This is a genomic window from Allobosea sp. Leaf344 (assembly GCF_001426225.1).
GTDB lineage: Bacteria > Pseudomonadota > Alphaproteobacteria > Rhizobiales > Beijerinckiaceae > Allobosea.
In genome coordinates this window covers 164901-327272 of record NZ_LMRT01000016.1, presented here as the reverse complement: position 1 = coordinate 327272, position 162372 = coordinate 164901, and the positions used below count along the sequence as shown (strand labels likewise).

Annotated in this window: 161 protein-coding genes, 1 tRNA gene, 1 other RNA gene and 1 pseudogene; 91 read left to right on the top strand and 73 right to left on the bottom strand. The window is 68.3% G+C overall.

Annotated features, from left to right (window positions below):
- Positions 1 to 104: 104 nt before the first annotated feature.
- The 6 genes from ASG72_RS19770 (at position 105) to ASG72_RS19745 (ending at position 5453) form a co-directional block, all read left to right on the top strand.
- Positions 105 to 656, top strand: a complete 552-nt coding sequence (locus ASG72_RS19770; protein WP_056716363.1) for an NUDIX domain-containing protein — start codon at positions 105 to 107, stop codon at positions 654 to 656.
- A gap of 129 nt (positions 657 to 785) precedes the next feature.
- Entirely contained in the window at positions 786 to 1700 is a 915-nt protein-coding gene (locus ASG72_RS19765; RefSeq protein WP_156396064.1) for a hypothetical protein, read from the top strand.
- An 816-nt stretch (positions 1701 to 2516) separates the two neighbouring features.
- Positions 2517 to 2798, top strand: a complete 282-nt coding sequence (locus ASG72_RS19760) for a metal-sensing transcriptional repressor (protein ID WP_056716357.1) — start codon at positions 2517 to 2519, stop codon at positions 2796 to 2798.
- Positions 2799 to 2820: 22 nt separating this feature from the next.
- Positions 2821 to 3933: an S-(hydroxymethyl)glutathione dehydrogenase/class III alcohol dehydrogenase gene (locus ASG72_RS19755; protein ID WP_056716355.1), complete on the top strand. Its 1113-nt coding sequence runs from the start codon at positions 2821 to 2823 to the stop codon at positions 3931 to 3933.
- A 186-nt stretch (positions 3934 to 4119) separates the two neighbouring features.
- Positions 4120 to 4956, top strand: a complete 837-nt coding sequence (fghA, locus tag ASG72_RS19750; protein WP_056716350.1) for an S-formylglutathione hydrolase — start codon at positions 4120 to 4122, stop codon at positions 4954 to 4956.
- Between the two features lie 86 nt (positions 4957 to 5042).
- Positions 5043 to 5453, top strand: a complete 411-nt coding sequence (locus ASG72_RS19745; RefSeq protein WP_056716348.1) for a low affinity iron permease family protein — start codon at positions 5043 to 5045, stop codon at positions 5451 to 5453.
- Between the two features lie 11 nt (positions 5454 to 5464).
- Here the strand turns inward: ASG72_RS19745 and ASG72_RS19740 are convergent, their stop codons facing one another.
- A complete protein-coding gene (locus ASG72_RS19740) occupies positions 5465 to 6232 on the bottom strand; it encodes an SDR family oxidoreductase (protein ID WP_200939981.1) in 768 nt (255 codons plus the stop codon).
- A 167-nt stretch (positions 6233 to 6399) separates the two neighbouring features.
- On the opposite strand from ASG72_RS19740, the gene ASG72_RS19735 reads away from it, so the two are divergent.
- On the top strand, positions 6400 to 7437 hold the full coding sequence (locus tag ASG72_RS19735) for an L-idonate 5-dehydrogenase (RefSeq protein WP_056716345.1): 1038 nt from the start codon (positions 6400 to 6402) through the stop codon (positions 7435 to 7437).
- An 8-nt stretch (positions 7438 to 7445) separates the two neighbouring features.
- Here the strand turns inward: ASG72_RS19735 and ASG72_RS19730 are convergent, their stop codons facing one another.
- Positions 7446 to 9119: a formate--tetrahydrofolate ligase gene (locus ASG72_RS19730; RefSeq protein ID WP_056716608.1), complete on the bottom strand. Its 1674-nt coding sequence runs from the start codon at positions 9117 to 9119 to the stop codon at positions 7446 to 7448.
- Between the two features lie 265 nt (positions 9120 to 9384).
- Here ASG72_RS19730 and ASG72_RS19725 point away from each other — a divergent pair, with 265 nt between their 5' ends.
- Positions 9385 to 9987 (top strand): hypothetical protein, encoded by a 603-nt coding sequence (locus ASG72_RS19725; protein ID WP_056716343.1) that lies wholly within the window; start codon positions 9385 to 9387, stop codon positions 9985 to 9987.
- Between the two features lie 115 nt (positions 9988 to 10102).
- Positions 10103 to 11617, top strand: coding sequence for a 2,3-bisphosphoglycerate-independent phosphoglycerate mutase (gene gpmI / locus ASG72_RS19720; RefSeq protein WP_056716340.1), 1515 nt, complete (start codon positions 10103 to 10105; stop codon positions 11615 to 11617).
- A gap of 72 nt (positions 11618 to 11689) precedes the next feature.
- Here gpmI and ASG72_RS19715 read toward each other — a convergent pair whose 3' ends face one another.
- The 13 genes from ASG72_RS19715 to ybgC all read right to left on the bottom strand — a co-directional run bounded on the left by ASG72_RS19715 (position 11690) and on the right by ybgC (position 24890).
- Complete coding sequence (locus tag ASG72_RS19715) at positions 11690 to 12565, bottom strand: outer membrane beta-barrel protein (RefSeq protein ID WP_056716337.1); 876 nt, start codon at positions 12563 to 12565, stop codon at positions 11690 to 11692.
- A gap of 309 nt (positions 12566 to 12874) precedes the next feature.
- Positions 12875 to 14218 (bottom strand): phosphoglucosamine mutase, encoded by a 1344-nt coding sequence (gene glmM, locus ASG72_RS19710; protein ID WP_056716334.1) that lies wholly within the window; start codon positions 14216 to 14218, stop codon positions 12875 to 12877.
- A gap of 153 nt (positions 14219 to 14371) precedes the next feature.
- A complete protein-coding gene (ftsH, locus tag ASG72_RS19705) occupies positions 14372 to 16297 on the bottom strand; it encodes an ATP-dependent zinc metalloprotease FtsH (protein WP_056716604.1) in 1926 nt (641 codons plus the stop codon).
- A gap of 111 nt (positions 16298 to 16408) precedes the next feature.
- Positions 16409 to 17449, bottom strand: coding sequence for a tRNA lysidine(34) synthetase TilS (gene tilS, locus ASG72_RS19700; protein WP_056716330.1), 1041 nt, complete (start codon positions 17447 to 17449; stop codon positions 16409 to 16411).
- Entirely contained in the window at positions 17446 to 18369 is a 924-nt protein-coding gene (gene ybgF, locus ASG72_RS19695) for a tol-pal system protein YbgF (RefSeq protein ID WP_056716327.1), read from the bottom strand. The genes tilS and ybgF overlap by 4 nt, the downstream gene beginning before the upstream one ends.
- A gap of 117 nt (positions 18370 to 18486) precedes the next feature.
- Positions 18487 to 18990: a peptidoglycan-associated lipoprotein Pal gene (pal, locus tag ASG72_RS19690; RefSeq protein WP_056716324.1), complete on the bottom strand. Its 504-nt coding sequence runs from the start codon at positions 18988 to 18990 to the stop codon at positions 18487 to 18489.
- 199 nt (positions 18991 to 19189) lie between these two features.
- Positions 19190 to 20470: a Tol-Pal system beta propeller repeat protein TolB gene (gene tolB / locus ASG72_RS19685; protein WP_056716601.1), complete on the bottom strand. Its 1281-nt coding sequence runs from the start codon at positions 20468 to 20470 to the stop codon at positions 19190 to 19192.
- Positions 20471 to 20544: 74 nt separating this feature from the next.
- Positions 20545 to 21747 carry a cell envelope integrity protein TolA gene (gene tolA / locus ASG72_RS19680; RefSeq protein ID WP_244488882.1) on the bottom strand — a complete coding sequence of 401 codons (1203 nt, stop codon included), beginning with the start codon at positions 21745 to 21747 and terminating at the stop codon, positions 20545 to 20547.
- A 27-nt stretch (positions 21748 to 21774) separates the two neighbouring features.
- Positions 21775 to 22224, bottom strand: coding sequence for a protein TolR (gene tolR / locus ASG72_RS19675; protein ID WP_056716317.1), 450 nt, complete (start codon positions 22222 to 22224; stop codon positions 21775 to 21777).
- 12 nt (positions 22225 to 22236) lie between these two features.
- Positions 22237 to 22947, bottom strand: a complete 711-nt coding sequence (gene tolQ, locus ASG72_RS19670) for a protein TolQ (protein ID WP_056716314.1) — start codon at positions 22945 to 22947, stop codon at positions 22237 to 22239.
- A 302-nt stretch (positions 22948 to 23249) separates the two neighbouring features.
- Complete coding sequence (locus ASG72_RS19665) at positions 23250 to 23684, bottom strand: DUF2852 domain-containing protein (RefSeq protein WP_056716311.1); 435 nt, start codon at positions 23682 to 23684, stop codon at positions 23250 to 23252.
- 96 nt (positions 23685 to 23780) lie between these two features.
- Positions 23781 to 24434 carry a TetR/AcrR family transcriptional regulator gene (locus tag ASG72_RS19660; protein ID WP_056716308.1) on the bottom strand — a complete coding sequence of 218 codons (654 nt, stop codon included), beginning with the start codon at positions 24432 to 24434 and terminating at the stop codon, positions 23781 to 23783.
- Between the two features lie 51 nt (positions 24435 to 24485).
- The gene (gene ybgC / locus ASG72_RS19655; protein ID WP_056716304.1) at positions 24486 to 24890 is read right to left on the bottom strand and encodes a tol-pal system-associated acyl-CoA thioesterase; all 405 of its coding nucleotides are present in this window, start codon (positions 24888 to 24890) and stop codon (positions 24486 to 24488) included.
- 155 nt (positions 24891 to 25045) lie between these two features.
- Between ybgC and ASG72_RS19650 the strand changes: the two genes are divergently transcribed.
- The gene (locus ASG72_RS19650) at positions 25046 to 25768 is read left to right on the top strand and encodes an extensin family protein (RefSeq protein WP_200939980.1); all 723 of its coding nucleotides are present in this window, start codon (positions 25046 to 25048) and stop codon (positions 25766 to 25768) included.
- A 37-nt stretch (positions 25769 to 25805) separates the two neighbouring features.
- Here ASG72_RS19650 and ruvB read toward each other — a convergent pair whose 3' ends face one another.
- From ruvB to ruvC, 4 genes are all read right to left on the bottom strand, one after another.
- The gene (gene ruvB, locus ASG72_RS19645; RefSeq protein ID WP_056716301.1) at positions 25806 to 26855 is read right to left on the bottom strand and encodes a Holliday junction branch migration DNA helicase RuvB; all 1050 of its coding nucleotides are present in this window, start codon (positions 26853 to 26855) and stop codon (positions 25806 to 25808) included.
- Positions 26852 to 27334 carry a GNAT family N-acetyltransferase gene (locus tag ASG72_RS19640; protein ID WP_056716298.1) on the bottom strand — a complete coding sequence of 161 codons (483 nt, stop codon included), beginning with the start codon at positions 27332 to 27334 and terminating at the stop codon, positions 26852 to 26854. The genes ruvB and ASG72_RS19640 overlap by 4 nt, the downstream gene beginning before the upstream one ends.
- Positions 27331 to 27948, bottom strand: coding sequence for a Holliday junction branch migration protein RuvA (gene ruvA, locus ASG72_RS19635; RefSeq protein ID WP_056716295.1), 618 nt, complete (start codon positions 27946 to 27948; stop codon positions 27331 to 27333). Before ruvA ends, ASG72_RS19640 begins: the two co-directional genes overlap by 4 nt.
- 103 nt (positions 27949 to 28051) lie before the next feature.
- On the bottom strand, positions 28052 to 28567 hold the full coding sequence (ruvC, locus tag ASG72_RS19630) for a crossover junction endodeoxyribonuclease RuvC (RefSeq protein WP_056716291.1): 516 nt from the start codon (positions 28565 to 28567) through the stop codon (positions 28052 to 28054).
- A 163-nt stretch (positions 28568 to 28730) separates the two neighbouring features.
- Here ruvC and ASG72_RS19625 point away from each other — a divergent pair, with 163 nt between their 5' ends.
- Positions 28731 to 29501 (top strand): sulfite exporter TauE/SafE family protein, encoded by a 771-nt coding sequence (locus ASG72_RS19625; RefSeq protein WP_162246269.1) that lies wholly within the window; start codon positions 28731 to 28733, stop codon positions 29499 to 29501.
- Positions 29502 to 29516: 15 nt separating this feature from the next.
- Here ASG72_RS19625 and ASG72_RS19620 read toward each other — a convergent pair whose 3' ends face one another.
- From ASG72_RS19620 to ASG72_RS19600, 6 genes are all read right to left on the bottom strand, one after another.
- Positions 29517 to 30263 (bottom strand): YebC/PmpR family DNA-binding transcriptional regulator, encoded by a 747-nt coding sequence (locus ASG72_RS19620; protein WP_056716285.1) that lies wholly within the window; start codon positions 30261 to 30263, stop codon positions 29517 to 29519.
- Between the two features lie 147 nt (positions 30264 to 30410).
- Positions 30411 to 31229 (bottom strand): TIGR00282 family metallophosphoesterase, encoded by an 819-nt coding sequence (locus tag ASG72_RS19615; protein WP_056716282.1) that lies wholly within the window; start codon positions 31227 to 31229, stop codon positions 30411 to 30413.
- Positions 31230 to 31283: 54 nt separating this feature from the next.
- Complete coding sequence (locus ASG72_RS19610) at positions 31284 to 31898, bottom strand: 5-formyltetrahydrofolate cyclo-ligase (RefSeq protein WP_056716279.1); 615 nt, start codon at positions 31896 to 31898, stop codon at positions 31284 to 31286.
- 5 nt (positions 31899 to 31903) lie between these two features.
- Positions 31904 to 32060, bottom strand: a non-coding RNA gene (ssrS, locus tag ASG72_RS20475) — 6S RNA.
- 43 nt (positions 32061 to 32103) lie between these two features.
- A complete protein-coding gene (locus ASG72_RS19605) occupies positions 32104 to 32472 on the bottom strand; it encodes a cell division protein ZapA (protein ID WP_056716275.1) in 369 nt (122 codons plus the stop codon).
- A 36-nt stretch (positions 32473 to 32508) separates the two neighbouring features.
- Positions 32509 to 32805, bottom strand: coding sequence for a DUF4164 family protein (locus ASG72_RS19600; protein WP_348271612.1), 297 nt, complete (start codon positions 32803 to 32805; stop codon positions 32509 to 32511).
- A gap of 310 nt (positions 32806 to 33115) precedes the next feature.
- Between ASG72_RS19600 and tkt the strand changes: the two genes are divergently transcribed.
- The 5 genes from tkt to ASG72_RS19575 all read left to right on the top strand — a co-directional run bounded on the left by tkt (position 33116) and on the right by ASG72_RS19575 (position 38521).
- Positions 33116 to 35113 (top strand): transketolase, encoded by a 1998-nt coding sequence (gene tkt, locus ASG72_RS19595; protein ID WP_056716267.1) that lies wholly within the window; start codon positions 33116 to 33118, stop codon positions 35111 to 35113.
- Between the two features lie 97 nt (positions 35114 to 35210).
- The gene (gene gap / locus ASG72_RS19590) at positions 35211 to 36221 is read left to right on the top strand and encodes a type I glyceraldehyde-3-phosphate dehydrogenase (RefSeq protein WP_056716263.1); all 1011 of its coding nucleotides are present in this window, start codon (positions 35211 to 35213) and stop codon (positions 36219 to 36221) included.
- Positions 36222 to 36292: 71 nt separating this feature from the next.
- Entirely contained in the window at positions 36293 to 36751 is a 459-nt protein-coding gene (locus ASG72_RS19585) for a hypothetical protein (RefSeq protein WP_056716260.1), read from the top strand.
- A complete protein-coding gene (locus ASG72_RS19580; RefSeq protein ID WP_056716257.1) occupies positions 36748 to 37317 on the top strand; it encodes a putative glycolipid-binding domain-containing protein in 570 nt (189 codons plus the stop codon). Before ASG72_RS19585 ends, ASG72_RS19580 begins: the two co-directional genes overlap by 4 nt.
- 10 nt (positions 37318 to 37327) lie before the next feature.
- On the top strand, positions 37328 to 38521 hold the full coding sequence (locus tag ASG72_RS19575) for a phosphoglycerate kinase (RefSeq protein WP_056716253.1): 1194 nt from the start codon (positions 37328 to 37330) through the stop codon (positions 38519 to 38521).
- A 36-nt stretch (positions 38522 to 38557) separates the two neighbouring features.
- Here ASG72_RS19575 and ASG72_RS19570 read toward each other — a convergent pair whose 3' ends face one another.
- Entirely contained in the window at positions 38558 to 39490 is a 933-nt protein-coding gene (locus ASG72_RS19570) for a LysR substrate-binding domain-containing protein (RefSeq protein WP_056716250.1), read from the bottom strand.
- A 93-nt stretch (positions 39491 to 39583) separates the two neighbouring features.
- On the opposite strand from ASG72_RS19570, the gene argH reads away from it, so the two are divergent.
- From argH to fba, 5 genes are all read left to right on the top strand, one after another.
- Positions 39584 to 40999 carry an argininosuccinate lyase gene (argH, locus tag ASG72_RS19565; protein WP_056716247.1) on the top strand — a complete coding sequence of 472 codons (1416 nt, stop codon included), beginning with the start codon at positions 39584 to 39586 and terminating at the stop codon, positions 40997 to 40999.
- Positions 40996 to 41877 (top strand): amino acid ABC transporter permease, encoded by an 882-nt coding sequence (locus ASG72_RS19560; RefSeq protein WP_056716245.1) that lies wholly within the window; start codon positions 40996 to 40998, stop codon positions 41875 to 41877. The genes argH and ASG72_RS19560 overlap by 4 nt, the downstream gene beginning before the upstream one ends.
- A gap of 2 nt (positions 41878 to 41879) precedes the next feature.
- On the top strand, positions 41880 to 42647 hold the full coding sequence (locus ASG72_RS19555; protein ID WP_056716241.1) for an amino acid ABC transporter ATP-binding protein: 768 nt from the start codon (positions 41880 to 41882) through the stop codon (positions 42645 to 42647).
- A 21-nt stretch (positions 42648 to 42668) separates the two neighbouring features.
- Complete coding sequence (locus tag ASG72_RS19550) at positions 42669 to 43499, top strand: ABC transporter substrate-binding protein (protein ID WP_056716238.1); 831 nt, start codon at positions 42669 to 42671, stop codon at positions 43497 to 43499.
- A 160-nt stretch (positions 43500 to 43659) separates the two neighbouring features.
- Positions 43660 to 44736 carry a class II fructose-bisphosphate aldolase gene (gene fba, locus ASG72_RS19545; RefSeq protein ID WP_056716235.1) on the top strand — a complete coding sequence of 359 codons (1077 nt, stop codon included), beginning with the start codon at positions 43660 to 43662 and terminating at the stop codon, positions 44734 to 44736.
- A 131-nt stretch (positions 44737 to 44867) separates the two neighbouring features.
- Here fba and ASG72_RS19540 read toward each other — a convergent pair whose 3' ends face one another.
- A complete protein-coding gene (locus tag ASG72_RS19540) occupies positions 44868 to 46871 on the bottom strand; it encodes a PhoX family phosphatase (protein WP_056716593.1) in 2004 nt (667 codons plus the stop codon).
- Between the two features lie 226 nt (positions 46872 to 47097).
- On the opposite strand from ASG72_RS19540, the gene ASG72_RS19535 reads away from it, so the two are divergent.
- From ASG72_RS19535 to ASG72_RS20470, 8 genes are all read left to right on the top strand, one after another.
- Entirely contained in the window at positions 47098 to 48255 is a 1158-nt protein-coding gene (locus ASG72_RS19535; protein WP_056716232.1) for a benzoate/H(+) symporter BenE family transporter, read from the top strand.
- Positions 48252 to 48905: a thiamine phosphate synthase gene (locus ASG72_RS19530; RefSeq protein ID WP_082540501.1), complete on the top strand. Its 654-nt coding sequence runs from the start codon at positions 48252 to 48254 to the stop codon at positions 48903 to 48905. Before ASG72_RS19535 ends, ASG72_RS19530 begins: the two co-directional genes overlap by 4 nt.
- Complete coding sequence (locus ASG72_RS19525; RefSeq protein ID WP_056716226.1) at positions 48902 to 49834, top strand: tetratricopeptide repeat protein; 933 nt, start codon at positions 48902 to 48904, stop codon at positions 49832 to 49834. The genes ASG72_RS19530 and ASG72_RS19525 overlap by 4 nt, the downstream gene beginning before the upstream one ends.
- A 111-nt stretch (positions 49835 to 49945) precedes the next feature.
- Positions 49946 to 50734: an inositol monophosphatase family protein gene (locus ASG72_RS19520; RefSeq protein WP_056716589.1), complete on the top strand. Its 789-nt coding sequence runs from the start codon at positions 49946 to 49948 to the stop codon at positions 50732 to 50734.
- Between the two features lie 196 nt (positions 50735 to 50930).
- Positions 50931 to 51902, top strand: a complete 972-nt coding sequence (locus ASG72_RS19515) for a hypothetical protein (RefSeq protein ID WP_056716586.1) — start codon at positions 50931 to 50933, stop codon at positions 51900 to 51902.
- Positions 51903 to 51957: 55 nt separating this feature from the next.
- Positions 51958 to 52974, top strand: coding sequence for a peptidoglycan -binding protein (locus ASG72_RS19510; protein WP_056716224.1), 1017 nt, complete (start codon positions 51958 to 51960; stop codon positions 52972 to 52974).
- Position 52975: 1 nt separating this feature from the next.
- Positions 52976 to 53275 (top strand): c-type cytochrome, encoded by a 300-nt coding sequence (locus tag ASG72_RS19505; protein WP_056716221.1) that lies wholly within the window; start codon positions 52976 to 52978, stop codon positions 53273 to 53275.
- 169 nt (positions 53276 to 53444) lie between these two features.
- Positions 53445 to 55547 (top strand): bifunctional diguanylate cyclase/phosphodiesterase, encoded by a 2103-nt coding sequence (locus tag ASG72_RS20470; RefSeq protein ID WP_082540500.1) that lies wholly within the window; start codon positions 53445 to 53447, stop codon positions 55545 to 55547.
- A gap of 6 nt (positions 55548 to 55553) precedes the next feature.
- Here the strand turns inward: ASG72_RS20470 and ASG72_RS19495 are convergent, their stop codons facing one another.
- The gene (locus ASG72_RS19495; protein ID WP_244488889.1) at positions 55554 to 57281 is read right to left on the bottom strand and encodes an ABC transporter transmembrane domain-containing protein; all 1728 of its coding nucleotides are present in this window, start codon (positions 57279 to 57281) and stop codon (positions 55554 to 55556) included.
- Positions 57282 to 57477: 196 nt separating this feature from the next.
- On the opposite strand from ASG72_RS19495, the gene rpmE reads away from it, so the two are divergent.
- On the top strand, positions 57478 to 57711 hold the full coding sequence (rpmE, locus tag ASG72_RS19490; protein WP_056716216.1) for a 50S ribosomal protein L31: 234 nt from the start codon (positions 57478 to 57480) through the stop codon (positions 57709 to 57711).
- Between the two features lie 107 nt (positions 57712 to 57818).
- On the opposite strand, the gene ASG72_RS19485 is transcribed toward rpmE, so the two are convergent.
- Both ASG72_RS19485 and ASG72_RS19480 read right to left on the bottom strand, forming a co-directional pair.
- Positions 57819 to 58349 (bottom strand): DUF1465 family protein, encoded by a 531-nt coding sequence (locus ASG72_RS19485; protein ID WP_244488881.1) that lies wholly within the window; start codon positions 58347 to 58349, stop codon positions 57819 to 57821.
- Positions 58350 to 58712: 363 nt separating this feature from the next.
- Positions 58713 to 58913 carry a DUF1192 domain-containing protein gene (locus ASG72_RS19480; protein ID WP_056716213.1) on the bottom strand — a complete coding sequence of 67 codons (201 nt, stop codon included), beginning with the start codon at positions 58911 to 58913 and terminating at the stop codon, positions 58713 to 58715.
- 75 nt (positions 58914 to 58988) lie between these two features.
- On the opposite strand from ASG72_RS19480, the gene ASG72_RS19475 reads away from it, so the two are divergent.
- The 3 genes from ASG72_RS19475 to ASG72_RS19465 all read left to right on the top strand — a co-directional run bounded on the left by ASG72_RS19475 (position 58989) and on the right by ASG72_RS19465 (position 61685).
- Complete coding sequence (locus tag ASG72_RS19475; protein ID WP_056716209.1) at positions 58989 to 60008, top strand: NAD(P)H-quinone oxidoreductase; 1020 nt, start codon at positions 58989 to 58991, stop codon at positions 60006 to 60008.
- 206 nt (positions 60009 to 60214) lie between these two features.
- Entirely contained in the window at positions 60215 to 60757 is a 543-nt protein-coding gene (locus ASG72_RS19470) for a DUF2087 domain-containing protein (protein ID WP_056716206.1), read from the top strand.
- Between the two features lie 199 nt (positions 60758 to 60956).
- Positions 60957 to 61685 (top strand): cell cycle transcriptional regulator TrcR, encoded by a 729-nt coding sequence (locus ASG72_RS19465; RefSeq protein ID WP_056716203.1) that lies wholly within the window; start codon positions 60957 to 60959, stop codon positions 61683 to 61685.
- 107 nt (positions 61686 to 61792) lie between these two features.
- Here ASG72_RS19465 and ASG72_RS19460 read toward each other — a convergent pair whose 3' ends face one another.
- On the bottom strand, positions 61793 to 63703 hold the full coding sequence (locus ASG72_RS19460; protein WP_056716197.1) for a propionyl-CoA synthetase: 1911 nt from the start codon (positions 63701 to 63703) through the stop codon (positions 61793 to 61795).
- 176 nt (positions 63704 to 63879) lie between these two features.
- Here ASG72_RS19460 and ASG72_RS19455 point away from each other — a divergent pair, with 176 nt between their 5' ends.
- The 3 genes from ASG72_RS19455 (at position 63880) to ASG72_RS19445 (ending at position 67065) form a co-directional block, all read left to right on the top strand.
- Positions 63880 to 64644, top strand: a complete 765-nt coding sequence (locus ASG72_RS19455; protein ID WP_056716193.1) for a sulfite exporter TauE/SafE family protein — start codon at positions 63880 to 63882, stop codon at positions 64642 to 64644.
- A gap of 86 nt (positions 64645 to 64730) precedes the next feature.
- Positions 64731 to 66356 (top strand): acyl-CoA synthetase, encoded by a 1626-nt coding sequence (locus ASG72_RS19450; RefSeq protein WP_056716190.1) that lies wholly within the window; start codon positions 64731 to 64733, stop codon positions 66354 to 66356.
- Between the two features lie 289 nt (positions 66357 to 66645).
- On the top strand, positions 66646 to 67065 hold the full coding sequence (locus tag ASG72_RS19445) for a DUF882 domain-containing protein (protein ID WP_082540498.1): 420 nt from the start codon (positions 66646 to 66648) through the stop codon (positions 67063 to 67065).
- Between the two features lie 105 nt (positions 67066 to 67170).
- Here ASG72_RS19445 and ASG72_RS19440 read toward each other — a convergent pair whose 3' ends face one another.
- A complete protein-coding gene (locus tag ASG72_RS19440; RefSeq protein WP_056716182.1) occupies positions 67171 to 67359 on the bottom strand; it encodes a DUF465 domain-containing protein in 189 nt (62 codons plus the stop codon).
- A gap of 226 nt (positions 67360 to 67585) precedes the next feature.
- Here ASG72_RS19440 and ASG72_RS19435 point away from each other — a divergent pair, with 226 nt between their 5' ends.
- The 3 genes from ASG72_RS19435 (at position 67586) to ASG72_RS19425 (ending at position 69486) form a co-directional block, all read left to right on the top strand.
- Entirely contained in the window at positions 67586 to 67804 is a 219-nt protein-coding gene (locus ASG72_RS19435) for a DUF465 domain-containing protein (protein ID WP_056716179.1), read from the top strand.
- Positions 67805 to 67894: 90 nt separating this feature from the next.
- Entirely contained in the window at positions 67895 to 68395 is a 501-nt protein-coding gene (gene purE / locus ASG72_RS19430) for a 5-(carboxyamino)imidazole ribonucleotide mutase (protein ID WP_056716174.1), read from the top strand.
- Complete coding sequence (locus ASG72_RS19425) at positions 68395 to 69486, top strand: 5-(carboxyamino)imidazole ribonucleotide synthase (protein ID WP_056716171.1); 1092 nt, start codon at positions 68395 to 68397, stop codon at positions 69484 to 69486. Before purE ends, ASG72_RS19425 begins: the two co-directional genes overlap by 1 nt.
- Before the next feature lie 24 nt (positions 69487 to 69510).
- Here the strand turns inward: ASG72_RS19425 and ASG72_RS19420 are convergent, their stop codons facing one another.
- Complete coding sequence (locus ASG72_RS19420; RefSeq protein ID WP_056716169.1) at positions 69511 to 69930, bottom strand: hypothetical protein; 420 nt, start codon at positions 69928 to 69930, stop codon at positions 69511 to 69513.
- A gap of 147 nt (positions 69931 to 70077) precedes the next feature.
- On the opposite strand from ASG72_RS19420, the gene rpsU reads away from it, so the two are divergent.
- Both rpsU and ASG72_RS19410 read left to right on the top strand, forming a co-directional pair.
- Positions 70078 to 70311: a 30S ribosomal protein S21 gene (gene rpsU / locus ASG72_RS19415; RefSeq protein WP_056716165.1), complete on the top strand. Its 234-nt coding sequence runs from the start codon at positions 70078 to 70080 to the stop codon at positions 70309 to 70311.
- A 351-nt stretch (positions 70312 to 70662) separates the two neighbouring features.
- The gene (locus tag ASG72_RS19410; protein WP_056716162.1) at positions 70663 to 71550 is read left to right on the top strand and encodes a tetratricopeptide repeat protein; all 888 of its coding nucleotides are present in this window, start codon (positions 70663 to 70665) and stop codon (positions 71548 to 71550) included.
- Between the two features lie 14 nt (positions 71551 to 71564).
- On the opposite strand, the gene ASG72_RS19405 is transcribed toward ASG72_RS19410, so the two are convergent.
- The 7 genes from ASG72_RS19405 to ASG72_RS19375 form a co-directional block, all read right to left on the bottom strand.
- On the bottom strand, positions 71565 to 72047 hold the full coding sequence (locus ASG72_RS19405) for a GNAT family N-acetyltransferase (protein ID WP_162246268.1): 483 nt from the start codon (positions 72045 to 72047) through the stop codon (positions 71565 to 71567).
- 67 nt (positions 72048 to 72114) lie between these two features.
- On the bottom strand, positions 72115 to 73521 hold the full coding sequence (locus ASG72_RS19400; protein WP_056716156.1) for an NAD(P)(+) transhydrogenase (Re/Si-specific) subunit beta: 1407 nt from the start codon (positions 73519 to 73521) through the stop codon (positions 72115 to 72117).
- Positions 73522 to 73527: 6 nt separating this feature from the next.
- A complete protein-coding gene (locus tag ASG72_RS19395; protein WP_056716153.1) occupies positions 73528 to 73962 on the bottom strand; it encodes an NAD(P) transhydrogenase subunit alpha in 435 nt (144 codons plus the stop codon).
- Positions 73955 to 75139: a Re/Si-specific NAD(P)(+) transhydrogenase subunit alpha gene (locus ASG72_RS19390; RefSeq protein ID WP_056716149.1), complete on the bottom strand. Its 1185-nt coding sequence runs from the start codon at positions 75137 to 75139 to the stop codon at positions 73955 to 73957. Before ASG72_RS19390 ends, ASG72_RS19395 begins: the two co-directional genes overlap by 8 nt.
- Before the next feature lie 56 nt (positions 75140 to 75195).
- Positions 75196 to 75483, bottom strand: coding sequence for an aa3-type cytochrome c oxidase subunit IV (locus ASG72_RS19385; protein WP_056716146.1), 288 nt, complete (start codon positions 75481 to 75483; stop codon positions 75196 to 75198).
- 137 nt (positions 75484 to 75620) lie between these two features.
- Positions 75621 to 76988 (bottom strand): AarF/UbiB family protein, encoded by a 1368-nt coding sequence (locus tag ASG72_RS19380; protein WP_056716144.1) that lies wholly within the window; start codon positions 76986 to 76988, stop codon positions 75621 to 75623.
- A gap of 95 nt (positions 76989 to 77083) precedes the next feature.
- Positions 77084 to 77968 (bottom strand): 3-keto-5-aminohexanoate cleavage protein, encoded by an 885-nt coding sequence (locus tag ASG72_RS19375; RefSeq protein WP_056716140.1) that lies wholly within the window; start codon positions 77966 to 77968, stop codon positions 77084 to 77086.
- 196 nt (positions 77969 to 78164) lie between these two features.
- Between ASG72_RS19375 and ASG72_RS19370 the strand changes: the two genes are divergently transcribed.
- Both ASG72_RS19370 and ASG72_RS19365 read left to right on the top strand, forming a co-directional pair.
- Positions 78165 to 78623, top strand: a complete 459-nt coding sequence (locus ASG72_RS19370; protein WP_056716139.1) for a MaoC/PaaZ C-terminal domain-containing protein — start codon at positions 78165 to 78167, stop codon at positions 78621 to 78623.
- Positions 78616 to 80253, top strand: a complete 1638-nt coding sequence (locus tag ASG72_RS19365; protein ID WP_056716132.1) for an acyl-CoA synthetase — start codon at positions 78616 to 78618, stop codon at positions 80251 to 80253. The genes ASG72_RS19370 and ASG72_RS19365 overlap by 8 nt, the downstream gene beginning before the upstream one ends.
- A gap of 60 nt (positions 80254 to 80313) precedes the next feature.
- Here ASG72_RS19365 and ASG72_RS19360 read toward each other — a convergent pair whose 3' ends face one another.
- Positions 80314 to 80811, bottom strand: a complete 498-nt coding sequence (locus ASG72_RS19360) for a DinB family protein (RefSeq protein WP_056716128.1) — start codon at positions 80809 to 80811, stop codon at positions 80314 to 80316.
- 56 nt (positions 80812 to 80867) lie between these two features.
- Between ASG72_RS19360 and ASG72_RS19355 the strand changes: the two genes are divergently transcribed.
- Positions 80868 to 81539 (top strand): TetR/AcrR family transcriptional regulator, encoded by a 672-nt coding sequence (locus ASG72_RS19355; protein WP_082540497.1) that lies wholly within the window; start codon positions 80868 to 80870, stop codon positions 81537 to 81539.
- Positions 81540 to 81778: 239 nt separating this feature from the next.
- Here ASG72_RS19355 and ASG72_RS19350 read toward each other — a convergent pair whose 3' ends face one another.
- Genes ASG72_RS19350 through ASG72_RS19340 form a run of 3 tightly spaced genes read right to left on the bottom strand, consistent with a single transcriptional unit; the run spans position 81779 to position 85147 of the window.
- Complete coding sequence (locus ASG72_RS19350) at positions 81779 to 82627, bottom strand: DUF296 domain-containing protein (RefSeq protein ID WP_056716126.1); 849 nt, start codon at positions 82625 to 82627, stop codon at positions 81779 to 81781.
- Positions 82624 to 84270, bottom strand: coding sequence for an acyl-CoA synthetase (locus tag ASG72_RS19345; protein WP_280137765.1), 1647 nt, complete (start codon positions 84268 to 84270; stop codon positions 82624 to 82626). Before ASG72_RS19345 ends, ASG72_RS19350 begins: the two co-directional genes overlap by 4 nt.
- A 1-nt stretch (position 84271) precedes the next feature.
- Positions 84272 to 85147: an IclR family transcriptional regulator gene (locus ASG72_RS19340; RefSeq protein ID WP_156396063.1), complete on the bottom strand. Its 876-nt coding sequence runs from the start codon at positions 85145 to 85147 to the stop codon at positions 84272 to 84274.
- Between the two features lie 278 nt (positions 85148 to 85425).
- Here ASG72_RS19340 and ASG72_RS19335 point away from each other — a divergent pair, with 278 nt between their 5' ends.
- From ASG72_RS19335 to ASG72_RS19275, 13 genes are all read left to right on the top strand, one after another.
- Complete coding sequence (locus ASG72_RS19335; protein WP_056716117.1) at positions 85426 to 87291, top strand: TRAP transporter large permease subunit; 1866 nt, start codon at positions 85426 to 85428, stop codon at positions 87289 to 87291.
- Positions 87292 to 87371: 80 nt separating this feature from the next.
- The gene (locus ASG72_RS19330; RefSeq protein WP_056716114.1) at positions 87372 to 88391 is read left to right on the top strand and encodes a TRAP transporter substrate-binding protein; all 1020 of its coding nucleotides are present in this window, start codon (positions 87372 to 87374) and stop codon (positions 88389 to 88391) included.
- Positions 88392 to 88537: 146 nt separating this feature from the next.
- On the top strand, positions 88538 to 89341 hold the full coding sequence (locus ASG72_RS19325) for an SDR family oxidoreductase (RefSeq protein ID WP_056716112.1): 804 nt from the start codon (positions 88538 to 88540) through the stop codon (positions 89339 to 89341).
- A 171-nt stretch (positions 89342 to 89512) separates the two neighbouring features.
- Entirely contained in the window at positions 89513 to 90163 is a 651-nt protein-coding gene (locus ASG72_RS19320) for a TetR/AcrR family transcriptional regulator (RefSeq protein ID WP_056716110.1), read from the top strand.
- Positions 90160 to 90924 carry an ABC transporter ATP-binding protein gene (locus tag ASG72_RS19315; RefSeq protein ID WP_056716105.1) on the top strand — a complete coding sequence of 255 codons (765 nt, stop codon included), beginning with the start codon at positions 90160 to 90162 and terminating at the stop codon, positions 90922 to 90924. Before ASG72_RS19320 ends, ASG72_RS19315 begins: the two co-directional genes overlap by 4 nt.
- On the top strand, positions 90921 to 91643 hold the full coding sequence (locus tag ASG72_RS19310; protein WP_056716102.1) for an ABC transporter ATP-binding protein: 723 nt from the start codon (positions 90921 to 90923) through the stop codon (positions 91641 to 91643). Before ASG72_RS19315 ends, ASG72_RS19310 begins: the two co-directional genes overlap by 4 nt.
- A gap of 70 nt (positions 91644 to 91713) precedes the next feature.
- The gene (locus tag ASG72_RS19305) at positions 91714 to 92919 is read left to right on the top strand and encodes an ABC transporter substrate-binding protein (protein WP_056716099.1); all 1206 of its coding nucleotides are present in this window, start codon (positions 91714 to 91716) and stop codon (positions 92917 to 92919) included.
- Positions 92920 to 93048: 129 nt separating this feature from the next.
- On the top strand, positions 93049 to 93912 hold the full coding sequence (locus ASG72_RS19300) for a branched-chain amino acid ABC transporter permease (protein ID WP_056716095.1): 864 nt from the start codon (positions 93049 to 93051) through the stop codon (positions 93910 to 93912).
- Positions 93912 to 94820 (top strand): branched-chain amino acid ABC transporter permease, encoded by a 909-nt coding sequence (locus tag ASG72_RS19295; RefSeq protein ID WP_056716093.1) that lies wholly within the window; start codon positions 93912 to 93914, stop codon positions 94818 to 94820. The genes ASG72_RS19300 and ASG72_RS19295 overlap by 1 nt, the downstream gene beginning before the upstream one ends.
- Positions 94821 to 94864: 44 nt before the next feature.
- Entirely contained in the window at positions 94865 to 95353 is a 489-nt protein-coding gene (locus tag ASG72_RS19290; protein WP_056716090.1) for a GAF domain-containing protein, read from the top strand.
- A gap of 26 nt (positions 95354 to 95379) precedes the next feature.
- Positions 95380 to 96615 (top strand): amidohydrolase family protein, encoded by a 1236-nt coding sequence (locus tag ASG72_RS19285; RefSeq protein ID WP_056716087.1) that lies wholly within the window; start codon positions 95380 to 95382, stop codon positions 96613 to 96615.
- 252 nt (positions 96616 to 96867) lie between these two features.
- Entirely contained in the window at positions 96868 to 97908 is a 1041-nt protein-coding gene (locus ASG72_RS19280; RefSeq protein WP_056716083.1) for a LysR family transcriptional regulator, read from the top strand.
- A 151-nt stretch (positions 97909 to 98059) separates the two neighbouring features.
- Positions 98060 to 98479: a DUF3775 domain-containing protein gene (locus ASG72_RS19275; RefSeq protein ID WP_200939979.1), complete on the top strand. Its 420-nt coding sequence runs from the start codon at positions 98060 to 98062 to the stop codon at positions 98477 to 98479.
- 3 nt (positions 98480 to 98482) lie between these two features.
- Here ASG72_RS19275 and ASG72_RS19270 read toward each other — a convergent pair whose 3' ends face one another.
- The 4 genes from ASG72_RS19270 to minC all read right to left on the bottom strand — a co-directional run bounded on the left by ASG72_RS19270 (position 98483) and on the right by minC (position 101161).
- Positions 98483 to 99208 carry a CBS domain-containing protein gene (locus tag ASG72_RS19270; protein WP_056716579.1) on the bottom strand — a complete coding sequence of 242 codons (726 nt, stop codon included), beginning with the start codon at positions 99206 to 99208 and terminating at the stop codon, positions 98483 to 98485.
- A gap of 109 nt (positions 99209 to 99317) precedes the next feature.
- Entirely contained in the window at positions 99318 to 99581 is a 264-nt protein-coding gene (minE, locus tag ASG72_RS19265) for a cell division topological specificity factor MinE (protein WP_056716080.1), read from the bottom strand.
- Positions 99578 to 100393 (bottom strand): septum site-determining protein MinD, encoded by an 816-nt coding sequence (gene minD, locus ASG72_RS19260; protein WP_056716078.1) that lies wholly within the window; start codon positions 100391 to 100393, stop codon positions 99578 to 99580. Before minD ends, minE begins: the two co-directional genes overlap by 4 nt.
- 33 nt (positions 100394 to 100426) lie before the next feature.
- Positions 100427 to 101161: a septum site-determining protein MinC gene (gene minC, locus ASG72_RS19255; protein ID WP_056716075.1), complete on the bottom strand. Its 735-nt coding sequence runs from the start codon at positions 101159 to 101161 to the stop codon at positions 100427 to 100429.
- 227 nt (positions 101162 to 101388) lie between these two features.
- Here minC and ASG72_RS19250 point away from each other — a divergent pair, with 227 nt between their 5' ends.
- Positions 101389 to 101700, top strand: coding sequence for a hypothetical protein (locus ASG72_RS19250; RefSeq protein ID WP_056716072.1), 312 nt, complete (start codon positions 101389 to 101391; stop codon positions 101698 to 101700).
- A 30-nt stretch (positions 101701 to 101730) separates the two neighbouring features.
- On the top strand, positions 101731 to 102015 hold the full coding sequence (locus ASG72_RS19245; protein ID WP_056716070.1) for a hypothetical protein: 285 nt from the start codon (positions 101731 to 101733) through the stop codon (positions 102013 to 102015).
- Positions 102016 to 102046: 31 nt separating this feature from the next.
- On the opposite strand, the gene ASG72_RS19240 is transcribed toward ASG72_RS19245, so the two are convergent.
- A complete protein-coding gene (locus ASG72_RS19240; protein WP_056716067.1) occupies positions 102047 to 102268 on the bottom strand; it encodes a hypothetical protein in 222 nt (73 codons plus the stop codon).
- Between the two features lie 62 nt (positions 102269 to 102330).
- Here ASG72_RS19240 and ASG72_RS19235 point away from each other — a divergent pair, with 62 nt between their 5' ends.
- Positions 102331 to 102585, top strand: a complete 255-nt coding sequence (locus tag ASG72_RS19235) for a hypothetical protein (RefSeq protein ID WP_056716065.1) — start codon at positions 102331 to 102333, stop codon at positions 102583 to 102585.
- Positions 102586 to 102654: 69 nt separating this feature from the next.
- Here ASG72_RS19235 and ASG72_RS19230 read toward each other — a convergent pair whose 3' ends face one another.
- The gene (locus ASG72_RS19230; RefSeq protein WP_056716062.1) at positions 102655 to 103173 is read right to left on the bottom strand and encodes a ferritin-like domain-containing protein; all 519 of its coding nucleotides are present in this window, start codon (positions 103171 to 103173) and stop codon (positions 102655 to 102657) included.
- A 274-nt stretch (positions 103174 to 103447) separates the two neighbouring features.
- Here ASG72_RS19230 and ASG72_RS20920 point away from each other — a divergent pair, with 274 nt between their 5' ends.
- Complete coding sequence (locus ASG72_RS20920; protein ID WP_156396062.1) at positions 103448 to 103621, top strand: hypothetical protein; 174 nt, start codon at positions 103448 to 103450, stop codon at positions 103619 to 103621.
- A gap of 87 nt (positions 103622 to 103708) precedes the next feature.
- On the opposite strand, the gene ASG72_RS19225 is transcribed toward ASG72_RS20920, so the two are convergent.
- Positions 103709 to 103783, bottom strand: a tRNA-Glu gene (locus ASG72_RS19225).
- A gap of 294 nt (positions 103784 to 104077) precedes the next feature.
- Positions 104078 to 105187 carry an alkene reductase gene (locus ASG72_RS19220; protein WP_056716060.1) on the bottom strand — a complete coding sequence of 370 codons (1110 nt, stop codon included), beginning with the start codon at positions 105185 to 105187 and terminating at the stop codon, positions 104078 to 104080.
- A gap of 191 nt (positions 105188 to 105378) precedes the next feature.
- Here ASG72_RS19220 and ASG72_RS19215 point away from each other — a divergent pair, with 191 nt between their 5' ends.
- From ASG72_RS19215 to ASG72_RS19200, 4 genes are all read left to right on the top strand, one after another.
- Positions 105379 to 106179 carry a ComF family protein gene (locus tag ASG72_RS19215; RefSeq protein WP_082540496.1) on the top strand — a complete coding sequence of 267 codons (801 nt, stop codon included), beginning with the start codon at positions 105379 to 105381 and terminating at the stop codon, positions 106177 to 106179.
- A 46-nt stretch (positions 106180 to 106225) separates the two neighbouring features.
- Positions 106226 to 106480: a glutaredoxin 3 gene (gene grxC / locus ASG72_RS19210; protein ID WP_056716057.1), complete on the top strand. Its 255-nt coding sequence runs from the start codon at positions 106226 to 106228 to the stop codon at positions 106478 to 106480.
- 52 nt (positions 106481 to 106532) lie between these two features.
- Positions 106533 to 107066, top strand: coding sequence for a DUF1178 family protein (locus tag ASG72_RS19205; RefSeq protein WP_056716055.1), 534 nt, complete (start codon positions 106533 to 106535; stop codon positions 107064 to 107066).
- A gap of 115 nt (positions 107067 to 107181) precedes the next feature.
- Entirely contained in the window at positions 107182 to 109191 is a 2010-nt protein-coding gene (locus ASG72_RS19200) for a protein meaA (protein ID WP_056716052.1), read from the top strand.
- Positions 109192 to 109211: 20 nt separating this feature from the next.
- On the opposite strand, the gene ASG72_RS19195 is transcribed toward ASG72_RS19200, so the two are convergent.
- A complete protein-coding gene (locus tag ASG72_RS19195; protein WP_056716049.1) occupies positions 109212 to 109829 on the bottom strand; it encodes a J domain-containing protein in 618 nt (205 codons plus the stop codon).
- Between the two features lie 117 nt (positions 109830 to 109946).
- Here ASG72_RS19195 and ASG72_RS19190 point away from each other — a divergent pair, with 117 nt between their 5' ends.
- On the top strand, positions 109947 to 110210 hold the full coding sequence (locus ASG72_RS19190; protein WP_082540495.1) for a BolA family protein: 264 nt from the start codon (positions 109947 to 109949) through the stop codon (positions 110208 to 110210).
- Between the two features lie 21 nt (positions 110211 to 110231).
- On the opposite strand, the gene ASG72_RS19185 is transcribed toward ASG72_RS19190, so the two are convergent.
- From ASG72_RS19185 to ASG72_RS19170, 4 genes are all read right to left on the bottom strand, one after another.
- Positions 110232 to 110630 carry a type II toxin-antitoxin system VapC family toxin gene (locus ASG72_RS19185; RefSeq protein WP_056716044.1) on the bottom strand — a complete coding sequence of 133 codons (399 nt, stop codon included), beginning with the start codon at positions 110628 to 110630 and terminating at the stop codon, positions 110232 to 110234.
- 6 nt (positions 110631 to 110636) lie between these two features.
- Complete coding sequence (locus tag ASG72_RS19180) at positions 110637 to 110870, bottom strand: type II toxin-antitoxin system PrlF family antitoxin (RefSeq protein WP_056716040.1); 234 nt, start codon at positions 110868 to 110870, stop codon at positions 110637 to 110639.
- Positions 110871 to 110932: 62 nt separating this feature from the next.
- The gene (locus tag ASG72_RS19175; RefSeq protein ID WP_056716037.1) at positions 110933 to 112126 is read right to left on the bottom strand and encodes an MFS transporter; all 1194 of its coding nucleotides are present in this window, start codon (positions 112124 to 112126) and stop codon (positions 110933 to 110935) included.
- 34 nt (positions 112127 to 112160) lie between these two features.
- Entirely contained in the window at positions 112161 to 113330 is a 1170-nt protein-coding gene (locus ASG72_RS19170; protein ID WP_056716034.1) for an acetyl-CoA acetyltransferase, read from the bottom strand.
- Positions 113331 to 113540: 210 nt separating this feature from the next.
- On the opposite strand from ASG72_RS19170, the gene ASG72_RS19165 reads away from it, so the two are divergent.
- From ASG72_RS19165 to ASG72_RS19155, 3 genes are all read left to right on the top strand, one after another.
- Positions 113541 to 114572, top strand: a complete 1032-nt coding sequence (locus ASG72_RS19165) for an amino acid ABC transporter substrate-binding protein (protein ID WP_056716031.1) — start codon at positions 113541 to 113543, stop codon at positions 114570 to 114572.
- Positions 114573 to 114661: 89 nt separating this feature from the next.
- Positions 114662 to 115834: an ABC transporter permease subunit gene (locus ASG72_RS19160; protein ID WP_056716028.1), complete on the top strand. Its 1173-nt coding sequence runs from the start codon at positions 114662 to 114664 to the stop codon at positions 115832 to 115834.
- A gap of 1 nt (position 115835) precedes the next feature.
- On the top strand, positions 115836 to 116957 hold the full coding sequence (locus ASG72_RS19155) for an amino acid ABC transporter permease (protein ID WP_082540493.1): 1122 nt from the start codon (positions 115836 to 115838) through the stop codon (positions 116955 to 116957).
- Between the two features lie 15 nt (positions 116958 to 116972).
- On the opposite strand, the gene ASG72_RS19150 is transcribed toward ASG72_RS19155, so the two are convergent.
- Positions 116973 to 117242: a hypothetical protein gene (locus ASG72_RS19150; RefSeq protein ID WP_056716568.1), complete on the bottom strand. Its 270-nt coding sequence runs from the start codon at positions 117240 to 117242 to the stop codon at positions 116973 to 116975.
- Positions 117243 to 117499: 257 nt separating this feature from the next.
- Between ASG72_RS19150 and groES the strand changes: the two genes are divergently transcribed.
- The 3 genes and pseudogenes from groES to ASG72_RS21370 form a co-directional block, all read left to right on the top strand.
- On the top strand, positions 117500 to 117814 hold the full coding sequence (groES, locus tag ASG72_RS19145; protein WP_056716025.1) for a co-chaperone GroES: 315 nt from the start codon (positions 117500 to 117502) through the stop codon (positions 117812 to 117814).
- Positions 117815 to 117859: 45 nt separating this feature from the next.
- Positions 117860 to 119005 (top strand): annotated as a pseudogene (gene groL / locus ASG72_RS19140) (chaperonin GroEL); the annotation flags it as partial.
- A 1-nt stretch (position 119006) separates the two neighbouring features.
- Positions 119007 to 119442 (top strand): TCP-1/cpn60 chaperonin family protein (locus tag ASG72_RS21370; protein WP_280137764.1); only part of this gene is annotated, 436 nt, incomplete at its 5' end.
- A gap of 58 nt (positions 119443 to 119500) precedes the next feature.
- Here ASG72_RS21370 and ASG72_RS19135 read toward each other — a convergent pair.
- Positions 119501 to 120358, bottom strand: a complete 858-nt coding sequence (locus ASG72_RS19135; protein ID WP_244488888.1) for a DMT family transporter — start codon at positions 120356 to 120358, stop codon at positions 119501 to 119503.
- Positions 120359 to 120587: 229 nt separating this feature from the next.
- Between ASG72_RS19135 and ASG72_RS21435 the strand changes: the two genes are divergently transcribed.
- The 4 genes from ASG72_RS21435 to ASG72_RS19115 all read left to right on the top strand — a co-directional run bounded on the left by ASG72_RS21435 (position 120588) and on the right by ASG72_RS19115 (position 125542).
- Positions 120588 to 122219 carry a D-alanyl-D-alanine carboxypeptidase family protein gene (locus tag ASG72_RS21435; RefSeq protein ID WP_056716020.1) on the top strand — a complete coding sequence of 544 codons (1632 nt, stop codon included), beginning with the start codon at positions 120588 to 120590 and terminating at the stop codon, positions 122217 to 122219.
- 4 nt (positions 122220 to 122223) lie between these two features.
- Positions 122224 to 123135, top strand: coding sequence for a DMT family transporter (locus ASG72_RS19125; RefSeq protein WP_156396061.1), 912 nt, complete (start codon positions 122224 to 122226; stop codon positions 123133 to 123135).
- Between the two features lie 16 nt (positions 123136 to 123151).
- Positions 123152 to 124291, top strand: a complete 1140-nt coding sequence (locus tag ASG72_RS19120) for a GTP-binding protein (RefSeq protein WP_056716018.1) — start codon at positions 123152 to 123154, stop codon at positions 124289 to 124291.
- A 120-nt stretch (positions 124292 to 124411) separates the two neighbouring features.
- Complete coding sequence (locus tag ASG72_RS19115) at positions 124412 to 125542, top strand: GNAT family N-acetyltransferase (protein WP_056716017.1); 1131 nt, start codon at positions 124412 to 124414, stop codon at positions 125540 to 125542.
- Here ASG72_RS19115 and ASG72_RS19110 read toward each other — a convergent pair.
- The 5 genes from ASG72_RS19110 to ASG72_RS19090 form a co-directional block, all read right to left on the bottom strand.
- Complete coding sequence (locus tag ASG72_RS19110; protein WP_056716016.1) at positions 125511 to 127130, bottom strand: AMP-binding protein; 1620 nt, start codon at positions 127128 to 127130, stop codon at positions 125511 to 125513. The two genes, ASG72_RS19115 and ASG72_RS19110, sit on opposite strands and share 32 nt — an antisense overlap.
- Before the next feature lie 99 nt (positions 127131 to 127229).
- A complete protein-coding gene (locus ASG72_RS19105; RefSeq protein WP_056716015.1) occupies positions 127230 to 128000 on the bottom strand; it encodes an ABC transporter permease in 771 nt (256 codons plus the stop codon).
- On the bottom strand, positions 127997 to 128785 hold the full coding sequence (locus tag ASG72_RS19100; RefSeq protein WP_056716013.1) for an ABC transporter ATP-binding protein: 789 nt from the start codon (positions 128783 to 128785) through the stop codon (positions 127997 to 127999). Before ASG72_RS19100 ends, ASG72_RS19105 begins: the two co-directional genes overlap by 4 nt.
- Before the next feature lie 97 nt (positions 128786 to 128882).
- Positions 128883 to 129956 carry an ABC transporter substrate-binding protein gene (locus tag ASG72_RS19095; protein ID WP_056716010.1) on the bottom strand — a complete coding sequence of 358 codons (1074 nt, stop codon included), beginning with the start codon at positions 129954 to 129956 and terminating at the stop codon, positions 128883 to 128885.
- A 181-nt stretch (positions 129957 to 130137) separates the two neighbouring features.
- Entirely contained in the window at positions 130138 to 130629 is a 492-nt protein-coding gene (locus tag ASG72_RS19090) for an Lrp/AsnC ligand binding domain-containing protein (protein ID WP_056716566.1), read from the bottom strand.
- Positions 130630 to 130723: 94 nt separating this feature from the next.
- Here ASG72_RS19090 and putA point away from each other — a divergent pair, with 94 nt between their 5' ends.
- Entirely contained in the window at positions 130724 to 133837 is a 3114-nt protein-coding gene (gene putA, locus ASG72_RS19085) for a bifunctional proline dehydrogenase/L-glutamate gamma-semialdehyde dehydrogenase PutA (RefSeq protein WP_056716007.1), read from the top strand.
- A 34-nt stretch (positions 133838 to 133871) separates the two neighbouring features.
- Positions 133872 to 134252: a VOC family protein gene (locus tag ASG72_RS19080; protein WP_244488880.1), complete on the top strand. Its 381-nt coding sequence runs from the start codon at positions 133872 to 133874 to the stop codon at positions 134250 to 134252.
- A gap of 63 nt (positions 134253 to 134315) precedes the next feature.
- Here ASG72_RS19080 and ASG72_RS19075 read toward each other — a convergent pair whose 3' ends face one another.
- The 6 genes from ASG72_RS19075 to ASG72_RS19050 all read right to left on the bottom strand — a co-directional run bounded on the left by ASG72_RS19075 (position 134316) and on the right by ASG72_RS19050 (position 141874).
- A complete protein-coding gene (locus ASG72_RS19075; protein WP_056716002.1) occupies positions 134316 to 134732 on the bottom strand; it encodes a F0F1 ATP synthase subunit epsilon in 417 nt (138 codons plus the stop codon).
- Positions 134733 to 134848: 116 nt separating this feature from the next.
- Positions 134849 to 136309, bottom strand: a complete 1461-nt coding sequence (atpD, locus tag ASG72_RS19070; protein WP_056715999.1) for a F0F1 ATP synthase subunit beta — start codon at positions 136307 to 136309, stop codon at positions 134849 to 134851.
- A gap of 78 nt (positions 136310 to 136387) precedes the next feature.
- Positions 136388 to 137260 (bottom strand): F0F1 ATP synthase subunit gamma, encoded by an 873-nt coding sequence (locus ASG72_RS19065; protein ID WP_056715996.1) that lies wholly within the window; start codon positions 137258 to 137260, stop codon positions 136388 to 136390.
- Positions 137261 to 137364: 104 nt separating this feature from the next.
- Positions 137365 to 138894: a F0F1 ATP synthase subunit alpha gene (gene atpA, locus ASG72_RS19060; protein ID WP_056715993.1), complete on the bottom strand. Its 1530-nt coding sequence runs from the start codon at positions 138892 to 138894 to the stop codon at positions 137365 to 137367.
- A complete protein-coding gene (locus tag ASG72_RS19055; protein WP_056715990.1) occupies positions 138894 to 139466 on the bottom strand; it encodes a F0F1 ATP synthase subunit delta in 573 nt (190 codons plus the stop codon). Before ASG72_RS19055 ends, atpA begins: the two co-directional genes overlap by 1 nt.
- A 221-nt stretch (positions 139467 to 139687) precedes the next feature.
- On the bottom strand, positions 139688 to 141874 hold the full coding sequence (locus ASG72_RS19050; RefSeq protein WP_056715987.1) for a primosomal protein N': 2187 nt from the start codon (positions 141872 to 141874) through the stop codon (positions 139688 to 139690).
- A 91-nt stretch (positions 141875 to 141965) separates the two neighbouring features.
- On the opposite strand from ASG72_RS19050, the gene ASG72_RS19045 reads away from it, so the two are divergent.
- Positions 141966 to 142892: a tyrosine recombinase XerC gene (locus ASG72_RS19045; RefSeq protein ID WP_348271609.1), complete on the top strand. Its 927-nt coding sequence runs from the start codon at positions 141966 to 141968 to the stop codon at positions 142890 to 142892.
- Between the two features lie 387 nt (positions 142893 to 143279).
- Entirely contained in the window at positions 143280 to 146201 is a 2922-nt protein-coding gene (locus ASG72_RS19040) for an autotransporter outer membrane beta-barrel domain-containing protein (protein ID WP_056715983.1), read from the top strand.
- Positions 146202 to 146401: 200 nt separating this feature from the next.
- Here ASG72_RS19040 and ASG72_RS19035 read toward each other — a convergent pair whose 3' ends face one another.
- Positions 146402 to 147790, bottom strand: a complete 1389-nt coding sequence (locus tag ASG72_RS19035; protein WP_056715982.1) for an amidase — start codon at positions 147788 to 147790, stop codon at positions 146402 to 146404.
- Positions 147791 to 147877: 87 nt separating this feature from the next.
- Positions 147878 to 148624, bottom strand: a complete 747-nt coding sequence (locus tag ASG72_RS19030; protein WP_244488879.1) for a GntR family transcriptional regulator — start codon at positions 148622 to 148624, stop codon at positions 147878 to 147880.
- Positions 148625 to 148756: 132 nt separating this feature from the next.
- On the opposite strand from ASG72_RS19030, the gene uxaC reads away from it, so the two are divergent.
- The 9 genes from uxaC (at position 148757) to ASG72_RS18985 (ending at position 157590) form a co-directional block, all read left to right on the top strand.
- Positions 148757 to 150160 carry a glucuronate isomerase gene (uxaC, locus tag ASG72_RS19025; protein WP_056715981.1) on the top strand — a complete coding sequence of 468 codons (1404 nt, stop codon included), beginning with the start codon at positions 148757 to 148759 and terminating at the stop codon, positions 150158 to 150160.
- A gap of 105 nt (positions 150161 to 150265) precedes the next feature.
- The gene (gene kduI, locus ASG72_RS19020) at positions 150266 to 151105 is read left to right on the top strand and encodes a 5-dehydro-4-deoxy-D-glucuronate isomerase (RefSeq protein WP_056715980.1); all 840 of its coding nucleotides are present in this window, start codon (positions 150266 to 150268) and stop codon (positions 151103 to 151105) included.
- Positions 151105 to 151869: a 2-dehydro-3-deoxy-D-gluconate 5-dehydrogenase KduD gene (gene kduD / locus ASG72_RS19015; RefSeq protein WP_056715979.1), complete on the top strand. Its 765-nt coding sequence runs from the start codon at positions 151105 to 151107 to the stop codon at positions 151867 to 151869. Before kduI ends, kduD begins: the two co-directional genes overlap by 1 nt.
- Positions 151866 to 152207 carry a cupin domain-containing protein gene (locus tag ASG72_RS19010; protein ID WP_056715978.1) on the top strand — a complete coding sequence of 114 codons (342 nt, stop codon included), beginning with the start codon at positions 151866 to 151868 and terminating at the stop codon, positions 152205 to 152207. The genes kduD and ASG72_RS19010 overlap by 4 nt, the downstream gene beginning before the upstream one ends.
- Before the next feature lie 118 nt (positions 152208 to 152325).
- Positions 152326 to 153306 (top strand): TRAP transporter substrate-binding protein, encoded by a 981-nt coding sequence (locus ASG72_RS19005; protein WP_056715977.1) that lies wholly within the window; start codon positions 152326 to 152328, stop codon positions 153304 to 153306.
- Between the two features lie 71 nt (positions 153307 to 153377).
- A complete protein-coding gene (locus ASG72_RS19000) occupies positions 153378 to 153911 on the top strand; it encodes a TRAP transporter small permease (protein ID WP_056715974.1) in 534 nt (177 codons plus the stop codon).
- A 4-nt stretch (positions 153912 to 153915) separates the two neighbouring features.
- Positions 153916 to 155196, top strand: coding sequence for a TRAP transporter large permease (locus ASG72_RS18995; RefSeq protein WP_056715972.1), 1281 nt, complete (start codon positions 153916 to 153918; stop codon positions 155194 to 155196).
- Positions 155193 to 156665 carry a mannitol dehydrogenase family protein gene (locus ASG72_RS18990; RefSeq protein ID WP_056715969.1) on the top strand — a complete coding sequence of 491 codons (1473 nt, stop codon included), beginning with the start codon at positions 155193 to 155195 and terminating at the stop codon, positions 156663 to 156665. Before ASG72_RS18995 ends, ASG72_RS18990 begins: the two co-directional genes overlap by 4 nt.
- Positions 156666 to 156750: 85 nt before the next feature.
- Positions 156751 to 157590, top strand: coding sequence for a transporter substrate-binding domain-containing protein (locus ASG72_RS18985; protein ID WP_082540490.1), 840 nt, complete (start codon positions 156751 to 156753; stop codon positions 157588 to 157590).
- A gap of 15 nt (positions 157591 to 157605) precedes the next feature.
- Here the strand turns inward: ASG72_RS18985 and ASG72_RS18980 are convergent, their stop codons facing one another.
- The gene (locus tag ASG72_RS18980) at positions 157606 to 158766 is read right to left on the bottom strand and encodes an amidohydrolase (protein WP_056715968.1); all 1161 of its coding nucleotides are present in this window, start codon (positions 158764 to 158766) and stop codon (positions 157606 to 157608) included.
- Between the two features lie 169 nt (positions 158767 to 158935).
- Here ASG72_RS18980 and ASG72_RS18975 point away from each other — a divergent pair, with 169 nt between their 5' ends.
- Positions 158936 to 160645: a lysine--tRNA ligase gene (locus ASG72_RS18975; protein ID WP_056715967.1), complete on the top strand. Its 1710-nt coding sequence runs from the start codon at positions 158936 to 158938 to the stop codon at positions 160643 to 160645.
- A gap of 49 nt (positions 160646 to 160694) precedes the next feature.
- Positions 160695 to 161375 carry a nitroreductase gene (locus ASG72_RS18970; RefSeq protein WP_056715966.1) on the top strand — a complete coding sequence of 227 codons (681 nt, stop codon included), beginning with the start codon at positions 160695 to 160697 and terminating at the stop codon, positions 161373 to 161375.
- Positions 161376 to 162372 lie beyond the last annotated feature (997 nt).

Below are 162372 nucleotides of genomic sequence, written 5' to 3'. Positions count from 1 at the left end.
CCCCTCTCCTTACAGGAGAGGGGTACCCCGCGCCCTTCATGCAAGGTTGGCTCGAGCTCATTCGGCGCCCACGCCCCCCCTGACGAATCGGCTAGGCTTCGGCGATGAGCTTCCTCGCCCGCCTCGCCGACACCGTGACCCGCTACCTCGCCGAGGTGGCGGAGCCGCGCGAGCATCTGGCGCTGCTGCGCTGGCAGATCGGCCAGGGCCATGCGCTCGACCAGCGCACCACCTTTCCCGGCCACGTCACCACTAGCGCCATCATCCTCACGAGCGATCACAGCCAGGTGCTGCTGATCGACCATGTCGTCATCGGCCGCTGGCTGCAGCCGGGCGGCCATTACGAGCCGGCGGAGCTGTTTCACCTGTCGGCGGCGCGCGAGGCGCGCGAAGAAACCGCCGTCGCCGGCCTGCGCCTGCATCCCTGGCATGGCGGCGGCGACATCCCCTTCATCATCGACAGCCATGACGTGCCGGGCAAGCCGGCGCGGGGCGAACCGCCGCATATCCATCACGATTTGCAATATCTCTTCCTCGCGGATGGCGACCGAAACCTCAGCCCGCAAATCGAGGAGGTGCATGCGGCGGCCTGGAAACCGATCTTTGAACTGGAGGAAATCGCACCTCGCGCTCTGCGAAGACTGCCGAAACCATAGGCAAACCTGGCGAAACCGTGTTCTCGCTACAACAGTGACGGACTTAAATCTTCCCTTGCGTCATCTGATCTGGCGATGACCCTGCGGCTGGCTCAGGATGTGGAACCGTTTTCCAACCGGATTCCCGACATGCCCACGCTTCCGCTTCGCGCCGCCGCCCTCGCCTCGCTCCTCCCCCTCGCCTTCACCCTGGGTGCCGCGGCCGCCGATCTGCCCACCCGCAAGGGTGCGCCGGCGGCTCCGGCTCCCGCCGCCTCGGTCTGCACCGAGAGCGAAGGCATCCCGACCGATGCGTTCGGCTTCACTACCGGTTCCGACGTCGCGGAGCAGGGCTCCTTCGGGCCGAGCCTGACCTATGGCGGCGCCTTCGGCACGCGCACCGGCCGGTCCAACGGGCATGGCGCCACGCTGCAGGGCTCCTTCGGGCTCGTCCCCTGCCTCGAACTCGGCCCCTACCTCCAGGGCGCCTTCACCGATGCGCGCGCGGACGGGGTCAGCGCCGATTCGCGGGCCTATGGTGCCGGTATCGAGATGAAGTACCGGCTGCTCGGCCGCGATGTGCACGGGTTCGGCGTGACGGCGGTGATCGACCCGAGCTGGAGCCGCACCGATCCCAAGACGGGCGGCCAGTTCAACAGCTACAATACCGGCCTGCGCCTGTTCATCGACAAGACGCTGGTCCCGGGCAAGCTCTATGCGGCGCTGAACCTCTCGCATGACCTGACCTGGACCGGGCCTTCCCCCTATGGCCGCTCGTCGACGCTGACCATCGCCGGCGCCCTCGCCTGGCAGCTGGTCGAGAACGTCTATCTCAGCGGCGAGCTTCGCCATCAGCGCCGCTATGACACGCTCGGCTTCAGCAAGGAGGCGGGCTACGCAACCTATGCCGGCCCCGGCCTCTACTGGCAGGCGACGAAGCAGCTCGCGCTCAGCGCCGCCTATAATGTCCAGGTCGCCGGCAAGGCGAAGGGCCAGCCGGGCGACCTCGACCTCACCAATTTCAGCCAGCATCTGGTGAAGGTGAAAGCCGCCTACAGCTTCTGAAGCGACGGGATCGCACAGGCCGGCGGCGTCGCCGGCGCATTCAGCGACGAGGGCCCGCGCCCTCGTCGAACCCGGCTGTGAGGATCGAGCTGACAGGCCGCTGTTGGAGGCGCGGGTGGAGCCCGCGCCTAGAAGAAGGAGGCTCCGGCAGACCTCTCGTCCGGGGAGCGGGTGTTCAGCGCCCTTGGCGCGTGCTCCGGCAGGCTCGCGGGGCGCTCCGGCAGCCGTGGAGACGGCCGCTGCGGCCTCCTCGGCACGCTACGTCCCCTGGATTGCTTCGCTCCGCTCGCAAGGACGGTGGGGACAGCCGGTCGAATGAGCGCGGCGGTCCGTCCCCCTCGCCCTGGTGGTGAAGCAGCCTCGGGGCAGATCCGGATCTGGAAACGCTGCTTCGCCGCCCCGCCGCTTCGCCGCCGCCCCGCCTCGCCGTCGCCCGCCGCTTTGCAGTTGCACCGCCCCGCCGCCTCGCCGTCGCCTCGCCGCCCGCCCCGCCCTGTGCCGCCCCGCCGCCTGGCCGCCCCGCCGCCCCGCCGTCCCGCAGCCTCGCCGACCCGCCGCCCCGCCGTCCCGCCGCTTTGCCGCTTCGCCGCCGCCCCGCCGCCGCACCGCCTCGCCGTCGCCCCGCCGCTTTGCAGTTGCTCCGCCCCGCCGCCTTGCCGCTGCACCGCACCGCCTCGCCGCTTCGCCACGTCCCCCAGGCACCTCCCCTCCGCTCTCGCTCCAGGCCAACGCCCTGCGCGCCTCCTGCGGGCCGATTGACAGGCCGGGGGCGCCCGGCCTAGCGTCGGCGCGAGCATACTCCACCCCAGTATCCTGATGCCGCATACGCCCGAAGAGAAAAAGCGCGCCATCGCGCGGCTGCGCCGGATCCGCGGCCAGGCCGATGCGCTCGTGCTGGCGGTCGAGCGCGGCGACCCCTGCGGCTCGCTGCTGCAGCAGCTCTCGGCGCTGCGCGGCGCGGCGACCGGGCTGATGGCCGAGGTGCTGGAGAGCCATCTCCGCGATACTCTGCGGCAGCAGGCGGGCTCGCCCGCGGCGCAGACCACCGGAACCGACGCCGACGCGATCATGCGCGTCATCCGCCCCTATCTGAAATGACCAAAGCACGAGGGAACGCCCGATGAAGACACGCGCCGCAGTGGCCTGGGAAGCCGGCAAGCCGCTCACCATCGAGACCATCGAGATCGGCGGGCCCAAGCCCGGCGAAGTGCTGGTCGAGGTGATGGCGACCGGCATCTGCCACACCGATGCCTATACGCTCTCGGGCCTGGATTCGGAGGGCAAATTCCCGGCCATCCTCGGCCATGAGGGGGCGGGTATCGTCCGCGAGGTCGGCGCCGGCGTCACCACGCTGAAGCCGGGCGATCACGTCATCCCGCTCTACACGCCGGAATGCCGCAGCTGCAAAAGCTGCCTCTCGCGCCGCACCAACCTCTGCACTTCGATCCGGGCGACGCAGGGCCAGGGCGTGATGCCGGACGGGACCTCGCGCTTCTCCTGCGACCAGGGCGAGATCTTCCACTATATGGGCTGCTCGACCTTCGCGAACTTCACCATCCTGCCCGAGATCGCGCTCGCCAAGGTGCGCGAGGACGCCCCCTTCGACAAGATCTGCTATATCGGCTGCGGCGTCACCACCGGCATCGGCGCGGTGATCTACACCGCCAAGGTCTGGCCGGGCGCCAATGTCGTGGTCTTCGGCCTCGGCGGCATCGGTCTCAACGTGATCCAGGGCGCGCGCATGGTCGGCGCCGACAAGATCATCGGCGTCGACATCAACCCGGCCAAGCAGGAGATGGCGCGCAAATTCGGCATGACCGACTTCATCAACCCGAAGGAGGTCGGCAACGACAAGGTCGTCCAGGCCATCGTCGATCTGACCGGCGGAGGCGCGGATTTCTCCTTCGACGCCACCGGCAATACGGCGGTCATGCGCCAGGCGCTGGAATGCTGCCATCGCGGCTGGGGTGAATCGATCATCATCGGCGTCGCCGAAGCGGGCAAGGAGATCGCCACCCGCCCCTTCCAGCTGGTGACCGGCCGGGTCTGGAAGGGCACCGCCTTCGGTGGCGCGCGCGGCCGCACCGATGTCCCGCGCATCGTCGACTGGTACATGGAGGGCAAGATCAACATCGACGATCTGATCACGCACAAGCTCAGCCTCGACGAGATCAACCACGGCTTCGACCTGATGCATGAGGGCAAGTCGATCCGGTCCGTGGTCGTCTATTGAGCCGTCGCTTTTTGGCCGCATCGCTGCGCCACTAAGCGATCCCCCCGGCAGCGCATGGCACCGCCACGGTGCCTTGCCTGCGGACGCGCCATCGATCGGGAGGACGAGCGCGGAGATCATGCCCGCATGATGTCCGGATCGCCCTCCAGACGCGCCTCCTCAGAGGAGCGCGCCAAAGGAACCCGCATGGAACTCCTCTCCTCCTCGAAAGCCTTCGGCGGCTCCCAGCGCGTCTATCGTCACCAGAGCAGCGTATGCGCCTGCCCGATGAGCTTCGCGATCTTCCTGCCGCCGCAGGCCGAGGAAGCCCCCGTCCCGGTGCTCTGGTATCTCTCGGGCCTGACCTGCTCGCACCAGAACGTCATGGACAAGGGCGAATACCGCGCCGCGGCGAGCGCCAACGGCATCGCCATCATCTGCCCGGACACCAGCCCTCGCGGTCCCGAGGTCCCCGACGAGCCGGAAAATTGGCAGTTCGGCGGCGGAGCCGGCTTCTATCTCGATGCGACGCAGGCTCCCTATGACCGGCACTACCGGATGGAGAGCTATGTCAGGGACGAGCTGCCCGCCCTCGTCGCGGAACATTTCCCGCTCGACATGGAGCGCCAGGGCATTTTCGGGCATTCCATGGGCGGCCACGGCGCCATCACGCTCGCCCTGAAGAACCCAGGGCGCTACGGCTCCGTCTCGGCCTTCGCACCGATCAGCCAGCCCATGACGGCCGGCTGGTCGCGGCCGGCTTTCGAGAAATATCTCGGTGCCGACGAGGCGAGCTGGCGCGCCTATGATTCGACCGCGCTGATTGCCGACGGCCATCGCGTCAGGGATCTGCTGGTCGACCAGGGCACCGCCGACGGCTTCCTGCAGGAAGGGCTGCGCCCCTGGCTGCTGGAGATCGCCTGCGCCCAGGCCGGGATCCCGCTGGAGCTGACGATGCGCGAGGGCTACGACCATTCCTACAACTTCGTCTCGACCTTCATGGCCCAGCACATCGCCTGGCACGCGCAGCGGCTGAAGGCCTGAGCCGGCGACGTTCCGGCAACCGAAACGTCTCGCCTGCGTTGTTTCGACGCGCCGCCGCCCGAGCGGCGCGGACAGGACCAGGCGCCATGGCTTACACCACCGAAGGCATCACCGATCGCTCGCTCTTCACGCGGCTGTCGCAGGCGACGGCGCGCTGGGCCGGAAAGCCGCAGGTCTTCTTCATCGCCTTGTCGGTGATCGTGATCTGGGGCGCTTCGGGCCCGTTCTTCGGCTTCAACGATACCTGGCAGCTGGTGATCAACACCTCAACCACCATCATCACCTTCCTGATGGTGTTCATCATCCAGAACAGCCAGAACCGCGACACCGCGGCCATGCAGATCAAGCTCGACGAGCTGATCGTCAATCTGAAGGGCGCACGCCAGGAGCTGCTCGACCTCGAGGAGCTCGACGAGGACAAGATCGAAGCGATCCGCCAGGATTTCGAGCGCCGCGCCGCCAAGGCCCGTAACGGCCGCCCGATCGGCGATTGCTGAGGGCCGCCGGCTCAGACCACCGCGGTGAGCCCGCCATCCACCATCAGCAGATGGCCGTTGACATAGTCGGACGCGGCCGAGGACAGGAAGATCGCGGCTCCGACCAGCTCTCGGGTCTCGCCCCAGCGCCCGGCGGGCGTGCGCGTCTTCACCCAGTTCGAGAACGCCTCGTCGGCGATCAGCGCCTTGTTGATCTCGGTGGTGAAATAGCCGGGGCCGATCGCATTGGCCTGGATGTTGTGCTTGCCGAGTTCGGCCGCGAGCCCGCGCGTCATCATCTTCACCGCGCCCTTCGAGGCGGTATAGGGGATGATGGTGGCGCGGCCGAGCTCGCTCATCACCGAGCCGATGCTGATCACCTTGCCGCGCCGGCGCGGCAGCATGCGCTTCGTCACCGCCTGGGTGACGTAGAACACCGAGTGCAGATTCGTCGCCATCACCTCGTGCCAGCCCTCGACCGGAAACTCGGTGAAGGGCGCGCGCTTCTGCATGCCGGCATTGTTGATGAGGATGTCGATCGGCCCGATCTCCTCCTCGATCCGCGCCACCGCCGCCTCGACCGCCGCCTGGTCGGTGACGTCGAAGGGGGCGACCGAGACCGGGCGCCCGGCGCCGGCGATCGCCTCCGCGGCGCGCTCCAGCTTGGCGCGGTCGCGCCCGTTCAGCACCACATGCGCGCCCGCCTCCGAAAGCCCCTCCGCCAGGGCCAGCCCGATGCCCTGGCCCGAGCCGGTGACGAGAGCGACCTTGCCGGCCAGGCTGAACAGCGACAACGACATGGGCATCCTCCGCTTGTGAACGGTCGCTGCAGTTTGCGTTTGCACCAGCGGCCTTCCGTTCGGTATGCATCTTTCAAACGATTAGACAACAGCAGCGGCAGCACCGGCAACCTCGCCCGACGGGCCTGGCCGGAGCGCCGGCATCACTGGAAGAGCTGAGAGAGCCCATGCGCGCCGTTGTCATCCATGCCGAGAAGGATCTGCGGGTCGAGCCGACGACGGCTCCGGAGCTGGGCCCGCTCGACGTCCGCGTCCGGATCGAGGCCGGCGGCATCTGCGGCTCCGACCTGCATTATTACCTGCATGGCGGCTTCGGAACGATCCGCGTGCGCGAGCCGATGATCCTGGGTCATGAGATCGCCGGCACGGTCGAGGCCGTCGGCGGCGAGGTCGGCCGGGTGAGGCCCGGCGACCGTGTCGCCGTCAATCCGAGCCGCTCCTGCGGCCGCTGCCGCTATTGCCAGATGGGCCAGCAGCAGCATTGCACCGACATGCTGTTCTATGGCTCGGCGATGCGCTTTCCCCATGTCCAGGGCGGTTTCCGCGATGTGCTGGTCGTCGAGGAGCGCCAGGCCGTCAAGGTCGCCGCAGGCGTCAGCGCGGCGATGGCGGCCTTCGCGGAGCCGCTCTCGGTCTGCCTGCACGCCGTCAAGCGCGCCGGCCCGCTGCTCGGCAAGCGGGTGCTGGTGACCGGGTCCGGCCCCATCGGCATCCTCACCGTCATCGCGGCCAGGGTGGCCGGCGCCGCCGAGATCGTCGCGACCGACGTGGTCGGCGGGCCGCTCGCCACCGCCCGTAAGATGGGCGCCGCCGCAGCCATCGACGTCATGGCCGAGCCGGAACGGCTGAAAGCGGAGTTCGGCGCCGAGAAGGGCGCCTTCGACGTGATGTTCGAGGCGTCGGGCAATCAGCACGCGCTGGCCGGCGCCTTCGAGGTGGTGCGGCCGGGCGGGGTGATCGTGCAGATCGGCGTCGGCGGAGCCTTCACTTTGCCGATGAACGTGCTGGTCGCGAAGGAATTCGACCTGCGCGGCTCGTTCCGCTTCCATGAGGAGTTCGACTGGGCGGTGCAGATGATCGGCTCCGGCGCCGTCGACCTGTCCCCGCTGCTGACCGCCTCCATCCCGGTCGAGCGCGCCGTCGAGGCTTTCGAGCTGGCAGCCGACAAGTCGAAGGCGATGAAGGTGCAGCTCGCCTTCGCCTGAGCGGAGCCTCAGAACAGGCCCTCTATCCGCCCCGCCGCATCGATATGGATACGCTCCGCCGCGGGCTGCCGCGGCAGGCCGGGCATCGTCATGATGTCCCCGCAGATCGCCACCACGAAGCCGGCGCCGGCGGAGAGCCGCAGCTCGCGGACGGGCACGATATGGCCGCTCGGCGCGCCGCGCAAAGCCGGATCGGCCGAGAAGGAATATTGCGTCTTGGCGACGCAGACCGGAAGATCGCCATGGCCGGCGGCTTCCAGCTCGGCGAAGCGGGCCCGGACCTTCGCATCGGCCGAGAGGCCGGCTGCGCCGTAGATCTCGCGGGCGATCGTCTCGAGCTTGTCCCAGAGCGGCATCGCATCGGGATAGAGCGGCGCGAAATCCGCCTGCCCGCTCTCGGCCAGCGCCACCACCTTGTGCGCCAGCTCCTCGGTACCGGCGCCGCCTTCCGCCCAGTGCCGGCAGATCACCGCCTCGACACCCAGCGTCTCGCGGCAATAGCGCCCGATCAGCTCATGCTCGGCCGGCGTATCCGTGGTGAAATTATTGATCGCGACGATGGCCGGGACCCCGAATTTGCCGATGTTCTCGACATGCCGGGCGAGGTTGGCGAGGCCGCCCTGCAGCGCCGCCAGATCCTCCTGGCCCAGTGCGTCCTTGGCCGCCCCGCCATGCATCTTCAGCGCGCGCACGGTGGCGACGACGACCGCCGCCTGCGGCTTCAGCCCGGCCTTGCGGCATTTGATGTCGAAGAATTTCTCCGCCCCGAGATCGGCCCCGAAGCCGGCTTCGGTGACCACGTAATCGGCCAGCTTCAGCGCCGCGCGGGTGGCGATCACGGAATTGCAGCCATGGGCGATGTTGGCGAAGGGCCCGCCATGGACGAAGGCCGGCGTCCCCTCCAGCGACTGCACCAGATTGGGCATGACGGCGTCCTTGAGCAGCACGCTCATCGCCCCCGTCGCCTTGAGGTCCTGTGCCGTGACCGGGCTCTTGTCGCGCCTGCGCCCGACGACGATGCGCCCGAGCCGCGCTTCCAGATCGTCGAGATCGGTGGCCAGGCAGAAGATCGCCATCACCTCCGAGGCGACGGTGATGTCGAACCCGTCCTCGCGGGGAAAGCCATTGCCCGCGCCGCCGAGCGAGGAGACGATGGCGCGCAAGGCGCGGTCGTTCATGTCCATCACCCGGCGCCAGGCTATGGCGCGGCTGTCGAGGCCGAGCCCGTTGCCCCAATAGATGTGGTTGTCGATCAGCGCGGCGAGCAGGTTATGCGCGCTGGTGATCGCGTGGAAATCGCCGGTGAAATGCAGGTTGATCTGCTCCATCGGCACGATCTGCGCGTAGCCGCCGCCGGCCGCTCCGCCCTTCACCCCGAAACAGGGGCCGAGCGAGGGCTCGCGCAGCGCGATCATGCTGCGCTTGCCGATCCGCGTCAGCCCGTCGCCGAGCCCGACCGTCGTCGTGGTCTTGCCTTCGCCAGCGGGTGTCGGGCTGATCGCGGTGACCAGGATCAGCCGGCCGTCGGGCCGCTCCGCGAAGCCGGGGATCTCGCCGGTATCGACCTTGGCGATATGCTTGCCATAGGGGTGGAGCGCCTGCGCCGGTATCCCGGCCCGTTCGGCGATCGCAGCGATGGGCTGCAATTCCGCCGCACGGGCGATCTCGATATCGCTGGCCATCCACATCCTCCGGATTCGTCAGCCGGACAGTGCGGGGCAATGGCAGCTCTGCCAAGGGCTTCCGCCCGGAGCAGGGAGGTTTTCAAGAGGAGGATGAGGCCGGACCACGCCGCCCGAGCCGCGCGGTTGCGGCCTACGCCGGCTTGCGCGTTCTGCGCGCGGCGGATCACGTCCCTGTGAGGGGGGACCGGCACAAGAGGATAGCGCCTGCCAATCGACTGCGAGAGCACCCACATGTCTCCAGCCAGATCAGGAGCGATGATCGATGACGGCCCCTTCGCATGCGCCGACGCGCCGCCAGCTGACCGCCCGGCTCTCGGCATTCGGACTGGCCAGCCTCGCTTTGCCTAGCCTCGGCGGAGCGCGGGAGCTGCCAGCGACACCATCTTGCGAGGGTTCGGCAGCGCGCACACGGCAGCAGACAGAAGGGCCCTTTTATGCTCCCTCCTCGCCCTTGAAACGCGATCTACGCGGCGACGGGCCGGGCGAGGCGCTGGTGCTCTCGGGCTTCGTGCTGACACAGCAGTGCCAGCCGCTCGCCGGAGCGCTGGTCGATCTCTGGCATGCCGATGGCGCCGGCGCCTATGACAATGAGGGCGACCGGTTCCGCGGCCACCAATTCACCGACGCCGAGGGGCGCTACCAGTTCATCACCCGCATTCCGGGCCTCTACCCGGGCCGCACCCGTCATTTCCACGTCAAGGTCAGGGCCGACGACCGCAGGCTGCTGACCACCCAGCTCTATTTCCCGGATGATCGCGAGGCGAACCACCGCGACGGCATCTTCCATCACAGCCTGCTGATGCAGGTGACGCGGGCCGGACAACGCGACCGGATCGGGCGATTCGATTTCGTCCTGGCGGCCTGAGCTTCGGCCACCGCTCCCTCGGCATGGCGGACCTCGCCCCCCTCCCCACCCTTTCCTCCGCGGCGGGGGACGGAGTATGAGGGACGCCCTATCGCCGACCCGGAAGGACCACGCCATGCCGCCACGCCCTGTCATGCTGATGATCCTGGACGGATGGGGCTGCCGGGGCGATTCAGCCAGCAATGCGGTGAAGCTGGCGAGGACCCCGCATTTCGACCGGCTCTGGGCCGCCTCCCCGCATGCGCAGCTCAAGACCAGCGGTCTCGATGTCGGCCTGCCCGAAGGCCAGATGGGCAATTCCGAGGTCGGCCATCTCAATCTCGGCGCCGGCCGCGTCGTCATGCAGGATCTGCCGCGCATCAACCAGGCGATCAGCGACGGCACGCTGGCCGGCGCCGTCGCCGGTTCGGGGCTCGTCGCGGCGCTCCAGGCGAGCGGTGGCGCCTGCCATCTGCTCGGGCTCGTCTCGCCGGGCGGCGTTCACGCGCATCAGGATCATGCGGTCGCTCTCGCCCACATCCTCGTCGCGGCCGGCATTCCCGTGCGCGTCCATGTCTTCACCGATGGCCGCGACACGCCGCCCCAATCGGCCGCCGGCTACATCGCCGCCTTCGCGGCCGCCCTGCCGCCGCAGGCCGAGATCGCCACGGTTTCGGGCCGCTATTTCGCGATGGATCGCGACCATCGCTGGGAGCGCGTGTCGCAGGCCTGGGAGGTCATGGTGCTGGGCGAAGGCCGCCGCTTCGCCGATGCGCAGGCGGCGATCGCCAGTGCCTATGCCGAGGGGGTGACCGATGAATTCATCGTCCCGGCCGCGATCGGCTCCTATGCCGGCATGCGGGACGGCGACGGGCTGCTGAGCTTCAATTTCCGCTCCGACCGGATCCGCGAAATCCTCGACGCCGTCCTGCAGCCGGATTTCCAGGGGTTTCCACGCCCCCGCCTTCCCGCCCTGGTCGGCGCCGTCAGCATGACCTCCTACAGCGCCGAGCTGGATCAGCGGATGAGCGCGCTGTTCGCGCCGCAGACGCTGGCGCAGGGCCTCGGCGAGACCGCCTCACGCGCCGGGCTGCGCCAGCTGCGCATGGCGGAGACGGAGAAATATCCGCATGTCACCTATTTCTTCAATGGCGGCGAGGAGACGCCCTATCCCGGCGAGGACCGGATCATGGTGCCGTCCCCCAAGGTCGCGACCTATGATCTCCAGCCGGAAATGTCAGCGCCGGAGCTGACCGACAGGGCCGTCGCCGCGATCCGCTCGGGCCAGTATGACCTGATCATCCTCAACTTCGCCAACCCGGACATGGTCGGGCATACCGGAGTGCTCGCGGCGGCGATCGCGGCGGTCGAGGCGGTGGATACGGGGCTGGGGCGGATCGCCGATGCCGTCATGGAATGCGGCGGGGCGCTGCTGGTGACGGCCGATCACGGCAATTGCGAGCAGATGGTCGATCTCGTCACCGGCAAGCCGCATACCGCCCACACCACGAACCCGGTGCCGATGATGCTGATCGGCGGCGGTGGCGCCACGCTGGCCGATGGCCGGCTCGCCGATATCGCGCCGACCCTGCTGGCCCTGCTCGGCCAGCCGCAGCCGGATCTGATGACCGGGCACTCGCTGCTGCGCTGAACGGCCGCCCATGGCAGAACGGCGCGGACCGGGAGGTCCACGCCGTCTGGTCGAGACGATTACGTCGGTGCGTCAGAACTTGCGCACGGTCGGCGGGTAATAGGGCGCGACGCGCTCGGTCGGGCCGCAGCAATCGGGCTCGCCGAAATTCCAGCGCATGCCGATCTTGAAGTCGTGGCTCTCCAGCTCCTTCACCTTGAGCGGCGCGTAGCTCTGGTTGAGGAAGGCGTTCTGGATGCGGCCGGACTGGGCCTCGCCGAGGTTCAGGTAGCGATAGCCGGCTTCCAGCGTCAGGTTCTTGTTCACCTCATAGCCGACACCGGCCATCAGCGCCCAGGCGACGCCGGACTTGTCGCCATTGCCGGCGGTGCCGAGCGTGGCGGAAGACGGCCCGCCCGCGAAGACGATGCCCTGGTCGGTCATGCCGCTGATGGTGTTGGTGGCATAGCCGATGCCCGCGCCGATATAGGGGGTCAGGCAATACCAGGTGCCGAGATCGACATAGGCGTTGAACAGGGCGACCATCGAGCTGATGTTGCCCTTGTAGCTGTTGCTCTGCTGGACGATGCCGAAGCCGTTATTGTAGGTCAGCTTGTCGTTGACGCTGAAATGCGCGCCGCCGCGATATTCGAGCGTGCCGTCGACGCGGAACCAGTTGTTGAAGCGATAGCCCAGGCCGGCGCCGGCGAAGACCGTCGTGGTGTCCCCGGCCCCGAAGAAGGTGCCGTTCACGCTGGCGACGTCCTGCTGGTAGTATTTGCTGGTCTGCAGCTGTCCCACGCCGATATCGCCGCGCAGATAGACGCCGGACGAGATCGTGCCCTTCAGCCCGAGCGTCTCCGGCGGAGGCGGCGGCGGAGACGAGATCGGGAAATCAGCGGCACTGGCGAAAGCAGGCACGCCGAGCGCCACGGCGCTTGCCAGCGCGAGAGTTTTCAGGCTGCCCATTGGCAGTGTCCTTCGTGTTTTGCACGGCGCAAACGACGCAGCCCGCGCGAGTTACCGACACGAAGACAATGGCGTGAATTTCTTAAACGAGCCTTAACCCTAAGGATTAACCTGAAAAATTGCTGAAATCGCCTGCTCTAGAAATGAATACTTAACCATAAAAGCCAGCTAGTCAGAATTCATTAAGGAAGATTACCCGGACCATAACCGGATCGGCGGCGGGCCGGGCTCCCGGCCGGGCGGATAGCCGCGCCGGCGCTACGGGGCCTTGCTCCGCCCCGGCACGGGCCGGGGCCGCCGCGTCGCGGCTCAGGCGGCGGCCTTGGTCACCGCATCGACGACGTCGTCGACCGCCCGCAGGACCAGGTCGCGATCATCGCCCTCGGCCATCACCCGGATCACCGGCTCGGTGCCCGAGGGACGAATGACGAGGCGCCCGCTATCGCCCAGCAGGACCCGCGCCGCCTCGATGGCGGTGACGACGGGCTTGGCCGTCAGCGGCTGGCCCTGTTTGTAACGGACGTTCTTGAGGATCTGCGGCAGCGGCTCGAAGCAATGGCAGACCTCCGAGACCGGCTTGTCCAGCCGCTTGACCACGGCCAGCAATTGCAGCGCCGCGACCAGCCCGTCGCCCGTCGTGGCGTAGTCGGACAGGATGATGTGGCCGGACTGCTCGCCGCCGAGATTGAAGCCGTTGGCGCGCATATGCTCCAGCACATAGCGATCGCCCACCGCCGTGCGGGCCATCGAGAGGCCGAGCCCCGCGAGATAGCGCTCGAGGCCGAGATTGGACATGATCGTCGCGACGATGCCGGGCTGCGCCAGCCGGCCATCCTCCAGCCAGCTGCGCGCGATCACCGCCATCAGCTGGTCGCCATCGACGACCTGGCCCTGCTCGTCGACGATCAGCACCCGGTCGGCGTCGCCATCGAGCGCGATGCCGATATCGGCGCGCAATTCGCGCACCTTCTGGATCAGCGCTTCCGGATGGGTGGAGCCGACATCCTTGTTGATGTTGAAGCCGTCGGGGTCGACGCCGATCGCGATCACCTCCGCGCCGAGTTCCCACAGCGCCTCGGGCGCGACCTTATAGGCGGCGCCATTGGCGCAATCGACGACGATGCGCAGCCCTTCCAGGCTCATATTGCGCGGCAGGGTGCGCTTGGCGAATTCGATATAGCGGGCATGGACGCTGTCGATGCGCTTGGCCCGGCCGAGATTGGCCGAGGAGGAGAGATGCGCGGAGAGGTCTGAATCGAGCAGGCTGGTGATCTTCGCCTCGACCTCGTCGCTGAGCTTGTAGCCATCGGGCCCGAACAGCTTGATGCCATTGTCTTCATAGGGGTTGTGCGAGGCGGAGATCATCACGCCGAGATCGGCCCGCATAGAGCGCGTCAGCATCGCGACCGCCGGCGTCGGCATCGGGCCGAGCAGCATCACATCCATGCCGACCGAGGTGAACCCGGCCACCATCGCATATTCGATCATGTAGCCGGAGAGGCGGGTATCCTTGCCGATGACGACGCGGTGGCGATGGTCGCCACGCTGGAAGGCGATGCCGGTCGCCTGCCCGACCTTCATGGCGAGGTCCGGCGTGATCACGCCGTTGGCGCGGCCGCGAATGCCATCCGTGCCGAAATATTTGCGAGTCATGGTCCGTTGTCCTGTCGCGCCCGAGACGCGCTATGGCGGTTCTATACCCCGAAAAACCTTTCGGCCTCGTCACATTTTGTATCAGTTCCTATCAGACCAAACAAAGAGGGCGGCCCTCGCGGACCGCCCTGTCGTCTCTCGCTGCGAGGCGTCTCACGCCTGGGGCTGCGGCTCCAGCCCGGCATCGGGCTCGCCGCGCTTGCGGCCCCGTCCGGCGCTCGGCACGGCCGAACCGCGCGGCGTCGACGGCGTGTCGTCGAGATCCCGCGTCGGGCGCTTGCCGGCGATCAGGTCGCGGATCTCGTCACCGGTCAGCGTCTCGAACTCCAGCAGCGCCTCCGCCACCTCGACGAACTGGTCGTGGTATTTGGTGATGATCTCCTTGGCGTCGAGATAGCCCTGGTGCACCAGCTTGCGCACCTCGCTGTCGATCTTCTGCGCCGTCGCCTCGGAGAGGTTCTGGGTGCGCCCCATCGACATGCCGAGGAAGACCTCTTCCTGATTGTCGCCATAGGCGACCAGGCCGAGCTCCTCGGAATAGCCCATCTGGGTGACCATGGCCTTGGCCATCTTGGTCGCCTGCTGGATGTCGCCGGTCGCGCCCGAGGTGATGTTCTCCTTGCCGAAAGTCAGCTCCTCCGCGACGCGCCCGCCCATGGCGACCGCGAGCTGCGAGGTGAACTCCTTGAACTTCATCGAGTAGCGGTCGCCCTCGGGCAGGAACTTGACCATGCCGAGCGCCCGCCCGCGCGGGATGATCGTCGCCTTGTGGACCGGAATGCCGGCCGGCACATAGAGCCCGACGATCGCATGCCCGGCCTCGTGATAGGCTGTGAGCTTCTTCTCCTCCTCGGACATCGCCATGGATTTGCGCTCGGCGCCCATCATGACCTTGTCCTTGGCGTCCTCGAACTCGGCATGGGTGACCATGCGCTTGCCGCGCCGCGCCGCCAAAAGCGCAGCCTCGTTGACGAGATTCATCAGATCCGCGCCGGAGAAGCCGGGCGTCCCACGGGCCAGAATCTTCAGATCGACATCGGGGGCCATCGGCACCTTGCGGACATGGACGCGGAGGATCTTCTCGCGGCCGGCCACATCCGGGTTCGGCACCACGATCTGACGGTCGAAACGGCCCGGGCGCAGCAGCGCGGGATCGAGCACGTCGGGGCGGTTGGTGGCCGCGATGATGATCACGCCCTCATTCGCCTCGAACCCGTCCATCTCGACCAGCAGCTGGTTCAAGGTCTGCTCGCGCTCGTCATTGCCGCCGCCGAGGCCGGCGCCGCGATGGCGGCCGACCGCGTCGATCTCGTCGATGAAGATGATGCAGGGCGCGTTCTTCTTGGCCTGCTCGAACATGTCGCGGACGCGGCTGGCGCCGACGCCGACGAACATCTCGACGAAGTCCGAACCCGAGATCGTGAAGAAGGGCACATTGGCCTCGCCGGCGACGGCGCGCGCCGTCAGCGTCTTGCCGGTACCGGGCGGGCCGACGAGCAGCACGCCGCGCGGGATGCGCCCGCCGAGACGCTGGAACTTCTGCGGATCGCGCAGGAATTCGACGATCTCCTGCAGATCCTCCTTGGCCTCGTCGATGCCCGCGACATCCTCGAAGGTGACGCGGCCATGCGCTTCGGTCAGCAGCTTCGCCTTCGATTTGCCGAAGCCCATGGCCCGGCCCGCCCCGTTCTGCATCTGCCGGGACATGAAGATCCACAAACCGATGAAGATGATGAAGGGCAGCGAATTCACCAGCAGCGCCATGAACCAGGGCGTGCCCTCGGCCGGCGCGCGGGCCGAAACCTGTACGCCCTTCTGCGCCAGCGTCTTGAGCAGAGCGGGGTCGCCATAGGGCGCATAGGTCACGAAACTGCGACCATCGGAGAAGGTGCCGGAAATCTCCTGGCCCGCCACCACGACATTGGCGATGCGGCCGGCTTCCGACTCGTTGATCAGCTGGCTGTAGGGGATCTCGTTGGTGCTCGCGCGCTGGTTCGGGCTTTGGAACAGCGTGACGAGCGCCAGCACCAGCAGGAAGATTACCACCCAGAGGGCGAAATTTCGGAAGTTCGGATTCATCATCTGTCCGATCAGGCCATCCGGAAATGCCGGGCTGGGCCAAGGTTTGCAGAGGCTAATCTAGGTGCGGCGCAGCCCGTTGCCAAGGGAAAGCGCCCGGCCGCCGGCTCCTTAAGATGTCGCAGGGTGAATGCCGCGCCGCCGCGCCCCCTCGCGGCGCATGGAAAGCCTGCCCGCACGGTCGAGCGAGAGCACGCAGCCACCCAGCGTCCGCCGCAGCGCCGCGCCCTCGCTGGCGGCCGCGCGCAGCGCCGCGTGACACTGCTCCATCCGCTCCAGCCGGAGCGGCGCGGCCTCCCCCGCAACCTCCGTCACCAGCTGTCCCAGCACGCGCAGCGAGACCTCCTCGGGCGCCGCGAATAGCGTGCCGGCATCGACACCCTCCGCCGCGCCGGTGCCGAGCGCGGCCCGCAGCGTCTCGGCCTGCTGTGCGATCGCCGCCTCGAGCCGCGCCATCCGGCGGGCCAAAAGCGCGAGCCGCTCGGCGGTCAGGCCCGCCTCCGCGAGGGCCGGCATCACGCGGCGCCAGCGCGCCCGCTCGAACCGCGGATCCGAATTGCCGGGGTCGGTGACGAAGGGCAGCTCGAGCGCCTGCGCGGTCGCGATCAGGCGGTGCTTGGGCAGATCGAGCAACGGCCGCGCGATCTGCAGGGCGCCGCGCCGGCTGCGCCGCCTCATGCATGCCAGCCCGCCGGGACCCGAGCCATGCGCCATGCGCATCAGCAGCGTCTCCGCCTGATCATCCTGCGTATGGGCGGTGACGATGACGCGGCAGCCGCGCCGCGCCGCCTCTTCCGCCAGCAGGCGGTAGCGCGCCTCGCGCGCCGCCTCCTGCAGCCCGCTGACGGGCCTGGGCCCGTCCCAGCGCAGGATCGCATGGGGAATGCCGAGCTGCGCGCAAGCCTGCGCGACCATCGCCGCCTCTGCGGCGGAGCCCTGCCGCAGCCCATGATCGACGGTCGCGGCGAAGAGCTGGCAAGCGCCGGCATCCGGCGCCCATCGCGCCAGCAGGCCGAGCAGGGCCATGGAATCGGGACCGCCGGACACGGCGATCAGCAGGGCCTCATCGTCGCGAAGCGCACGGAACAGCGCCTGCGCCTCATCCGGCGAAACCGGCGTGCCGCTCTGTGCGGGTGGGAGGACCCGCCTCAAGCGCAGCCGGAGCGCCGGCGCTCGCGCTCCGCGCCCTGGCGCACGGCATTGCTGGCCGAGGGATATTCCACGCCGAGCTTGGCATAGGTCGCGCAAGCCTGGTCGCGGGCGCCGAGCCCGTTCAGCGCCATGCCGAGCTTCAGCAGGCTGTCGGGCGCCTTGCCTGCGCGGGGGAATTCCCGGCTGATCTTGAGAAACTGCTCCGCGGCCTCGCGATAGCGCTGCCGCTGGAAATAGCTCTCGCCGAGCCAGAAGGTCGCATCGGCGGCCAGCCGGTCGCGGGGGAAGCTCTGCAGGAACTGGCGGAAGCCCATCTCGGCCTGCTCGTATTCCTTGCGCAGCACATGGGCATAGGCGAGGTCATAGGCGTCCTTCGGCGAGGCGGCACGCGTCGCCGCCGCGACGCTGGGGCCGCGGCTGTCCGGCCCGGGCAGCGCGCCCTGCGGCCCGCGCCCAACCCCTTGGAGATCGAGCGGCCCCTGCTCCGAGAGGCTGGAATCCTCACCTTCGATGATCGAGCCGATGCTGGCGCCGCGCCCGAGCGTCTGCGGCGCACCCACGGCCCCGGTCTGCGTCGTCGGGTCGAAAGCATCGCCGCGGCGCTGCCGCTGCGGGGCCGCCGGAGCCGGCGGCGTCGCGCCCGGAGACGCGGCGCCCGAGCGCCCGCCGCCCTTCTCGTTCAGGCGGAAATCGACGTCTTCCTGGAATTTGCGGAGTTGCTCGCTGAGGCGCCGGTTCTCGAATTGCAACTGCTCGATCTGCCCGGACATCTGGCGCAGCTGGTTCTCGAGCCGCGTCGTCCGCACCAGGAGCTCCGCGGCGTCCTGCGCCCGCACGGGCTGGAACGGCGACAGGGCGAGCAAAGCGAGCAGCGCGAGAAGCGGCGAGCGGTGCAGGCGAAAGGCTGAGTGACCGAACATGAATCCAACCGGTTGGCGCGAGGCGTGATCTATAACACGGGCACACCGCGGCCAAAATATGAAAGGCCGGGCATTCCCTGCGGAATACCCGGCCTTCAGCCGAATCGAGAGGCTGGATCAGACGCCGCCGGCGCCGTCGAGCAGGGTCACCGCACGGCGGTTCTGCGACCAGCAGGAGATGTCGTTGCAGACCGCGACGGGACGCTCCTTGCCATAGGAGACGATGCGCATGCGGTTGGCCGGGATGCCCCGCGCCGCGAGATAGTCGCGCACGGTCTGGGCGCGGCGGGCCGAGAGCGAGAAGTTATATTCGCGGGTGCCGCGCTCGTCGGCATGGCCCTCGATGGTGAAGGTGTAGCGCGGATAGCGCTGGAGCCAGCCGACCTGCTTGTCGAGCGTGGCGGTGGCGGTCGAGGTCAGATCGGTCGAATCGGTCTCGAAGAAGACGCGGTCGCCGACATTGACGACGAAGTCCTGCGCGCTGCCCGGGGTCGCGGCGCCGCCGGCTCCGAAGCCGCTATTGGCGGTGTCGGTCTTGGCGCAGGCGCTGACGGCGAGCGAGGCGGCGATGGCGAGGGCGAAGCGGATGGCGCGACCGCTGAAGGCGAAGCTGGCGAGCATGGTGTGACTCCGGGACGATCCAGCGAGACGAAGCTCACGGATGAAAATTGACTTGGCCGATCAATGAAGCGTCAACCTAAACGAGACCTTGCCAAATCAAGGCGAAGTGGCGGCATTGCGGCGCATGGTTAACCAAACGCTGCGAAAGACGAGCCTGTCCGAAGCTGTGGCGGAATTACACCAGGAGCCTCGGCCCGCTTCAGCGGGTCGCGGTCAGCAGCGGCGACCAGGTCGGGTCGGAGGCGAAGGCCGGCGTCGGCACCGGCACCTCGACGCGGCCGGTGATGTCGACCATGTAGAGCTTGCCGCCGGACTGGCCGCCCGGATCGCGGAAGAACATGATGTACTGGCCGTTGGGCGCCCAATTCGGCGCCTCATTGTGGAAACCTTCGGTCAGCAGCCGCTCGCCGGTGCCGTCCGGCCGCATCACCCCGATGCCGAAGCCGCCGGATGAGCGCTTGGTGAAGGCGATCAGATCGCCGCGCGGCGACCAGGAGGGCTGCGAATAGGAGCCCTGCGCGAAGGAGATGCGCTTGCCCTCCCCGCCGGAGGACGGCATCACGTAAAGCTGCTGCGAGCCGCCGCGGTCGCTCTCGAAGACGATCTGCGATCCGTCGGGCGAATAGGCGGGCGAGGTGTCGATCGCGCCGGTCGAGGTCAGCCGCGTCGTGGTGCGCGAGCCGATATCCATGGAATAGAGATTGGCGTTGCCGCCCTGCTGCAGGCTGAGCGCGATCTTGCTGCCATTGGGCGAGAAGCGCGGGCTCGAGGTCATGTCGGGGAAATTGCCGACGATCTGGCGCTGGCCGGTCTCGATGTTCAGCACATGCACACGCGGCTGCTCGCCGAGGCGCTGCGCCATATAGGTCACCTCCTGCGACACCGGCGAATAGCGCGGCGTCACCACGGAGACCGCGCCATCGGTGAGGTAGCGCACATTGGCGCCGTCCTGGTCCATGATCGCGAGGCGCTTGCGGCGGTTTTCCTTGGGGCCGGATTCGTCGACGAAGACGACGCGCGTATCGAAGAAGCCGCCGACGCCGGTGATCTTGGTGAAGATCGCGTCCGAGATGATGTGGCCGACCCGGCGGGCATTGTTCGGGTCGGTGAAATATTGCTGGCCGTCGGTCTGCGTCCCCGTCGTCACGTCCCAGAGCCTGAACTCGGCCTTGATCCGGCCCGAGCCGTCGCGCGAGACCCGGCCCGTCACCAGCGCCTGGACGCCGGCCGCCTTCCACGCCTCGAATTGCGGCGCGGCATCGAAGGGCGGGTTCTTATCGGGGTGCCGGCTCTTGTCGAGCGGCGCGAAATAGCCGCAGCGCTTGAGATTATTGCTGATCACGCCGGAGACGAGCACGCCCCCGTCGCCGCCGAAATCCGAGATCGCGATCGGCAGCGGCTGGAAGGAGCCGCCGCGCAGATCGATCACCAGCTCGGCCCGCGCCGCGGCCGGAACGAGGACAGCGGAGGTGGCGAGCATCAGCGCCTTGCGGCGCGTCAGCCCGTCCCGAACGGCAGCCGTCGCGAGAGTCGGCCTATCGGCGTGGATGTTGTTCACAGCACGTCCCTTGCATCGAAATTGACGATGACGTCGCGCCAATCGTCGTAATAGGCGGCGAATTGCGCCGGGATACGCAGCGGCGCGCAGCGGCGCGTCGCCGTGAGAGCGGAATCGGCGGCCACCCTGAACAGCGGATCTGACGAGGAGTTCACGACGCCGGGCTGCCCCATCAGCGACCCGTCGGTGCCGAGCTTCATCCGCACCTGCGGCACCACCGCGCCTCGCGCATTGGCGAGCGCGATCGGCACGTTCCAGCACTTCAGCAATTGCTCCTGGATGATGCCGACGAGCTGGGCGCGCAGCGAGGGGCTGAGCTTCTGCGACGAGCCGCGCTCGGTGCCGAGCGACGCCGTCCGGTTGATCTGCGGCGCCGCCGAACCGGTGGATTGCGCCTGCTCCTTCGACTGCAGCAGCTTGGCGATGTCGGTGGCGTTGAAGCGCTTGGCGATCTCCGCCTCGCGCTTGGCCTTGGCCTCGGCCTCCTGCCTGGCCTTGGCGGCGGCGGCGAGCTTGGCCTTCGCCTCGGCCTCGGCCTTCGCCTTGGCGGCGGCCTCCGCCTTCTCGCGTGCTTCCTCGGCGGCTTCGGCCTTGGCCTGGGCCTCCGCCTTGGCCTTGGCGGCGGCCTCGGCGCGGGCCTGGGCGTCAGCCTCGGCCTTCGCCTTGGCGGCGGCCTTGGCCTCCTCCTCGGCCTGTTTGGCCTTGGAGGCGATCTCCGCCTCCTCGGCGAGCTTGGCCAGCTCCTCCCGCTTCAGATCGGGCTTGGGCTCGGCCTTGGCTTCGGCCTTCTGCGGCGGCTGCTTGGCCGGCTCGGGCGGCGTCGGCCGCGGCTCCGTCTTCGGCAGCAGCGCGGCGCGCGAAGGGGGCAGCGGCGCCACCGCATTCTCGTCGGCGGTCTTCAATTCGGGCGGACGGCTCGGCGGCGCCGGCGCGTCCTGCTTGGCTTCCCCGGCCTCCTTGCGCTCGACGATCTCGGCCTGGCGCTCCGCCCGTTGCAGCGGCTGCTCCTGCACCTTCTCGGCATTGCGCTCGCCGCGGGTGATCTGGTTGAGCTCGCTCGGGCTGATGACCTCGACCGCGATCGCCTCCTGCTGCTCCGGCAGGGGCGACGGCGAAAACGCCAGCAGCCCCGCGACGAGAAACGTCGCATGGCCCAGCGCCGACATCAGCATTCCCGGTTCGGAGGTCGAAAGCTTCACGCTTTGAGGGTCCTCGCTCGTCCTGTCTCAGCGGCCGGACGGATCGGTGACCAGCGCCACCTTCTTGAATCCGGCCGAGGTGATGGTCGACATCACGGAGGCGACGCGGCCGTAATCGACCATGCGGTCGCCCCGGACATAGATCCGCTGCTCATAGCCCTGGCCGGTCAGCGTCTGCAGCTTGCCGACCAGATCCGGCTCCAGCGTCGCCTGGTCCTGCAGGAAGATCTGGCCCTTGGCGTCGATCGCCACGGTGATCGGCTTCTGGTCGACATTGATCGGCTTGGCGCCTGTCTGCGGCAGGTCGATCGGCACGCCGGTCGCGATCAGCGGGGCCGCGACCATGAAGATGATGAGGAGCACCAGCATGACGTCGATGAAGGGCGTCATGTTGATCTCGGCGATGGCGCCGTGCCGGCGGCCGCGTCTCCCGCGCCGTCCCCCGGATTTGGCTCCCGATGCTGCGGACATGCCCATGTCGGATGGTCCTTACGCCGCCAGCCGCTCGTCGATCTGCCGCGACAGGATCGCGGAGAATTCGTCGGCGAAAGCTTCGAGCCGGTTCTGCGCCTTGGCCACCTCGGCCTGGAGCTTGTTGTAGGCCATCAGCGCAGGGATGGCGGCGAACAGGCCGATCGCGGTGGCGAACAGCGCCTCAGCAATGCCAGGCGCCACGACGGCGAGGGAGGAGTTCTTGGAGACCGCGATCGCGGTGAAGGAATGCATGATGCCCCAGACCGTGCCGAACAGGCCGATGAAGGGCGCGGCCGACGCGATCGTCGACAGCACCAGGAGCTTCGATTCCAGCCGCTCGACCTCGCGCTGGATCGTCACGTCCAGGACCTTGTCGATCCGCTGCGACAGGCTGGCGACCGAGCGCCCGCCATTCTCGAAAGAGCGCTTCCACTCCCGCATCGCCGCGACGAAGACCGCCGCCATGTCGTTGGCGGGCTTGCTCGACAGGTCGCGATAGAGCTCCTCCAGCGAGCGGCCGGACCAGAACCCCTCCTCGAAGGCGTCCATGTCGCGGCGCGTGCGCCGATAGAGCAGCGTCTTGTCGATGATGATCGACCAGCACCAGATCGAGGCGCCGATCAGCCCGAGCATCACCAGCTTGACGACGATATGGGCATGCCAGAACAGGGTCCAGAACGACATGTCGATCTGCGGCGCAGCCTGCGCGATATCGGCCGGGTTCATCCTGTCGTCCTTTCATCTGGCGCGGCCAGCCAACGGCCTGCCGCACGCGTCGCGGGGAACCCGCGACGCCGCCCGATCCGCGATCCGGGGGAAACTGCCGGGCACGTCAATCGCTTGGGAATCCGGCGAAAGATGGGCGCAAACGGGGTTTCCTTCGAAACGCATGCTCAATATCGAGTTAAGCCTTCGGCAAGGTTAATGCCCGGTTACGACGATGCGGTCACATCGCCGCGGCGACGCAAAAAAACCGCCCCGGTTTCCCGGGGCGGTTCGCTCGGTTTCGCGAGGGGGCCGGCGCGCCGTCAGGCGGCGTCCTGCGACGGCGGGTTGCCGCGCCGGTCGGCCATGAACTGGTCGAACTCCGCCTTGTCCCGCGCCATGCGCAGCCTGGCCAGGAAATCCTGGAACTCGCGCTGCTCGTCCTCGAGGCGCTTCAGCGTCTCCGCGCGATACTCGTCGAAGGCGGCGTTGCCGCTCGACGGCCCACGATTCCAGCCGCCGCCGAAGCCGCCACCCTGCCCGCCCATCCGCTGGCGGAGCCGGTCCATCTTCTCCTGGAGGCGGCTCATCTTGTACTCGTAGCGATCTGCACCCGCATATCCGCAACCCATGCGTCCACTCCAGAACATGAAGGCCAGGGTCGCCAGACCTAGCGGCCAGAACACGATGAAGCCGAGGATCATGAAGGCGATCCAGGCCCCTCTCCCATATTCGTCAATCTTGGCGACGATCGGCATCGATCCCTCTCTTGGCTCCAGCGTGAATGTAAATCACATTTACATAGATGGATGCAGAGCGCCCGCTTGTCAAGAAGCGCCGCGCGAAATTGCCGATCAGCCCGCCGGCTTGCCGCGCGGCCCGAGCCCCAGCCCCTGGAGATAGATGAGCACGCCCGCCTCGAGCAGCTCGCCCGCCGACATCGGCAGCGGCCGCCTGCCGCCATCGGCGCGGCCGAACAGCGCCGCCACCCCATGCGACAGCGACCAGATATGCAGGGCCATCATCAGCGAGGGCGGGCGCTTCTCCGGCGGCAGCAGGGCGATCAACGCCTCCGAGGCGTGGCGCAGCACCTGGAACGCCCGGTCCGCGGCCAGCCGTAGCTCCGGGCTGGCATCCAGCGAGAGCCCCGCCTCGAACATGGCGGAGTAATAGGCCGGCTCGTCATGGGCGAAGGCAAGATAGGCCGCGCCCAGGCGGTTGAACGCGACCCCGGCATCCGGCCGCCCCTGGTCCCAGGCCTTGGTCAGCGCCAGGGCGAAGGCCTCGAAACCCCGCGCCGCGACATCCGCGAGCAGCGCGTCCCGGTCGCGAAAATGCCGATATGGCGCGGCGGGGCTGACCCCGGCCATGCGCGCGGCTTCGGCGAAGGTGAAGCCGTTCGCGCCCTTCTCCCGGATCAGCCCGAGCGCCGCGCGCACCAGCTCCTCCTTGAGATTGCCATGGTGATAGCCGCGGGGCGGATCGGGGTTGTTGCGCTTCCAGCTCATGTGACGAGCGCTAACATGGCGGCGGCCCAGCGTCGACAGCGCCGGGGCGCCTCAATCCGCGATCATCAGCCGCTGGCGCAGGGCGTCGGGGATCCGCCTGGCGCGCCCGCCGCCGACGCAGGCGACCAGGACCTTGGCGGTGACCAGCACCTCCTCGCCGCGCAGCACGCGCTGCTCGACGTCCATCGTCGCGCCGCGCGCCGCCACCGACCGCGTCTCGACCGTCAGCAGATCGTCCATCACCGCCGGAAGCAGGAAGTCGATCGTCATCCTGCGCACCGCGAAACCCAGAGCGGTATCGCCGTCGAACAGCTCGCGCTGCTCCACACCCAGCGCACGGATCAGCTCGGTGCGCCCCCGCTCCATGAAGCGGAGATAGGAGGCGTGATAGACGACGCCGGAAAAATCGGTGTCCTCGTAATAGACGCGGACCGGCAGGCTGTGGGCGGTGCTCATGGCGCGGATTTCAGGCTCGGCGGGCTGGGAGGGTCGCGCCCTCTTAGTCCATCCGCACCGGCGGATGAACCCGCCCCCGCGCCAAAGCGCCGCCATGCCGGAACATCCGCCCCTGCCGGCGATTGGCTGGCCATGCCGAAACCACCCCTCCCGCCATGCCGCGCCGCCGCTCGCTGATCGCGCTGGCGCTGCGCCAGATCGCCTTCCTCTGCCTGCTGGCGGCCCTGGGCCTGGCGGGCCTCGTCGCCAGCGGCCATCTCGTGCTGCCCTATCGCTACGACCCTTTCGCGCCGCTCGATCTGCGGGCCGAGCCGGACTGGCTGAGCGCCTACCGGCTGTCCCGCCTGAAGCGCGATCCGGAGCTGTGCCGCCGCGTCCTGACCCAGGCCGAAATCGCGCATCGCCTGCTGCCCGAGCGGTCGACGCCGGAGGATTGCCGGCTGGACGGGGCGGTCGAGCTGTCCTCCGGCGCGAGCAGCCTGAACGACAGGATCACCGCGCAATGCGGCATCGCGGCCGGCTGGGCGCTGTTCGAGAACCGGGTGCTGCAGCCTGCGGCCCGGCAGCATCTCGGCCAGGAGGTGCGCCGCACGCTGCATCTCGGCACCTATGTCTGCCGGCGCATCGGCGGGCTTGAATCGCGCTTCAGCCAGCATGCGACCGCCAATGCGATCGACATTACCGGCTTCGTCCTGGCCGATGGCCGCCGCATCACTTTGCTGCGCGACTGGGCCGGCGACGGGCCGGAGGCACGCTTCCTGCGCGCGCTGCGCGACGGCGCCTGCGGCATCTTCGAGGGGGTGCTCGGGCCGGAGTTCAACGCCGCCCATGCCGATCATTTCCACTTCGACAACGGCCCCTACCGGGTCTGCCGCTGACTGGCCCGCTTTCGCCGGCCGCGCCCGCTGCCGGCCCCTATTCCTCCTCCGCATCCCCGAACAGGCCGAATTGCGCCCCCTCCCGCGCCGGCTCCGGCATGCCGAGATGGCGGAAGGCGTGCGGCGTCAGCAGACGCCCGCGCGGCGTGCGCTGGATGAAGCCCTGCTGCAGCAGGAACGGCTCGATGATCTCCTCGATCGCGTCGCGCGGTTCCGAGAGCGAGGCGGCGATGGTCTCGATCCCGACCGGCCCGCCTCCGAAATTGATCGCCACCGTGGTGAGATAGCGGCGGTCCATCTGGTCGAGGCCGATCGCGTCGACATCGAGCAGATGCAGCGCCTTGTCGGCGACCGCGCGCGTCACCTGCGGGTCACCGTCGACGATCGCGAAATCGCGCACCCGCCGCAGCAGCCGCCCGGCGATGCGCGGCGTGCCTCGCGAGCGGCGGGCGATCTCGTTGGCGCCGTCGTCGCTCATGCCGATGCCGAGCACCCGGGCGCCGCGCGACACGATGCTCTGCAGCTCCTCGACCGTGTAGAATTGCAGCCGCAGCGGAATGCCGAACCGGTCGCGCAGCGGCGTCGTCAGCAGGCCGGCGCGGGTGGTGGCGCCGACCAGGGTGAATTTCGGGAGGTCGATCTTCACCGAACGCGCGGCCGGACCCTCGCCGATGATCAGATCGAGCTGGTAATCCTCCATCGCGGGATAGAGGATTTCCTCGACCGCCGGGTTGAGCCGGTGGATCTCGTCGATGAAGAGCACGTCGCGCTCCTCGAGATTGGTCAGCTGGGCCGCGAGATCCCCGGCCTTGGCGATGACCGGGCCGGAGGTGGAGCGGAAATTGACGCCGAGCTCCCGCGCGACGATCTGCGCCAGCGTCGTCTTGCCGAGCCCCGGCGGCCCGACCAGCAGCACATGGTCGAGCGCATCGCCGCGCGCCTTGGCGGCGTTGATGAAGACCTGGAGATTGGCCCGCGCCGCCGCCTGGCCGGTGAAATCCGACAGGGAGAGCGGCCGCAGCGAGGTCTCGCTGTCGTCATCGCGCCTGTCGGGGGACATCAGGCCGGGTCGGCGCGGCTCGCTCACAGCTCGATCTCCAGTTCCAGCGCATCATGCACGGGGATGCCCTGATAACCGGTCTCGATGATCGTCGGTATCACCGAGCGATAATGGTCGATCGCCTCGACATAGAGGCCGGAGAAGCGGAAACCCTGCAGCTGGTAGAAGATCATCCCCGGGATATTGTCGTTGGTCAGCATCGCCTTGAGCTTCGAGGCTCCGCGCGCCCGGGCCGCCGCCTTGACCGCGTCGAGCAGCGTCTTGGCGGCGCCCTGCCGCTGCTCCAGCGCATGCAGCGCGCAGAGCACGGCATAGGGGCCGTCCATGGTCCAGCTGGCCATCGCCAGCGTCAGCCCATCGGCGGAATACAGCGCCAGCGCGTCGATCTCGGCGCAATCATAGGTGCGGATGCCGATCATCATCCGGTGCGAGCCCCAGCTCCGCATCATCAGCGCGAGCAGCTCGCGGCGATCGTCGAGCGGGCGGACGGACAGCCCCTCGCTCATCGCGAGAGTTCCTTCAGCCCGAGCTTGATCAGCTGCGCCGTACCCGCGCCCTCGCCCGCCGCCTGGGCCGCCGCCGCCACCGCCGCCACGGCCTGCGCCTGCGGATAGCCGAGATTGGCCAGCGCCGACACCGCATCCGCCACCGGCTGCGGCAGACGCCGCTCCGCCAGCGCGCCGGCCAGCTGCACGACGCCGGGATCGACATGGTCGAAGGCCGGCGCCTTGTCCTTCAGCTCGGCACAGAGCCTCTGCGCCAGCTTCGGGCCGACGCCGGGCGCACGCGCCACCGCCGCCTTGTCGTTGGTGGCGATGGCGGTGGCGAGCGCCCCCGGCTCCAGCGTCGACAGGATCGCCAGCGCCACCTTGGCGCCGACGCCCTGCACCATCTGCATCAGCCGGAACCAGTCGCGCTCGCCATCGGAGAGGAAGCCGTAGAGCCGGATCGCATCCTCGCGCACATGCGTCTCGATCGACAGCGCCGCCGCCTCGCCCGGCTTCGGCAGGCGCTGCAGCGTCCGCGCCGAACATTGCACGACATAGCCGACCCCCTGCACGTCGAGGATGACATGATCCTCGCCATAGGAATCGATGATGCCCTTGAGCTTGCCGATCATCGTGGCTGGAGCCCTTTCGCGACGCGATGCTCGGGCCGGGAGGCGCTCCGGGCGCGCAGGGGAGCGTCCGGCGCGGCACCGGCCCCGGGATGGGCGCGCGGGCTCATGGCGCCACCCGCATCAGCGCGGTCAGGCTGCGCAGGCCGCGATGCTGGGCATGGCAGATCGCGACGGCCAGCGCATCCGCGGCATCGGCGCTCTTCGTATCCGATTTGGGCAGCAGCACCCGGATCATCATCTGCACCTGCTTCTTGTCGGCGTGGCCGACGCCGACCACCGTCTTCTTCACCAGATTGGCGGCGTATTCCGCGACTGCGAGCCCCGCCATCGCCGGCACCACCAGCGCGATGCCGCGCGCCTGGCCGAGCTTCAGCGCCGATTGCGGATCGCGGTTGACGAAGGTCTCTTCCACCGCGACCTCGTCGGGAGCCCAGCTGCGGATGACGCCGGCCAGCCCCTCATGCAGCTGGCGCAGCCGCTCCGCCAGGGCCAGCGAGCCGTCGCTCTCGACACAGCCGGCGGCGAGATAGCCGAGCTTGCTGCCTTCCGAGACGATGACGCCCCAGCCGGTCTTCCTGAGACCGGGATCAATCCCCAGAATGCGAATCGCCGGCGCCATGTCGGGCGACCCTATCCCATGGACCCGCTTTGTTCCATGGCGGCCGCCGCCGATGCCACCGATCACCCACACGCATTCCCGCTATCACAAGGAAACGTTTGATCTGCCGGCCGATGTCGCGATGGTGGGGCGTCGCCCCCGCCTCCCGCACCCGGACCCAGCCTTGCTCGCCACCGTCTTTCCGGGCCTGTCGCCGATCGATCTCTCCGTTCTCGGTTTCGCGACGCTGCTCGGCGGGCTGGTCCGCGGCTTCACCGGCTTCGGCTTCGCCATGGTGTTCATGCCGCTGGCCAGCCTGGTGATCGGCCCGGTGGCGGCGCTCGGCCTGATCTTCTGCATCGACCTGCCCTTCGCTCTGCCCCTCGCGGCGCGCAGCGCACGCAATGCGGAATGGCGGGAGGTGCTGCCGCTGCTGATCGCCGCGACCTTGGCGCTGCCCGTCGGCATTTCCCTGCTGATCTGGCTCGATCGCGAGACCATGCGCTGGATCCTGTCCGGCGTGGTCCTCGGCGCAGTCGCGCTGATGAGCTCGGGCTGGCGCTATCACGGGCAGCCGGGGATCCCGCTCTCGCTCGGCGTCGGCGTGCTCTCGGGGCTGTTCAACGGCATGGCCAGCATGGGCGGCATGCCGCTCGCCGTGTTCTGGCTCGGCGCGCAGCGCAACGACCGGCACCGCACCCGCGCCAATCTCCAGACCTTCTTCGGCCTGTCGACCGTGATCAGCGGCGGCATCCTGTGGTGGAACGGCATCCTGACGACGCGAGCCGTGCTGATGGCCCTGCCGCTCTTCGCGATCTACGGCGCCGGGCTCTGGGTCGGCACGCGCGGGTTCCGCGTCGCGTCGGAGGTCACCTTCCGCAGGATGGCCTATCTGCTGATCTTCGCCAGCGCGCTGGTCAGCCTGCCGCTCTGGGACGGGATCATCGGGCGCTAGCCTCCCCGCCCCGCCTCAATCGCCGAGCTTGGCCATGATCTCGTCGGAGATCTCGAAATTGGCGAAGACGTTCTGGACGTCATCGTCATTGTCGAGCGCTTCCATCAGCCGCATCATCGAGGCCGCCTTCTCCTCGTCGAGCGGCGCCGAGGTGGTCGGGCGCCAGACCGGCTTGGCCGAGGCCGGCGCGCCCAGCGCCGCTTCCAGCGCCTTGGACACGTCGTTCAGCGCGTCGAAGGCGCAGAGGATGGTGTGGCCGTTCTCGTCGCTGATCACATCGTCGGCGCCGGCCTCGATCGCGGCCTCCATCACCGTATCGGCATCGCCGGCCGCGGCGGGATAGGTGATCTCGCCGACGCGGTTGAACATGAAGGAGACGGAGTTGCTTTCGCCCAGCGCCCCGCCCGCCTTGGTGAAATAGGAGCGGACCGCCGAGGCGGTGCGGTTGCGGTTGTCGGTCAGCGCCTCGACGATCACGGCCGCGCCACCCGGCCCGTAGCCCTCGTAGCGAACCTCGTCGTAATTATCGCCCTCGCCGCCCGAGGCCTTGTTGATGGCGCGCTGGATGTTGTCCTTGGGCATGTTCTCGGCGCGCGCCGCCAGCACCGCCATGCGCAGGCGCGGGTTCATCGCGGGATCGGGCATGCCCATCTTGGCGGCGACGGTGATTTCGCGGGCCAGTTTCGAGAACAGCTTGGAGCGCACCGCGTCCTGCTTGCCCTTGCGGTGCATGATGTTCTTGAACTGGGAATGCCCGGCCATGGAGCTCAGCCTTCTGCTCGTCTGCGATCGTTCCCGCGGCCCTGACTGCGCGGCCGGCGGCGAGCGCGCCTTATAAGCGCCGGCCGAAGCGGCAGGCAAGCTGCGGGTGGCGTCGCCTTGGGACGCACCCGCCTCACCGCCCGCCGGTCACGCCCAGCCCGGCAACGCCTCGCCGAGATGCGGGCCGAGCCGCACCGGCCAGACCGCGCGGGCCAGCCCCGTCGCATCGTCGATCTCGACGGCGACGCCCGACAGCGAGCCCGGCCCGGTCGCGGGTTCGAGCCGCGCGCCCGGCGTCTTCTGCAGGAAGCGGCGCACCGGCTCGTCCTTCTGCATGCCGAGCACGGAATCGTAATCCCCGCTCATCCCGGCATCGGATTGATAGGCCGTGCCGGCCGGCAGGATGCGCGTATCGGCGGTCGGCACATGGGTGTGGGTGCCGACGACGAGGCTGGCCCGCCCGTCGAGGAAATAGGCCATCGCCTGTTTCTCGCTGGTCGCCTCGGCGTGGAAATCGACGATCACCGCATCGGCGACCTCGCCGAGCGGGCATGCCGCCAGCTCGCGCTCGACCGCTGCGAAGGGATCGTCCAGCGCATCCATGAAGATCCGGCCCATGATGTTGACCACCAGAACGCGCGCGCCGTTGCGCGCCTCGACGATGGTGGCCCCGCGCCCGGGCGTGCCCGGAGGATAATTGGCGGGGCGGATCAGCCGGTCCTGCCGCGCGATGAAGACCAGCGCCTCGCGCTGGTCCCAGGAATGATTGCCGAGTGTCACCGCATCGGCGCCGGCCGCCAGCAGCTCGTCGCAGATCGCTTCCGTGATGCCGAAGCCCCCCGCGGCATTCTCGCCATTGATCACCACGCAGTCGAGTTGCCAGCGCAGGCGCAGCGCCGGCAAACGCTCCTGCACCGCGATCCGCCCAGGGCGGCCGACGACATCGCCGAGAAAGAGAAAACGCATGGAGAGGATTCCGGAAAGCGTGAAATCATTCCGTGGCGCGATTGGCGCAGGGAATCAACTGAAGCCTATCGTTTCACGCTCCGTCACCACGAAGCCGAGCCTGCGGTCATGCGCCTCGTCGGGCACCGCCGCGACCTCCTGCGCCGCATAGGCGATGCCGATGGCGGTGACATCGCCCAGCGCCGTCAGCGCCGCATCGTAATAGCCCTTGCCATAGCCGATGCGGCAGCCCCGCCGGTCGAAGGCGGCGAGCGGCACGAGCAGTACGGTCGGGCGGCATTCCGGCTGATGCGGCTCCGGGACGAGCGTGCCGAAGCCGCCCGGCACGATCGGCTCCCATGGCGCCCAGCGGCGGAACAGCATCGCCTTGTCGACGATCGCCGGCAGGCAGAGAGCGACGCCCTGCGCATGCAGCGCTTCGAGGATCGGCCGGGGATCGGCCTCCGAGCGCATCGGCCAATAGGCGGAGACGAGGGTTTCGGCGGCTTCGCCACCTGCAGCGCGCTCAGGGTGCGATCCCAGGAGCTCGCCGAGCAGGGTGAGCGTGCGCCGGCAGATCGCCTGGTCCCATTCCAGCCGATCGTCGATCTCCAGCGCGTCGCGCCGCGCGAGCGCTGCGATGCGCAAGGCCGATTTCCGGACTGCGGCGCTGTCGGTCTCTAAGGTCATGAAAGTGCTGAGCCACCTCGGCCGTGGAGATTTCGATCCCGGGACACCTACTAAAGTAGGTGGGCGCCGTGTGTCCGGGTCCAGGGACCCGGTCAGGGACAGCTCCCTAGGGAGTCGTATGGGCCCGGGAATACACTCCTCGCACGCACCAGGCAGCCCAGCCACACCAATGTAGGCAAGCGCCGGCCAAAGCGCCAGTGCCAGATTAGCCGGCGTGGCCGGGAACGAGCTGCCGGGCGATGCCTTCGATCCGCTCGGCGGCGGCGACGAGCGCCTCCGCGGCCCGTTCCTCGACCTCTCCGAGCCGCTGGTCCGCGGCTCCGGCGTCGCCCTGCAACGCCGCCAGCTCGGTTTCCAGCCGCGCCACGCGGTTGCGCATCTCCGACATCTCGTCGGCGACCATCAGCGCCGCCATGACATGCAGCCGCATATCGCCGATCTCGCCGAACGCCTTGCGCATCTCGTCGATCTTCTCGTCGTAATAGGCGGCGAGCTGCTCGAGATGCGGCTCTTCGCCCTCGCCGCAGGCCATCCGATAGGCCTTGCCGGCAATGGTGACGTTGACTTGCGGCATGCTCGCCTCCGCGCCTTTCGCCCGTTTCGGGATCGTTCAGTGATCGGCCGGGATTTCGGGCTGATGACGGTTGATCACCGCCCCGACCACGGTGATCGCCCGCTCCAGCCGCTGGTCGACATCCATGGCGGCCGTCTCGATCTGGCCGAGACGCGCCACGGCCCCGTCCAGCTCGGCCGCGAGTCGCGCCCGGTCGTCCTGCATCAGGGTCAGTTCGGTTTCGAGATTGGCCCGCCCGCGCTCGGCCTCGATGCGGCGGCGCGCGGCGGCTTCCAGTTGCGCCAGCGCGCCGTCGAGGCGCGCCAGGGCGTTCTCCAGCATCAGGCTCGCCACCCGTTCCTCCCCCCGCAGAGATCGCGACACGATTCGATGAAGATTAGCCGAGATCGCACCCGAGCGTGAATCGCCGCTCGATCCGGGGCGACGCCGCCGGGCCCCGGATCGGCGCGCGAACGGCGCTTTCGACTGAAGGTCCGCGGGGAATGCGTGGCGGCAGCGAATTGACTTCGCATGACCGGACATCCTAATCGAGCCGCCATATCGACAGGCCGATCCAGAACCGTTTCGCCAGGCGCCCGCTTTCGCGCCGCCTCCGCGACCGGACATGGCCCGTCTCCATTGCCGGCGGGAGCCCAGGACCATCATGACCGCGATCGACAAGAGCCTTCACGACAAGCTGGCCAACGCCATTCGCGCGCTCGCCATGGACGGCGTCGAACAGGCAAAATCCGGCCATCCCGGCCTGCCGATGGGCGCGGCCGATGTCGCGACCGTGCTGTTCACCCGCATCATGACCTACCACGCCGCCGATCCGCGCTGGCCCGACCGCGATCGCTTCGTGCTGTCGGCCGGCCATGGCTCGATGCTGATCTACGCGCTGCTCTATCTCACCGGCGTCCCCGGGCTGGAGCTCGAGGATCTCAAGAAGTTCCGCCAGCTAGAATCGCGGACGCCCGGCCATCCCGAGAACTTCATGACCGCCGGCGTCGAGACAACCACGGGCCCGCTCGGCCAGGGTCTCGCCACCGCCGTCGGCATGGCCATGGCCGAGCGCATGCTCGCGGCCGAATACGGCCGGAAGATCGTCGATCACCACACCTATGTCCTGGCCTCCGATGGCGACCTGATGGAAGGCATCAGCCAGGAGGCGATCGCGCTCGCCGGCCACCAGAAGCTCGGCAAGCTGATCGTGCTCTGGGACGATAACGGCATCTCGATCGACGGGCCGCTCTCGATCTCCGATTCCGTCGACCAGCTGGCCCGTTTCAAGGCCTGCGGCTGGCGCGCCGAGCGGGTCGACGGCCATGATCCCGATGCGATCGAGGCCGCGGTGCGCCGCGCCCAGACATCCAGCAAGCCGACGCTGATCGCCTGCAAGACCGTGATCGGCTTCGGCGCGCCGAAGAAGGCCGGCACCTCCAAGGCGCATGGCGAGCCGCTCGGCGCCGAGGAGCTCGCCGCCGCCAAGGCGAAGCTCGGCATCACCGGCGGCGCCTTCGAGATCGCCCCCGATGTCCTGAAGGCCTGGCGCGGCTTCGGTGCGGCCGGCGCCAACCGCCATGCCGATTGGAAGAGCCGGTTCGGCGTGCTGCCCGAGCGCAAGCGCACCGAATTTGAACGCCGCCTGTCGCTGACCGCGCCCGCCAAGCTGGGCAAGGCGATCCTGGCGCATAAGAAGGCGCTGGTCGCCAGCCCCGCCACTGTCGCCACCCGCAAGGCGTCGGAGATGGCGCTGGAGGCGATCAGCCCGATCATGCCGGAGCTGGTGATGGGGTCCGCCGACCTCACCCCCTCCAACAACACCCGCACCAAGACGGCGGAGGATTTCACGCCGAAGACGCCGAAGGGCCGCTATGTCCGCTACGGCATCCGCGAGCACGGCATGGCCGCGGCGATGAACGGCATCACCCTGCATGGCGGCTTCCGCACCGGCGGCGGCACCTTCCTGGTCTTCGCCGATTATGCCCGCCCGGCGATGCGGCTCGCCGCGCTGATGAGCCTGCCGGTGGTCTATGTCATGACGCATGACTCGATCGGCCTCGGCGAGGACGGGCCGACCCACCAGCCCGTCGAGCATCTCGCCTCCCTGCGCTCCATGCCGCGCATGCGCGTCTTCCGCCCCGCCGACGCGATCGAGACCGCCGAGGCCTGGCAGCTGGCGATCGAGCGCAATGACGGGCCGACCGTCCTGGCGCTCTCCCGGCAGAACCTGCCGCAGCTGCGCAGCGACGCCAGCGCCGCCAATCGCTGCTCCACGGGCGGCTATGAGCTGCTGCCCGCCGAGGGCGGCAAGGCCCAGGTCACGCTCTTCGCCTCGGGCTCCGAGGTCGAGCTCGCCGTGGCGGCGCGCCGATCCCTGGCGGAAAAGGGGGTGCGCGCCCGCGTGGTCTCGGTGCCCTCGCTCGATCTCCTGCTGGAACAGGACGAGGCGACGCGCGCCGCGATCATCGGCGCCGCGCCGGTCAACATCGCGGTCGAGGCCGGGGTGCGCTTCGGCTGGGATTCGGTGATCGGGCGGGACGGGATCTTCATCGGCATGACGTCGTTTGGTGCGAGCGGCCCCTACAAGGAGGTCTACAAGCATTTCGGCATTACCGCGGAAGCGGTGGTCGATGCCGCCATGAAGCGGCATAACGGCTGATATTCGCGCAGAGGACTTGCGTTCGGCCACGCTTTGGCCGAATTGCCCGCGTGAAAGACGGTGAAGCGAGCCGGTTTCGGCGAAGGAGTGGATTGAGATGACGGTCAAGGTGGCGATCAACGGCTTCGGCCGTATCGGGCGCAATGTGCTGCGCGCAATCATCGAGTCGAAGCGCAAGGACATCGAGGTCGTCGCGATCAACGATCTCGGCCCGGTCGAGACCAACGCCCATCTCTTCCGCTTCGACTCCGTCCATGGCCGCTTCCCCGGCACCGTCACCGTGTCCGGCGATACGATCGATGTCGGGCGCGGGCCGATCAAGGTCACCGCGATCCGCGACCCCAAGGACCTGCCGCACAAGGCGCTCGGCGTCGACATCGCCTTCGAATGCACCGGCATCTTCACCACGCGCGACAAGGCGGCCGCCCATCTCGCCGCCGGTGCCAAGCGCGTGCTGGTCTCGGCCCCCTGCGACGGCGCCGACCTCACCGTCGTCTATGGCGTCAATCACGATGCGCTGACGGCGGAGCACCTCGTCGTCTCCAACGCCTCCTGCACCACCAACTGCCTGGCCCCGGTGGTCAAGGTGCTGCATGACGCGGTCGGCATCGACAAGGGCTTCATGACCACGATCCATGCCTATACCGGCGACCAGCCGACGCTGGACACCATGCACAAGGATCTCTACCGCGGCCGCGCCGCCGCGCTGTCGATGATCCCGACCTCGACCGGTGCCGCCAAGGCGATCGGCCTCGTCATCCCCGAGCTGAAGGGCCGGCTCGACGGCACCTCCGTGCGCGTGCCGACGCCGAACGTCTCGGTCGTCGACTTCAAGTTCATCTCCAAGCGCAGGACAACCGTCGAGAAGATCAACGAGGCGATCCTGAAGGCCAGCAGGCGCGGCCCGCTGAAGGGCATCCTGGCCGTCACCGACCAGCCCAACGTCTCGATGGACTTCAACCACGACCCCGCCTCCTCCACATTCGCGCTGGATCAGACCAAGGTCATGGACGACAAGTTCGTGCGCATTCTGTCCTGGTACGACAATGAATGGGGCTTCTCGAACCGCATGAGCGACACCGCCGTCGCCATGGCGAAGCTCCTCTGAAGCAGTCCTGACCGGCGGGCGGCGCGGCTGCGCCATCCGCCGGCGACCTCCTCCCACTGAACGGAACCAGCATGGCCAAGATCGAGCCGAGCATCGCCAGCCCCGTCGATGTCGCCGAGACCAGCGTCCCCGGCGCTTCCTCCAATGGCACCTCGCAGCTCGTGGTGCCCGAGACCGGACCCGCTGCCGGCGCGCCCGCCATCGAGCCCCGCGAGGTCGACCAGCTCGCCCGGATCGAGGACAAGGCGGCCCGGATCGAGGAAAAATTCGCCCGTTACGAATCGGTGCTGGCCCGCGCCGAATCCTCGCTGGAGCGCAGCGCCCAGAAGGTCGACGCCGCCGCCGGCACCATGGATTTCTCGGGCATTCGCGAAGAGGTGGCCGCGCTGCGCCGCCGCGTCGAGGCCACGCCGCGCTTCGGCGCGCTGGTGACCACCGCCGTGATCACCGCCCTGCTGACCGTGGTGTTGATGGTGCTCGTGCTCAAATTCGGCGTGCCCGGCCTGTTCGGTGGCCTCCTGCCGCGATGAGCTTTCGCGACGTCGCCCATCTCGCCGAGCCGCGCAGCCTGCGCTGGCGCTCGGTCGAGGACGGCGCCGTCGAGCATCTCACGCTCCGGCGCGTGCCTGCGGGCCTCCGCGCCGAATCCGTACTCGTCGATGCCCCGGGGGCGGAGCCGCGCGGCATCGCCTATGCCGTCGATTGCGATGAAGACTTCGCCGTGACCGGCTTCACGCTGACGACGACCGAGGGCCGGCGCCTGGCGCTGGAGCGGCGCGAGGGAGAGTGGTTCGGGAGCGACGGGCAGAGGCTGCCCGGTTACGAATCCTGCCACGACATCGATGTCGCGGGCTCCCCCTTCACCAATACGCTGCCGATCCGGCGCCTGAGCTGGTCGCCCGGCCAGAGCCGGAGCATCGCCACGCTCTACGTGCCGTTCACGGATTTCCTGCCGCGCATCGACCGGCAGATCTACACCTGCCTGGAGCCGCGCCTGTTCCGCTACCAGGCGGCCGATGGTAGTTTCGAAGCAGAGATCGCCGTCGACGACGATGGCCTCGTTACCGATTACCCCAGCCTGTTCGCCCGCATCTGAAGAGACCGAGATGACCGCTTTCCGCACCCTCGAAGACGCTCCCCTCGCCGGCAAGCGGGTCCTCGTTCGCGTCGACCTCAACGTCCCCATGGAAGCCGGCAAGGTCACCGACGCGACCCGCATCGAGCGCGTGCTGCCGACGATCAGGGCGATCGCGGAGAAGGGTGGCAAGGTCATCCTGCTCGCCCATTTCGGCCGTCCCAAGGGCCGCGACGCGGCCAACAGCCTGAAGCCCGTGGCGGTGGCCCTGGCCCATGCGCTCGGCCAGCCGGTCACCTTCGTCGGGGATTGCATCGGCGAGGACGTCGCCAAGGCCGTGGCCGCGGCGCGGGACGGCGATGTGCTGCTGCTCGAGAACACCCGCTTCCATGCCGGCGACGAGAAGAACGACGAGGCTTTCGTCCGCGACCTCGCGGCCAATGGCGACGTCTTCGTCAACGACGCCTTCTCCGCCGCCCACCGCGCCCATGCCTCTACGGAAGGTCTCGCCCATGCGCTGCCGGCCTATGCCGGGCTGAGCATGCAGGCGGAGCTCGATGCGCTCTCCGCCGGGCTCGACAATCCGGCCCGGCCGGTGATGGCGATCGTCGGCGGCGCCAAGGTCTCGACCAAGCTCGATCTGCTCGGCAATCTCGTGCGCAAGGTCGAGGTGCTGGTGATCGGCGGCGGCATGGCCAACACCTTCCTGGCGGCGCGCGGCGTCGATGTCGGCAAGTCGCTCTGCGAGCACGACCTCGTCGCCACCGCCCGCGAGATCGAGGAGAAGGCCAAGGCCGCCGGCTGCGAGATCGTGCTGCCGGTCGATGCTCTGGTGGCGCGCGAGTTCAAGGCGCATGCCGCGCATCGTGCGGTCGCGGTCGGCGAGGTCGCTTCCGACGAGATGATCCTGGATGCCGGGCCGCGCAGCACGGCGGAGGTCGTGCGCCGGCTGGACGCGGTCAAGACCCTGGTCTGGAACGGCCCCTTCGGCGCCTTCGAGCTCGCGCCCTTCGACACCGCGACCGTCACCGTCGCCAAGGCGGTGGCGGAGCGAGTCAAGGCCGGGCAGCTCGTCGCCATCGCGGGCGGCGGCGACACCGTCTCGGCGATGAACCATGCCGGTGTCGGCGACGATCTCACCTATGTCTCGACCGCAGGCGGCGCCTTCCTCGAATGGATGGAAGGCAAGCCGCTGCCGGGCGTCGAGGCGCTGCGCAAGGCCTGAACGGCGCCCGCTGGCGTCGAAGCCGGCGCGCTCCTCCTAGCCGGCGCGCTGGCGGAGCGCGGTGGTGCCGGCCGCCGTCTCGAACAGCCGCGCCTCGTCCAGCAGCCAGGAGACCAGCGCTTCCATGCCCGGCTCGCGCTCCCCCGGCTGCAGGATCAGCCAGCAGCCGGAAGCGCTGTCGAAGCTCAGCCCCAGTGGGTTGACCAGCGCGCCGCTCGCCAATTCCTCGGTGACGAAGCAGCGCGGCGTCAGCGCGACGCCGAGCCCGGCCATGGCGGCGCGGATGATCACGGAATAATAGCCGTAGCGCACCGTATGCGCCGGAACCGCTCCGCGCAGCCCCTGCGCCTCGGTGAATTCGGCCCAGAAGGCCGGCATCTGGAAATGCTGCAGCAACGTCATCTTCTGGATGTCAGCCGGCCGCGTGAAGCCCCCCATCCGCTCGAGCAGCGCCGGAGCCGCCACCAGCGCGACCTCGCGGCCGAACAGGTAATGCGCCTCCTTGCCCGGCCAGGGGCCGGCGCCATGGCAGATGTCGAGATCGGGCTCCTCGGTCTCCTCAGCGCTGACAAAATTCGTGAACTGGACGTCGATCTCGGGATGCGACTGCGCGAAGCTCGGAAAGCGCTGCATCAGCCAGCGCTCGCCGACGATCGCGAGCATGTGCAGGCGGATCGGCCGCGCGGCGGCTGCCCGTTCCGCGAGGCGCCGCGCGCCCCGTTCCATCTGCTCGACCGCGGCCTCGGCATAGGGGCGATACAGCACCCCGGCTTCGGTCGGCTTCAGCCCGGCCGGGCCGCGCTCGAACAGCGCCACGCCGAGATGGTCCTCCAGCGCCTGCACCTGTTTCGAGACCGCGCTCTGGGTCAGGTTGACGGCCGCCGCAGCCCTGGCCGTCGAGCCGAGCCGCGCCACGGCGAGGAAAACCCGCAAGGCGGTGGTCGATGGCAGCGGCGTTCGCCCGGTCAAAACCTATTCCTTCAGCGACTACCCCTCAGGAGATCGTTTCGTTTGCCGGCGCTGCCGTCAAGGGTCAGAATTCGCGGTCAGGGGAGAGAGAGCATGAACCAGAGCGTGCGCCTGTGGGGCGGCCGTTTCCGCAAGCCGCCGGATCCGCGGATGATGCGGCTGTCCAGCGCCGCGACGGCCCATGCCCGGCTGGTGCCGCAGGATCTCGCCGGCGGCAGGGCCCATGCGGCGGAGCTGCAACGGGCGGGGCTTCTGTCCGCCGAGGAATACCGCATCATCCTGGCCGGGCTCGACGGCATCGGAAGGGACGTCGCGGAGGCCGGACTCGCGCCGGGCCCGGAGGATGAGGACGTCCATAGTTTCGTCGAGCGCGTGCTGGTCGCGCGCATCGGCGCGACCGGCGCCAAGCTGCGGGCCGGCCGCTCCCGCAACGACCAGGCGGCCAATAATCTGAAGCTCTATCTGCGCCAGCAGGCGCGGCTGACGGGAATGATGCTGGCCGATCTGCTCGAGGCCTTGGCGGCGCAGGCGCAGACCCATGCCGGCTCGGTCTGCCCGGGCTTCACCCATCTGCAGAGCGCCCAGCCCGTCACATTCGGCCATTGGCTGATGGCGCATGCGCAGGCGCTCTCGCGGGATGCCTCGCGGCTTCAGGATTGGGACCGTCGCGCGTCGCTGTCGCCGCTCGGGGCCGCCGCTCTGGCGGGCTCGGCCATCGCGCTGCAGCCCGCCCTCAGCGCCGAGGCGCTGGGCTATGCCGGTCCTTGCGAGAACTCGGTCGATGCCGTCGGCTCGCGCGACCATGTCGCCGAATTCCTGTTCGTCGGCGCGATGCTGGCCACCAACCTGTCGCGGCTGGCGGAGGAGGTGACGCTCTGGACATCGCGCCAATTCGGCTGGGTGGTCCTCGATGACGGCTTCGCCACCGGCTCGTCGATCATGCCGCAGAAGAAGAACCCGGACATCGCCGAGATCACGCGCGGACGCGCGGCCCGGCTGACCGGCCATCTCATGGCGATGATGGGCGCGCTGAAGGGCCTGCCGCTCGCCTATAACCGCGACCTCGCCGAGGACAAGCCGGCCGCCTTCGACATGGTCGACGTGCTGGGCGAGGTTCTGCCCGCCTTCGCCGGGCTGGTCGAGACGATGCAGCCGCAGCCGGAGGTGATGCGCGCCCAGGCCGCCTCGGGCTTCGCGCTGGCGACGGAGGTCGCCGACCATCTCGCACGCAACGGGGTGCCTTTTGCCGAAGCCCATGAAATAACCGGCGCGCTCATCCGCTATTGCGAGGAGATGGGCCGCGAGCTGGAGGCGCTGGACATCGTGGAATTGCGGGCGATCGATCCGAGGCTGGACGAGGGCGTGCTGGAGGTGCTGACGCTGGACGCGGCGGTGGCGGCGCGCAGCGGCCATGGCGGCACCGCGCCGGAGCGCGTCCGCGAGCAGATCGCGCGCTATCGCGACTGGCTCGCCGGCTTCAGGGGCTGGGCGTCCGAGGTGACGGGATGAGCGAGCTTGCTGCGCCGGCCGAACGCGGGCTCGCCGAGATCGCCGGGCTGAGGATCGTCCCCCGACGCTTCTACGGACGCTGGATCGCGGCCGCGCTGATCCTCCTCGTCCTGGCCTGGATCGTGAAGGCCTTCGCCCAGGGCCAGATCGCCTGGCCGGTGGTGGCGCAATTCTTCACCGCCCCGGCAATCCTCGCCGGTCTCGTCAACACCATCATCATGACCGCCTGCGCCATGACGCTGGGCATCGTGCTCGGCGTGGTCTTCGCGATCATGTACATGTCGCCCAACCCGGTGCTGCGCGGCGTCGCGCTGTTCTACATCTGGTTCTTCCGCGGCACGCCGCTGCTGCTGCAATTGCTGCTCTGGTTCAATCTCGCGCTCGTCTTCCCGACCATCGGCATCCCCGGCCTGGTCGAATGGCGCACCATCGACGTGATCGGCCCGTTCATGGCGACGTTGCTCGGCCTCGGCATGAACCAGGGCGCCTATACCGCGGAGGTGGTGCGCTCCGGCATCCTCTCCGTCGATGTCGGGCAGACCGAGGCGGCCAAGGCGATCGGCATGACGCGGCTGACGACGCTGCGGCGGATCGTGCTGCCGCAGGCGATGCGCGTCATCATCCCGCCGGTCGGCAACGAGTTCATCAGCATGGTCAAGCTGACCTCGATCGCCAGCGTCATCCAGTTCTCCGAGATCCTGCGCAATGCGCAGACGATCTATTACGCCAATGCGCGGGTCATCGAATTGCTGATCGTCGCCGCCGGCTGGTATCTGCTGGTGGTCACATTGCTGCAGATCGGCCAGTTCTTCCTGGAGCGCGTCTTCTCGAAGGGCCGCGGCGAGCGCCGCCAGCCCGCACAGGAGGCCGGCGCGTGATCATGGACAAGCCCATCGTCGTCGCCGCCAATGTGGTCAAGCGCTTCGGCCCGCTGAAGGCCCTGAACGGGGTCTCGCTCAGCATCGCGCCCGGCGCGGTGCAATGCATCATCGGCCCCTCCGGCTCGGGCAAGAGCACGCTGCTGCGCTGCATCAACCAGCTGGAGACGATCGATGCCGGCGCGATCGAGGTCGATGGCGAGCTGATCGGCTATCGGCGCCGCGGCGACGAGCTACATGAGCTCAGCGACGCCGAGATCGCCCGCCAGCGCCTGGCGACCGGCATGGTCTTCCAGCGCTTCAACCTGTTCAACCACATGACGGCGCTGCAAAACATCGTCGAGGGTCCGGTGACGGTGCTGCGCCGGCCGCGGCGCGAGGCGGTCGCGGAAGCCGAGACGCTGCTGGAGCGGGTCGGGCTCTCCGACAAGCGCAACGCCTATCCGATCGAGCTCTCGGGCGGGCAGCAGCAGCGCATCGCGATCGCCCGCGCCCTGGCGATGAAGCCGAAGCTGATGCTGTTCGACGAGCCGACCTCGGCGCTCGACCCGGAGCTGGTTGGCGAGGTGCTCGCGGTGATGCGCGATCTCGCCTCCAGCGGCATGACGATGATCGTCGTCACCCATGAACTCGGCTTCGCCCGCGAAGTCGCCAGCGACGTGATCTTCATGGACAAGGGAGAGATCGTCGAGCGCGGTTCGCCGGCGACGATCCTGACCGCGCCCCGGCACGAGCGCACGCGCAATTTCATCGCCGCCGTCCTCACCTGACCATCCGCCAAGGAGAATTCCATGCTTCGTCTCTCGCTCGCCACGGCCCTGCTGGCCGCGACCGCCTTGTCCGCCCAGGCCCAGGCCCTGCCCGATCGCATCAAGACCGCCGGCAAGATCGTGATCGCGACCCAGCCGAACTACCCGCCGATCGCCTTCAAGGACCCCGCCACCAATGCGCTGAGCGGCTTCGACATCGAGCTCGGCGAAGCCATCGCCAAGGAGCTGGGGGTCAAGGCCGAGTGGCAGGAGACCGCTTTCGCGCAGATGCTGCCCTCGCTCCAGACCGGGCGCGTCGACATGGTCATGGCCGGGATGAGCGATCTGCCGGCCCGGCGTGAAACCGCCGATTTCGTCGATTACATGGTCTCGGGCGCGCAATTCTACACCGTCAGCGCCTTCGCCGCCTCGATCAAGACCCCGGAGGATCTCTGCGGCAAATCGGTCGGCGCCAGCCGCTCCACCAACTGGCCGCGCCAGATCGGCGAATGGAGCGAAGCCAATTGCGTCGCGAAGGGCAAGCCGGCGATCACCGTCGTCGGCACCGAGGGCTCGGTCGATGCGCGCACCCAGCTCAAGACGCAGCGCCTGCAGGGCGGCGTCCAGGGCAGCGAGACGATGAGCCATTTCCAGAAGCTCGAGCCCAACACCTATGTGCCGCTCGGCCTGCCCTTTACCCGTTCGCTGACCGGCATCCCCTTCGCCAAGACGCCCGAGGGCACGCAGCTGCGCGACGCGGTCAAGGGCGCGCTCGACCGGCTGCAGGCCAATGGCGGCTATGATTCGCTGATCGCCAAATACGGGCTGACCAATAATGGGCTGAAGCCGATCGTCCTCAATCAGGGCGAGTGAGCCTGCGCCAAGCGGAGGGCCCGCGCCGGCGGGCCCTCGGCAGCCGGCGTCACGACAGGCGCCGGCGGGCGGCGCGCCGCGCGCGTCGCTTTCACTTTGCGAACTGCGACGGGACGCACTAAATCCCTGCCAGACCTTGCTTGCCTCCGGGAGGACCATCGTGGCCCGCATCACGCTTCGCCAACTGCTCGACCATGCCGCCGAGAATGATTACGGCGTGCCAGCCTTCAACATCAACAATATGGAGCAGGCGCTGGCCATCATGGCCGCGGCGGATGCGACCGATGCCCCCGTCATCATCCAGGCGTCGCGCGGCGCGCGCAGCTACGCCAACGACATCATGCTCAAGCACATGATGGACGCGGTCACCGAGATCTATCCGCACATCCCTGTCTGCGTGCATCTCGACCATGGCAACGAGCCCGCCACCTGCATGACCGCGATCCAGGCCGGCTTCACCTCGGTGATGATGGACGGGTCGCTCAAGGCCGACGGCAAGACCCCGGGCGACTGGGACTATAATGTCGAGGTCACCCGTACGGTGACGGAGATGGCCCATCTCGGCGGCATCTCCGTCGAGGGCGAGCTCGGCGTGCTCGGCTCGCTGGAATCCGGCGAGGGCGAGAAGGAGGACGGGCACGGCTTCGAGGGCAAGCTCAGCCATGACCAGCTGCTGACCAACCCGGACGAGGCCGTGAAATTCGTGGCCGAGACCAAGGTCGACGCGCTGGCCATCGCCATGGGCACCTCGCACGGCGCCTATAAATTCACCCGCAAGCCCGATGGCGCGATCCTGGCGATGCATGTCATCGAGGAGATCCACAAGAAGCTGCCGAACATGCATCTCGTGATGCATGGCTCCTCCAGCGTCCCGCAGGACCTCCAGGACATCATCAACCAATATGGCGGCAAGATGCCCCAGACCTGGGGCGTGCCGGTCGAGGAAATCCAGCGCGGCATCAAGCACGGGGTCCGCAAGATCAACATCGACACCGACAACCGCATGGCGATGACCGGGCAGATCCGGAAAATCCTGTCCGAGAACCCCGGCGAATTCGACCCGCGCAAGTATCTGAAGCCGGCTATGGAAGCCATGACGCAGCTCTGCAAGCAGCGCCTGCAGGAGTTCAACACCGCCGGCCAGGCCAGCAAGATCAAGCGGGTGCTGACCACCGCCGAAATGGCCAAGCGCTACGCCAAGGGCGAACTCGACCCGACCTTCGACAAGGCGGCCTGAGCCGCGCCTGCCGACCATGACGGCGCGCTATCCCCTCGCGATGCGGGGGTAGCGCGCTCGAGACGCGAAGCGGGTCCGGCCAAACCGGATCCGCCTGCCCGCGCGCTGTCCCCGCCTCCCGCCGACCGGCGCTAGACGCCGATCTTGCCGCCGCCCTTGCGGGTGATCGCCACCACGGAGGGGCGCACCGGCATGTCCGGCTTGAAGTCCGGCCAGCGGGTGGAGAGATCTTCGTAATAGGAGCGGCGACCGAATTCCGGCCAGTCCGGCCCGTCATCGCCCGGATGCTGCACCGCCACGAAGGCGGTCGTATCGTCGGGGGTGAAGCACGGGCCGCACAATTCCGCGCCATGCGGCACGCGGTAGAACAGTTTCGATGTGCGCCGCGCCGCGCCTTCGGTATCGACGGCCCAGAGCCCGTCGGTGCGCCCGGTTTCCTTCACATTATTGCCGTCGGTGGCGACCCACAGGCGCCCCGCCGTGTCGACCACCGCATTGTCGGGCATGCCGAACCAGCCATTGCGGGAGGTATCGGTCGAGAAGCTCGCCCCCACCGTCGCCACCGAGGGATCGCCACAGGTCAGCAGGATTTCCCAGCGGCCGCTCGTGCTCGCATGATCACCGCCATCCTCGCTGATCTCGATGATATGGCCGAAGGCGTTCTTGGCGCGTGGATTGACGGCGTCGACCTGCTCGGGCTTGCGGCTCGTATTGTTGGTGAGCATCACATAGACCCGGCCGGTCACCGGATTGGGGGTGATGTCCTCCGGCCGGTCCATCTTGGTCGCGCCCAGCAGATCTCCGGCCCGGCGCGTCTCGATCAGCACATCCGCCTGGCTCGTGAACCCATTGGCCGGCGTCAGCGGTCCCTGGCCGAAGACCAGCGGCAGCCAGGCCAGCGTGCCGTCGGCCGAGAATTTCGCGACATGCAGCGTGCCGGAATCCAGGAGATCGAGATTGGCGGCGCGGTCCTTCGGATCGAACCGCCGCTCGGTGACAAATTTATAGACATAGTCGAAGCGCTCATCATCGCCGAGATAGACCGCGACACGCCCGTCCCGGGTGACGATGTTGTCCGCGCCCTCATGCTTGAAGCGCCCGAGCGCGGTGCGCTTCTTCGGCACGGAATGCGGGTCGAACGGGTCGACCTCGATCACCCAGCCGAAGCGGTTGGCCTCGTTGGGCTCCTTCGCCAGATCGAAGCGCTCCTCGAAGCGGCCCCAGCCATAGGGCGCCGAGGGGATGGCGAGGCGCTTGTAATTGGCCTCCTCGCGGTGCCCCTCCGGCAGTTTCCCGGAGAAATACCCGTGGAAATTCTCCTCCCCGGAGAGGAACGTGCCCCAGGGCGTCATCGCGCCGGAGCAGTTGTTGAGCGTGCCGAAGACCTTGCGGCCGCTGGCATCGGCCTGGGTCTTGACCCGCTCGCTGCCGGCGACGGGGCCCGACAGCGCCATTTCGGTCGCCACCGTGATGCGGCGGTTGAACCGGGAATCGCGAACCAGCGCCCAGCGCCCCTCGCTGCGCCGGATCTCGGCGATGGTGGCGCCATGCGCCATGGCCTCGATCCTGAAGCGCTCCTCCGTCGCGTTCTTCATCACCGGCTTGCCGTCCTTGACCTCGACGACGCCCGGAAACATCAGATGCGGGTTGGTGTATTCGTGATTGACGAAGAGCAACCCATGCGCCGAAGGGTCGGCCGCGCCGGGCATCGGGAGATAGCCGACGAAGTCGTTGTTGTAGCCGAACTGCTTGGCCTGCGCCTCGGGCGACTGCCTGGCCGGGTCGAAGGCCGGCGCATCCGGGGTCAGCGGGTCGCCCCAGCGCAACAGAACCTGCGCGTCATAGCCCTCGGCGACGTGGTGGTCGGCATCGACGCCCACCTCCACCTCCTTGAAGGCGAAGGCGGAGGGCGCGCCCTCGGCCCGCGCCTGCCCCGCCGTCTCGAGCGCGACGGTGCCGACCGTGGCCGAGATGGCGGAGACGGCCAAAGCGCCCTTCAGCAGGCCGCGGCGGGAGAAACGCTGGCCGATGAGCTCGCCCATCGTCGGATTATCCGTCGGGTTCTGCGGCGCGGCGTCCTCATGCTCCAGCAGGCTGGCGCCGAAGGTGGATTCATGGTCGGTCTCGTCGGCCATGGTCGGTTCGCTGGCATCCTGGGTCATGTCGTCTCTCCGCCTCGGCAGATGATTGGGGCTTGTCTAGTTCCAAACTAATCAAGCTTCCGTGACGGCAGGGTGACGCATTGTTGCGATCGGGCGCAGCCGGCGCCCGCCACCGCCTGCGTGCCGGCCCGGCATGCCGGCGCTTCCAGCCCGCCGCGATATCTGACAGAAGGCAGCGTCTTCCGCTTCCGGCCGGGCCATGATGTCGCTCCTCTTCTCAGCCTTCGTCGCAGCCTTCGTCGGCTTCGCCGCCTCGATCGCCGTCGTGCTCGCCGCCGCCCAGGCGCTCGGCGCGACGCCGGTCCAGACCGTGTCCTGGGTGGTGGGACTGGCGCTCGCCAAGGGCAGCGCCAGCCTGTTCCTGTCCTGGCGCTACCGGATGCCGATCATCTGCGCCTGGTCGACCTCGGGCGCCGCGCTGATCGCGGCCACGACCGGGCTCGATCTGCCGGCCGCGATCGGGGCCTTCCTCACCGCGGCGGGGCTGACCATGCTGACCGCTGCGTTCCGCCCGCTCGGCGCGCTGACCGAGCGCATCCCGATGAGCATCGCCGCGGCGATGCTGGGCGGCATCATCTTCCGCTTCGTGGTCGCCGTCTTCGACGAGATGAGCCTGTCGCCGGCGCTGGTGCTGCCCCTGCTCGCGATCTTCCTGATCGCACGGCTGTTCAGCCCGTTCCTCGGGGTGATCGCGGCGCTGCTCGCCGGAATCGCCATCAGCTTCGGCACCGGCCTCGCAAGCTGGCCGGGCGGCGACATCCCGCTCACGGCCATCGCCTGGGTGATGCCGCGCTTCGACATCGCCGCCATTCTGGGCCTCGGCATCCCGCTCTACCTCGTCACCATGGCGTCGCAGAATCTCCCGGGTTTCGCCGTGCTGCGCGCCGATGGCTATGCGCCCCCGACCTCGGCCGCGCTGTTCGTGACCGGGCTGACCTCCTTCCTGACGGCGCCGATGGGCGCGCATATGGTGAACATGGCCGCGATCAGCGCCTCGATCTGCACCGGCCCGGACACCCATCCCGATCCCGCCCGGCGCTGGAAGGCCGGCATCGCCTACGGCCTCGTCTGGCTCGGCATCGCAGCCTGCGCCGGGCTGCTGCTGGCGCTGATCGTCGCCATGCCCAAGGCGCTGATCGTCGCCGTCGCTGGGCTCGGCCTCGTCGGCTCGCTCACCGGCGCGCTCGGCCAGGCCATGGCCCGCGAGAGCCATCGTTTCGCCGCGGTCATCGCCTTTGCGGTGGCGGCCTCCAACCTCTCGCTCTTCGGCATCGGCTCCGCCTTCTGGAGCCTGGTCGCAGGGCTCACGGTCTTGACATTGGATGCCGGCATGGGCCGTTTGCGTAAGACATCATGACCAGTCCTTCCGCACCCACCCGCCTGATGCTCGTCACCCCGCCCGTCACGGAGGCCGAGCCGATGGCCTTCCGCCTGATGCAGGCCTTCGCCGGCGGCGATGTCGCGGCCGTCCTGCTGCGCCTCGGCGAGGGCGACGATCGCAGCCGGATCGAGCGGGTCAAACGCCTGTCGGGCCCCGTCCAGGCCGCCAATGTCGCGCTGGTGGTCGAGGATTCGCCGCTGGTCGCAACGCGCGGCGGCGCCGATGGCGTGCATCTGACGCAGGGGCTCGAGGCGATCGCGGAGGCGCGCTCCAGCCTGCGCAACGAGCGGATCATCGGCGCCGGCCATTTGCGCGCCCGCCACGACGCCATGGATGCCGGCGAGGCGGGCGTCGACTACGTGATGTTCGGGGAGCCCCGCCCCGACGGGTCGGTCCCGCCGCTGGCGGCCGTGGTCGAGCGGGCCGGCTGGTGGGCCGAGATCTTCGAGACGCCCTGCGTCGCCTATGCGCCCGATGCCGCCTCCATCCCCGCTCTGGCCGAGACCGGCTGCGAGTTCATCGCTCTCGGCGATTGGGCTTTCGCGGACGAGGTGGATCTGCGCGCCCTGGTCGCGGAAGCCAATGCCGCGATCGCCGCCTGCCTGACGCGGAAGGTCGTGCGATGAATTCGGCCCGGCGCGCGCTCGCGCTCGCCCTGCTGCTGGCGACGGCGCAGCCGCTCGGCGCGGCCGAGGCCGATCAGGCCTATGCCGCCTTCCAGACCGGGCATTATCGCCGCGCGCTGAGCGAGGCGCTGAAGCGCGTCGAGGCCGACAGCAACGACGCCGCGGCGATGACCCTGATCGGCGAGATCTATCGCCAGGGGCTGAACGTGCCCGAGGACCAGAAGGTCGCCGCCGAATGGTTCGAGCGCGCCGCCGAGCGCGGCGACGTCAACGCGATCTTCGCGCTTTCCAACGCCCTGCTCGACGAGCGCAGCGGCAAGCGCGATGCCGAGCGCGCCGCCGCTTTGCTGGCGCGAGCGGCCGCGCAGGGCCACCCCGCCGCCAATTACAATCTGGCGCTGACCCTGCTGGCGAGCGGCCGCGAGGAGGATCTCGCCCGCGCCGTGGCGAGCCTGCGGATCGCGGCACAGGCCCATGTTCCCGATGCCCAGCACGCGCTCGGCATTCTCGCCAAGGAGGGGCGCGGCCTGCCGCAGGACGATGCGGAAGCCGCGCGCTGGATGGCGAGCGCCAGCAGCAACGGCCATCTGCCGGCGCAGATCGAATATGCGATCATGCTGTTCAACGGCACCGGCGTGGCGAAGGACGAGGAGGCGGCGGCAAAACTCTTCCTGACCGCGGCGCTGCGCGGCAACCCGATCGCGCAGAACCGGATCGCGCGGCTGCACCAGAGCGGCCGCGGCATCTCGCTGGACTCCATCGAGGCGGCCGCCTGGCATCTCGCGGCCCGTGCCCAGGGCCTCGACGACCCGCAGCTCGATCAGCTGCTGGAGCGGCTGACGCCGGAGCAGCGCGACCGTGCCGCCAACCTCGCCGCCACCCGAATCGAGGGTGCGGCCTTGACGACGCCCAATCAGACGAGCAAGTGACGCGCTGAATTGAGCCGGCGCAGGCCAGCCTGCGCCCGCCGCTGTTTTGACAAGCTGATCCCGGGCTCGGACCCCGATCGACGAGCGCCACCGGGCGCGCAAGAGGTAATGATGATTCGTTCGCCCCTGATGACCGTGATGACCGACGCCGTGATGAAGGCGTCGCGCTCCCTCAAGCGCGATTTCGGCGAGATCGAGAACCTGCAGGTTCTCGCCAAGGGGCCGGGAGATTTCGTCTCCAAGGCCGACCACAAGGCCGAGAGCATCCTGCGCGAGGCACTGGAGAAGGCGCGTCCGGGCTATGGCTTCGTCATGGAGGAGAGCGGCGTCGTCCACGGCACCGACGAAAGCAATCGCTGGCACATCGATCCGCTCGACGGCACCCACAACTTCCTGCGCGGCATCCCGCACTGGAACATCTCGGTGGCGCTGGAGCGCGACAACCAGTTCGTCGCCGGCGTGATCTACGACGCCGCCAAGGACGAGATCTTCGTCGCCGAGAAGGGCAAGGGCGCCTATGTCAACAACCGCCGCATGCGCGTCTCGGGGCGGCGCGAGCCGGCCGACATGCTGATCGGCATGGGCGTGCCCCATATCGGCAAGGGCGGCCACCCCGTCTTCCTGCGCGAACTCGCGGCGGTGATGCCGCGCTTCGCCAATGTCCGCCGCATGGGCGCCGCCGCGCTCGACATCGCCTATGTCGCCGCCGGCCGCATGGACGCCTATTGGGAGCGCGGGCTCAACACCTGGGATTTCGCCGCCGGCGCTGTGATGATCCGGGAGGCGGGCGGCACCTTCGGCACGCTCGACGGCAAGCAGCCGACCAGCGCCAGGGACATCATCTGCGGCAACGAGATCGGCGAGCAGGCCCTGCGCGCGGCGCTGAAGACCGCGGTCTGAGGCGCATGAGCCCGTCATTGGCGCTTGATCCCGGCGACGGGGGAGGCGACAGTCGGCGCGCTGCAGCGGGTCATAGTCTGGAGCGGGAGCGGGTTCGGGGCGGCGGGGGTCCCGGCCGGCATGTCGGTCCGGAGACGAACGGAAGATGAGCATGGCGACTGAGGATTTGGCGGCCGAGCGGGACACGGCCGCGGCGATGCGGGGGGAGACCCGCTTTTCCAGGCCGCTCCGCTACGTCATCCGTGCCCTGCTGTTCCTGGCCCTGATCGGCTTCCTCGGCTTCATCCTGCAGGGCGGCCTCGTCACCGCCTTCATGACCAATCCCGGGCTCAACGGCCTGATCCTCGGCTCGCTCCTCGTCGGCATGCTGATCGCGCTGCGCGAACTCTGGCGCATCCATAGCGAGGCGCGCGCCGCGACCAGGCTCGCCGCCGACCCCGGCCGTGCCGAGATCGAACGCCAGCAGGTCATCGCGCCGCTCGGCGGGGTGCTGCAGGCGCTGGACGATCACAGCCTCGCGCCCGCCCAGGCCGCGACCGTGCTGGAATCGATCGCGGTACGCCTCGACGACGGCCGCGAGGTGCTGCGCTATCTCGGCGGGCTGCTCGTCTTCCTCGGCCTGCTCGGCACCTTCTGGGGCCTGCTCGACACCGTCTCCTCCGTCGGCAACGTCATCAAATCGCTGCGCACGGGCGCCGAGGCCGGCGTGCTCTTCGACGAGCTGAAGGCCGGCCTCGCCGCGCCGCTGGCCGGCATGGGCCTGTCCTTCTCCTCCTCGCTGTTCGGCATCGCGGGCTCGCTCATCCTCGGCTTCCTCGACCTGCAGGTCGGCCAGGCCCAGCGCCGCTTCCGCAACGAGGTCGAGACCTGGCTGAGCAGCCGCACCAATGCCGCCGGCCCGGCGATGCCGGCCATGGCCGGAGGCACCGGCCCCGCTCTGGCCGATCGCTTCGACCGGCTCAGCGCGGCCATGGCCGAGGGCGGCGCCAACAACCGCGCGGCCACCCAGGCGCTCGCCAACCTCGCCGAGGGCATCCAGGGCCTAGTCCAGCACATGCGCTCCGAGCAGCAGCTGATCCGCGACTGGGTCGAGGCGCAGGCCGCCCGGGAGAAGGATCTCAAGCGGCTGATCGAGCGTCTCACCGCCGACCATGTCACCGAGCCGTGATCATGCGCCATCATCCGGGCGCGATCGCCGGCCGTCCTGCAGGAGCTGACTGAGCATGGCCCTCTCCCGCGCCCATCGCCGCGACGAGGTCAATTTCTGGCCGGGATTCGTCGACGCGCTCTCGACGATGCTGATCGGCATCGTCTTCCTGCTCTCGGTCTTCGTGCTCGGGCAATTCTTCCTCTCGCAGGAGCTGACCGGCAAGGACACCGCGCTGGAGCGGCTGAACCGGCAGATCTCCGAGCTGACCGACCTGCTGGCGCTGGAGCGCTCGGCCAATCGCGAGGCGCAGGAGAACCTGGCGCTGCTGCAATCGACCCTGACGCGCGAGCAGAGCCAGCGCAGCCGGGCGGAGGGGCTGTTGCAGGCGCAGGCGAGCAACGGCCCGGCCCAGCTGGCGGAAACCCAGAAGGCTCTCGAGGCGGAGAAGCAGCTCTCCGCACGCGCCCAGGCCACGGTCGACATGGTCAACCAGCAGATCGTCGCGATGCGCCGCCAGCTGGCCGCGCTCGAAGAGGCGCTGAGCGCCTCGGAGGCGAAGGACCGCGACCAGCAGGCGCGCATCGCCGAGCTCGGCTCCCGCCTCAACGTGGCGCTAGCGCAGCGCGTGCAGGAGCTGGCCCGCTACCGCTCCGACTTTTTCGGCCGGCTGCGCCAGGTGCTCGGGACACGGCCGGACATCCGCGTCGTCGGCGACCGCTTCGTCTTCCAGTCGGAGGTGTTCTTCGATGTCGGCCAGGCCGTGCTCAAGCCCGATGGCCGCAGCGAGCTGGACAAGCTCGCGACCATCCTGATCGATCTCGCCGGCGAGATGCCCCCGGACATCCCCTGGATCCTGCGCGTCGACGGCCATACCGACAACCGCCCGATCCGCTCGGCCCAGTTCCCGTCGAACTGGCACCTGTCGGCGGCGCGCGCCATCGCCGTGGTGGAGTATCTCGTCACGCGCGGCCTGCCGAGCGACAGGATCGGCGCCACCGGCTTCGGCGAATACCAGCCGCTCGACGTCGCCAACACCGATGAAGCCTATCGCCGCAACCGCCGCATCGAGTTCAAGATCACGGAGCGCTGAGATGATCCGCTCCGTTGCCGGCGCTCTGGCTCTGCTCGCCCTCTGCTGCATGGCGGTGCCGGCGGGCGCACGGCCGGTCTCGGTCGGCGAATGCGCCGCCTGCCATGGCGAGGACGGGATCGCCAGGGATGTAGAGGTGCCGCATCTGGCGGGGCAGAACGAGCGCTATCTCTACAACCAGATGCTGGCCTTCCGCAGTGGCAAGCGACCGCACAAGGAGATGCGGGTGATGTCGCGGCAGATGACCAATGAGGAGATGGCGGCGCTGGCCGCCTATTACGCCGCGCTGCCGCCGCGCTGAATGAGCCCGGCGGACCTGCCGCAGGATAAGCTTTGCTTAACGGTGCGCGCTTAGCGTCACTTTGTGTAGCTAAATGTCCAGTTGGCATAGCCAAACTGGTCGAGCCACGCACGCCTTTGACCCGCTCCGCCCGTCCCTCCTGCCCCGCTGACGAGCTCAAGCCGCGACGATGACGCAAGCGCGCGACGCCGACCTGACCTCCCTGCTGGACCTCGTCCGCAGCAGCCTCGGCGTCTCGGCTGCGCTCCTCCTGCTCGCGGACGGGACTTCCTTCGCCTCGCGCCGATCGGCCTCGGACGAAGCCGGTCTGCGCGCCCATGCCGCCGATCCCGCGTCCGCCCCGGTGCCAGGCGGCCTGCAGACCGCCATGGCGCCCCTGGAGAGCGGCAGCGGCATCGTCTGGATCGGGCGGCGCGGCCCGCAACCCTTCGCCGCTGCGGCTCTGGAGGCGCTGCGCTCCTTCGCCGGCCTGATGGATTCGGCGCTGCTGCGCCATGAGGAGGCCACCCGGCTCGCCGCGAATCTCCTGCGGACGAAGGATGAGCTGGTCCGCAAACAGGCCGAGATCGAGCAGAACCGGCGGATCTTCGAGCGTGCCTCGACAGCCGCCCGCATCGGCGTCTGGGAATGCGATCTGACCCGCGGCAACCGGCTGCGCTGGACCGACGCCGTCTACGATCTCTTCGACTTGCCCCGCCAGTCGCCGGTGGAGCGGGACGACATCCTCAAGCTCTACGATCCCGCCTCCCGCCTCGCCATCGCCACCCATCGCGAGCGCGCCATCCGCGACGGCACCGGCTTCAGCATCGATGTGCATTTCGTCACCGCCCTCGGCAATGATCGCTGGATCCGCCTGACCGGCGAAGTCGAGACCGAGAACGGCGTGCCGGTGCGCTTCTTCGGCATGAAACAGGACATCACCGAGGAAAAGGCGCTGTGGGACCAGACCCGCTACCTCGCCGAGAGCGATGTGATGACCGGCCTGGCCAATCGCAGCCTGTTCCAGGCGACCCTCTCGGTCATCGGCGCGAAGAATGGCGGCCGCGGCGCGGTCGGCGCGCTGCTGCTCGTCGATCTCGACGGGTTCAAGCAGGTCAACGACACCTTCGGCCACGCGCTGGGCGATGAATGCCTGCGCCAGATCGCGCTGCGGCTGCGCGATGTCTGCCGGACGGCGATCCTGGTCGCGCGCGTCGGCGGCGATGAATTCGCCGTGCTGATGGACGACGCCACGGGGCCGGACCAGGCGAGGCTCCTGGCGCTGGCGATCCTCCAGGCGCTGAGCCCGCCGGTGCTCTGGGGCGAATACTCCTTCCGGATCGGCGCCTCGATCGGCATCGCCATCCCCGATGCGAGCCGACAGGACAATCCGAGCGAGCTCTTCACCCAGGCCGATATCGCCCTCTATGCGGCCAAGGCCGGCGGCAAGAACACGTTCCGCATCTTCGATCCGCAGATGAAGCGCGATTGCGACCAGCGCTTCGAGACGGTGCGCAACATCGCCCGCGCCCTCGGCGCCGACGAGCTCGCTCTGTTCTATCAGCCGAAGCTGCGGCTCGACGATGGCAGCCATGCCGGCTTCGAGGCGCTGCTGCGCTGGTGCAAGCCCTGCGGCGAGGTGGTCACGGCCGGCGCCTTCCAATCCGCCTTCGACGATCCCGAACTCTCGGCCCGCATCGGCCGCTTCGTAGTGGAGCAGGCCGTCCAGCGGGCGGCGCATTGGCACCGGCTGGGGCTCGATTTCGGCCATATCGCGATCAATCTCAGCACCGCCCAGCTGCTCGACCCGAGCTTCGGCGACGTGCTGATCGCCCGCATGGCGGAGCTCGGACTGGCGCCCCACATGATCGAGGTCGAGGTCACGGAGAACGTCTTTCTCGACAAGGAACAGGGCCCGGTCCAGCGCATTCTCGAGCGGCTGAAAGACTCAGGGGTTCGCGTCGCGCTCGATGATTTCGGCACCGGCCACGCCTCGCTGGTGCATCTGCGCAGCTACCCCATCGACATCATCAAGATCGACCGCTCCTTCGTGCGGCACTTCCTGCATTCGGTCCAGGATCGCGCGATTCTGGAGACGATCCTGCGGCTCGGCGCCAGCCTCGGCATGGACATCGTCGCCGAAGGCATCGAGACCGTGCCGCAATTCGAGACGCTGCGCGCCCTCGGCTGCAAGCTCGGCCAGGGCTTCCTGTTCTCGCAGGCGGTGCCGCCGGACGCGGCCGCCGCGTTGCTCAAGCCGATCGGCTTCGCGCCGCTGAGACAGGCCGTCTAGCCGCGATCAGGCCGCCTCCAGCGCGAATTGCAGCGCCGCCAGCCTTGCATAGAGGCCGCCCTTGGCCTTGAGCTCGGCATGCGTACCTTCCTCCACCACCCGTCCATCCTCCATCACCAGGATGCGGTCCGCCGAGAGGATGGTCGCCAGCCTGTGCGCCACCACCAGCGTGGTGCGCCCTCGCATCAGCCGGTCGAGCGCATCCTGCACCGCCCGCTCGCTCTCGGAATCGAGCGCGCTCGTCGCCTCGTCCAGCAGCAGGATCGGCGCATCCTTCAGCACCGCGCGGGCGATCGCCAGGCGCTGCCGCTGCCCGCCGGACAGCGTCACGCCCCTCTCCCCGACGATCGTGTCGTAGCCCTGCGGCAGCGCCTTGATGAAGCCCTCCGCCGCCGCCAGCCTCGCCGCCTCCTCGACCTCGGCCAACGAGGCGCCGGGGCGGCCATAGGCGATGTTGTCCCGCACCGAGACGCCGAAGACCGTCGGCTCCTGCGGCACCAGTGCGAAGCGGGCGCGCCAGGCCTCGGGATCGACCTCCGGCCCGGCGACGCCGTCGACCAGCACCCGCCCCGCCTGCGGATCGTAGAAGCGCAGCGCGAGCTGCAGCACCGTGCTCTTGCCCGCACCGGAGGGGCCGACGATCGCGACCCGCTCGCCGGGACGGACGGCGAAGCTGAGCGAGGACAGCGCCGAGCCCGTGCGGCCGGGATAGGCGAAGCTCACCGCCTCGAAGGCCAGCTCGCCGCGCGGCGGCTCCGGCATCGGCCGCGGATGCGGCGGCGCGGCGATGGCGGGCGGCGTCGCCAGGATCTCGCCGAGACGCCCGGCCGCACCGGCCGCGGCGGAAATCTCGCTATAGACCTCCGACAGCTGGCCGAGCGAGCTGGAGGCGAGGACGGCGTAGAGGATGAACTGCGACAGCCGCCCGCCGCTCATCCGCCCCTCGAACACCTCGGTCGCGCCGGTCCACAGCACCCAGACCACGCTGGCGCTGACCAGGAAGATCGCCACGCCCGAGAGCAGCGCCCGCGACGCCGTGGCGGCGCGCGAGGCGCCATAGGCCTCGTCCGAGACCGATGCGAAGCGCTCGGCCGTCTCGCGGGAGGCGCCGAAGGATTGCATGGTCCGGATCGCGCCGACGGCTTCCGCCGCGAAGGCGGAGGCATCGGCCAGCCTGTCCTGCGCCGCCCGCGCGCGCCGGCGCACGGAGCGCCCGGACAGGACCAGCGGCACCACGATCAGCGGGATGGCGCCGATGACGATGGCCGAGAGCTGCGGGCTGGTGGCGATCATCAGCCCCAGCGCGCCGATGGTCATGATGGCGTTGCGCAGCGCGATCGAGGCCGTCGAGCCGAAGGTCGACTTGATCTGCGTGGTGTCGGCGGTCAGGCGGGAAACGAGATCGCCGGCCCGGCTGGAATCGAAGAAGGCCGGCTCGAGCCGCGTCAGATGGCGGAAGACGTCGCTGCGCAGATCGGAGACGATGCGCTCGCCCACCGTCATCACCAGATAGAAGCGCGCCGAACTGGCCAGCGCCAGCACGGCGACGACGCCGATCAGCAGCATGAAATAGCTGTTGGCGAGCTGCTGCTCGCCGCCGGAGAAGCCGACATCGATCACCCGGCGCACCGCCAGCGGCAGGGTCAGGGTCGCGCCCGAGGCGATCAGCAGCGCCAGCAGCGCCAGTGCGATCCGCCCCTTCTGCCGCGCGGCATAGGGCCAGAAGGAGCGCAAGGTGCTGAAATCCGGCCTGGTCCTGGCGGGGTTCTTGTCGGCTTCGGCCACTCTGCCTGTCCTGTCATGCTTGCGCTGTCGGCTCGGCTGCGCTATGGGCAGCGACTTCACAGACAGGCTCATACGAATTCTTCGACGGGCCGGCCAGAAACGCCTGGCGAACGACCGCGCCCACTAGAGACTTAAGGATTTCGCCATGAAGACCGGCATCCATCCCGACTACCACACCATCAAGGTCGTCATGACCAATGGCACGGAATACTTCACCCGTTCGACGCTCGGCAAGGAGGGGGACACCCTCAACCTCGACATCGACCCGTCGACGCATCCTGCCTGGACCGGTGGTTCGCAGCAGCTGCTGGACCGTGGCGGCCGTGTTTCGCGCTTCAACTCGCGCTTCGGTGCGCTCAGCGCCCTCGGCAAGAAGTGATCTGACGGCGATCGCCGCGATCGCCCATGATCCAGATCAACGCAAACGCCCGGCCTCGCGGCCGGGCGTTTCCGTTTAGCGGCGATCGGTCGCGGCCGAACCCGGCGTCAGCGCGCCAGCCCGAGCCTGGCCTGCAGGCTCGCAAGCTGATCCTGCACCGGATTGGCGGGCTCGACCGGCGCATCGGCGCCCGACATCAGCTTCTCCAGATGCCGGATCCGGTCCTGCAGGCGCAGCGAATGCGCCATCAGCTCGCGCAGCCCCTGCGGCAGCGCCTCGGCCTCCTCCGGCGCCAGACCGACCATGGCCTCGCCGACCCGCATCTTGCCGTTCTCGGCCTGGGCCTGCTCCACCGTCATTTCGCCTTCGGCGACCGCGCGTTGCACCAGCAGCCAGGAGGCGATCTGCATCAGCCGCGTCGTCAGCCGCATGCTCTCTGTGGCGTAATTCAGCGCAGCCGGCCGGGGCAGAGCCGCCGAATCCGCGCGGCCTTCGCTGTCGAGATAATTGGCGGTCTGCTCCACCAGCGCCATGCCCTCGCGGAACAGCAGCATGAAGGCGTCGGATTTGACGAAGCTGCGGGCGAAGGAGATCGCTCCCTCGCCGTCCCGCGCGTCCAGCATCAGCGCATCGTTCATTTGCACGAATCCCTCTTCGATACAGTCCCGCGCGGCCCTGGCACGCTGCGGCTTTCCGTATCGCCCTGTCGCAAGGATAGCGCCGATGCCTCGCGCCCGCGCTGGTAAGATCGCGTTAACCTTAACGGGGATACATCGATGTGGCGAAAGCACGGCGGCGGCCGGCCTGCGCGGCGATGATGCCCGGCTGTCGACCGGTCCCCGGACCAAAAAAAGAGCCGCCCGGAGGCGGCTCGAAGGTCAACAGGGAGGCGTCAAACAGAGTGGGCAGGAGCCACTCGACATCCAGACAAACTGGATGATGCGATTCATACTTTGGAATCGTTAAGGGCCGGTTAATGCCGCAGGGTCACTCGCGAACGATCAGCCGGGTTTCCTGAAAAAAGAATCGGCGGCCGAGCGCGAGGCCGCCTTGGTGGTCCGGGCCTGCTCCAATCGCCTGATCTCCTGCTGCAGCGCCTCGATCCGCAGATCGATCTCCGCCAGCGAGAGCATCGACAGGTCCTGCCCGATCTCGTGCACGCGCTGCGGTTTCGGGCGGTCTTCCTCTGGAAAGATCGACATGTCTGCCTCACATTCACCATTCGGTTGGCCGGCAGCCTAATCCCCTGAGCCGTGCGATCAAGGATGACGAGCCCCATGACGACTGCGTTCGAGACGGATCGACCCCGGAGCATCTCCGCCATCGGCTTCGACGCGCCGGGCGGCCCCGAGGTGCTGCGGCTGCAGACGCGGCCGATGCCGCAGCCGGGACCGGGCGAGCTTCTGGTCAAGGTCGCCGCCGCCGGGGTCAACCGCCCCGACGTGCTGCAGCGCATGGGCGGCTACGCCCCGCCGCCGGGCGCCTCCGACATTCCCGGCCTCGAAATCGCCGGCACGGTCGTCGCGCTGGGCGAAGGCGCGACCCGCTTCGCCCGCGGCGACACGCTGTGCGGGCTCGTCGCGGGCGGCGGCTATGCGGACTATGCGGTCGTCCATGAAAGCAACGCCCTGCCCGTCCCCGCCGGGCTGACCCTCATCGAGGCGGCGGCCATTCCCGAGACCTATTTCACCGTGTGGACCAATGTCTTCCAGCGCGGGCGCCTGCAGGCCGGCGAGAGCTTCATGGTCCATGGCGGGACGTCCGGCATCGGCACCACCGCCATCCAGCTCGCCAAGGCGTTCGGCGCGACCGTGATCGCGACCGCCGGCTCGGCCGAGAAATGCCTCGCCTGCCGCAATCTCGGCGCCGACCACGCGATCAATTACCGCGAGGAGGATTTCGTCGCGGCGGCAAAGGCGGCCACGGGCGGGCGCGGCGTCGACCTGATCCTCGACATGGTCGGCGGCGACTATATCAGCCGCAATTACGACGCCGCCGCCGAGAGCGGCCGCATCGTCCAGATCGCCTTCCTGAACGGGCCCAAGGCGGAGGTCGATTTCCGCCGCCTGATGATGAAGCGGCTGACCCATACCGGCTCGACCTTGCGCCCGCGCAGCATCGCCGAGAAGGCGGCGATCGCCGCCGAGCTGCAAACCCGGGTCTGGCCGCTGATAGCCGCGGGCCGCTGCAAGCCGGTGATGTTCAAGACCTTTCCCCTCGCCGAAGCCGCCGCCGCCCATGCGCTGATGGAGAGCAACGCGCATATCGGCAAGATCGTGCTGACGACCGGGGGCTGAGGGCGGTGCCGCGGGAGGCTTGATCGCGGGGCTGTCCACGGTCTAGAAGCGCAGCATCCAGGGTCCGCAGTTCACCCAGGCGTCACCGATCCCGCGAGGGAAGCTAAACCTGCTCATCCCCGCCTCGCCGACGACTTGTCCGGCCGAGTCGCAAGACGGTGACCCCGACACTCCCCTGCGGGAGCGGCCATCATCGAGGATGAGAGATGTCGCGAACCCCCATACCCTTCGCCGCCGACGATCTGTCGGCACTGGCCCGCTCGCTGCGCGAGGCGCTGTCCGGCCGGCTCGCACCGCCCGGCCATGTCGAGATGCTGAACCTGCTGGCCCGCGCCGCCGGCCACCGCAACTACCAGCATCTGCGCGCCCAGAGCGAGGCGCGCGAGCGGCTCGCGGCGCCGGCCGCCCCACCCGCCGCGATCGACCATCTGCGCATCCTGCGCACGGCGCGACATTTCGATGCCGAGGGCCGGCTGGAGCGCTGGCCGTCGCGGCCCTGGCAGAGAACTCTGTGCCTCTGGGTGCTGTGGTCGGCCATCCCCGCCGCCGAAACCTTCGGCGAGCGGGAGATCAGCCGCCTGCTCGACGCCAGGCTGCGCTTCGGCGATCCCGCGCTGATGCGGCGCGAGCTCGTCGACAACGGCATGGTGTTCCGCACCGATGATTGCCGGGTCTATCGCCGGATCGAACGCCGCCCGCCACCGGAGGCGCTGGCGCTGATCCGCCATCTGCAGCAGCGCGTCGGCTAGGGCCGCGGCGGAGCGCATCGCAGCCGGTGTGAGCCCGTGCTTGTCATGGACAGACGCCACGGCTTTGCCTATAAGGCCGGTCATCCTGTTCATCGTCGATGATTTGGATGGCCGGCCGGGGAGGCCGGTCTGCGCATGAGAGCCTTTGTCCGCGCCGCATCGCTGCCGGCGGCTTCGTCGAGATCCTGGAGACTGTCCCGTGTCACAACCCCCGCTGATGCCGAAGGCCACCGCGGTCTGGCTGGTCGAGAACACCTCCCTGACCTTCGAGCAGATCGCCGAATTCTGCAAACTCCATCCGCTGGAGGTGCGCGGCATCGCCGATGGCGAAGTCGCCGCCGGCATCAAGGGGCTCGATCCGATCACCTCCGGCCAGCTGACCCGCGAGGAGCTGGAGCGCGCCGCCAAGAACCCGGCCCATCACCTCAAGCTCGCCGAGCGCAAGGTCAAGGTCCCCGAGATCAAGAAGGCCAAGGGCCCGCGCTACACCCCGGTCTCCAAGCGCCAGGACCGGCCGAACGCGATCCTCTGGCTGCTGCGCAACCATCCCGAGCTGAAGGACGCGCAGATCATCCGCCTGATCGGGACGACGAAGTCGACCATCGCGCAGATCCGCGACCGCACGCATTGGAACGCCCAGACGCTGACGCCGATCGACCCCGTCAGCCTCGGCCTCTGCTCGCAGATCGACCTCGACCTCGAGGTCGGCCGCGCCGCCAAGGATCGCCCCGCCGCTCTGGCCGAGGTCGGCTCGACCCTGCTGCCGGCGGAAGAGACGACGGCCCCGGTCGCAGCCCCGGCGCTGAGCCAGACCTTCGCCGATATGAGCAAGCCCAAGCGCGAGGAAGAGGCTGCGATCGACGTCGATTCCGTCTTCGCCAAGCTGAAGCAGCTCAAGCGCCCGGTGGACGAAGACGACGAGGATTGAGCGGCGGCTCTATCCATACGCGCAGCCATCGCCGTCGGGCGATGGCCTTGCGCCTGTCATGAAACGGCGTCTTGGCGCCCGGGACCCGCAGGAGCCGCGGGTCCGGCCTAGCCGATGCCCCTGCCCCGCAGCGCCTCGCCGATCTCGCCCAGCACGCTGGCATCCTCGATCGTCGCCGGCATCGCATAATCCTCGCCATCGGCGATCTTCTTCATCGTCGCGCGCAGGATCTTGCCGGAGCGGGTCTTCGGCAGGCGGTTGACCGTCAGGGCCAGCTTGAAGGCGGCGACGGGGCCGATCTTGTCGCGCACCAGCGCCACCAGCTCCTTCTCGATCTGCGCCGGCGTCTCGCTGACGCCGTGCTTCAGCACCACGAAACCGCAGGGCTGCTCGCCCTTCAGCGCGTCCCTGATGCCGACCACGGCGCATTCCGCCACGGCCGGGTGCGACGCCAGCACCTCCTCCATCCCGCCCGTCGACAGGCGGTGGCCGGCGACATTGATGATGTCGTCGGTGCGCCCCATGATGAAGACATAGCCGTCCTCGTCGATATAGCCGGCGTCCGAGGTGTTGTAATAGCCGGGATAGGTGGCGAGGTAGCTTTCGCGAAACCGCTCATCGGCCTCCCACAAGGTCGGCAGCGCGCAGGGCGGCAGCGGCAGCTTGACCACGATCGCACCCATCGTGCCCGCCGGCACCGGCCGCCCGCCCTCGTCCAGACATTCCACCCGGTAGCCCGGCAGCGGCACGGTCGGCGAACCCGGCTTGACCGGCAGCAGCTCGAGCCCCAGCGGATTGCCGACGATGCAGCTGCCGGTCTCGGTCTGCCACCAATGGTCGATGACCGGCACCTTCAGCACCTGCTCGGCCCAGAGCAACGTGTCGGGATCGGCGCGTTCTCCGGCCAGGAACAGCGCGCGGAAGCGGGAGAGGTCGTAATCGGCGAGGTGCCGCGCCTGCGGATCCTCCTTGCGGATGGCGCGGAACGCGGTCGGGGCCGTGAACAGCGCCACCGCCTTATGCTCGGCGATCACCCGCCAGAAGGCGCCGGGATCGGGCGTGCCGACCGGCTTGCCCTCATAGAGGATGGTGGTCGCCCCCTGCAGCAGCGGCCCGTAGACGATGTAGCTGTGGCCGACCACCCAGCCGACATCGGAGGCCGTGAACATCACCTCCCCCGGCTTGACGTCGTAGAGATTCGTCATGGTCCAGAGCAGGTTGACCATATGGCCGCCATTGTCGCGCACCACGCCCTTCGGCCGGCCGGTGGTGCCGGAGGTGTAGAGCACATAGAGCGGGTCGGTGGCGGCGACCTCGACGCAATCCTCCCTGCGCCCCGCGGCCTTGGCCGCCGCGACCATGGCGCGCCAGCTCTTGTCGCGGGTGACGTGCATGGAAGCGTCGGCCTGGGGGCGCTGCAGAACCAGGCAGGCCTCCGGCTCGTGGTGCGACAGGGCGATCGCCTCGTCGAGCAGCGGCTTATAGGCGACGACGCGCGACGGCTCGATCCCGCAGGACGCGGTCAGGATCGCCCGCGGCGCGGCGTCGTCGATCCGCGTCGCCAGCTCCTTGGCCGCGAAACCGCCGAAGACGACCGAATGGATCGCGCCGATCCGGGCGCAGGCCAGCATCGCGAAGGCCGCTTCGGGGATCATCGGCATGTAGATGATGACGCGGTCCCCCTTGGCGACGCCGAGCTCGACCAGCACCGAAGCCAGCGTCGCCACCTCCTCCAGCATCTCGGCATAGCTGTAGACGGTCTTGGTGCCGGTCACGGGGCTGTCATGGATCAGCGCCGGCTGCGCGCCCCGCCCGTCCCGGACATGGCGGTCCAGCGCGTTGAAGCAGGTGTTGCAGCTGGCATCGGGGAACCAGCGGCCATAGGCGCCCTGGCTCTCGTCGAAGATCCGCTGCGGCGGCTTGATCCAGTCGACCGCCCGGGCCGCCTCGGCCCAGAAACCGAGCGGATCGGCCTGCCAGCGCGCATAGGCCTGCTCATAGGCTCCCTGTCCGGTCATCGCGCATGCCCCCTTTGCGTCTTGTGTCGCGTTTCCCATCACAGAGGCCGGCCCCTGCGTCGAGACAGACTTTCGCACATGGCCCTGTTGCGCCAGAGAGCTTTCTAGCCCGGCCCGGCAGATGCGACGGTGATCTGGCGCAATCCTCGGCGATTCACCGGACCCCTCCCCTCCCCATGCTGCTCGACCCCGCCTTCTTCGCCGCCATGGTGCCGGCCGTCATCCTGATGGGCCTGTCGAAGGGCGGTTTCTCCGGGCTCGGCCTGCTCTCCCTGCCGCTGATGGCCCAGGTGGTCTCGCCGATCACCGCGGCGGCGATCATGCTGCCGGTGCTGATGGCGCAGGATGTCGTCACCGTCTGGTCCTATCGGCGCGATTTCGACCGGCGCACCTTGGCGACGCTCCTGCCCGGCGCGGCGCTCGGCATCTTCGCCGGCTACCTCCTGGCCGCGAGGCTGGCGGATGGGGCGGTGGTGCTGGCCGTCGGCCTGATCTCGATCGCCTTCGCCATCCGCAATCTCGCCGCGCGCGGCGGGCAGGACCTCCCGCCGACCCGGTCGAATTTTCCGCTCGGCACTTTCTGGGGGGCGCTGTCGGGCTTCACCAGCATGATCGCCCATGCCGGCGGCCCGCCCTATCAGATCTACACCATGCCGCTGCGCCTGCCGCCGGCGGTCTTCGTCGGCACGGGGGCGCTGTTCTTCGCGCTGATCAACATCATCAAGGTCGTGCCCTATCTGGCGCTCGGCCAGTTCACCACCCAGAACCTCACCGCCTCCCTGGCGCTGCTGCCGGTCGCGATCCTCTCGACCATCGCCGGCGTCTGGCTGGTGCGCCGCGTGCCGGTCAAGCGCTTCTACGGCATCATCTACACGCTTCTGCTGCTGGTCGGGCTGAAGCTGACCTATGACGGGCTGACCGGGCTGCGCTGGCTGCCCTGAACCAAGGGCCGGATTGCGCCTCGCGCCAAAGCGCGCTTGGATCAGGCAGGCCCATGACCCTAGGGCCCTGTGCAGGGACTGCGCCCATGGCATCCGCCTATGACACCGATCTCGACCGCAACCCGGCCAATTTCCAGCCGCTGACGCCGCTGACCTTCCTGGAACGGGCCGCCTCGGTCTTTCCCGAGCGGACCGCGATCATCCATGGGACGCTGCGGCGCAGCTATGCCGAATTCTATGCCCGCTCCCGCCGCCTCGCCTCGGCCCTGGCCCGCCATGGCGTAAGCAAGAACGACACGGTCGCGGCGATGCTGCCGAACACCCCGGCCATGCTGGAATGCCATTACGGCGTGCCGATGTGCGGCGCCGTGCTGAACACGCTCAACACCCGGCTGGACGCCGCGATCATCGCCTTCTCCCTCGATCATGGCGAGGCGAAGGTGCTGATCGCCGACCGGGAATTCTCGCGCATCGTCAAGGAGGCGCTGAGCCTGTGCAAATCGAAGCCGCTGGTGATCGACTATGACGACCCGGTCTATGACGGACCGGGCGAAAGCCTGGGCAGCTTCGAGTACGAGGCGTTCCTGGCCGGGGGCGACCCCGGCTACGCCTGGACGATGCCGGCGGATGAATGGGACGCCATCGCGCTGAACTACACCTCCGGCACCACGGGCGACCCCAAGGGCGTGGTCTATCACCATCGCGGCGCCAGCCTGCTCGCCACATCCAACGTCGTGACCTGCGGCATGGGCCGGCATCCGGTCTATCTCTGGACGCTGCCGATGTTCCACTGCAACGGCTGGTGCTTCCCCTGGTCGATCTCGATCCTCGCCGGCACCCATGTCTGCCTGCGGCAGGTCCGCGCCAAGGCGATGTACGAGGCCTTGGCCGAGCATGGCGTCACCCATCTCTGCGGCGCGCCCATCGTGATGTCGACGCTGCTCAACGCGGCGCCGGAGGAGAAGCGCGCCTTCGGCCAGAAAGTCTCCTTCTTCACTGCCGCGGCACCGCCGCCCGAGGCCGTGCTCGCGGCCATGCAGGAGGCCGGCTTCGAGGTCACCCATCTCTACGGCCTCACCGAGATCTACGGGCCCGCCGTCGTCAATGAGTGGAACCGGGATTGGGACGCCCTGCCGGCCGCCGAGCAGGCCGCGCTGAAGGCCCGCCAGGGCGTGCGCTACCCCGCGCTCGAAGGGCTCGACGTGCTCGACCCGGAGACGCTGGAGCCCGTCCCGGCCGACGGCGTCACTCTGGGCGAGGTGATGATGCGCGGCAATGTCGTGATGAAGGGCTATCTCAAGAACCCGAAGGCGACGCAGGCGGCCTTCGCCGGCGGCTGGTTCCATTCCGGCGATCTCGGCGTGCGCTACCCCGACGGCTATATCCAGCTCAAGGACCGGTCGAAGGACATCATCATCTCGGGCGGCGAGAACATCTCCTCGATCGAGGTCGAGGACGCGCTCTACAAGCATCCGCAGGTGCAGGCCGCGGCGGTGGTCGCCCGGCCGGACGCGAAATGGGGCGAGACGCCCTGCGCCTTCGTCGAATTGAAGCCCGGCGCGCGCGTCAGCGAGGACGAGATCATCGCCTGGTGCAGGACGCTGCTCGCCTCGTTCAAATGCCCGCGCACGGTGGTCTTCGCCGAAGTCCCGAAGACGTCCACGGGCAAGATCCAGAAGTTCAGGCTGAGGGAGATGGCGCGCGCTCTGTGACGCGCCCCCCGCAACGGGACGTCGGGGCCGGCGCGGTGACGGCACGCGCCCCCTCGCAGTGGGAGGCCGCGGCGCCGGCGGCGGACGTAGCACTCTCCGCTACAACCCCTGGATACGCCTGAAATCCAGGGCGCATCTCCAGGATCAAAACGTAAACATTTCGGCGCTTCAGGTCATTCGTTCCGCTCTGCCATGTTTTGGCCCTCAGCCGAGGCTAGAGGCGCGGCACGTTGTTCAGCCAGACCGCTTTCGGTGGCGTGAACGTCCTTCCCCTCCAGTTGAGTCTATTATGCGTAACATCCTCATGGTGGCCGTGTTGGCTGCCGGCTTGCCGCAGGTCGCGCAGGCCAATCTTCCGACCGAACACGTCTCCTTCCAGCCGCAGGTGCGGGGGCTGACCTGCCTGAAGCCGGAGACGCTGGCGATGGTCAAGGAGCTGATCGCCGCGATCGGCCCGATCCAGATCACATCCACCTGCGGTGGTCGCCATGCCCGCAGGTCGCAGCATTATCTCGGCAAGGCCATCGATTTCCGGCCGCTCACCACCTCCGCCCGCCGGGCAGCGCAGGCCGCGAGGGCGATCGAGGCGGTCGGCGGCGTCGGCACCTATTCCAACGGCCTCGTCCATGTCGATGTCGGGGACCGCGAGCTCGCCTGGCACGGCAAGCGCAAATCGCGCCGCCAGGTCGCCTACGCCTCCCGTCGCTAGCATCACAGTTTCCGAGACGAACCGCGTCTCCAAACAAAAACCGGCTCCTTTCGGAGCCGGTCCTGCCTTTCCGGAACGCTGGACGGGTCGCCGCGACCCGCCGCCTCAATGCAGCGTTCGATCCGGCAGGGTCTGCCGTACACGCTCGATCTCTTCCTTCAGCAGCAGCTTCTTCCGCTTCATCTCGACCATGTTCAGCCCGTCCGTGGACGGGCGAGCCGCCGCCTGGGAGATCGCCTCCTCGAGCTGGCGATGCTTGCGTTCGAGTTCTGCGAGATGGGTCTGCAACGACATCTGGATCCTCCTGATGAGCGGTTGACCTGGTCAGTGTGACATAGAGCCGGCTTCGCGTCTGCCGGCCGCTTTCACGGCCCGGCATGACATTCTGTGATCGTTACCGGCCCCTTTCCAGCCGGCACGAATGAACCCGTGCCGACCTCTCACCGCGGCGCACGACACTTGCGGCGCGCTTTGGCTGTCCCCATAGTCGCCGCCAATCGCGGCGATGATGAGATGGCCTATGGGATTGGAATTCAGCCCGGAAGAGGTCGAGACCTTCCTGTCGGAACTCGCCCGCCTGCGCGAGGAGCATCGCGATCTCGACAGCGCCATCGACGCTCTCGAACGGGTCGGCGCGGTCAACCAGATCCAGGTGCAGCGGCTGAAGAAGCGCAAGCTCTATCTCAAGGACCGCATCGCCCAGATCGAGGATGCGCTGACCCCGGATATCATCGCCTGAGCGGCGCCCTCGCGATTCGCCGCTTGCTTCCTCAGCGTTCGCCGGTCTAGACCGCCCGCTTCCGCTCGAACCCTCCGGAAGCGATCCGCAATGGCCAAGCTCCGCCCCGAAGTCGCCATCATCATGGGCAGCCAGTCCGATTGGGCGACGATGCGCCATGCGGCCGAGACGCTCGAGGCGCTCGGCATCGCCCATGATGCCCGGATCGTCTCCGCCCATCGCACGCCGGAGCGGATGGTCAGCTTCGCGAAAAGCGCGAAGGCCGAGGGGTTCAAGGTGATCATCGCCGGCGCCGGCGGGGCTGCCCATCTCCCGGGCATGACCGCTTCGCTGACGCCGCTGCCGGTCTTTGGCGTCCCCGTGGAATCCAAGGCCCTGTCCGGCCAGGACAGCCTGCTGTCGATCGTGCAGATGCCGGCCGGCATCCCGGTCGGCACGCTGGCGATCGGCAAAGCCGGTGCGGTCAACGCGGCCCTCCTCGCGGCAGCCGTGCTGGCGCTGGGCGATGCCGCTCTGGCGGAGAGGCTCGATGCCTATCGCGCCCGCCAGACCGCCGCCATCGCCGAGCGCCCGGCGCGGGACGACGCCTGATGGACACCATGCGTTTCGCGCCCGGCGCCGTGCTCGGCATTCTGGGCGGCGGCCAGCTCGCCCGGATGATCGCGCTCGCCGCGGCCGATCTCGGCATTCGCTGCCATGTCTTCACGCCGGAAGCCGACAGCCCCGCCTTCGACGTCGCGGCGCGCCATACCCTGGCCGCCTATGAGGATGAGGCGGCGCTGGCCGGATTCGCCGATGCGGTCGATCTCGTGACCTATGAATTCGAGAACGTGCCGGCGCCGACAGCCGCCTTCCTCGCCGCGCGCGTGCCCCTGCATCCCGGAGCGCGGGCGCTGGCGGTGACGCAGGACCGGCTCAGCGAGAAGCAGTTCGTCTCCGGGCTCGGCCTCGCCGTCGCCCCGTTTCGCAGCATCGATACGCTGGCGGATCTCGAGGCCGCCGTCGCGGCGCTCGGCCGGCCCAGCGTCCTCAAGACGCGTCGCTTCGGCTATGACGGCAAGGGTCAGGTCAAGATCGCCGAAGGCACCGATCTCGCGGCCGCCTATGACATGATCGGCCGCTTCCCCGCGGTACTCGAGGCTTTCGTGCCCTTCCTGCGCGAGGTGTCGGTCGTCGCCGCCCGTGGCGGCGACGGCGCTTTCGCCGCCTTCGACGTCTGCGAGAACGAGCATCGCGACCATATCCTGGCCTTCACCCGCGTTCCCGCGCAGCTGCGCCCGCGGACGGCCGAGATCGCCATCGCCGCGGCGCGCAGCATCGCCGATGCGCTCGGCTATGTCGGGGTCTTCGCGGTGGAGATGTTCATCACCGGCGAAGGCGAGGATGAGCGCGTGATCGTCAACGAGATCGCGCCGCGCGTCCATAATTCAGGCCATTGGACCAGCGAAGGCGCGCAGACCTCGCAATTCCACCAGCATGTCCGGGCGATCTGCGGCTTTCCCCTCGGCTCCAGCCGCCGCCTGGGGCGCGTCGTCATGGAAAACCTGATCGGCGAGGCGAGCGGCGACTGGCGCGAGATCCTGGCCGAGCCCGGCGCGCATCTCCACCTCTACGGCAAGCGCGAATCCCGGCCCGGCCGGAAAATGGGGCATGTCACGCGCGTCTCGCCCGAGCCGCGCTGAAGCCCGGCTGCGCCGCGAGCCGCCTCAGCCGACGCGGCCGAGCCGCTCCCCGCGCGCCTGCCAGAAGGCCCGCACCGGCCCGGGCACGATGCCGAATCGGTCATAGAGCCAAAGCGCGAAGCCTCCGGGCTCGGCCCCGCCGGCATCGCGATAGGGCTGCATCAGGCGCTTCAGCACCGCCTTGCGATGGCGCTCCCGCGCGATGGGACGCAGGCCCGAGGCCGGCGTGTGCATCACCAGCTGGACCAGCCGCTCGATCACCACGGCCTCGGTCACCGGCGCCAGCCGCTCGACCTCCTCGTCCAGCACGCTCTGCTTCGCCGAAGCGAGCGTCAGCCCCCTGGCATAGGCGAGTTCCACCTTCTCCCAGGCCGGCAGCGCCAGCTCGCTGGCGATGAGCATGACGCGGCGCAGCGCTTCGGAATCGAGATCATGGTCGGACAAGGCGTTTTGACCCGCTTTTTGCGTGCTTTCCGGCGTGGACAGTGAAGTCGAATTCTGTTAGTGGCACAAATCTTCCGGAGACCCGTCGATTTGGCGGATGCTCCGGCCCGAACTCATTAGACCAACCCGCTGGAAACGGACAATCACGTGCAGGTTCTCGTTCGCGACAATAACGTCGATCAGGCTCTCCGCGCCCTCAAGAAGAAGATGCAGCGCGAGGGCATTTTCCGCGAGATGAAGCTCCGTGGTCATTTCGAGAAGCCCTCCGAGAAGAAGGCGCGCGAGAAGGCCGAGGCCGTTCGCCGCGCCCGTAAGCTCCAGCGCAAGAAGCTCCAGCGCGAAGGCCTGCTGCCCGCGCCGGTCAAGCCGAAGCGTCCCTGATTGTCTGCAGCGCGCGCATGGGCGGGCCCCCTGGCCTGCCTGGTCCTGCGCCCGCACAGTTGAACCTACGCGCCTGGGGTCAGCCCCGGGCGTTGTCGCATTTTCGGCAATGATCGTGCACAAGGCGGAGAGGCTGAAGCCAGCGCTCCGTGGCTTTCCGCCGCACGAACTTCGAGGCGGGCGCCGCAGCGGCGTCCGATAGCGCGTTCGGTCCGTCGTGTCGGTCTTGGTATGGACATCAAGTCTTGGCAGGACGGCCGCAGTTCCAGGGCGCTGCTGGTTGGGGAGCGCACCCACACCCGACGGGCTGCCAGGCGCAGCCGCGGCAAGCAAGGCACGGAAGCGAAACCGATGAAGCTGATGATGGACAATGGCAGGGCGCTGCTGGCCACGGCGGGCCTCGCCCTCATGCTGGCGGGCTGCGATACCGTTTCGAATATCGGCTCCCAGGCGCCCGTGGCGGAGCTCGACACCACCTCCGCAGCCGAGGCCAGCGTCAATATCGGCTCGCTCAGCGAGGTCGTGTCGCGCAATCCCAACGACCCCAACGCCTATAATACGCGCGGCGCCGCCTATGCCCGCGTCGGCCGCTTCCAGGAGGCGGTCAGCGACTTCACCAAGGCGGTGCAGCTCGATCCCAACCTCGCCTCCGCCTACACCAACCGGGCGCTCGCTCTGCGCCAGACCGGCAAGAGCGAGGCCGCGCTGGCGGATTTCACCAAGGCGATCGCCGCCAATCCGAATTATGCGCCGGCCTATATCGGCCGCGCGAATCTGCTGCGGGCCCAGAACAACAGCCAGCAGGCCCTGGCCGATCTGAACATGGCGATCCGGCTCAACCCCGAATCCGCCGAGGCCTTCCACGCCCGCGGGCTGGTCTACCAGAAGGAGGGCCAGCACCAATATGCGATCACCGATTTCGATTCCGTGATCGACCGCAACCCCTATACCGCGCCGCCCTATACCGCCCGCGGCCAGAGCCTGATCGCCGTCGGCAAGTTCGACGCGGCGCTCGAGGATTTCACCGCCTCGCTCAATGTCGACAACCGCAATGCCGAGGCCTGGGCCGGGCGCGGCCTCGCCAATGAGCGGCTCGGCAAGCGCGCCCAGGCCACCGAGGATTATCAGCGTGCGCTCAGCCTCGACGGCAACAACGCCACCGCACGGGCCGGCGCCTCGCGCATGGGCAGCGGCGGCGGCAGCGGCGGCGGCAGCCTGGGCGGCCTGTTCCGGAGCTGAGCGGGCGCGGCCCCTCAGTCCAGCAGCCTGGCCATGGCGATCGAGAAGACGCTGAAGCCGGCGCGCTCATAGGCCAGCAGGGCGGCGCCATTGCCCGGCAGCACACCGAGATGCAGGGCTCGGCAGCCGGCCTGCCGGGCGAAGCTCTCGGCCGCGGCGAGCAGCGCCTGGCCGATCCCCGTGCCGCGATGGGACGCGGCCACCACGATGTTCTCGATCAGCACATGCTGGCGCAGCGGCTCCAGCACATAGGGCCCGGTCTCGCCCAGGCGCAAAGCGAGATAACCGACGCAGCACCCGCCGGCCTCGGCGACGAGCTGCGCCCCGCCATGATCGGCCGTCTCCTGGCTGTCGGCCGCGAGCAGCGCCGCGGCCGTGTCCAGGCCCGTGGCGCGCGTCGCGCTGAGCCCGGCCTCATGCGCGGCGAGCTCCATCAACAGCCCCAGCACGGCCTCGCGGTCGCCTTCCTGCATGGGGCGGATGGTGGCGGCGCTCATGCGCATGTCCTCGAAACGCAGAAGGCCGGCGCGAGGCCGGCCTCCGCAGGCATTGCAAGGGCGCCGGTCAGTGCGCCATGGCCTTGACGATCTCGTCCGTGACCTTCTTGGCGTCGCCGAACAGCATCATCGTATTCGGGCGGAAGAACAGCTCGTTCTCGACGCCCGCATAGCCCGCCGCCATGCCGCGCTTGATGAACAACACGGTCTTGGCCTTTTCGACGTCGAGGATCGGCATGCCGAAGATCGGCGATTGCGGATCGGTCTTCGCCGCCGGATTGGTGACGTCGTTGGCGCCGATGACGAAGGCCACATCGGCCTGGCCGAATTCCGAGTTGATGTCCTCGAGCTCGAAGACCTCGTCATAGGGCACATTGGCTTCCGCCAGCAGCACGTTCATATGGCCGGGCATGCGCCCCGCCACGGGATGGATGGCATATTTGACCTCCACCCCCTCCTTCTTCAGCAGATCCGCCATCTCGCGCAGCGTGTGCTGCGCCTGCGCCACCGCCATGCCGTAGCCCGGCACGATGATGACCTTGCCGGCGTTCTTCATGATGTAGGCGGCGTCGTCCGAGGAGCCCTGCTTCACCGGCCGCGCCTCGACCGCACCGCCCGCGCCGGCGGCCGCGTCGTCGCCGCCGAACCCGCCGAGGATGACGGAGATGAAGCTGCGGTTCATCGCCTTGCACATGATGTAGGAGAGGATCGCGCCGGACGAGCCGACCAGCGCGCCGGTGATGATCAGCGCCATATTGCCGAGGGTGAAGCCGATGCCGGCCGCGGCCCAGCCGGAATAGGAGTTCAGCATCGACACCACGACCGGCATGTCCGCCCCGCCGATCGGGATGATCAGCAGCACGCCGAGCGCGAAGGAGACCAGCACGATCAGCCAGAAGACGACATGGCTCTCGGTCTTCAGGAAGATCAGCAGCAGCACCACCAGCGCGATGCCGAGCCCGATATTGATGCCGTGGCGCTGGGGCAGCATGATCGGCTTGCCGCTCATGCGCCCGTCGAGCTTGAGGAAGGCGATGATCGAGCCGGTGAAGGTGATCGCGCCGATGGCGACGCCGAGCCCCATCTCGAACAGGCTCGCGCCCTTGATCGTGCCGGTGCGGCCGATGCCGAAGGCCTCCGGCGCATAGAGCGCCGCCGCCGCCACCAGCACCGCCGCCAGGCCGACCAGCGAATGGAAGAAGGCGACGAGCTGCGGCATCTGCGTCATCTGCACGCGCCGGGCCATATAGGCGCCGATGCCGCCGCCGATGGCGATGCCCGCGATCACCAGGAACCAGCCGGAGAAGCCGGCCGGCGGGAAGAACAGCACCGTCGTCAGGATGGCGATCGCCATGCCGACCATGCCGTAGAGATTGCCCTTTCGCGAGGTGGTCGGATGCGACAGGCCGCGCAGGGCCATGATGAACAGGACGCCGGCGACGACGTACAGAAGGGCGGAGAGGTTCGCGGCCATGTGGCGTCAGACCTTCTTCTTGTACATCGAGAGCATGCGCTCGGTGACGAGGAAGCCGCCGAAGATATTCACCGATGCCAGCACCAGCGCGATGAAGCCGAAGATCTTCGCCCAGACCGGGCCGTCGCCCATGGCCGGCAGGGCATCGACGCCGACGGCGAGCAGCGCCCCCACGACGATCACCGAGGAGATCGCGTTGGTCACCGACATCAGCGGGGTGTGCAGCGCGGGGGTCACCGACCAGACCACGTAATAGCCGACGAAGACGGCGAGCACGAAGATCGCGAGCCGGTAGACCGTGGGGTCGACGCCGCCGGTGGCGAGGCTGGCCGCGACCGCCGCCTGCTCGGCGTATTTCTCGGCCAGCTCTGCCGCCTGCCGCGCCAGCGCCGCGGCGGAGCGGGCCTGTTCGAGCGCCAGTTCGGGTGTCGGATTAGCCATTGGTGACGCTCCCCTCGACGACGGGCTCGGGCTCGAGCTCCTGCTTCGCTGCGAAGTTCGGATGGATGACGGCGCCGTCGCGGGTCAGGGCTGTCGCCTTGACCAGCTCATCCTCCCAATTCACCGCGAGCACCTTCTCCTTCTTGTCGATCAGCGTCTCGACGAAGGCGAAGAGGTTCTTGGCGTACAGCTGCGAGGAGGTCGCGGCCAGCCGGCCCGGCAGGTTGAGATGGCCGACGATCCTGACGCCGTTCTCCGTCACCACCGTCTCGCCCGGCCTGGCGAGCTCGCAATTGCCGCCCCGCTCCACTGCGAGATCGACGATCACCGAGCCGGCCTTCATGCTCTGCACCATCGCCGCCGAGATCAGCTTCGGCGCGGGGCGGCCCGGAATTAGCGCGGTGGTGATGACGATGTCCTGCTTGGCGATGTGGCTCGCCGTCAGCTCGGCCTGCTTCGCCTGATATTCCTTGGACATCTCCTTGGCGTAGCCGCCGGCCGTCTGCGCCTGCTTGAACTCGTCATCCTCGACAGCCAGGAATTTCGCGCCGAGCGATTCGACCTGTTCCTTGGTGGCGGGGCGGACATCGGTGGCGGTCACGATGGCGCCGAGGCGTCGCGCCGTGGCGATGGCCTGCAGCCCGGCGACGCCGACGCCCATGATGAAGACCCGTGCGGCCGGGACGGTGCCGGCCGCGGTCATCATCATCGGCATCGCCCTGCCATATTCGGCCGCGCCGTCGATCACCGCGCGGTAGCCGGCGATGTTGGCCTGGGAGGAGAGCACGTCCATCACCTGCGCGCGCGTGATGCGCGGCATGAATTCCATGGCGAAGGCGGAGACCCCGGCGCGGCCCAGCGCCGCGACGGCCTCCTCATTGCCATGCGGATCCATGATGCCGAAGACCAGCGCGCCGGCCGGGAGCGCCGCGATCTCGGCCTCGCCCGGGCGGCGGACCTTGAGCACGATCGCCGCCCCTGCAAGCGCTTCCGCCGCCGAGGGAGCGATGGTCGCGCCCGCGGCCTGGTAATCCGCATCCGAGATGCCGGAGGCCAGCCCCGCCCCCGTCTCCACCGCGACCTCGGCCCCGAGGCCAATGAACTTGCGGACGGTTTCCGGCGTCGCGGCGACGCGGGTCTCCGCCCCCTGGGTTTCGGCTGGCACGGCTATGCGCATGGCAGGGCGAGGCCTCTCGGGCTGGAGGATGAGCGAGGCGGCTGGCGGCGTCCGTCCTAGAGGACGGCGAGCGCCAGCAGCAGCAGGACGAAGGGAATGGCGGGGGCGCGCCAGCCGATGGACCGCGAGGCGATCCCGACGGCGGAGGCGACCAGCGTCAGCAGCGTGCCGAGGATCGCCGTGCCCCAGGCATGGGCCGAGCCGCCGACGGCCAGCGCCGTGACGATGGCGAGGCAGGCGACGGTGCCGACTTCGGCGAAATGGATGAAGCCTTCATAGGTGCGCTCATGCTCCGCATAATCCATCTGCGGGACGTCGCCAGCGCTATGTTCGTGGTGAGCCATGAATGAGGTTCCAGCATGCGAATGTGATCCCCTGCCTTAGCGCAACTGCGAAGGGTCTGGCAACGGAGCACGGGCGCGCAGCCGGGGGACGAAGCGCTCCGGCGCGGGATGGACGGGAACCGGATCCTGCGCGGGTTTCAGGCCGTCGCAGCGAGCCCGGCGGCGCGCAACGCCGCCGCCTGCGCCTCCGCGACGCGCTGCACCGAGAAATCGGCGATCTCCGCCTCGAACAGGCGGTGGAAATTCAGCTCCGCATCGAGATGCAGGAAGACGCCGCCGAGCCCGATGGCGGCGCGGTCCATGAAGACGAATTCGCGCGGCACCTTCACCGGCCCCTTCGCCTTCAGCGCCTGATGCACCTCGAAGGCCTGGCGCCTGCCATATTCCGCCGGGCTGACATCCTCGGCGATGCGGCGGGTCCGGTCCTCCAGCAGCGGGCCGTAGATGAAGCGCGCCCAGATGTTCAGCGTGTCGACGAGATGGCGGGTCAGCCCCTGGAAGCCCCAGACCTCATAGGCCTGGACGACGCGCGCCTCGTCCCCTTCCAGCAGCCCGCGATAGAGATCCACCACCCCGCCGACGAAGGAGGGCGGGAAGATGCGGATGCAGCCGTAATCCAAGAGGTTGATGCCGGCCGGCGCCCCCTCCTCCGAAAACACCGTGTAATTGCCGAGATGCGGGTCGCCATGGATGACGCCGTGATGGCTGAAGGGACGCCACCACGCCTTGAACATCGCCGTCGAGATGCGGTTGCGCGCGTCCTGGCCGTCCTGCTTGTGGTCGAGGATGCGGTCGCCCTCGAGCCAGTGCATGGTCAAGAGCCGCTTGGTCGAGAGCGTCGGCTCCAGCGCCGGCACCCGCACCTCGGGCGTGTCGGACAGGATCGCGTCGTAGAGCGCGACATGCTTCGCCTCGCGCAGATAATCCAGCTCCTCGCGCACCCTGGCGCCGATCTCCTTGGCGATTTCGCTGGTGTCGATCACCGGATCCATGCGCCGATGCAGCGCGAACAGGATGTCGAGCTGGGAGATGTCGGCCTCCACGGCCGATTCCATGTCGGGATATTGCAGTTTGCAGGCGACGTCGGCGCCACCCAGCGTGCGCGCGCGGTGGACCTGGCCGAGCGACGCGGCGGCGGCGGGCTTCAGCTCGAACTCGGCGAAGCGCTCCCGCCAGCCGGCGCCGAGCTCGGCCATCATCCGGCGCTTGACGAAGGCCGCGCCCATCGGCGGCGCCTGCGACTGCAGCTTCTGCAGCTCCTCGGCATATTCCGGCGGCACCACGTCGGGGATCGTGGCGACGAGCTGCGCCACCTTCATGATCGGGCCCTTCAGCCCGCCGAGCGCCTTGGCCAGCGCCTCGGCATTGGAGAGATTGCGCCCTTCGAGCCCGAACAGCCTGGTGCCCGCGATGCGCGCCGCGACCCCGCCGACATTGGCTCCGACGCGGGCATAGCGCGCGGCGCGGGCGGAAAAGCGGTTGGCTTCGCTATCGCGGTCGGACATGGGGCAAGGCGCCTTCGGTGAGAACTCACCGACTGCATGTAGGGCCTGCCGGCGCCAATGCCAGCATCTGCGGCACCGCGGCCGGCGGGCTCTCGCTAGCGCCCGGCCGCCTTCAGCGCCGCCCTGACCTCGGAGACGGAGGCGGCGCGCCCTCCCGCGGCCTCGACGAGGCGCAGGCTGCGGGCGACGAGGTCGCGATTGCCGAGCGCGCAGCCGAACGGCGCATCCTCCAGCCCCGCCCGCACATGCACCCCGCGCGCCACCGCCGGCCCGATCAGCTCCGTCAGATCGACCCCGAGCCCGGCGATCATCACCGGCGCGCCCGGCGCATCCTCCGCCAGCAGCTTCAGATGCGCGTCGAGCGCCCATTCGCGCGGCGGGAAGCCCCAGGCGAAGGCGTCGGAGAACATCAGCCGGTAGATCGGCACCGGCATGCCGGGATAGGCCTTCGCCAGCGCGGCGCCCAGGCGGGTGAAGCCCGGCTCATAGATCGCATAGCTCGGATGGACCTTGTGGCGCTGCGCCACCTCCATCCCCTCGCGGATATGCTCGCCGGGGTTCTGGTAGATGAAGCCGGGCTCGCCCTCCGGTATGCCGGCGAAGGTCGTCCAGTTGCAGGAGCCGGGGTCGAGCACGCCCCATTCCACCAGCCCGCGCCGGGCGAGCTCCTCCAGATGGGTATAGCGGCCCGAGCCGATGATATCGCCGGCATAGCCGGAGCCGACGATCGGGATGGTGGGGTAGACGATGGCGTCGACCTTGGCCCGGATGCCTTCGATCGCCTGGGCGTAGAGCTCCCAATCGTCGCGCTGCCGCCCGGTCTCGACGTCATAGACATGCAGATGGACGATGGCCGCGCCCGCTTCCACGGCCGCGATGCCATCCGCGACGATCTCCGGGATGGTGATCGGGATGCCGGGTTGCCGCTCCTTGCCCCAGGGGCCGTTGATCGCGGCCTCGATCCAGATCGGTGTGGTCATGCGGCTCATCCTCGTGCGGAGTGTCGGGGGTCCGGCGCGTCGCCCTATCCGGGTTCTCGACCGAGCCTACAGCATGGCGCGGCGCCTTTCTCTCCGCACTCCTGCAACCCCTCGCGGGACGAAACGCACCGGCCGGGTGCTTGTCAGCCGGGCCAAGCCGCGTGCCTAATCGCGAAAAGGAACGGGGCGGAGCGCCATGGGTCTGTATTTCGAGGAGTTCACCACCGCGCTGCGTGTCGTCACGCGCGGCCGCACGGTGGGCGAAGGCGACATCACCTTGTTCTCCGGCCTCTCGGGCGATTTCAACCCGCTGCATGTCGACGCCGAATATTGCGCCACGACACCGTTCCAGGAGCGCATCGCCCATGGCCCGCTGACGCTCGCCATGGCGATCGGGCTGATGTCGCAGCAGAACCTGATCGACGCCACGACGATGGGCCTGCTCGACCTGAATTGGAGCTTCGCCGGCCCGGTCCGGATCGGCGACACCGTCCATGCCGTCGTGACCTGTACCGAGACCCGGCCGACCCGCAAGCCGGATCGCGGTATCGTCACGCTGCGGCTCGACGTCGTCAACCAGCGCGGCGAACAGGTCCAGACCGGCCATCTCAAACTGCTGATGAAGCGCCGTCACCAGGACGTCTCCGATGCTTGAGCGGCACGCGACCTTTCAGGAGACCCTGGACCGGTTCCAATGGCGCATCCCGGCCCGGTTCAATATCGGCACGGCCTGCTGCGATGCCCATGCCGACGGCTCGGGCCGCCCCGCTCTGCTCTATGAGGAGCTGGACGGCACGCTCTCCGTCACCAGCTTCGACGCGCTGAAGGCGCAGAGCAACCGCCTCAGTAACATGCTGCGCGCCCATGGCGTCGCCCCCGGCGACAGGGTCGGCATCCTGCTGCCGCAGCGGCCGGAGACGGCGCAGGCGCATATGGCGATCTACCGCATGGGCGCCGTCGCCTTGCCGCTCTTCACCCAGTTCGGCCCGGATGCGCTGGAGCACCGGCTGCAGCACAGCGGCGCCCGCGCGCTGATCACCGATGCGGAGAATATCGGGAAGATCGAGGCGATCCGCGCCGCCCTGCCCGAGCTCGCCAGCATCTTCGTCATCGGCGGCGCCGGCCATCCCGACCTCGCCCTGGAAATGGCGCGCGCCTCCGACAGTTTCGCGCCGCTCGACACCCGCGCCGACGATCCGGCCCTGATCATCTACACCTCGGGCACCACCGGGAAGCCGAAGGGCGCGCTGCACGCCCATCGCGTGCTGCTCGGCCATCTCCCCGGTGTGCAGCTGCCGCAGGAGTTCTTTCCGCAGCCGGGCGATCTGTTCTGGACCCCAGCCGATTGGGCCTGGGCGGGCGGGCTGCTCGACGTCCTGCTGCCGAGCCTCTATTTCGGCACGCCGGTGCTGGCCGCCCGCGCCCGCAAATTCGATCCGGAGGCCGCCTTCGACCTGATGGCGCGCCGGCATGTGCGCAACGCCTTCCTGCCGCCGACGGCGCTCAAGCTGATGCGCCAGGTCGAGAATCCCCGGCGCTTCGGCCATGCCATGCGCTCGATCGGCACCGGCGGCGAGACGCTCGGCGCCGATATGCTGGCCTGGAGCCGCGACACGTTCGGCTTCGAGGTCAACGAGTTCTACGGCCAGACCGAGGCCAATCTGATCGTCTCCAACTGCGCCGGCCTGTTCCCCGTGCGCCCCGGCTCGATGGGCCGCGCCGTGCCCGGCCACCGGGTCGCGGTGATCTCGCCCGCGGGAGAGATCCTGCCCGCCGGGCAGCCCGGGCTGATCGCGGTGGCGAGGCCAGACCCGGTGATGATGCTGGAATATTGGCGCCAGCCCGACGCCACCGCCGCGAAATTCATCGGCGACTGGCTCGTCACCGGCGACACCGGCTCCTGCGACGAGGACGGCTATTACTGGTTCCAGGGCCGCGACGACGACATCATCTCCAGCGGCTCCTACCGCATCGGCCCCGGCGATATCGAGGATTGCCTGATCCGCCACCCCGCCGTGCTGATGGCGGCGGTGGTCGGCAGCCCCGACCCGGTGCGCACCGAAGTGGTCAAGGCCTTCATCCTGCCCCGGCCGGGGATCACGCCCGATCCGGCGCTCGCGGCGGAGATCCAGGGCTTCGTGCGCGAGCGCCTCGCCGCCTACCAATATCCGCGCGAGATCGAATTCGTCACGGAACTGCCGATGACCGCGACCGGAAAAATCCGCCGCAAGGATCTCCGAGACCGGGAGGTGGCGCGCAAGCGTGGGGCTGGGGCTCAATCCTGACAGGTTCCGGTTCCAGCACGAAGCGCAGTCAGCATCAGGCAGGTATCAGCCCGTCCCCCCTCACCGTCGTCTTGCTGGTTCTGAACTGTGCAAGAAGACCGCAAGAGTATCCCACGGCAGATCCGCACCGATTTGGGAAAGAATCCGACCGATCTCACCACGATGGACCGCACCATGAAGGACCACATGCATCAGCATTTCTCCCCGTGACATGCTGCCCTTGTCGCCATCCGTGAATGCAAACGAAATCCGCTCCCTCAGCTCGTCCTGGGATAAGGATTGGACATAGTCGAGATACCACCTGTCGGTCTGCTCAATGGACGCACGAAGCTCCGCAAGTGCCGGAGTGGGGATTGTCTTATCAGACAGGAAGCCGTGATTCTCGCGGGAAAGGTGTGCCGAAAATATCCGGGCAACGACATTGATGTGATCCATCAACCGTAGACCCGCCTCGTATTCTACACTATTTTTCTTTTTGTCGAGCAGCTCAAGTTTGTCCAAAAATTCACTGTCAGCCCATAGCTGATATGACATGAGTGTTAAGAGCGCGTCGTTCATTTATGTTATCCTTACGGCATGGCGAACGTCCCCATTGTCGATCTGAAGGAGTCTACGTGTCTACTCGCATTGTTGGAGCCTTGCAGGGACTTCGAAAACCCCCTCGCCAGGCCCGGTCCAAGGCCACTGTCGAAGCGATTATTGAAGCAGGAGCTCGCATTCTCGCGGAAGTTGGATGGGCTGCATTTACCACCAACAAAGTTGCCGAGACCGCTGGTGCAAGCGTGGGCTCGCTCTACCAGTACTTCCCGAACAAGCTGTCCTTGATCCAGGCGATCCGGCGTCGCCACCTTGATGACTGTCTAGCCGCTCTCCGCCGTGTTGACGCGAGTGGGACGCACGGGCAGTCACTTATTGCTATGTGGATCGACGCCTTGATTCGAACGCACAGCGCCCATCCACGCCTGCACCGTATTCTTCTGGATGAGGCACCAAATTTCGAAGCGTTCCGCGACCCCAACAGCGTTTTCGAGACCGAATACATCCAGTGTTACGTGCGCGCTGTCATGACATTGAGAAGCGACTTGCAAGAGGCCGAGGCGCAGCTTATTGCTATCGTGCTTTCCGACGCGTTGGATGGCGTTGTCCACAATGCCGCGCGTCGTGGAACACTGGGCTCACCAGAACTTCGGCAGGAGCTCATCAAGCTGATGACAGTTTATCTCATGCCTTCTGCTGGGCGCGCGTCTAACTCCAACGTTCGAAATACGGCGGCGCATTGCCGCTGACCGCGACCGGAAAAATCCGCCGCAAGGATCTGCGTGATCAGGAGGTGGCGCGCAAGCGTCGGACGGATATTCCTCTCAGAGACCGTTTGAAATATCCTCAGCTCTCATCCTGAGGAGCCATTCCGTCGGGAATGGCGTCTCGAAGGATGCGCCAGAAGGCTCCGGCGTCCGCTGAACCATCCTTCGAGACGCGACTTCGTCGCTCCTCAGGATGAGGGCTCGCATTCTCAGACGGTCTCTCAGACCGCCTCCAGCACCAGCTCGAAGGTCATCAGCACGGGGTTGTCGCCGCGCTGCAGCCGGCCCTGCGCCATGGCGCCGGTATAATCCACCAGCGCCACGTCGATCGCCGTCTCGGCCCCGTCCGGTGTCACCACACCGCTGCGGATCGCGACCTCGGTCGCGAAATTCTCGACGCTGCGGCCATCCTCGAAGCGCGCGCCGATCGTGCTGCCGACGCCGCCGTGGATCACCGCCCGCCTGATGCCGCGCGCGCTGCAGAACGTCTCCAGCGCCGTGGCGACATCGATGTTCGGGCGCAGGCGCAGGGCGAAGAAGCGCCCGTCGCGGGCCGTGCCCATCGCCGCCGTGGCCGCCGGGCCGAACAGCTTGAAATTGGTCTCGCCGTCGAGATAGGCGGCGAAGCCCGCACCGTCGAGGCCGACAGCCGGCAGCGTCGCCGGCTCGGCCACCATTGTCTCGTCCGGCATGATATGCCCGCCATTGCGCCGGCCCGACGCCTCCTGCCACAGCGCATGGCAGTGGAAGAACGGCGCGCCGTCCCGCAGGCCGAAGCTCATCGCGCCGGTCTCGATCCGGGCGATCCCGGCAGGCCGGAAGATCTCGCTGTAGAAGGCGGCATGCTCGGGGGTCTTCGACAGCGCCGGCATCACATAGGCGAAGGGCGAGAGCGCGACGCCGTCGACCCGCACCACCCCGCTGGTGAAGCCCGCCGCCGCGAAGCCGCGGCGGATGCTCTCGACCAGCGGCAGACCCGGCTGCAGCGCCAGATCGAAGCGCCGGCCATGGCTCTCCACCCATTCCACCCGCTCGCCGGTGGCGGGCCCCGGCTGGGCGATATGCCTCATGACGCGGCTCCCCGCAGCCAGTCGAGCTCGCCACGGGCCTCCAGCTCGTCGCGGACCAGCCGCTTGGGGACCTTCCCATAGCCGGATTTCGGCAGCGCCTCCCAGAAGAAAAAGCGCTTCGGCATCTTGTAGCGGGCGATCTTCTCCGAGAGGAAGGCGGCGATCTCGGCCTCGCTGGCCCGCGCCCCGGGCCGCGTCACGCAGACGGCGACGCCGATTTCGCCCCAGACCGGATCCGGCACGCCGACCACCGCCACCTCGGCGATGGCGGGATGGGTCAGCACCTTCTCCTCGATCTCGCGCGGATAGATGTTGGAGCCGCCCGAGATATACATGTCCGAGGCGCGGCCGGTGATGTAGACGAAGCCCTGCTCGTCCATATGGCCGAGATCGCCGGTCCGGAACCAGCCATTGCGGAAGGCCTTGGCATTGGCCTCGGGATTGTCGAAATAGCCGGCGAAGACGGCCGGCCCGATCACGCAGATCTCGCCCTGCCGGTGCGGCGGCAGCTCCGCTCCCTGATCGTCCTGGATCTGCACCTGCATGCCGGTTCGCTCGAAGCCGCAGGTGCCGATGCGCGCCTCCGGCCCGTCCTCCTGCCGGTGCAGCGCCGGCGGCAGCACGGTGATGTTGCCGGTCACCTCGCCCAGGCCGAAATATTGCACCAGCACCTTGCCGAGCTTGCCCAGCGCCGCCTTCTGGTCCTCGCGATACATCGGCGCGCCGGCATAGATGATGTAGCGCAGGCTGGAATGGTCGTGCTGGTCCACGGCCGGATGCTCGACCAGCATCTTCAGGATCGTCGGCACCGTGAAGATGTTGGTGATCCGGTAGCGCGCGATCAGGCGGAACGCCTCGTCGATGTCGAAACGCTCCGAGGGCAGCAGGATCGTCGTGGCGCCCCGCGCCGAGAGCACGAGCTGGTGGACGCCCGCCCCATGCGACAGCGGCGCCACCACCAGCGAGGCATCGGCCTCGGTCGCGCCGGGCACGAGATCGGCGAGGTGGTTGGTGATGACGAAGGCCATCTGGCCATGGGTCAGCACCGCGGCCTTGGAGCGTCCCGTCGTTCCCGAGGTGAAGAAGAACCAGCAGGGATCGTCATGCTCCACGATCGTGTCGGGGACGTTCGTCCCGGCATGGCGGGCGATCACCGCGCCGATTTCGTCGTCGCCGAAATCCCCGGGCCCGATGCGCCAGGTGAAGTCGGGCGCCGGCGAAAGCGCCGCCACCGCCGCGGCATGCGCCGGGAAATCCCCATGGCAGAGGAAGCAGCGCGCCCCCGACGAGGTCGCGAGATAACCGACCTCGTCCGGCAGGAGCCGGAAATTCGTCGGCACCCACACGGCGCCGAGCCGGAACGCCGCGAACATCGACACGAACATCGCGTCGCAATTCTTGGAATGGACGAGGATGCGGTCGCCCTTGCCGATGCCACGCGCCGCCAGACCGGCGGCCAGCGCCGAGACCTGGGCTTCGATCTCGGCCCAGCTCCAGCTGCGCTCGCCCCAGATGAAGGCGGGGTGATCGGCCAGGCGGCGGGCGTTCTGCCGCACGATATGCGCCAGGTTCATCACCCGGCGCGACATCGGCGCCAATCCGCCCTTGGGCCCCTCGCTTCCAGCAAAACCGGTGTCGTTCAAATCAGGCACTCCCGAAGGCAGGTTTGCGGGCTGTCGGCCTCGTCTGGCGGACGATCGCGTCGATCGGCTGGAGACCGGGCCGGCCGCCGGGCTTCGACAGGAACATGCGGGCGAGCAGGCGCTCCATCTCGGCCACCTCGGCCAGGAGCTGGCGGGCGAGCTCGGGCTGGCGCGGCGGCTGCATCCGGCTGTCGATCGCGGCCAGGCTCAGCGCCCCCGCGACACGCCCGTCGGGATAGCGGAAGGCCGCCCCCATGCCCCAAGAGCTGGCGACGAGCCGCCCCGGATTGAGCGAGACACCGCGTTCCCGCGTCAGTTTCAGATCCGCCATCAGCTCATCGGGCGGAAAACCCGGATATTGCGCCAGCAGCACCCGCTCATTGGCGGCCATCACCTGCGCCACCTCCTCGTCCGGCAGGGCGGCGAGCATGGCGAGCGAGCCCGCCCCCACCCCGAGCGGATGCTGGGAGCCGACCTGCAGCGCATGCGTCCGGACGGGATAGGTGCCCTCCTCCCGGTGCAGGCAGACGGCCGAGGTCTCGCGCCGCACGGTCAGAAAACTCGTATCCATCGTCGTCTCGGACAGGCGCCGGAGCCCGGGCTGCGCCAGCTCGAGCAGGCTGTGGCGGCGCGCCGCCAGGATGCCGAGCACGAACGCCTCCTCGCCCAGGCAGTAATGCCGCGTCAGCGGCTCCTGCTCGACCAGCCCGCCACGGATCAGCGCCATCAGCAGGCGCCTGGCGGTCGGTTTGTTCAGCCCACTCTCGCTGACGATCTCGCTCAGCGGCAGGCCGCCCGCCGGCTCGCGGCCGATCAGCGCCAGCAGGCGGAGCGCGCGATCCACGCTCTGCGATCCGGAGATGTCGCTCCGTGACACGCTGACCTGCTCCACCCTGACGGTCCCTCATTGGTCCACATCATGGACCTTGTTCTTATCCGACAAATGGTAGATTGGCGCTTTGCTGATTGCAATCCCCGGTCCGATGTGTAGTCTCCAAGGTAAGCGATCGCCATGTTGCTGCACAATGTGGAACGGTCGAAGCCGATCGGCCTGAACAAGATCGGCACGAGGGAGGTTGGTTCGATGATGCTGGATGGCGCCTCCAGGGCGATCCGTGACGTTGCGGCGGCCGTTCCGGCGGGGCGGCGCTGACGATGGTCGACGTCGCCGACAAGATCGCGCTGCCCGAGATCGCGCTGGAGACCGGGCTGCGGCCGGGCTCGCCGATCATGCGGCCGATCGAGATCATCGCCTCTGGCCTGCTGATCCTGATCATCGGCGTGCTGCTGCTCGGCGTCGTCTCGCGCTATCTGTTTTCGCTGCCGGTGATCTGGGTCGACGAGGTCACCTCGATCTCCTTCCTCTGGCTGGCCATGCTCGGCTCCGCCATCGCGATCGACCGCAACGAGCATCTGCGTCTGACGCTCTTCGTGGGGATGATGCCGCCGCGCCTGCGCGACTTCGTCAACAGCTTCGCCCTGCTGGTGGTCGCGACCTTCCTGCTGGCCATGATCTACCCGGCGATCGACTATGCCAGGGAGGAATCCTTCGTGACCTCGCCGGCGCTCGGGCTGTCGCTGAGCTGGCGCGTCTCGGCCATCGCCTTCGGCATCGCGGCGATGTTCCTGCTGGCGATCCGCCACGCCATCCGCACCTCGCGCCCGGCCGACCTCCTGCTGTCGCTCGCCATCATCGCGGCGATCGGGCTCTTCTGCTGGTTCATGGCGCCGCTCTTCAAGGGGCTCGGCTACGGCAACATCCTGATCTTCCTCGTCATCGTCGTCGCCGCCTGCCTGGTGGCGGGGGTGCCGATCGCCTTCTGCTTCGGCATGGGCACGCTCTGTTTCCTCGCCTTTTCCACCAATGTGCCGATGCTGGTGATGATCGGCCGGATGGATGAGGGCATGTCCAGCCTGATCCTGCTGTCGGTGCCGATCTTCGTGCTGCTCGGCTGCGTGCTCGACGCCACCGGCATGGGCAAGGCGATCGTCGATTTCCTGGCCTCGATGCTCGGCCATGTCCGCGCCGGCATGTCCTATGTGCTGCTCGGCTCGCTCTTCCTGGTCTCCGGCATTTCCGGCTCCAAGGTCTCCGACATGGCGACTGTCGCGCCGGCGCTGTTCCCGGAAATGAAGCGCCGCGGCTACAAGCCCAAGGAGCTGATCGCGCTGCTCGCCACCGGCGCGGCCATGGCCGAGACCGTGCCGCCCTCGATCGTCCTGATCGTGCTCGGCTCGGTGGCGGGCGTGTCGATCGCCGGGCTGTTCACCAGCGGCTTCCTGGTGGCGATGGTGCTGCTGCTGGTCCTCGCCGTGCTCGCCCGCTGGAAGGCCGGGATCGAGAGCCTGGGCGGCGTCAGGCGCGCGCCGCTCGCGGTGATCTGGAAGGCGGCGCTGATCGCGGCTCCCGCGCTCGTCCTGCCCTTCCTGATCCGCAGTGCCGTCGGCGGCGGCGTCGCCACCGCGACGGAAGTCTCCACCATCGCCGTGGTCTATGCGATGATCGTCGGCATCGTCCTGTATGGCGGCATCAGCCTGCGCAAATTCTACGCGATGCTGGTGGAGACGGCGGCTCTCTCCGGCGCCATCCTGATGATCCTCGGCGCCGCCTCCGCCATGGCCTGGGCGCTGACCCAGACCGGTTTCGCCAATCAGCTGGCGATCTGGATGGCCAATCTGCCCGGCGGCTGGATGGCCTTCATGGGCATCACCATCCTGGTCTTCATCATTCTCGGCTGCGTTCTGGAAGGCCTGCCCGCTCTGGTGCTGATGGCCCCGCTGATGTTCCCGATCGCCAAGAAGCTCGGCATCAACGACGTGCATTACTCGATGGTGGTGGTGACCTCGATGAATATCGGGCTGATGACCCCCCCGATCGGCATCGGCTTCTACATCGCCTGCAAGATCGGCAATGTCTCGCCGGACGAGGCGATGAGCGCGATCTGGCCCTATCTCGTGGCCCTGCTCGCCGGGCTGATCCTGATCGCCGCCTTCCCGATCATCTCGACCATCGCGCTCTGAGGAAAGGACCGCGCCTTCGCCTAAGGTCCGGGGCCGACCATCATCACCCACAAGAAATCATCACAGGGAGACTGACGACCATGACCATCTCACGCCGCACGCTGATCCAGGGCTCGGCCGCCGCCGCCGCCATCGGCTCCTTCTCCATCGGCCGGAGCGAGGCGCAGACCGCCGAATTCACCTATAAATTCGCGCATAACCTGCAGGTCACCCACCCGCTGCACATCCGCGCCGCCGCGGCGGTGGAGAAGATCAAGGAGGAGTCGAAGGGACGGCTCGTGATCCAGATCTTCCCCTCGAGCCAGCTCGGCTCCGACACCGACATGCTCAGCCAGGTCCGGTCCGGCGGCATCGAGTTCTTCACCCTCTCGCCGCTGATCCTGTCGACGCTGGTGCCCAACGCCTCGGTGAACGGCATCGGCTTCGCCTTCCCCGATTACGCCTCCGTCTGGAAGGCGATGGACGGCGAACTCGGGACCTATGTGCGCGGCCAGATCACCAAGGCCAATCTGGTGGTGATGGACAAGATCTGGGACAATGGCTTCCGCCAGATGACCAGCTCGAAGGGCCCGATCAATACCCCCGACGATCTCAAGGGCTTCAAGATCCGCGTCCCGGTCAGCCCGCTCTGGACCTCGATGTTCACCGCCTTCCAGTCGGCGCCGGCCAGCATCAACTTCGCCGAGGTCTACACCGCGCTGCAGACCAAGATCGTCGACGGCCAGGAGAACCCGCTGGCGATCATCTCGACCGCCAAGCTCTACGAGGTGCAGAAATTCTGCTCCATGACCAACCATATGTGGGACGGGTTCTGGTTCCTCGGCAATCGCCGCGCCTGGGAGCGGCTGCCCGAGGATCTGCGCGCCATCGTCGCCAAGAACCTCAACGAGGCGGCCGTCCTGCAGCGCGCCGATGTCGAGAAGCTGAATTCCGGGCTGCGCGCCGATCTCACGAGCAAGGGCATGGTCTTCAACGACACGCAGGCCGCCCCCTTCCGTGAGGCGCTGCGCAAGGGCGGCTTCTACGCCGAGTGGAAGAAGAAATATGGCGACGAGGCCTGGGCCATCCTGGAGAAGGCGGTCGGCAGCTCGCTGAGCTGATCGGCAAACCCGCCGCCGGCATCCCAGCCGATGCCTCGGCGACGACGGATCGTCCTGCCTCCGGACCGGCGGCAGGACGATCGCCCATTCATGCGCCGCCTCGTTCGAGCGCGGCGCCGATCCCCGAAAACCGACGGCAGGACAGCATGGCCGAGCGCCTGAAGGGCAAGACCGCGATCGTCTTCGGCGCAGGGTCCTCCGGCCCCGGCTGGGGCAATGGCAAGGCGGTCGCCGTCGCCTTCGCCCGCGAGGGCGCGCAGGTCGCCTGCGTCGACCGGCGGGCCGAGGCCGCCGAGGAGACCGCTGCCATCATCGCCGGGGAAGGCGGCAGCGCGCTCGCCATCGCGGCCGATGTCACAGACCAGGCCTCGATCGAGGCGGCCGTCGCGGCCGTGCTCGCGCGGTTCGGCCGCATCGACATCCTGCACAACAATGTCGGCATGACCCATATGGGCGGCCCGGTGGAGCTGAGCGAAGCGGATTTCCAGGCGGCGATCGACCTCAATCTCGGCTCGGTCTTCCGCTGCTCCAAGGCGGTCATCCCGCATATGCTGGAAGGCGGCGGCGGCGCGATCGTCAACATCTCCTCGCTCGCCGCGATCCGCTGGGTCGGCTACCCCTATTTCGCCTATTACGCCACCAAGGCCGCCGTGAACCACGCCACGGTGGGGCTGGCGATGCAATATGCGCGGCAGGGGATCCGGGCCAATTGCATCATGCCGGGCCTGATGGATACGCCGCTGATCTACAAGCAGATTTCCGGCCAGTACGGCTCGGTCGAGGAGATGGTCGCCGCCCGCGCCAATTCCGTGCCGCTCGGCCGCATGGGCACCGCCTGGGACATCGCCAACACGGCCGTCTTCCTCGCCTCGGACGAGGCCCAGTTCATCACCGGCGTCTGCCTGCCGGTCGATGGCGGCCAGAGCTGCTCGGTGCTGCCCGTCACCTGAAGCGGGCACTTTCGATTTCCTGAAAGGCACCGTCCCGACCCGCATCCGAGGCCCGCGCCCAATCCTTGCGCAACGGCGAAAAAAACCCGCGCCGAAACACAAGAAACAAGCTTGACTGTTTGCATATGCAGCCGCAGCTTTGCAGCAGCTTCTTCCAAGGGCGGGCGGCGCGTGACCTCGATTTCGACCGGCAAGAGACGATCCCAACGGGAACGCAGCGCGGAGACCTCCGCCAAGCTGTTGGAAGCGACGATCGACCTGCTGCATGACCGCGGCCTCGCCCGCACCTCCACCCCCGAGATCGCCCGCAAGGCCGGCGTCTCGCGCGGCGCGCTGACCCATCATTTCGCGGGGCGCGAGGCGATCATCAGCGCCGCCGTCGCCCATATGCTCGACAAGTCCACGCAGGGCCTGCACCGCTTCGCCGAGGAATTCGTGACCGAGGGCGGCTCCAGCGACGAGATCGTCGACTATATCTGGCAGATGATGTCGGACAGGCTGTTCTACGTCACGATGGAATATCTGCCGGAAGCCCGGCACAACCCCGATTTCAAGGCCGATCTCATCCCCACCGTCCGGGATTTCCACGCCGGGCTCGATGCGATCTGGACCGCGCTCGCCGCCCGCACCGGTGCCGAGCCCGACCATGTCCGCACCGTGATGAACGCCACGATGTGCCTGATGCGCGGCATGATCGCCCAGACCGTCCTGCGCAACGACCCGCCCTATTTCGCCGAGATGCTCGCCTTCTGGAAGCAGCAGGTGCGCCAGCAATTCCCGATGGAGCCGGCGGCCAGGCTGCGCACGGCGGCGGCCCGATGACGGCTTCCCTGCGCATCACCGGGCTGAAGCTCGATTTCTATGGCGTCCATGTCCTGCGCGGAGTCGATCTCGAGGTGCCGGAAGGCTCCTTCACCGGCCTGATCGGCCCCAATGGCGCCGGCAAATCGACCCTGTTCAACGCGATCTCCGGGCTCTACCGGCCGAAGGGCGGCACGGTCCATCTCGGCGCGGGCGAAACCACCGGCCTGCCGCCGGAGAAACTGGTGGCGGCCGGGCTGGTGCGCAGCTTCCAGCTGGCGCGCGGCTTTCCCAAGCTCAGCGTCTTCCAGCATCTGATGCTCTATGGCGCCGGCCAGCCGGGCGAGAGCCTGCTCGCCGGGGTGTTCGGTTCGCGCGCCGCCAGCCGCCGCGAGGCGGAGCTCGCCGAGCGCGCCCATGCCATCGCCAGGCGCCTGAAGCTCGACCATGTGCTGGACAATCCGGTCACCGCTCTGTCCGGCGGGCAGAAGAAGCTCGTCGAGATCGGCCGGGCGCTGATGGCCGACCCCAAGGTGCTGCTGCTGGACGAGCCGATGGCCGGGGTGAACCCCACCCTCGCCGACGAGATCGCCGCGCATCTGACCGGGCTCAACGCGGATGGGCTGACGATCTGCCTGATCGAGCACGACATGGCGCTGATCAAGCGGCTGTGCCACCCCGTCATCGTGCTGGCCGAGGGCCAGACCCTGACCAGGGGCTCCTTCGAGGAGGTGGCGGCCGATCCGCGCGTGCAGGAAGCCTATCTCGGGAGGCGTCATTGACCGCTGTCCCCGCCGATCTCCTGACCGTCGACGGCGTCACCGCCGGCTATGGCGCCTCGGAGGAAATCCTGAAGGGCACCTCGCTGCGCGTCGCGCAGGGCGAGATCGTCTCGATCATCGGGCCCAACGGCGCCGGGAAATCGACGCTGCTGAAGACCATCGCCGGGCTGGTCCAGGCGCGCCGGGGCAGCATCGTCATCGGCGGCACCGACGTCACGGCCGAGGGCGCGCTCGGCCGCGCCCGCCTCGGCATCGGCTTCGTCCCGCAGGAGCGCAACGTCTTCGGCGCGATGAGCGTCGGCGAGAATCTCGAGATCAGCGGCTTCCAGGACCCGTCGCAGGTCAAGCGCCGGGCCGACGAGCTCTATGCCCGCTACCCCATGCTGGCGCAGAAGCGCGGCGCCCTCGCCCGCACGCTCTCCGGCGGCCAGCGCCAGATCCTCGCCATGGCGATGGGGCTGATGAACGCGCCCGCCCTGCTGCTGCTGGACGAGCCCACGGCAGGCCTCTCTCCCAGAGCGGCTGAAGAGCTGTTCGAGGCCATCGTCGCGCTCAACAAGAGCGGGTTGCCGATCCTGATGGTGGAGCAGCACGCGCTGGAGGCGCTCGAAATCTCGACGCGCGGCTATGTCCTCGTCTCCGGCCGCAACAGCCGCGAAGGCCCAGGCCCCGCCCTCGCCACCGATCCAGAAATCCGCCGGCTCTTCCTCGGCGGCTGATGCCGCGCCCACCGCCCGACACTCCTGCCCAGCCGCAAGACTTGAAACCAACGACAAGAGGGACAGAACCATGACCGACCATTCCGCCACCCGCCGCTCCCTGCTCGCCGGCGCGGCCGCGCTCGCCGGCTCCGCCGCCTTCCCGCGCCTGGCGCTCGCCCAGGGCGCGCCGATCCGGATCGGCACGCTGACGCCGCTCACCGGCGCCGGCGGCCCCTATGGTCCGGTGATGGTCAAGGCCGTGAAGGCGGTGATCGACCAGGTCAACGCCGCTGGCGGAGTGCTCGGCCGCAAGGTCGAGCTGATCTCGGAAGACGACCAGACCAGCCCCGAGGCCGGCGTCCGCGCCGCCCGCAAGCTGATCGACGTCGACAAGGTCTCGGCGATCCTCGGCACCTGGGCCTCCTCGGTCACCACCGCCGTCGCGCCGCTCTGCTGGGAATCCAAGACCTTCCTCGCCACCGTCTCCGGCGCCGATTCGATCACCGCCCTGCCCCATCAGGGCTACCTCGTCCGCACCCAGCCGACGACGACGCTGCAGGGCAAGAAATTCGGCGAATTCGCCATCGCCCAGGGCGCCAAGCGCGTCTTCTTCGTCTCGCCCCAGACCCCCTTCGCCAAGAGCCAGTTCGACAACATCACCGCGGCGGTGAAGGCGGCCGGCGGCGACACGGCCTCGCTGATCTATGACGACAAGAAGCCGGCCTATCGCACCGAGATCGACGAGGTGCTGCGCTTCAAGCCGGATGCGGTGGTGTTCGGCGGCTATACCCCCGACACCTCGGTGATGCTGAAGGACCTCTACCGCGCCGATTTCAAGGGCACCAAGATCGCCTTCGGCTACTCCGTCAACCAGAAGCTGGTCGAGAGCGTGCCGGCCGAGGTTGTGGAGAAGACCTATATGATCTCGCCCTCGCCGGCCGAGGGTTCGAAAGCCTATGAGACGCTGGTCAAGCTGATCGGCGTGACCTCGCCCGATCCCTACACCACGCAGATCTACGACCACATCAACCTGGTGCTGATGGCCATCGCCATCGCCGGCGACGCCTCGGGCACCGCGATCAAGGACAATATCCGCAAGGTCTCGCAGGCCGAGGGCGGCGCCCGGATCGACAACGCCATCGATGGGCTGAAGGCGATCGCCGCCAAGCAGGCGGTGAATTACGACGGCGCCAGCGGCCCCTGCGACTTCACCGAGATCGGCGACATCAGCGATTCGAAGTTCCGCTACGAACAGGTCCAGGGCGGCAAGATCGCCCTCGTCAAGATCGCCTGAGGCAAGCCCCGTGTCCTTCCCCCGCCTCGCCGCCGCCGGCCGCTGCACGGCCCCTGCCGCCGCCGCAGCTTCCGTCCCGGCAGCCGTGGCCGAAGGACACGCCACCGGCCTGCGGGCTCAGGATCGCCCATGACCCTCCTGCTCCAGGCGCTCATCAACGGCCTGATGACCGGGACGCTCATCGCCGTCCCGGCCATCGGCTTCTCCGCCATCTTCGCGGTGCTGCGCTACCCGAACTTCGCCATCGCCTCCTATGCCACGATCGGCGCCTTCGCCGCGTGGTGGGCCAACGCCATCCTGGGCCTGCCGGTCGTGCCCGCCATCGCCATCGCCTTCCTGGTGACGGGCTGCATCGGCGTCGGCGCGGAGGAGACGGCGCTGAAGCGCCTGCGCGGCAACGGCGCCCTGATCGTCGCCATCGCCTCGATCGCGCTCAACCTCGTCCTCGAGAACATCGTGCGCTTCATCTTCGGCAACGACATGAAGGGCTACGACCTGCCGCTGCTGCGCGATATCCGCTTCGGCGAGCTGCGCATCGGCCCGCAACAGCTGCAGAGCCTCGCTTTGGCCGTCGCGATCATGGCCGCGATGTTCCTGTTCCTGCGCTACACCCGCTTCGGCAAGGCGATGCGGGCCGTCGCCGACAATCCCGACCTCGCCCGGCTGAAGGGCATCGATCCCGCCCGCATCGCCATCGTCACGGTGTTTCTCGGCGCGGGGCTGACCGGTGTCGGCGGCGTGCTGATCGGCCTCGACACCTCGATCGACCCGCTCACCGGCTATCGCGTGCTGCTCTCGGTCTTCGCCGCCGCGGTGCTCGGCGGGCTCGGCTCGATTCCCGGCGCTGTGGTCGGCGCGCTGGCGCTCGGCATCGCCGAGGAGCTCGCGCTGATCCTGGTCCCCGCGACCTATCGCAGCGCGGTCGGCTTCGTCGCCATCCTGATCATGCTCACCTTCCGCCCGCGCGGCATTCTCGGCGAAAGAGCGGCCTGATGCTGTCCTATCTGATCTTCACCCTGACGCTCTGCGGCATCTATGCGCTGCTCGCTTTGAGCCTCAATTTGATCTGGGGCGGCGTCGGCCTCGTCAATCTGGGTCTGGCCGGCTTCTTCGCGGTGGGGGCCTATGCCTCCGCCATCGCCACCGGGGCGGGCGCGCCGGTGGTGATCGGCTGGGGCGCGGCGCTGGTCGTCGGCGCCGTCGTCGGGCTGATCGTCACCTTCGCGACATTGCGGCTGCGCGACGATTACCTCGCCATCGTCACGCTCGGCTTCGCCGAGGTGATCCGCCTCGTCGCGCTGAACGAGCGCTGGCTGACCAATGGCTCCGACGGGCTGCCGGGCATCAAGGCGCCGCTCAAGGCGGAGCTCGGGCTGCAGGGCTTCAGCCTGTTCTATCTCGGCCTCGTCACGCTGATCGTGCTGCTGGTCTGGTTCCTGCTGCGCCGGCTCGATCTCTCGGCTTATGGCCGCGCCATGAAGGCGATCCGCGAGGACCAGCAGCTGGCCGCCTTCGCCGGCAAGCCGGTGCTGCGCTTCAAGCTGCAGGCCTTCGCCGTCTCGGCCGCCATCGCCGCCCTGTCGGGCGCGCTCTACGCGCATTTCCAGTCCTATATCTCGCCCGACCATTTCCAACCGCTGATCACGATCTACATCTTCCTCGCCGTCACGGCCGGCGGCGTCGGCCGCCCCAGCGGCGCGGTCTTCGGCGCCTATCTCGTGGTGATCTTCCTCGAAGCCACACGTTTCGCGACGGAATGGGTGCCCGGCCTGCAGCCGGTCCAGATCGCCGCCCTGCGCGAGATGATGATCGGCGTGGCGCTGATCCTGGTCCTGCATCTCAGACCCCAGGGCATCATGCCCGAACGCATCCCGAAGGCGCCCGCGCCTTCCGCGCCCTGACGCGACAGTCTTTGTCACGAGCCTCTCAACCGAAAGCCCAGCCGATGACCGACGACCTCGCCACCCTCTCCGCCCTGCTGAAGGAGCCGGGCCAGCCCGATACCGTGTTCGAGGCCTTCGGCGAGATCACGCAGCGCCTCGTCGGACACCAGCTCTTCACGCTGCTCTATGTCGACGGCCAGGAGGTGGCGCGCATCTATTCCAACCGGCCGATCGAATACCCCGTCTCCGGCCGCAAGCCGATGGGCCCCACGCCCTGGGGCAAGCATGTGATGGAGGGCAGGCAGTCCTTCCTCGGCAAGGACAAGGCGGCGATCCGCTGGGCGTTCTTCGACCATGAGCTCATCGAGAGCATGGGGCTCGGCTCGGTGATCAACGTGCCCTGCCTCTATGACGGCAAGGTCATCGGCACGATCAACCTGCTCGCACCCGAGCATCACTATCGCGAAGAGCATGTCGCGCCGGTCGAGCGGCTGGCGCCGCTGCTGGTCCCGGGCTTCCTCGCCGCCCGCGCCGCGGCCAAAGCCGTCTGACGTCAAAAGCATCGAAGGAAACGCACGTGGCCTCCATCCTCTTCACCAATGCACGCATCGTCGACGGCTCGGCGCCGGAGGCGGGCGCTCCCGTCAACGTCCTGGTCGAGGGCGACGTCATCCGCGACGTCGGCACATCCGTCGCCTCCGCCAAGGCCCGCAGCATCGATCTCAAGGGCAAGACGCTGATGCCCGGGCTGATCGACGCGCATGTTCATGTCGTCGCCGGCCTCGCCGATCTCGGCCGGAACGCAGCCCTCCCCGATTCCCTCGTCACCGCCCGCTCCTTCGGCATCATGCGCGAGATGCTGATGCGCGGCTTCACCACCGTGCGCGATGTCGGCGGTGCCGATTTCGGGCTGAAACAGGCGGTCGAGGAGGGTCATTTCCCGACGCCGCGCCTCGTCATCTCCGGCAAGGCGCTGAGCCAGACCGGCGGCCACGCCGATTTCCGCGGCCGCTATGACGATCGCGAAGCGGTGCTGACCCGCCACCGCCTCGGCGCGCTCGGCCGGATCTGCGACGGCGTCGACCAGGTCCGGCGCGCGGCCCGCGAGGAGCTGAAGGGCGGCGCCGACTTCATCAAGATCATGGCGAATGGCGGCTGCGCCTCGCCCACCGACCCGATCCATTTCCTCGGCTATTCCGTCAGCGAACTCGAAGCCATCGTCGAGGAAGCCCGCATGGCCGGCACCTATGTCTCCGCCCATGTCTACACCGACGCCGCGATCCGCCGCTGTGTCGAGGCCGGGGTGCATTCGCTGGAGCATTGCAACCTGATCCAGCCCGAGACGGCCGAACTCGCCGCGAGACGCGGTGCCGTCGCGGTGCCGACGCTGGTGACCTATGACAAGCTCGCCAGCGAAGGCGGCAAGCTCGGCTTCCCGCCCGATTCCGTGGCGAAGGTCGAGTTCGTCCGCGCCGCCGGCATGGAATCGCTGGCGATCATGCAGAAGGCCGGGCTCGAAATGGCCTATGGCAGCGATCTGCTCGGCGAAATGCATCGCCACCAATCCGAGGAGTTCGTCATCCGCGGGCGCGCCCTGCCCGCCCATGAGGTCATCGCCTCGGCAACCCATGTCGCTGCCAAGCTGCTGAAGCTGGAAGGCAAGATCGGCACGATCGCCCCCGGCGCCCATGCCGATCTGATCGTGGTCGATGGCGACCCGCTGAAGGACCTGTCGCTGCTGACGCGCCAGGGCAAGCACATGCCCGCGATCATGAAGGGCGGCGTCTTCGTCAAGCGCGCCAATCTCGGCTGATCCCGCGCCGGGCCCGGGTTTTCGCGACCCGGGCCCGGCCCGATAAGCGGCATTCCGGATCGGCGACCCCGTAGCACGGCAGCCGACGGTATTCGTCTTCGTCAAGAGCCGATTCACAGTGCTGGCTAACCAAAAGGAGATTTGGCACGGAACAGTTGACCGATTTCAAAAAATTCCCGATTGAATTGTGATATGAGCAATCAAGATATCGAAATCGGCAACTAACCACCTGACTTATTATCGGTCGATCCCATGCCTCTAGGACAGATCCGAGACAAGACACGCAGGACAGCCCGGAGCGGCACGCGGCGTGTCGCCAGACGGCCGGCGAAGGAGCCTTTCGCTGCCGAACCGCATGGCTGCAAGGGCGCCCACAACAACCTGCGCCATCTCAACCTCAACCTGCTCCCGATCTTCCAGGTCCTGACGGAGCAGCAGAGCCTTTCGCGCGCCGCCGTGATCCTCGGCATGTCGCAATCGGCCGTCAGCCATGCCCTGACCAAGCTCCGGGCGCATTTCGACGATCCGCTCTTCATCAGGGTGAAGCAGGGCGTCGAGCCCACCGCCAGGGCGATCCAGCTGAGCACGCCGATCAGCCTCGCGCTGAACCTGATCCGGGACGAGGTCGTCACGCGGGATCGCGCCGGCGATGCGCCGGTCGCCCTGCAGCTGCGATGCGGCGTCACCGATCCGCTCGATGAGGGGCCGGCTCTGGCCTCCGCGCTGATGCAGGCGGTGCGGCAGCTCTCGGCCGACGCTACCTTGACCTCCTCGCTGGTCGGCGATCTCGACTGGAAGCGCATGCTGCGGCTGCGGCAGCTCGACATGGTCTTCGACAGCAAGGCGGTCCAGGACGACGACCTGATCTCGGAGCTGGTGGTGGAGCGCAAGATCGTCTGCTTCGTCAGGGAGGGCAATCCGCTGGCGGATCGCGAGCTCGACCTGCCCCTCTACCTCTCTGCCCCGCATGTCATCATGGATGTCGGCAACAAGAGCACCCGCTCGCCGCTGCGCGAGAGCCTCGCCGCGGCCGGGCTGGAACGGACGATCGCGGCGCGCGTCCACAGCCACGCCCATGCGGCGCTGATGGTCAGCCAGAGCGATATGATCGCCTCCGGCTTCGCCCAGGACGTCACCCATTACGCACGCCAGTTCAAGCTGCGCATCCTGCCCTGCCCCTTCATCATCCCGCCCTCGCCGCTCTACATGACCTGGCTGCGCGTCAGGACCGGGGATCGCCTGCACCGGCGCTTCCGCCGGGCGGTGTCGGAGCTCTGCCTCGCCGATATCTGAGCCCGGCGCGGCAGCCTCATTTGGACACGGACGGGCGAAGCGGCGGCGCGCGGCGTGGAACCGGCGGCGCGGCCTGCCGTTGGTGGACGTGACGGCTGTGGCGGGCGGTAGCCCTCGCCCAGCCCGGCGCGCCACGCAGCAGGAGACCCTCATGGCCGATATCCCGACCCTCGCCATCGCCACCGACAAGGTCTGTTTCGTCGTCGTGAAGGCGCGGCAATATGATGTGAAGGATGCGGTGACGGAGCCGGACGCGGCCTCCAACGCCAGCGATGACGGGATGATCTCGGTGCTGGAGGATCATGAGGACGACCCGGTCCGGCGCGAACTCATCGCCTTCATCGCGGCGCTGAACGAGGAGGAGCAGGTCGATCTGGTGGCGCTGGCCTGGCTGGGGCGCGGCGATGGCGAGGTCGAGAGCTTCGACGAGCTGCGCGGCGAGGCCCAGCGCGCCCGCAATGGCCGCACCGGCGCCTATCTGCTCGGTATCCCGCTGCTCGCCGATTATCTCGAGGAGGGGCTCTCGCAATTCGGCGAGAGCTGCAACGCCTTCGAGGAAGGACGGCTCTGAGCCTCAGCCGGCCAGGGCCGCGCCCGGCGCCGGCGGCGCCAGCATGATGCCCGAGGTCGGATCGATCCAGACCATCTGGTCGTCGATCCCGGTCACGCCCGGCACGTTTTCCGCGACCACATGCGCCGCGGCGCGGATTCGCTCGTCGAAGATCGAGCCGGACAGTTCGACGTGGCCCTTATGGACGTTGACGCGGATCAGCCCGCTCGCCGCCCAGGGCTGCGCATCCAGCTCCGCCTGGATCGCGCGCCTGATGCGCTCGTCCTCGCCGGGCCCGGGCTCGGCCGGCAGATCGCCGGCGAGGCCGCGCAGCAGGTCGGAGCGCGACAGGATCCCGATCAGCCGCCCATCCTCGACCACGGGCAGCCGCTTGACCCGGCGCCGGCTCATCAGCTCGACCGCGTCCTGCAGGCTGTCATGGCGGCCGATGCAGGCGATGTCGCGCGACATCAGCTCCTCGACCTTGCGGCCATTTCCGCGCACGTAATCATCGGCGAGCCGGCCCGGGCTGACCAGCAATTCGAGCCACCAGGAGCGGCGGGGCGTCGTGCCGAGCTCGCTGCGCCGCATCAGATCGCCCTCGCTGATCACGCCCAGCAGGCTGCCATCGGCGGCGAGGACGGGCAGCCCGCTGATGCGATGGGCCAGCATCAGCCGCGCCGCCTCGGCGACTGTCGTCGCCGGCGAGACGCTGATCACCGGTGAACTCATGATGGTTTCGACGCGCATGGCCATTGCCCTTCCCGCTGCTTGATCCCAGCGGCAGGACAGTGGACCCGCGGTGCGGCGTCGCCATTGATGGAGGTCAAGCGGGCCGGCGCGCGCCGGCCCGTCTGCGTCAGGCGGCCTTGCGCCCCGCATCGAAGGGGATCTCGATATCCACCGCCAGGGTCGAGACATTGGCGCCGCGCTCCATGCGGACGCTGACCTTGTCGTCGGCGATCTGCATGTGCTTCGAGATCGCCCGCAGGATCTCGTCCCGCAGCTTGGTGATGAGATCGCTATCCCCGGAGGCCGCGCGCTCATGGGCGAGCAGAACCTGGAGGCGTTCGCGCGCGGCGGGAGCCGATTGCGCGCGGGAGAACAAGCGGAACAGGTTCATGCCGCCTTCCTTCCGAAGAACTTGCCGAAGAAGCCGCGCCTTTCGCCGGGGATCGAGACCGGCAGATCCTCGCCCCTGAGCCTGCGTGTCGCCTCGAAATAGGCGAGCGCCGGGGCGCTGCGCTCATCGGCCAGCGTCACCGGCGAGCCGACATTGGAGGCGCGCAGCACGTCCATGCTCTCGGGGATGATACCGAGCAGCGGGATCGACAGGATCTCGAGCACGTCGTCGACCTTCAGCATGTCGCCGCGCTCGGCCCGCAGCGAATCATAGCGGGTCAGCAGCAGGTGCTTCTCCATCCGCTCGCCGTTTTCGGCCTTCAGCGTCTTGGAATCGAGCAGGCCGATGATGCGGTCGGAATCGCGGACGGAGGAGACCTCCGGATTGGTCACGACGATCGCCACATCCGCATGGCGCATCGCCAGCGTGGCGCCGCGCTCGATGCCGGCCGGGCTGTCGCAGATCACCCAGTCGAACACGTGCCTCAGCGCGCCGATGACCTTCTCCACGCCTTCGGCGGTGAGGTTGTCCTTGTCGCGGGTCTGCGAGGCCGGCAGCAGATAGAGCGTCTCCAGCCGCTTGTCGCGGATCAGCGCCTGGGTCAGCTTGGCCTCGCCCTGGATGACGTTGACGAGATCGTAGACGACGCGCCGCTCGGCGCCCATCACCAGGTCGAGATTGCGCAGCCCGACGTCGAAATCGACCACGACGACCTTCTCGCCATTCTGGGCGAGAGCCGCCCCCAATGCCGCGGTCGACGTCGTCTTGCCGACGCCACCCTTGCCCGATGTCACCACGACGACCTTACCCATAGACCTCTCCTGTTGATGTGGACGCGCCGTCGGCTAGGCGAGTGACCCGTATTTGAAACTGTCGCCGTCCAGCCAGAACTGCACGGCCTTGCCGCGCAGCCCGGGCTCCAGATCCTCGGCGGTCTTGTAGTAGCCATCGATCGCCACCAGCTCGGCTTCGAGCTTGCGGCAGAAGATGCGTGCGCTGGCATTGCCCATCGTGCCCGCCATCGCCCGGCCCCGCAGCGCGCCATAGACATGGATCGAGCCGCCGGCGATGACCTCCGCGCCCGAGGCGACCGAGCCGAGGATGGTGACGTCGCCCTCGATGAAGACCAGCGACTGGCCCGAGCGGACCGGTTGCGTCACGACCAGCGAGGTCGGGCCCTTCGCGACGGGGGTGACCGGGGCGGGATCGGCCTCGCGCACCGCCGGCTGCGCCGGGTCGGTGGCGGGCGGCGCCTCGATATCGGCGGTCGAGCGGCCATCGCTGAGCGCCGGCGGGAGATCGGCGCCGAGCATGGAGGGGCGAGCCCCCTCGATGCCCATGATTCGCACCTGGCGGGCGCTGAGCCGCGCCACGAGATCCTGCAGCTGCGCACGGTCGATATCGAGGCCGGTCACGTCGAGCACCGCGGGGCGGCGCATGAAGAACCCGGCCGAGCGCGAGGCCAGATCGTCGAGACGAACCAGCCACTCCTCGAAGGGCAGCTCGGGGGTCAAGGCGAGCGCAAGGAAGCTGCGTCCCTTGAGGCGGATGGGCCGGGGTTGAGTTAACACGCTGGTCATCTTGGTAAATTTTCGGTGTCTTCGGTCTAGTTTCGAATGGTTAACGGCCGGTAAACAATTCGCGTCGGCGGCGCCCTGCGACCGTTCCGCAACAGCGCGCGCTCCGGCGCGCGGCGGTCTCTGCCAGCAGGCCCTTCGCGCTTGCGCGGACGCGAAACAGCGCCATTGTGCGGGCCTCGCGGGCGGGGCAGCATGGAATCCGTCGCAAACGAACAGGGAATTGCCCGATGTCCTATCTGGCGCTGGTCGTGCTCGTCGTGCCGGCCTGCATCGGCTTTGCCGCCACCTTCTGGCTCGGCTCCAATCGCGGCACGCTGCTCGGTGGGCTCGTGGCGTTCCTGACCGTACTGGGTCTGCTGCTGTTCCAGGTCTCCCCGCCGGAGCCCGGACGCCCGGGCTCCGAAACAAGCCGCCTGGGCTATGCCTGGGGGCTGATGATGTTCGAATCGCCGCGCTGGATTCCCTCCTTCCTGATCGCCGCCGCGATCGGCGCCGTCATCGGCCGGATGCGCGCCCGCCGCGGCGGCGCGTCGCGCTGACGAACCGCGACGAGCAGGGAGCCACGAACCATGGCCTATACCGACTCGATGGAACCGCTGATCGCGCTGGAACAGGAGCTCCGGCACAGAATCGCCCGGCGGCTCGCTCTGGAGAACGGCGAGCCCGTGACCGCGAGCCCCGACGAGGCGCAGCTGGCGGCGGCGGCCCAGGCGATCGAGGCCTGGCGGGAGGATGGCGACGCGACCCAGGACCCGCGCGCCTTCCGCCCGCAGACGCCGCTCGAGATCCTGCTCGCCGACCATGCGGAGATCTGCGCCCGCATCAACGATCTCAGCGACCGGCGGCTCTCCTGAGACCGATCGCGGCCGGACGCCCCCTGCCGGCTCAGACCTCGTCATCCGACTCGACCGGCCGGGCGCCGCAGGAAAACAGGCCGCGCAGATAGCCCCGGGAGACGGAGCGGTCGGCATCGGCCAGGAGCACGGTCATGTCGTGCAGCAAGGCACGGATCACCGCCCGTTCACTGCCGAATTCCGCAATGAGATCATCGATTTCGCAGGCCAACTCGGTCTCGGGATCGCAATCGTCCTGCCGCTCTGCCACCATGCCTTGCGCCTTTCGTGTTTAGAACATAAACAGAACAGACGCGGTGCGGGAGTCAAGCAGCGATGGCCAATGTCGAGACGTATTTCCTCCAGCCCTTCAAGACGCATCGCAAGCGGCTGGTCCCCGGGCAGCGCATCCTAGCGAAGACCAAGCATCATGCGCTGAGCGAAGGCGCCCGTCTCGGCCGCACCGCCGAGGGCGTGGCCGTGATCTTCGTTTCCGCCGACGACGAGACGGGCGAGGTCAGCGCGCTCGAGGTGTTGGAGCGCCATGGCGCGATCCCCGAGGAATTCGAGGAGCAGATCAGGGCGCTCTGACGGCGGTGGACGTCCTAGTGGAAGGTGGCAGGCCGGCAGCCGGAGCTGCCGGCGGGACCAAGGGGCGCCTCAATTCTTGGCGTCCACGCCCTGTTCTTCCAGGGACAGGAATTTGAGCGTCGTCGGCTCGATCTGCTGCGCCAGCCATTCCTGCATGGCGATTTCCTCGCGCAGATTCTGCTCGAGCGCGCCGATCGCGCTCTGGTCGCCGACATGGCGCGCCATGGCGATCAGCGATTGATAGGCGGCGATCTCGAAGCTCTCGAAGGCGTAATTCGCGAAGGAATTCTTCAGGATCTCGTCCCCGGCCATGGAATGGCCGATGGCCGCGATATTGCCCATCACCACCTGCACCGCATCCTTGAAGGTGGAGCTGTCGGTGCCGTGCCGCTCGAGCAGCGCCGCGAGCCGCTCCTGTTGACCCTTCGTCTCGTCGATGTGCTGGCGCAGTCTGGCCTCCATTTCGGGGTAATGCGTCAGCCGCTCGACCTGGCGGCTCATGATTTCCAGCGCCTCCATTTCGACCGCATGCGCATTGCGCAGGCCGGTCAGATAGTGGGAGCCGGCTTTGGTGTCTGACAGGGCCATCGGCGTCTCCTGCTTCGATGATGATGATGTTGTGGCGCGCAGCCGCGCCAGGCTCATGTCACGCGAACCCAGCAGCCGGAGCGCAGTTCCCGACCCCGGCGGCTGCCGCGTCGCCCGAGACGGTGCGAGGGGATGCCAGCGGCCGTCGGGCCGCGCCGGGCTCGAGCGGCGGGCAAGCCCTCAACCGCGACCCCTCCTCCGCCTTGCGCTCCGGTCGCCCGCGCGCTGCGGCCGAAGCTCTGGCATTTCGCGGCGGGATCGCTAGATCAGGCCGATGATGCGTGTGAAGGAATGGCTATCGCCGGCTGCCCATCGCGAGGCGATGCGCTTCCGGATCCTGTGGACCCGTGCGACCTCGCCGCACGAGGCGCGTCTGCTGCTGTTCACGATCGTCGCCGGCTTCCTCATCGGAGCCCTGTTCGGCCAGATCGCCCGCCTGCCGCTCTGAACGCCGCAGCGATGGCCGAGGAGCCGCGCGAGAGGGCGCTGGCTGAGGGATTTAAGCGGGCGGGGAAAGGGAAAGCGTGCAGCGCGATGGCGCTCCCATGGGGAATCGAACCCCAGTTTTCGCCGTGAGAGGGCGACGTCCTGACCGCTAGACGATGGGAGCAGCGCGGCAAGGGCGTCTGTGTAATCGCACATGCGCCGCTCCGCAACCCCTTTTGCGCGGATGCCGCAAAAAGGCATGCGGTTTCCCGCCCCCCCTTCACGCGGCCCCCGGCCGGCTCAGGCCGCCCCCCTTCAACCGCCCCCGGCCGGCTCAGGCCGCGCCACCCTTCACTCGGCCCCCTGTCGGTTCAGGCCGCCCTCCCTTCACGCGGCCCCCGGCCGCCTCAGGCCGCCCCCCCTTCACCCGGCCCCCCGGCCGGTTCAGGCCGCCCCCCTTCACCCGGCCCCTGCCGGTTCAGGCCGCCCGCTCGTCCAGAGCGGGGTAGTCGGTATAGCCCCTGGCGTCGCCGCCATAGAAGGTCGCGACATCGGGGGTGTTGAGCGGGGCGTTCCGCTCCAGCCGCTCGGCCAGGTCGGGATTGGCGATGTAGAGCCGGCCGAAGGCGACCGCGTCGGCCCGGTCCTCGGCCACCGTCTCGATCGCCAGCGCGCGGTCGAAGCCGTTATTGGCGATATAGGCGCCCTTGAAGCGCCGGCGCAGCGCGGCGTAGTCGAAGGGCAGATAGTCCCGCGCCTCACGAGTGGCGCCCTCCACCACATGGATGAAGGCGATGCCGGTCTCGTCGAGGCGGGTGACGAGATGCTCGAACAGCGCCTGCGGATCGCTGTCGCGCGCATCATTGGCCGGGCTGACCGGCGAGATGCGGATGCCGACGCGGCCCTTGCCGAACACGGCCGCCACCGCCTCCACCACCTCGATGGCGAAGCGGACGCGGTTCTCGATCGAGCCGCCATAGGCGTCGCCGCGCTTGTTGCTGTCGTCGCGCAGGAACTGGTCGATGAGATAGCCATGGGCGCCGTGCAGCTCGACGCCGTCGAAGCCGGCCGCCTTGGCGATCTCGGCCGCCGCGACGAATTCCGCGATGATCGCCGGGATCTCCTCCGCCGCCAGTTCCCGCGGCGTCGAGACTTCGGTGAAGCCGCTCTCGATATAGGTCTTGGTCTTGGCCTGCAGGGCGGAAGGCGCCACCGGCGGCTGCTGCGCCGGCTGCAGCGAGACATGGCTGACCCGGCCGACATGCCAGAGCTGGGCGATGATCTTGCCGCCCGCCTCGTGCACAGCGTCGGTCACCGCCTTCCAGCCCGCCTGCTGCGCCTGGCTGTACATGCCGGGCGTCCAGACATAGCCCTGGCCCTGCCGCGAGACCTGGGTGCCCTCGGTGATGATCAGCCCGGCACCGGCGCGCTGGCGGTAATATTCGACGTTCAGCGCATTGGGCGCATCCGAGCCGCGGCTGGCGCGGTTGCGCGTCAGCGGCGCCATCACGATGCGGTTGCGCATCTCGATGTCGCCGAGCCGGAACGGCGCGAACAGGCTGGGCTTGGCTGCGGTGGCATCGCTCATGGCTGGATCCTCATGGGGCGCCGCTGGGCGCCGAAACAGGCGGGGTGCCCAGCTGCCCCAACGGAAACTTCCGCTGGACGCGGGCAGGGCGTCCCGCCGAAGATAGGCGCGGTTTCGGGGAATGGCAGGGGCTGTGGGCGCATGGGCGCCCGCCCCGGCGAGATCCTTCCGCCGGAGCGGGTGGAGCTGGCATGAAACCATCGATCCTCGCGGGGCTGGGGGTGGAAAAACCCTGGCTCACGCTGTTGCGGCAGGGCCGGCGCGCGCTCGGCGCAACGCGCGACGCCGCCATCGGGGTGGTCTACCCGCCGAGCTGCATCGCCTGCCATGCGGCGACTGGCCAGGCCCAGGCGCTCTGCCCGCGCTGCTGGAGCGGCATCGCCTTCATCGAGCGCCCGCTCTGCGAGCGGCTCGGGACGCCCTTCCCGGTCGATCTCGGGGCCGGGCTCCTGTCGCCGGCCGCCATGGCCGATCCGCCGGTCTTCCAGCGCGCCCGCGCCGTCTGCCGCTTCGAGGGCACGGCGCGCGACCTGGTCCACCGGCTGAAATACGGAGACCGGCTGGATCTGGCGCTGACGCTCGGCCGGATGATGGTGCCGGCGGGGGCGGAGCTGCTGGCGCAGGCCGATCTGATCGTGCCCATACCCCTGCACCGGACGCGGCTCTGGCGGCGGCGCTTCAACCAGGCGGCGGCCCTGGCCGATGTCGTGGCGAGGCTCTCGAGGCTCCCCTGCTCGCCCTTCGCGCTCGAGCGGCGCAAGCGGACACGCCAGCAGGTCGGCCTGACCAGGACCCAGCGCGCGGAGAATCTGCAAGGCGCCTTCATCGTGCCCCGCAGCCGCCGCCCGCTCGTCGAAGGCAGGGCGGTGCTGCTCGTCGACGATGTGCTGACGACGGGGGCCACGGTGAACGCGGCCGCCCGCGCCCTGCTCCGGGCCGGTGCGACCCGCGTCGACTGCCTGACCTTCGCCCGGGTCGTGACGGACGGGTGAACGCATCCTATATGACAGGAAACAGACCGACATCACGGGAGTAGCCATGTCCGTCACCATCTACACCACGCAATGGTGCCCCTATTGCCGGGCCGCCAAATCCCTGCTCGATCGCAAGGGAGTCGCCTATGAGGAGATCGACGTCGACGGCAAGCCGGAGCTGCGGCAGGCGATGACCGCCCGCGCCGGGGGGCGCACCTCGGTGCCGCAGATCTTCATCGGCGACAGGCATGTCGGCGGCTCCGACGATATCCACGCGCTTGACGCGCGCGGCGAACTCGACGGGCTGCTGGCCGCGTGACGCCGATCGCAGACGGCTCTCGGGGCGAGGCCGCGAAGGGGCGGGCGGGAGCATGATCCGCTACGCCCTGATCTGCGAGGCCGGCCATGAATTCGAAAGCTGGTTCTCGAGCTCCGCCGGCTTCGAGGAGCAGGCGAAGCGCGGCTTCGTCTCCTGCCCGGCCTGCGGCAGCGTCCGGGTCGAGCGCGGGATCATGGCGCCGAATGTGGCGCGCACGGATCGTGGCCCGCTGGTGATCGAGGCCAGGGCGGAGACAAGCGAGGCGCCTGCGGCCTCGTCTGCGGCCGGAGCGGTTCAGGCCGCGCCCGCTCTCGCGGCGGCCGCGACGGATACGAGCGGGCCGCTGGTGCTGATGGGGGAAAAGGAGCTGGCCGTGCGCCGGCTGCTGACCGCGATCCACGCCCAGATCGTGGAAAAGGCGGAGAATGTCGGCAAGGGCTTCGCCGAAGAGGCGCTGAAGATCCATCATGGCGAGAGCGACAGCCGGCCGATCTATGGCGAGGCGACGCGCGAGGAAGCCCGCCGGCTCGAGGAGGAAGGCGTCGAGTTCATGGCCCTGCCCGCTCTCCCGGAGGCGCGCAACTGAGGCGGCGGGCCAGCAATCGCGCCTCATCCTATCGTCGGATGCCCGTTTCGAAGCCTCTGGCCTTATCCTCGCCGCAGTGCAACATTTGTGCGCGGCAACGAAAGGGTGACACGGCATGAACGCGATCGGCCCCGCCGGCGACCAGGAGACGCGGCGCGATACGCCAGGGCGGCGCGACAAGCCCTGGATCTTCAGGACCTATGCCGGGCATTCCGACGCGGCCGAATCCAACCGGCTCTACCGCAACAATCTCGCCAAGGGCCAGACCGGGCTCTCCGTCGCCTTCGATCTGCCGACCCAGACCGGCTATGACCCCGACCATGTGCTGGCACGCGGCGAGGTCGGCAAGGTCGGCGTGCCGGTCAGCCATCTCGGCGATATGCGGACGCTGTTCGAACAGATCCCGCTGGCGCAGATGAACACCTCGATGACCATCAACGCGACCGCGGCCTGGCTCCTGTCGCTCTATATCGCGGTGGCCGACGAGCAGGGCGCCGACCGGCAGGCGCTGCAGGGCACCACCCAGAACGATCTGGTCAAGGAATATCTCTCGCGCGGGACCTATGTCTTTCCGCCGCGGCCCTCGATGGCGTTGACCACCGACATCGTGGTGTTCACGGCGCGCGAGCTGCCGAAATGGAACCCGACCAATGTCTGCTCCTACCATTTGCAGGAGGCGGGCGCCTCGCCGGTCCAGGAGCTCTCCTTCGCGCTGGCCACCGCCATCGCTCTGCTGGATTCGATCAGGGCCCGGCCGGAAGTCTCGGAGGCGGAATTTCCCGCTCTCGTCGGCCGCATCTCCTTCTTCGTCAATGCCGGCATGCGCTTCATCACCGAGCTCTGCAAGATGCGGGCTTTCGTCGATCTCTGGGACGAGATCACGCTCGGGCGCTACGGCGTGGCCGACGAGCAGATGCGGCGCTTCCGCTACGGGGTGCAGGTGAATTCGCTCGGGCTGACCGAGCCGCAGCCCGAGAACAACGTCTACCGCATCCTGATCGAGATGCTGGCGGTGACCCTGTCGAAGAAGGCGAGGGCCCGCGCCGTGCAATTGCCGGCCTGGAACGAGGCGCTCGGCCTGCCCCGCCCCTTCGACCAGCAATGGTCGCTGCGCATGCAGCAGGTGCTGGCCTATGAGACCGATCTGCTCGAATTCGACGACATCTTCGACGGTTCGACGGTGATCGACGCCAAGGTCGCGCAGCTCAAGGAAGCCGCTCTGGCCGAACTCGCCAGGATCGATGCGATGGGCGGCGCGCTGGCGGCGATCGAAACCGGCTATATGAAACAGGCTTTGGTCGAGAACGGGGCGCGCCGCATCGAGGCGATCGAGCGCGGCGAGCAGATCGTCATCGGCGTCAATAAATTCACCAGCAGCGAGCCCTCCCCGCTCTCGGCCGGCGAAGGCAATGTCGTCACCGTGCCGGATTCGGTGGAGATCGAGGCGATCGCCCGGCTGAAGGCCTGGCGGGCGCAGCGCGACGGCGGCGCGGCCGAGGCGGCGCTGGCGGAGCTCGCCGCCGCGGCCAAGGAGGCGCGCAACGTCATGCCGGCCTCGATCGCCTGCGCCAAGGCCGGCGTCACCACCGGCGAATGGGCGCAGACCCTGCGCGAGATCTTCGGCGAGTATCGCGCCCCGACCGGCGTCGACACGAGCAAGCTCGGCGACGACGAGGGATTGGCCACGGTGAAGGCCGCCGTGGCCCGCGCCACCCAAAAACTCGGCCGGCCGCCGCGCTTCCTGGTCGGCAAGCCGGGGCTCGACGGCCATTCCAACGGTGCCGAGCAGATCGCGGTACGGGCGCGCGATGCCGGCATGGCGGTGAGCTATGGCGGCATCCGCCAGACCCCGGACGAGATCGTCGCCCAGGCGCAGGAGACGCAGGCGGACATCATCGGCCTGTCGATCCTGTCGGGCTCGCATCTGCCGCTGGTGCGCGACGTCACGGCACGGCTGCGTCTGGCGGGGATGAGCGTGCCCGTGGTGGTCGGCGGCATCATCCCGCCCGACGACGAGAACGCGCTGCGCAATATGGGCGTGGCCGCCGTCTATACGCCGAAGGATTTCGCGCTGGACGGCATCATCGCCGATGTGGCGGGGCTGGCGGCGAAGGATCGTGGCTGAGCGGCGGGCCGGGCGCCGCCTCAGGCCATGCCGACGCTCTTCAGCTGCTGATAGGCCTTCAGGATCTCCTGCAGCGTGCCCTCCCGCGAGCGATCGCCGCCATTGGCGTCCGGGTGGAAGCGCTTCACCAGCTCCTTGTACCGCGCCTTGATCGCGGGCGCATCGGCCGTCTCGTCGAGGCCGAGAGCCTCCAGCGCCTTGCGCGCGACGATACCGACCCGCGGCTCCGGCTGCGCCGCCTGCTGGGTCCGCCTGGCTCCGAAGATGTTGAAGGCGTCCTGGACATCCGGCGCTTCCTTGCCGCCGGCGACGCGGCCGCGCTGCGACATCCGCGCAGCCTTCGAGTTCACGCCGAGCTTCCAGGTCGGCCGATGGCCGATCGCATCGTCCTTGGCATAGGCTTGCAGCGCCTCGTCGGTCATGCCCGCGAAGTAGTTATAGGTCGCGTTATAGGCCTTCACATGCTCCATGCAGAACAGGAAGAACTGGCCTTCGCGGCCACGGCCCTTCGGCGCGCGGAACTCGCCCGGCCGCTTGCAGCCGGGATGGTCGCACGGCGTCGCGGGCGCTTCCGCCACCGGCTCCGCCTCGGCGGGGCCAATTCTGATTCGGTCGAACAGGCGTGAGTTGAAGTTCATCGTGGACTGGTTATGAGACTCGGGAGACGAACCGGCAAGTGCGGCGCGGCAGCCGCGTTCGCGGCGCCGAAGCATCGGAAGCAATGACCTCAGGACCTTGTCGCGATCATGACCGCAATGGCTGAACGGATCACGAAGAACCTCCGGCAGGCGCTCGCGCCGAGCCGGCTTGAGGTGATCGACGAATCCCACCAGCACCAGGGGCATGGCGGCTGGCGCGAGGGCGGCGAGACCCATTTCCGCGTCATCGTCGTTTCGGAAGCCTTTGCCGGCAAAAGCCGCCTGGACCGACACCGGCTCGTCAATGCCGCGCTGGTGCAGGAGCTGGCGGACCGTGTGCATGCCCTGGCCATCGTGGCCAAGGCGCCCGGCGAGGCGTGAGGCCCGGGCGAAGCCTCTCGCTCACGGCGTGATCAGCGCCACCTCCGGAAAATAGGTTCGGTAGCGCCGCGCATCGCGCGTCAGCAAGGGCAGGCCGGCGACCATCGCATGCGCCCCGATGAAGAAATCCGGCAGCACCCCGGTCTTGGTGCCGCCGATCGCGCGATAGCGGCGATAGCTCTTGCCGGCCTGGAACAGCGCCTGGCGCGGCATGGCGCTGTGAGCGACGCGAAAATCGGCGAGCATCTCGTCGAGTCGAGCAGGAGTATCGAAGCGCACCGAAAGCTCGGCATAGATGACGTCGTTTATGACGAGATCGCCCCGCTGCAAGCCGACAGCCAGTTGCCGCTCTGACCAGCGCGCCCAATCCGGATCGTCGGTGATCAGGTCGAGGAAGATGTTGGAGTCGACGAGGGGCATTGGCGGTCAGCCTTCCCCGCGCGTCATCTCCATGATCTCGTCGGTACTCATCCCCGGCCCCGCGATGCCGCGCCATTTCTCCAGCGGCCGCACCGGTTCGGTGGCGCCCGCCTTCAGCAGCACCACCCGGCCGTCGCTCTCGATCCGGAAATCGACCCGGCTGCCGGGCTTGAGCTTCAGCGTCTCCAGCACGTCCTGCGGCAGCGTGACCTGCCCTGCATCTGTGACCGTCGCGGACATGAGGTGGCACCCCGGCGAGTTCGTCCCGCAAGGTAATGCCTCGCCCGGCCAGCCGCAAGCGATCAGCCTGTCGCCCGCTCCGGCGTGAAGGCGTAGATCGCCACCGATCCGAGGAGCAGCACGACGAAGGCATAGTGCAGATTGGCGAAGGTCGTCGCCGCATCCACGCCCGCCGCCCGCTGCGCGCCGATGAACCAGCCGGAGCCCGACTGCACCAGCGCCGCGCCGGCGATGAACAGGAAGTTCACCGCCGTCATCCCCCGCCCGAGCAGATGGGCCGGGAAGAACACCCGCGCATGCGCCATCAGGATCGCATAGGTGAAACCGGCGGCACCGATCGCGGCGAAGACCAGCACGGCCACCAGCCAGGATTCGCCACCGGCCAGGCCGAGCAGCGCGAACAGGATGGCGGTCGCCACCGTGCCCCACAGCACCAGCGGCTTCACCCGCCCCACCCGCTTCTCGAGCCCGCCATAGATGAAGGCGCCCGCGACCATGGTCAGCGCCATGGCCGTGGCGGCATGGCCGGCCCAGACGGTGTCCAAGCCGTGCACCGCCTGCATATAGGGCGCGATCCACAGCCCCCGCGCCGTGGCGAGGATCGCGTAGCCGGTCAGGGTCAGCGGCGCGAGCAGCCAGAGCGGGCCGATGCGCCCGATGCTGGCCAGGCCCTGCAACAGGCCTTCCGCCTTGCCGGACGCGCTCTCCGCGCGCGGCGGATCGCGGATCAGCAGCCCCGCCATCAGCGTCGCGACGCCGAAGGCGCAGGCCATGGCGAACATCGAGGGCCGCCATCCGAAGCGCTCAGCCGCGATCGCCAGCGGCGCGGCGCCGACGAGGTTGCCGAGGGAGCCGAGCCCGATGAACACCGAGGTCAGAAAGGCGAAGCGCGCCGGCGCGGCGGTCCGCGCGAACAGGAACAGCGCCGACATGAAGATCGGCGAGCAGCCGATCCCGATCAGCGCCATGGCGACGATGCCGGACAAGGCGGTCGAGGCGCTGGCGAAGAGCACCGCCCCGACAGTGCCTATCGCCATCGCGGCGGTGACCGTGCGCCGCGGCCCGAGCCGGTCCAGCGCCCAGCCGATCGGAAACTGTGCCGAGGCGAAGGCGATGAACCAGGCCGCGCCGAGGAAGCCGAGCTCGCGCGGGCCGATGGCGAGGTCGGTCATCACCGGCCCCGCGATCACGCTCAGGAAGGAGCGGTAGAAGATCGACAGGAAATAGGCCGGCAGCAGCGCGAAGAAGATGATCACGTGACGCGCCAGTCCCGCGCCGCTCCCGCCGCTTTCACCGGATCCGCTCGAGCACCGAGACGTAATTGGCGACGGCCGCGCCGCCCATGTTGAAGATGCCGCCGAGCCGCGCATCGCGCAGCTGCATGCCCTCCGGCGCCTCGCCGACGAGCTGCATCGCGCTGAGCACATGCATCGACACGCCCGTGGCGCCGATCGGATGGCCCTTGGCCTTCAGCCCGCCGCTGACGTTCACCGGCAGCTTGCCGTCCTTGAGCGTCCAGCCTTCCTTGATCGCGCGGGCGCCGTCGCCTTCGCGCGTCAGCCCCATCGCCTCGTATTCCAGGAGCTCGGCGATGGTGAAGCAGTCATGCGTCTCGACGAAGGAGAGATCGTCGAGCGTCACCCCCGCCTTGGCCAGCGCCTGTTTCCAGGCGAGCGCGCAGCCCTCGAACTTCAGGATGTCGCGCTTCGACATCGGCAGAAATTCCTGCACATGCGCCATGCCGCGGAAGCCGACGGCGCGGCGCATGGTCATCGCGGTTTCTTCATCCGCCAGCACCAGCGCCGCCGCCCCGTCCGAGACCAGCGAGCAATCGGTGCGCTTCAGCGGCCCGGCGACATAGGGGTTCTTCTCGCTCTCCTCGCGGCAGAAGCTGAAGCCGAGATCCTTGCGCATCTGCGCATAGGGGTTGTCGACGCCGTTCTTGTGGTTCTTGGCGGCGATCATCGCCAAGGCGTCGGATTGATCGCCGTGGCGCTGGAAATAGGAGGCCGCGATCTGGCCGAAGACGCCGGCGAAACCGTTGGGGTTCTCGCCATCCTCCGCGAGATAGGACGCTTTCAACAGGAATTTGCCGATTTCCGCCGAAGGCGTCTTCGTCATCTGCTCGACGCCGACGACGAGCACGATCTTGGCGTCTCCCGCCCGGATCGCGCGCGCGCCCTGATGCACGGCGGCGGAGCCGGTGCCGCAGGCGTTCTCGACCCGCGTCGCGGGCTTGAAGCGCAGCGCCGGATCGGCCTGCAGCACCAGAGACGCAGTGAAATCCTGCGCGCTGAAGCCGGCATTGTAATGTCCGAGCACGATTTCATCGACCTGATCCGCCGTGATCCCGGCATCGACCAGCGCATCCGTGGTGACGCGCACGATCAGGCTCTCGATGGTTTCGGCGTCCTGTTTCCCGAAGGGCGTATGAGCCCAGCCGATGATCGCAGCGCACATCGCAATCTCTCCCGATCCCTGTGTCGACGTTTAATTGCGCTCGACGCGGGCGCCATGCAAGCGGCCAGAGATGCAATCCGGCCGTGCGCGGAAGGGGGGACCATGATGCGGACCGAAGGCGCCGCTTCTGCCGCTTGAAGTCGGTTCCAGCCGGAACTAGGCTCCTGCCCAACGCACCGGACGAGAGGGTGCGGGCCATGGGAGTATCTGATGAAGCAACTCAAGACCAAGATGGCGGCGCTCGCCCTTTGCGCGGCGGCGGGCGCGGTTTTCGCGGGACCGGCCTCGGCCCAGGCGACGCTGGAAGCCGTCAAGAACCGGGGCAAGGTGCTGTGCGGCGTGTCCCCCAGCTCGGCCGGCTATTCCTTTGCCGACGACAAGGGCGTGCGCAAGGGCTTCGACTCCGATGTCTGCCGCGCCATTTCCTCCGCGGTCTTCGGCTCGCCCGACAAGGTCGAGTTCGTTCCGCTCAACACCAATATCCGCTTCCAGGCGCTGCAATCCGGCGAGATCGACGTGTTGTCGCGCCAGACCACGCTGACCTTCTCGCGCGACAATTCGCTCGGCCTCGATTTCGGCCCGGTGGTCTTCTATGACGGTCAGGGCCTGATGGTCAGCTCGAAGCTCGGCGTGAAGAGCGCCAGCGAACTCTCCCAGGCGGCGATCTGCCTGCTGCCCGGCACGACGACGCTGCAGAACCTCGAGGATTTCTTCAAGCCGCGCGGGATCAAATATGAATCCGTCGTCTTCGAGGACAACAACGAATGGCGCAACGCCTTCTTCTCGGGCCGCTGCGACGTCATCACCTCGGACCGCTCCGACCTCGCCTCGGTCCGCGCCGTCGCCAATGACCCCGCGCAATTCGTCATCCTGCCGGAGACGATCTCGAAGGAGCCGCTGGCCCCGGTCGTCCGCCAGAACGACAGCAACTGGCGCGACATCGTCACCTGGTCGGTGCATGCCCTGGTCGCGGCCGAGGAATACGGCATCACCCAGGCCAATGTCGACGAGAAGGCGCAAAGCAAGGAGCCCGAGGTCCAGCGCATGCTGGGCGTCACCGGCGACCTCGGCAAGATGCTGAACCTCGACAACAAATGGGCCTACAACATCATCAAGCAGAACGGCAATTACGGCGAGCTGTTCGAGCGCAACCTCGGCGAAAAGACCAGGCTCGGCCTGTCTCGCGGGCCGAACCAGCTCTGGACCAAGGGCGGCCTGCTCTACGCCCCGCCTTTCCGGTGAGCCCCGCAGGCTCCTGATCCGGAGCCGATCCCGGAATCGGCTGGCGGCGCCCCGGCGCCGCCAGCGCCGCCCCCTGCCCGGACCCCCCGATGGCCAGCTCCACCTCCAGCCCCCTGCGGCTTCTCTACGACGTGCGCGTGCGCGCGGTGCTCTACCAGGTCGTCGCCGTGGCGCTGGTCATCGGCATCGGCCTCTATCTCTTCGGCAACGTCTCGCGGAAGCTGGCGGAGCAGAACATCGCCACCGGCTTCGCCTATCTCGACCGGCCGGCCGGCTTCGTCATCAGCCAGTCCTTCATCGCCTATGAATCCAGCGACACCTATGCGCGGGCGCTGCTCGTCGGCATCTTCAACACGATCTGGGTCTCGGTCTTCGCGGTCACGCTGTCGACCATCCTCGGGCTGATCGTCGGCATCGCCCGGCTGTCGCGCAACCCGATGCTGTCGCTGCTGGCGCTGCTCTATGTCGAGGCGCTGCGCAACGTGCCGCTGCTGCTCTATCTCTTCCTCTGGTATGCGCTGATCGTCGCGGTGTTTCCGCCGGCCCGCGAAGCCTGGCAGCCGCTGCCGGACGTCTATCTCAGCAATGGCGGGCTGATCGTGCCCTCGCTGCGCTGGTCGCAGGCGCATAGCGGCGTCCTGCTGGCGGTGCTCGCCGGCATCATCCTGGCCTTCGTTGTGGCCGGCATGCTGCGCCGCCGCCGCGTCGCCACCGGGCGCGACCAGGCGGCCTGGCCCTTCGTGCTGCTCGCGCTGCTTGCGCCGCCGCTGCTCGCCATGTTGCTGCTGCAGCCCGATCTCGTGGTGAACTGGCCGCAGAAGGGCCGTTTCCGCATCACCGGCGGCGTACAGGTGACGCCGGAATTCACCGCGCTGCTGATGGGCCTCAGTCTCTCGGCTTCGGCCGGCATCGCCGAGATCGTGCGCGCCGGCATCCTCTCCGTCGGCCGCGGCCAATGGGAGGCCGCGCGCGCCGTCGGCCTGCGCGATCGCCAGACCATGCGCCTCGTCGTGCTGCCGCAGGCGCTGCGCGTCATCGTGCCGCCGCTGACCAGCTCCTATCTGTCGACCTTCAAGAACTCCTCGCTGGCCATCGCCATCGGCTATCCCGACCTCGTCATGGTCTCCAACACCACCATGAACCAGACCGGCCAGGCGATCGAAGGGATCGCCATCTTCATGCTCGTCTATCTCGGCATGTCGATCACCATCTCGCTGTTCATGAACTGGTACAATGCGCGGGTCGCGCTGGTGGAGCGCTGAGATGGCCACCGTCGCGGAAATGGACACGCTCAACCTGGCGCGCGAGGCCATGGCCCCGCGCCGCCCGCGCGGCGTCTCGGCCTCGTTCAAGCGCTTCTTCGGCACGCCGCTGAACGCGCTGATCACCCTGGCCTGCCTCTGGCTGATCTACAGGCTCGTCACCAGCGCCTGGGGCTGGCTCGTCACCCGCGCGATCGTCGAGGGCGGCCCGCAGGCCTGCAAGGGCGGCTCCGGCGCGTGCTGGCCGTTCCTGGGCGCCAAGCTGCGCTTCATGATCTTCGGCTTCTACCCCTATGCCGAGCATTGGCGCCCGGCGCTGGCGCTGGCGCTGTTCCTCGGTGCCATCATCCTGTCGATGATGCCGCGCTTCTGGGGCCGCTGGCTGGTCTGGCTCTGGATCGCCGTGCCGCTGGCCTGCGGCGTGCTGATGTATGGCGGGGTGCTCGGCCTGCCGGTGGTGACGACGACGAATTGGGGCGGCCTGCCGCTCTCCTTCATGCTGTCCTTCGTCGGCCTGGCGCTGGGTTTCCCGCTCGGCGTCGTGCTGGCTTTGGCGCGCAGCTCGAAACTGCCGGCGATCCAGGTCATCGCGATCATCTTCATCGAGGTGATCCGCGGCGTCCCGCTGGTCTCGATCCTGTTCATGGCCTCGGTGATGCTGCCGCTGTTCATGCCGGACGGCGTCACGGTCGACAAGCTGCTGCGCGCCCAGGTCGCGATCATCATCTTCGCCGGCGCCTATATCGCGGAGACGGTGCGCGGTGGGCTGCAGGCTGTCCCGAAAGGCCAGCACGAGGCCGCCGCCGCGCTCGGGCTCGGCTATTGGCTGTCGATGCGCAAGATCATCCTGCCGCAGGCGCTGAAGATCGTGATCCCGCCGCTGGTCAACATCTTCATCGGCTTCTTCCAGGATACGACGCTGGTCACCATCATCGGCCTGCTCGATTTTCTCGACACCGTCCGGGCGTCTTTGCGCGATCCCGAATGGCAGGGCATCGCGGTGATCGAGGGCTATGTCTTCGCGGCCGTCGTCTATGCCGTGTTCAGCTACAGCATCGGCTCCTACAGCCGCTTCCTCGAACGCCGCCTCAAGACCGACCACGACCGAAGTCCGGGCCACTGAGGGCAAGCCGCACCGTCAGTGCAGGCTGAATTCGCGGTCGCGCAGCCTTACCTCCTGCGGGCCGATCAGTTCCTTGTGGCTGACCGTCACCCGAAACAGCTTCCCCTCCAGCGACTGCTCCCAGAACGAAAGGAAGCGGTTGAGCTCGGGAAAACCCGGCGCCAGATCATACTCCTGCCAGACATATTCCTGGAGGATCGAAGGGTGGTCCGGCAGCCGATACAGGATGCCGGCGGTGGTCAGGCCATAGCCCGCGATCTGGCGGGCGAAATCCGGGGAAGACATGTTTTCCTCCTGCACGATCAACCTCGCCGATCGCAGCGCAAATCCGCGTCCCTGGCAAGAGAAAAACGCGGATTGCCGAACGAGATCAGCATGTTAGCACTCTAGCAAAAAAACTGCTGCCAGCCTCTTGAACGTGAAAAACAGGCAAACCAAATCAGCGCGCGGGCGCGGCGCCTTGGGCCGTGCGGATCCTCGCCGTGCGGCTCGCACAGGGCCCGCCCGCTTGCTTGTGACACACAGGAAACCCGGAGGAACTCATGAAGTTTCGGCCACTGCATGATCGCGTCGTCGTGAAGCGCATCGACGCCGAGGAGAAGACCAAGGGCGGCATCATCATCCCCGACACGGCCAAGGAAAAGCCCCAGGAGGGCGAGGTGGTCGCCGTCGGTCCCGGCGCTCGCGACGAGGCCGGCAAGCTGATCGCGCTCGATGTGAAGGTCGGCGACCGCGTGCTCTTCGGCAAATGGTCGGGCACCGAAGTCAAGCTCGACGGCGAGGATCTCCTGATCATGAAGGAGAGCGACATCATGGGCGTCGTCGAGACGAGCGCCACCCTGAAGCGGGCTGCCTGAGCGGGGCCCGATAAACCCATACCTCAAGTCTAAGGAGTGAGGACGATGGCTGCAAAAGACGTGAAGTTTTCCCAGGACGCCCGCGAGCGCATGCTCCGCGGCGTCGACACCCTGGCCAATGCCGTGAAGGTGACGCTCGGCCCCAAGGGCCGCAACGTCGTGATCGAGAAATCCTTCGGCGCGCCGCGCATCACCAAGGACGGCGTCACCGTCGCCAAGGAGATCGAGCTTTCCGACAAGTTCGAGAATATGGGCGCGCAGATGGTGCGCGAGGTCGCTTCCAAGCAGAACGACGCCGCCGGTGACGGCACCACCACCGCGACCGTGCTCGCCCAGGCGATCGTCCGCGAAGGCTCCAAGGCCGTCGCCGCCGGCATGAACCCGATGGATCTGAAGCGCGGCATCGACCTCGCCGTCGACGCGGTGACGAAGTCGCTGGAGCAGCACAGCCGGAAGGTCACGAATTCCGAGGAGATCGCCCAGGTCGGCACCATTTCCGCCAATGGCGACGTCGCCATCGGCCGGATGATCGCGGAAGCGATGCAGCGGGTCGGCAATGAGGGTGTGATCACCGTCGAGGAAGCCAAGACCGCCGAGACCGAGCTCGACGTCGTCGAGGGCATGCAGTTCGACCGCGGCTATCTCTCGCCCTATTTCGTCACCAACTCCGAGAAGATGGTGGCGGAGCTGGAAGACCCTTACATCCTGATCCACGAGAAGAAGCTGTCCGGCCTGCAGGCCATGCTGCCGCTGCTCGAGGCGGTGGTGCAGACCGGCAAGCCGCTGCTGATCGTCGCCGAGGACGTGGAGGGCGAGGCGCTCGCCACCCTCGTCGTCAACAAGCTCCGCGGCGGGCTGAAGATCGCCGCCGTCAAGGCGCCGGGCTTCGGCGATCGCCGCAAGGCGATGCTCGAGGACATCGCCATCCTCACCGGCGGCACCGCGATCAGCGAGGATCTCGGCATCAAGCTCGAGAACGTCACCCTGCAGATGCTCGGCCGCGCCAAGAAGGTCCGCATCGAGAAGGAGAACACCACCATCGTCGATGGTGCCGGGCAGAAGACCGAGATCGAGGGCCGCGTCCAGCAGATCAAGGCGCAGATCGAGGAGACCACCTCGGATTACGACCGCGAGAAGCTGCAGGAGCGCCTCGCCAAGCTCGCCGGCGGCGTCGCGGTGATCCGCGTCGGCNCGACGCCCTGAACGCGACCCGCGCGGCCGTGGAAGAGGGCATCCTGCCGGGCGGCGGCGTCGCGCTGCTGCGTGCCGTCAGGGCGCTGGACGGGCTGGTCTTCGCCAATGACGACCAGAAGACCGGCATCGAGATCGTCCGCAAGGCGATCACCGCCCCCGCCCGCCAGATCGTCGACAATGCCGGCGACGACGGCGCCGTGGTCATCGGCAAGCTGCTCGAGCAGAGCGACTACGCCCAGGGTTACGACGCCCAGACCGGCGAGTATCGCGACATGGTCAAGGCCGGCATCATCGACCCGACCAAGGTCGTGCGCACCGCGATCCAGGACGCGGCCTCGGTCGCCGGCCTGCTGATCACCACCGAGGCGATGATCGCCGAGCTGCCGAAGAAGGACGCGGCTCCCGCCATGCCGGCCGGCGGCATGGATTACTGAGCCGGGATCTCTCCCCTCGAGCCGGAGCGCCGCGGGCAACCGCGGCGCTTTTTTTGGGCTAGATCGCGACCACCAGCAGCGCGCCGACACCGAGCACGATCATCGCCATACCCAGCCATTCCCGCGGGCTGGTGCCTTCCGAGAACAGCCGCCGCGAGGCGATCTGCGCCAGCGGCACCTCGATCAGCGCCAAGGTGCGGACATTGGCCGCGCTCGTCAGCGAGAAGCCGAGGAACCAGCATTGCGAGGCCGCCGCGCCGAGGAAGCCGGCGAATAGCGAGCGCCGCCAATTGGCGAGGCTCATCAGCAGCGCCTTGCGATTGGCGGCCAGCATGTAGACGGTGAGCAGCGCGCTCTGCAGCGCCAGCCCCAGCGCCAGGATGGTGGTGGCGCGGATGAAGAAGCCGCCCTCGGGCAGGGCCTGGATGCCGCCGCGAAACCCGATCGCCGACAGGGCGAAACAGGCCCCGGCGCCGATGCCGAGCAGCGTCGGCCGCACGCCCGCCGCGCTCAGCCTTTCCCCCGGCTTCCAGGACACCACCACGACGCCCGCCGTCGCCACCAGGATCGCGGCGAACTTCGCCAGGCTGAGCGCGTCGCCGAGCAGGATGGCCCCGAAGATCGCGACCTGCACCGGTTCGGTCTTGGTATAGGCGGTGGTGACCGCGAAGGAGCGCTCGCGCATCGCCGCCAGCATCAGCGCCGTCGCGGCGATCTGCGTGATCGCGCCCCAGGCCGTGAAGCCGAAGGCCTCGAGCCCGATGGCCGGGGGCGATCGGCCCGCGACGGCACAGACGATCCCCAGGAAGAGCAGCGCGAATGGCAGGCCGAAGAGGAACCGGACCTGCGTCGCGCCGACGACGCCGATGATCTCCGTCAGCGAGCGCTGCGTCAGGTTGCGCGCGGTCTGCAGCATGGCCGCCGCGATGGTGGCGGGGATCCAGAGGAGGGTGAGGCTCAAGCGGACGGTCCTGATGCGGGAAGACATTGCTTCTGGACCCGCCGCCGCGACTAGGCAAATCGCTGGGATCCGGGTAGCTATGCAGGAACGGGCGGCAATTGCGGGGTTGGTCTCGAAATCGCCGCATGCGTCGCGTTGAACCCCGAGCCTCACATCCTCGCCAAGACAGGTTCAGTCCCGCCCGATGATCGTCTCCCGCTCCTGCTTCGCTCTGGCCCTCGGGCTCGCTTTCGCCGCCCCCGCCTCGGCCGGGACCAGCATCGTGGTCGACGCCGCCAGCGGCGAGGTCCTCTCCAGCGAGAATCCGACGCAGGCCTGGCATCCGGCCTCGACCACCAAGATGATGACCGCCTATCTCGCGCTGAAAGCGGTGCGGGAGCGGCGCCTCGGCCTGCAGACCGCGATCCCGGCCTCGAAGCGCGCCGCCAGCCAGCCCCGCGTCAAGGTCTATATCCGGGCCGGGCAGGAGGTGACGCTCGACAACGCGCTGCGCATCATGATGGTGAAATCCGCCAATGACATCGCCTATGTCATCGCGGAAGGGGTCGGCGGCGATGTCGAGAGCTTCGTGTCGATGATGAACGCCGAGGCCCAGCGCCTCGGCATGCGCGACACCGTCTTCACCAATCCAAATGGCTGGCACGACCCGGCCCAGCAGACCAGCGCACGGGACCTCGCCATCCTGGCCCTGGCGCTGATGCGCGATTTCCCGGATTATTCCGACTATTGGAACACCCAGGCGGTGCAGCTCGGCAAGCAGGTGCTGCAGAACACCAACGGGCTCGTCGGCCGCTATCCCGGCGTCAGCGGCATGAAGACCGGCTTCGTCTGCGCCTCGGGCTTCAACGTCGTCGCCACCGCGACGCGCGGTGGGCGGACCCTGATCGCAGTCGTGCTCGGCTCGCTGTCCGGCGCCGAGCGCACGGTCAAGGCGGCGCAATTGCTGGATGAGGGCTTCGGCCGCTGGAGCGGTGGCGGCTACGCCGTCGCCTCGCTCTCGCCGAGCGGCACGCGGGCCGTCAGCATCTGCGACGATGTCCGCCGCAAGGGCGGCGGCGCCGCGCTCGCCGACGACGCCGACATCGCCGGGCCTTTGTCCGGCCAGCTCGTCGCGGTCGGCGGCAATGCCGACGGCATCAATGACCGCTTCGGCGCGGCCGCGCCGCAGGCCAGCCAGACCAGCAGCCTGCTCACCCGCGCCCCCTCCGGCAGGATCGTGCTGGGGCCGCGCGCACAGGCGACGCCGGTCCCGGTCGCTTTCGGCCGCACCTCGGGCTCGGCCAGCGCCCCCTTGGCGGCGAATGTGGTGAAGGACCCGGCGAGCCAGATCGCCCGTGGCGAAGCCAGCACCATCGCGCCCTCCGCGCCCGTGGCGGCCGGCGTCGCCGGTGTCGCCAATGCGCGGCGCGCCGCGGCGAGCGCCGGCGGCATCCCCGCCGCCACCAGCGCCTTCGCGCCGGCCGGCGTGCCGACGCAGCCGGCTGCGGACGCCTTCCGATCGGGGCCGCTGCAATTGTCCGGCTCCGTCCAGCCGGGCACCGCGACGCCGTCGAGCCTGCGCCCCGGCGCGGCCGCCGGCATCAGGCCCGCCGCCAAACCGGCGGCCAGGCCGCCGCTGGTCAAGCCGAAAAACACGGCGTCCAAGGCAGCGGAGTCGAAGCCCGCCGCGGGCAAGCCGGCCGCGGGCAAGGCGGCGACCGCCAAGCCCCCGGCACCCCAGGCCAAGGCCTCGACGGAAGCCGCGGCACGGTCGCTGCCGCCCGCCCGCCCGAAACCTGCGGCGAAGCCCAAGCCCAAGACCGACGACGGCGCCTGAGCTCTTGACCGCCCTGCCTGCCGGGTCGAGCCGCAGCGCCGGGCGGATGGGTATCTCGCTGGCGCTGGGCTCGGCGGCGGCCTTCGGCACCAACATCGTCAGCGCACAGCTCGCCGCCCAGGCGGGGCTCAGCGGCCCGCTCCTGGTCTTCTACCGCGTCTTCCTGATGCTGGCGCTGGTCTGCGGCGCCGCGCTGCTCTGGCGCAGCGGCCTCGCCATCCCCGCCGGCCAGCGCCCTGCCGTGCTGCTCTTCGGGCTGACCAGCGCGCTGGTCGGATCGGCCTATCTCTCATCCGTCGCCTTTCTGCCGGTGACGGTGGCCGCCGTCGTCTTCTACACCTTCCCCGTGCTGATCGTGCTGGCCGAGCCGCTGGTCACCCGAGCCCGCTTCAGCCCCGATCGCCTCGTCGTCGCCCTCGTCGCCTTCCTCGGCGTGGCGCTGGTGGTGGGGCCCGATCTGTATGGGCTCGATCCGCGCGGCCTGGCGCTGGCGCTGATCGCCAGCGTCATGGCCGCCGCCCAGTTCTTCACCGCCTCCGCCAGCAACGGCACGCCGCTGATCCCCAAGCTGTTCTGGTCGCATCTGCTGATCCTCCCCGTCACCGCGATCATCCTGCTGGTGACGGGCGGCTTCCTGTCGCCCGGCGCGCTGCTGCTCGCGCCCCTCGCCGTGGCCGTGACGATCGGCGGCTATCTCGTCGGCTTCCTGCTGCAGGTCATGGCGCTGATGCGCGTCGCGCCCGGTGCCGCCGGGCTCGCCTTCTGTGCCGAGCCGGTCTTCGCCGTGGTCATCGCCGCATCGGTTCTGGGAGAGCGGGTCGGGGCGCTGCAATATGCGGGTGGCGCGCTTGTCCTTGCGGCCATCGCGGCCAATGTAATACTAGAACAAAAGCGACGGCCTCTCGCCCCGCTGTGACATCAGAGACACCGCCATGACCGCAGCCGCAACCCGCCCGACGCCGGTCCCGCTGACCCTGCTCACCGGCTTCCTGGGCGCCGGGAAGACCACGTTGCTGAACCGGCTGCTGAAGGACGCGGCGCTGGCGGACACGGTGGTGATCGTCAACGAGTTCGGCGAGATCGGCCTCGACCACCTGCTGATCGAGGGGGTCGAGGACAGCATGATCCTGCTGGAATCGGGCTGTCTCTGCTGCACCATCCGCGACGATCTGATCGTCACCCTCGAGGATCTCCTGCGCCGCAACGACAATGGCCGCATCCTGCCCTTCAAGCGTGTGGTGATCGAGACGACCGGGCTGGCGGATCCCGCGCCGATCCTGAACGTGCTGATCAACCACCCCTATCTCGCGATGCGGTTCCGGCTCGACGGCGTGCTGACCCTCGTCGACGCCGTGAATGGCATGGCGACTTTGGATGCCCATGAGGAAGCCCGCAAACAGGTGATCGCGGCCGACCGGATCGTCCTGACCAAGACCGATCTCGTCGGCTCGACCGAGGCGCTGGAGACCTTGCGCGAGCGCCTCGACGCGCTGAACCCCGGCGTCGCTCTCCTGCCTGCGACCGCGCCCGCGCGGGATCTGATCGGCGCCGGGCTCTACGACCTCGCGAGCCGGCCCGACGAGCTCCGGCGATGGCTCGCCCATGAGCAGCTGGCGGAGCGGCCGGCACCTGCCGATCATGGCCATGGGCATCACGGTCATGGGCATCACGGCCATGATCACGGCCACGGCGACCACGGCCACCACCATGATCACGCGCACCATCATCATGATCGCAATCGCCATGACGCCAGCATCCGCGCCTTCGTGCTGACCGCCGAAGCCCCGGTCGGCGAGGCGACATTCGATCTGTTCTGGACCCTGCTGCGCTCCACCCATGGCTCGAAGCTGCTGCGGCTGAAAGGGCTGGTCGCGCTGCGCGAAAGCCCCGACCGGCCCCTGCTCGTGCATGCGGTGCAGCAGATCCTGCACCCGCCGATCCTGCTCGAGCGATGGCCGGATGGCGATCACCGCTCGCGGCTGGTGATGATCGTCAAGGATCTCGACGAGGCCGTGGTTCAGCGGCTCTGGGCGGCGTTTCTCGGCCGGATGGCGGCGGTACCGGCCGCCTGAGCCCGGCTTCGGCCCGCTTCTTGAACCTTGCCGAGGCGTGAACGCCGCGTGGCGCGCTTTGTGCCGATCCGGCACAGTGATGCCCCGTAGCGGTTCACGGCCGGCAAGAGCGGGACCACGATGAACCAGATCATGATCGCCAAGGGCCAGGCGCGCGGAGCGGGCGCGCCAGCGCCGCAGGACGGGCCCGTGCCGCCGGCATCCGGCCCGCTCTCCACGGAACTTCGCCCGCTTTCGGCCTGTGCCGGGCTGCGCGACGCCTGGGAGGCGCTCGCTTCGCGCGCCCTCGAGCCGAACCTGTTCTTCGAGCCGGATTTCCTGCTGGCCGCCGCGCAGCATCTCATCCCCTTCGGCGAGGTCTGCCTGATCCTCGTCTGGCAGGGCCAGGCGGATGCGCCGCGGCGCCGCCTCGTCGGATTATTGCCATGCGTCCCGAAGCTGCGCCTCTTCGCGCCCGACGAGCTGGTCGTGCTGAGCGACCGGCGCATCGCCTATGGCGCGCCGCTGATCGACCGCGCGGTCGCGCAGGCGGTGATCGAGGCGCTGCTGACGCCGCGACGCGATTGGGGCCCGACTTCGCGCGGCCTCCTGCTCGGCGCCATCGCAGCCGATTCGCCGCTGGTGACGCCCGCCCTCGCCGCCGCGGAACGGCTGGGGCTGAGCGCGAGCCTGCGCCCCGCCCCGCCTTTGCCGCTCCCGGTCGGGATCGATCTCGGGGCCGCGCGGGAAAGGCTTGAGCGGCGCAGCAGCCTCTCCGTGAGCGAAGCCGTCTCGCGCGGCGATGTGCGCGACGCGATGGAGCTGCTGCTGGCCCTGGAAGCCTCCGGCGCATCCGGCCGCGGCGGAAAAGCGGCGCTGCAGGAGACGCGAGAGGTCGGCTTCCTGCGCGCTATGACCCGCGCGCTGGCCCGGCAGCGGCAATGCCGCGTCGCGTTGCTGCTGCTCGACGGCAAGCCGATAGCCGGCGCGCTGCTGCTCGGACGCGCCCGCGCCGCCTGGCTCTATATGAGCGCCGGCGACGATAGCCATGCCGATTGTGCGCCGGAGGCCGTGCTTCTCGCCATGCTGCGGCGGGGCGGCGACCGGCTGATCATGAACGCCGCCGCGATCGAGCCCTCCCGGCCGGAAGGGGCGATGGCGGAGCTGCGCCTGTCGCCGCGCGAGGCGCTGACCCCGCGCGATCTCGCCGGGCGCGCCCGGGCCGCTTTGCGCCGCAGCTTCAGCCGCGCTCCCGCAAGGCGCGCCGGATGATCTTGCCGGTCGTCGTCATCGGCAGATCGTCGCAGAACGCGATCTCGCGGGGATATTCATGCGCCGACAGGCGCCGGCGCACGAAGCCCTGAAGCTCTTCGGCCAAGGCCTCCGAGGCCTCGATTCCCGGCTTGAGCACGATGAAGGCCTTGACGATCTCGGTGCGCAACGCGTCGGGCTTGCCGACCACGGCGGCGAGCGACACCGCCGCATGCTTCAACAGGCTGTCTTCGATCTCGCCCGGGCCGATGCGATAGCCCGAGGAGGTGATGACGTCGTCGTCGCGGCCGATGAAGCGGACATAGCCCTCCTCGTCCTGCACCGCCTGGTCGCCGGTGATCATCCAGTCGCCGATGAACTTCTCCGCCGTGGCTTCGGGGCGGCGCCAATAGCCGAGGAACATCACCGGATCGGGGCTGCGCACGGCGATCTGCCCCTCCTCCCCCGGCGCGCAGGGCGTGCCGTCAGCGCGCAGCACGGCGACCTCATGCCCCGGCACCGCCTTGCCGATGAAGCCCGGCCGGCTGACCCCGATCGCGGCGCAGGAGGCCAGCACCAGATTACACTCGGTCTGGCCATAGGCCTCGTTGATCGTCAGCCCCAGCGCCTCGCGCCCCCAGGCCAGGGTCTCGGCACCGAGCGCCTCGCCGGCCGCGGCCACGGTGCGCAGCCTAAGCGCGAAGCGTTGTGAAGGCCTGTCGACGCTGCGCAGCATGCGCAGCGCCGTCGGCGGGACGAAGGCGTTGCGGATGCCGAGATCGGCGATCAGCCGGAAGGCCTCTTCCGGCTCGAAGCGCGTCACCGGCCGCGCCACCACCGGCACGCCGAAATGCAGCGCCGGCAGCAACATGTTGAGCAGCCCTCCGGCCCAGGCCCAATCGGCCGGGGTCCAGGCGATATCTCCCGGCTGCGGCAGGAACTCGTGGGGGAACTGCACGCCCGGCAGATGGCCCGGCAGCACCCTGTGCCCGTGCAGCGCGCCCTTCGGATTGCCGGTGGTGCCGGAGGTGTAGATCATCAGCGCCGGATCGTCCGGCCCCGTGTCGACGGGCACGAAATCCGGGCTCGCCTCCGCGAGTAGCCGGTGCCAATCCTGCGCTCCGTCCGCCGCGCCATCGACCGAGATCACCAGCCCGAGCTCGGGCAGCGGCTCGGCGATCTGCTTCGCCTTGGCGAGGCCCGGCGCATCGGTGATCAGCACCTTCGCCGCGGCGTCGACGAGCCGGTAGGCCAGCGCATCCACGCCGAACAGCGCCGCCAGCGGCACCGCGATGGCGCCGAGCTTATAGGCCGCGAGATGCGCGGTGAGGACCGCCCCGCCCTGCGGCAGAAGGATCGCGATGCGGTCGCCCCGCTCGACCCCCTGCGCCCGCAAGGCCTGGGCGAGCCGGTTGGACTGTTCCCGCAAGGTGCCGAAGCTCACCGGCGTCACCCGCCAATCCTGCGTCACCTCGATGATCGCCGGCCGGTCCGGCTCGGCCAGCGCCCAGCGGTCGCAGATATCGGCGGCGATGTTGTAGCGCGCCGGAAGGCGCCAGCGGAAATCGCGGCGCAGCGCGGCGTAATCGGCGAGGGGCGGCAGATGCATGGGACGATCGGCGTAGAGCGGGTGGCGAGCGCTCCCTCAGTAGCGCCTTAGCGCCGGCACCGCCACCGGCCGAGGCAGCCCGGCCGGCGCTGGCGGCCCTCAGGCATTGCCCAGCTGCGAACGCTTGGCCCAGCCGGTCATCCGCGCCTCGACGATGTCGACGATAGCGACCAGGAAGACGCCGAGCACCGCCAGCACGATCAGCGCCGCGAAGATCAAAGGCACGTTGAAATCGGCCGAGGCGCGCGTGATCAGATTGCCGATGCCGAGATTCGAGGCGTTCTGCTCGCCGATGACGGAGCCGACATAGGCGAGCGTGATCGAGACCTTCAGCGCCCCGAAGAAATAGGGCAGCGAGCGCGGTATCCCGACCTTGGTCATGATGTCGAAGCGGCTGGCCCCGAGCGCCTTCAGCACATCCTCGGTCTCCGGCTCGATCGTGGCGAGGCCGGTCGCGACATTGACCACGATCGGGAAGAACGAGATCACGAAGGCGGTCAGCACCGGCGGCAGCCAGCCGACGCCGAACCAGATCACCAGGATCGGCACCACCGCCACCTTGGGGATGGAGTTGAAGCCGACCAGCAGCGGGTTCAGCCCGGCATAGATCAGCCGCGACGAGCCGACGAGCAGCCCCAGCGCCAGGCCGAACAGGATCGCCAGGCCGAAGCCGGCGCTCGTCATCCACAGCGTGTGGAAGGCGTTGGTGTAGAGCGGCTTCTGGTATTGCACCAGAGCGGCCCAGATCGCGGAGGGCGGCGGCAGGATGAAAGCCGAGATCGCGAAGACTCGGCAGGCCGCTTCCCACAGCAGGAAGAACCCGATGGTGAACAGGTAGGGCGCCAGTTTCAGCCAGCTCGCGCGCGTCATGCCGCCACCCTCGCCTCGCGGATCTGGCCGCGCAGCTCCTGGACCACAGCCGCGAATTCCGGCGTGTAGGTCAGGTCGAGATCGCGCGGCCGGGCGAAGTCGACCCGGCGTTCGGCGATGATCCGCCCGGGCCTCGCCGACATGCAGAACACCCGGTCCGCCAGGAACACCGCCTCGCGCAGATCATGCGTGACCAGGATCACGGTGACGCCGCGGGCGGCGTGCAGGTCGCGGATCACGCACCAGAGCTCCTCGCGCGTGAAGGCGTCGAGCGCGCCGAAGGGTTCGTCCAGCATCAGCAGCTTCGGCTCGTGGATCAGCGACCGGCACAGCGAGGCCCGCTGCTGCATGCCGCCCGAGAGCTGCCAGGGGTATTTCGAGCCCATGCCCTTGAGCCCCACCGTCTCCAGCAGCATCTCGGCCCGCTCGACATACTCCGCCCTGTTCGCCCGCAGCCGCGCGCGATGCGGCTGCACGATCTCCAGCGGCAGCAGCAGATTCTGCAGCGTCGTGCGCCAGGGCAGCATCACCGGGTTCTGGAAGGCCATGCCGGTGATCTTGATCGGCTCCGTCACCTCGCGGCCGGCCACGATGACGGTGCCGGCCTTGGGCCGCTGCAGCCCGGTCGCCAGCTTCATCAGCGTGGATTTTCCGCAACCGGAGGGGCCGACGATCGCGGCGAACTCGCCCTCGCCTATCCCCAGCGACAGCCCGGCCACGGCCGGCGGACCCTCGCCGCCGCCATAGACATGCGTGACGTCATGCAGTTCGACAAAGGCGCTCACGCGACCTCCGGGATGGCGGGACCGGGGGCCCGCGCCGCAAAGGCGCGAGCCGGCATGGGCCTGCAAGCCGCATGCCGATGGGGGCGAAAGATCGCGCTCAGAGCTTCCGGTCCGCAGGCGCCGGCAGGAAGCTGTCGACGAAGGCGTCGCCCGCCTTGGCCTTGTCCTTGAACGAGAAGGTCAGGCCGATCTGGTCCAGCGCCCTGTCCCAGCGCGCCTTGTCGATGCCGCCGAAGCCGTTGGCCTTGACCCAGGGCGTCACGACATTCTGCTCCAGCGTCATCTTCAGCCGCTCCAGCTCGACCTCGAGCTTGGCGACGTCGTTGCGCTTGATCACCAGCTGCGCCCCGAGATCGGGATTGGCGATGGTCTCCTTGACGCTGCGGGTGATCGCCCTGAGCAGGCCGCGCACCGCCTCCGGCTTCTCGGCCATGAATTTGGGCGAGACCATGATGACGTTGCCGTAGAGCTCCACCCCGTAATCGGCCATCAGCATCACGACGATGTCGTCGACCGGCACGCCGCGCGACTTCAGATTGATGTAGGAGGAATTGGCGAAGCCGAAGACGGCATCGACCTCGCCCGAGGCGAGCATCGGCTCGCGCACGGGAAAGCCGATATTCTCCAGCCGCATCTTGCTGTCGTCGAGCTTGTTGACGGTCTTGAAGATCGGCCATTGCGCGAAGGCGGCGTCGGCCGCGGGCGCGCCGAGCTTCTTGCCCTCCAGGCTCTTCGCCTCGGCGGTGATGCCGCGGCTCTTGCGCCCGACGATGGAGAAGGGCGGCTTGTCATAGACCATCATCACCGCCTTGAGATCGACGGTGGGGTTCTCGTCGCGGAATCGGATCAGCGAATTCACGTCGCCGAAGCCGACATCATAGGTGCCGGAGGCGACCCGCGGGATCGCCTCGCGCGAGCCATTGCCGGTATCGAGCGTGACATCCAGCCCCTCGGCCTTGAAGTAGCCCTTCTCGAAGGCCATCAGGAACAGCGCCGCCGGCCCCTCGAAGCGCCAATCGAGCGTGAAGCGCACCGGCACCTGCGCCTGTGCCGGGGCACTGACCAGGCCGGCGCCGGCGAGCCCGGCAATCGTCGCGAATGTCACGGCGGCGAGGCGCAGGGCGCTCCGGCGGGGCAGCAAGGCGGCGAGATCGGTCAGGGGGCTGGACATCAGGGTCTCCGGGCGGGGACGAAAGTGGCAGCGGCCCACAGCAAGGCTCGTGCCGCAAGCGCGGGGCCCAAACTGAAGCAAGTCACGGAGAGGTCAAGCCAAATTCCGGTGAGGCAGCGATCTTCTGCACAAATTATCGGCAGCGCTTCTCCCGTCATGGGCAGCGTCGCTCCCCTCGCGATCAGACCGGGAGGGCACCATCCGTCTTCACCTCCTCCATCACGGCATAGGTCCGCGTCTCCCGCACGGCGGGGAGAGCCAGCAGCACCTCGCCCAGGAAGCGCCGATAGGCGTTCATGTCGGCGACGCGCGTCTTGACGAGATAGTCGAAACCGCCGGCCACCATATGGCACTCCAGCACCTCGGGGGCGCGCTTGACCGCCGCGGCGAAGCGCTCGAACGCGTCCGGCGTCGTCTTGTCGAGATAGACCTCGACGAACACCAGCAGGTTGAGCCCGAGCTTCAGCGGATCGAGCGTGGCGCGGTAGCCGGTGATGTAGCCGTCGCGCGTCAGCCGCTTCAGGCGCTCGCCGGTGGCGGTGGGCGACAGCCCGACCCGGTCGGCGAGTTCGACGCCGGCGATGCGGCCATCGGCCTGGAGCAGAGCGAGCAGGCGGCGGTCGGTTTTGTCCAGCACCTCATCAATTCCCGTCGAAACATCGATCTGCCTCATTTGATACGGCATCTCGGCCGAGATCGCCAATTGATTCACGCCGGTTTCGGCCTGATGCTTCACATCGTCAATCCTTTCGCATCTCGGAGCCGTCATGGCCGTTCCCGCCCCCTCCGCCGCCCCGGTCCTGCCCCCCTTCCGCGCGCCCTTCGCGGAGGATGACGGCGCGCTGGCGACCCGCCTGCTGGCGCAGGTCAGGCAGGATCCGCAGGCGCGCGCCAGGATCGACGCGCGTGCCACCGGGCTGATCGAGGCGATCCGGACTCGAAAGGTCGGGCTCGGCGGCATTGAGGAGTTGCTGCGGGAATATTCGCTGTCGACCAAGGAGGGGCTTGCGCTGATGGTGCTGGCCGAGGCGCTGCTGCGCGTGCCCGATGCGGCGACGGCGGACCGGCTGATCGAGGACAAGCTCGGCCAGGGCGATTTCGCGCATCACGAATCCAAATCGGACGCCTTCCTGGTCTCGGCCTCGGCCTGGGCGCTCGGCATCACCGCCCGCGTCATCCAGCCCGGCGAGACGCCAACCGGCATCATCGGCGGCCTGGCCAAGCGCCTCGGCGTACCGACCGTGCGCACCGCGACGCGCCAGGCGATGCGGGTGATGGGCAATCATTTCGTGCTGGGCCAGACCATCGAGGAGGCGCTGAAGCGCGCCGGCTCCCGCAGCGGCAAGCTCTACCGCTATTCCTTCGACATGCTCGGCGAGGGTGCGAGGACCCAGGCCGATGCCGACCGCTACTTCGCGTCCTACGCCGCCGCGATCGACGCCATCGGCCGTTCCGCCGGCAATGAGCCGCTGCCGAACCGCCCCGGCATCTCGGTGAAGCTCTCGGCCTTGCATCCGCGCTACGACGCGACGAACCAGGCGCGCGTCCTCGCCGAATTGACGCCGAAGGTGGTGGAGCTCGCGCGCAAGGCGAAGGCCTACGACCTGAACTTCACCATCGATGCCGAGGAGGCCGACCGGCTCGAATTGTCGCTCGACGTGATCGACGCGGTCTTCGCCGATCCCTCCCTCGCCGCCTGGGACGGGTTCGGCCTCGCCATCCAGGCCTATCAGAAGCGGGCTTCCGCGGTGATCGACCATATCGCGGCGCTGGCGGAGCATCACGGCCGGCGCATGATGGTGCGCCTGGTCAAGGGTGCCTATTGGGACACCGAGCTGAAGCGGGCCCAGGAACGCGGCCTCGCCGATTATCCGGTCTTCACCCGCAAGGCGATGACCGATCTGAACTACGAGGCCTGCGCCCGGCAGCTGCTCGGCCTGCGCCCGCGGATCATCCCGCAATTCGCGACGCATAACGCGCTGACGGTGGCGACCGTCGCCGAAATGGCCGGAGACGCCGAGAATTTCGAATTTCAGCGGCTGCACGGCATGGGCGAGGCACTCTACGAGAAGCTGCTGTCGGAGAACGCCGGCTATGCCTGCCGCACCTATGCCCCGGTCGGCGGCCATCAGGACCTGCTCGCCTATCTCGTCCGCCGCCTGCTGGAAAACGGCGCCAACTCCTCCTTCGTCAGCATCTCCGGCGATCCGGACGTGCCGGTCGCCGATCTGCTGGTGCCGCCGGCCGACATCATCGGCCATGCCGGAGCGGCCCGCCACCGGCGCATCCCGCTCCCCGGCGAGCTCTACGGCCCGACGCGCCGAAACTCCGCCGGCGTCGAGCTCGGTCATGCGGAGAGCCTCGAGGGCCTGCAGAGCGAGATCGCAGCGGCGGCCGCGCAAGCCTTCCCCGAGGCCGGTGCGCTGATCGACGGCAGGCTGGAGGGCGAGGCGCCCCGCCCGGTTCTCTCGCCGATCGACGGCAAGCCTATCGGCCATGTCCGCGAGGCTGGCAGCGCGCTAGCCGACCGGGCGCTGCGCGCGGCGCAGGCGGGCTTCGCCGGCTGGAACGCCGTGCCGGCCCGCACCCGTGCCGCTGCCCTGCGCAAGGCGGCCGATCTGATGGAGCAGCGCCGCGGCCTGCTGCTCGCCTTGCTCCAGGCGGAAGCCGGCAAGACCCTGGACGACGCCATCGCCGAATTGCGCGAGGCGGTCGATTTCTGCCGCTATTACGCCGCCGAGGCGGAGGCCAAATTCGCCTCTCCCACCGTCCTGCCCGGCCCGACCGGCGAGGAGAACCGGCTCATTCTGCGCGGGAGAGGCCCGTTCCTCTGCATCGCGCCCTGGAATTTCCCGCTCGCCATCTTCGCCGGCCAGGTCGCAGCCGCTCTGGTGGCCGGCAACAGCGTCGTCGCGAAGCCGGCGCCGCAGACGCCGCTGATCGCCGCCGTCACCGTCCGGCTGATGCACGAGGCCGGCGTGCCGGTCTCGGCCCTGCATCTGATGCCGGGCGACGGGGCGCTCGGCGCCGCGCTGGTCGCGCATCCGCTGGTAGCGGGCGTCGCCTTCACCGGCTCGACCGCGACGGCGCGTGCCATCAACCGCGCTCTGGCGGCGAAGGATGGGCCGATCGTACCGCTGATCGCCGAGACCGGCGGGCTCAACGCCATGATCGTCGACGCGACCGCACTCGCCGAACAGGTGGCCGATGATGTCGTGATGTCGGCTTTCCGCTCGGCCGGCCAGCGCTGCTCGGCCTTGCGCCTGCTCGTGGTGCAGGAGGATGTCGCCGACAAGATGATCGAGATGATCACCGGGGCGGCCTCGATGCTGCGTCTCGGCGACCCGCGCGACGTCTCCGTCCATATCGGCCCGGTGATCGACGCTGCGGCCAAGCAGAAGCTCGATGCCCATGTCGCGGCGATGCGCAGCCTCGGCCGGGTCTGCTGGGCCGGCAGCGAACCCGGACTGCCGGGCACCTATGTCGCCCCGCATCTCATCGATCTCGCGCGCATCGAGGACCTCGACCGCGAGCATTTCGGTCCGATCCTGCATGTGGTGCGCTGGAAGTCGGGCCAGCTGCGCCAGGTCGTGCAGGCGATCGAGGCCACCGGCTACGGGCTGACGCTCGGCGTCCATTCCCGCATCGAGACCACGGTGGCCGAGGTCACCCGCCATCTCTCGACCGGCAACATCTATGTCAACCGCAACATGATCGGCGCTGTCGTCGGCGTGCAGCCCTTCGGCGGCCACGGGCTGTCCGGCACCGGCCCGAAGGCGGGCGGGCCGCATTACCTCCTGCGCTTCGCCACCGAGCAGACCGTGACGGTGAACACCGCCGCGGCCGGCGGCAATGCCAGCTTGATCGCCATGGGGGAATAGGCGCATCCTGACGCGCTTGGCGCGGAGGATGGGCATGGACCGGATCAGCTTCGACCATTGCGTCATCCACGTCTCCGACTGGGAGCGCAGCAACGCCTTCTACCGCGACGTGCTGGGGGCGGAGGTGGTCGCCAATGGCGCCGGCTTCGTCTACCGCATCGGCGCCGTGCAGCTGAACTGCCACGGCCCGGGGCTGCAGCCGGACCCGAAAGCGCGGCTGCCGGTGCCGCCGGGCGGCAGCGATCTCTGCTTCCGCTGGGATGGGCCGATCGACGGGGCCATCGCCCATCTCGAGGCGAGAGCGGTGCCGATCGAACTCGGGCCCGTGCCGCGTTTCGGGCGCGGCGGCCAGGGTACCAGCGTCTATTTCCGCGATCCCGACGGCTCGCTGATGGAGTTCATCAGCTATTTCTGAACGCAAAAGGGCCGCTCGCCCGGCCCTCGGTTTTAGGTCTGTCGGCGTCGCACCGGGCCGCGATCAGGCCGCCCTGCGCTGCTCGAAGACGTGCTTGAACTCGCGCAGCTGCACCAGAACGTCGTGCAGGCGCTTCTTCTCCGCCTCGTCCTGTGTCGCCGCGAGGCGGGTCTCGGCGGTCACGATCTCCTGCTCCAGGACGCTGGCGTTCACATCCTCGATGAAGCGGCCCTGCTCGGCCAGGATCGTCGTGGTGCTGGCATTGACCTCGGCGAGGCCGCCATTCACGAAGAATTCCTTGCCGTTATTATCCGTCGTCTGGACGAAGACGATGCCCGCCTTCAGCGTCGCGACCAGCGGCGCATGGCCGGCGAGGATCGTCATCTCGCCCTCGACGGAGGGAACGATGACGCTGATCGCATCGCCCGAAAACAGGATGCGCTCCGGCGAAACGAGTTCGAACTTGAAGGTCTGTGCCATGGTTCTTTCCTGGCGAAGGGCTGTGGCGGCATGCGCGCGGCTTGAAGACTAGCGCGCGCTCCCGCCGGTCACCCTTCGCGACTCCTCTCCGCCTCGTCCCTCGCCACAGGCTGCGATCAGGCCGCCTCGGCGGCCAGACGCTGCGCCTTTTCGATGGCTTCGTCGATCGAGCCAACCATGTAGAAGGCCGCCTCCGGCAAATGATCGTACTTGCCCTCGACCAGGCCCTTGAAGCCCTTGATCGTATCCTCCAGCGCAACCAGCTTGCCCGGCGCGCCGGTGAAGATCTCGGCCACGAAGAAGGGCTGCGACAGGAAGCGCTCGATCTTGCGGGCGCGGGCGACGGTCAGCTTGTCCTCTTCCGAGAGCTCGTCCATGCCCAGGATCGCGATGATGTCCTGCAGCGCCTTATAGCGCTGGAGAATCTGCTGGACCTGGCGGGCGATCGCGTAATGCTCCTCGCCGACGATCGCGGCCGAGAGCATGCGCGAGGTCGAGTCGAGCGGGTCCACCGCCGGGTAGATGCCCTTTTCGGCGATCGACCGCGACAGCACGGTCGTCGCGTCGAGATGCGCGAAGGAGGTGGCGGGCGCCGGGTCGGTCAGGTCGTCGGCCGGCACGTAGATCGCCTGCACCGAGGTGATCGAGCCCTTGTTGGTGGTGGTGATGCGCTCCTGCAGATTGCCCATGTCGGTCGCCAGCGTCGGCTGGTAACCCACCGCGGAGGGGATGCGGCCGAGCAGCGCCGACACTTCCGAGCCGGCCTGGGTGAAGCGGAAGATGTTGTCGACGAAGAACAGCACGTCCTGGCCCTTGTCGCGGAAATCTTCCGCGACCGTCAGGCCCGACAGCGCGACGCGCATGCGGGCGCCCGGCGGCTCGTTCATCTGGCCGTAGACCAGGGCGCATTTCGAGCCCTCGCCGCCGCCCTTCTTGTTCACGCCGGACTCGATCATCTCGTGATAGAGGTCGTTGCCCTCGCGGGTGCGCTCGCCGACGCCGGCGAACACCGAATAACCGCCATGCGCCTTGGCGACGTTGTTGATCAGCTCCATGATCAGCACGGTCTTGCCGACGCCGGCGCCGCCGAACAGGCCGATCTTGCCGCCCTTGGCATAGGGCGCCAGCAGGTCGACGACCTTGATGCCGGTGACGAGGATCTGCGCCTCGGTCGCCTGGTCGGCATAGCTCGGGGCCGGCTGGTGAATGCCGCGGGTCGCGGTGGTCATGATCGGGCCGGCCTCGTCGATCGGCTCGCCGATGACGTTCATGATGCGGCCGAGGCATTCATCGCCCACCGGCACGGCGATCGGGGCGCCGGTATCGGTCACCGACTGGCCACGCACCAGACCCTCGGTCGAGTCCATGGCGATGGTGCGGACGGTGTTCTCGCCGAGATGCTGCGCCACCTCGAGGACCAGGCGGTTGCCGAGGTTCTGCGTCTCGAGCGCGTTCAGGATCTCGGGCAGCACGCCGTCGAACTGCACGTCGACGACGGCGCCGATCACCTGCGCGACACGGCCGGTTCCGGTGTTGGCGGGCTTGTCTTCGGTCATCTTCTTTACGGCTTTGGCCATGGCTTAAAAACCTCGATGCGCGTTCAGCTTGTCGACAAGGCCTGCGGGCTGGATCGCCGCACGGGCCGATTTAGGCGTTTAGAGCGCTTCCGCGCCGGAGATGATCTCGATCAGTTCCTTGGTGATCATCGCCTGGCGCGAGCGGTTGTAGAGCTGCGTCTGCTTCTTGATCATTTCGCCGGCATTGCGCGTGGCGGAATCCATCGCCGACATCCGTGCGCCCTGCTCCGAGGCGGCGTTCTCCAGGATGGCGCGCAGCACCTGGACGGTCAGGTTGCGCGGCAGCAGCGTCTCGAGAATCTCGCCCTCGTCCGGCTCGTAATCATAGACGGCCTGGGTGGAGGCGGCGGTGGTGGCCGGGATCTCGGCGGGGATGATGCGCTGGGCGGTCGGGATCTGGGCGATCACCGATTTGAACTTCGAGAAGAACAGCGTGGCGACGTCGAACTCGCCATTGGCGAAGCCGGCCAGGATGTTCTGGGCGATCGCCTCGGCATTGACGTAGCCGACCTGCTTGAAGCCGCGCAGGTCGATCAGCTCGATGATGTCCTTCTCGAACTGCCGACGCAGCAGGTCATAGCCCTTCTTGCCGACGCAGATGATCTTGACGGTCTTGCCCTCGGCCTTCAGCGCCAGCGCCTTGTCGCGGGCGAGACGGGCGATGGAGGAGTTGAACGCGCCGCACAGGCCGCGCTCGGCCGTGCAGACCACCAGCAGATGGACCTTGTCCTGGCCGGTTCCCGCGATCAGCCGCGGCGCGCTGGAGCCGCTCACGCCGGCGCCGAGATTGGCCAGCACCGTCTCCATGCGCTCGGCATAGGGACGCGCGGCTTCGGCCGCGGCCTGCGCCCGGCGCAGCTTCGCGGCCGCGACCATCTGCATGGCCTTGGTGATCTTCTGCGTCGCCTTCACGGAAGCGATGCGGTTTCTGAGGTCCTTAAGGGACGGCATCCGGTCTTGATCCTCTACCCGTCACGACGAAAGGCGCAGCGACGAAGCAATCCAGAGCAGGAACGCGGCGGGGCCGTTCGGCCTCGCCGCGCGCGCAATGACGATTATGAGAACGACTTGGCGTAGCCGGCGACGATGTCCTTCAGCTTCGCCGCATTGGCGTCCGAAAGATCCTTCGTCTGGGCGATCTCGGCCAGGAGGTCGGCATGCTTGCCGCGCACAAGCGCGAGCAGCCCGTCCTCGAAGGCGCGGACCTTGTTGACCGGGAGCGGATCGAGATAGCCGTTGACGCCGGCATAGATCACGACCGTCTGCTCTTCCATCTTCAGCGGCGAGAACTGCGCCTGCTTCAGCAGCTCGGTGAGGCGGGCGCCGCGGTTCAGCAGGCGCTGCGTCACCGCGTCGAGATCCGAGCCGAACTGCGCGAAGGCCGCCATCTCGCGATACTGCGCGAGCTCGCCCTTGATCTTGCCGGCGACCTTCTTCGTCGCCTTGGTCTGCGCGGCGGAGCCGACGCGCGACACCGACAGGCCGACGTTCACGGCGGGACGGATGCCCTGGTAGAACAGGTCGGTCTCGAGGAAGATCTGGCCGTCGGTGATCGAGATCACGTTGGTCGGGATATAGGCCGAGACGTCGTTGGCCTGGGTCTCGATGACCGGCAGCGCCGTCAGCGAGCCGAGACCGGCATCCTCACCCATCTTCGCAGCGCGCTCGAGCAGGCGGGAGTGGAGATAGAACACGTCGCCGGGATAGGCCTCGCGGCCCGGCGGGCGGCGCAGCAGCAGCGACATCTGGCGATAGGCGACGGCCTGCTTCGACAGATCGTCGTAGATGATCACGGCATGCATGCCGTTGTCGCGGAAATACTCGCCCATGGCGCAGCCGGCGAAGGGCGCCAGGAACTGCATCGGCGCCGCATCCGAGGCGGTGGCGGCGATGATGATCGAATATTCCAGCGCGCCGCGCTCCTCGAGCACCTTCACGAACTGGGCGACGGTGGAGCGCTTCTGGCCGATCGCGACATAGACGCAATAGAGCTTCTGGCTCTCGTCCGTGCCTTCGTTGATCGCCTTCTGGTTCAGGATCGTGTCGAGCGCCACGGCGGTCTTGCCGGTCTGGCGGTCGCCGATGATCAGCTCGCGCTGGCCGCGGCCGATCGGGATCAGCGCGTCGATCGCCTTCAGCCCCGTCGCCATCGGCTCATGCACCGATTTGCGCGGGATGATGCCGGGCGCCTTGACGTCGACGCGGGCGCGCTGCGTCGCCTTGATCGGGCCCTTGCCGTCGATCGGGTTGCCGAGCGCGTCGACGACGCGGCCGAGCAGCTCCTTGCCGACAGGAACGTCGACGATCGCGCCGGTGCGCTTGACCGTCTGGCCTTCCATGATCTCGCGGTCGGAGCCGAAGATGACGACGCCGACATTGTCGGATTCGAGATTGAGCGCCATGCCGCGCACACCGTTCTCGAACTCGACCATCTCGCCGGCCTGGACCTTGTCGAGGCCGTAGACGCGGGCGATGCCGTCACCGACGGACAGGACCTGGCCGACTTCGGTGACCGAGGCTTCAGACCCGAAGCTGGAGATCTGGGCCTTCAGGATCGCGGAGATTTCAGCGGGGCGGATTTCCATCAGCCGACCTCTTTCATGGCAAGACGAATTGAATTGAGTTTGGTTTTCAGCGAGGCGTCGACCATGCGGGAGCCCATCTTGACGACGAGCCCGCCGATCAACGCCGGATCGACCTTGATCGCGACGTCGACATCCTTGCCGGCGACGCTCTTCAGCGCGGCGCGGATCTCCTCGACCCGCTGGGCGGACGGCGCCTCGGCCACGGTGACCTCGGCGCTGACGATGCCCCTGGCCTCGGCGACGAGGTTCTTGAAGCCCTGGATCATCCCCGGCAGCGCGAAGAGGCGACGCTTGCTGGCGACGAGGCCGATGAAATTGCCGGCGATGCCGGAAATGCCGAGATTGGCGAGGACGGCCCTGATCGCCTTGACCTGGTCCTCGGCCGAGAAGGCCGGGCTCTCGATCAGCCGGCGCAGATCGGCGCTCTCGGCCGCCGCGGCCGTAAACCGCGCGAGATCGGCGGCGACGGCGTCGATGGCGTTCGCCTCGCTCGCCAGTTCGAAAAGCGCGGTCGCGTAACGCCCTGCGACGCCCGAAACCAGTGTCCGATCCTGCGATCCGCCTTCAGCCACGCGTCACGTCTCTCGTTTCAAAGGACCGCCCCGGCGACCCTCTGGCGAGGGCGGAGTGCATCGTCCCGGCGTTGCGATGTGTCGAACTGGCGGATTATCAGCGCTGACGCTCACACCCACCATGAATGCGGGGTGCCCTAGCATGCGTTTTGGAGGGGCGCAACCGGAGTCCGCCGATGCCGGCCGGGCGCTCTGTGCAACTGCGAGAAAGGCGGCCGCGATCACAGGAAGCTCTGGGGATCGACGTCCACCGCGACGCGCACCGAGCCCTTCGGTTTGCCGGCGCGCTTCAGCCAGGCGCGGAGATAATCCTGCAGATTGACCTCCCGCCCGGTTTTCACGATCAGCCGCATGCGATGGCGGCCCCGCAGCACGGCCAGCGGCGCTTCCGCCGGTCCCAGCACGTAGATTCCTTCGGGCGCCTCGGCGCATCGGGCGAGTGCCCGCGCATGCCCCTCCGCCTCCGCCTGGGTGGCGGCGGAGACGATCAGCGCCGCCAGCCGGCCGAAAGGCGGCAGGCCGGCCGCTTCGCGCGCCGCGGTCTCTGCGGCATAAAACCGCTCTGGATCGCCCGAGATCAGCGCCTTCAGCACGGGATGCGTGGGGTCATGCGTCTGGAGCAGGGCCCGGCCCGGCCGCTCGCCGCGCCCGGCCCGCCCGGTCACCTGCCGCAGCACCTGGAAGGTGCGCTCCGCCGCCCGCGGATCGCCCGAGGTCAGGCCGAGATCGGCGTCGATCACCCCGACCAGCGTCATGCCCGGGAAATTATGCCCCTTGGCGACGAGCTGCGTGCCGATGACGATGTCGAATTCGCCGGCGGCGACCGCCATCAACTCCTGCTTCAGCCGCTCCGTCCCGCCGGGAAAATCGCTCGACAGCACGATGCCGCGCGCCTGCGGGAACAGGGTCGCGACCTCCTCGGCCAGCCGCTCCACCCCCGGCCCGCACGCCGCCAGGCTCTCCTGCGCATGGCATTGCGGGCATTCATGCGGGCGCCGTTCGACATGGCCGCAATGATGGCAGACCAGCGCCCGGCGGAAGCGATGGTCGACCAGCCAGGCCGAGCAGTTCGGGCATTGGAAGCGATGGCCGCAATCGCGGCACAGGGTCAGCGGCGCATAGCCGCGCCGGTTCAGGAACAGCAGCGACTGCTCGCCGGCATCCAGATTGTCCTGGATCGCCTTGACCAGCGCGGCGGACAGCCAGCGCCCGCGCTCGGGCTTGTCCTGCCGGAGGTCGACCACGCCGAGCTGCGGCAGGCTGCGCCCGCCGAAGCGCTCCGGCAGCCGGAGATGGGTGTAGCGCCCGCGCTCGGCATTGACCCGCGTCTCGAGCGAGGGGGTGGCGGAGGTCAGGATCACCGGCGCGTTCTCGATGCGCCCGCGCACCACCGCCATGTCGCGGGCGTGATAGGCGACACCGTCCTCCTGCTTGTAGGCGGCCTCGTGCTCCTCGTCGACGATGATCAGTCCGAGATCGCGATAGGGCAGGAACAGGGCGGAACGGGCACCGGCGACGACGCGCGCCTCCCCGGCGGCGATCGCCGCCTGCAGCCGTTCGCGCCGGCGGCCGGTCACCGCCGAATGCCAGAGCCCCGGCCGCACGCCGAAGCGCGCCTCGAAGCGATCGATGAACTGCGCCGTCAGCGCGATCTCCGGCATCAGGATCAGGCTCTGCCGGCCGAGCCTGATCGCCTCGGCCACGGCCTCGAAATAGACCTCCGTCTTGCCCGAGCCGGTGACGCCTTCCAGCAGAGTGACGCCATAGGCCCGCGCCGCGACGCTGGCGACGAGCGCCGTCGCGGCGCTCTGCTGCGCCTCCGAGAGGACCGGCCGGGCGAAATCCGGGTCCGGCAGCGCGGCCACCGCCTCGCGCGGCAGCGGCTCGACGGCGAAGGTCCCGGCATCGACGAGCGCGTCGATCACGGCGGTGCTGACCGCGGCGGCCTCGGCGAGGGCCGGCTTGGCGATCAGCAGCTGCCCCTCCGCCGCGGCGATGGCGCGGGCCCGGGCCGGCGTCATCCGCGCCGGCGGCGGGCCGACCAGCCGCACCCCGAGCTTCGGCCGCTCGGGACCGTCCTCCGGCGGGCGCCGCAGCGCCAGCGCCAGCACCGAGCCCTTGGCCGCCAGCGTATACCAGGCGACCCAGTCGACCAGCTTCATCAGCGCCTGATCGAGCGGCGGCAGGTCGAGTTTGGCGGCGACGCGCTTGAGATTGCCCCCCGGCCCCTCGCCCAGCGCCCAGACCACGCCGACGGTTTCCCGCGGGCCCAGCGGCACCTGCACGACATCGCCCGGCCTGAGCAGCATCCCGGCCGGGATCGCGTAGCTATAGGCCTGGTCGAGCGCGAGCGGGATCAGCACATCGGCTGTGCCGGCCTGCCCGGCCTGTGGGTCCTGCGCATCCATGGCGTGTCTCTAGCATCGATTCGCGGGCTGTTAAGGCAGGAGTGCGAAGCTCCATGCCAGGCTCCGCCAGGCCGACCGGAGGATGGGTTCCATGAGCGATGTCGAGACGCTTTGCCGGGAGTGGCTCGTCCATCTCGGGAGCGAACGCCGGCTGTCGCCCAAGACGCTGGAAGCCTATCGGCGCGATCTCGACCAGTTCACGGCCTTCCTCGAGACCTCGCTCGAGGGGAAGTCCACGCTCGCCGATCTCGCGGCGCTGAAGCCGATCGACCTGCGCGCCTTCCTGGCCGAGCGACGGCGCGGCGGCGTCGGCAACCGCACGCTGATGCGCCAGCTGGCCGCCCTGCGCTCCTTCGCCCGCTTCGGCGAGCGCCGCGGCGTGCTGAAGGCGGCGGCCTTCGCCGCCACGCGCGGCCCGCGCCTCGGCAAGACCCTGCCCCGCCCGCTCGACGCCGCGGCCGCACGGGCGGTGACGCGGACGGAGATCCGCGCCGGCGAGGAGCGCGAGGCCTGGGTGCTGGCCCGCGACGCCGCGGTGCTGGCGCTGCTCTATGGCAGCGGCCTGCGCATCTCGGAGGCGCTGTCGCTGACCCGCGCTCAGGCGCCGCGATCGGCATCCGACACGCTGACCGTCATCGGCAAGGGCAGCAAGACCCGGATGGTCCCGGTCCTGCCGGTCGTCGTCGAAGCCATCGCGACCTATCTCGCGCTCTGCCCCTGGCGCCTCGCCCCGGAAGGGCCGCTGTTCCTCGGGGTCAAGGGCGGTCCGCTCTCGCCGCGGATCATCCAGCTCGCGGTGGAGGGCCTGCGGGGCGCGCTCGGCCTGCCTTCCAGCGCGACGCCGCACAGCCTGCGCCATTCCTTCGCGACGCATCTGCTCGGCCGCGGCGGCGATCTCCGCGCCATCCAGGAGCTGCTCGGTCACGCCTCGCTGTCGACCACGCAGATCTATACCCGCATCGATTCGAGCCGGCTGATGGCGGCCTATGACGCCGCGCATCCCCGCGCCGGACGCTGATCGCACCCGAGCCCACTCCGACGATCCGCCCTGATCCGCCGCGCCGGCGGGCTTCCGCACCAGCGCGAGTCTCCGGCCATAGCCTTGATCCCGCTCCATCGCCGCCGGTAGTGCAGATCGGCGTCAGGTCGGAAACGGCATAGTTCACCTAACTTGATCTATAATTCAATAGTGAACTCCTGCCGGTAAAGTTGTGTCTCTGCAGATTAGCCAATTTATCCGGACATTTTCAGAAATAAAGTTTTTTAGAACCGCCGCCACGACGGTACGATTCATGGCGATGCATTTTCGCAACGTCCCTAGTTTTAAATTTGACCGGGCTGGACGACATTTTGTTGCTGTGATGACCTTCGGTCAGGAATCGTAAAGTTTCGGCTCGAGGACGTCATGACCATCACGATCGACCCCTGCACCCCCTTCGGCGCCAGGCTCGCGAGGCCGGCCGGCAGGCGCAATTCATGGCGCCCCCTCTCCGCGATCGCCTGGTGCCTGATCTCGACATCGGCCCTCACGCAACCGGCGAGCGCCGACGAGACATGGACCGGCGCCAGCGATTCCAACTGGCGCGACAGCTTGAACTGGACGGGAAACGTTCCGTCCGCGCTCGATGTGGTGACGATCGATGGGCGTAGTCACAACATGCCCCGCCTCACTACCGGCGCCGGTTTCGCGGACAGATTGTCCGTCATCGGCGGCGGCACCTTGGGCGTCTCGAACAGCTCCAGGATGACGGCCGGCGCGACCGTGATCGGCGACCAATCGGGCACGGGCGTGGTCGTCGTCGAAGGAAACTTCACCAGCTGGAGCAGCAAATATTGGATCCAGCTCGGCCTCGCCGGCATCGGCTCGCTCACGGTCAAGGACGGGGCGAAGCTGACGACGGAAGACGGCAGTCTCCAGATGGGAGCCGGCGGGACGCTGACGATCGACGGGCTGGGCACCCTGGTCGACATCGGCACCAGGACCACGACGCCGCCGGCCGACTGGGCTGGCGCCGCTGGCTGGCTCAGCGCCAATCAGGGCACGGTCACGGTGTCGGGCGGCGCGAGGCTGGTCGATGATGGTGGCTATGTCGGTGGCGAGGGCACGACCTGGGCCAACATGACCGTCACGGGCAAGGGCACCGTGTGGCAGAACGGTCTCAACGTCTATGTCGGCGGCGATGGCAACGGCCGTGTCGGCTTTGGTCGCCTGACCGTCGCCGATGGCGCGAACGTCGTCGCCCATACCGGAGCCGTCGGCGTCGATGTCGGCTCCTTCGGCGAGCTGCTGCTGACCGATGCCGGAAGCCGCTTCGAGGTTCTGGCGCGCCCGGGCTTCGCCGGCAATATGCGCGTCGGCTTCAACGGCGACGGCAAAGTGACCGTCCGCAACGGCGCGACGCTGATGACGGCGAATTTCATCGAGATCGCATCATCCCGGGTCGCCAAAGGCGTTCTCGCCATCGGTGGCGGGCTCGGCGATGCCCCGGCGGCGCCCGGCACGATCGATGCCAGGAACGGCATCAAATTCGGCGCCGGCGACGCGACGCTGCTGTTCAACCACACCAGCAAATCCTTCCGCTTCGATCAGACGCTGAGCGGCGATCAGGGCCGCATCTTGCAGCAGGCGGGAACGACCGTCTTCGTCGGAGACGGCGCCCGCTTTGCCGGGACCACCTCCGTCACCGGCGGGGCGCTGATGGTCAACAGCTCGCTGGAGGCGAGCGCCGTATCGGTCGCGGAGGGCGGCCTGTTGGGCGGATCCGGCAAGGTCGGTTCGACGCGGATCACGGGCGGCATCCTGGCGCCGGGCAATTCCATCGGCACCCTGACGGTCAAGGGCGACCTCTCCTTCACCGCCGCCTCGACCTATGCGGTCGAGGTCTCGCCGATCGCATCCGACCGCGTCGATGTCGCGGGCAGGGCCACGCTCGGCGGCGCCAAGGTCGCGACCAGCTTCCAGCCGGGCACCTATGTCGCCAAGCAATATGGGATCCTCAGCGCCGCGGGCGGGGTCAGCGGCGTCTTCGGCCAGAAGGTCGACAGCAACCTGCCGGCCGGCTTCAAATCCGCGCTGAGCTACGATCCGAACAACGTGTTCCTCGATCTGACGCTCGATTTCACGCCGGCCGCCGCCACGCCGACGACCCCCGGCAACCCCGTCATCGTCAATCGCGGCCTGAACCCCAATCAGAGCAGCGCCGCCAACGCTCTCACCGGCTATTTCGAGCGCAGGGGCGGCATCCCGATGGTGTTCGGCTCGCTCACGACCCTGGGGCTGAGCCAGATCGCGGGCGAGCCCGCCGCCGCGGTGCAGACCAACAGCTCGGCCGCGCTCACCCAGTTCATGGGGACCCTGACCGACGGCCTTCCGGGCGAGCGCGGCGTCTCCCTCGCCTCCGGCCCCTCCGGCTTTGCCTCCTATACCTCCGCCAAGGGCCAGGCCCGGGACCTTCCTGTGCGCCAGACGATGATCACGCCCGATCCCGATCTCTGGCGCTGGAGCGTCTGGGGCAGCGGCTTCGGCGGCGTCGAGCAATATGGCGCCACGGTCGGCGCCGGCACCGCCGCCACCACCAACCGCGTCTTCGGCGCCGCGGCCGGCGCCGATTACCGGGTCTCGCCCGAGATGACTTTGGGCTTCGGGCTGGGTGGCGGAGCCACCAACTTCAACATCTACAGGCTGGGCTCGGGCTCCTCGGACCTGTTCCAGGCCGGGCTGTTCCTGCGGCGGCAGTTCGGGGCGAGCTATCTCAACGCCTCGGCGGCCTATGCCTGGCAGGACGTCACCACCGACCGCACCCTCTCGACATCCGAGCATCTCCAGGGCCGTTTCAACGCCAATGCCTATGCCGGACGGATCGAGGCCGGCCACAACATCCGCATCGCCGGTCTGAGCCTGACCCCCTTCGCGGCGGCGCAGCTCAGCCTGCTCTCGCTGCCGGGCTATCGCGAGACGGCGCTGACCGGCCCGGGCACCTTCGCGCTGAGCTTCGCCGGCAAGGACACGACCCGGCTGCGCAGCGAGCTCGGCCTGCGCGTGGAGCGCGAGGTCGGCCTCGCCGGCATGGGCCTGACACTGCGCGGCTCCGCCGCCTGGGTCGCCAATTCCAACACCAGATCGAGCGCCACGGCCACCTTCCAGGCCCTGCCCGGCGCCACCTTCCTGGTGCGCGGCGCAGGCCCGGACCGCAACGCCCTGCGCACCAGCGCCGCCGCCGAGCTGAAGCTCGGCAAGGGGATGACGCTCGCCGCCACCTTCGACGGCGAGTTCGCCAGGAACAGCCGCAGCCTCGGCGGGAAGGCGGCGCTGCGCTACAGCTGGTGAGGCTGCTCGGCCTTGCCGGCGCCTCTCGCGGCCATGCGCGGGGGCGCGACGCAGCGGGATGGGGGAGCGCTGCCACCGGGCTCGGTCGCTGCGCTCCCGGACCCTCCCGGGCCGGTTCGCGCCGCCCGATCCGCGCGATGGCCCGCCGCGGCGCAAGGGCGAACCCGGTACCCGGCCCCCGTCGCCCGCGCGGCGTCCGCTCAGGCGTCCGGTTTCGGGTAGGGCGGCAGCGGGCCGCGCAGGCGCTCCCAGAGGTGCGCCAGCCGCAGCACGCCGAGATCGTCGAAGCGCCGGCCGGTGATCTGCAGGCCGATCGGCAGGCCGGTCGCCGTCATCGCGGCCGGAACGGCGATCGAGGGCTGGTCGGACATGTTGGCCGGCAGGGTGAAGCCGATATGTTCGAATGGCCGGGCGGGATCGTCGATCGGAGAGGCGAGCTCGGCCGGATAGCTCGGCACCGGTGCCACCGGCGAGATCACGAAGTCGAACGGCGCGCCCTGCTTCAGCGCCGCGTCGCGGATCGCGATCATCTGGCTCATGCCGCGATAGACCCGCAAGCCGCTGAGCGCCTCGCCGCCCTTCGCCCAGGCGAAGATATAGGGCAGGATCAGCGCCTGTTTCTCGGCCGGCAGCGCGCCGATATCGGCCCAGGCCCGCTGGCGCCAGAAATCATCGAGCCCGTTCAGCATCTCGCGCGTCAGGACGGGCGGCGCCTCCTCGATGGTGGCGCCGGCATCGGCGAAGGCGCGGGCCGCCGTCTCGATCGCCTGCGCGACCTCGGGGGCGACGGGAAGCCCGATACCGGCCTCGCGCTGCAAGCCGATGCGCAGCCCGCGCGGATCGAGCGCGAGGTCGAGCCAGTCGATCGCCTGCGGCGGCAGGCTCATGCCGTCGCGCGCATCCGGACGCGACAGCTCGCGCATCATCAGCGCGGCGTCGCCGACGCTGCGCGTCATCGGCCCGGCGGCGCGACCATAATAGGGCGGGTCGATCGGCACCCGCCCGAAGCTGGGCTTGAGGCCGACGAGCCCGCACCAGCCCGCCGGCAGGCGGATCGAGCCGCCGATATCCGTGCCGAGATGCAGGGGACCATAGCCGGCTGCGCCCGCCGCGCCCGCGCCCGACGAGGAGCCGCCCGGGTTCTTAGCGAGATCCCAGGGATTGCGGGCGAGTTTGTGGAAGCTGGAGAGGCCGGAGGAGAGCATGCCGTAATCCGGCATGGTCGTCGCCGCCAACCTGATGAAGCCGGCTTCCGCCAGCCGGGCCGTCGGCGGCGCATCCTGCGCCATCGGCGTCAGATCGCGCGCGGCGGTGCCGAGCGGCATCGCCAGCCCCGCGACCGCGATATTCTCCTTGATTGTGCCGGGGACGCCGTCGAGCGCCAGCGCCTCCCCCTTCATCCAGCGCGTCTCGGAGGCCCGCGCCGCCGCGAGCGCCGCCTCCGGCTCATAGGCCCAGAGCGCGCAGAGCCTGGGTTCCCAGGCCGCGATCCGCGCGATCACGGCCTGCGTCACCTCGACCGGGGAGAGGCTGCGCGTGCCATAGGCGGACAGGAGCTCGGTGGCGGAGAGGTCGGCGAGGTCGGTCATGGCGGCGTGATCTCCCGGGCGGATGCAGGCGAAGCGGCATTGGTCAGGTGCCAACCTGCTTGCAATCCGCGCGCCGGGAAAGGCCGCTCAGACGAAAAAGGCGGGATGCTTGGCCTGGAGATCGACGAGATCGGGCAGCAAGGTGCCGAGATGCTTGCGCATGGCGGCGACCGCCGCCTCGCCGTCCCGCCGCCGCAGCGCATCGACGATCGAGAGATGCTCGGCGATCACCATCGCCATCCGGCCGGGCACCGGCAAGGTCATGCGCCGGCAGCGGTCGATCTGGCTCTTGGCCGCCTGAGCGAGTTTCCAGACCCCGGGATAGCCGGCGAGCGAAGCCAGCTCCTCGTGGAAATCCTCGTCGGCGGCGTGGAAGGTTTCCTGATCCTGGAGTTCGAAGGCCTCGTGCTGGCGGGCGATGATCTGGTCGAGCCGGTCGATCGCCTCAACATCCGCCCGGTCCGCCAGCAGCTGCACGGTGGCGCATTCCAGCGCCTGCCGGATGAAGACGGCCTCGGGAATCGCCGCGACCGGGATGCGGGCCACGAAAGTCCCGGCCTGCGGGAAGATCTCGACCAGACCCTCTTCCTTCAGCTTGATCAGCGCCTCGCGCACCGGTGTCCGGCTGAGCCCGAACCGGGCCGTCAGATCCTTCTCGACCAGCGCCGCACCCGGCGCGATCTGCATGGACAGGATCGCGCGGCGCAGTGCGTCTTGCACCAGCGAGGCCGCGGTCGAACGCGCCGCGACAGGGCCGGGGCGCTGCGCCCGGCGCTCCGGCCGCTGACGCTCGCCCGGCAATGCCGGAGCCTCGATCATCTCTCCCGCAGCCACAGGTCCCTCCTCATCCGCCGCGGCGCGGCAGCGTCGAAAGAAGCGCTAGCACGGACGCGTTTGACAGACTAGTATATTAGTATATTCGAAACGCCCGCCGAGCCGGCCGCTCGGGCATGCGGAGATCGCGAGATGCTGCTGAACGATGATCGCCTCTTCCCGGCCGAGCCTCAGACGCGCGGCATCGCGCGCAGGCTCTACGGTGCGGTGCGCGATCTCCCGATCATCTCGCCCCATGGCCATACCGACCCGCGCTGGTTCGCCGAGAACGCGGCCTTTCCCGATCCCGCGACCCTCTTCGTCAAGCCGGACCATTACATCTTCCGAATGCTCTATTCCCAGGGCGTCAGGCTGGAGGAGCTCGGCATCGCGCGCCGCGACGGCGGCACTGTGGAGACCGACCCGCGCGCGATCTGGCGCGTCTTCGCCAGGCATTGGCACCTCTTCCGCGGCACGCCGACAAGGCTCTGGTTCGAACACGCCGCCTCGAGCATGTTCGGGATCGAGGAGCGCCTGACCGCGGTCAATGCCGATGCGATCTATGACCGCATCGCCGAGAAGCTGGAGGCGCCGGAGTTCCGTCCGCGTGCCCTGTTCGAACGCTTCAACATCGAGGCCATCGCCACCACCGAGGGCGCGCTGGACGATCTCAAATGGCATGACATGATCGCCGCCTCCGGCTGGGGCGGCAAGGTCGTCACCGCCTATCGGCCAGACAGCGTCGTCGACCCGGAATTCGAAGGCTTCCTCGACAATCTCAAAGCGCTCGGCGCGCTGACCGGCGAGGATGTCTTCACCTGGCAGGGCTATCTCGAAGCCCATCGCAAGCGCCGGGCCTATTTCATCCAGCGTGGCGCCACCTCGTCGGACCATGGCCATGCCACGGCGCGCACCGCCAATCTCGCTCCCGCCGAGCGCCAGGCCCTGTTCGAAGTGGTGGTCAAGGGCGAGGCGACACCCGCCGAGGCGGATCTGTTCCGCGGGCAGATGCTGACGGAAATGGCGAAGATGAGCCTGGATGACGGGCTCGTGCTGCAGATCCACCCCGGCTCCTTCCGCAACCACAATGCCCGGCTCTTCGCCGATTTCGGGCGCGACATGGGCGCCGATATCCCGCGCCAGACCGATTACGTCACGGCGCTCAAGCCGCTGCTCGATGCGGTCGGCAACGAGCCGAAGCTCACGGTGATCGCCTTCACTCTGGACGAGACCAGCTATTCGCGCGAGCTGGCGCCGCTAGCGGGGCATTACCCCGCGCTGAAGCTCGGGCCGGGCTGGTGGTTCCTCGATGCGCCGGAAGCGATGCTGCGCTTCCGCGAGCTGACCACGGAAACCGCGGGCTTCTACAACACGGTGGGCTTCAACGACGACACCCGCGCCTATCTCTCGATTCCCGCCCGGCATGACGTCGCCCGCCGCTGCGACTGCACCTATCTCGCCAGGCTCGTCGCCGAACACCGGCTGGACGAGGACGAGGCGGCCGAGCTCGCCCATGACCTCGCCTACCGCCTGGCCAAGGAGGCCTACAGGCTGTGAGCCGGCTCCGTAATCCCCCTCGGCCACGAGGCATGACCGGCCGGACCTCCGAGCCGTGCCCCGCCCCGGCCGACGCCATGATCGAACAGAGAGATTTCTGACACCATGACCGCGATCGACGAACGCCAGGCCGCCCATCCCCGCGATGTCCGCCGCTACGACAGCGAGGCGCTGCGCGAGGATTTCCTGATCGAGCGGATCTTCATGCCGGGCGAGATCGCCCTGACCTACAGCCATTACGACCGCATGGTCGTCGGCGGCGCCATGCCTCTGGCCGGGCCGGTCACGCTGCCGCCCTATGCGCCGACCGGCACACCCTTCTTCATGGCGCGGCGCGAGCTCGGCGTGATCAATATCGGCGGCGCCGGCACGGTCACCATCGATGGCGAGGCCTTCGCACTGCCGCAGCTCGACGCGCTCTATGTCGGCCTCGGCGCCAAGGAGGTCGTCTTCGCCAGCGCCGATGCGGCCAACCCCGCGAAATTCTACCTGACCAGCGCGCCCGCCCATCGCGAGGCCCCGCACCAGCTCATCCGCCAAACCGACGCCAACACCCTGCATCTCGGCGCGGCAGAGACCTCGAACAAGCGCACCATCCGGCAGTACATCATGCCCAACAGCACCGGCACCAACCAGCTGGTGATGGGCATGACGGCGCTGGAGCCGGGCTCGGTCTGGAATTCCATGCCCTGCCACACCCATACCCGGCGGATGGAGGCCTATCTCTACTTCAACCTCGACCCGGCCCATCGCGTCTTCCATTTCATGGGCGAGCCGACGCAGACGCGCCATCTCCTGGTCGCCAACGAACAGGCCGTGATCTCGCCGAACTGGTCGATCCATTGCGGCTGCGGCACCTCGAATTACGCTTTCGTCTGGGCCATGGCCGGCGACAATGTCGAGTTCACCGATATGGACCCGGCCCCCGTCGAGATGCTGCGCTGATGCGTACGCCCTCGCCCTTCGACCTCACGGGCCGCACCGCCCTCGTCACCGGCGCCAATACTGGCATCGGCCAGGGCATCGCGCTGGCCCTGGCGGAGGCCGGCGCGACGGTCGTCGCCGCCGGTCGCTCCGGGATGAGCGAGACGCTGGCGCTGATCGAAGGCTCCGGCGGCAAGGCGCAGGCGCTGGGCGTCGACCTGCAGCAGGACGGTGCCGCGGCACGGGCCATCGAGGAGGCACAGGCCCTGGTCGGCCCGCTCGACATCCTGATCAACAATGCCGGCATCATCCGCCGCGCCGATGCGCTCGACTTCGGCGAGGCGGATTGGGACGAGGTGATGAACGTCAACCTCAAGGCCGGCTTCTTCCTGGCCCAGGCCTTCGCCAAGGCCGCCCTGGCGCGGCAGCGCGGCGGGCGCATCGTCAACATCGCCTCGCTCCTGTCCTTCCAGGGCGGCATCCGCGTCGCATCCTACACCGCCAGCAAGAGCGGGCTCGCCGGGCTGACCAAGCTCCTGGCCTGCGAATGGGCGGCGAAGGGCATCAATGTGAACGCGATCGCGCCCGGCTATATCGAGAGCAACAATACCCAGGCGCTGCGCGAGGATCCCGACCGCAACAGCGCGATCCTCGCCCGCATTCCCGCCGGCCGCTGGGGCAAGCCCTCCGATATCGGCGGGGCGGCCGTCTTCCTCGCGAGCGACGCCGCGGCCTACATGCATGGCGCCATCATCCCCGTCGACGGAGGCTGGCTCGCGCGATGACCGATCACCTCAATTCCTTCTTCCAGCATGCCGCGGAGCTCGACTGGGAGCCGACGGAGCCCGGCGTCCGCCGCAAGATCATGGCCTATGGCGAGGACCTGATGATCGTGCGCGTGATGTTCGAGGCAGGCGCGGTCGGCAAGCCGCACCAGCATCCGCATCGCCAGGCCTGCTATGTCGAATCCGGCCTGTTCGACGTCACCATCGACGGCGTCACCAGCACGTTGAAGGCGGGCGATACCTTCTTCGTGCCCGCCAATCTCGTCCACGGCGTCGTGGCGCGGGAGGCCGGGCAACTGATCGACTCCTTCACGCCGATGCGGAAGGAGTTTCTCTGACGCGCATCGGACGGTGCATGGCAGGGAGCTGAGACCGCTGCTGCGGCCGGTGCCGCAGCAGCTCCCATCGCGGGACAAGAACGACCGGAAAAACCCGGCTCACACAGGGAGAACCAAGATGAGCATCACCAAACGCAGTTTCGCCGCGCTGGCCGGCGTCGCCTTCTTCGCGATGGCCACAGCCGCGGGGGCGCAGACCGTCCTGCGCTCCACCGACATCCACCCGACCGACTACCCCACCGTCGAAGCGGTGCGCCATATCAGCAAGCTGCTCGAGGAGCGGACCAAGGGCCGCATCAAGATCAACGTCTTCCACTCGGCCCAGCTCGGCAACGAGAAGGACACGATCGAGCAGACCCGCTTCGGCGTGATCGATCTGAACCGCATCAACATGGCGCCGTTCAACAATCTGATCCCCGCGACGAACGTGCCGTCCCTGCCCTTCATCTTCCGCTCCGTCGCCCATATGCGCACGGTCATGGACGGGCCGATCGGCGACGGCATCCTCAAGGAATTCGAGAAGCACGATCTGGTGGGGCTGGCCTTCTACGATTCCGGCTCGCGCTCCTTCTACAACTCGAAGCGGCCGATCAACACGCCCGCCGACATGAAGGGCCTCAAGATCCGCGTCCAGCAATCCGACATGTTCGTCGCTTTGGTCTCGGCTCTGGGCGCGAACGCCACCCCGATGGCCTTCGGCGAGGTCTATTCCGCGCTGCAGACCGGCGTGATCGACGGGGCCGAGAACAATTGGCCGTCCTTCGAATCGACGAAGCATTACGAGGTCTCGAAATATTACTCGCTGACCGAGCATTCGCTCTCGCCGGAAGTGCTGGTCATGTCCAAGCGCAGCTTCGACAAGCTCTCCAAGGAAGACCAGGAGATCATGAAGACCGCCGCGAAAGAGTCGGTCGCGAAGATGCGCGAGCTCTGGGACGCCCGTGAGAAGGCCTCCGAAGCCAAGGTCAAGGCCGGCGGCGCGGTGATCAACACGGTCGAGAAGCAGCCCTTCATCGATGCGATGAAGCCGGTCTACGACAAATTCGTCACCGATGCGGCGTTGAAGGACCTCGTCGCCAAGATCCAGGCCGTGAAGTAACGGCCCCTCCCTCGCGGGCGGCGGCATCCTCCGCCGCCCGTTCTGCTCTCGCCGCAACGCCAGGACACCCCATGACAGGTCTCGCCAGGCTGCTGTCGCATATCAATGCGCGGCTCAGTCTCATCGCGCTCGTCGCGGCCGGAATCGGACTGGTCGCGATGACCGCCATCGTCGCCTGGACCGTGTTCGGGCGCTACATCCTGAACGCGACGCCGACCTGGGGAGAGCCGGTCTCGCTGTTCCTGATGCTCTGGTTCATTCTGCTCGGCGGCTCGGTCGGGGTGCGCGAGCTCGATCACATGGGCTTCGATGTCGGGCTGCATTATACGCGCGGACGCTGGAAGGCGGCGCTCGTCATCGCCAACGAGACGCTGGTGATGCTGTTCGCCATCGCCATGGTGTGGTTCGGCAGCGAATTGGCGGCGAAGGTCTGGAGCGACCGCCTGCCGATGATCGGCATCTCCAAGGGCTGGGACTATGTCCCGATCATCGCCGGCGGAACGCTGATCGCGCTGTTCTCGCTCGAGAAGCTGCTCCTGTTCTTCACCAACCAGACCTTGGAGCCGATGCCGCTCGGCGCCAACGGCCTCGGCAGGGAGGCCTGATCCGATGGCCATCGGCATTCTCTTCATCTCCTTCAGCTGCCTGCTGCTGATGGGCGTGCCCGTCGCCTTCTGCCTCGGCCTCTCCTCGATGGCGACGGTGCTCTATATGGGCATTCCGCCCGTGGTCGTGTTCCAGCAGATGTCGACCGGCATGAACGCCTTCGCCATGCTGGCGATCCCTTTCTTCATCTATTCCGGCGATCTGATGATCCGTGGCGGCATCGCCGACCGGCTGATCCAGTTCGCGGCCTCGCTGGTCGGGCATCTCCGCGGCGGGCTCGGCCAGGTCAACGTCATCACCTGCACGCTGTTCGGCGGGATCTCCGGCTCGGCCGTCGCCGATGCGTCGGCGGTCGGCGGCATCATGATCCCGCAGATGGTCAAGCGCGGCTATGCGGCCGATTACGCCGTCAACGTGACCGCCAACGCCGCGATCATCGCGCTGTTGATCCCGCCCTCGCACAACATGATCATCTATTCGCTGGCGGCGGGCGGCACCATCTCGATCGCCGATCTCTTCACCGCCGGCGTGCTTCCCGGGCTGATGCTCTGCGTCGCGCTGATGATCGCGGCCTGGGCGGTGGCGGTGCGGCGCGGCTATCCCGCCGATCCCTTCCCCGGCCTGCTCGCGGTCGCGCGCTTCTTCGTCGCGGCGCTGCCCGGCATCGCCCTGATCGGCATCATCTTCGGCGGCGTCCGCTCCGGCGTCTTCACCGCGACCGAGAGCTCCTGCGTGGCGGTGATCTACGCGCTGCTGATCACGGTCTTCGTCTATCGCGGCCTTGATTTCCGGGGCTTCATGCACGCCACACTCGGCGCGGTTCGCACCACGGCGATGGTGCTGCTGGTGATCGGCGCCGCGAGCTCCTTCGGCTGGCTGATGGCCTTTCTGCAGGTGCCGGCGGCGACGATCCAGCTGATGCAGTCGATCTCGGACAACCCGCTGGTCATCCTGCTGCTGATCAACCTGATCCTGCTGATCCTGGGCACCTTCATGGACATGGCGCCGATGATCATCATCTGCACGCCGATCTTCCTGCCGGTGGTCAAGGCCATCGGCATCGATCCCGTGCATTTCGGCGTCATCCTCATCCTTAATGCCGGCATCGGGCTCAACACGCCGCCGGTCGGCTCGGTGCAGTTCGTCGCCTGCGCCATCGGCAAGGTCTCGATCTCCGAGAGCATGCGCACGATCTGGCCGTTCTACGGGGCGAGCGTCGCGGTGCTGCTGCTCGTCACCTATATCCCCGCCTTCTCCCTCTGGCTGCCGAGCATGTTCCGGTGACGAGACTCTCCGATTCCGCCCTCCCGGCCCTGCCGGCCGCGATCCGCCGCTTCGGCTATGAGCGCCGGGCGCTGAGTCCGGGCATCGTCCATCTCGGGCTCGGCGCCTTCGCCCGCGCCCATCTCTGCGACTACACCGAGGATGCGCTGGAGCAGGGTTTCGGCCCCTGGGGCATCGTCGGCGCCAGCCTGCAGCGCCCCGACCAGCGCGACCGGCTCGCCCCCCAGGACGGGCTCTACACCTTCCTGAAGCGCGCGCCGCAGGGGCCGGAGCTGCGGCTGATCGGCTGCCTGCGCGGCGTCATGGTCGCGCCGGAGGACCCGGCAGCGCTGGTCGCCCGGCTCGCCTCGGCCGAAACGCGGATCGTCTCCCTCACCGTCACCGAGAAGGGCTATTGCCATGACCCCGCCACCGGCCGGCTCAGGGCGGATCATCCGGACATCGTCCATGACCTCGCGAACCCCGCGGCGCCGCGCTCGGCCATCGGCCTGATCGTCGCCGGGCTGAAGGCGCGGCGCGCGGCGGGGCTCGGCGCCTTCACCGCGCTGTCCTGCGACAATCTTCCTTCCAATGGCCGGGTGCTGCGCGGGCTGGTGCGCGACTTCGCCTCCCTCTCCGATGATGGTCTCGCCGCATGGATCGAGAGCAACGGCGCCTTTCCCGCCACCATGGTCGACCGCATCGTCCCCGCGACGACGGAGGCCGACATCGCCGAGGTCGAGGGCCTGCTCGGCCTGCACGACGCGGCCCCCGTGGTCGGCGAGCCCTTCCGGCAATGGGCGATCGAGGACGTCTTCGCCGATGGCCGCCCCGCCTGGGACGCGGTCGGCGCGCAGATGGTCTCGGAGGTCGAGCCCTTCGAGTTCATGAAGCTGCGCATGCTCAACGGCGCGCATTCCAGCCTCGCCTATCTCGGCTATCTCGCCGGCCATGAGACCGTGGCGCAGGCCAGCGGCGATGCCGTCTTCGCGCGCTTCCTGGAAGGTCTCTGGCGCGAGGTGATCCCGACCGTGCCGGCGCCGCAGGGCGTGTCGCTCGCCGCCTATGCCGAAGCCCTGCTCGCGCGCTTCCAGAACCCGGCGATCCGCCACCGGACCTGGCAGATCGCCATGGACGGCTCGCAGAAGCTGCCGCAGCGCCTGCTCGGGGCGATTCGGGATCGGCTGCAGGCCGGCGCGCCGATCGATCACCTCGCGCTCGGGATCGCGGCCTGGATGCGCTATGTCTCGGGCCGGGACGAGGCGGGGACGGCGATCGACATCCGCGACCCTCTGGCCGCGACCTATGCCGAGATCGCGGCCCGGGCCGGCCACGATGCAGAGGCGCTGAGCCGGGCGCTTCTCGGCATCGAGAGCATTTTCGGCCGGGATCTGCCCGGCGAAGCGCGTTTCACCGGGCCGGTGACGCGCCACCTCGCCGCTCTGTTCGACCAGGGCGCCAAGGCCACAGCCCGGGGGCTGGCCGGCTGAGCCGGAGGCCCACTGTAGGTTACGATTGGGGGGCACTGTCGCCGCGCCTCTTGATCACGCAGCCGAGCTGCCGGCAGATAGGCCGATGATGCGCGCCGTCACCTTCGCCTGCTGGATCGGGCTCGCCTGTTCGATGGGTTTCGCCCAGGCCGTCGCCCAATCCGGCGCGACGGTGCCGAGCTTCTGGGATCCGCGCATCCGGCTGGAGAAGCCGGAGCCCGGCCCGCCGCGCCTCGTCCGCTTCCTCACCGACGACGAATACCCGCCGCTACATTTCGCCGGGCCCGATGGCGGCCTGACCGGTTTTTCCGTCGAGCTCGCCCGCGCCATTTGCGAGAAGATGAGCTGGACCTGCACCATCCAGGCACGGCGCTTCGACACCCTCGCCGATTCGCTCGCCGAGGCGCGCGGCGACGTGGTGGCGGCGGCGCTCAGCCTGACCCCGGCGCTGCGCAGCCGCTTCGCCGCCAGCACGCTGTATTTCCGCAGTCCCGCGCGCTTCGCCACCACGCGGGGCAATGCGACGGCGCAGCTCGATCCGGTGTCGCTGAACGGCAAGCGCGTCGCGGTCGTCGGCGGCACCGCCCATCAGGCGTTTCTCGAGCGGTTCATGCCCTTCGTGCAGCGGCGCGAGGCGGGCACGCTGGCCGGGGCGCTCGCGGCGCTGCGCAGCGGCGAAGCCGAATTCGTCTTCGCCGACGGCGTGGCGCTGGCCCTGCTGCTGGCGTCGGAATCCGGCGTCGACCTCGCCTTCACCGGCGGCCCCTTTCTGGAGAGCGCCTATTTCGGCGAGGGCGTCGCCTTCCTCCTGCGCAAGGACGACCCGGCGCTGAAACGCAGCCTGGATTATGCGCTGCAGACGCTCTGGGACGACGGCACCTATGCCAGGCTCTATCTCCGCTTCTTCCCGGTCAGCCCGTTCTGAACCGGCGGCCGCGGCCTAGCCATTGCTCAACTCGCCGGCCAGCGCCTGTTTCGCGACCGCCGCCATCCAGCCGGCCGTGGCGGGCAGGATCGCGTCGTTGAAGTCATAGCGGTCATTATGCAGCTCGCCGCCGTCGCGCACCGGCCCGTTGCCGATCCAGACATAGGCGCCCGGGCGATGCTGCAGGAAATAGGTGAAATCCTCGCCCGCCGTGCTCGGCCGGATATCCCGGCGCACCGGCAGCCCGGCGGCCTTGGCGGCCGCGACGGAGACTTCCTCCTCCAGCTCGGTATTGATCGTCGCCAGCCCGCCGCGCACGAACTCCACCTCCGCCTTCATCTCGAAGGTGCCGGCGACGCCATGGGCGATGTCGCTGATGCGCTGAAGCACCCGGTCGCGGATCTCCGGCCGATAGGTGCGGAAGGTGCCCTGGATCGCGACGCTGGTCGGGATCTGGTTGGGCGCCAGCCCGCCATTGATCATACCGATCGAGACCACCGCGCTGTCGAGCGGATCGACATTGCGCGCGACGATGGTCTGCAGTGCGACGATCAGATGCCCCATGGCGACGATCGGATCGCGCGTCAGGTCCGGCTTGGCGGCATGCCCGGCCGTGCCGTGCAGCGACACCATGAAGCGCCCCGGCTCGGCCATGACCGGCCCGTGATGCACCGCCACGGTGCCGGCCTCGAGCCCCGGCCAATTATGGAAGCCGAAGACGCGCTCCATCGGGAAGCGCTCGAACAGCCCGTCGGCGATCATCGCCCGCGCCCCGGCGCCATTCTCCTCCGAGGGCTGGAACAACAGCTGCACCGTGCCGCTCCAGCTGTCATCGGCCGCCAGCAGCGCCGCCGCGCCGAGCAGCGAGACCGTATGCCCATCATGGCCGCAGGCATGCATCACCCTCGGCGTCGAGGAGGCATAGGGCAGGTCGTTGGCTTCCTGGATCGGCAGCGCGTCCATATCGGCACGCAGCCCGACCGACCGGTCGGAGGCGCCACGGCGCAATGTCGCCACCACGCCGTTCCCGCCGATGCCGGCGGTGAAGGGCACGCCGAGCTCCGTCAGCTTCTCGCGGATGAAGGCGCTCGTCTTCTCCTCCTGGAGCGACAGCTCCGGATGGGCGTGGAGATGCCGGCGCCAGGCGGTGAGCTTGTCGTGAAGCGCTTGATCCAAAACCGTCGTCCTTGTGACAAATCTGTTGCAAACCAGCCTATACGCCTGCGGCATCGCGGCAACCGCGCGCATCGGATGGCCCATCCCTGCCCAGCGCATTGACGCCGGCTCCAACAATCTGCGAAAGCCCGTGGCTGCCTGCACGATCACCCCGGAGAGGACCGCCCCCGTGACCGCTTTCGACCCCGCTCTGGTTGACGCCGCCCAGCGTTCGGCCGCCTGGCCGTTCGAGGAAGCGCGCAAACTCGTGGCTCGGATCGAGAGGACCGGTAAGAAAGAGGTGCTCTTCGAGACCGGCTACGGCCCGTCTGGCCTGCCGCATATCGGCACTTTCGGCGAAGTGGCGCGCACCTCGATGGTGCGCCATGCCTTCCGCGTGCTGACCGGCGACAGCGTGCCGACGCGGCTGGTCGCCTTCTCCGACGATATGGACGGGCTGCGCAAGGTGCCCGACAACATCCCCAACAAGGAGCTGCTGCTCCCCCATCTCGGCAAGCCGCTGACCGAGGTGCCGGACCCGTTCGGCACGCATGAATCCTTCGGCCGGCACAATAATGCGCGGCTGCGCGCCTTCCTCGACCATTTCGGCTTCGACTACGAGTTCAAATCCTCGACCGACAGCTATCGCGCCGGGGAATTCGACGCGACGCTCCTGAAGATCCTGTCGCGCTACGACGCGGTGATGGAGATCATGATCGCGACGCTGCGCGAGGAGCGCGCCGCGACCTATTCGCCCTTCCTGCCGATCCACCCCAGGACGCGCGTGGTGATGCAGGTGCCGATCGAGGCGCGCGATGTCGCCGCCGGCACGATCACCTGGTCCGATCCCGCCACCGGCGAGCGCTTCACCACCCCGGTGACCGGCGGCCATGCCAAGTTGCAATGGAAGCCGGATTGGGCGATGCGCTGGGTCGCGCTCGGCGTCGATTACGAGATGGCGGGCAAGGACCTGATCGACTCCGTGAAGGTTTCCTCGGCGATCGTCCGCGCCCTCGACGCACAGCCGCCGGAAGGCTTCAATTACGAGCTCTTCCTCGACGAGCAGGGCCAGAAGATCTCGAAGTCGAAGGGCAATGGCCTGACCATCGACGAATGGCTGATCTATGCCAGCCCCGAGAGCCTGGCGCTGTTCATGTTCCAGCGGCCGCGCGAGGCGAAGAAGCTGCATTTCGACGTGATCCCGCGCGCCGTCGACGAATATCTCCAGGCGCTCGGCGGCTATGACCGGCAGGATTGGAAGAACCGGCTAGGGAACCCGGTCTGGCACATCCATTCCGGCCAGCCGCCGCAGCCGGAGCTCGTCGCCGCCGGCGGGGGCGAGAACGCGGTCAGGACGCAGATCAGCTTCGGCCTGCTGATGAACCTCGTCGCCGTCGCCAATTCCGAGGACAAGGCAGTACTCTGGGCCTTCCTGCAGCGCTATGCGCCCTCGATCTCGCCCGCGACGCATCCGCGTCTCGATGCGCTGGTCGGCTACGCCATCGCCTATTTCCGAGACTTCGTTAAGCCGGCAAAGAAATATCGTCTCGCCGACGAGACCGAAACGGCGGCCTTCACCGCCCTCGACGCGGCACTCGCGGCCCTGCCCGAGGATGCGAGCGCCGAAATGGTGCAGGACGCTGCGCTGGACGTCGCCCGCGCCATCCCGCGCTACCAGAACCTCGCCGCCAAGAACGCCACGCCCGAGCGCCCCGGCGTCTCCGGCGACTGGTGGAAGGCGATCTACCAGGTGATGTTCGGCGAGGATCAGGGGCCGCGATTCGGCTCTTTCGCCGCGATCTACGGCCTCGCCAACACCCGCGCGCTGATCGCCAAGGCGCTGTCGGGCGGGCTGGTGGCGGAGCATGCGGCCTTTGTCGAGGCACGCAAATCCGCCTGATCCTGGCTGTGGCAGGCCCGTTCCCAGCGACCCGTCGAGGAGAAAGCTAGTGACCGAGGCGCAAGCCGTCGACCGCGCCATCACCAGCCGGCGCGCCGTCCGGGCTTTCCTGCCCATTCCAGTCGATCTGGCGCTGCTGCGCCACCTGCTGGAGGTGGCCGCGCAAGCGCCGAGCGGGACCAATATGCAGCCCTGGCGCGTCAGGGTGATCGGCCCGCAGGCGCGGGCGCGGCTGGAGCCGGCGCTGCTCGCCGCACTCGACAGCCCCGATCTGCCGGCGGCGGAGGAATATCGCTATTATCCCGAGACCTTCCGCGAGCCCTACCAGTCGCGCCGCCGCAAGGTCGGCTGGGATCTCTACGGGCTGCTCGGCGTCCAGAAGGGCGATGTCGCGGGGATGAAGCGGCAGACCGCCGCCAATCTTCGCTTCTTCGACGCGCCTGTGGCGCTGATGGTGACGATCGACCGCGATCTCGAGATCGGCTCCTGGCTCGATCTCGGCATGTTCGTGCAGAGCATTTTGATCGCCGCGCAGGGCCACGGGCTGAACTCCTGCCCGCAGGCGATCTTCGCCCGCTTCCACCCGGTGGTGCGGCGCGAGCTCGCCATCCCCGACGGCGAGATCATCGTCTGCGGCATCGCCATCGGCCATGCCGACCCCGACGCACCCGCCAACCGGCTGGTCCCGGAGCGCGAGCCGGTGGAAGCCTTCACGACCTGGCTGGATTGATGCGCCGTGACGGCGAGCGCTTCGCCGTGCGAGCGCTTCACCGTCATTGCGAGCGCAGCGCCGTCATTGCGAGCGTAGCGAAGCAACCTAGATCGTAGAGCGCGACGACCCCCTAGGTTGCTTCCTCGGCTGCGCCTCCTCGCAATGACGCGTGTTCCGTCATTGCGGGCGAAGCGAAGCAACCCAGCTCGTTGAGCTCTACGACCCCCTGGGTTGCTTCGTCGCCTACGCCTCCTCGCAATGACGCGGTGTCCCGTCCTTGCGAGCGCAGCGAAGCAACCCAGCATCGTAGAGCGCTACGGCCCCCTAGGTTGCTTCGTCGGCTGCGCCTCCTCGCAATGACGCTGTGTTCCGCCGNGAGCGCGACGTCCCCCTGAGTTGCTTCGTCGGCTGCGCCTCCTCGCAATGACGGCCATCCGTCATTGCGAGCGCAGCGAAGCAAACCAGATCGTAGAGCGCGACGCCCCCCTGGGTTGCTTCGTCGGCTGCGCCTCCTCGCAATGACGCTGTGGCCGTCATTGCGAGCGTAGCGAAGCCACCCAGCTCGTAGAGCTTTACGCCTACCTAGGTTGCTTCGTCGGCTGCGCCTCCTCGCAATGACGCGTGTCCTGTCATTGCGAGCGTAGCGAAGCAACCCAGCATCGTAGAGCGCGACACCCCCTAGGTTGCTTCGTCGGCTGCGCCTCCTCGCAATGACGGCCACCGTCATTGCGAGCGTAGCGAAGCAACCCAGCATCGTAGAGCTCTACGGCCCCTTGGGTTGCTTCGTCGCCTACGCCTCCTCGCAATGACGCGTTTACCGTCATTGCGAGCGCAGCGACGCAACCCAGCTCTTAGAGCGCGACGTCCCCCTGGGTTGCTTCGTCGGCTGCGCCTCCTCGCAATGACGGCCATCCGTCCTTGCGAGCCCAGCGAAGCAACCCAGCATCGTAGAGCTCTACGGCCCCTTGCGTTGCTTCGTCGCCTACGCCTCCTCGCAATGACGCGTTTACCGTCA

Bases quoted from the DNA above. Each gene is read 5' to 3' on its own strand.
- ASG72_RS20920 (WP_156396062.1), top strand. From the start codon at position 103,448: ATGATGCGTGTGAAGGAATGGCTATCGCCGGCTGCCCATCGCGAGGCG.
- ASG72_RS19535 (WP_056716232.1), top strand. From the start codon at position 47,098: ATGATGTCGCTCCTCTTCTCAGCCTTCGTCGCAGCCTTCGTCGGCTTC.
- ASG72_RS19410 (WP_056716162.1), top strand. From the start codon at position 70,663: ATGAAGCTGATGATGGACAATGGCAGGGCGCTGCTGGCCACGGCGGGC.
- ASG72_RS19065 (WP_056715996.1), bottom strand. From the start codon at position 137,260: ATGCCGTCCCTTAAGGACCTCAGAAACCGCATCGCTTCCGTGAAGGCG.
- ASG72_RS19155 (WP_082540493.1), top strand. From the start codon at position 115,836: ATGGCCACCGTCGCGGAAATGGACACGCTCAACCTGGCGCGCGAGGCC.
- ASG72_RS19150 (WP_056716568.1), bottom strand. From the start codon at position 117,242: ATGTCTTCCCCGGATTTCGCCCGCCAGATCGCGGGCTATGGCCTGACC.
- argH (WP_056716247.1), top strand. From the start codon at position 39,584: ATGAACCAGAGCGTGCGCCTGTGGGGCGGCCGTTTCCGCAAGCCGCCG.
- ASG72_RS19445 (WP_082540498.1), top strand. From the start codon at position 66,646: ATGCGTAACATCCTCATGGTGGCCGTGTTGGCTGCCGGCTTGCCGCAG.
- ASG72_RS19270 (WP_056716579.1), bottom strand. From the start codon at position 99,208: ATGCGCGTCGAAACCATCATGAGTTCACCGGTGATCAGCGTCTCGCCG.
- ASG72_RS18995 (WP_056715972.1), top strand. From the start codon at position 153,916: ATGGCCATCGGCATTCTCTTCATCTCCTTCAGCTGCCTGCTGCTGATG.
- ASG72_RS19390 (WP_056716149.1), bottom strand. From the start codon at position 75,139: ATGCGCATAGCCGTGCCAGCCGAAACCCAGGGGGCGGAGACCCGCGTC.
- minE (WP_056716080.1), bottom strand. From the start codon at position 99,581: ATGAACCTGTTCCGCTTGTTCTCCCGCGCGCAATCGGCTCCCGCCGCG.
- ybgC (WP_056716304.1), bottom strand. From the start codon at position 24,890: ATGAGCACCGCCCACAGCCTGCCGGTCCGCGTCTATTACGAGGACACC.
- ASG72_RS19120 (WP_056716018.1), top strand. From the start codon at position 123,152: ATGACCGCAGCCGCAACCCGCCCGACGCCGGTCCCGCTGACCCTGCTC.
- ASG72_RS19555 (WP_056716241.1), top strand. From the start codon at position 41,880: ATGGACAAGCCCATCGTCGTCGCCGCCAATGTGGTCAAGCGCTTCGGC.
- ASG72_RS19550 (WP_056716238.1), top strand. From the start codon at position 42,669: ATGCTTCGTCTCTCGCTCGCCACGGCCCTGCTGGCCGCGACCGCCTTG.
- ASG72_RS19395 (WP_056716153.1), bottom strand. From the start codon at position 73,962: ATGGCTAATCCGACACCCGAACTGGCGCTCGAACAGGCCCGCTCCGCC.
- ASG72_RS19525 (WP_056716226.1), top strand. From the start codon at position 48,902: ATGAATTCGGCCCGGCGCGCGCTCGCGCTCGCCCTGCTGCTGGCGACG.
- ASG72_RS19160 (WP_056716028.1), top strand. From the start codon at position 114,662: ATGGCCAGCTCCACCTCCAGCCCCCTGCGGCTTCTCTACGACGTGCGC.
- atpD (WP_056715999.1), bottom strand. From the start codon at position 136,309: ATGGCCAAAGCCGTAAAGAAGATGACCGAAGACAAGCCCGCCAACACC.
- pal (WP_056716324.1), bottom strand. From the start codon at position 18,990: ATGCTCGCCAGCTTCGCCTTCAGCGGTCGCGCCATCCGCTTCGCCCTC.
- ASG72_RS19215 (WP_082540496.1), top strand. From the start codon at position 105,379: ATGAAACCATCGATCCTCGCGGGGCTGGGGGTGGAAAAACCCTGGCTC.
- ASG72_RS19740 (WP_200939981.1), bottom strand. From the start codon at position 6,232: ATGTCGTTGTCGCTGTTCAGCCTGGCCGGCAAGGTCGCTCTCGTCACC.
- ASG72_RS19620 (WP_056716285.1), bottom strand. From the start codon at position 30,263: ATGGCCGGGCATTCCCAGTTCAAGAACATCATGCACCGCAAGGGCAAG.
- ASG72_RS19730 (WP_056716608.1), bottom strand. From the start codon at position 9,119: ATGGCCAGCGATATCGAGATCGCCCGTGCGGCGGAATTGCAGCCCATC.
- ASG72_RS19360 (WP_056716128.1), bottom strand. From the start codon at position 80,811: ATGAACGACGCGCTCTTAACACTCATGTCATATCAGCTATGGGCTGAC.
- ASG72_RS19580 (WP_056716257.1), top strand. From the start codon at position 36,748: ATGAGCTTTCGCGACGTCGCCCATCTCGCCGAGCCGCGCAGCCTGCGC.
- ASG72_RS19010 (WP_056715978.1), top strand. From the start codon at position 151,866: ATGACCGATCACCTCAATTCCTTCTTCCAGCATGCCGCGGAGCTCGAC.
- ASG72_RS19435 (WP_056716179.1), top strand. From the start codon at position 67,586: ATGGGATTGGAATTCAGCCCGGAAGAGGTCGAGACCTTCCTGTCGGAA.
- ASG72_RS19400 (WP_056716156.1), bottom strand. From the start codon at position 73,521: ATGGCCGCGAACCTCTCCGCCCTTCTGTACGTCGTCGCCGGCGTCCTG.
- ASG72_RS19325 (WP_056716112.1), top strand. From the start codon at position 88,538: ATGGCCGAGCGCCTGAAGGGCAAGACCGCGATCGTCTTCGGCGCAGGG.
- ASG72_RS19560 (WP_056716245.1), top strand. From the start codon at position 40,996: ATGAGCGAGCTTGCTGCGCCGGCCGAACGCGGGCTCGCCGAGATCGCC.
- ASG72_RS19485 (WP_244488881.1), bottom strand. From the start codon at position 58,349: ATGAACGATGCGCTGATGCTGGACGCGCGGGACGGCGAGGGAGCGATC.
- ASG72_RS18985 (WP_082540490.1), top strand. From the start codon at position 156,751: ATGATGCGCGCCGTCACCTTCGCCTGCTGGATCGGGCTCGCCTGTTCG.
- groES (WP_056716025.1), top strand. From the start codon at position 117,500: ATGAAGTTTCGGCCACTGCATGATCGCGTCGTCGTGAAGCGCATCGAC.
- ASG72_RS19760 (WP_056716357.1), top strand. From the start codon at position 2,517: ATGCCGCATACGCCCGAAGAGAAAAAGCGCGCCATCGCGCGGCTGCGC.
- ASG72_RS19470 (WP_056716206.1), top strand. From the start codon at position 60,215: ATGTCGCGAACCCCCATACCCTTCGCCGCCGACGATCTGTCGGCACTG.
- grxC (WP_056716057.1), top strand. From the start codon at position 106,226: ATGTCCGTCACCATCTACACCACGCAATGGTGCCCCTATTGCCGGGCC.
- rpmE (WP_056716216.1), top strand. From the start codon at position 57,478: ATGAAGACCGGCATCCATCCCGACTACCACACCATCAAGGTCGTCATG.
- ASG72_RS19380 (WP_056716144.1), bottom strand. From the start codon at position 76,988: ATGTCCGACCGCGATAGCGAAGCCAACCGCTTTTCCGCCCGCGCCGCG.
- ruvA (WP_056716295.1), bottom strand. From the start codon at position 27,948: ATGATCGGCAAGCTCAAGGGCATCATCGATTCCTATGGCGAGGATCAT.
- ASG72_RS19450 (WP_056716190.1), top strand. From the start codon at position 64,731: ATGGCATCCGCCTATGACACCGATCTCGACCGCAACCCGGCCAATTTC.
- purE (WP_056716174.1), top strand. From the start codon at position 67,895: ATGGCCAAGCTCCGCCCCGAAGTCGCCATCATCATGGGCAGCCAGTCC.
- ASG72_RS19000 (WP_056715974.1), top strand. From the start codon at position 153,378: ATGACAGGTCTCGCCAGGCTGCTGTCGCATATCAATGCGCGGCTCAGT.
- kduI (WP_056715980.1), top strand. From the start codon at position 150,266: ATGACCGCGATCGACGAACGCCAGGCCGCCCATCCCCGCGATGTCCGC.
- ASG72_RS19660 (WP_056716308.1), bottom strand. From the start codon at position 24,434: ATGAGCTGGAAGCGCAACAACCCCGATCCGCCCCGCGGCTATCACCAT.
- tkt (WP_056716267.1), top strand. From the start codon at position 33,116: ATGACCGCGATCGACAAGAGCCTTCACGACAAGCTGGCCAACGCCATT.
- ASG72_RS19135 (WP_244488888.1), bottom strand. From the start codon at position 120,358: ATGCTGCAGACCGCGCGCAACCTGACGCAGCGCTCGCTGACGGAGATC.
- gap (WP_056716263.1), top strand. From the start codon at position 35,211: ATGACGGTCAAGGTGGCGATCAACGGCTTCGGCCGTATCGGGCGCAAT.
- ASG72_RS19315 (WP_056716105.1), top strand. From the start codon at position 90,160: ATGACGGCTTCCCTGCGCATCACCGGGCTGAAGCTCGATTTCTATGGC.
- ASG72_RS19235 (WP_056716065.1), top strand. From the start codon at position 102,331: ATGGCCAATGTCGAGACGTATTTCCTCCAGCCCTTCAAGACGCATCGC.
- ASG72_RS19180 (WP_056716040.1), bottom strand. From the start codon at position 110,870: ATGTCCGCGACGGTCACAGATGCAGGGCAGGTCACGCTGCCGCAGGAC.
- glmM (WP_056716334.1), bottom strand. From the start codon at position 14,218: ATGACTCGCAAATATTTCGGCACGGATGGCATTCGCGGCCGCGCCAAC.
- ASG72_RS19530 (WP_082540501.1), top strand. From the start codon at position 48,252: ATGACCAGTCCTTCCGCACCCACCCGCCTGATGCTCGTCACCCCGCCC.
- ASG72_RS19375 (WP_056716140.1), bottom strand. From the start codon at position 77,968: ATGACCACACCGATCTGGATCGAGGCCGCGATCAACGGCCCCTGGGGC.
- ruvC (WP_056716291.1), bottom strand. From the start codon at position 28,567: ATGGCGCCGGCGATTCGCATTCTGGGGATTGATCCCGGTCTCAGGAAG.
- kduD (WP_056715979.1), top strand. From the start codon at position 151,105: ATGCGTACGCCCTCGCCCTTCGACCTCACGGGCCGCACCGCCCTCGTC.
- putA (WP_056716007.1), top strand. From the start codon at position 130,724: ATGGCCGTTCCCGCCCCCTCCGCCGCCCCGGTCCTGCCCCCCTTCCGC.
- ASG72_RS19280 (WP_056716083.1), top strand. From the start codon at position 96,868: ATGCCTCTAGGACAGATCCGAGACAAGACACGCAGGACAGCCCGGAGC.
- ASG72_RS19275 (WP_200939979.1), top strand. From the start codon at position 98,060: ATGGCCGATATCCCGACCCTCGCCATCGCCACCGACAAGGTCTGTTTC.
- ASG72_RS19190 (WP_082540495.1), top strand. From the start codon at position 109,947: ATGGCTGAACGGATCACGAAGAACCTCCGGCAGGCGCTCGCGCCGAGC.
- ASG72_RS19200 (WP_056716052.1), top strand. From the start codon at position 107,182: ATGAACGCGATCGGCCCCGCCGGCGACCAGGAGACGCGGCGCGATACG.
- minC (WP_056716075.1), bottom strand. From the start codon at position 101,161: ATGACCAGCGTGTTAACTCAACCCCGGCCCATCCGCCTCAAGGGACGC.
- ybgF (WP_056716327.1), bottom strand. From the start codon at position 18,369: ATGTTCGGTCACTCAGCCTTTCGCCTGCACCGCTCGCCGCTTCTCGCG.
- ASG72_RS19520 (WP_056716589.1), top strand. From the start codon at position 49,946: ATGATTCGTTCGCCCCTGATGACCGTGATGACCGACGCCGTGATGAAG.
- ASG72_RS19365 (WP_056716132.1), top strand. From the start codon at position 78,616: ATGCTTGAGCGGCACGCGACCTTTCAGGAGACCCTGGACCGGTTCCAA.
- ASG72_RS19665 (WP_056716311.1), bottom strand. From the start codon at position 23,684: ATGCCGATCGTCGCCAAGATTGACGAATATGGGAGAGGGGCCTGGATC.
- ASG72_RS19510 (WP_056716224.1), top strand. From the start codon at position 51,958: ATGGCCCTCTCCCGCGCCCATCGCCGCGACGAGGTCAATTTCTGGCCG.
- ASG72_RS19300 (WP_056716095.1), top strand. From the start codon at position 93,049: ATGACCCTCCTGCTCCAGGCGCTCATCAACGGCCTGATGACCGGGACG.
- ASG72_RS19305 (WP_056716099.1), top strand. From the start codon at position 91,714: ATGACCGACCATTCCGCCACCCGCCGCTCCCTGCTCGCCGGCGCGGCC.
- ASG72_RS19615 (WP_056716282.1), bottom strand. From the start codon at position 31,229: ATGCGTTTTCTCTTTCTCGGCGATGTCGTCGGCCGCCCTGGGCGGATC.
- ASG72_RS19110 (WP_056716016.1), bottom strand. From the start codon at position 127,130: ATGCATCTGCCGCCCCTCGCCGATTACGCCGCGCTGCGCCGCGATTTC.
- tolQ (WP_056716314.1), bottom strand. From the start codon at position 22,947: ATGAACCCGGCCGATATCGCGCAGGCTGCGCCGCAGATCGACATGTCG.
- ASG72_RS19230 (WP_056716062.1), bottom strand. From the start codon at position 103,173: ATGGCCCTGTCAGACACCAAAGCCGGCTCCCACTATCTGACCGGCCTG.
- ASG72_RS19105 (WP_056716015.1), bottom strand. From the start codon at position 128,000: ATGACGCGCGCGAGCTGGCTGAAACTGGCGCCCTACCTGTTCACCATC.
- gpmI (WP_056716340.1), top strand. From the start codon at position 10,103: ATGCCGCCACGCCCTGTCATGCTGATGATCCTGGACGGATGGGGCTGC.
- ASG72_RS19050 (WP_056715987.1), bottom strand. From the start codon at position 141,874: ATGGATGCGCAGGACCCACAGGCCGGGCAGGCCGGCACAGCCGATGTG.
- ASG72_RS19370 (WP_056716139.1), top strand. From the start codon at position 78,165: ATGGGTCTGTATTTCGAGGAGTTCACCACCGCGCTGCGTGTCGTCACG.
- ASG72_RS19220 (WP_056716060.1), bottom strand. From the start codon at position 105,187: ATGAGCGATGCCACCGCAGCCAAGCCCAGCCTGTTCGCGCCGTTCCGG.
- ASG72_RS19205 (WP_056716055.1), top strand. From the start codon at position 106,533: ATGATCCGCTACGCCCTGATCTGCGAGGCCGGCCATGAATTCGAAAGC.
- ASG72_RS19475 (WP_056716209.1), top strand. From the start codon at position 58,989: ATGACGACTGCGTTCGAGACGGATCGACCCCGGAGCATCTCCGCCATC.
- ASG72_RS19480 (WP_056716213.1), bottom strand. From the start codon at position 58,913: ATGTCGATCTTTCCAGAGGAAGACCGCCCGAAACCGCAGCGCGTGCAC.
- ASG72_RS19770 (WP_056716363.1), top strand. From the start codon at position 105: ATGAGCTTCCTCGCCCGCCTCGCCGACACCGTGACCCGCTACCTCGCC.
- ASG72_RS19035 (WP_056715982.1), bottom strand. From the start codon at position 147,790: ATGACCGACCTCGCCGACCTCTCCGCCACCGAGCTCCTGTCCGCCTAT.
- ASG72_RS19250 (WP_056716072.1), top strand. From the start codon at position 101,389: ATGTCCTATCTGGCGCTGGTCGTGCTCGTCGTGCCGGCCTGCATCGGC.
- ASG72_RS19425 (WP_056716171.1), top strand. From the start codon at position 68,395: ATGGACACCATGCGTTTCGCGCCCGGCGCCGTGCTCGGCATTCTGGGC.
- ASG72_RS19765 (WP_156396064.1), top strand. From the start codon at position 786: ATGCCCACGCTTCCGCTTCGCGCCGCCGCCCTCGCCTCGCTCCTCCCC.
- ASG72_RS19170 (WP_056716034.1), bottom strand. From the start codon at position 113,330: ATGTGCGCTGCGATCATCGGCTGGGCTCATACGCCCTTCGGGAAACAG.
- ASG72_RS19350 (WP_056716126.1), bottom strand. From the start codon at position 82,627: ATGAGGCATATCGCCCAGCCGGGGCCCGCCACCGGCGAGCGGGTGGAA.
- ASG72_RS19385 (WP_056716146.1), bottom strand. From the start codon at position 75,483: ATGGCTCACCACGAACATAGCGCTGGCGACGTCCCGCAGATGGATTAT.
- ASG72_RS19575 (WP_056716253.1), top strand. From the start codon at position 37,328: ATGACCGCTTTCCGCACCCTCGAAGACGCTCCCCTCGCCGGCAAGCGG.
- ASG72_RS19405 (WP_162246268.1), bottom strand. From the start codon at position 72,047: ATGAGCGCCGCCACCATCCGCCCCATGCAGGAAGGCGACCGCGAGGCC.
- ASG72_RS19005 (WP_056715977.1), top strand. From the start codon at position 152,326: ATGAGCATCACCAAACGCAGTTTCGCCGCGCTGGCCGGCGTCGCCTTC.
- ASG72_RS19115 (WP_056716017.1), top strand. From the start codon at position 124,412: ATGAACCAGATCATGATCGCCAAGGGCCAGGCGCGCGGAGCGGGCGCG.
- ASG72_RS19725 (WP_056716343.1), top strand. From the start codon at position 9,385: ATGACGGCCCCTTCGCATGCGCCGACGCGCCGCCAGCTGACCGCCCGG.
- ASG72_RS19090 (WP_056716566.1), bottom strand. From the start codon at position 130,629: ATGAGGCAGATCGATGTTTCGACGGGAATTGATGAGGTGCTGGACAAA.
- ftsH (WP_056716604.1), bottom strand. From the start codon at position 16,297: ATGAATCCGAACTTCCGAAATTTCGCCCTCTGGGTGGTAATCTTCCTG.
- ASG72_RS19095 (WP_056716010.1), bottom strand. From the start codon at position 129,956: ATGTCCAGCCCCCTGACCGATCTCGCCGCCTTGCTGCCCCGCCGGAGC.
- ASG72_RS19610 (WP_056716279.1), bottom strand. From the start codon at position 31,898: ATGACCTTAGAGACCGACAGCGCCGCAGTCCGGAAATCGGCCTTGCGC.
- ASG72_RS19075 (WP_056716002.1), bottom strand. From the start codon at position 134,732: ATGGCACAGACCTTCAAGTTCGAACTCGTTTCGCCGGAGCGCATCCTG.
- ASG72_RS19540 (WP_056716593.1), bottom strand. From the start codon at position 46,871: ATGGCCGACGAGACCGACCATGAATCCACCTTCGGCGCCAGCCTGCTG.
- ASG72_RS19755 (WP_056716355.1), top strand. From the start codon at position 2,821: ATGAAGACACGCGCCGCAGTGGCCTGGGAAGCCGGCAAGCCGCTCACC.
- ASG72_RS20470 (WP_082540500.1), top strand. From the start codon at position 53,445: ATGACGCAAGCGCGCGACGCCGACCTGACCTCCCTGCTGGACCTCGTC.
- uxaC (WP_056715981.1), top strand. From the start codon at position 148,757: ATGCTGCTGAACGATGATCGCCTCTTCCCGGCCGAGCCTCAGACGCGC.
- fghA (WP_056716350.1), top strand. From the start codon at position 4,120: ATGGAACTCCTCTCCTCCTCGAAAGCCTTCGGCGGCTCCCAGCGCGTC.
- ASG72_RS19515 (WP_056716586.1), top strand. From the start codon at position 50,931: ATGCGGGGGGAGACCCGCTTTTCCAGGCCGCTCCGCTACGTCATCCGT.
- ASG72_RS19165 (WP_056716031.1), top strand. From the start codon at position 113,541: ATGAAGCAACTCAAGACCAAGATGGCGGCGCTCGCCCTTTGCGCGGCG.
- ASG72_RS19330 (WP_056716114.1), top strand. From the start codon at position 87,372: ATGACCATCTCACGCCGCACGCTGATCCAGGGCTCGGCCGCCGCCGCC.
- ASG72_RS19715 (WP_056716337.1), bottom strand. From the start codon at position 12,565: ATGGGCAGCCTGAAAACTCTCGCGCTGGCAAGCGCCGTGGCGCTCGGC.
- ASG72_RS19240 (WP_056716067.1), bottom strand. From the start codon at position 102,268: ATGGTGGCAGAGCGGCAGGACGATTGCGATCCCGAGACCGAGTTGGCC.
- ASG72_RS19585 (WP_056716260.1), top strand. From the start codon at position 36,293: ATGGCCAAGATCGAGCCGAGCATCGCCAGCCCCGTCGATGTCGCCGAG.
- ASG72_RS19505 (WP_056716221.1), top strand. From the start codon at position 52,976: ATGATCCGCTCCGTTGCCGGCGCTCTGGCTCTGCTCGCCCTCTGCTGC.
- ASG72_RS19045 (WP_348271609.1), top strand. From the start codon at position 141,966: ATGAGCGATGTCGAGACGCTTTGCCGGGAGTGGCTCGTCCATCTCGGG.
- tolR (WP_056716317.1), bottom strand. From the start codon at position 22,224: ATGGGCATGTCCGCAGCATCGGGAGCCAAATCCGGGGGACGGCGCGGG.
- minD (WP_056716078.1), bottom strand. From the start codon at position 100,393: ATGGGTAAGGTCGTCGTGGTGACATCGGGCAAGGGTGGCGTCGGCAAG.
- ASG72_RS21435 (WP_056716020.1), top strand. From the start codon at position 120,588: ATGATCGTCTCCCGCTCCTGCTTCGCTCTGGCCCTCGGGCTCGCTTTC.
- ASG72_RS19295 (WP_056716093.1), top strand. From the start codon at position 93,912: ATGCTGTCCTATCTGATCTTCACCCTGACGCTCTGCGGCATCTATGCG.
- tolB (WP_056716601.1), bottom strand. From the start codon at position 20,470: ATGCTCGCCACCTCCGCTGTCCTCGTTCCGGCCGCGGCGCGGGCCGAG.
- ASG72_RS19455 (WP_056716193.1), top strand. From the start codon at position 63,880: ATGCTGCTCGACCCCGCCTTCTTCGCCGCCATGGTGCCGGCCGTCATC.
- ASG72_RS19195 (WP_056716049.1), bottom strand. From the start codon at position 109,829: ATGAACTTCAACTCACGCCTGTTCGACCGAATCAGAATTGGCCCCGCC.
- ASG72_RS19185 (WP_056716044.1), bottom strand. From the start codon at position 110,630: ATGCCCCTCGTCGACTCCAACATCTTCCTCGACCTGATCACCGACGAT.
- ASG72_RS19745 (WP_056716348.1), top strand. From the start codon at position 5,043: ATGGCTTACACCACCGAAGGCATCACCGATCGCTCGCTCTTCACGCGG.
- ASG72_RS19290 (WP_056716090.1), top strand. From the start codon at position 94,865: ATGACCGACGACCTCGCCACCCTCTCCGCCCTGCTGAAGGAGCCGGGC.
- ASG72_RS19245 (WP_056716070.1), top strand. From the start codon at position 101,731: ATGGCCTATACCGACTCGATGGAACCGCTGATCGCGCTGGAACAGGAG.
- ASG72_RS19440 (WP_056716182.1), bottom strand. From the start codon at position 67,359: ATGTCGTTGCAGACCCATCTCGCAGAACTCGAACGCAAGCATCGCCAG.
- ASG72_RS19605 (WP_056716275.1), bottom strand. From the start codon at position 32,472: ATGCCGCAAGTCAACGTCACCATTGCCGGCAAGGCCTATCGGATGGCC.
- ASG72_RS19735 (WP_056716345.1), top strand. From the start codon at position 6,400: ATGCGCGCCGTTGTCATCCATGCCGAGAAGGATCTGCGGGTCGAGCCG.
- ASG72_RS19080 (WP_244488880.1), top strand. From the start codon at position 133,872: ATGGACCGGATCAGCTTCGACCATTGCGTCATCCACGTCTCCGACTGG.
- atpA (WP_056715993.1), bottom strand. From the start codon at position 138,894: ATGGAAATCCGCCCCGCTGAAATCTCCGCGATCCTGAAGGCCCAGATC.
- ASG72_RS19640 (WP_056716298.1), bottom strand. From the start codon at position 27,334: ATGAGCGAGGGGCTGTCCGTCCGCCCGCTCGACGATCGCCGCGAGCTG.
- ASG72_RS19650 (WP_200939980.1), top strand. From the start codon at position 25,046: ATGCCGCGCCGCCGCTCGCTGATCGCGCTGGCGCTGCGCCAGATCGCC.
- ASG72_RS19335 (WP_056716117.1), top strand. From the start codon at position 85,426: ATGGTCGACGTCGCCGACAAGATCGCGCTGCCCGAGATCGCGCTGGAG.
- ASG72_RS19460 (WP_056716197.1), bottom strand. From the start codon at position 63,703: ATGACCGGACAGGGAGCCTATGAGCAGGCCTATGCGCGCTGGCAGGCC.
- ASG72_RS19040 (WP_056715983.1), top strand. From the start codon at position 143,280: ATGACCATCACGATCGACCCCTGCACCCCCTTCGGCGCCAGGCTCGCG.